This is a genomic window from Nocardia sp. NPDC003183, assembly GCF_053590715.1.
Genome location: NZ_JBSFTG010000008.1, coordinates 1 through 230686 on the forward strand (window position 1 = coordinate 1; position 230686 = coordinate 230686).

At 67.5% G+C, this 230686-nt stretch carries 195 protein-coding genes, 1 tRNA gene and 2 pseudogenes (1 of these 198 cut by a window edge); 140 read left to right on the top strand and 58 right to left on the bottom strand.

What is annotated here, in order from left to right; translation table 11 throughout:
* The 4 genes and pseudogenes from ACWDXS_RS22510 to ACWDXS_RS22525 form a co-directional block, all read left to right on the top strand.
* A pseudogene (locus tag ACWDXS_RS22510) lies at positions 1–876 on the top strand (hypothetical protein); the annotation flags it as partial.
* Positions 873–3821, top strand: a complete 2949-nt coding sequence (locus tag ACWDXS_RS22515) for a TraG/VirB4 family ATPase (protein WP_449968345.1) — start codon at positions 873–875, stop codon at positions 3819–3821. The pseudogene ACWDXS_RS22510 and the gene ACWDXS_RS22515, both read left to right, overlap by 4 nt.
* Positions 3822–4176: 355 nt before the next feature.
* On the top strand, positions 4177–4422 hold the full coding sequence (locus ACWDXS_RS22520) for a helix-turn-helix transcriptional regulator (protein ID WP_449968348.1): 246 nt from the start codon (positions 4177–4179) through the stop codon (positions 4420–4422).
* Positions 4423–4528: 106 nt separating this feature from the next.
* Positions 4529–5929, top strand: a complete 1401-nt coding sequence (locus tag ACWDXS_RS22525) for a hypothetical protein (protein WP_449968351.1) — start codon at positions 4529–4531, stop codon at positions 5927–5929.
* A gap of 869 nt (positions 5930–6798) precedes the next feature.
* Here the strand turns inward: ACWDXS_RS22525 and ACWDXS_RS22530 are convergent.
* Both ACWDXS_RS22530 and ACWDXS_RS22535 read right to left on the bottom strand, forming a co-directional pair.
* A complete protein-coding gene (locus tag ACWDXS_RS22530) occupies positions 6799–10488 on the bottom strand; it encodes a hypothetical protein (RefSeq protein WP_449968354.1) in 3690 nt (1229 codons plus the stop codon).
* An 826-nt stretch (positions 10489–11314) separates the two neighbouring features.
* Positions 11315–11542 (bottom strand): hypothetical protein, encoded by a 228-nt coding sequence (locus ACWDXS_RS22535; RefSeq protein WP_449968358.1) that lies wholly within the window; start codon positions 11540–11542, stop codon positions 11315–11317.
* 242 nt (positions 11543–11784) lie between these two features.
* Between ACWDXS_RS22535 and ACWDXS_RS22540 the strand changes: the two genes are divergently transcribed.
* The 10 genes from ACWDXS_RS22540 (at position 11785) to smc (ending at position 23528) form a co-directional block, all read left to right on the top strand.
* Positions 11785–12162, top strand: a complete 378-nt coding sequence (locus ACWDXS_RS22540) for an effector-associated constant component EACC1 (RefSeq protein WP_449968361.1) — start codon at positions 11785–11787, stop codon at positions 12160–12162.
* Positions 12159–14423: a caspase, EACC1-associated type gene (locus ACWDXS_RS22545; RefSeq protein WP_449968365.1), complete on the top strand. Its 2265-nt coding sequence runs from the start codon at positions 12159–12161 to the stop codon at positions 14421–14423. The genes ACWDXS_RS22540 and ACWDXS_RS22545 overlap by 4 nt, the downstream gene beginning before the upstream one ends.
* A gap of 785 nt (positions 14424–15208) precedes the next feature.
* Positions 15209–15880: a response regulator gene (locus ACWDXS_RS22550; protein WP_378992399.1), complete on the top strand. Its 672-nt coding sequence runs from the start codon at positions 15209–15211 to the stop codon at positions 15878–15880.
* A 90-nt stretch (positions 15881–15970) separates the two neighbouring features.
* Positions 15971–16414 carry an OsmC family protein gene (locus tag ACWDXS_RS22555; RefSeq protein WP_378992155.1) on the top strand — a complete coding sequence of 148 codons (444 nt, stop codon included), beginning with the start codon at positions 15971–15973 and terminating at the stop codon, positions 16412–16414.
* A complete protein-coding gene (locus ACWDXS_RS22560; protein ID WP_378992157.1) occupies positions 16411–16746 on the top strand; it encodes an acylphosphatase in 336 nt (111 codons plus the stop codon). Before ACWDXS_RS22555 ends, ACWDXS_RS22560 begins: the two co-directional genes overlap by 4 nt.
* 244 nt (positions 16747–16990) lie before the next feature.
* A complete protein-coding gene (locus ACWDXS_RS22565) occupies positions 16991–17527 on the top strand; it encodes a hypothetical protein (protein ID WP_449968369.1) in 537 nt (178 codons plus the stop codon).
* A complete protein-coding gene (locus tag ACWDXS_RS22570; RefSeq protein ID WP_378992159.1) occupies positions 17528–18691 on the top strand; it encodes a glutathionylspermidine synthase family protein in 1164 nt (387 codons plus the stop codon).
* A 35-nt stretch (positions 18692–18726) separates the two neighbouring features.
* Complete coding sequence (locus tag ACWDXS_RS22575) at positions 18727–19182, top strand: DUF350 domain-containing protein (protein WP_062986928.1); 456 nt, start codon at positions 18727–18729, stop codon at positions 19180–19182.
* Positions 19183–19269: 87 nt separating this feature from the next.
* Positions 19270–19746 carry a DUF1707 SHOCT-like domain-containing protein gene (locus tag ACWDXS_RS22580; protein ID WP_378992161.1) on the top strand — a complete coding sequence of 159 codons (477 nt, stop codon included), beginning with the start codon at positions 19270–19272 and terminating at the stop codon, positions 19744–19746.
* A 155-nt stretch (positions 19747–19901) separates the two neighbouring features.
* Positions 19902–23528, top strand: coding sequence for a chromosome segregation protein SMC (smc, locus tag ACWDXS_RS22585; protein WP_449968374.1), 3627 nt, complete (start codon positions 19902–19904; stop codon positions 23526–23528).
* 27 nt (positions 23529–23555) lie between these two features.
* Here the strand turns inward: smc and ACWDXS_RS22590 are convergent, their stop codons facing one another.
* Positions 23556–24476, bottom strand: a complete 921-nt coding sequence (locus ACWDXS_RS22590) for an NmrA family NAD(P)-binding protein (RefSeq protein ID WP_449968376.1) — start codon at positions 24474–24476, stop codon at positions 23556–23558.
* 123 nt (positions 24477–24599) lie between these two features.
* Here ACWDXS_RS22590 and ACWDXS_RS22595 point away from each other — a divergent pair, with 123 nt between their 5' ends.
* Positions 24600–25373 (top strand): TetR/AcrR family transcriptional regulator, encoded by a 774-nt coding sequence (locus ACWDXS_RS22595; RefSeq protein ID WP_449968379.1) that lies wholly within the window; start codon positions 24600–24602, stop codon positions 25371–25373.
* Here the strand turns inward: ACWDXS_RS22595 and ACWDXS_RS22600 are convergent.
* On the bottom strand, positions 25357–25746 hold the full coding sequence (locus tag ACWDXS_RS22600; RefSeq protein ID WP_019048221.1) for a DUF2237 family protein: 390 nt from the start codon (positions 25744–25746) through the stop codon (positions 25357–25359). The two genes, ACWDXS_RS22595 and ACWDXS_RS22600, sit on opposite strands and share 17 nt — an antisense overlap.
* Positions 25747–25900: 154 nt before the next feature.
* Here ACWDXS_RS22600 and ftsY point away from each other — a divergent pair, with 154 nt between their 5' ends.
* The 6 genes from ftsY to ffh all read left to right on the top strand — a co-directional run bounded on the left by ftsY (position 25901) and on the right by ffh (position 34055).
* On the top strand, positions 25901–27421 hold the full coding sequence (gene ftsY, locus ACWDXS_RS22605; protein WP_449968382.1) for a signal recognition particle-docking protein FtsY: 1521 nt from the start codon (positions 25901–25903) through the stop codon (positions 27419–27421).
* A gap of 314 nt (positions 27422–27735) precedes the next feature.
* Positions 27736–29082: an ammonium transporter gene (locus ACWDXS_RS22610; protein WP_378992171.1), complete on the top strand. Its 1347-nt coding sequence runs from the start codon at positions 27736–27738 to the stop codon at positions 29080–29082.
* A 5-nt stretch (positions 29083–29087) separates the two neighbouring features.
* Positions 29088–29426 carry a P-II family nitrogen regulator gene (locus ACWDXS_RS22615; protein WP_067449485.1) on the top strand — a complete coding sequence of 113 codons (339 nt, stop codon included), beginning with the start codon at positions 29088–29090 and terminating at the stop codon, positions 29424–29426.
* Positions 29427–29517: 91 nt separating this feature from the next.
* The gene (locus tag ACWDXS_RS22620; RefSeq protein WP_449968385.1) at positions 29518–31962 is read left to right on the top strand and encodes a [protein-PII] uridylyltransferase; all 2445 of its coding nucleotides are present in this window, start codon (positions 29518–29520) and stop codon (positions 31960–31962) included.
* 132 nt (positions 31963–32094) lie between these two features.
* Positions 32095–32409 carry a hypothetical protein gene (locus ACWDXS_RS22625; protein ID WP_378992174.1) on the top strand — a complete coding sequence of 105 codons (315 nt, stop codon included), beginning with the start codon at positions 32095–32097 and terminating at the stop codon, positions 32407–32409.
* 80 nt (positions 32410–32489) lie between these two features.
* Complete coding sequence (ffh, locus tag ACWDXS_RS22630; RefSeq protein ID WP_449968389.1) at positions 32490–34055, top strand: signal recognition particle protein; 1566 nt, start codon at positions 32490–32492, stop codon at positions 34053–34055.
* 169 nt (positions 34056–34224) lie between these two features.
* Here the strand turns inward: ffh and ACWDXS_RS22635 are convergent, their stop codons facing one another.
* The gene (locus tag ACWDXS_RS22635) at positions 34225–35016 is read right to left on the bottom strand and encodes a phosphatidylethanolamine N-methyltransferase family domain-containing protein (protein ID WP_378992176.1); all 792 of its coding nucleotides are present in this window, start codon (positions 35014–35016) and stop codon (positions 34225–34227) included.
* 104 nt (positions 35017–35120) lie between these two features.
* Between ACWDXS_RS22635 and ACWDXS_RS22640 the strand changes: the two genes are divergently transcribed.
* From ACWDXS_RS22640 to trmD, 6 genes are all read left to right on the top strand, one after another.
* Positions 35121–35939, top strand: a complete 819-nt coding sequence (locus ACWDXS_RS22640) for a nuclear transport factor 2 family protein (protein ID WP_449968392.1) — start codon at positions 35121–35123, stop codon at positions 35937–35939.
* 122 nt (positions 35940–36061) lie between these two features.
* Positions 36062–37156: an amidohydrolase family protein gene (locus ACWDXS_RS22645; protein WP_378992179.1), complete on the top strand. Its 1095-nt coding sequence runs from the start codon at positions 36062–36064 to the stop codon at positions 37154–37156.
* Positions 37157–37364: 208 nt separating this feature from the next.
* On the top strand, positions 37365–37802 hold the full coding sequence (gene rpsP, locus ACWDXS_RS22650) for a 30S ribosomal protein S16 (RefSeq protein WP_378626367.1): 438 nt from the start codon (positions 37365–37367) through the stop codon (positions 37800–37802).
* A complete protein-coding gene (locus ACWDXS_RS22655; RefSeq protein ID WP_056811833.1) occupies positions 37802–38044 on the top strand; it encodes an RNA-binding protein in 243 nt (80 codons plus the stop codon). Before rpsP ends, ACWDXS_RS22655 begins: the two co-directional genes overlap by 1 nt.
* The gene (gene rimM / locus ACWDXS_RS22660) at positions 38045–38569 is read left to right on the top strand and encodes a ribosome maturation factor RimM (protein WP_378626368.1); all 525 of its coding nucleotides are present in this window, start codon (positions 38045–38047) and stop codon (positions 38567–38569) included.
* 3 nt (positions 38570–38572) lie between these two features.
* Positions 38573–39250 carry a tRNA (guanosine(37)-N1)-methyltransferase TrmD gene (gene trmD, locus ACWDXS_RS22665; RefSeq protein WP_449968397.1) on the top strand — a complete coding sequence of 226 codons (678 nt, stop codon included), beginning with the start codon at positions 38573–38575 and terminating at the stop codon, positions 39248–39250.
* Position 39251: 1 nt separating this feature from the next.
* Here the strand turns inward: trmD and ACWDXS_RS22670 are convergent, their stop codons facing one another.
* Both ACWDXS_RS22670 and ACWDXS_RS22675 read right to left on the bottom strand, forming a co-directional pair.
* Positions 39252–39620, bottom strand: a complete 369-nt coding sequence (locus tag ACWDXS_RS22670; RefSeq protein ID WP_378992183.1) for a VOC family protein — start codon at positions 39618–39620, stop codon at positions 39252–39254.
* Between the two features lie 404 nt (positions 39621–40024).
* The gene (locus tag ACWDXS_RS22675; RefSeq protein ID WP_449968400.1) at positions 40025–40870 is read right to left on the bottom strand and encodes a LuxR C-terminal-related transcriptional regulator; all 846 of its coding nucleotides are present in this window, start codon (positions 40868–40870) and stop codon (positions 40025–40027) included.
* A gap of 96 nt (positions 40871–40966) precedes the next feature.
* On the opposite strand from ACWDXS_RS22675, the gene ACWDXS_RS22680 reads away from it, so the two are divergent.
* From ACWDXS_RS22680 to ACWDXS_RS22755, 16 genes are all read left to right on the top strand, one after another.
* Complete coding sequence (locus ACWDXS_RS22680; protein WP_449968402.1) at positions 40967–42580, top strand: AMP-binding protein; 1614 nt, start codon at positions 40967–40969, stop codon at positions 42578–42580.
* Positions 42580–44193 (top strand): AMP-binding protein, encoded by a 1614-nt coding sequence (locus ACWDXS_RS22685; protein ID WP_449968405.1) that lies wholly within the window; start codon positions 42580–42582, stop codon positions 44191–44193. The genes ACWDXS_RS22680 and ACWDXS_RS22685 overlap by 1 nt, the downstream gene beginning before the upstream one ends.
* 95 nt (positions 44194–44288) lie before the next feature.
* Positions 44289–45473 carry an alpha/beta hydrolase family protein gene (locus ACWDXS_RS22690; RefSeq protein ID WP_449968408.1) on the top strand — a complete coding sequence of 395 codons (1185 nt, stop codon included), beginning with the start codon at positions 44289–44291 and terminating at the stop codon, positions 45471–45473.
* 47 nt (positions 45474–45520) lie between these two features.
* Positions 45521–47902, top strand: a complete 2382-nt coding sequence (locus tag ACWDXS_RS22695) for a Tex family protein (RefSeq protein WP_378992192.1) — start codon at positions 45521–45523, stop codon at positions 47900–47902.
* A 28-nt stretch (positions 47903–47930) separates the two neighbouring features.
* The gene (locus ACWDXS_RS22700) at positions 47931–48809 is read left to right on the top strand and encodes a hypothetical protein (protein ID WP_378992193.1); all 879 of its coding nucleotides are present in this window, start codon (positions 47931–47933) and stop codon (positions 48807–48809) included.
* Between the two features lie 157 nt (positions 48810–48966).
* Complete coding sequence (rplS, locus tag ACWDXS_RS22705) at positions 48967–49308, top strand: 50S ribosomal protein L19 (RefSeq protein ID WP_071929278.1); 342 nt, start codon at positions 48967–48969, stop codon at positions 49306–49308.
* A gap of 86 nt (positions 49309–49394) precedes the next feature.
* A complete protein-coding gene (gene lepB / locus ACWDXS_RS22710) occupies positions 49395–50159 on the top strand; it encodes a signal peptidase I (RefSeq protein WP_378992195.1) in 765 nt (254 codons plus the stop codon).
* 157 nt (positions 50160–50316) lie between these two features.
* Positions 50317–50988, top strand: a complete 672-nt coding sequence (locus ACWDXS_RS22715) for a ribonuclease HII (protein ID WP_449968694.1) — start codon at positions 50317–50319, stop codon at positions 50986–50988.
* A gap of 46 nt (positions 50989–51034) precedes the next feature.
* Positions 51035–51340, top strand: a complete 306-nt coding sequence (locus ACWDXS_RS22720; RefSeq protein WP_011210678.1) for a DUF2469 domain-containing protein — start codon at positions 51035–51037, stop codon at positions 51338–51340.
* Between the two features lie 91 nt (positions 51341–51431).
* A complete protein-coding gene (locus ACWDXS_RS22725) occupies positions 51432–51788 on the top strand; it encodes a YraN family protein (protein ID WP_378992197.1) in 357 nt (118 codons plus the stop codon).
* Positions 51788–53296 carry a YifB family Mg chelatase-like AAA ATPase gene (locus tag ACWDXS_RS22730; protein ID WP_449968415.1) on the top strand — a complete coding sequence of 503 codons (1509 nt, stop codon included), beginning with the start codon at positions 51788–51790 and terminating at the stop codon, positions 53294–53296. The genes ACWDXS_RS22725 and ACWDXS_RS22730 overlap by 1 nt, the downstream gene beginning before the upstream one ends.
* Complete coding sequence (dprA, locus tag ACWDXS_RS22735; RefSeq protein ID WP_449968418.1) at positions 53293–54474, top strand: DNA-processing protein DprA; 1182 nt, start codon at positions 53293–53295, stop codon at positions 54472–54474. The genes ACWDXS_RS22730 and dprA overlap by 4 nt, the downstream gene beginning before the upstream one ends.
* Before the next feature lie 261 nt (positions 54475–54735).
* Positions 54736–55659 (top strand): tyrosine recombinase XerC, encoded by a 924-nt coding sequence (locus ACWDXS_RS22740; RefSeq protein ID WP_378626382.1) that lies wholly within the window; start codon positions 54736–54738, stop codon positions 55657–55659.
* Between the two features lie 406 nt (positions 55660–56065).
* A complete protein-coding gene (locus tag ACWDXS_RS22745; RefSeq protein ID WP_378992200.1) occupies positions 56066–56431 on the top strand; it encodes a YidH family protein in 366 nt (121 codons plus the stop codon).
* Positions 56428–56727, top strand: coding sequence for a DUF202 domain-containing protein (locus tag ACWDXS_RS22750; protein WP_449968422.1), 300 nt, complete (start codon positions 56428–56430; stop codon positions 56725–56727). The genes ACWDXS_RS22745 and ACWDXS_RS22750 overlap by 4 nt, the downstream gene beginning before the upstream one ends.
* A 57-nt stretch (positions 56728–56784) precedes the next feature.
* On the top strand, positions 56785–57126 hold the full coding sequence (locus ACWDXS_RS22755; RefSeq protein ID WP_449968425.1) for a hypothetical protein: 342 nt from the start codon (positions 56785–56787) through the stop codon (positions 57124–57126).
* 31 nt (positions 57127–57157) lie between these two features.
* On the opposite strand, the gene ACWDXS_RS22760 is transcribed toward ACWDXS_RS22755, so the two are convergent.
* Together ACWDXS_RS22760 and ACWDXS_RS22765 are read right to left on the bottom strand one after the other, a co-directional pair.
* Positions 57158–57670 carry a DUF1990 family protein gene (locus ACWDXS_RS22760; protein ID WP_378992204.1) on the bottom strand — a complete coding sequence of 171 codons (513 nt, stop codon included), beginning with the start codon at positions 57668–57670 and terminating at the stop codon, positions 57158–57160.
* A 61-nt stretch (positions 57671–57731) separates the two neighbouring features.
* Entirely contained in the window at positions 57732–58211 is a 480-nt protein-coding gene (locus ACWDXS_RS22765; RefSeq protein ID WP_449968429.1) for a M23 family metallopeptidase, read from the bottom strand.
* A gap of 1509 nt (positions 58212–59720) precedes the next feature.
* On the opposite strand from ACWDXS_RS22765, the gene rpsB reads away from it, so the two are divergent.
* The 5 genes from rpsB to ACWDXS_RS22790 all read left to right on the top strand — a co-directional run bounded on the left by rpsB (position 59721) and on the right by ACWDXS_RS22790 (position 64032).
* Positions 59721–60605 carry a 30S ribosomal protein S2 gene (gene rpsB / locus ACWDXS_RS22770; protein ID WP_449968432.1) on the top strand — a complete coding sequence of 295 codons (885 nt, stop codon included), beginning with the start codon at positions 59721–59723 and terminating at the stop codon, positions 60603–60605.
* 108 nt (positions 60606–60713) lie between these two features.
* Positions 60714–61538 carry a translation elongation factor Ts gene (tsf, locus tag ACWDXS_RS22775; RefSeq protein WP_378992207.1) on the top strand — a complete coding sequence of 275 codons (825 nt, stop codon included), beginning with the start codon at positions 60714–60716 and terminating at the stop codon, positions 61536–61538.
* A 168-nt stretch (positions 61539–61706) separates the two neighbouring features.
* Positions 61707–62435, top strand: a complete 729-nt coding sequence (gene pyrH, locus ACWDXS_RS22780) for a UMP kinase (RefSeq protein ID WP_378607015.1) — start codon at positions 61707–61709, stop codon at positions 62433–62435.
* Positions 62436–62484: 49 nt separating this feature from the next.
* Positions 62485–63042, top strand: a complete 558-nt coding sequence (gene frr / locus ACWDXS_RS22785; protein WP_101468579.1) for a ribosome recycling factor — start codon at positions 62485–62487, stop codon at positions 63040–63042.
* Between the two features lie 111 nt (positions 63043–63153).
* On the top strand, positions 63154–64032 hold the full coding sequence (locus ACWDXS_RS22790; protein ID WP_378992400.1) for a phosphatidate cytidylyltransferase: 879 nt from the start codon (positions 63154–63156) through the stop codon (positions 64030–64032).
* Positions 64033–64043: 11 nt separating this feature from the next.
* Here the strand turns inward: ACWDXS_RS22790 and ACWDXS_RS22795 are convergent, their stop codons facing one another.
* Positions 64044–64424 carry a LapA family protein gene (locus ACWDXS_RS22795; RefSeq protein WP_449968438.1) on the bottom strand — a complete coding sequence of 127 codons (381 nt, stop codon included), beginning with the start codon at positions 64422–64424 and terminating at the stop codon, positions 64044–64046.
* Positions 64425–64525: 101 nt separating this feature from the next.
* On the opposite strand from ACWDXS_RS22795, the gene rlmN reads away from it, so the two are divergent.
* Complete coding sequence (gene rlmN / locus ACWDXS_RS22800; protein WP_378626392.1) at positions 64526–65635, top strand: 23S rRNA (adenine(2503)-C(2))-methyltransferase RlmN; 1110 nt, start codon at positions 64526–64528, stop codon at positions 65633–65635.
* 42 nt (positions 65636–65677) lie between these two features.
* Here rlmN and ACWDXS_RS22805 read toward each other — a convergent pair whose 3' ends face one another.
* Complete coding sequence (locus ACWDXS_RS22805; protein WP_449968443.1) at positions 65678–66481, bottom strand: transglutaminase-like domain-containing protein; 804 nt, start codon at positions 66479–66481, stop codon at positions 65678–65680.
* A 115-nt stretch (positions 66482–66596) separates the two neighbouring features.
* On the opposite strand from ACWDXS_RS22805, the gene ACWDXS_RS22810 reads away from it, so the two are divergent.
* The 4 genes from ACWDXS_RS22810 (at position 66597) to ACWDXS_RS22825 (ending at position 70966) form a co-directional block, all read left to right on the top strand.
* Positions 66597–67019 (top strand): uL11 family ribosomal protein, encoded by a 423-nt coding sequence (locus ACWDXS_RS22810; RefSeq protein ID WP_379316009.1) that lies wholly within the window; start codon positions 66597–66599, stop codon positions 67017–67019.
* Positions 67020–67124: 105 nt separating this feature from the next.
* Positions 67125–68729 carry a protein kinase domain-containing protein gene (locus ACWDXS_RS22815; protein ID WP_449968446.1) on the top strand — a complete coding sequence of 535 codons (1605 nt, stop codon included), beginning with the start codon at positions 67125–67127 and terminating at the stop codon, positions 68727–68729.
* A gap of 94 nt (positions 68730–68823) precedes the next feature.
* A complete protein-coding gene (locus ACWDXS_RS22820; protein WP_387442189.1) occupies positions 68824–69960 on the top strand; it encodes a serine/threonine-protein kinase in 1137 nt (378 codons plus the stop codon).
* Positions 69961–70003: 43 nt separating this feature from the next.
* Positions 70004–70966 (top strand): LysR substrate-binding domain-containing protein, encoded by a 963-nt coding sequence (locus ACWDXS_RS22825; RefSeq protein ID WP_449968449.1) that lies wholly within the window; start codon positions 70004–70006, stop codon positions 70964–70966.
* 64 nt (positions 70967–71030) lie between these two features.
* Here ACWDXS_RS22825 and ACWDXS_RS22830 read toward each other — a convergent pair whose 3' ends face one another.
* A complete protein-coding gene (locus ACWDXS_RS22830; RefSeq protein ID WP_378992217.1) occupies positions 71031–71300 on the bottom strand; it encodes a DUF2631 domain-containing protein in 270 nt (89 codons plus the stop codon).
* 95 nt (positions 71301–71395) lie between these two features.
* On the opposite strand from ACWDXS_RS22830, the gene dxr reads away from it, so the two are divergent.
* The 5 genes from dxr to ACWDXS_RS22855 all read left to right on the top strand — a co-directional run bounded on the left by dxr (position 71396) and on the right by ACWDXS_RS22855 (position 77989).
* Complete coding sequence (dxr, locus tag ACWDXS_RS22835) at positions 71396–72589, top strand: 1-deoxy-D-xylulose-5-phosphate reductoisomerase (protein ID WP_378992218.1); 1194 nt, start codon at positions 71396–71398, stop codon at positions 72587–72589.
* Positions 72590–72736: 147 nt separating this feature from the next.
* Positions 72737–73933, top strand: coding sequence for a M50 family metallopeptidase (locus ACWDXS_RS22840; protein WP_378992219.1), 1197 nt, complete (start codon positions 72737–72739; stop codon positions 73931–73933).
* A 114-nt stretch (positions 73934–74047) separates the two neighbouring features.
* Positions 74048–75202 (top strand): flavodoxin-dependent (E)-4-hydroxy-3-methylbut-2-enyl-diphosphate synthase, encoded by a 1155-nt coding sequence (ispG, locus tag ACWDXS_RS22845; protein ID WP_449968453.1) that lies wholly within the window; start codon positions 74048–74050, stop codon positions 75200–75202.
* A gap of 85 nt (positions 75203–75287) precedes the next feature.
* Complete coding sequence (locus ACWDXS_RS22850; protein ID WP_378992401.1) at positions 75288–76142, top strand: GNAT family N-acetyltransferase; 855 nt, start codon at positions 75288–75290, stop codon at positions 76140–76142.
* A gap of 56 nt (positions 76143–76198) precedes the next feature.
* Positions 76199–77989, top strand: coding sequence for a penicillin-binding transpeptidase domain-containing protein (locus tag ACWDXS_RS22855; RefSeq protein ID WP_449968456.1), 1791 nt, complete (start codon positions 76199–76201; stop codon positions 77987–77989).
* A 52-nt stretch (positions 77990–78041) separates the two neighbouring features.
* Here the strand turns inward: ACWDXS_RS22855 and ACWDXS_RS22860 are convergent, their stop codons facing one another.
* On the bottom strand, positions 78042–78245 hold the full coding sequence (locus ACWDXS_RS22860; RefSeq protein WP_378992222.1) for a hypothetical protein: 204 nt from the start codon (positions 78243–78245) through the stop codon (positions 78042–78044).
* 266 nt (positions 78246–78511) lie between these two features.
* Entirely contained in the window at positions 78512–79009 is a 498-nt protein-coding gene (locus ACWDXS_RS22865) for a peroxynitrite isomerase (protein ID WP_378992223.1), read from the bottom strand.
* A 115-nt stretch (positions 79010–79124) separates the two neighbouring features.
* Between ACWDXS_RS22865 and ACWDXS_RS22870 the strand changes: the two genes are divergently transcribed.
* The 5 genes from ACWDXS_RS22870 (at position 79125) to ACWDXS_RS22890 (ending at position 83954) form a co-directional block, all read left to right on the top strand.
* Complete coding sequence (locus tag ACWDXS_RS22870; protein ID WP_449968460.1) at positions 79125–80471, top strand: TIGR03118 family protein; 1347 nt, start codon at positions 79125–79127, stop codon at positions 80469–80471.
* A gap of 257 nt (positions 80472–80728) precedes the next feature.
* Positions 80729–81172, top strand: a complete 444-nt coding sequence (locus ACWDXS_RS22875) for a hypothetical protein (protein WP_378992225.1) — start codon at positions 80729–80731, stop codon at positions 81170–81172.
* Positions 81173–81373: 201 nt separating this feature from the next.
* Positions 81374–82282 carry a thioesterase domain-containing protein gene (locus ACWDXS_RS22880; RefSeq protein ID WP_449968463.1) on the top strand — a complete coding sequence of 303 codons (909 nt, stop codon included), beginning with the start codon at positions 81374–81376 and terminating at the stop codon, positions 82280–82282.
* Entirely contained in the window at positions 82276–83148 is an 873-nt protein-coding gene (locus ACWDXS_RS22885) for an ABC transporter permease (protein ID WP_449968466.1), read from the top strand. Before ACWDXS_RS22880 ends, ACWDXS_RS22885 begins: the two co-directional genes overlap by 7 nt.
* Entirely contained in the window at positions 83145–83954 is an 810-nt protein-coding gene (locus ACWDXS_RS22890; RefSeq protein WP_449968468.1) for an ABC transporter permease, read from the top strand. Before ACWDXS_RS22885 ends, ACWDXS_RS22890 begins: the two co-directional genes overlap by 4 nt.
* Here the strand turns inward: ACWDXS_RS22890 and ACWDXS_RS22895 are convergent.
* The gene (locus ACWDXS_RS22895) at positions 83948–84826 is read right to left on the bottom strand and encodes a helix-turn-helix domain-containing protein (RefSeq protein WP_378655165.1); all 879 of its coding nucleotides are present in this window, start codon (positions 84824–84826) and stop codon (positions 83948–83950) included. The genes ACWDXS_RS22890 and ACWDXS_RS22895 overlap by 7 nt on opposite strands.
* A 398-nt stretch (positions 84827–85224) precedes the next feature.
* Here ACWDXS_RS22895 and ACWDXS_RS22900 point away from each other — a divergent pair, with 398 nt between their 5' ends.
* Positions 85225–85584 carry a DUF4254 domain-containing protein gene (locus ACWDXS_RS22900; protein WP_101468584.1) on the top strand — a complete coding sequence of 120 codons (360 nt, stop codon included), beginning with the start codon at positions 85225–85227 and terminating at the stop codon, positions 85582–85584.
* Between the two features lie 4 nt (positions 85585–85588).
* Here ACWDXS_RS22900 and ACWDXS_RS22905 read toward each other — a convergent pair whose 3' ends face one another.
* Entirely contained in the window at positions 85589–86311 is a 723-nt protein-coding gene (locus ACWDXS_RS22905; RefSeq protein WP_378626415.1) for a GntR family transcriptional regulator, read from the bottom strand.
* 97 nt (positions 86312–86408) lie between these two features.
* Here ACWDXS_RS22905 and ACWDXS_RS22910 point away from each other — a divergent pair, with 97 nt between their 5' ends.
* From ACWDXS_RS22910 to ACWDXS_RS22935, 6 genes are all read left to right on the top strand, one after another.
* Positions 86409–87536 (top strand): TIGR03364 family FAD-dependent oxidoreductase, encoded by a 1128-nt coding sequence (locus tag ACWDXS_RS22910; RefSeq protein WP_378992230.1) that lies wholly within the window; start codon positions 86409–86411, stop codon positions 87534–87536.
* A 9-nt stretch (positions 87537–87545) separates the two neighbouring features.
* The gene (locus ACWDXS_RS22915) at positions 87546–88232 is read left to right on the top strand and encodes a phosphonatase-like hydrolase (protein WP_449968474.1); all 687 of its coding nucleotides are present in this window, start codon (positions 87546–87548) and stop codon (positions 88230–88232) included.
* A gap of 132 nt (positions 88233–88364) precedes the next feature.
* Positions 88365–89411 (top strand): 2-aminoethylphosphonate ABC transporter substrate-binding protein, encoded by a 1047-nt coding sequence (locus ACWDXS_RS22920; protein WP_378992234.1) that lies wholly within the window; start codon positions 88365–88367, stop codon positions 89409–89411.
* A gap of 28 nt (positions 89412–89439) precedes the next feature.
* The gene (locus ACWDXS_RS22925) at positions 89440–90642 is read left to right on the top strand and encodes an ABC transporter ATP-binding protein (RefSeq protein WP_449968477.1); all 1203 of its coding nucleotides are present in this window, start codon (positions 89440–89442) and stop codon (positions 90640–90642) included.
* Between the two features lie 40 nt (positions 90643–90682).
* The gene (locus ACWDXS_RS22930; protein ID WP_449968480.1) at positions 90683–91579 is read left to right on the top strand and encodes a 2-aminoethylphosphonate ABC transporter permease subunit; all 897 of its coding nucleotides are present in this window, start codon (positions 90683–90685) and stop codon (positions 91577–91579) included.
* Complete coding sequence (locus ACWDXS_RS22935; RefSeq protein WP_449968483.1) at positions 91576–92379, top strand: ABC transporter permease; 804 nt, start codon at positions 91576–91578, stop codon at positions 92377–92379. The genes ACWDXS_RS22930 and ACWDXS_RS22935 overlap by 4 nt, the downstream gene beginning before the upstream one ends.
* Positions 92380–92385: 6 nt before the next feature.
* Here ACWDXS_RS22935 and ACWDXS_RS22940 read toward each other — a convergent pair whose 3' ends face one another.
* Both ACWDXS_RS22940 and ACWDXS_RS22945 read right to left on the bottom strand, forming a co-directional pair.
* Complete coding sequence (locus ACWDXS_RS22940) at positions 92386–93150, bottom strand: glucose 1-dehydrogenase (protein WP_449968485.1); 765 nt, start codon at positions 93148–93150, stop codon at positions 92386–92388.
* 134 nt (positions 93151–93284) lie between these two features.
* Positions 93285–93998, bottom strand: a complete 714-nt coding sequence (locus ACWDXS_RS22945; RefSeq protein ID WP_449968486.1) for a helix-turn-helix transcriptional regulator — start codon at positions 93996–93998, stop codon at positions 93285–93287.
* Positions 93999–94018: 20 nt separating this feature from the next.
* Between ACWDXS_RS22945 and ACWDXS_RS22950 the strand changes: the two genes are divergently transcribed.
* The 3 genes from ACWDXS_RS22950 to ACWDXS_RS22960 are packed head-to-tail and all read left to right on the top strand — an operon-like array spanning position 94019 to position 95728.
* Entirely contained in the window at positions 94019–94141 is a 123-nt protein-coding gene (locus ACWDXS_RS22950; RefSeq protein WP_449968489.1) for a hypothetical protein, read from the top strand.
* An 8-nt stretch (positions 94142–94149) separates the two neighbouring features.
* A complete protein-coding gene (locus tag ACWDXS_RS22955; protein ID WP_449968490.1) occupies positions 94150–94845 on the top strand; it encodes a glutamate ligase domain-containing protein in 696 nt (231 codons plus the stop codon).
* A gap of 19 nt (positions 94846–94864) precedes the next feature.
* Entirely contained in the window at positions 94865–95728 is an 864-nt protein-coding gene (locus ACWDXS_RS22960; protein WP_449968492.1) for a phosphotransferase enzyme family protein, read from the top strand.
* Positions 95729–96054: 326 nt separating this feature from the next.
* Here ACWDXS_RS22960 and ACWDXS_RS22965 read toward each other — a convergent pair whose 3' ends face one another.
* Positions 96055–97494 (bottom strand): PIN-like domain-containing protein, encoded by a 1440-nt coding sequence (locus ACWDXS_RS22965; protein WP_449968495.1) that lies wholly within the window; start codon positions 97492–97494, stop codon positions 96055–96057.
* Between the two features lie 181 nt (positions 97495–97675).
* On the bottom strand, positions 97676–98578 hold the full coding sequence (locus ACWDXS_RS22970) for a hypothetical protein (protein ID WP_449968498.1): 903 nt from the start codon (positions 98576–98578) through the stop codon (positions 97676–97678).
* Positions 98579–98675: 97 nt separating this feature from the next.
* Here ACWDXS_RS22970 and ACWDXS_RS22975 point away from each other — a divergent pair, with 97 nt between their 5' ends.
* Together ACWDXS_RS22975 and ACWDXS_RS22980 are read left to right on the top strand one after the other, a co-directional pair.
* Positions 98676–98864 carry a hypothetical protein gene (locus tag ACWDXS_RS22975; protein ID WP_449968501.1) on the top strand — a complete coding sequence of 63 codons (189 nt, stop codon included), beginning with the start codon at positions 98676–98678 and terminating at the stop codon, positions 98862–98864.
* 337 nt (positions 98865–99201) lie between these two features.
* Positions 99202–99921 carry a DUF2971 domain-containing protein gene (locus ACWDXS_RS22980; RefSeq protein WP_449968504.1) on the top strand — a complete coding sequence of 240 codons (720 nt, stop codon included), beginning with the start codon at positions 99202–99204 and terminating at the stop codon, positions 99919–99921.
* Positions 99922–100096: 175 nt separating this feature from the next.
* Here ACWDXS_RS22980 and ACWDXS_RS22985 read toward each other — a convergent pair whose 3' ends face one another.
* Positions 100097–101224 (bottom strand): hypothetical protein, encoded by a 1128-nt coding sequence (locus ACWDXS_RS22985; protein ID WP_449968507.1) that lies wholly within the window; start codon positions 101222–101224, stop codon positions 100097–100099.
* Between the two features lie 711 nt (positions 101225–101935).
* On the opposite strand from ACWDXS_RS22985, the gene ACWDXS_RS22990 reads away from it, so the two are divergent.
* From ACWDXS_RS22990 to ACWDXS_RS23005, 4 genes are all read left to right on the top strand, one after another.
* Positions 101936–102478: a hypothetical protein gene (locus tag ACWDXS_RS22990; RefSeq protein WP_449968509.1), complete on the top strand. Its 543-nt coding sequence runs from the start codon at positions 101936–101938 to the stop codon at positions 102476–102478.
* Positions 102479–102730: 252 nt separating this feature from the next.
* Complete coding sequence (locus tag ACWDXS_RS22995) at positions 102731–104563, top strand: hypothetical protein (protein ID WP_449968512.1); 1833 nt, start codon at positions 102731–102733, stop codon at positions 104561–104563.
* Positions 104563–106014, top strand: a complete 1452-nt coding sequence (locus ACWDXS_RS23000; RefSeq protein WP_449968515.1) for a hypothetical protein — start codon at positions 104563–104565, stop codon at positions 106012–106014. Before ACWDXS_RS22995 ends, ACWDXS_RS23000 begins: the two co-directional genes overlap by 1 nt.
* The gene (locus ACWDXS_RS23005) at positions 106011–111050 is read left to right on the top strand and encodes an FtsK/SpoIIIE domain-containing protein (protein ID WP_449968517.1); all 5040 of its coding nucleotides are present in this window, start codon (positions 106011–106013) and stop codon (positions 111048–111050) included. Before ACWDXS_RS23000 ends, ACWDXS_RS23005 begins: the two co-directional genes overlap by 4 nt.
* A gap of 198 nt (positions 111051–111248) precedes the next feature.
* On the opposite strand, the gene ACWDXS_RS23010 is transcribed toward ACWDXS_RS23005, so the two are convergent.
* Positions 111249–112118, bottom strand: a complete 870-nt coding sequence (locus tag ACWDXS_RS23010; protein ID WP_449968520.1) for a deaminase — start codon at positions 112116–112118, stop codon at positions 111249–111251.
* A gap of 406 nt (positions 112119–112524) precedes the next feature.
* Here ACWDXS_RS23010 and ACWDXS_RS23015 point away from each other — a divergent pair, with 406 nt between their 5' ends.
* Positions 112525–117588 (top strand): Helicase associated domain protein, encoded by a 5064-nt coding sequence (locus ACWDXS_RS23015; protein ID WP_449968523.1) that lies wholly within the window; start codon positions 112525–112527, stop codon positions 117586–117588.
* Between the two features lie 556 nt (positions 117589–118144).
* Here the strand turns inward: ACWDXS_RS23015 and ACWDXS_RS23020 are convergent.
* From ACWDXS_RS23020 to ACWDXS_RS23035, 4 genes are all read right to left on the bottom strand, one after another.
* On the bottom strand, positions 118145–119089 hold the full coding sequence (locus ACWDXS_RS23020) for a hypothetical protein (RefSeq protein WP_449968526.1): 945 nt from the start codon (positions 119087–119089) through the stop codon (positions 118145–118147).
* A 49-nt stretch (positions 119090–119138) separates the two neighbouring features.
* Complete coding sequence (locus tag ACWDXS_RS23025; protein ID WP_449968529.1) at positions 119139–119546, bottom strand: hypothetical protein; 408 nt, start codon at positions 119544–119546, stop codon at positions 119139–119141.
* A 257-nt stretch (positions 119547–119803) separates the two neighbouring features.
* Positions 119804–119986 carry a hypothetical protein gene (locus ACWDXS_RS23030; protein WP_449968532.1) on the bottom strand — a complete coding sequence of 61 codons (183 nt, stop codon included), beginning with the start codon at positions 119984–119986 and terminating at the stop codon, positions 119804–119806.
* Positions 119987–120136: 150 nt separating this feature from the next.
* On the bottom strand, positions 120137–120466 hold the full coding sequence (locus tag ACWDXS_RS23035) for a hypothetical protein (protein WP_449968535.1): 330 nt from the start codon (positions 120464–120466) through the stop codon (positions 120137–120139).
* Between the two features lie 146 nt (positions 120467–120612).
* Between ACWDXS_RS23035 and ACWDXS_RS23040 the strand changes: the two genes are divergently transcribed.
* A complete protein-coding gene (locus tag ACWDXS_RS23040; protein ID WP_449968538.1) occupies positions 120613–121167 on the top strand; it encodes a hypothetical protein in 555 nt (184 codons plus the stop codon).
* A gap of 196 nt (positions 121168–121363) precedes the next feature.
* Here the strand turns inward: ACWDXS_RS23040 and ACWDXS_RS23045 are convergent, their stop codons facing one another.
* From ACWDXS_RS23045 to ACWDXS_RS23055, 3 genes are all read right to left on the bottom strand, one after another.
* Positions 121364–121681, bottom strand: a complete 318-nt coding sequence (locus ACWDXS_RS23045; protein ID WP_378992253.1) for a hypothetical protein — start codon at positions 121679–121681, stop codon at positions 121364–121366.
* A 136-nt stretch (positions 121682–121817) separates the two neighbouring features.
* Entirely contained in the window at positions 121818–122216 is a 399-nt protein-coding gene (locus tag ACWDXS_RS23050) for a PPOX class F420-dependent oxidoreductase (protein WP_378992255.1), read from the bottom strand.
* 27 nt (positions 122217–122243) lie between these two features.
* Positions 122244–122720, bottom strand: a complete 477-nt coding sequence (locus ACWDXS_RS23055; protein ID WP_378626429.1) for a DUF1772 domain-containing protein — start codon at positions 122718–122720, stop codon at positions 122244–122246.
* Between the two features lie 143 nt (positions 122721–122863).
* On the opposite strand from ACWDXS_RS23055, the gene ACWDXS_RS23060 reads away from it, so the two are divergent.
* Positions 122864–123472, top strand: a complete 609-nt coding sequence (locus tag ACWDXS_RS23060) for a DUF4126 domain-containing protein (protein WP_449968543.1) — start codon at positions 122864–122866, stop codon at positions 123470–123472.
* 7 nt (positions 123473–123479) lie between these two features.
* On the opposite strand, the gene ACWDXS_RS23065 is transcribed toward ACWDXS_RS23060, so the two are convergent.
* Entirely contained in the window at positions 123480–124490 is a 1011-nt protein-coding gene (locus ACWDXS_RS23065; protein ID WP_378992258.1) for an LLM class flavin-dependent oxidoreductase, read from the bottom strand.
* A gap of 110 nt (positions 124491–124600) precedes the next feature.
* Between ACWDXS_RS23065 and ACWDXS_RS23070 the strand changes: the two genes are divergently transcribed.
* From ACWDXS_RS23070 to ACWDXS_RS23085, 4 genes are all read left to right on the top strand, one after another.
* Positions 124601–125077: a MarR family winged helix-turn-helix transcriptional regulator gene (locus ACWDXS_RS23070; RefSeq protein WP_449968547.1), complete on the top strand. Its 477-nt coding sequence runs from the start codon at positions 124601–124603 to the stop codon at positions 125075–125077.
* A 73-nt stretch (positions 125078–125150) separates the two neighbouring features.
* The gene (locus tag ACWDXS_RS23075) at positions 125151–126581 is read left to right on the top strand and encodes a DHA2 family efflux MFS transporter permease subunit (protein ID WP_449968550.1); all 1431 of its coding nucleotides are present in this window, start codon (positions 125151–125153) and stop codon (positions 126579–126581) included.
* An 82-nt stretch (positions 126582–126663) separates the two neighbouring features.
* Positions 126664–127740, top strand: coding sequence for a class 1 fructose-bisphosphatase (locus ACWDXS_RS23080; protein WP_449968553.1), 1077 nt, complete (start codon positions 126664–126666; stop codon positions 127738–127740).
* A gap of 11 nt (positions 127741–127751) precedes the next feature.
* Positions 127752–128627 (top strand): phosphoribulokinase, encoded by an 876-nt coding sequence (locus ACWDXS_RS23085; protein ID WP_378992266.1) that lies wholly within the window; start codon positions 127752–127754, stop codon positions 128625–128627.
* A 19-nt stretch (positions 128628–128646) separates the two neighbouring features.
* Here the strand turns inward: ACWDXS_RS23085 and ACWDXS_RS23090 are convergent, their stop codons facing one another.
* Genes ACWDXS_RS23090 through rpe form a run of 3 tightly spaced genes read right to left on the bottom strand, consistent with a single transcriptional unit; the run spans position 128647 to position 132064 of the window.
* Positions 128647–129336, bottom strand: coding sequence for an HAD family hydrolase (locus tag ACWDXS_RS23090; protein WP_387442237.1), 690 nt, complete (start codon positions 129334–129336; stop codon positions 128647–128649).
* Positions 129333–131339 (bottom strand): transketolase, encoded by a 2007-nt coding sequence (tkt, locus tag ACWDXS_RS23095; protein WP_449968557.1) that lies wholly within the window; start codon positions 131337–131339, stop codon positions 129333–129335. The genes ACWDXS_RS23090 and tkt overlap by 4 nt, the downstream gene beginning before the upstream one ends.
* Positions 131339–132064, bottom strand: a complete 726-nt coding sequence (rpe, locus tag ACWDXS_RS23100) for a ribulose-phosphate 3-epimerase (RefSeq protein ID WP_387442241.1) — start codon at positions 132062–132064, stop codon at positions 131339–131341. Before rpe ends, tkt begins: the two co-directional genes overlap by 1 nt.
* 105 nt (positions 132065–132169) lie before the next feature.
* On the opposite strand from rpe, the gene ACWDXS_RS23105 reads away from it, so the two are divergent.
* Entirely contained in the window at positions 132170–132838 is a 669-nt protein-coding gene (locus tag ACWDXS_RS23105) for a response regulator (RefSeq protein WP_378992271.1), read from the top strand.
* The gene (locus ACWDXS_RS23110) at positions 132835–134007 is read left to right on the top strand and encodes a GAF domain-containing sensor histidine kinase (protein WP_449968561.1); all 1173 of its coding nucleotides are present in this window, start codon (positions 132835–132837) and stop codon (positions 134005–134007) included. The genes ACWDXS_RS23105 and ACWDXS_RS23110 overlap by 4 nt, the downstream gene beginning before the upstream one ends.
* A gap of 100 nt (positions 134008–134107) precedes the next feature.
* Here ACWDXS_RS23110 and ACWDXS_RS23115 read toward each other — a convergent pair whose 3' ends face one another.
* Positions 134108–135103 (bottom strand): class I fructose-bisphosphate aldolase, encoded by a 996-nt coding sequence (locus tag ACWDXS_RS23115; RefSeq protein WP_449968564.1) that lies wholly within the window; start codon positions 135101–135103, stop codon positions 134108–134110.
* A gap of 36 nt (positions 135104–135139) precedes the next feature.
* Positions 135140–136051, bottom strand: a complete 912-nt coding sequence (locus ACWDXS_RS23120; protein WP_378992277.1) for a LysR family transcriptional regulator — start codon at positions 136049–136051, stop codon at positions 135140–135142.
* A gap of 105 nt (positions 136052–136156) precedes the next feature.
* On the opposite strand from ACWDXS_RS23120, the gene ACWDXS_RS23125 reads away from it, so the two are divergent.
* From ACWDXS_RS23125 to ACWDXS_RS23155, 7 genes are all read left to right on the top strand, one after another.
* Entirely contained in the window at positions 136157–137620 is a 1464-nt protein-coding gene (locus ACWDXS_RS23125) for a form I ribulose bisphosphate carboxylase large subunit (protein WP_378992279.1), read from the top strand.
* A 13-nt stretch (positions 137621–137633) separates the two neighbouring features.
* Positions 137634–138059: a ribulose bisphosphate carboxylase small subunit gene (locus ACWDXS_RS23130; RefSeq protein WP_378992280.1), complete on the top strand. Its 426-nt coding sequence runs from the start codon at positions 137634–137636 to the stop codon at positions 138057–138059.
* Positions 138060–138063: 4 nt separating this feature from the next.
* A complete protein-coding gene (locus ACWDXS_RS23135) occupies positions 138064–139041 on the top strand; it encodes an AAA family ATPase (protein ID WP_378992281.1) in 978 nt (325 codons plus the stop codon).
* A gap of 142 nt (positions 139042–139183) precedes the next feature.
* Positions 139184–141493 (top strand): FdhF/YdeP family oxidoreductase, encoded by a 2310-nt coding sequence (locus tag ACWDXS_RS23140; RefSeq protein WP_378992283.1) that lies wholly within the window; start codon positions 139184–139186, stop codon positions 141491–141493.
* Between the two features lie 13 nt (positions 141494–141506).
* A complete protein-coding gene (map, locus tag ACWDXS_RS23145) occupies positions 141507–142370 on the top strand; it encodes a type I methionyl aminopeptidase (protein ID WP_449968570.1) in 864 nt (287 codons plus the stop codon).
* A gap of 68 nt (positions 142371–142438) precedes the next feature.
* Positions 142439–144010, top strand: a complete 1572-nt coding sequence (locus ACWDXS_RS23150) for a cobyric acid synthase (protein WP_449968573.1) — start codon at positions 142439–142441, stop codon at positions 144008–144010.
* A 187-nt stretch (positions 144011–144197) separates the two neighbouring features.
* Entirely contained in the window at positions 144198–144761 is a 564-nt protein-coding gene (locus tag ACWDXS_RS23155) for a glycosyltransferase family protein (RefSeq protein WP_387442258.1), read from the top strand.
* Between the two features lie 72 nt (positions 144762–144833).
* Here the strand turns inward: ACWDXS_RS23155 and ACWDXS_RS23160 are convergent, their stop codons facing one another.
* A complete protein-coding gene (locus ACWDXS_RS23160) occupies positions 144834–145856 on the bottom strand; it encodes an alpha/beta hydrolase (protein WP_378992287.1) in 1023 nt (340 codons plus the stop codon).
* A 153-nt stretch (positions 145857–146009) separates the two neighbouring features.
* Between ACWDXS_RS23160 and mqo the strand changes: the two genes are divergently transcribed.
* The 8 genes from mqo to ACWDXS_RS23200 all read left to right on the top strand — a co-directional run bounded on the left by mqo (position 146010) and on the right by ACWDXS_RS23200 (position 155077).
* Positions 146010–147620, top strand: a complete 1611-nt coding sequence (mqo, locus tag ACWDXS_RS23165; protein ID WP_379312016.1) for a malate dehydrogenase (quinone) — start codon at positions 146010–146012, stop codon at positions 147618–147620.
* Positions 147617–148057 carry a GNAT family N-acetyltransferase gene (locus ACWDXS_RS23170; RefSeq protein ID WP_379312017.1) on the top strand — a complete coding sequence of 147 codons (441 nt, stop codon included), beginning with the start codon at positions 147617–147619 and terminating at the stop codon, positions 148055–148057. The genes mqo and ACWDXS_RS23170 overlap by 4 nt, the downstream gene beginning before the upstream one ends.
* Positions 148058–148121: 64 nt before the next feature.
* A complete protein-coding gene (locus ACWDXS_RS23175; RefSeq protein ID WP_449968578.1) occupies positions 148122–150293 on the top strand; it encodes a magnesium chelatase subunit D family protein in 2172 nt (723 codons plus the stop codon).
* A 211-nt stretch (positions 150294–150504) separates the two neighbouring features.
* Positions 150505–151119, top strand: a complete 615-nt coding sequence (gene cobO / locus ACWDXS_RS23180) for a cob(I)yrinic acid a,c-diamide adenosyltransferase (RefSeq protein WP_449968581.1) — start codon at positions 150505–150507, stop codon at positions 151117–151119.
* Complete coding sequence (locus ACWDXS_RS23185; RefSeq protein ID WP_449968584.1) at positions 151113–152627, top strand: cobyrinate a,c-diamide synthase; 1515 nt, start codon at positions 151113–151115, stop codon at positions 152625–152627. Before cobO ends, ACWDXS_RS23185 begins: the two co-directional genes overlap by 7 nt.
* A 25-nt stretch (positions 152628–152652) precedes the next feature.
* Positions 152653–153084 carry a cobalamin biosynthesis protein gene (locus ACWDXS_RS23190; RefSeq protein WP_449968587.1) on the top strand — a complete coding sequence of 144 codons (432 nt, stop codon included), beginning with the start codon at positions 152653–152655 and terminating at the stop codon, positions 153082–153084.
* Between the two features lie 51 nt (positions 153085–153135).
* Positions 153136–153201, top strand: a tRNA-Pro gene (locus ACWDXS_RS23195).
* Between the two features lie 277 nt (positions 153202–153478).
* Positions 153479–155077: a TROVE domain-containing protein gene (locus tag ACWDXS_RS23200; protein ID WP_449968590.1), complete on the top strand. Its 1599-nt coding sequence runs from the start codon at positions 153479–153481 to the stop codon at positions 155075–155077.
* Positions 155078–155157: 80 nt separating this feature from the next.
* On the opposite strand, the gene ACWDXS_RS23205 is transcribed toward ACWDXS_RS23200, so the two are convergent.
* Both ACWDXS_RS23205 and ACWDXS_RS23210 read right to left on the bottom strand, forming a co-directional pair.
* On the bottom strand, positions 155158–156249 hold the full coding sequence (locus tag ACWDXS_RS23205; RefSeq protein WP_378992295.1) for a hypothetical protein: 1092 nt from the start codon (positions 156247–156249) through the stop codon (positions 155158–155160).
* A 14-nt stretch (positions 156250–156263) separates the two neighbouring features.
* Entirely contained in the window at positions 156264–157388 is a 1125-nt protein-coding gene (locus ACWDXS_RS23210; RefSeq protein ID WP_449968594.1) for a phosphotransferase family protein, read from the bottom strand.
* 193 nt (positions 157389–157581) lie between these two features.
* On the opposite strand from ACWDXS_RS23210, the gene ACWDXS_RS23215 reads away from it, so the two are divergent.
* Complete coding sequence (locus ACWDXS_RS23215) at positions 157582–158937, top strand: DoxX family protein (RefSeq protein ID WP_449968597.1); 1356 nt, start codon at positions 157582–157584, stop codon at positions 158935–158937.
* A gap of 16 nt (positions 158938–158953) precedes the next feature.
* On the opposite strand, the gene ACWDXS_RS23220 is transcribed toward ACWDXS_RS23215, so the two are convergent.
* Both ACWDXS_RS23220 and ACWDXS_RS23225 read right to left on the bottom strand, forming a co-directional pair.
* The gene (locus ACWDXS_RS23220; protein WP_378992297.1) at positions 158954–159913 is read right to left on the bottom strand and encodes an isopenicillin N synthase family dioxygenase; all 960 of its coding nucleotides are present in this window, start codon (positions 159911–159913) and stop codon (positions 158954–158956) included.
* Positions 159910–160377 carry a nucleoside deaminase gene (locus tag ACWDXS_RS23225; protein WP_378992299.1) on the bottom strand — a complete coding sequence of 156 codons (468 nt, stop codon included), beginning with the start codon at positions 160375–160377 and terminating at the stop codon, positions 159910–159912. Before ACWDXS_RS23225 ends, ACWDXS_RS23220 begins: the two co-directional genes overlap by 4 nt.
* An 85-nt stretch (positions 160378–160462) precedes the next feature.
* Between ACWDXS_RS23225 and ACWDXS_RS23230 the strand changes: the two genes are divergently transcribed.
* Positions 160463–161995 (top strand): PucR family transcriptional regulator, encoded by a 1533-nt coding sequence (locus tag ACWDXS_RS23230; protein WP_387442275.1) that lies wholly within the window; start codon positions 160463–160465, stop codon positions 161993–161995.
* Positions 161996–162073: 78 nt separating this feature from the next.
* On the opposite strand, the gene ACWDXS_RS23235 is transcribed toward ACWDXS_RS23230, so the two are convergent.
* On the bottom strand, positions 162074–163477 hold the full coding sequence (locus tag ACWDXS_RS23235; protein WP_387442278.1) for a purine-cytosine permease family protein: 1404 nt from the start codon (positions 163475–163477) through the stop codon (positions 162074–162076).
* A gap of 148 nt (positions 163478–163625) precedes the next feature.
* Here ACWDXS_RS23235 and cobA point away from each other — a divergent pair, with 148 nt between their 5' ends.
* Both cobA and ACWDXS_RS23245 read left to right on the top strand, forming a co-directional pair.
* Positions 163626–164867 (top strand): uroporphyrinogen-III C-methyltransferase, encoded by a 1242-nt coding sequence (gene cobA / locus ACWDXS_RS23240; protein ID WP_378992303.1) that lies wholly within the window; start codon positions 163626–163628, stop codon positions 164865–164867.
* Positions 164868–164945: 78 nt separating this feature from the next.
* Positions 164946–166406 carry an MFS transporter gene (locus ACWDXS_RS23245; RefSeq protein ID WP_378628251.1) on the top strand — a complete coding sequence of 487 codons (1461 nt, stop codon included), beginning with the start codon at positions 164946–164948 and terminating at the stop codon, positions 166404–166406.
* A gap of 18 nt (positions 166407–166424) precedes the next feature.
* On the opposite strand, the gene ACWDXS_RS23250 is transcribed toward ACWDXS_RS23245, so the two are convergent.
* The gene (locus ACWDXS_RS23250) at positions 166425–166898 is read right to left on the bottom strand and encodes a PPOX class F420-dependent oxidoreductase (protein WP_378992304.1); all 474 of its coding nucleotides are present in this window, start codon (positions 166896–166898) and stop codon (positions 166425–166427) included.
* A 99-nt stretch (positions 166899–166997) separates the two neighbouring features.
* On the opposite strand from ACWDXS_RS23250, the gene ACWDXS_RS23255 reads away from it, so the two are divergent.
* Positions 166998–167582, top strand: a complete 585-nt coding sequence (locus ACWDXS_RS23255; RefSeq protein WP_378992306.1) for a DUF1345 domain-containing protein — start codon at positions 166998–167000, stop codon at positions 167580–167582.
* On the opposite strand, the gene ACWDXS_RS23260 is transcribed toward ACWDXS_RS23255, so the two are convergent.
* Complete coding sequence (locus tag ACWDXS_RS23260) at positions 167572–168918, bottom strand: aspartate aminotransferase family protein (protein ID WP_378992308.1); 1347 nt, start codon at positions 168916–168918, stop codon at positions 167572–167574. The two genes, ACWDXS_RS23255 and ACWDXS_RS23260, sit on opposite strands and share 11 nt — an antisense overlap.
* Before the next feature lie 17 nt (positions 168919–168935).
* Positions 168936–170426, bottom strand: coding sequence for a CoA-acylating methylmalonate-semialdehyde dehydrogenase (locus tag ACWDXS_RS23265; protein WP_378992310.1), 1491 nt, complete (start codon positions 170424–170426; stop codon positions 168936–168938).
* Between the two features lie 108 nt (positions 170427–170534).
* Between ACWDXS_RS23265 and ACWDXS_RS23270 the strand changes: the two genes are divergently transcribed.
* A complete protein-coding gene (locus ACWDXS_RS23270; protein ID WP_449968605.1) occupies positions 170535–172157 on the top strand; it encodes a PucR family transcriptional regulator in 1623 nt (540 codons plus the stop codon).
* A gap of 10 nt (positions 172158–172167) precedes the next feature.
* Here the strand turns inward: ACWDXS_RS23270 and ACWDXS_RS23275 are convergent, their stop codons facing one another.
* Entirely contained in the window at positions 172168–173016 is an 849-nt protein-coding gene (locus ACWDXS_RS23275; protein WP_449968608.1) for an SGNH/GDSL hydrolase family protein, read from the bottom strand.
* Between the two features lie 22 nt (positions 173017–173038).
* The gene (locus ACWDXS_RS23280; RefSeq protein WP_378992315.1) at positions 173039–173683 is read right to left on the bottom strand and encodes a LysE family translocator; all 645 of its coding nucleotides are present in this window, start codon (positions 173681–173683) and stop codon (positions 173039–173041) included.
* Between the two features lie 28 nt (positions 173684–173711).
* On the opposite strand from ACWDXS_RS23280, the gene ACWDXS_RS23285 reads away from it, so the two are divergent.
* Positions 173712–174443, top strand: coding sequence for an NADPH-dependent F420 reductase (locus tag ACWDXS_RS23285; protein WP_378992316.1), 732 nt, complete (start codon positions 173712–173714; stop codon positions 174441–174443).
* An 89-nt stretch (positions 174444–174532) separates the two neighbouring features.
* The gene (locus ACWDXS_RS23290) at positions 174533–175165 is read left to right on the top strand and encodes an HD domain-containing protein (RefSeq protein ID WP_378992319.1); all 633 of its coding nucleotides are present in this window, start codon (positions 174533–174535) and stop codon (positions 175163–175165) included.
* A gap of 107 nt (positions 175166–175272) precedes the next feature.
* On the opposite strand, the gene ACWDXS_RS23295 is transcribed toward ACWDXS_RS23290, so the two are convergent.
* Entirely contained in the window at positions 175273–175962 is a 690-nt protein-coding gene (locus ACWDXS_RS23295; protein ID WP_387442301.1) for a type 1 glutamine amidotransferase domain-containing protein, read from the bottom strand.
* A 50-nt stretch (positions 175963–176012) separates the two neighbouring features.
* On the opposite strand from ACWDXS_RS23295, the gene ACWDXS_RS23300 reads away from it, so the two are divergent.
* The 3 genes from ACWDXS_RS23300 to ACWDXS_RS23310 are packed head-to-tail and all read left to right on the top strand — an operon-like array spanning position 176013 to position 177684.
* Positions 176013–176957, top strand: a complete 945-nt coding sequence (locus ACWDXS_RS23300; protein WP_387442303.1) for a LysR family transcriptional regulator — start codon at positions 176013–176015, stop codon at positions 176955–176957.
* 53 nt (positions 176958–177010) lie between these two features.
* Positions 177011–177292 carry an ArsR/SmtB family transcription factor gene (locus ACWDXS_RS23305; RefSeq protein ID WP_378992324.1) on the top strand — a complete coding sequence of 94 codons (282 nt, stop codon included), beginning with the start codon at positions 177011–177013 and terminating at the stop codon, positions 177290–177292.
* Positions 177292–177684, top strand: coding sequence for a VOC family protein (locus ACWDXS_RS23310; protein WP_378992404.1), 393 nt, complete (start codon positions 177292–177294; stop codon positions 177682–177684). Before ACWDXS_RS23305 ends, ACWDXS_RS23310 begins: the two co-directional genes overlap by 1 nt.
* On the opposite strand, the gene yaaA is transcribed toward ACWDXS_RS23310, so the two are convergent.
* The 5 genes from yaaA to ehuB form a co-directional block, all read right to left on the bottom strand.
* The gene (gene yaaA, locus ACWDXS_RS23315; RefSeq protein WP_449968614.1) at positions 177674–178420 is read right to left on the bottom strand and encodes a peroxide stress protein YaaA; all 747 of its coding nucleotides are present in this window, start codon (positions 178418–178420) and stop codon (positions 177674–177676) included. The genes ACWDXS_RS23310 and yaaA overlap by 11 nt on opposite strands.
* 114 nt (positions 178421–178534) lie before the next feature.
* Positions 178535–179290 carry an ectoine/hydroxyectoine ABC transporter ATP-binding protein EhuA gene (gene ehuA, locus ACWDXS_RS23320; protein WP_378992326.1) on the bottom strand — a complete coding sequence of 252 codons (756 nt, stop codon included), beginning with the start codon at positions 179288–179290 and terminating at the stop codon, positions 178535–178537.
* Between the two features lie 4 nt (positions 179291–179294).
* Complete coding sequence (gene ehuD, locus ACWDXS_RS23325; protein ID WP_378992328.1) at positions 179295–179942, bottom strand: ectoine/hydroxyectoine ABC transporter permease subunit EhuD; 648 nt, start codon at positions 179940–179942, stop codon at positions 179295–179297.
* Complete coding sequence (ehuC, locus tag ACWDXS_RS23330; protein ID WP_449968619.1) at positions 179939–180655, bottom strand: ectoine/hydroxyectoine ABC transporter permease subunit EhuC; 717 nt, start codon at positions 180653–180655, stop codon at positions 179939–179941. Before ehuC ends, ehuD begins: the two co-directional genes overlap by 4 nt.
* 7 nt (positions 180656–180662) lie before the next feature.
* A complete protein-coding gene (gene ehuB / locus ACWDXS_RS23335) occupies positions 180663–181532 on the bottom strand; it encodes an ectoine/hydroxyectoine ABC transporter substrate-binding protein EhuB (protein WP_378992405.1) in 870 nt (289 codons plus the stop codon).
* Between the two features lie 276 nt (positions 181533–181808).
* On the opposite strand from ehuB, the gene ACWDXS_RS23340 reads away from it, so the two are divergent.
* The 6 genes from ACWDXS_RS23340 to ACWDXS_RS23365 all read left to right on the top strand — a co-directional run bounded on the left by ACWDXS_RS23340 (position 181809) and on the right by ACWDXS_RS23365 (position 188355).
* Positions 181809–183557, top strand: coding sequence for a proline--tRNA ligase (locus ACWDXS_RS23340; protein WP_449968622.1), 1749 nt, complete (start codon positions 181809–181811; stop codon positions 183555–183557).
* A 211-nt stretch (positions 183558–183768) separates the two neighbouring features.
* Positions 183769–184338, top strand: coding sequence for a YbaB/EbfC family nucleoid-associated protein (locus ACWDXS_RS23345; RefSeq protein ID WP_449968625.1), 570 nt, complete (start codon positions 183769–183771; stop codon positions 184336–184338).
* Positions 184339–184346: 8 nt separating this feature from the next.
* Positions 184347–184673, top strand: coding sequence for a type VII secretion target (locus ACWDXS_RS23350; protein ID WP_449968628.1), 327 nt, complete (start codon positions 184347–184349; stop codon positions 184671–184673).
* Between the two features lie 9 nt (positions 184674–184682).
* The gene (locus ACWDXS_RS23355) at positions 184683–185594 is read left to right on the top strand and encodes a WXG100-like domain-containing protein (protein ID WP_449968631.1); all 912 of its coding nucleotides are present in this window, start codon (positions 184683–184685) and stop codon (positions 185592–185594) included.
* 50 nt (positions 185595–185644) lie between these two features.
* A complete protein-coding gene (locus ACWDXS_RS23360; RefSeq protein WP_449968634.1) occupies positions 185645–186475 on the top strand; it encodes a hypothetical protein in 831 nt (276 codons plus the stop codon).
* A gap of 128 nt (positions 186476–186603) precedes the next feature.
* Complete coding sequence (locus ACWDXS_RS23365; protein ID WP_387442312.1) at positions 186604–188355, top strand: acyl-CoA dehydrogenase family protein; 1752 nt, start codon at positions 186604–186606, stop codon at positions 188353–188355.
* A 57-nt stretch (positions 188356–188412) separates the two neighbouring features.
* On the opposite strand, the gene ACWDXS_RS23370 is transcribed toward ACWDXS_RS23365, so the two are convergent.
* A complete protein-coding gene (locus ACWDXS_RS23370; protein ID WP_378992332.1) occupies positions 188413–188844 on the bottom strand; it encodes a ferritin-like domain-containing protein in 432 nt (143 codons plus the stop codon).
* Positions 188841–189548 carry a hypothetical protein gene (locus ACWDXS_RS23375; protein ID WP_449968638.1) on the bottom strand — a complete coding sequence of 236 codons (708 nt, stop codon included), beginning with the start codon at positions 189546–189548 and terminating at the stop codon, positions 188841–188843. The genes ACWDXS_RS23370 and ACWDXS_RS23375 overlap by 4 nt, the downstream gene beginning before the upstream one ends.
* A 231-nt stretch (positions 189549–189779) precedes the next feature.
* On the opposite strand from ACWDXS_RS23375, the gene rimP reads away from it, so the two are divergent.
* The 7 genes from rimP to ACWDXS_RS23410 all read left to right on the top strand — a co-directional run bounded on the left by rimP (position 189780) and on the right by ACWDXS_RS23410 (position 196905).
* Entirely contained in the window at positions 189780–190412 is a 633-nt protein-coding gene (gene rimP / locus ACWDXS_RS23380; protein ID WP_378992335.1) for a ribosome maturation factor RimP, read from the top strand.
* Entirely contained in the window at positions 190409–191437 is a 1029-nt protein-coding gene (gene nusA / locus ACWDXS_RS23385) for a transcription termination factor NusA (RefSeq protein ID WP_378626517.1), read from the top strand. The genes rimP and nusA overlap by 4 nt, the downstream gene beginning before the upstream one ends.
* Before the next feature lie 69 nt (positions 191438–191506).
* Positions 191507–191818: a YlxR family protein gene (locus tag ACWDXS_RS23390; protein ID WP_101468594.1), complete on the top strand. Its 312-nt coding sequence runs from the start codon at positions 191507–191509 to the stop codon at positions 191816–191818.
* Between the two features lie 108 nt (positions 191819–191926).
* Positions 191927–194944: a translation initiation factor IF-2 gene (gene infB, locus ACWDXS_RS23395; protein ID WP_378992336.1), complete on the top strand. Its 3018-nt coding sequence runs from the start codon at positions 191927–191929 to the stop codon at positions 194942–194944.
* Between the two features lie 93 nt (positions 194945–195037).
* Positions 195038–195331: a DUF503 domain-containing protein gene (locus tag ACWDXS_RS23400; protein ID WP_378628258.1), complete on the top strand. Its 294-nt coding sequence runs from the start codon at positions 195038–195040 to the stop codon at positions 195329–195331.
* A gap of 12 nt (positions 195332–195343) precedes the next feature.
* Positions 195344–195790: a 30S ribosome-binding factor RbfA gene (gene rbfA, locus ACWDXS_RS23405; protein WP_378626520.1), complete on the top strand. Its 447-nt coding sequence runs from the start codon at positions 195344–195346 to the stop codon at positions 195788–195790.
* 119 nt (positions 195791–195909) lie between these two features.
* Complete coding sequence (locus ACWDXS_RS23410; RefSeq protein ID WP_449968644.1) at positions 195910–196905, top strand: DHH family phosphoesterase; 996 nt, start codon at positions 195910–195912, stop codon at positions 196903–196905.
* 1 nt (position 196906) lies between these two features.
* Here ACWDXS_RS23410 and ACWDXS_RS23415 read toward each other — a convergent pair whose 3' ends face one another.
* Positions 196907–198073 carry an MFS transporter gene (locus ACWDXS_RS23415; RefSeq protein ID WP_379314450.1) on the bottom strand — a complete coding sequence of 389 codons (1167 nt, stop codon included), beginning with the start codon at positions 198071–198073 and terminating at the stop codon, positions 196907–196909.
* Between the two features lie 369 nt (positions 198074–198442).
* Here ACWDXS_RS23415 and ACWDXS_RS23420 point away from each other — a divergent pair.
* Positions 198443–199782: pseudogene (locus tag ACWDXS_RS23420) on the top strand (MATE family efflux transporter).
* A 120-nt stretch (positions 199783–199902) separates the two neighbouring features.
* The gene (locus tag ACWDXS_RS23425) at positions 199903–201048 is read left to right on the top strand and encodes a lipase family protein (protein WP_449968647.1); all 1146 of its coding nucleotides are present in this window, start codon (positions 199903–199905) and stop codon (positions 201046–201048) included.
* Between the two features lie 17 nt (positions 201049–201065).
* Here ACWDXS_RS23425 and ACWDXS_RS23430 read toward each other — a convergent pair whose 3' ends face one another.
* Complete coding sequence (locus ACWDXS_RS23430; protein ID WP_378992342.1) at positions 201066–201374, bottom strand: putative quinol monooxygenase; 309 nt, start codon at positions 201372–201374, stop codon at positions 201066–201068.
* 89 nt (positions 201375–201463) lie between these two features.
* Here ACWDXS_RS23430 and ACWDXS_RS23435 point away from each other — a divergent pair, with 89 nt between their 5' ends.
* From ACWDXS_RS23435 to truB, 4 genes are all read left to right on the top strand, one after another.
* A complete protein-coding gene (locus ACWDXS_RS23435) occupies positions 201464–201766 on the top strand; it encodes an ArsR/SmtB family transcription factor (protein WP_378626527.1) in 303 nt (100 codons plus the stop codon).
* Positions 201767–201808: 42 nt separating this feature from the next.
* Positions 201809–202765 carry a metallophosphoesterase family protein gene (locus ACWDXS_RS23440; RefSeq protein WP_358062466.1) on the top strand — a complete coding sequence of 319 codons (957 nt, stop codon included), beginning with the start codon at positions 201809–201811 and terminating at the stop codon, positions 202763–202765.
* 156 nt (positions 202766–202921) lie between these two features.
* Positions 202922–203593 (top strand): 4'-phosphopantetheinyl transferase Npt, encoded by a 672-nt coding sequence (gene npt, locus ACWDXS_RS23445; RefSeq protein ID WP_378992346.1) that lies wholly within the window; start codon positions 202922–202924, stop codon positions 203591–203593.
* Positions 203593–204525 carry a tRNA pseudouridine(55) synthase TruB gene (gene truB / locus ACWDXS_RS23450; protein WP_449968653.1) on the top strand — a complete coding sequence of 311 codons (933 nt, stop codon included), beginning with the start codon at positions 203593–203595 and terminating at the stop codon, positions 204523–204525. The genes npt and truB overlap by 1 nt, the downstream gene beginning before the upstream one ends.
* Before the next feature lie 81 nt (positions 204526–204606).
* Here the strand turns inward: truB and ACWDXS_RS23455 are convergent, their stop codons facing one another.
* The gene (locus ACWDXS_RS23455) at positions 204607–206091 is read right to left on the bottom strand and encodes an FAD/NAD(P)-binding protein (protein WP_449968656.1); all 1485 of its coding nucleotides are present in this window, start codon (positions 206089–206091) and stop codon (positions 204607–204609) included.
* 225 nt (positions 206092–206316) lie between these two features.
* Here ACWDXS_RS23455 and ACWDXS_RS23460 point away from each other — a divergent pair, with 225 nt between their 5' ends.
* The 3 genes from ACWDXS_RS23460 (at position 206317) to ACWDXS_RS23470 (ending at position 208918) form a co-directional block, all read left to right on the top strand.
* A complete protein-coding gene (locus tag ACWDXS_RS23460) occupies positions 206317–207432 on the top strand; it encodes a LuxR C-terminal-related transcriptional regulator (protein WP_449968659.1) in 1116 nt (371 codons plus the stop codon).
* 111 nt (positions 207433–207543) lie between these two features.
* Complete coding sequence (locus ACWDXS_RS23465; RefSeq protein WP_378992353.1) at positions 207544–207966, top strand: EF-hand domain-containing protein; 423 nt, start codon at positions 207544–207546, stop codon at positions 207964–207966.
* A 121-nt stretch (positions 207967–208087) separates the two neighbouring features.
* Positions 208088–208918 carry a hypothetical protein gene (locus tag ACWDXS_RS23470; RefSeq protein ID WP_378992355.1) on the top strand — a complete coding sequence of 277 codons (831 nt, stop codon included), beginning with the start codon at positions 208088–208090 and terminating at the stop codon, positions 208916–208918.
* A 7-nt stretch (positions 208919–208925) separates the two neighbouring features.
* On the opposite strand, the gene ACWDXS_RS23475 is transcribed toward ACWDXS_RS23470, so the two are convergent.
* On the bottom strand, positions 208926–209687 hold the full coding sequence (locus ACWDXS_RS23475; RefSeq protein ID WP_378992357.1) for a metal-dependent transcriptional regulator: 762 nt from the start codon (positions 209685–209687) through the stop codon (positions 208926–208928).
* 102 nt (positions 209688–209789) lie between these two features.
* Between ACWDXS_RS23475 and ACWDXS_RS23480 the strand changes: the two genes are divergently transcribed.
* From ACWDXS_RS23480 to ACWDXS_RS23495, 4 genes are all read left to right on the top strand, one after another.
* Positions 209790–210758, top strand: coding sequence for a bifunctional riboflavin kinase/FAD synthetase (locus ACWDXS_RS23480; RefSeq protein WP_449968664.1), 969 nt, complete (start codon positions 209790–209792; stop codon positions 210756–210758).
* 127 nt (positions 210759–210885) lie between these two features.
* Positions 210886–211155 carry a 30S ribosomal protein S15 gene (rpsO, locus tag ACWDXS_RS23485; protein WP_056811493.1) on the top strand — a complete coding sequence of 90 codons (270 nt, stop codon included), beginning with the start codon at positions 210886–210888 and terminating at the stop codon, positions 211153–211155.
* Positions 211156–211529: 374 nt separating this feature from the next.
* Positions 211530–213803, top strand: a complete 2274-nt coding sequence (locus tag ACWDXS_RS23490) for a polyribonucleotide nucleotidyltransferase (RefSeq protein WP_449968667.1) — start codon at positions 211530–211532, stop codon at positions 213801–213803.
* Positions 213804–214396: 593 nt separating this feature from the next.
* Positions 214397–230686, top strand: partial view of a non-ribosomal peptide synthase/polyketide synthase gene (locus tag ACWDXS_RS23495; protein WP_449968670.1) — the 5' portion only. Its footprint extends 6819 nt past the window's final position; 16290 of the gene's 23109 nt are visible here — the first part of the coding sequence; its start codon is at positions 214397–214399; the stop codon falls past the right edge of the window.

The following is a 230686-nucleotide window of genomic DNA, read 5'->3' on the forward strand; positions in this document are numbered from 1 at the left end:
GTGCAGTCACTGACGTTGGTGACCGCGTTGCGGGTGTTCCTCAGCCCGGGTGGGTGGGAGGTCTTCGGGCCCAACGCGAACGGGATCGTGAGCCTGATCGTGGGACTGGCGTTGATGGCGGTGTTGATCAAGACCCCGTTCTGGCTGTTGTCGGTCATGAAGATCGGTCAAGGCCGAAGCTTCGTCGGCTCGATCGCTCGCGCCTACCTCACCTACAAAACTCTCGGTCTCCTCACAGGCGCCTCGTCCGGAGGCGGGCGAGCCGCCGCGGCTACTCCAGCCCAGCGTCGGCCGACCGCTAGCCCGGCCCGACCACCCGACCCGTACGCGCGGGTGCGCGCCACCCGTGACGGGCAACTGATGCTGCCCTTGGAAGGAGTGCGCCGAGCCCGACGACAACCCAACCCAACCCCGGCAGCCGCCAGCGCCGTTCCGGCCCGCTCCGCGCGCGCCCCTCGTGGGCGGCAACTCAGCTTCGATTTCACCCCACCCGACCCCTATCGGGGAATCCGCCCCGGGCATCGCGGCCAATACCCGTTACCGATCCCGGTGCGCCGAGTACGACCCTCGCCACCGCGAGCAGCCCCACCCCCAGAACCCACGCCGCCTCGGCGTCCGCCCGGACAGCTCGCCTTCGATTTCCCACCACCGCCACCGGCCGACCCCTATGCCCGCATCCGCCCGAACCGCAGCGGCCAGTACCCGTTGCCCTTCCCGATCACCCGGGTAAAACCCGCACCGCCACCGACCATCTCACCCTCACCACCAGAGCCCGCGCCGGTGCGCTCGGCCGGGCGGCAACTGCACCTGCCGATGCCTGATCTGCCCGTGCGCCGCCGCGCGCCGCGCGCTCCCCGAGGAGGAACACCGCGATGAGCACCATCGTCCGCATACCCGCCGACGTCGAACGCAGCGACCGCATCATCGGCCCCTTCACCATCCGCCAAGTCGCCATCCTCGCCACCACCGCTGTGCTGCTCTACTCGGCATGGATCGCGAGCAAGACGGTGATCGCGCCGCTGATCTTCGTCGCCGCCGCGACCCCGATCGCGGTCGTGGTCACTATCACGGTCCTGACGCGCCGCGACGGCCTCTCAGCCGACCTGCTGCTCATGGCCGCGATCCGCCACCGCCTCCGACCCCGCCATCTCGTGTCATCACGCGGGCACGCCGCTGCCGGGCGCGAAGCCCCGAGGTGGATCACAGAGCGCGCCAACCGATCCCGGCCACGACAGCCAGCTCCGGCGGCATTGACCGCGCAGTCGGTGCGGTTACCGGAATCTGTGTCCGGCAGCGGAAGTGGCGGTGTCGGGGTGATCGACCTCGGCACCGACGGACTCGCGGTCGTCGCGGTCGCGGGAACCCTCAACCTGTCCCTGCGCACACCCGCCGAACAAGACAGCCTCGTCGGCCAACTCGCCGGATGGCTCCACACCCTGCGCCAACCCGTCCAGATCCTCGTCCGCTCAGCCCGACTGGACCTGACTGAACACATCACCGGCCTGCACAACGCTGCCCAACAAATGTCGCCGGAGCTGGCCGCCGCCGCGCTCGATCACGCCGACCACCTCACCGACCTGGCTACAGCCGAGAACCCGACCCACCGCCAAGTCCTGTTGGTCTGGCGAGAACCGGCCGAGGGCCTGTCCGCCACCAGGACTCGGGCCCGGCTGCCCGGTCATGGCCAGGCGCGGGCCGCGTTGTCGGCAGCCGCGCGCCGGGGTGCCGAGTCGCGGCTGTTGCGCCGGATGAACGAGGCCGCCGATGTTCTGGGTCCGTTGGGTGTCTCGGTCACCGCCCTCGACGACACCCAAGCCATGGCGGTGTTGACCAGTTGCACCAACCCCGAGGGTCTCGTCTCGGCCGCCGCGAACATCGCCACACCCTCGGCGATCATCACCACCGACCCGGACTCCGCAGTACCGGACCCGTTCACCGGCGAGGCCGGGTTCGCGCCGGAATCGCTGACCATCGGCACCCGCCATCTCGAGATCGGCTCGGACTGGACACAGACCCTCGCGGTCACCGGATACCCGAGGGAAGTGACGGCCGGCTGGCTAGCACCACTGCTCTCCCACCCCGGCAGAGTCGAGGTCGCCATCCACATCGACCCCGTCGACCCGGTCACCGCCGCCACCCGCCTACGCCGCCAACAAGCCCGGCTCGAGTCCTCCCGAATGCACGACGTCGGCCGAGGCCGGTTGTCCGACCCGCAGATCGATGTCGCGGTCGAAGACGCCGCCGACCTCTCCGCCCGGGTCGCGCGCGCGGAGGCGCGATTGTTTCGGGTCGCGGTATATCTGAGCGTGCACGCCGAATCCGAAGCAGAGTTGGCCGATGAGGTCGCCGCCGTGCGGGCGCTGGCGGCGAGTCTGCTCGTGGACACCTGCACCCTGTCTTACCGCGCCGCTCAAGCCTGGGCCACCACCCTGCCCTTGGGCCTGGACCTGATCCGAGTCCAGCGGACCTTCGACACCACCGCCCTCGCCGCGGCATTTCCCTTCGATTCCCCACAACTACCCGCCACCGACCCCGCGCAGGCCGCTCGCCCGCACGGGGTGCTCTACGGCCGCGACGCCGCCGCCGGATTGCTGTTCGTGGACCGATTCGCTCCCGAAGCCCACAACCACAACCTGGTCATCCTCGGGCGCAGTGGTGCGGGGAAGTCCTACCTGGTTAAAACCGAGATCCTGCGCTCGCTCTATCGCGGGATCGAACAGATCGTGATCGATCCCGAAGACGAGTACCGGCGCCTCGCCGAGACTGTCGGTGGCACCAACATTCGTCTCGGAGCGCCGGGGGTGCGGCTCAATCCGTTCGACCTGGAAATCCACATCCGCCGCGAGGGGAGTCGCAGTGCCCCGCCTGACGCGCTCACTCGGCGCAAGTTGTTTCTGCACACGTTGATGCAGGTTCTGCTCGGTGACCAGACCGCTGCGCAGAGAACCGCGTTGGACTCGGCGTTGACGGGGGCCTACGCCGCTGTCGGGATCACCGACGACCCGGCCACCTGGACGCTGCCCGCGCCCACCCTGGGTGGACTGCGTGAGCAACTGGGCAGGGTGGGCGCGCCTGCGGCCGCAGAGTTGGCCGCTGGGCTGCATCCGTTCGTCGACGGCGGAGCCTATGGCGGGCTGCTGGATGGGCCGACCACCACCGAGCCTGAGGGTGGGCTGATCGTGTTCTCGCTCCGGGACCTCCCGGAGGAGCTGAAAACGATCGGCACCTTGCTGGTGCTGGACATGACGTGGCGGCGGGTGTCGCACCCGGGCCAACGGCGGCCCCGGATGATCACCGTGGACGAAGGGTGGCTGCTGCTGAGCCAGTCCGCTGGAGCACGGTTCTTGTTCAAGGCGGCCAAGAGTTTCCGCAAACACTGGGCCGGGCTCACCGTGGCCACCCAGGACTGCGCCGACGTGTGCTCGACCGAGCTGGGGCGCGCGATCGTGTCCAACGCCGCGACCCAGATCCTGCTCCGCCAAGCACCACAAGCCATTGACGAGGTCGCTACCGCGTTCCACCTCTCCGAGGGTGAGCAGCAGTTCCTGCTCTCGGCCGCACGGGGTTCGGGTCTTCTCGCGGTCGGTGGCGATCGCGCGGTGTTCGGTTCCCTCGCCTCGCCCGCGGAGAACTCGATCATCACCACCGACCCCGCCGAGCTCGCCGCCACCGCCGAAGAGTCTGACAGCGACATCGAGATCGAAGCCTTGGCCCCGCTACCTCCACTCAGCCGATCCAGCACCGCGACGTCCGCTACCGCCGACATCGCCGGTGCCGATCCCAGTCACCGGCAGGAGGTGTTTCTCGACGAGCGACCGTGACGCTCTGCCACCCGCCCCCACACTGAGCCGATCCCGATCGCGGGGAACCGCCGATCCCAAGGACCACTCCGGCCCGGTTCCGGCCGGGGCGGCGTCGCACCTGCCCGGAACGGCCGCCTGTGCAACGGCACGGCGGCACAGCCACCACCAACCACCCCCCACCGACAAACATCGGCGCTGCGGCCCGACACGAGTCGGCCTACACCCAGGTTGACGACCGCCGGTCTATGGAGCGTTCATGGACCCGCATTCAGGCGCGTCGGCATCGACGCACGAAGGAGACGAAATGACCAACCTGCCACAAGGACTTGACTTCTCGACAACGCCAACACCCGCCCCCTCGCCAGGAAACCCGATGCCCGAATCCCCTCCGCGCGCCCGGCGTAACGACGTGCTCACCACCGTCGAACTGGCCGACGCACACGGCGAATACGGCGAATACAACTTCACCATCGGGACCTTGCGCTACTGGCGTCACATCGGCTACGGCCCCGCTTCTTTCACGTTGGGACGCCGGGTTTTCTACCGCCGCACCGACATCGAGGAATGGATCACCGAGCAAGAACAACTCACCCGACGCGGCGGCACCGCCGCCGCCTGACCAACGACCCCGAATGAACTCAGTCGGCCTCCGCCGATTTATCCCACTGTTGGACGCAGCGGGCGACGGAGGCCGACACCCCACAACCCATCAGAGGAATAGAGGCATGGAACAGCCTAAACGAGGCCGCCCGGAACTGGACCCGGGCAGCGTCCCCGAACCGAACCTGAAACCACACCCGACCCAGGCCGGGGTATGGACGGCAGCGGGGCGGCCCCGCGATTGGAACGGCAACTACCGCCGTATCACCCGCTCGTCACCGCCGGACACCGACAGCCGGGGGCGCATGAAACCGGACCGCACCGGTGAACGCGCCCGCCGCGCGTTCCTCGACGCAGCCCAGGAATGGATCGACTCCTCGGTCACCCTGGCGGGCGCGCTGAACAAACGCTCGTCACTGTCGCAACTCTGGGCTGCCTACAAAGACGACCTCCGCAAACGTGGACGGCTCGAGGAGACGATCAAAAACTACGAGCCGATGATGCGAGACACCGTGATCCCCAAGTACGGCCAACGCGAGATCACCACGATCAACACCGCCGTCATCGAAGACATGCTCGACCACGTCGGCCGCGAACGCGGCGGCAGCGCACCACGCATTCTGAAAGAGAACATCCTGTCGGGGATGTTCCGGTTCGGCATCCGCGTCGGGGCACTGCCACCGGGAAACCCCGTCCGGGAGGCGTTGTTGCAGAAACCGTCCAACTTCTCCCGCCGCCGTGGCGGTGCCGCGTTCATGGATTCCGCCACTGTGGAACGGCTCCTGATCGGCGTGTACACCTCCACCGCACCGTGCCCCACACTCGACCCCAACGAAGACAAACGGGCGTTCAAAAAGCGAGTGCCCACAGTCGCCCAGTTCTGCGACACCCACGACCTCGCCGACTGGGCGCTGTTCGTCGCGGCGACGGGGTGGCGGCTCGGCCAGACGTTGGGGGTGTGTGAGTCCGATATCGATTTCGACACCGGAATCCTGACCCCGCGTGGCGCGGTCCGCACCCGTGACGGCTCAGCCCAGGTGTGGACCGACTACACCGCTCACGACGCCGAAGACCTGAATCAGGACAAGTTCATCAGCAAGTCCGTCCAGCTGCCGCAGATAGTTCTCGATGTATTGGCTGCCCGGATCACGCGGTTGAAGGAGGTTCGGTTGGCGTTGCCGCCACGCCCCGACGACGCGGACTGGCCCCGGGACTTGTTGTTCTTCGACCTCGACGACGGCGGGCCACGCAACCTCAAGAGCATGGGCCGCCGGTGGCGACGGCTAGCCGCCGCGCTCGGACTGCCCGATGGGGTCTCACCTCATAGCTTGCGCAAACATCTTGGTACCGAGGGTATCTCGGCCGGGCTCGACGTGACCAAGGTCGCCGATCAGCTCGGCAACACCTCCCGGGTGCTGCGGAAATCGTATGTGCGACGCCACCAGCCACACGCCGACGTGACAGCGTTGATCGGTGACAAGCTCGGCCCCGCGCTGACCGAGGTCACGCGCCGCCGCTCGGGCTAGGCGGGGCCCCGACCCGGTACAGGGCGCGACAGGTGTCGCCCCTGCGCCGGGATCCGCCACGCCCGACGCGCCGCGATCCACAGCGGGCGATGCCCTAGCACGTCTGAAGCATCTGCGTGGGCCGTCGTCAGACCGCGACACACCCGAGATGGTGGACTCTGCGACACGCCGGGACGACTTTAATCCCAAGAGTGTGATTCCTGTAAATGGTTCTGACCAGTGTCTTTGCAGTAGAGCATCATCTGAATTCCGCAAGCTATCCACAGCAATTCACAATGTGGATAACCTCCGTCAGCTAGTTATCCACAGGTGTGTGCACAGTGCGGGTTGGCACACGTCGGTGCATTGCCGCACGCTTCACTCGACTTGATTCGAAGACCGAGGAAGGCGTGATGAACCCGAGCCCTGTCCGCGTAAAGCGCGGTCGCCCATGATGATCACCGTTGTGCTGATTGCGGCCCTGTCGCTGGCTATCGCAACCATCGGCCGGACCGTAGCGATCGCTCTCACGGTGCGTGGTGTGCCTGGACGGTATCGCGCCGATGCCCTGCGTGGGCTCGCTGAGTGCTTCCGGTTCTGGCGTAAGTGATGTCAGCTCGCGCGGGTCAGCCACGCCCGCAGCGATCTTGGCCCGCGCAACCTGTTCGTGGACGGCTTGATCACGGGGCCATCGAGCGGATGCGGTCACTTGGTGAGTGTGGATGCCCTCGCAGTTTCCGCGTTGGCGGTCTCGCATTTCTTTGATCAATGCTCAGCCGGAACGCAGACCAAAAACGGCCTCCCACCCCTCAGCCGGAGGCCAAAGGCAGCAGCGCCGTGGTTGGATGCGGCGCCTGCTTCGCAGTGAGTCGATAGTCGCTGAAAGCAGGCTAAGCAGGTGCCTGTGGCGGGTCATCAAGGAGGTCAGACAGAAGTGCATTCAAGGTGCCTATGTCGACTGCTGGCAGCGCAAAAGCCGGAGTTTCCCACCTCGAAATCGACCACGCGACTGCCAGAAGGTGTTTGTTTGTTCGGCTGGATTTCGACAGTTCTGATGGGACAGTTCGCGGCTCGGCCAGTGCCGTGACATTTGCGGTGGCGCGATCGTGAGGTTCAGCTCCTTCTTTTTTGCGCATCACCGCAGCGATCCTCGTCAGAACTGTCGCGCGGCGTTCATGGTCGTTCATGAGATTCGCGACGGTCTCGGCGCGGTAGGGGTCGGAGATGGCGACGACCGCCGCGATCCTGTCGAACGCATCGTCTCGTTCGAACGAGTTGGTGACGGACTGAGCTATTGTCTCGGCCCGGCCGGCGAGTCGTGCGAGGCGGTCGGGGTGGGAGCCGGCTGACACCCACGCTGTATCGGTAAGGGCGCGAACCTGCACATACGGCTCGCTGATGGTGCGTGCAATGGTCTCGGCACGGTCAGGGTCAGAACAAACCAACTCCGCCACGATCCTGGCAACGGCGAGGTCCCGTTTGTACGGGTCGTTGATGGCGAGGGCGAATGATTGGGCGCAGTCGGTGAGTCGAGCGGCATGGTCAGTGTCCGATTCGAAGCCAGCTGTCACAGCTGCGATTATGGCGAGAGCGTGCGCCTGCTGGTCCTGATCGGGAAGGGTATGTGCGAGGGCCTCTGCGCGGTCGGGATCGGAGCCAGCGAGCCTCTCGGCGAGCCTGGCAACTCCGGCGGCCTGCGTATCCGGGTCGGGGTGGCTACGGGCGAGGGTCTCGGCCCGGTCGGGGTCAGAGCAAGCTATCCCCGCGGCGAGCCTGGCCAAGATAGTGGCGCGGCGGTCCTGGTCAGTGTGGGCGAGGCTCTCGATGCGGTCTGTAAGTCGAACGACGCGGTCGGGATCGGAGCTCGCTGTAACCTCCGCGATCCCTACAAGGGCCTCGGCCTGCTGGTCCAGGTCAATGATGGTGTGGGCGAGAGCTTCTGCGCGGTCGAGATCGTAGGCAGCCACCACCTCCGCGATCTTGGCGAGCGCATGAGAGTGCGAGTACGGGTCGGTGATGGTGTGGGCGAGAGCTTCTGCGCGGTCGAGATCGTAGGCAGCCACCACCTCCGCGATCTTGGCGAGCGTATTGGAGTTGAAGAACGGGTCGGCGATGGTGTGGGCGAGAGCTTCTGCGCGGTCGGGATCGTAGGCAGCCACCATCCCCGCAATACAGGCGCGCGGATAAGCATCTTGAAGCGCCCAGGGCGTGGTGCGGGCGACGGCCTCCGCCCGGTCGGCGAGTCGAGCGGCACGGCCGGGATCACAGAAAGCCATTTCGTCCGCGATCCCGGCGAGCGCGGCGGCCTGATCGCGCGGGTGGGCGACGTTCTGGAAGAGGGGTTCTGCGCGGTCGGTGAGCCGAGCTGCGTAGTCAGGATCGGAGCCTGCTAGCCCCTCCGCGATCCCGGCGAGCGCGGATGCCCGATTGTGCGGGTCGGTGATGGTGTGGGCGAGGGTTTCAGCGCGGTCGAGATCGTAGGCAGCCATCACCACCACGACCCGGGCGAGCGCACGGGAGCGCTTGAACGGCTCGGTGATGGTGTGGGCGAGAGCTTCTGCGCGGTCAGGGTCGTAGGCAGCCACCACCTCCGCGATCCTGGCGAGTAGTTCTATTTCGCGCGTCGCAGGGTCGAGGGCGCGCGTGATGGTCTCAGCGCGGTCGGTGAGTCGAGCGGCCCGGAGAGGATCGGAGCTCGCTAGCACTTCCGCGATCCTGGCAAGAGCTCTAGCCTCCGACATAGGATGGAAAATGGTGGTGGTGAGGCCTTCGGCGCGGTCGGTGAGTCGAGCGGCACGGGAAGTATCGGAGCTTCCTAGAGTGCACACGATATCGGCCAGCGCCATGATCTCGTAGTACGGATCGGCGATAGTGTGGGCGAGGGTTTCGGCGCGGTCGAGATCGTAGGCTGCTACAACCTTCGCGATCCCAGCCAGGGCCTCGGCCTGTCCAAACGGACTTCTGTACGCGAGGGTCTCGGCGCGGTCAGAGTCCGAACCCGCCACCGCTACCGCGATATTTGTGAGTGCGTTGGACTGCGCAAACGAGTCGGTGATTGCGTCGACCAGGATTTCAGCTCGGTCGGTGAGTCGAGCGCTGTAGTCCGGATCGGAACCCCTGACCACTACCGCGATCGCGGCGAGTGCGGCGACCTGGTCCTGCAGGTCGGAGTAGGAGTAAGCGAGGGCTTCGGCGCGGTCGTGTTGGCCAAGGCGTGCCAACACAGCTGGAAGCCGAGTGGGGATGCTGCGGTTTCGGTCATGGAGGTAGTCACGGTGGCGGGCCAGGCGTGCCGTGCTGAGTAGGTCCGGATCGTGTTGATCACAGATTCGTTGCTGCACGGTGCGGATCTCGCCCAGCGCGGTCACATCGCCACCAGTTCGTGTACGCATCCGATCGTGGCGTGAGCGGTCGAGACCGACTGCGATCATCCGCTCGAGTTCGCGGTGGCGATCCAGAACGGGGAAGTAGCGGCGAAGTAGGAAGTCGGGCGTGCCAATTGGCCAGCCCAGATCGCGATAGCGGTCGGCCCACGCGTACAACCGACCCAAGCTCGAATCCAATTGCCGGATACCGAGTCGTTCTTCAGCGGTGCGCTGCAAAGTTTCGTGCGCCAACACATACACCGGGTCCCCACCTCCGGTCCGCGACCAGTTCGCGGTCATGCGGGTGCGGAAGCTACGTCCGACGACGGCGCGAAGCGACCCGTCAATCTCATACGGTGCCATGTCAGTGAGCTCAGTGAGTTCCGAGGCGGTCAGGCCGTTCGCGGCGGTGATCAGCGAGAGCAACTCCCGGCGCTTACCAGGGCCACAAAGCAGAGCATCAAGTTCAGCGGTGGCCAGGTCTCGAACTCCAGCCGCGAACGGTGAAGGATCGAGCGGGTAAGGCTCGATACTTTTCAAGGGATGCTTGTGTGGGATAGGCAAGGTGGGGCCGTGTCGGCTCGCGACGACGACCCGCAGATTGGGATCTGGGCGCTGCGGCAGCAGGCTCACGATCGGAGGTTTGCCAGCGTCCTCGTCCAAACCATCGACGACCAACACCACCCGTCGCCCTCCGGCCGCTTCACGCTGAGCGGCCAAGGTGAGAAGTTCGTTGCGCAACCCGTCCCGATTTAGCGACGTACCCGCGATCAGTGCGCGCTGATCCGGCAGCAATACAGCAAGTTGATCAAGCACCGCGTCGGTGAACGCCCGGTGATCACGCTGATCCGCGAGCCGATCGGTGATGAAGAACCCGATCACCGTCACATCAGGTGGCGGATACAACATGTACCACGACAGCAACGCCGACTTGCCCGCCCAAGGCTTTGCCCGTATCCACATGTAGGGCTGCTCACCGCGACAGAACTTGGCCACATCACTGAGTTCGCGCTCCCGATCGCGCAATCCATCAACCGGGGCAAGAAACTCGCGCACCTGCGACACATACAACGACCTACCGAACAGCGCCGCCCCGCTTGATACCACACCGAGCTCGCAACGGTTCTCGACATGCGAGATCGTCAGGTCGCGACCAACTTTCACACGGTCGAAGTCATAGACCGGCCCTGCTGGCCGACGGTCCTCCTGGGTCATGACTGCGGGGCATCACTATGGCGAGCATCGATGTCCTCGAAAGCCATGTCACCGCCGGAACGCACCTTGTGTGCCCTAACGCCTCCCCCGCGGATCTTCTTAACCCGCAGCGCCCCTCCCGCTTTCACGCTCCTCAGCTCAACACCCACCGGCTCCCCGGCAGCCGCAGACTGTCCGCCCTGAATCCACAGTGACACCGCGAAGACACCGACGGTCAACCCCGCGACAGCCACCCACACCCATGCCGAATGACCGCCTCCGGTCGCGTAGTTGATCGCTACTGCCAGACCCGTCGACATTGATGCGGTCACCGCCGTGGGCACCACTACCGGCGCTAACGTCTGACCTGTAGCCACGCCAACCTCCCACCCGAGACAGTACGGCCCATCCTTTCAGCTCCGCCTCACGAAACCAATCGCCGGAACCACTCCGCAGAAGGAGCAGTTCATACGATGGCCACCCCTTCACTTGTGCCCAACACTGCGACGCACTGCGCGGCCCCACGATCCCCACGCATGCGGCGACCACGCGGCAAGCCTCCCCCCGGCCTGGTGCATTTTCACCTACCCGCCTTCGAATGTCTTCAACGCGCGTCGGCAGCGGTCGCCGCTACATTCCGCCACGCCAAGACAGACCAGTAGATCCGATACTCGGAACTGGGTCTCCCACACGGTCGGATCGTCGGGGTCGAGCCCAGCGTCGAGTAACGCTTGCCGGTCGATCGAATCTCTGCCCATGCCCTGTTCGACGTTGGCGGACACGCACCGGTTCCGCAGGCGATGTGACTGTCCGCCGCTTGACCTTTCGGCGTCGTTGGCCGCGAGGGTCATCCCTGCGCGAAGTCTCGCGCGGTATCGGGGTCAGCTTGGCCGTCGTGCACGGCGAAGCACGATGAGGCCAAATGGGCGGGTTCGGGGATGGGGTCGGTGCGGCCGATGCGTGCCCAGTCGGCCGCGAGCGCGTTGATCGTATGCAGCAGAGGATCGGTGTGTTCGGCATCGTCGTAGCGATCCAGCAGTTCTGTTTCGCCCGCGAGAACCTCACCCAATTCCATGGTGGTCGAGGGTCAGCTCGGGATAGCTGTGTTCGGCGGCGGTGTGTTCGTCGGGGCTGCGCGAACTCGCCCCTGCACCGGTTCCGAACCGCTGCGCCCATCACGGCCACGATCCTGCGCGAATGTGCCGGTCCCGGTGCGGCGGGTCCTCGCTCCGGCTACGGCCCTGCCACTGCCAAAAGAATCAAACCCGTTAAGCTGCTGGCTCACTCGCGCGAACGAAGTAGGGGAGGGAGATCGGTATGCCGATTCCCAACGGGCAGTTCTCGATTCACACAGACGGAGGTAGCGAGGCTGCCGAGCAGCTGTTGGACTGGTTGAGTGATGATGATGCCCTGCGCGGTCGCGTCCGATTCGATCCCGCCTCGATCCGCGAAGGGGACATGGGTGGGGTCACCGAGATCCTCACCATCGCTCTGGGATCCGGGGTCGCCGGTGTCACTGTCACCGCTTTGGCACGGTCGCTGACGACGTGGCTGACCCACCGCCGCTCCGACCTCACCGTCACCCTCACCCGCGCCGACGGTGAATCGGTGAAGATCACCGGCAAACGTCTTGATTCCGACACCGTGCTACGCCGGATCCAGGACCTGACTCGCCCTGTCGATCCGCGACAGTGACTACCCGGCAGCCGCGCCGCGAGGATTCTCACGCGGTGCTGATCGGCGTCGGTGCCTATGACCATTCCGAACGCCTACCCCCCATCGCCGCTGCCGCGCACAACCTCTCCGACCTGAGTCGACTGTTGACCAGCGACGGCGGTGTCTTGAGTCCGGACAATTGCTGGACGGTGTTGAACCCTGACAGCAGCGCCCGAGTTGGTGACCTGGTCGAGCGAGCCGCTGAGCAGGCGGCCGACACCCTGCTGGTCTACTACACCGGACACGGGCTCCTCGATCGCCGCGGCCGTTTGCACCTCACCCTGACCGGTACCCATCCCGACCGCACCGGCTACACCGCACTACCGTTCAGCACCCTGCGTGAATCGATTCTCGACAGCCCCGCCGCCACCCGGATCCTGATCCTGGACTGCTGCTTCTCCGGTCGAGCCTTCGACGCGCTCACCGACGCGGGCCCCGATGCCATCCTCGGCCAAGCCGACATCGCCGGCACCTACACGATCACCTCGAGTGCCCGTAATGAACTCTCCTACGCACCACCGGGAGACCGCAACACGGCCTTCACCGGCGCTCTGATCGCCGCCGCTACTCATACCCCCGGCATGGCCCTCGACGATCTCTACACCCACACCGAGCAACACCTGCACCGCAACGGGCATCCCCGACCCCAGCGACGTGCGGTCAACACTGCCGGTCGACTCATCTTGTTCCCTCGAACCGTCCCCAACCCGCCAGCCGAAACCATCAGCGAACTCGAGAAAATGCTCGCCAACCGACTGCGCGTGCTGGGCCCGGACCACCTTGAGACTTTGAACACTGCCCATAACCTCGCTATCGCCTACCAGGAGGCGGGTCAAGTCGAGGAAGCGATCGACTTGCTGAAGAGAACGCTCACCGACGAGCAGCGCGTGCTGGGCCCCGATAACCCTGAGACTTTGAACACTGCCCATAACCTCGCTTACGCCTACCAGGAGGCGGGTCGGGTCGACGAGGCGATCGACCTGTTCGAGAAGACCCTTGCCGACGAGCAGCGCGTGCTGGGCCCCGACCACGCTGAGTCCCTGATCACCGCCCACAACCTCGCCACCGCATACCAGGTCGCGGGTCGGGTCGGCGAGGCGATCGGTCTGTTCGAGAAGACCCTTGCCGACGAGCAGCGCGTGCTGGGCCCCGATAACCCTGAGACTTTGAACACTGCCCATAACCTCGCTTACGCCTTCCGGGTCGCGGGTCGGGTCGGCGAGGCAATCGACCTGTACGAGAAGACCCTTGCCGACCAGCAGCGCGTGCTGGACCCCGACCACGCTGAGTCCCTGACCACCGCCCACAACCTCGCCGCCGCCTACCGGGTCGCGGGTCGGGTCGGCGAGGCGATCGGTCTGTTCGAGAAGACCCTTGCCGACCGGCAGCGCGTGTTGGGCCCTGACCACGCTGACTCCCTGATCACCGGCCACAACCTCGCCGTCGCCTACCGGCAGGCGGGTCGGGTCGGCGAGGCGATCGGTCTGTTCGAGAAGACCCTTGCCGACCGGCAGCGCGTGCTGGACCCCGACCACCCCGACACCCTGACCACCGGCCACAACCTCGCCGTCGCCTACCGGGAGGCGGGTCGGGTCGGCGAGGCGATCGGTCTGTTCGAGAAGACCCTTGCCGATCGGCAGCGCGTGCTGGGCCCCGACCACCCCGACACCTTGACTACCCGCGACGGCCTCGCTCACGCCTTGCGGGTCGCGGGTCGGGTCGGCGAGGCGATCGGTCTGTTCGAGAAGACCCTTGCCGATCGGCAGCGCGTGCTGGGCCCCGACCACCCCGACACCCTGAACACCGCCCACAACCTCGCCGTCGCCTACCGGGTCGCGGGCAGGTTCGGCGAGGCGATCGGTCTGTTTGAGAGGACCCTTGCCGATCGGCAGCGCGTGCTGGGCCCTGACCATGCTGAGTCCCTGATCACCGGCCACAACCTCGCTTACGCCTTCCGGGAGGCGGGTCGGGTCAGCGAGGCGATCGACCTGTATATGAAGACCCTTGCCGATCGGCAGCGCGTGCTGGGCCCCGACCACCCCGACACCCTGAACACCCGCAACGGCCTCGCCGTCGCCCACGGGATGATGAAGAAGCATTCCGAAGCATATGACTTGGTTCGGCGGGTACTGCCCGAGTTTGAGAGCTTGCTCGGCGCCGATCATCCGGGGGCCACAGCTTTTCGCGCCTTCCTGGACGGATTCGCACCTCGTGCACGATCAACGGTCAACGAGGACTAGCGCTTCGGCAACGCGCGTCCTCGTACCGCCACGCCGCCGACACGGCCAGAGATCAGCACCGCTGATGTTCTCGCCGGGCGACGAAGGCTCTCGATGGCCGGAATGCCCAGCTCGCCGCGTCGCCGAACCGGGGACCACCCACCTCACTTCGGCGCTGCCAGTGTCGTGTCCGATGAAGCCGGTGTCGCCCACTTCGCGGGAAGTCGACTTTCGCAGTTCGACCCTACGTTCATGTTGGAGGCTGCCACGCCAGTGGCGTGATCCTCGATAACCGAGGATGCCCTGATGCCCTGGCCGCCGCGTGGGAGCGCACTCGGCTCCCAGGTCGGCGGCGATGTGGAGCCGGTTCACCGAAGCATCCTGTGCCACAACGAGAGGCTGTAATCGGCCGAATCCGAGTACCTCGCGGTGAAGGTGTGAAACCGCACGTTGGTCCCACCAACCCGGTATGGAACCCCCGCACACCTCACCTGCTGGCCCTCGGCCGCGTCCGTGTTTTTGCCACGTCTCCTCGGTTGCCCTACTGACTGGGTGGGACCGACAACCGTTTGTCATCGGTGTCGCCAAACGTGCACGTCAGCCGAATTTTTGACAATTTGATGGCAATCGGACACGGATCCACGGGTACCGTCGGCGTCATGACCAGCGGTGATACCTTAAGCGAGCACACTGGCAACTCATCGGGGACGGGCGAACCGGTCCGCCGGCCGCCGGCGGTGGACGACCACGCGCAGGAGGCCGATCCGAAGACGCGGGGAGGCGGGGCAGCGCATCCCCCGGTCAAAGTGCTCGTCGTCGATGACGAGCCACAGATCGTCCGCGCCTTGCGGATCAATTTGTCGGTGCGCGGGTACGAGGTCCTGACCGCGGGAAACGGCGCCGCCGCCTTACGGGTGGCGGCCGAAAAGCACCCCGACGTCGTCATTCTCGACCTCGGTCTGCCCGACATGGACGGGATCGAGGTGCTGGCCGGACTGCGTGGGTGGTCGCCCGCACCGGTGCTCGTGCTGTCGGCGCGCACCGATTCGGCCGACAAGGTCGAGGCGCTCGACGCCGGCGCCGACGACTACGTGACCAAGCCGTTCGGGATGGACGAACTGCTGGCCCGGCTGCGCGCGGCGGTGCGTCGTGGTGCCAGCGCGACCGATGCGGGCGACCCGATCGTGGTCACCGACTCGTTCACCGTCGACCTCGTCGCCAAGAAGGTCACCAAGCAGGGTGTGCCGGTGCACCTGACGCCCACCGAGTGGGGGATGCTCGAGATGCTGGTGCGCAATCGCGGAAAACTGGTGGGGCGCAAGGAACTACTGCGCGAGGTGTGGGGTCCGGCCTATGCCACCGAGACCCATTACCTGCGGGTCTACCTCGCGCAGTTGCGGCGCAAACTCGAAGACGATCCGGCCAACCCGCGCCATCTGCTCACCGAGGCGGGGATGGGGTACCGCTTCCAGGAATGAGCGTGCGCCCGGTCACGTGACCGGAATGCCGGGAGTGGCGTGGACGTTCCCAGGCGTGGATCGTCGTCGAGCGAATGGCAGGATCAAGGCATGGCTGAGCAGATCGCACCCGTGACCAACGCCCCCACCGAACTGTGGGTCGAGCGCACCGGAACCCGCGCCTACACCGGGCGCAGCAACCGTGGCGCCGAGGTGTTGATCGCCTCCCAGGGCGTGCCGGGCGCCTTCACCCCGGGTGAGTTGCTGAAGATCGCGCTCGCGGGCTGCACCGGGCTCAGCTCCGATTTGCCGTTGTCGCGTCGCCTCGGCGACGAGTTCGACGCCACCATCCGCGTCTCGGGCGATGCCGACCGCGAGAACGAGCTCTACCCGCAGCTCGACGAGGTCCTCGAACTCGACCTGTCCGAACTCGACGAGGCCGCCCGCGAACGACTACTGGTCACCGTGCAGCGTGCTGTCGACAAGGTGTGCACCGTGGGCCGCACGCTCAAAGCGGGCACGAAGGTGACGCTGACCTTCAACATCGACGCATGAGCGAGGAGCCGGTTCGGCTGAGCGCGTGGGTGCACGGGTACGTGCAGGGCGTGGGATTCCGGTGGTGGACGCGGTCGCGCGCACTGGAACTCGGCCTGGTCGGCTACGCGCGCAACCACAGCGACGGCCGCGTCCACGTTGTCGCCGAAGGGCCACGAACGGCGGGCGAGAAATTGCTGGAACTGCTACGGTCCGGCGAAGCGCCCGAGAGCTCGCACGCTGTCGGGCACGTGACACATGGTCTGTCCGGGCGTGCTCCTGGGCGGGTAGACCTGGTTGTGGAAAGCTGGGAGCCCGTGCGGGGCGACATGACGGGATTCGAGGAGCGCTAGTGGTGACTTCGGGGGCTAGGGGGCGGCAGCGGTGAGCACACAGAACCCTGGTCCGCCCGATCGACCGGAACAACCCTCGAACGGCGAGCCCGAGAGATCGCCGTGGACCCCGCCCGACTCCGGCGCGGGCTGGACCCCGCCGGACCCGGGTTCGGCACCGTCCGATCCGAATGCCGGTGCGACGCCAGCGGACCCCGTGTTCGGCGGGGGCGGGCATCCTGTCGGCCAACCGCAACCCGGCCGGATGTCACGGCAGGAACCCGGCGTCACCCAGCCGCGTCCGCCCACTGTCGGTGAGGCGCGCGCCAGGGACAAGGCCCGCAGGCAGGCCGAAGAGGCCGAGCGGGCAGCGGTCGCGGCGGCCGAGGAGAAGCGGCGCAACCGTAAACGCGTGATGATCGGCGGTGTCGCCATCGTGGGCGTCGCCGCGCTGGTCGGTGGCGGTTACCTCGCCTACCGGGCGATCACCGCACCCGACCAGGTCACGGCCTCGTGCGTGCAGATCGACCAGAACGGGCAGGAAGTCGTTGTCCCCGACGACAACTGCGGCGACGGCAAGACCAATTTCCGCAGTGAGGGCTCCGGCGGTCACGGCGCCGGACTGCTGATTCTGGGCTGGCCGCAGTACCGCTACCACTACGGCGGCACACCGACGATCGGCAAGCCACCCACGGGCGGCACCTCGGTGAAACCGCGCAATGCCCAGATCACGACCAAGAGCGGCACCACGGTGCAACGCGGCGGACTCGGCAGCAAGTCGACCGGGGGGAGTGGGTCGTAGATGCGGCGCACCAAGAGCACACCACGCCAGGACTGGCAGCAGATCGTGGAGAAGCAGGGCCTCGTCTACGGCGCGCCGGGGCGCGATGCCAGCGGTCAGCCGCGCCCGTACTGGGACGAGTCGGTGCACTACGAGTTCTCGATGGACGAGATCCTCGCGCTGGAAGCCGATGTGGAACTGCTGCAATCGATGTGTCTGCACGCCGTCGAGCACGTGGTCCTCACCGAGCGCTTCGCCGATTTCGGTCTGCCGGAATGGACGTGGGGCCCGATCGCCGAATCATGGCGTCGCAGTGACCCTTACGTGTACGGCCGCTTCGACCTGCGCTACGACGCGCGCCGCCCGGCCAAGCTGCTGGAATACAACGCCGACACCCCCACCTCGCTGCTGGAGGCCGCGATCATCCAGTGGCACTGGTTGCAGCAGGTGTATCCCGGTGGCGACCAATGGAATTCGCTGCACGAGAAACTGGTGGAGCGCTGGACCGAACTGCGCGGCGTGCTGCCCGGTACCGAACTGCACTTCACCTGGTCGGGCGCCGACGCGACCGGCGAGGACAACGTCACCACCGCCTACATGCAGGAGACGGCGGCCGAAGCCGGGTTCGACACGGTCGCGCTGCCGATCGAGGAAGTCGGTTTCGACACCGAGCTGAACCGGTTCGTCGATCTGGCCGAGGCGCCGATCGAGGCGATCTTCAAGCTGTATCCGTGGGAGTGGATCCTCGACGACGACTTCGGCAAGCGCGTGGTCGGCAGCCTGCCCGCGACCGCGTGGATCGAACCGCTGTGGACCACATTGCTGAGCAACAAGGCGATCCTGGCGATCCTGTGGGAGATGTATCCCGGTCATCCCAATCTGTTGCCCGCCTACCTGGACAACCCGCACGAGCTCACCGAATACATTCGCAAACCCAAGCTCGGCCGCGAGGGCGCGAACATGACCATCGTCGGTCCCGGCATGGAGACCGCGACCGGCGGCGTCTACGGCGCCGAGGGTTTCGTCTACCAATTGCTCGATCCGCTACCGGAATTCGACGGGATGCGCCCGGTGCTCGGCGCCTGGGTCGTGGGTGACACCGCGGCGGGGCTGGGCATTCGGGAGACCGCCGGCCTGATCACCGATGACGGCGCCGCGTTCGTGCCGCACCGCATCGTCGACTGACACCTGACCTCACAACATTGTTCGAAAGGACCACGATGACCGCCCTCGCCCTGGAATCGGGTTATTGGAGTGCGCTCGGTGAAGGCGTCGGCGCCATCATCCTGTACTGCCTGATCGGCCTCGCCCTCATGCTGATCGGCTTCTTCGCCATCGACCTGACCACGCCCGGCAAGCTGCGCGACCTGGTGGTGGCGGGTAAGCCGAACGCGATCATCGTCTCGGCGGCCGGGATGATCAGCATGGCGTTCATCGTCGTGTTCGCGGTGCTGGCCACCGGCGGCAGCGGCAAGCTGTCGGAAGGTCTGATCGCGGCGATCATCTACGGCCTGGTCGGCATCATCGCGCAGGTGATCTCGGTACGGGTGATCGAGAAGGTCACCGGCATCGACATCGGCCGCACGCTGCACGCCGAGACCTACACCCCCGAGGTTCTCGTCGTCGCCGCCGCGCACTTCGCGCTGGGTCTCGTGGTGGCCTTCGCCATTCTCTGAACGAGGGTGATCGGTTGACATCGCACTGTGGAGGGTGGACGCTGGAAACCAGCACTCCACCGTGGATGTGACCGAGAGGACGTCGGCATGGATATCACCCCGGGTACGCGCGCGTCCGACGCCGAACGCAACGCGATCGTCGCCCAGCTGGGCACACATCTGGCCGACGGCAGGCTCGACCTGGGCGAATACGATCTGCGCGTGGCCAAGGTCTACGCGACCACCACGCGCGACGAACTCGCCGTCGTCCTGTCCGACCTGCCCGCGCTGACGAAACAGCAGCAAGCGGACGTACCGGTCGAACGCAAGCCCGGTACACGGTTCCCGATCTGGCAGCGCATCGAGGCGGGCAGTTGGCTCGGCGTCAGCGTGATCGTGCTGGTCATCTGGGGTCTGATCTCCTTGACCGCGGGCGAGCTCACCTACTTCTGGCCGATGTGGGTGATCGGCCCGTGGGGCGCGGTCCTGGTCTTCCGCGTGATCACCGGCTGGGAAGCGACTCCCGGTACCCAGACCCACTTGCGTCAACTTCAGAAGCAGATGAAGCACATCAATCCGCACTGACCGCAAACTTGCCGCTACGTCCGCTAGGCTTTCGCGAGCACATGGGTAACTCGTCGGGAACCGGCTGCCCGAGTCACCCCCATCACCGCTGGCCGCGTGCGATGCCCGCACGCACCTAGGTCTGGCCTGATTCGCGGAGAGGCGGACGAGTTCTCTTGCATTTGAAGAGCCTGACGTTGAAGGGGTTCAAGTCCTTCGCGTCTGCGACCACGTTGCGCTTCGAACCGGGCATCACCTGCGTAGTCGGGCCGAACGGGTCCGGCAAATCCAATGTCGTGGACGCGCTGTCCTGGGTGATGGGCGAGCAGGGTGCCAAAGCGTTGCGGGGCGGGAAGATGCAGGACGTCATCTTCGCCGGGACGGTCGGGCGGGCTCCGCTCGGGCGCGCCGAGGTGACACTGACCATCGACAACTCCGACGGCGCGCTGCCCATCGACTACGCCGAGGTGTCGATCACCCGGCGGATGTTCCGCGACGGCGCGGGCGAGTACGAGATCAACGGCAGCACGTGCCGGCTGATGGATGTGCAGGAACTGCTGTCGGACTCCGGTATCGGGCGCGAGATGCACGTCATCGTGGGTCAGGGCAGGCTGTCGGCGATCCTGGAATCGCGGCCGGAGGATCGGCGCGCGTTCGTCGAAGAGGCCGCGGGAGTGCTCAAGCACCGCAGGCGCAAGGAGAAGGCGGTCCGCAAGCTCGACGCGATGCAGGCCAACCTCGCCCGGCTCACCGACCTCACCACCGAACTTCGCCGCCAGCTCAAGCCGCTCAGCCGCCAGGCCGAGGTCGCCCGCCGCGCGCAGACCGTGCAGGCCGACCTGCGCGACGCCCGGTTGCGACTGGCCGCCGACGACCTGGTCACCCGCCGCGGCGAGCTGGAATCCCAGCTCAGCAAAGAGGCCTACGCCCGCGAACAGCAGATCAACGTGCAGACCGAACTCGACGCCGCCAACGCCGCACTGGCACAGCAGGAGTTCCAGCTGTCGCGGCTGAGTCCCAGCGCCGAGGCCGCCGCGCAGACCTGGTTCCAGCTCTCGGCGCTGACCGAACGGGTCAACGCCACCATCCGCATCGCCAGCGACCGGGCCCGGCACCTGCACACCGAGGCGCCGGTCGGCACCGGACGCGACCCGGACCAACTCGAGGCCGAGGCCGACCGGATCGAAGCCGAAGAGGCCGAACTGCGGTACGCGGTGGAGATGGCCACCGAGACCCTCGAAGCCGCCCGCGAAGCCCTCGCCGAGCGGGAACACGCCGCCAAGGCGGCCGAGCAGGCGCACCTGGCGGCCGTGCGCGCGATCGCCGACCGGCGGGAGGGGCTGGCCCGGCTGTCCGGCCAGGTCGACACCTTGCGCACCCGTGCCCAGTCCGTGGACGCCGAGATCGCGCGCCTGTCCGTGGCCATCGCCGACGCCCGGCACCGTGGTGAGACCGCGCAGGTCGAATACGACTCGGTGCAGGACGAACTCGGCGATCTCGACGCGGGCGAGAAGGGCCTGGACGCCCAGCACGAACACGCCGTCGCCGCCCAGGAACTGGCCGACGAGCGCGTGCGGGAACTGCGGGAACTCGACCGGGAGGCGAGCAAGCTGGTCGCCCGGCTCGGTGCCCGCATCGAAGCGCTCGGCATGAACCTGGCCCGCAAGGACGGCGCGGCCTGGCTGCTCGAACACGGCGTGGGCGGGCTCGGCGGACGGCTGTCGGGCCTGCTACGCGTGCAGTCCGGGTTCGAGGCCGCTGTGGCCGCACTGCTCGGTCCGCTCGCCGATGCCATCACCGCCGATACCGCGACCACCGCCGACTCGGCGGTGCGGGAATTGCGCAGCGGTGACGGTGGCCGGGTGGCGTTCGTCTTCGCCACCGACACGGCGTTATCGGCCGAGCGTTCCGCGTTGCCCGCCGGTGCGCAGTGGCTCGCCGACGTGCTCGAAGGCGACGAGCAGGTGCGACCCGCGCTGGCCGCGCTCACCGCCGACGTGGTGGTCGTCGACGATCTGGCGACCGCCACCGAGCTCGTCGCCCTGCGCCCGGAACTGCGGGTGGTCACCCGTGACGGGGACCTGGCCGGTGCGGGCTGGATCGTCGGCGGTTCGGAACGGATGCCCAGCCAGCTCGAGGTCCAGGCCGATATCGACACCGCCACCGCCGAATTGGCGGCCGCGCAACGGCGGGCCGAGGAGCTGGAGGCCGCGCTGGCCGGCGCGCTGGCCGAACAGACCGACCGCAAGGACGCCGCCGACCACGCGCTGATGGCGCTGCACGAATCCGATCAGGCACTGCTGGCGATCTACGACCGGCTCGCCCGGGTCGGGCAGAACGCTCGCGCGGCACAGACCGAAGGCGAGCGGCTGGCCACCCAGCGCGCGGAAGCCGAAGCGGCGCGGGAGAAGTCGCTCGCCTCGCTCGCCGAACTCGAGGACCGGCTGCGGCACGCCGAGATCGAACACGACGGCAGCGACGACAGCTACGGCGCCGCGAGCACCGAGACCGCCGGCTATGCCCGTGAGGAAGCCGCCGCCGCGCTCGCCGAGGCCCGGACCATGGAGGTCGAGGCCCGGCTGTCGGTGCGTACTTCGGAGGAGCGCGCGGAATCTGTTCGCGGCAAAGCGGATTCGCTGCGCAGAGCGGCCCGTGGGGAGCGGGAGGCCAGGGCTCGCGCCGAACGCGCGCAGGCCGCTCGGCGCCAGGCTGCCGCGGTCGCCGCGGCCGTCGCCGCATCGGGTACCGAGATCAAGAACGAACTCGAGCAGGTCGTGGCCGCCGCCGCGGCACGGCGTGACGAATTGGTCCGTCGCCGTGGCGAATGCGCGGCCGCGCTGGAACAGGTGAAGGAACGCGCCCGTGCGCTGAACACTCAGCTGACCCAGCTCACCGACGCCGTGCACCGCGACGAAGTCGCCAAAGCCCAAGCGGCACTGCGCATCGAACAGCTGGAGACGACGATCTCCGAACAATTCGGCATCGCGCTCGCCGACCTCGTCGCCGAATACGGGCCGGAGGTGCCGTTGCCGCCCTCGGCGCTGGAGCTGCACGAGTACGAGGAGGCCAAGGAGCGCGGCGAGCAGGTCAGCGCACCGCAGCCGATGCCCTACGATCGGCCGACCCAGGAGCGCCGCGCCAAACGCGCCGAGAAGGACCTCACCACCCTCGGCAAGGTGAATCCCCTTGCGCTGGAGGAGTTCGCGGCCTTGGAGGAGCGCTATACCTTTCTGGCCACCCAGCTGGAGGACGTCAAGAACGCGCGCAAAGACCTGCTCGACGTGGTCGCCGAAGTCGACGCCCGGATCCTCCAGGTGTTCACCGAGGCCTACGCCGATGTGGAACGCGAATTCGTCGGCGTCTTCGGGAAGCTGTTCCCCGGCGGCGAGGGCAGGCTGGTGCTCACCGACCCGTCGGACATGCTCACCACGGGCATCGAGGTCGAGGCGCGCCCGCCCGGCAAGAAGGTGAAGCGCCTCTCGCTGCTCTCCGGCGGTGAGAAGTCGCTCACCGCTGTCGCGTTGCTGGTCGCCATCTTCCGCGCTCGCCCCTCCCCGTTCTATGTGATGGACGAGGTCGAGGCGGCCCTGGACGACACCAACCTGCGCCGTCTCATCGGCCTGTTCGAGCAGCTGCGGGAGAAGAGCCAGCTGATCGTCATCACCCACCAGAAGCCCACCATGGAGATCGCCGACGCCCTCTACGGCGTGAGCATGCGCGGCGACGGCATCACCCAGGTCATCTCCCAGCGGCTGAACCGAGCCGAGGTCCCCGACCCCGACCCGGTCTCGGCTTCGGCCTGAGGTCGGTGCTCGCGCGGCTGGACGGTCTCAGCCGAACCGGGTCGCCGGAGCCGTGGTGTCGATCCGGTCGATGATCCGCTCAGAGCCGCCGCGGGCAAGCCAATCCCGCAGGGAGGTCAACTCTGGGTGCAGCGCGCGCAAGGCGGGCAGGTCGGCGTGCCAGCCGCCGGTCTCGCGGATCAGGCGCCAGGTGTTGCCGAGTTGGGGGCCGATCGCGTCGGCTTCCTCCTCGGTGACCTCGCGGTAGTGGACGGGGCGGCCGATCGCGGCGCCGATGATGGCGGCCGCGTCGACCGGAGTGATGGCGTCGCCCGCGAGTTCGAGGATGCGGGCGTGCCAGCCCGCGGGGTCGGCGAAGGCCAGGGCGGCGAACGCGGCGATGTCATCGATCGCGATCATCTGGAGCGGGCGATCGGCGGGGAACAGGTGCGGGTGTTCGCCGCCGTCGCGGATACCGTCGACAGGGGAGCCGTGCAGCAGGTAGTTCTCCATGAACCGCACCGGGCGCAACACGGTGTAGCGCAGACCCGACGAAGCCAGCGCCTCTTCGATCCGGCGTTTGCCCTGCTGACCCCATGATTTCGCATCGCCCATGGTCGCGACGCCGGTGAACACGATCTGTTCGACACCGGCGGCGCGGGCCGCGTCGATCAGGGCGATACCGCGGCGGGCCTCGGTGTCCTCACCCCAGCCCTTGACGCGGTAATCGGCTGGGGGAACGAGAAATACGGCTCGGGTTCCGGTCACCGCCACTCGCAGGGAGGCCGCGTCGTCGAAGTCGCCGACCGTCAGTTCGGCGTCGGCATCGGCCAGTGCGCGGGCGGCGGGGGAGCCGGGGTCGCGCACCAACGCGCGAACCGGCCGGCCTTCGGTGAGCAATCGGTGGGCGGTCGCGCCACCCTGCTTGCCTGTCGCGCCGGTGATCAGAACGGGAAGTGCTGACGTCATTGCGGAGGAGCTCCGTTTCGTGATCGATCGTGTGCCTACAATCGGGTCGGTCGACCCGTATTCCGGACGGTACGGGTGGGTACACCCGGTTGGCCAGGTCCGGTGCAGGGAAGGCGTAACGAAATGACGGTCGAGCACGGCGTGGAACCGGCGATCCGATCCGACGCGCGCCGCAATCGCGCGCTGATCCTGGCTGCCGCACAGCGTGCGCTCGCCGAACGCGGCAACACCGTCTCGCTGGCCGAGGTGGCCCGCCGCGCCGGTGTCGGCGCGGGCACCGTCCACCGGCATTTCCCCACGAAAACCGATCTGCTGGAAGCGGTTATGCAACAGCGCGTCGACCGGCTGGCGGCGCTGGCCGCCGACCATCTCACCGATCCGGATCCGGGCGCGGCCTTCTTCGCCCTGTGCACCCACGTCATCGTGACCACACCCGGCAACAAGGACCTCTGTGACCTGGTGCAATCCGACGACGGCTGGCCTCGTGCCCTGCTACGCGGGGCGGGCAACCGCTTCCATCGCGCACTGGGCGCGCTGCTGGCCTCGGCGCAACGTCAGGGCGCGGTCCGGCGCGACGTGGTCGTCACCGATGTGCTGGACATCTTCACCGGATGCGTTGCGATCCAACGACATCGACGCGCAGCGGACCCGCTCGCCCCGGCCGTCGCGCTCATCCTCGACGCCCTGCGCGCCCATCCGTCAGTCGTAACGGAACGCCCGGCGGCCGACCGTAACGAAACGGTGGAAGGTAACGAAACCTCGGCACCCTGCGTCGTCTGCGGCTCGCCCGTCCGGAGACCGGCCACCGGCCGACCGGCCCGCTACTGCTCCCCGGCCTGCCGCCAGAAGGCCCACCGCCTCCGCAACGGGTCGCGAGCCCTTACAGCAGGTCGCTGACGTCGTCGGGGACGTCTACGGCGTATTTGCGCAGGATGTCCATGGAGATGACCTCCAGCGCGTTCTCATGGGTCGCGGCCAGCACCACGGGTGCGGCCACGCCGTCCTCGTGGGCGTGCAACCAGCGGACCGCCACCACGCACCAGCGGTCGCCCGGTTGCAGGCCGGGGAAGTTGTTCTCTGGGCGCGGGGTGCTGAGGTCGTTGCCGATGGAGGCCTGATGCTCCAGGAATTCCGCCGTCACGACGGTGCACACGGTGTGGCTGCCGAGATCCTCCGGACCGGTGCTGCAGCAGCCGTCCCGGTAGAAGCCCGTGAGAGGATCGGTGCCGCACTCTTCCAGCGGCCCCCCAAGCACGTTTCGATCGGTCACTCCGCCGATCCTATGGGGCAACCGCCAGAAGTTCCGCAGGACAACGAATCTGTAGTATTTCCGCCACGCCGCGACGCGCCCGGCTACGGCTCGCCGACCTGCCGCGCAGACGCCGCCGACGTGCGGCAACTCCCCGCCCGAATAGACTCGCCGGGTGAGTTCGCAAGCGTGGATCCTGATCGCCGCGATCGCCGCCGTCCTGTTGGTGGCGCTCGTCGCGGGTTTCGTCCTGTACAAGCGACGCCAGATTTCGCTGGCCCCGCCCGAGCCGGACAAGGAGTTGACGGACCGCTCCGGTGGTTACACCGCGTCCGGTGGATTCAGCTTCAGCCAGGGCGGCTCGACGGCGACCGTGCCGAAACCCGAACCCGTCCCTGAACGCACCGACACCGACGGTCAACCGCACGTCGGCGACGACGCCGCGATCCCGCGCGACGCCCCGCGCCGCGGGATCACCGACGTTCCGCTGCCCGAGGGCGATGTCGCCGTCGACGAGACCGTGGTCGTCCCCGACGACGCGTCCGCCCTCGACACGGCCGCACCGGCCGAGCCCGGCACCGAGACCGCGCCCGCGGACACGGCCCCCGCGAAGACCGCGCCGTCCGACCCGGTTGTTACCGAAGTCGAGCCCGCGGATACGTCCTCGATCGAGGCTCCCGCCGCACCGACCACCGAGCCCGCACCGGCTCCGGCCGAGACCACCCCGGCCGAAGTCGGCGCCACCACCACCGCGATCGACGAGATCGACCCCACCACCGGCCGCCTCGTCCGGCTGCGCGGTCGCCTGGCCCGTTCCCAGAACGCGGTCGGCAAGAGCCTGCTCGGCCTGCTCGGCGGCGGCGACCTCGACGAGGACTCCTGGGAAGAGATCGAAGACACCCTGGTGCTGGCCGATATCGGCACCGCGAGCACCGCCAAGATCGTCGAACGCCTGCGCGAGGAGATGGCCTCGCGCAGCGTGCGCACTCCCGAACAGGCTCGTGCCGCCCTGCGTGATGTGCTCATCGAGGCGCTGCGTCCCGAGCTCGACCGTTCCATCCACGCCCTTCCGCACGGCGACAAGCCCGCGATCCTGCTCGTCGTCGGCGTCAACGGCACCGGCAAGACCACCACCACCGGCAAACTGGCCCGCGTGCTCGTCGCCGACGGCCGCCGGGTACTGCTCGGCGCCGCCGACACCTTCCGCGCCGCCGCCGCCGATCAGCTGCAGACCTGGGGCGAACGGGTGGGCGCCGAGACCGTACGCGGTAAAGAGGCCGCCGACCCGGCCGCTGTCGCCTTCGACGCGGTCACCGCGGGCATCGACCGCGGTGTCGACGCGGTCCTCGTCGACACCGCGGGCCGCCTGCACACCAAGACCGGCCTGATGGACGAGCTGGGCAAGGTGAAGCGGGTCGTGGAGAAGAAGGGCGAGGTCGACGAGGTGCTGTTGGTCCTCGACGCGACCGTCGGCCAGAACGGCCTGATGCAGGCGCGGGTGTTCGCCGACGTCGTCGACATCACCGGCGTGGTGCTCACCAAGCTCGACGGCACCGCCAAGGGCGGCATCGTGTTCCAGGTGCAGCACGAACTCGGTGTGCCGGTGAAACTCGTCGGCCTCGGCGAGGGCGCCGACGACCTGGCGCCGTTCGAGCCGGGCGCGTTCGTCGACGCGCTGCTCGGGGGTACCGCGTAACGGTCCCGCCGATGCCCGTCCGATCCAGCGATCGGGCGGGCATCGCTGTTTTCCTGGGCTGACATCACTGTTTCCGGACAGCGGTGGTGTGGGGAATCGCCGCGCGAACTCGCGGCGAATCGCACATCCGTACCAACCTCACCGTGAGCTGACAGGCTCGTGCCAACCACGCGAAACGTGGATGCAACACAACAGCGCTATCCGTTCACTCAGGTGAAACACCACAGCTCAACGGATGAAACACCGAGTGGCGACCCTTCTGTACAGGTCCTTTTGCCGTCATCGGCAGGGCCCGAGATGAGGAGGAACACAAGGTGGCATTTCCACTGATCGGCGCACCGGACGCCGGTGACACCGCCTGGATGCTGGCGTCAGCGGCCCTCGTGCTGTTGATGACGCCGGGTCTGGCGTTCTTCTACGGCGGTATGGTCCGTGGCAAGAACGTGCTGAACATGATCATGATGAGCGTCTCCGCGATGGGCCTGATCACCATCCTGTGGTGTCTATACGGCTTCTCGATGGCGTTCGGCGAGGACAAGGGCAAGCTGGTCGGTGACCCGCTCCAGTACTTCGGCCTCAAGGGCGTCCTGGGCGGCGACTATCTAGCGACTACCGACCCCGCGGCCCCCGCCGCCATCCCGCTGTTCGGCACGATCCCGCTCTCGGTGTTCGTCGCCTTCCAGCTCATGTTCGCGATCATCACGGTCGCACTCATCTCGGGCGCGGTCGCCGACCGCTTGAAGTTCGGGTCGTGGCTCGTATTTGCCGGAATCTGGGCCACGGTCGTCTACTTCCCCGTCGCGCACTGGGTGTTCGCCTTCAGCGGCTACACCGGTGAGAACGGCGGCTGGATCGCCAACAACCTCAAGGCGATCGACTTCGCCGGTGGTACCGCGGTCCACATCAACGCCGGTGCCGCCGGTCTGGTGCTCTGCCTGATCCTCGGCAAGCGCAAGGGCTGGCCGAAGACGCCGTTCCGCCCGCACAACCTGCCGTTCGTGATGCTCGGCGCCGGTCTGCTGTGGTTCGGCTGGTACGGCTTCAACGCGGGTTCGGCGCTGAGCGCCAACGGTGTCGCGGGTGCCACCTTCCTCACCACCACGATCGCCACCGCCGCCGCCATGATGGCCTGGCTGCTCGTGGAGAAGATCCGCGACGGTCACCCGACCTCGCTCGGTGCTGCCTCGGGCATCGTCGCCGGTCTGGTCGCGATCACCCCGGCCTGTTCCTCGGTGAACGTGGTCGGCGCCCTGGCTGTCGGTGTCGTCTCCGGTGCGCTGTGCGCCTTGGCCGTCGGCCTGAAGTTCCGCTTCGGCTTCGACGACTCGCTCGACGTCGTCGGCGTCCACCTCGTCGGTGGTCTGGTCGGCACGCTGATCGTCGGACTCGTCGCTACCAGCGAAGCTCCCGCAGGTGTCGATGGACTGTTCTACGGTGGTGGGGTCGAGCAGTTGAAGCTGCAGGCCGTCGGTGCCTTCGCCGTTCTCGCCTACTCGCTGGTCGCCACGGCCATCATCGCGTACGCGATCAAGTTCACGATCGGCCTGCGCGCCAGCGAAGAATCCGAGTCTGCGGGCCTGGATGAGTCCGAGCACGCGGAAACCGCTTACGATTTCGCTGCTGTGGGTGGCACGGCACGCACGCTCGTCAAGGAGGCATGACGAACATGAAACTGGTTACGGCAATCGTCAAACCGTTCACGCTCGAAGATGTGAAGTCCGGGCTGGAACAGGCAGGCGTGCTCGGCATGACCGTCAGCGAAGTCCAGGGATACGGCCGGCAGAAGGGCCACACCGAGGTTTACCGCGGTGCCGAGTATTCGGTGGACTTCGTGCCCAAGGTCCGGGTCGAGGTCGTCGTGGACGATGCGTCGGTCGAGAAGGTCGTCGAGGTGATCGTCGAAGCCTCGCGCACCGGCAAGATCGGTGACGGCAAGGTGTGGGTGACCCCGGTGGACACCATCATCCGCGTCCGTACCGGCGAACGCGGAAGCGACGCACTGTAATTCGGTAGGGCACGCACGATAAATCGATCGAGCGGCGGCCCCGCTCCCACCGGGAAGACTGATCCGGTCGGGGCGGGGCCGCCCGCATGAAATGGTGGTGTGGGCTGTGGCACAGCGGAACGGTGGTATTCAGAACAACGGAGCGGCGGACCTGGTCAAGGCCAGGGCGCAACTGCTCGACGGAGCGGGCACCCGCAATCCGCGGCTCGATCCGGAATCGCTGCGCGAGGCCTTGGTCGATCTGTTCGAACTGTGGCTCACCAGCAAGGGCAACGAACTCGGCATCACCGCCGACAGCGGCCTCTCGCTCGTCGCGGTGGGTGGACTCGGACGCCGCGAGATGCTGCCCTACTCCGATCTCGACCTCGTGCTGCTGCACGACGACGTCGACCCCAAGGTGGTTTCGGAGGTCGCCGATCAACTCTGGTACCCGCTCTGGGACGCCCACATCAAGCTCGACCACAGCGTGCGCACCGTGCCGCAGGCGCTGCGGGTGGCCGCCGACGACATGATCGCCGCGCTCGGCCTGCTGGAGGCGCGCCACATCGTCGGCGACCGAGACCTCAGCAATCTGCTCATCGGCGGCGTGCGCCGGGAATGGCGCACCGGTATCCGGTCCCGCTTCGACGATCTGATCGCCCAGACCACCGCCCGCTGGCAGCGCAGCGGCGAGATCGCCCATCGCGCCGAACCCGATCTCAAGAACGGTCGCGGCGGGCTGCGCGATATCCAGCTGCTCGACGCGCTCTCGATCGCCCAATTGACCGACGCCATGCCGGGATTGGGCCCTGAGGTCCCCGGCGGCGGCCTGAAACAGGCCCACCGCAGGCTCCTCGACGTGCGCACCGAACTGCACCGCGTCGCAGGCCGGGCCCGCGATCAGCTGCGCGCCCAGGACGCCGACGAGATCGGCGCCGCGCTGCGCATCGGCGACCGCTTCGATCTCGCCCGGACATTGACCGATTCGGCGCGTACGGTGAGCTATTCGTGCGACGTCGGTCTGCGCACGGCCGCCAACGCGTTACCGCGGCGCGGCCTGGCCAGACTGCGCCGCATGCCGGTGCGCCGACCACTCGATGAGGGGGTGGTCGAGCACTCCGGCGAGGTGGTGCTGGCCAGAGACGCCCGCCCGCAGCGTGATCCCGGGCTGATCCTGCGCGTCGCGGCGGCGTCGGCGCAGACCGGGTTGCCGATGTCGGCGACCACGCTCAACCGGTTGTCCGAGGACGCGCCCGAACTACGCGAACCGTGGCCCAAGGACGCGCTCAACGATCTGCTCGTCCTGCTCGGCGCGGGTCGCGGCAGCATCGACGCGGTCGAGGCGCTCGATCGAACCGGATTGTGGGGCAGACTCTTTCCCGAATGGGGTGCGGTCCGCGATCTGCCGCCGCGCGATGCGATGCACACCTGGACTGTCGATCGGCACCTGATGGAGACGGTCGCCTACGCGAGCAGCCTGAGCACCAGGGTCGCCCGGCCCGACCTGCTGGCGCTCGGCGCCCTGCTCCACGACATCGGCAAGGGGCGGCAGGGCGACCACAGCATCGTCGGCGCCGAGCTGGCCACGCATATCGGCCGCAGGCTCGGAATGTGGCCTTCGGATATGCGTACCCTCAGCGCGATCGTGCGCCACCACCTGCTCCTGCCCGACACCGCGACCCGGCGCGACCTCGACGACCCGGCGACCGTGCAGCACGTCGCCGACGCGCTGGGTGGTGACGTCGGCCTGCTCGAACTGCTGCACACGCTCGCCGAAGCCGACTCGATGGCGACCGGCCCCGGAGTCTGGGGCGATTGGAAGGCCTCGCTGATCGGTGAGCTGGTGCGCCGCTGCCGGCTGGTCATGGCGGGCGAGCCGCTGCCGCAACCGGAACCGATCGACCCGGAGCTTCTGGACAAGGCCAGGGCGGGCGGCGTGCACGTCACCCTCGCGCCCGGTGACGGCAAGCACACCTTCGTGGTGACCGTGATCGCCCCCGACGAACCCGGCCTGCTCTCCGACGCCGCCGGTGTCCTCGCACTGCACGCGTTGCGGGTGCTCTCGGCCGCGCTGGGCAGTGCGGGGGAATCGGCGATCAATACCTTCATGGTGATGCCGAAATTCGGCGATCCGCCGGACGCGGGTCTGCTGCGTCAGGAACTCATCCGGGCCACCACCGGCGCGCTCGACCTGCCCGCGGTGCTGGCCAAACGCGAAACCGACGCTGTCGGGACCGGGCCAGGCCGGTACGCGCGCGCCGCGCCGCGCCTGATCTGGTCACCGACCAGCACTCCCGGACAGGTGATCCTGGAGCTGCGCGCCGACGACCGGATCGGTTTGCTGAGCAGGCTGGCCGGTGCGTTCGCCGCGACGGGAGCCAATGTCCGGTGGGCCAAGGTGGTCACGATGGGCTCGGCTGTGGTCGACGCCTTCTGCCTCGATCTGGGCGACACCGACAGCCCAGCCCTGCGCGACCGGATCGAAAAGGCGGTCCTGGACGTGGTTCCGCGGCCCGCGCCCACCCCGCCGCCGACCGAAACAACCGACGCCGGCTGACACCGCAAGGACACGGTTTACTCACTGATTGCTATCAGGTTGCTACACAGCGTCCTCGCGGCCCGATAAGTCGAGATGGGACCTATAGCATTCCCCTGGTCCGGCTGTCGCTCGTACGAGGGGAGCTGATCCGTGGCTATCGAAGTCGTTTCCGCGTCGATGATGACCAGCGACGCGACCGCGCACATCGCGCGGTGCGTCGGTGGTGACCTGTGGGTGGTTTCGTGGTTGCCGGGTCGCACCCTCAGTGGTGCGCAGGCGTTGGCCGCGATGACCATCGCCTCGACCGCCGCCCACCACGCCGACAGTGCCGATTCCGAATGGATTCGGATCGAGGCGCTCTCCCGGGAACTCGGCCTCACCGGCAGAGAAGCGGTGTATCTGGTGGACATCGAATCGCACGAGTTGCGCCGCACGGCGCCACCGCACGTGCAACATACCGAATAACCTCCATTACCCTGGGAGGGCAAGAGACGTCCGGCTTCGGTCAGACGACCTGAGACCCTTTCAGATCAGGAGCGCGATCGGTGTTCGAATCCCTGTCCGACCGGCTTACCGGTGCACTGCAGGATCTGCGCGGTAAGGGGCGTCTGTCACCGGCCGACATCGACGCCACCGCGCGCGAGATCCGCCTCGCACTCCTCGAGGCCGACGTCGCGCTGCCCGTGGTGCGCGGCTTCATCGCCAACGTCAAAGAACGCGCCAAGGGCGCGGAGGTCTCCGGCGCGCTCAATCCCGCGCAGCAGGTCGTCAAGATCGTCAACGAGGAACTCGTCGCGATCCTCGGTGGCGAGACCCGTCGCCTCAATCTCGCCAAGAACCCGCCGACGGTCATCATGCTGGCCGGTCTGCAGGGTGCGGGTAAGACCACGCTCGCGGGCAAGCTGGCCAAATGGCTCAAGGGCCAGGGGCACCAGCCGTTGCTGGTGGCCTGTGACCTCCAGCGTCCCGGCGCGGTCACCCAGCTGCAGGTCGTCGGTGAGCGCGCGGGCGTGCCCGTGTTCGCCCCGCACGGCGGCACCTCCATCGGTGGCGGTGAGAACCCGCTCGGGATCACCGCGGCCGACCCGGTCGCTGTCGCCGCGGCCGGTATCGAAGAGGCCAAGTCCAAGCAGTACGACGTGGTCATCGTCGATACCGCCGGTCGCCTCGGTATCGACGCCGAGCTGATGCGCCAGGCCGCGGGCATCCGCGACGCCGTGCAGCCCGACGAGACGCTGTTCGTGCTCGACGCGATGATCGGTCAGGACGCGGTGAGCACCGCCGAGGCCTTCCGCGACGGCGTCGGGTTCACCGGTGTCGTGCTCACCAAGCTCGACGGTGACGCCCGCGGTGGTGCCGCTCTGTCGGTGCGCAACGTCACCGGCGCGCCGATCATGTTCGCCTCCACCGGTGAGAAGCTCGAGGACTTCGACGTCTTCCATCCCGACCGGATGGCCTCGCGCATCCTCGGCATGGGCGATGTGCTCACCCTCATCGAGCAGGCCGAACAGGTCTATGACGCCGAGCAGGCCGAGGAGACCGCGCGCAAGATCGGCAGCGGCGAGCTCACCCTCGAGGACTTCCTCGATCAGATGCTGGCCATCCGCAAGATGGGCCCGATCGGCAATCTGCTCGGGATGCTGCCGGGCGCCGGTCAGATGAAGGACGCGCTGGCCGCGGTCGACGACAAGCAGCTCGACCGGGTGCAGGCGATCATCCGGGGCATGACCCGCGCCGAGCGGGACAATCCGAAGATCATCAACGCCTCGCGGCGCCTGCGCATCGCCAACGGTTCCGGGGTGCAGGTCTCCGAGGTCAACCAGCTCGTCGACCGGTTCTTCGAAGCCAAGAAGATGATGGCGATGATGGGTCGGCAGATGGGGATGCCGGGAGCTCGCCGCGGCAACAACAAAAAGGGCGGTAAGAAGGGCAAGAAGGGCGGGCGTGGGCCCACTCAGCCGAAGATGCGCGGCGGGTTCCCCGGAATGCCCGCCGGGATGCCGGGCTTGCCGCCGGGCATGGATCTGTCGAACATGCCCCCCGGTCTCGATCAGCTGCCGCCCGGCCTGGAGGGGATCGACCTGTCCCAGCTGAAGTTCCCCAAGAACTGAGTTTTCGGCGCGCTGGCGCGCGCGTGTCCGCGGCCCTGAGGGGCCGCCGGTCAGGCACCGGTGCTTGCTCCTTCGTCGCCTACGCACCGGCGCCTGACCGGCGACCCGGCCGCGGACCGGCCACTTTGTGGCCGCCGCTCCCTAAGGGTCGCGGGTTCTGGTCGGCGTGCTAGATCACGCCGGGGATCAGCGCTTTGCGGGTGGTCGGGTAGTCGGCGAACTTCTCGCGGTACCAGCGGTGGGTGGCGAAGGCGCGCGGCACCAGGTTTCCCGCGGTGATCAAGAAGATCGCGACGCCGGCCAGTGACCAGGTGAGCAGGGCGAATCCGGCCCAGGCGATCAGTTCGCCGAGGTAGGCCGGGCTGCTGACGAAGCGGAAGCCGGCGCCGTGGGGGACCCGGTACTCGGCGGCGCCGGGGTTGTTCTTGTCCCGCAGATTGCGCACGATCGCCTCGGATCGCACCAGCAGCCCGAATCCGCACAGGTACACGACCAGTCCGATCAGGAAGCGCGGATCGGTGAGCCAGGCGGTGCCGTACTGGTTCTTGTAGTCGTTGCTGAAGAACGCGCCGTTGAGGTAGCCGTGCAGGGCCGTCACGAACACGCCCGCCGCGACCACCGAGACGTTGAAGCTGCTGGTCTTACCCGGCACCTGCCGGATGGAGAGCGGGAAGAACCAGCCGCGATTGCCGTAGTGCAGCAACCAGATGGCGGCCAGCACCAGCGGCACCGGCTCGAAACGATCGGGGCCGCTGAGATAGAACACCGCGAACACGACGGTCGCGGGCAGCTCCATCAGCCACCAGCCCAGCTTGGGGTTGAGATTGAAGCCGACCTTGTTCGACGCGAAGCGGCCGTAGGGGCTCTGCGCGAACAGCCCGCCGACGATCACGAACGCGGCGAAGGCGAAGGCGATGGCCAGCACGGTGTCGTAGGTGGTGTTCCCGGTGTACCAGTCCATCGAGATCCTCTTGTCCAACAGGCGCCGAGCACGATCGCCGACGCAAAACTAGAACACGTTCTATCATGGATCGCGGAGGGGGAGCGTGACTATGGAGGACCTACATGTCGTTGGATCGGACCGCCGAGGACCTGCTGGCGGCGGTGCGGGCGTCACCGCGTGCGGTGGCCGCGCACAACAAGACCGCGTGGGTCGGGCTGTTCGCCGAGCAGGCGGCGGTACACGACCCGTACGGCTCGCGCGAGCACATCGGCCCGGACGCGATCTCGCGTTTCTACAACGTCTTCATCGCGCCGAACGCCATTGCCTTCCGCGTGGACCGCGACATTGTCGCCGGCTACGCGGTGGTGCGTGACCTGCACATCGAGACCACGATGTCGACGGGCGCCACCGTCACCGTGCCGATGCATCTGCGCTACGACCTGGTCGATACCGACGGCGGCTGGCGGATCGCCCGGCTCGCCGCGCACTGGGAGCTGGGGGTGATGGTCGCGCGTCTGCTGCGCACCGGCCCGTCCGGATTGCTCGCGGGAGCGAAGCTCGGGCCGCAACTCGTGGGCGAGCTCGGCATGGGCGGAGCGATGGGCATGATGCGGGCGCTGCGCGGCATCGGCGGCTCCGGCAAGCGCATCGTCGGCAGACTCTTCGCTGCTGTCGCGTCCGGCGACACTGGTGGCGTGCGAGCGCTGCTCGATGAGCGGACGGTGTGCGAGCTGCCCGCCGGGCGACCGATCTCGGTGACGGAGTTCGCCGACCGCGCGCGAGACATCGAGTGGGACAAGATGATCGCCGCGGGGCGCACGGTCAGCGTGAGCGTGCGGGTCGGTGCGTCGCGCGGTGTGGCCTTCGTCGACTTCGCCCCGGACCGGCCGCGGATCACCGCTGTGCGGGTCTTTCTCGACGGCGATCCTTCGGGCGACTGACCGCTCGCCCGAAGGCTGCCGACCCGGCGCCCGGTGCTGGCGCGGTGGCCGGGCCTCGGAGCGTGTGCGTGCGCCGATCCTGCGAGGTAGGTTCGGTTTCAGGCCGACGACTGGAGGTTCGTGTGCATCTGCGTGGTGTAGTTCTCCCCGGCGACCGGGAGCGCGACCTCTGGGTTGTCGACGGCGCCGTGACGTTCGAGCCCGTGCGCGGTGCCGAAACCCTGTGCGGCACAGGCTGGATCGTGCCCGGCCTGGTCGACGCGCACTGCCATGTCGGCATCCGCTACGGCGGCGGGGACGAGACCCGCGACGGCGCGATCGAGCAGGCCGAGACCGAACGCGACGCGGGGGCGCTGCTCCTGCGCGACGCGGGCTCGCCGATCGACACCCGCTTCATCGACGAGCACGCCGAGCTGCCGCGGATCATCCGCGCGGGTCGTCACATCGCCCGCCCCAAGCGCTACATCCGCGAACTCGGGATCGAACTCGACGACGAGCGCGACCTGCCCGAGATCGTCGCCGAGCAGGCCCGCTTCGGTGACGGCTGGGTGAAGATCGTGGGGGATTGGATCGACCGCTCCGTCGGCGACCTGCGCCCGCTGTGGAGTGACGACATCCTGAAGCAGGCCATCGACGCCGCCCACGCGAACGGGGCAAGGGTCACCGCCCACGTGTTCGGTGAGGACGCCCTGCCGGGCCTGATCAACGCGGGTATCGACTGCCTCGAACACGGCACCGGCATCACCGACGACACCATCGAACTGATGGTGGCCAACGGCACAGCCCTGGTCCCCACCCTGATCAATATCGACACCTTCCCCGGCATCGCCGACAGCGCCACGAAGTTCCCGGTCTACGCCGCCCACATGCGCGACCTGCACCGCCGCGTTCGCGACACCGTCGGCAAAGCCCACGAGGCGGGCGTCCCGATCTACGCGGGCACCGACGCGGGCGGCTCCATCCGTCACGGCCGCATCGCCGACGAGATCACCGCCCTGTCCGGCGCGGGCCTGTCACCCCACGAGGCTCTCGGTGCCGCGTCGTGGAACGCCCGCACCTGGCTCGGCCGCCCCGGTATCGACGAGGGCGCCCCGGCCGACTTCGTCGTCTACGCTCACGACCCCCGCGTGAACCCGCACTCGCTCACCGACCCACAATGGGTCGTGCTGCGTGGCCTGGTCGTGAAGACCCCCGATCCGGTCACCGGGCACCGCTGAATCGGCGTCGACGGCAATAGCGGAGGCGATTTCCGGGCGCGGCGGGTCGTCTGGCAGAATGAACCCTCGTCCTTCCTGGACAGTGTCAGCCCGTCTCCGGTTACGTACCGCGCGGCGGTCACGCACGCATGCGCGAAACCGGACCCGCAGACCATACGGGTCGCCGAATCGCGTGGTGACCAAAACTACTGAAAGAAGACTGAACAGCATGGCTGTCAAGATCAAGCTCACTCGTCTCGGCAAGATCCGCAACCCGCAGTACCGCGTCGTCGTCGCCGACGCCCGTACCCGTCGCGACGGCCGCGCCATCGAGTCCATCGGCCTGTACCACCCGAAGGAAGAGCCTTCGCTGATCCAGATCGACGCCGAGCGCGTCGCGTACTGGCTGTCGGTCGGCGCGCAGCCCACCGAGTCGGTGCAGCGTCTGCTGGAGATCACCGGTGACTGGCAGAAGTTCAAGGGCCTGCCGGGCACCGAGGGCACCCTGAAGGTGAAGGCCGCGAAGACCTCCAAGCTGGACCTGTTCAACGCCGCGCTGGCCGCCGCCGACAACGCGCCCACCACCGAGGCCGTCACCCCGAAGAAGAAGGCCGCCAAGAAGGACGAGGCTGCCGCTGAGGAAGCCGCCACCGAGGCTGCCGAGTAATGACTGCTGTTGTTGCCGATGCCGTCGAACATCTGGTTCGCGGCATCGTCGCCAACCCTGACGACGTCCGTGTCGAGCTGCTCACCGGACGTCGTGGACGCACCGTCGAGGTACACGTCCATCCTGAAGACCTGGGCAAGGTGATCGGGCGCGGTGGTCGTACCGCGACCGCGCTGCGCACCCTGGTCGCCGGCATCGGCGGCCGTGGGATCCGGGTCGACGTGGTCGATACCGACGCCTAGATGGAACTCGTCGTAGGTCGGGTCGCCAAGTCGCACGGTGTGCGCGGCGAACTCGTCGTCGATGTTCGCACCGACGAACCGGACGTCCGGTTCGCGCCGGGCGTCACGCTGCGCGGCAGGATGCCGAAGTCCTCGGCGACCCGTGACTACACCGTGAAGTCGGCCCGAGAGCACTCGGGCCGGCTTCTGGTGTTCGTCGACGGGATCGACGATCGCACCGCCGCCGACGCCCTGCGTGGCACGTTGTTCGTCGTCGACAGCGATTCGCTGCCGCCGTCGGAGGACGACGACGCCTTCTACGACCACGAACTCGAAGGCCTCCGGGTCGAGTTCACCGACGGCACCCTCGTCGGCACGGTCACCGAGGTGCTGCATTCGGCCGCGGGCGAACTGCTGTCGGTGCGTGCCGCCGACGACGGTCGCGAGATTCTCATTCCCTTTGTCACCGCCATCGTGCCGACGGTTTCGCTCGCCGATGGACTGGTTGTCATCACGCCGCCCGAGGGCCTGCTCGATCCGGAGTAATTCGTGCAACTCGACGTCGTCACGATCTTCCCGGAGTACCTCGAGCCGCTGCGGACCGCGCTGCTCGGCAAGGCTGTCGACAAGGGCCTGATCTCGATCGGTGTGCACGATCTGCGCCACTGGACGCACGACGTGCACAAATCGGTCGACGATTCGCCCTACGGCGGCGGTCCCGGCATGGTCATGAAGCCCACCGTCTGGGGCGAGGCCCTGGACGAGGTGTGCCCGGACGACGCACTGCTCGTCGTCCCCACGCCGGCCGGTGTGCCGTTCACCCAGGCCACCGCGCAGCGCTGGGCCACCGAGAAGCACCTCGTGTTCGCCTGCGGGCGCTACGAGGGCATCGATCAGCGCGTGTTCGACGATGCCGCCCGCCGCGTCCGCGTCGAAGAGGTGAGCATCGGCGACTACGTTCTCATCGGCGGCGAGGCCGCGGTGCTCGTGATGACCGAGGCCGTGGTGCGTCTGCTCCCCGGCGTGCTCGGCAATCAGCAGTCCCACCAGGAGGATTCGTTCTCCGACGGGCTCCTCGAAGGGCCCAGCTACACCCGGCCGGTGTCGTGGCGTGGCCTCGAGGTGCCCCCGATCCTGCTGTCGGGCGACCATGCCAAGGTCGCCGCGTGGCGGCACGAACAGTCACTGGAACGCACGGCGCAGCGCCGTCCCGACCTGCTGCCCTGACCTAACCCGGGATCACCCGGGTGGTGATACAGAACGGGTGCCCGGCGGGGTCGAGCAATACCCGCCAGCGCGGATCCGGTTGTACCGGTGCGGGTTTGGCGCCGATCGCGAGGGCGTGCTGTTCGCAGAGATCGAGGTCGGCGTCGGCGGCGAGATCGAGGTGCACCGCGGCCGTGCCGGGCCACTGCGGCGGGTAGTAGTCCTCGACGCGTTGCGCGGCGACCGTCAGTCCCGACGGGATTCGGATCCCGACGCTGTGCGCGTCGTTCCACAGGACACGGCCACCGAGCAGCCCGAGATAGAAGCGGGCGAGGGACTCGGGGTCGTCACAGTCCAGTGAGAGGCCGGCCAGTTGAAAAGGCTCCGTCATCGAAGCGACGCTACCGGGCGCGACGGGGACCGAGATTGTTTTCCCCTAAAGACATTTGGGTATCCATCCAGGTCGTTCTTTGTGCGATCGTCCATAGTGAGGGTTGCTGGTTCCATCCGGAACGGGTTCGGTTCCAGCGTCCGTCGGCGCGGTCGGGTCGGACGCGACGAGGCCGAACGGACGCTGCGCCGATGTTCCCAGTACAGGCACTGCGTCCCTTGATGATTGGACGCTGACCCGAGTGAGCGCTCGGTGACATTCGGTGTGGGGTGTCGCGCCCACGATGTGAGACCTTGCCGGTCCGATCGGTCGCGCCGGAGGCATTGCGGCGGATTCAGCGGCCGAATGACGGTGATATATCCCACATCTGATGCAGGGGTCGAAGCGGTCGTGGGTCGCGGCGGTCAGGGCAGCAGGCCGTGCCGCCGTGCCCGAGCCACCGCCTCGTGCCTGGTGCCGGCATCCAGCTTGCTCATCGCCTGGCGCAGGTAACTCTTGACGGTCTCGGCGCCGAGCGAGAGTCGAAGCGCCGCTTCCTGATTCGTGCAGCCGAGGGCGATCTGGGCGAGCACGTCGAGTTCGCGCCGCGACAACCGCGGCGCATCGCCGGCGGACTCGCCGGTCAACACCCCGGTCAGTCGTTCGCACACCCCGGAAAGCCGGTCGCGCAGGGCGAGATCGCCCGTGGCGGCCGCGAGGGCGCGAAGCTCGGCGTGGATCTCCCGCAACTCCTCGGTCGCCGCGGGGGTGGTCGTCGTCGGCGGTGTCGCGAGCTCGAGCAGCCGGACCCGCCGGTCCACCTCGTCACGGACGGCGATCTCCGCGGCCAGTCGCTTACCCGCCTGCAGGATCACCTCGGCGGTGCGGTCGCCGAGGGGGCCCGTGCCACGCGTGGCGGCGTACAGCACGGCGCGAGGTCGGTCGGCGACCAGCACCGGCACGGCCATCACCGACCGCAACCCTTCGCCGACGACCGCGGCGTCGTAGTGGTGGGTGATCGCGGACGAGCCTCGATAGTCGGCCACCGACGCGGGCCTGCGGTACTCCATGGCCTGCCCGCCGAGCCCGGAGGTGCGCAGCACCGACAGCCCGCGCAGACCGGTGGTGACGGTGCCGACGAACTCGGTGAGCAGCAGGGTGTCCTCGTCCACCGCGCCGCCGAACACCACCGGGACGCTCGCCCGTCCCGCCACCCAGCGGATCTCGGCGCGCAGCGCGTCACCGTCGCGCGGGCGCAACAGGGAAGTCATGGATCACCCCTTTTCGGGGGTAGTGGGACACGTGAGCTATGCCACATTCTAGGGCAGACCCGGTGGCCGATACCCGGGTGATGAGGAGAAGCTGCGATGACTACCGATCTGGACGTGCGGGTGCGCGACCTGCTCGACCACTACGACCGACCAGAGGCCTGTGCGGCCGATCTGCTCTGCGATCGGCACCCGGCCGGGCAGATCGCGTTCACGGTGATCGAGTCCGATCTGCGCGCCTACGACCTGACCTACGGTGAGCTGCGGGAGCGCTCGGCCCGGTTCGCCGCCGCGCTGGCCGAACTCGGCGTCGAACCCGGCGATCGGGTGGCGACATTGATGGCGAAATCCGTCGAGCTCGTGGTGGCGCTGCTGGGTATCTGGCGCCGCGGCGCGGTGCACGTGCCGTTGTTCACCGCGTTCGCGCCCCCGGCCGTCGAATTCCGGCTGACCGCGAGCCGCGCGAAGGTCGTGGTCGCCGATGCCGACCAGGCGCCGAAACTCGCGGCGGCCGGCTATCGGACGATCGTTGCCGGTGACGCCGACAGCCCCGGCGCGCTGCGCTTCGACGATCTGCTCGACGGGTACCGGTCCGACGACCCGCGTGCGAAGCCGGTAGCGGTAGGTGGCGACGGCCTGCTGGTCCAGCTGTTCACCAGCGGCACCACCGGAACCCCCAAGGGCGTGCCGATCCCGGTGCGCGCGCTGGCGTCGTTCCACGCCTACCAGGAGTTCGCCCTGGATGTGCGCCCCGAGGACGTCTTCTGGAACGCGGCCGATCCAGGCTGGGCGTACGGCCTCTACTACGCGATCCTGGGGCCGCTGGCCACCGGCGTGCGCAGCCTGCTGCTGCACGCGGGGTTCTCGGCGTCACTCACCTGGGACGTGTTGCAGCGCTTCGGCGTCACCAACTTCGCCGCCGCGCCGACCGTCTATCGGGCGTTGCGCGCCGACAGCGCTCCGGCTCCGGAGGGCTTCGCCCTGCGCCGGGCGTCGTCGGCGGGCGAGCCGTTGACCCCGGACGTGGTGGCCTGGTCGCAGCGGACACTCGGGGTTGCGGTGCGTGACCACTACGGTCAGACCGAGCACGGCATGGTGATCTGCCATGCGTGGCACCCCGCCCTCGATGTGGCCGTCCCGCCCGGTTCGATGGGCAGGCAGCTCCCCGGGTGGTCCTGTGCGGTCCTCGCCGAGGACGTCGACACCGAGGCGGCACCCGGTGAGATCGGCCGGGTCGCCATCGACACCCACCACAGCCCGCTGCTCTGGTTCCTCGGCTACCTCGACGATCCGGAGCGCACCGCGAGCCGATTCACCGCCGACGGACGCTGGTATCTGACCGGTGACGTCGCCTCCCGCGATTCCGACGGCTGCTTCCGCTTCAGCTCCCGCGACGACGACGTGATCATCATGGCGGGCTACCGGATCGGCCCGTTCGAGGTCGAGAGTGTGCTGGTTCTGCACGAGCAGGTCGCCGAGGCCGCCGTGGTCGGGATGCCCGACGAACTGCGCGGCGAGGTGCTGGAGGCCTTCGTCGTGACCCGCCCCGGCGCCGAGGGCAGCGCCGGGTTGGCAGCCGAACTGCAGCAGCTGGTCAAGGACGAGTTCGCCGCCCACGCTTATCCGAGAAGGGTCCATTTCGTGGACAGCCTGCCCAAGACGCCCAGTGGCAAAGTGCAGCGATTCCTGCTGCGCGGCAAGGAGATCCGGTGATGTCCGAACTCAGCTACAGCTGCGGTCCCGCCGAGGTCGCGCTGCTCGGCGACACCATCGGCGCGAATCTGGACCGCGCCATCGCGGCCCACCCCGCGCGTGACGCGCTCGTCGACTGCCCGGCAGGGCGTCGCTGGACCTACCGCGAGGTGGGTGCGGCGGTCGACGCCGTCGCGACCGGTCTCGCCGCACACGGCATCGAACCCGGTGACCGGGTCGGCATCTGGGCACCCAACTGCGCGGAATGGTTCCTCGTGCAATACGCCACCGCGAAGATCGGTGCCATCCTGGTCAACATCAACCCCGCCTACCGCACCAGCGAACTCGAATATGTTCTCGTCCAGGCCGGGGTGCGCACGCTGATCGCCGCAGCGGAGTTCAAGAGCTCGGACTACGTCGCGATGATCGAGCAGGTCCGGCCGAACTGTCCCGCCCTGGAACAGGTGCTGATTCTCGGCACCGAGCCGTGGCGGCAGGTGGCCGAAACCGTGCCGGACGGGCAGCGGCTCGGTGCGATCGCCGAGACGCTGTCGGCCGACGACCCGATCAACATCCAATACACCTCGGGAACAACGGGTTTCCCGAAGGGCGCGACGCTGAGCCACCACAACATCCTCAACAACGGGTTCTTCGTCGGCGAACTGTGCGGATACACCGAGGCCGATCGGGTCTGCATCCCGGTTCCGTACTACCACTGCTTCGGCATGGTGATGGGCAATCTCGCGGTCACCTCCCACGGTGCGACCGCGGTGATTCCGTCGCCGTCGTTCGATCCGGCCGCGGCGTTGGCCGCTGTCGCCGCGGAACGCTGCACCTCGCTCTACGGTGTGCCGACGATGTTCATCGCGATGCTGGCCGAACTCGATTCCGGCGCCGACTACGACCTGTCGAGCCTGCGCACCGGCATCATGGCGGGCTCACCGTGCCCGGTCGAGGTGATGAAACGGGTGATCGATCGGCTGGGGATGAGCGAGGTGTCCATCTGCTACGGCATGACCGAGACCTCACCGGTGTCCACGCAGACCCGTCGCGACGACAGCATCGACCGGCGCACCGCCACCGTCGGCCGGGTCGGCCCGCACCTCGAGGTGAAGGTGGTCGACCCGGAGACCGGGCGCACCGTGGCGCGTGGCGAACCGGGCGAACTGTGCACCCGCGGCTACTCGGTGATGCTCGGGTACTGGGAACAGCCCGACAAGACCGCCGAGGCGATCGACGCCGCCCGCTGGATGCACACCGGCGACATCGGCGTCATGGACGCCGACGGCTACCTCGCGGTCACCGGCCGGATCAAGGACATGGTGATCCGCGGCGGCGAGAACATCTACCCCCGCGAGATCGAGGAGTTCCTCTACACCCACCCCGATATCGTCGACGCCCAGGTCATCGGCGTCCCTGACGCCAAATACGGTGAGGAGCTCATGGTCTGGCTCCGTCTCCGTGAGGGCGCGAAACCCCTCGACGCCGACACCGTCCGTACCTTCTGCGCCGGACGCCTGGCTCACTACAAGATCCCGCGCTATGTGCACGTGGTCGACGAGTTCCCGATGACGGTCACCGGCAAGGTGCGCAAGGCCGAGATGCGCGAACTTGCCAGGGACATCCTCGGCTGAGCGGCTGGAGCGCACCCTGGCTCGATCCGTCGCGGGCACCAGCGCTTGTTGCTAGCGTGTTCGCGACGGTCGGGCGTTCGGGATGGTACTGAACAATGATGGGGGAGACGGTGTTCCGTCGTGTAGTGGTGGTATCGATGTCGGTCTGCGCGGTGGTCGCGTCGAGTGCGGGTGGTGCCGGCGCCGGGCCGGGCGGGGTCGGCGTTCTCCCGAGTCCCAGTGCAACTCTGCCGGTCGGCGCCACGACGCTGCACCTGGTCGACGACGCACGGCCGGATCCGTTCCAGCCCGACCGGTCGAGGGAACTGATGGTCTCGGTGTTCTACCCGGCGACCGAGGTGAATCGCTACCCGCGTGCGCATTACGCGTCGACCGAACTGATCCCCGGACTGGAGGACGAACTCGGCATCGAGCTGCCCGGCGCCCTGACTCACGCCCACCGGGAGGCGCCCGCGCAGGCGGCGGGCGCCTACCCGGTCGTGCTGTACACCCCCGGCGCCGGTGTCTCGCGGATTCTGGGCACCGGGCTCGCCGAGGACCTGGCCTCGCGCGGCTACGTGGTGGTGACCATCGATCACACCTATGAAACCGGTCCGGCCGTCGAGTTCCCCGGCGGCCGGCTCGTGCGGCCCGCCCCGGCGCCCAACGGCTTCGACACCGCGATCCGCGAGAAGTACATCGCCGCACGGCTGCTCGATCTCCGGTTCGTGCTCGACTCCCTCGCCGGGCTGGCCGCGGGGACCAACCCCGATGCCGAATCCGACCCCCTACCCGCCGATCTGGGCCGGGTGCTCGACCTGAACCGGGTCGGCGCCGTCGGACATTCGTCGGGCGGGTACACCGCCGTCGAGGCCATGCACGAGGACCGCCGCATCGACGCGGCCGTCGACATGGACGGGCAGATCGGGGTGGACGAGGCGTTCGGCCGCGCGGTGACCGAGGGCGTCGATCGGCCCACCCTGGTCCTGACCAGCGAGCAGATCGAGGACGTCGGTGATGCGAATCCGTCCCTCGACGCGTTCTGGCGGGGGGCCACCGGCTGGAAACGTCATCTGGCCATAGCGGATTCGGCGCACTACGACTTCACCGACATGCCGTCGCTGGTACCCGCCATCGCCCGGCCCGCCGCGTCGACCTACCTCGGTGCCATTGATCCGGATCGCATGGCGTCGCTCGTGCGGGGCTACGTCGCGGCGATGTTCGACAAATTCCTGCGCGAACGCACCGACACCGTGCTGGATCGCCCGATCACCGAACCCGAGGTGCGGACAATCCGCTGACCTGGGTGCCAGCGCGGTGTCGGTCATGAGCTGTAGTCTCTGCGGCTGTGACGACAGCGCCCGAGATCGCCGACAGCACGACCACCATCGCCAGCGTAGGCAGGCGGATCGCCGATGAACTGGGGGTGCGCGAGACCCAGGTCCGCGCCGCCGTCGAACTGCTCGACGGTGGTTCGACGGTTCCGTTCATCGCGCGCTACCGCAAAGAGGTCACCGACGGCCTCGACGATGCCCAGTTGCGCCAGCTCGAGGAACGGCTCGGGTATCTGCGTGAGCTCGACGAGCGCCGCGGCGCGATCATCGAATCCATTCGCGGCCAGGGCAAACTCGATCCCACTCTGCACTCGCAGCTCATGCTCGCCGAGACCAAGGCGCGCCTGGAAGACATCTACCTGCCGTACAAGCCCAAGCGCCGCACCAAGGCGCAGATCGCGCGCGAAGCCGGACACGAGCCGGTGGCCGACGCGCTGATCGGCGACCCGGGCACCGATCCGGCCGCCTACACCGCCGAACAGCTCGACGGCGCCCGCTCGATCCTGGTCGAACGCTTCGCCGAAGACGCCGACCTGGTCGGTGAGCTGCGTGAGCTGATGTGGAAACGCGGCCAGATCACCTCCACGGTGCGCGCGGGCAAGGAGGAGGCGGGAGCCAAGTTCTCCGACTACTTCGAGTTCAGCGAGCCCTTCCACAAGCTGCCCTCGCACCGGATCCTGGCGCTGCTGCGCGGGGAGAAGGAGGAGATGCTCACACTGCATCTCGAAGCCGACACCGACGAACCGGCACCCGGCGAGCGCACCCTCTACGAGGGCCGCATCGCGGTCGCCTTCGGCATCGCCGACAAGGGCCGTCCGGCCGATTCCTGGCTGCTCGACACCGTCCGCTGGGCCTGGCGCACCAAGCTCGCCGTGAGCCTGGGTATCGACACCAGGATGCGGTTGCGCCAGGCGGCCGAGAAGGACGCGGTCGACGTGTTCGCCGCGAACCTGCGCGACCTGTTGCTCGCCGCACCCGCGGGCACCCGCACCACCATGGGCCTCGACCCCGGTTACCGCACCGGCGTGAAGGTCGCCGTCGTCGACGCCACGGGTAAGGCCGTCGCGACCGAGGTGATCTACCCGCACAAGCCGCAGGGGCAGACCGAGAAGTCCCTCGCGGTGCTGGCCGCGCTCGTCGCCCGCTTCGGTGTGGAGCTCATCGCCATCGGCAACGGCACCGCCTCGCGCGAGACCGATGCCCTCGCGGTGGAACTGATCTCGCGGATTCCGGAGAACAAGCCGACCAAGATCGTGGTGTCGGAGGCGGGCGCCTCGGTGTATTCCGCATCGGCCTACGCCTCGGCCGAATTGCCCGACATGGACGTGTCGCTGCGCGGCGCGGTCTCCATCGCCCGGCGTCTGCAGGACCCGCTCGCCGAACTGGTGAAGATCGATCCGAAGTCGATCGGCGTCGGCCAGTACCAGCACGACGTATCCGAGACGCTGCTCGCGCGCTCGCTGGGCGCGGTCGTCGAAGACGCGGTGAACGCCGTCGGTGTCGACGTGAACACGGCTTCGGTGCCGCTGCTCTCGCGCGTGTCGGGTGTTTCCTCGTCGGTGGCGGAAAGCATTGTGGCCCACCGTGATCAGAACGGGCCTTTCAACAGCCGCAAGGCCCTGCTCGAGGTTCCGCGCCTGGGGCCGAAGGCTTTCGAGCAGTGCGCGGGCTTCCTGCGTATCCGCGGCGGTGCCGACCCGCTGGACACCTCCGCCGTGCACCCCGAGGCCTATCCGGTGGTGCGCCGCATTCTCGAGCACACCGGCCGGGAGATGGCCGAGGTCATCGGTAACACCAGCACTCTGCGCGCGTTGAAGCCCGGCGACTTCACCGACGAGAAGTTCGGTGTGCCCACCGTCAGCGACATCATCGCCGAGCTGGAGAAGCCGGGCCTGGACCCGCGTCCGGAATTCAAGACCGCCGAGTTCGCCGCGGGCATCGAGAAGGTCGCCGACCTGAAGCCCGGGATGGTGCTCGAGGGCGTCGTGACGAATGTGGCCGCGTTCGGCGCGTTCGTCGATGTCGGCGTTCATCAGGACGGTCTCGTGCACGTGTCGGCGCTGTCGCACACCTTCGTCAAGGATCCGCGCGAAGTGGTGAAGTCCGGTGACGTGGTGAAGGTGAAGGTGCTCGAGGTCGACGTCGCCCGTCAGCGGATCGGGCTCACCCTGCGGCTCGATGACGAGCCGGGCAAGCCCGCGCAGGGGGACAATCGTGGAGGTGGCGCGCCGCGCGGTCAGGGTCGTGGACAGCAAGGCGGTCGTGGTCCGGCGCCTGCCCGCAACCAGGGACAGGGGCGTCAGGGCAACGGCGGCGGTAACCAGCGCAAGCAGGCTGCGGCACCGAGCGGTTCGATGGCAGACGCCCTGCGCGCGGCTGGTTTCGGCAACAAGTAGGTAGCAACTCGACGACAGGGCGGGCGGCATGCGACGGTGGCTCGAGGAAGCGGTGATCGCGCACGGCCGCCTGCCCCTGCTCTGTTTCCTGCTGGGGTTCATCCTCGGCTTCGTGGTGATCCGGGTGAGTGTGCGGATGATCCGGGCCAATGTGCGCTGGTGGCCGGGCAATGTGAAAGCCGGCGACACCCACATCCACCACATGGTGTTCGGCGTGATCACCGTGCTGCTGTCGGGCATCGGGCTGATCGCCACCGCCGAGGACTCCACCCAGGTCACCTCGAGCGTGCTGGCCGCGATCTTCGGGATCGGCGCCGCGCTGGTACTCGACGAGTTCGCGCTGATCTTCTATCTGCGTGATGTCTACTGGTCCGAGCAGGGCCGAACCTCGGTGGACGCCGTCTTCGTCGCCTTCGCCGTGACCGGTCTGCTCCTGCTCGGCGTCCAACCGGCGACGTTTCTGGACTACGACGACTTCCGGGCATCGCGTGGTGTCGGGGTGCGGGTCGGGGTGGTGATCACGATCACAGTGAATCTGGTGCTCGCCGCGATCGTGATCGCCAAGGGCAAGATCTGGACCGGGCTGTTCGGCATGTTCTTCACGCCGCTGCTGCTGGTCGGCGCGGTGCGCTTGAGCAGGCCGGGCGCCCCGTGGGCACGTTGGCGCTACGGTCACCGGCCCAAGACCATGAACCGCGCGGTCGCGCGGGAGCGGCGCTACCGTCGCCCGGTCATCCGCGCGAAGATCTTCATCCAGGACCTGATCGCGGGCAAGCCCGACGTCGAGCACGCGCGTACGGCAGCCGAGGCGGAGTTGGCGCGTACCGTTGTCCCGGCGCCCTCGGCACCGCCGCCGCATCCGCACCTGCTGCCGCGCCGCCGAACCGACCAGACCGACGAGCAGTGAGGCCCGATTTCGAGCAGGGCTACCCGGTCTGGCACAATGAACCGGTTGCCTTGGACGAGTCATGTCCGAGAGCACTCCTGTTCTGAGCATGAACCGGTCGAGCGCGCGAGTGCCGCCAGGTTCCTCTGTTCACGCAAAGAATCCGAAAAGGTGGAAAATGAACACCCTTGATTTCGTCGACGAGAAGTCGCTGCGTAGCGACGTCCCCGACTTCCGTCCGGGCGACACCCTGAACGTGCACGTGAAGGTCATCGAAGGCTCGAAGGAGCGCATCCAGGTCTTCAAGGGCGTCGTGATCCGGCGTCACGGCGGCGGCATCGGCGAGACCTTCACGGTCCGCAAGGTGTCCTTCGGCGTCGGTGTCGAGCGCACCTTCCCCGTGCACAGCCCCAACATCGACCACATCGATGTCGTGACCCGCGGTGACGTGCGTCGCGCCAAGCTGTACTACCTGCGCGACCTGCGCGGCAAGGCTGCCAAGATCAAGGAAAAGCGCTGATCTCGCAGTAGCACTTCGCAGTACCAGAATTCTTCAGGTAGCCCGGTACCCGACTCACGTCAGGGTGCCGGGCTACTCTGTTCGGCGTGGCAGACGAAAGTGAGTCGGTGTCGGTGTCCGATTCGGGTGACGAAGGCGGGCGGCGCAGAAAAAAGCGCGGCGACAAGAAGCAGCGCCCGTTCTGGCAGGAGCTGCCGATACTCGTCGTGATCGCAGCGGTGATCGCCGCGTTGATGGTGACTTTCGTCGGTCGGCCGTATGTGATCCCCTCGCAGTCGATGGAGAACACGCTGCTGATCGGTGATCGCATCTACGTCCAGAAGATCAGCTATTACGGCTCCGAACCCGGACCGGGCGACGTGGTGGTGTTCGTCGGACCGCCGTCGTGGAACGGGCACTACAAGTCGGTGCGTTCGGACAACACTGTCGTGCGCGGTCTGCAGAACTTCCTGTCCTACTTCGGGCTGGTCCCGCCGGACGAGAACGATCTGGTCAAGCGCGTGATCGCGGTCGGCGGGCAAACCGTGCAGTGTTGTGATCCGCAGGGGCGCGTGATGGTCGACGGCAAACCGCTCGACGAGCCGTACATCAAGAAGGACTACCCCTGGTACACCGACCGTCCCAACGCCGTGTACCCGGCGGGCCGGGTGTTCGGCCCGGTGAAGGTGCCGGAGGGCAATCTGTGGGTGATGGGCGACAACCGCAACGAGTCGGCTGATTCGCGCGCCCACGTCAGCGACGATCTACAGGGCACCGTGCCGGTGGACAACGTCCGCGGCAAAACGGTGTTCAAGATCTGGCCGCCGAACCGGATGGGCCCAGTGAAGACCCAGAACCCGCAAGAGAACTAGCGCGACGAGGACGAGTGTTCTGGGCCAGAACGCGCAAGAGAACTGACACGTTGAGCAGGGGTGTTCCGGGGCGAACGCGCACCCGGAACACCCAGTCGAACTGACGCGACGGGACAATCGAACTGTGGGGCAGGATCGGACCAGCTGGCCGCCGCGGATGGTGATGCGCCGGGCGGCGGGACTACGCACGCTCGAGGCCGCGCTCGTGCGCGGTGGCCTCGCGCCGGTGGCCGGTGTCGACGAGGCGGGGCGCGGACCCTGCGCGGGTCCGCTGGTGGTCGCCGCGTGCCTGCTCGCGCCCAAGGCCTACGACAAGCTCGCCGGGCTCGACGACTCCAAGAAACTCACGGAGGCGGCCCGTGAGGAGCTGTTCCCGGTGGTTCAGCGGTTGTCGCTGGCCTGGAGCGTCGTGGTGGTACCTGCGTGGGAGATCGACTCGATCGGGATCCACGTCGCCAATATCGAGGGCATGCGCCGAGCCGTCGTCGGCCTCGAACGCACCCCCGGCTACATCCTGACCGACGGATTCAAGGTGCCCGGCCTGCCCGCACCGTCGCTGCCGGTGATCGGCGGCGACGGCACCGCGGCCTGCATCGCGGCCGCGAGCATCCTGGCGAAGGTGACCAGGGACCGGATGATGGTCGAGCTCGACGCCCAGCTACCCGGCTACGGTTTCGCCGCGCACAAGGGCTACAACACGCCCGAGCACACCGCCGCCCTGCGGCAGCTCGGACCGAGCACAGAACACCGCCGTTCCTGGCGGAATGTGCGCGAGCTCGAGGCGCCTGGAGGTAGCCGAGTGGCTACTCGCGCGGCACATGCGCGATGATGTCACCAATGAACGCGGCGCTGCTAGCAGGAGGACGTCCCACCCGATGAGTGCTGAGGACCTCGAGAAGTACGAAACCGAGATGGAACTGTCGTTGTACCGCGAGTACAAGGACATCGTCGGCCAGTTCTCGTACGTGGTGGAGACCGAACGGCGCTTCTACCTGGCTAATTCGGTCGAACTGCGTCCGCAGAACGCCGACGGCGAGGTGTATTTCGAAGTGCGGATGAGCGATGCGTGGGTATGGGATATGTACCGCCCGGCACGCTTTGTCAAGCACGTTCGGGTGATCACGTTCAAGGACGTGAACATCGAGGAGCTGGAGAAGCCGGACCTGCGCCTGCCGGAGTAGTTGTCCACAGGGGCGCGGTTATCCACAGGATTTCTGTTTGCCCAGGTCGCGGGGGACAGCCACGTGAGCGTCTGTGGCCATGCTTTCGCTCATGGCACACAAACAGGCGCTCGGCGCGTACGGGGAGAAGCTGGCCGCGCAGTATCTGTGCGAGTCGGGGATGGAGATCGTCGCCCGCAATTGGCGGTGTCGATACGGTGAGCTGGACCTGATCGTCCAGGACCCGTCGATTACCGCGTTCGTCGAGGTGAAGACGCGGTCGGGGCTGGGGTTCGGAACTCCGGCCGAGTCGGTCACCTTCAGCAAGCAGCAGCGCATCCGCCGGCTGGCGCTGCTGTGGCTGGCCGAACAGGACGGGCCGTGGCGGCGTATCCGCTTCGACGTCGTGTCGGTGCTGATGCCGCGGGGGCGCGGGCCGGTCATCGAACATCTGACCGGCGCGTTCTGATGGCGCTCGGACGGGCGCTGTCGGTCGCGGTGACGGGGGTCGACGGGCAGCTGGTGGAGATCGAGGCCGACATCGGTCAGGGTCTGCCCTCGGTGAATCTGGTCGGTCTGCCCGATACCGCCCTGCAGGAATCGCGCAATCGGGTGCGTTCGGCAGTGGCCAACACGGGGGAGAAGTGGCCGGACGGCCGGGTGATCCTGGCCCTCTCGCCTGCGACGCTGCCGAAAGTGGGCAGTGTCTACGACCTCGCGCTGGCGGTTTCCGTGCTCGACGCCTCCGGGGTGGTTTCCGGCGAGCGGCTGGTGAAAACGGTGCTGCTGGGGGAATTGGCGCTCGACGGGCGGGTTCGGCGGGTGCGCGGGGTGCTGCCCGCGGTGATCGCGGCCCGGCGGGCCGGGCTGCCCACGGTGGTCGTGCCCGCCGAGGCGGTGGCCGAAGCGGGGCTGGTCGAGGGGATCGAGGTGCTCGGGGCGACGAGTCTGCGGGCAGTGGTGGCCTGGCTGCGCGGGGAGGGCCAGCTGCTCGAACCCGACGGCGTCGTGCCGGGGACACAGGTCCCGTGCGGTGACCTCAGCGATGTCGTCGGACAGGACGAGGCGCGCTGGGCGCTGGAGGTCGCTGCGGCAGGCGGACACCATCTGCTGCTCACCGGGCCGCCCGGGATCGGCAAAACGATGTTGGCACAACGTCTTCCGGGACTGCTGCCACCGCTGTCGGAAGCGGAATCGCTGGAGGTGACCGCGATCCATTCGATGGCGGGATCGCTGTCGGCCGAGCAGCCGTTGCTCACGTTGGCTCCCTTTGTCGCGCCGCATCATTCGACGTCGGTCACCGCCATGATCGGCGGTGGTTCCGGCATGGCCCGTCCCGGCGCGGTCAGCCGGGCCCATCGCGGGGTCCTGTTCCTCGACGAATGCGCCGAGATCGGCACCAAAGTCCTGGAGGCACTGCGGACTCCGCTCGAAGAGGGGGAAGTGCGTATCGCCCGGCGCGACGGCGTTGCCCGGTACCCGGCCCGCTTCCAGCTGGTCTTGGCGGCCAATCCCTGTCCGTGCGCTCCGGCACGCGATGTGGACTGCATCTGCGCGCCACTGGCACGACGCCGCTACCTGGGCAAACTATCGGGGCCGTTGCTCGACCGCATCGATATCTGGGTCCAGATGCACGGGCAGGCCGGTGCGACGTTCGGCGACGAACAGGCCGAGAGCAGCAGCACGGTGGCCGAACGCGTGGCCCGGGCGCGAGCCCGCGCGGCGCAGCGGTGGAGCGAGGACGGGTGGGCGACCAATGCCGAAGTGCCGGGCCACATTCTGCGGAAGCGATTCACGTTGCCGCGGGAATCGATCGCGCCGATCGAGACGGCCTTACGGCTGGGGCGCATGTCGGCCCGTGGTGCCGATCGGGCCATCCGGGTCGCCTGGACGGTCTGCGACCTGCGCGAAGGGGAGCTGCCCACGGTGCGGGATGTGATGTCGTCGTTGAACTTCCGGCAGCGAGGTGCGCAATGAGCGAATCGCGTGCGGTCGGCGACATGGTGGATCTCGACGGTGATCCGGACGAGCGCCGACTCGCCTGGGTGTACCTGTCGCGGGTGGTACAGGGGCCGTGTGCGCCACTGTCGGCCTTGATCGCCTCGGTCGGGGTGTGCGAGGCCGCGCGTGCTGTCCGTGAGCACGAGTTGCCCGCGGCACTGCGTGGTCCCACCGCGATGCGGCGTGAGATCGACTCGGCAGCAGCGGATCTGGAGGCGATTGCTCGTCTGGGCGGGCGGGTGATCACTCCCGACGACGAGGAATGGCCGGGCTGGCGGATGCTCGGACTCGACCAACTCGACAGCGAGCGCGATCGCGAGGCGGCGGTGCCGCTGGTGCTGTGGGCGCGGGGTCCCCTCTCGCTCCACACCGCATCCGAACGTGCTGTCGCGGTGGTCGGTTCGCGGTGTAGCAGTGGATACGGGTTGCAGGTGGCGAGCGAGATCGCGTGCGACCTGGCAGGCCGGGGCTGGACGATCGTCTCCGGAGCGGCCTTCGGCATCGACGCGGCGGCGCACCGGGCGGCCCTCGCCGTCGGTGGAACCACCGTCGCCGTCCTCGCCTGCGGTGTCGACCGTCCCTATCCGGCGCAGCACGACCGCCTGCTCGCCGCCATCGCCGACAGTGGTCTGGTCGTCAGCGAATACCCGCCGGGCATCTCGGCGCAGAAACATCAGTTCCTGGCGAGGAACCGGTTGATCGCGACGCTCGGGGACGGGGTTCTGGTGGTCGAGGCAGGGCTGCGCAGCGGCGCTCGCAACACCGTGAAATGGGCCCGCAGACTGGGCAGGCCGGCCATGGCTGTGCCGGGGCCGGTCGGGTCGGCCTCCTCGACAGGCTGTCATCGCATGATCAGAGACGGCGAGGCGCTTCTGGTAACCCGAGCCGAAGACATCATCGACGAAGCGGGTCCCCTCCGCCTCCCTGTCAGCGAAGGTGGCTCGACGGACCGCGCCGGCCACCTGCGCGGTGCTGAAGCTGAGATCTACGCGGCTCTACCCACCATCGGCTCGCGTCTACCTCGCGAACTGTCTCAGCAGTCCGGCTTGGACCTGGCCACGGTTCGAGCGGTCCTGCCGTGCCTGGAGCTCGCCGAACTGGTCGGCTGCGATTCCGGTGGCTGGTTTCGGACATCCAGTCGACGGGCCAGCTGACACGGTGGGCGTCCAGCGGGGGTGAGGTGTGGACATCGACGTTTCAGGCGAGCGCAGGTCGCGTGACGTGTGGACATCGACGTTTCGGCGAGTACAGGTCTGTCCCGGCTGCGCGGCAATGGTCGAGTGGGATCGCGACTGAGTGCTTCGCAGGCCGGGCGGCGACGGTGCAAAGACGGGCAGTACGGGGCAGCGGACCGTTCGGTCGGCTCGGCGGCGTGGTGGGTTGCGTGGGGGACCGGGAAGGGTGACGGTTGGGTCATGGATGTGTTGCCTGATGACCTGACCGCGTTGCTCACCGAGTTCGGGCGGCATCTGCGGTTGGGCCGGAATCGGTCGGCGCATACGGTGCGGGCGTATCTGGGGGATGTGCGGTCGTTGCTCGAGCATCTGTACGCGCGGTCGGCGGATTCGGCGGTGCGGGAGCTGGATCTGCCGTTGCTGCGGTCGTGGTTGGCCGAGCTGGCGGCGGCGGGGGTGGCGCGGACGACCCTGGCTCGGCGGGCATCGGCGGCAAGGACTTTCACCGCGTGGCTGACCGAGACCGGGCGGCTCGGTGTCGACCCGGGGCTGCGCCTGCAGGCTCCGAAAGCCCATCGCGTGTTGCCCGCGGTGCTCGGGCGTGGTCAGGCCGAACAGGCCATGGTCGCGGCGGAATCCGGGGCGGCGCAGCAGGATCCGATGGCGCTACGGGATCGGCTGGTGGTGGAGTTGTTGTACGCCACCGGGATTCGTGTCAGCGAGCTGTGCGGTCTCGATCTCGACGACATCGACCGGGAGCGTCGTCTGGTGCGTGTGCTCGGCAAGGGCAACAAGGAGCGCTCGGTACCGTTCGGTGGTCCGGCCGACACCGCGCTCGAGGCCTGGCTCCGGGCGGGCCGGCCGTCGCTGGTCAACAGCAACTCGGGCCGCGCCTTGTTCCTCGGCCAGCGCGGTCGCCGCCTCGACCAGCGCCAAGCGCGTGCCGTCGTCCACGACGTCATCGCCGCGATCCCCGGCGCTCCCGACATGGGCCCGCACGGCCTCCGCCACAGCGCCGCCACCCACCTCCTCGAGGGCGGCGCCGACCTGCGCGTTGTCCAGGAACTCCTCGGTCACGCCAGCATGGCAACCACCCAGCTCTACACCCACGTCTCCGTAGAACGCCTCAAACGTGTCCACGACCAGGCCCACCCCCGCGCCTGACCGTGTCGAGTCGGTCTTCGGCCCGGTCGACTTCGATGGCTGATCGTGTCGAGTGGGTACTCGGCCAGGTCCCGTGCGCGGCCGACCGACTCGAGTGGTCAGCGGCCGGCCCACCCGGCGACCGGTCGCCTTGGAGCGGTTTTACGCCCGATCCCACCCGTCGGCAGGTGACCTCGGTCTGGCCCGCAACGTGCCTATTCTCGTGTCCGGTCTGGAAGTCGGCTTCAGGAACCGTGCCGCTCCGGGAGTTTCTCGGTGAGCGGGGAACCCGCGCGAGTCCTTGTCACGGAGTGCGCACGATCGGCGCCGCACAGATCGGCGACGGCAACCTGATCGACGCCGCGCTCGTGCGGATCATCCGTGGGTGGATGGGGGTAGCGCATGATGGGGGCAGGAGGTGGTGGTCGTGACGTTGCCCGAGGTCGGGGCCGAATCGGACGACGGCGAGGAGGAGGTCGACTATCGGTTCACCCTCGCCAACGAGCGGACGTTTCTGGCGTGGATCAGGACCGCGATCGGTCTGCTCGCCGGCGGCGTCGCGGTGCACACCCTCGTGCAGCCGACTCGGCTGGCCGGATTCGCCGGCGCCATCTCGATGATCTGCCTGATCATGGCGCTGGCCGTCGCGCTCGCTGCCTTCCGGCACTGGCGGCGGGTCGATCTCGCGATGCGGACCGGGCGACCGTTGCCAGGAACGGTCCTGGTTCCCGTGTTGTCGGCCGGCATCGCGATCGTCGCCGTGCTCGCCTGTGTGGCGGTCGTGCTGTCGTGACCGCAGCGACCCTGGCGATGGAGCGCACCGCTCTGGCTTGGCGGCGCACCTCTCTCGGAGCAGCCGGCTGCGCGCTGCTCTTCGTGCACGAGGCGACTGTCGACGGTTGGCCGGCATGCCCGGTCCCGCTCGCCGCCGCCACGGTCGCCCTGCTCGTGGCCGGAGTCGGCTGGTCGCGCGGCCGCGCACTCGATCGCGGACACTGCGGCACCGCGCACCGATTCGTCGCGACCACCACCCTCGCCGTTGCGACCGTCGCCCTCATCGCGGCAGTCACCGTAGTGCTCAACGGGTAGCGCTCGCCCTGCGATGTACTCGGCACCGGTGGCGTTGTCAGAAATACTGTGGTGGACGTGACTTCCCTGCGCGAGCGGCTGCGCGCCGCGTTGGAAACTGCGATGAAGGCCCGTGACCTCGGTGCGGTCACGGCGCTGCGTTCCGCGTTGGCGGCGATCGACAACGCGGAGGCGATCGATGCCGGTGACGTACGAGCCGGCGCCGTGGAGGAAAGCCCAGTCGGCCTCGGTGCGGCCGAGGCCGTTCGCCGCGACCTCACCGAGGTCGAGATCGAAGCGATCGTCCGTCGGGAGATCGACGAAAGACGTTGCGCGGCATCTGACTACGACCGACTCGGCGCGATCGATCGCCGCGATCGGTTGAGCGCCGAAGCCGACGCGCTGGCCGCGCTGCTCTGACGGCCGTACCCGGGCGGGCCGGGCTGCGACGTCAGTCGTTGGTGGGCAGAGTGTTCAGGTAGCGGTGGGTGAACCAGCGCTGGATCAGCCGGGCGACGGGTCCGCCGAGACGGACGTACCAGGCACCTGGCTGGGAGAAGGCGGTGATCAGGCCGTAGACGGTGTCGTCGGTCGGGTCGTATTCGACGGCGAACAGTTCCTCGCCGACCTCGGGGTGTCCCGGCAGGGTGCCGTAGGCGAAACCTCGGCGGTCGGGTTCGTCGAGGACGTAGACGACGCGGCAGGGCGCGCTGATGTTCAGTGGCCCGATGCGGAGGACGACGGTCAACTCGGTTCCGGGCTGCGCGGTTTCGGTATCGGCGCCGCGAAAGGTGCCGACGCCCTTCTGAATTCCGAAGTCGAGAATGTGGGCGGCCGCGCGCTCGAACAGATCGCGGCCGTGGCCGATCGGCCGCCGATTCCGGAACCGGTGGTACCCGTCGGGCATCGTGGCGCGGGTGGCGCCCACGTCGGGATAGGTGAAAGGCGCTGATTTCTCGGACACACCTCGATTCTCGTCCGCTCCGGGCTGTCATAGGTGCGGGGTGGCGGAGCGTTTCGTCACATCACGGATCCAGCGGTTTCAACCGGACCGGCACCTCGTGCAGGAGTCCGAGCGGGTCGACGTACTCGCGCCGGTTGTGGGCACCGGACTCACGGCGGGCTCCCCAGTGCAGGCACGCGGCGACCGGACACCCCTCGTGTCCGGTCACCAGCGTGCCGATCGCCGTACCCCTGACCACCCGGCTTCCCACCGCGACCTTCGCCGTCACCGGTTCATACGTGGTGCGCAAGCCGCCCGGATGATCGATGGACACCACGGGTTTGCCCGCCACTTCCCCCGCGAACACCACGATGCCGTCCCCCGCCGCCAGCACCGTCTGCCCGGCGGTACCCGCCAGATCCACTCCCCGATGCCCCGGCAGCCAATTCCGCTCCGGCTTGTCGAACCGGCGCTCCACCGCCGGCCGCGGCCGCAACGGCCAACCGAACGGCCCCGCTTCCGTCGCATCGGCCGGTACCGCGCCACTGAGCACAATGGCCACCGGACAGACGACCCCGAGTACTCCCCGGAGGATCGACCGCACCCGAAGCGCCGCGCGTCGCAGCTGCTCGGAAATGCGAGGACGCCGGCCACGATCGGGTGCCGCCGACCACGCATCACAGCCGGGCCAGGGCTGGTCGACCCGGTACAGGCGGGTCGCTGATGTGATGGCGTCAGGTCGAGGTCGATGACGGGGTGCTCGGTTCGTCGACCACACCACGGCGTCAGACCGACCGGGCCGGCTGGCGCGAGCCGGCCACGCTGCGGAGCGGGGTCGGGACCAACCGGGCCGAAGAACGCGACCCGCCATCTTCAGCCCACCGTCGTGGGTCGCGAACATCGAGGCCTCAGCGGTGCGGTCGTGGTGTCGGCACCCGCTGCTGCGCCGCCAGCGCCCGCAGCATCTCCCGCAGAACCGCGGGCAGCTGCGCCGCCGACCCGCTCCCGCCTCCGGCCAGCACCCTGATCCCTATCTCCGACCGAGCCCCGGCACTCGGATCCATACCCTGCGGTCGTGCCGGCGCAGATCCGAAATCGTGAATCGTCACCTGCACCGGGACAGGAGCGGGAACGAGTTCCCGTCGGGGCACGGTCACCGGAACCACATTCGATTCCCGGCCGCACGAGACGGCGCCGGACGGGTGCTCCGGCGGCTGGACAGGCGAACCACTCCTGCGCGCACCTTCCATCGCCGGCCTCGGCGGGAGTTCCACAGCTACCGCCGCTGCGAGGATGATCGAAACGGGAACAGCGGCCGCCGCTGGTCGGCCTGTCGAGGTGGGCGCGTTCTGTGGGTTGGGCGCGGGCGGCGCTGTCGGCACCGTGCCGGGCGCGGCCGCACGTTGCGATGGGCGAGTCGCCTGGCCGACCCTCTCGGGCGGGTGGGCCAGGACCACGGCCCCGCGTGCCCCGCCACCGGCGCATATCGGCGATGGGTCGCTGGGGTGTGGGACCGTTGGTGCGACGTCGGTAGCGGAGGGTCGAGCTGCGGGTGGAGCACCGCTCTCAGGGTGTGCCGCGGCCGGTGCGGCAGCGACCCCCGCCGCGAAGAGCAGCGGAAATGTAGTGATCAGGGTGCGTGTCACAGTGTTCATGCCCCAACTCTGGGCGCCGGACAACCCCACCGGGACAACGATTTCGGGAATGTGGACAACGTTCCCGCATGTGGATATCGCGTACTTCATCCGCGAAATGGGCGGTCTTTGCGCAGGGGCGATTTCGGACCTGGCCATGCTCCGCGTAGACTGAACGAGCGGTTTGTGCTCAGCAGCCAATGCGTGTGCACAGCACGGACCGACTTCGCGCGCCACCCGTGCTCGTCCATCCGGTCGTCGCTCGCAATGCAGACGGTCCGCGAGGGCATGTCAGCGCGAGTTCTCCAGCGGATGAACAGGGAAATCGTCGGCTGGTCCCGGATTCTTCGAATCGGGTCCGGCGGTTTCGGTGGCGCCAGGGCAGTCGATCGCCGATCGACCGCGACAACCGGCAACGAAAGAGAGATACGAAGGCTATGCCTGTCGTAACTATGAAGCAGCTGCTCGACAGCGGCGCGCACTTCGGCCACCAGACTCGTCGGTGGAACCCGAAGATGAAGCGGTTCATCTTCACCGACCGCAACGGCATCTACATCATCGACCTGCAGCAGACGCTGACCTTCATCGACAAGGCCTACGAGTTCGTCAAGGAGACTGTCGCCCACGGTGGCACCGTCCTCTTCGTCGGTACCAAGAAGCAGGCCCAGGAGTCGATCGCTTCCGAGGCGCTGCGCGTCGGAATGCCCTACGTCAACCAGCGTTGGCTGGGTGGCATGCTCACCAACTTCTCCACCGTGCACAAGCGCCTGCAGCGCCTCAAAGAACTCGAGGCGATGGAGCAGACCGGTGGCTTCGAGGGTCGCACCAAGAAGGAAATCCTCATGCTCACGCGTGAGATGACCAAGCTGGACCGCACCCTCGGCGGTATCCGTGACATGGCCAAGGTTCCCTCGGCCATCTGGATCGTCGATACCAACAAGGAGCACATCGCCGTCGGCGAGGCGCGCAAGCTGAACATCCCGGTCATCGCGATCCTGGATACCAACTGCGACCCCGACCTGGTCGACTACCCGATCCCGGGTAACGACGACGCGATCCGTTCCGCCGCACTGCTCACCAAGGTCGTCGCCTCCGCGGTGGCCGAGGGCGTGCAGGCCCGCGCGGGCCAGGCTTCTGGCGACGCGAAGCCCGAAGCCGGCGCAGGCGAGCCGCTGGCCGAGTGGGAGCAGGAGCTCCTGTCCTCGGCGACCCCGGCTGCCGAAGCCGATGTCGCTGCCGCGACCGAGGCCCCGGCCGTCGAGACCCCGGCCGAGGCCGAGGTCAAGGCCGACCCGGCACAGCACACCCCGGCCGACTTCTGAGCTGACCGGTAGCACTACGTTCACCTTGCCGGCCCTTCTGAATTCAGAAGCGGTCGGCAAGGTGGTGTTAACACCCAAGCACCCCACACACGAGGAGGCTCGCCCCCGATGGCGAACTACACCGCTGCTGATGTGAAGCGGCTCCGGGAGCTCACCGGCTCCGGCATGATGGACTGCAAGAACGCGCTGGCCGACTCCGACGGCGATTTCGACAAGGCCGTCGAGGTGCTGCGCATCAAGGGCGCCAAGGACGTCGGCAAGCGCGCCGAGCGTGCGACCGCCGAAGGCCTGGTCATCGCCAAGGACGGCGTCATGGTCGAGATCAACTGCGAGACCGACTTCGTTGCCAAGAACGCCGAGTTCCAGCAGCTGGCCGACGCGATCGTGACCGCGGCCGCCGCGGCGAAGCCGGCCGACCTGGACGCCCTCAAGGCGCTCAAGCTGACCGACGGCACCGTTGACGACGCCGTGCAGGCGCTGTCGGCCAAGATCGGCGAGAAGCTGGAACTGCGTCGCGTCGTGTCCTTCGACGGCCCGGTCGCCACCTACCTGCACAAGCGCGCTTCGGACCTGCCGCCCGCCGTCGGCGTGCTGGTGGAGTACGAAGGCACCGGCGACGCCGCTGCCGACGCCGCGCGTGCCGCAGGCATGCAGGTCGCCGCGCTCAAGGCCAAGTACCTGACCCGCGAGGAGGTGCCCGCCGATGTCGTCGACAACGAGCGTCGCATCGCCGAGGAGACCGCGCGCGAAGAGGGCAAGCCCGAAGCCGCGCTGGCGAAGATCACCGAAGGCCGCGTGAACGGCTTCTTCAAGGACGTCGTGCTGCTCGAGCAGTCCGCCGTCACCGACTCCAAGAAGACCGTCAAGGCGCTTCTGGAAGAGGCGGGCGTGAACGTGAAGCGTTTCGCTCGTTTCGAGGTCGGCCAGGCCTGATCCGCCTGAACTTCACGAACAGCCTCTTCGGCGCGGTGTGATGCCGCGCCGGAGGGGCTTTCCTCATGGATCGACCGACCCCACTTCCGGGTGACCGCAACCTGATAGGGCAGGATGGATGCCGCCTGCTCGCCCCGCTCTCGACCTCGCCGAAGGAGACCGACACCCATGACCGACCCGGGTAACGACCGCCCTGGATACAACCGGGTGCTGCTCAAGCTGGGTGGGGAGATGTTCGGTGGTGGCGGAGTGGGCCTCGATCCCGACGTCGTGCAGACCGTGGCCGAGCAGATCGCCGAGATCGTCGAGACCGGCGTGCAGGTGGCCGTGGTGATCGGCGGCGGCAACTTCTTCCGCGGCGCCGAATTGGAGGAGCGCGGCATGGAGCGGGCGCGCTCCGACTACATGGGCATGCTCGGCACCGTGATGAACAGCCTCGCCCTCCAGGATTTCCTTCAGCAGCAGGGTGTGGACACCCGCGTGCAGACCGCCATCACCATGGGCCAGGTCGCCGAGCCCTACCTGCCGCTGCGCGCCAAGCGCCACCTCGAGAAGGGCCGCGTCGTGATCTTCGGCGCGGGAATGGGCATGCCCTACTTCTCCACCGACACCACCGCCGCTCAGCGCGCGCTGGAAATCGGCGCCGACGTGGTGCTGATGGCGAAAGCGGTCGACGGTGTGTTCGACGCCGATCCGCGCGTCGACCCGAATGCGAGCATGTTCACCGAGATCACCCACAAGGAAGTGATCGAAAAGGGCCTGAAGGTGGCCGATGCCACCGCGTTCAGTCTCTGCATGGACAACCAGATGCCGATGCTGGTGTTCAATCTGTTGATCAAGGGCAATATTGCCCGCGCGGTCGCCGGTGAACCCATCGGCACCCTGGTTCGGTCGTGACCCCGCACCCGCGGACGATGACGATGACGACGCTGTGGAGGATTCGGTCGTGATTGATGAAGCGCTCTTCGATGCCGAAGAGAAGATGGACAAGGCCGTCACGGTGGCGAAGGACGACCTGGGCAGCATCCGTACCGGTCGCGCCAACCCGGGCATGTTCACCCGTGTGCTGATCGAGTACTACGGCTCGCTCACCCCGATCACCCAGGTCTCGAGCATCACCGTGCCCGAGCCGCGCATGGTCGTGATCAAGCCCTACGAGCAGAGCTCGCTCGGCCTGATCGAGAACGCCATCCGCAACTCCGACCTGGGCGTGAACCCGACCAACAACGGCGACATCCTGCGCATCTCGGTGCCGCAGCTCACCGAGGAACGCCGCCGCGAGATGGTCAAGATGGCCAAGAGCAAGGGCGAGGACGCCAAGGTCTCGATTCGCAACGTCCGCCGCAAGGCGATGGACGAACTCGGTCGCATCCAGAAGGATGGCGAAGCGGGTGAGGACGAGGTCGGGCGCGCCGAGAAGGAGCTCGACAAGACCACCGCCAAGTATGTGGCCCAGGTCGACGAGCTGGTCAAGCACAAGGAAGCCGAACTGCTCGAGGTCTGAGCGCCAGATCTCGCCAGTCCCGCTCGTGCGGGGGATGAACGGAACGACGAGTTGAGCGACGGGACAATCGTGGCCGAAGACGCCGCCGCCACCGGGGCGGCACCGGATCCCATGCCGGACAAGGTCGAGGAGACCGCGGCCGCGCCGCAGGACGAGCAGCCGCCCGCCCCGACCTCACGGGCCGGGCGCAATCTGCCTGCGGCACTGGCAGTCGGGCTGACGCTCGGGCTGTCGTTGATCGCGATCCTGTTGTTCGTCCCGAAGGTGTTCATCGCGGTCGCGGGCATCGGCGTCGGCGTGGCGACCTGGGAGGTCACCAAGCGGCTGCGCGAAGCCGATGTGCTGGTACCGCGGATTCCGCTGCTGGTGGGCGGTCAGGCGGTGTTCTGGCTGGGCTGGCCGTGGGGGGCAGGTGGGGTGCTCGGCGCGTTCGCCGCCACCGCGCTGGTGTGCATGGTGTGGCGTCTGTTCGACCACGGCCTCAGTACCGCGCCGAAGAACTTCCTGCGTGACACGGCGATCGCTGTGTTCACCCTCACTTGGATTCCGTTGCTGGCCGCGTTCTCGACGCTGCTGCTGCTCGAACCCGACGGCAATCTCCGGGTACTCACCTTCATGATCCTGGTGGTGTGCTCCGATGTCGGCGGCTACGTCGCCGGTGTGCTGTTCGGCAGGCATCCGATGGTGCCCGCGATCAGTCCGAAGAAGTCGTGGGAGGGGTTCTGCGGGTCGCTGGTGTTCAGCGTGATCGGCGGTCTGCTGACCGTCACGTTGCTGCTCGAGGCGAACTCGATGATCGGTGTGGTGCTCGGTGTCGGCCTGGTGGCCGTGGCGACCATCGGTGACCTGATCGAGTCGCAGATCAAGCGGGAACTCGGCATCAAGGACATGGGGACCCTGCTGCCGGGGCACGGCGGAATCATGGATCGCCTGGACTCGATGCTGCCCTCGGCGTTCGTCTCCTGGCTGGTACTCAGCGCGCTGATCTGATCGACTCAGCGTCAGGACGACCGCTTGGCGGCGTGCCGCAGTTGCAGAATGCGCACCCCGCCGACCAGACCCATCACCAGCGCGCCCGCGATCACCGACAGCAACACGGTGATACCGAGCGGCAGTTCGAAATCCCAGAACAGCAGGTTGGTACGGACCTTGTCGAGGTTCTGGATGATGAAGGTCAGCAGCACGATGCCGAGCAGGGCGGCCGCCAGCAACGCGATCCAGGTGTAGCCGGTGCGAGACCCGTGCACGGCGTCGCGCGGGACGGGTACCGGCGCGGCCGCGGGTTTCGCCGGTTCGGCGGGCTTGCTGTGCTTGCCGGTGAGATCGGTCGCCTGCGGGTCGTGCTCGGCCGGTGACGCACCGGATTCCGCATGTGTACTCATGGTTCGATCATGGCCGACTGCTATGGCTCACGCACGCATCTTCTCGATAACGTCGCCCGGCGTGGCAGGTCCGACGTGGCGTTTGGGACAATGGTGAAACTATGGCCATCTCCCTGCCCCTCGTGTTCGATGCCCCGCGCCGCGGTATGCCGCCGCGCCACCTCGCCGATCTCGATTCGGACGAACGCAAGGCCGCGGTGCAGGAGCTGGGATTGCCGAAGTTCCGCGCCGACCAGTTGGCCCGTCAGTACTACGGCCGCCTGCAGTCCGATCCTGCCCTGATGACCGACCTGCCCGCCGATGTGCGCGCGAAGGTCGGCGAGACGCTGTTCCCGCCGCTGCTGTCGGTGGTGCGCAATATCGCCTGCGACGAGGGCGACACCCGCAAAACGCTGTGGAAGGCGCACGACGGGACGTTGCTGGAGAGCGTGCTCATGCGCTACCCCGACCGCAACACGCTGTGCATTTCCAGTCAGGCGGGGTGCGGAATGGCCTGTCCGTTCTGCGCGACCGGGCAGGCGGGGCTCACTCGCAACCTGTCGACGGCGGAGATCGTCGACCAGGTGCGTGCCGCCGCGGCGTCCCTGCGTGACGGCGAGGTGCACGGCGGTCCGGGCCGGCTGTCCAACATCGTGTTCATGGGCATGGGCGAGCCGCTGGCCAACTACAAGCGGGTGGTGAACGCGGTTCGCCGGATCACTTCGCCCGCTCCCGACGGGCTCGGTATTTCGCAGCGGTCGGTGACGGTGTCGACCGTCGGCCTGGCGCCCGCGATCCGCAAGCTGGCCGACGAGAACATGTCGGTGCGGCTTGCGGTGTCGCTGCACACCCCCGACGACGAACTGCGCGACACTCTGGTGCCGGTGAACAATCGCTGGTCGATCGCCGAAGTGCTCGACGCCGCACGGTATTACGCCGACAAGTCCGGGCGTCGCGTGTCGATCGAGTACGCGTTGATCCGCGATATCAACGATCAGCCGTGGCGGGCGGATCTGCTGGGCAAGAAGCTGCACAAGGCGCTCGGTCCGCTCGTGCACGTGAACCTGATCCCGCTCAACCCGACACCGGGCAGCGAGTGGGATGCCAGCCCCAAGCCGGTCGAGAAGGAGTTCGTGCGTCGCGTGATCGCCCAGGGCGTGTCGTGCACCGTGCGCGACACCCGCGGCCAGGAGATCGCCGCCGCCTGCGGTCAGCTCGCCGCCGAGGGCTAGGGCCCTCGCCGCCGTGATGAGCTCGGGAAGACGTGTCCGAGCTCAGACGATGCTGCTCGGTGCGATGAAGTCGTCGTAGGGGAGTGGGCCCGCGACGAAGGCGTTGACCGACATGAAGTTCAAAGTGATGTCGCCGCCGTGGTTGTCCAGGAAGGCGGTATCGGAGGCGTCGCGGCCCGTGGCAATGCGTACCAGGCTCGAGCGCGGCGCGAGGCCGGTCGGGTCGTAGGTGCGCCACTCGCCGTCGATGTAGGCCTCACAGACGGCGTGGAAGTCCATCGGCACACAGCCCGGCGCGTAGACCGCGGCAACCCGGGCGGGGACGCCGACGGCGCGCAACAGCGCGACCATCAGATGCGAGAAGTCGCGGCAGACGCCGGTGCCGGAGAGCAGTGTCTCCACCGCGCCGTCGATGGGCGTGCTACTGCCCGAGACATAGGTGATCCGTCTGCCGATCCACGACGAGACGCGGTTGGCCACCTCGGGATCGGCGATGCCGTAACCGAATTCGGCTGCCGCGAAGCCGAGCAGCTTGTCCGACTCCGCGTAGCGGCTCGGCCGCCGGTACAGCGCGAGGTCGTAGTCGGACGGCGGCGCGAGGACGGCGGTGCCGAGGACGGTCGCCTGATAGTCGATCCGGAGGGTCCCCGCGCGCACGTCGAGCACGTGGATCCGGGAACCGTGCGGACCGACCACTTCGCGCGGCGTGAGGAACTCGCCGTCGAGCGAGCATGTCATGGACTCGATGAGATCGAGTCCTGGCTGGCGGGCGACAGCGATCTGACACTGCAGCACCGAATCGGCATGGACCGCGACCTCCAGGCGAGCGGAAACGTCCCGTTTCACGCCCACAGACTGACAGGCGAATCGGGATCAGGCGAACCGAACCGCTGGAGCGGGTTGCGGCCCAGGCGTTACCGTCGTGGGACCGGATCGACGCGTGCATCCGAGATCGTTGACTATGGCGCGCGAAACAGCCTCTGTCACAGTCACTCTCGAGCTCGAAGCGGGCAATGCCTCGCTGATGATCCTCGGCAAGATGCTCGGTCCGACCGGCGTTGCGCCCTTCGAGGTCAAACGGCGCTACGACGCCGCCACCGCGGATCGGCGTGGCGAGATCATTCCGGCCGTCATCACGATCGACGCCCGCAAACGCTGGACGATGCGGCTCAAGACCCCACCGACCGCATCGTTGATCCGCAAGGCTCTCGGCCACCCCGGCTCCCCGCAGCCCGGACACAAACCGGTGGGGGCGATCAGCCGGGATCAATTGCGCCGCATCGCGATCCGCAAACTCCCCGACCTGAACACCGACGATGTCGCAGCGGCGATGCGCATCGTCGCGGGCACAGCGCGGTCGATGGGTGTGCGGGTGGAGGACTGAGCCGGGGTGTAGTGCCCTGTCCTCGCGACGATTAGGGTTGGTGCTGGTCGGCGGCGGGGATATTCGCTGAAGGCCGGGCACTGCTTCGGTGGACAACGGGGGACCATGCTTGCGACGGGGGACGTCTTCGCCGGGTACGCGATCGAACGGCAGCTGGGGCGCGGCGGGATGGGTTCGGTGTATCTTGCCCGGCATCCGCGCCTGCCTCGGCAGACCGCGTTGAAGCTGCTGAATCCGGAGCTGTTCGCCGACAACGAGATTCGTGCCAGGTTCGAGCGCGAGGCCGACCTCGCCGCGCAATTGGAGCACCCCAACATCGTCACGGTCTACGACCGTGGCAGCGATGACGGGCGCCTGTGGATCAGCATGCAGTTCGTCGACGGCGTAGACGCGGCCACGATCGCACATCCCGTCCCCGCCGAACGCGCCCTGCACATCATCGAGGGCACCGCGGCGGCCCTGGACCACGCGCACCGCAACGGCGTCCTGCACCGCGACGTGAAGCCCGCCAATATCCTGCTCGCCGAGGCCGACGGCAGTGAACGAGTTCTGCTCACCGACTTCGGTATCGCCCGTCCGCGCGACGACGTCCACCACCTGACCCGGACCGGCTCGTTCACCGCGACTCTGGCCTTTGCCGCCCCGGAACAACTCACCGGCGCCCACCTCGACCACCGCGCCGACCAGTACGCCCTGGCCTGCACCCTGTACTCGCTGCTGACCGGCGTCGCCCCGTTCGAGGCGGCGAACCCGGTGCAGGTGATCCAGGGGCACCTCCAATCCCCGCCCCCGTCGCTGCGCGCCCGTCGACCGGATCTGCCCGCAGCCATGGACGCGGTCCTCGCCCGCGCCCTCGCCAAACGCGCCACCGACCGATTCGACTCCTGCGCCGAATTCGCGGCTGCCGCACGCCGTGCGCTGAGTGGCACCGGTGCGCAACCCACCGTGTTCGCCGGTGCGCGCTCGGTGCCCCGACACCCCCAGCCGAATCCGTACGGTGACGGCGGGCACGCGCCGCGCTTCGCCGCGCCCCAGCCGAACCCGGGCTACGCACCGCCGCCGATGCCGCGAAGCTCCGGTTACCGCGCGTCGGTGCCGCGTCGAAAGGGCGGCCGGGTAGTCGCAGCGGTGTTGCTGACCTTGACACTGATCATCGGCGGCGCCGTCACCTGGGTGTGGCAGGACGAGAGCACCTGGATTTCGGACATGCTGGAACGATCGCGTGCGCACAAAGATCTGGCCGCGATGTCGCAGGCATTTCCCCAGATGGTGCCGACCGGATTTGCGGACGGCCCCGGATTCGAGGGTCGTGAGTGCTCGGCGTACGCGAACACGAAGATCCGGAACGAACTCCTGTGGGAGTTGACGTTTCAGGAGGCAGACGCGAAATGGTCGTGCGGCAGTCTGGACAGTGCCGATACCGACTATTTCTTCTACGCCTTCGCGACCGCGGCAGACGCAGTCGAGGCAGTGAATCGGTTTCGTGGTGAGACCGGTGACAAGGGAAACACCTCGACCGGCTCGCGTACCGACCACCATCGTGAACAGGCCTACAACGGCGGATACAGTGGCTCCGCCGTGGTGTCCACCTTCAGCGATTCCGCGCGAAGACGATGGGTGCTGGTCTTCCAGCGCGGCTCGGCTTTCACCACAGTCGAGACCGATATGCCTGTTCTCCTCGCCGACATCGCCCGCTTTCCACTGGGTTGAACCTGCCACACAGCGGTGTACTGCACCGATTCGCGGGTCCTGGCGTTTGGTAGGGTCCAGGCCGTCGGACGAAGAGCGAGATTCGGGGGTCAGAGTGGTTTCTGACGGGACGGTGTTCGCCGGCTACACGATCGACCGGCAGCTGGGTCAGGGCGGGATGGGATCGGTGTATCTGGCCAGGCACCCACGTCTGCCCCGATGGACGGCGCTCAAGCTGCTGAATCGGGAGTTGTTCTCCGACAAGGAGATCCGGGCCAGGTTCGAGCGTGAAGCCGACCTGGTCGCGCAGCTCGACCACCCCAACATCGTCACCGTGTTCGACCGCGGCGTCGAGGGCGATCAGCTGTGGATCAGCATGCAGTACATCGACGGGATCGATGCCTCCTCGCTGGATCCGCATTCCCTGCCGCCGGACCGGGCGCTGCAGATCATCGGTGAGACCGCCGCCGCGCTCGACTACGCGCATCGCGCGGGGGTGCTGCACCGCGACGTCAAGCCCGCCAACATCCTGCTGGCGCGCTCCAGCAGCCAGGAGCGGGTGTATCTCACCGACTTCGGCATCGCACGGCTGCGCGACGATTCGGGTCATCTCACCGAGACCGGATCGTTCACCGCCACGCTGGCCTACGCCGCGCCAGAGCAGCTCACCGGCGCCGCACTGGATCACCGCGCCGACCAGTACTCCCTCGCGTGCACGCTCTACACACTGCTGACCGGCAGCGCGCCCTACGAATCGACCAGCCCGGCCGCGGTGATCACCGGTCATCTGCAAGCGCCGCCACCCCCGATCAGTCCGCGCCGCGCGGGCCTGCCGCCGGTGCTCGACGCCGTGATGGCGCGTGCGCTGGCCAAGCGACCCGCCGATCGGTTCACCTCGTGCGAGGAGTTCGTCGACGCCGCGCAGCGTGCGGTGCGCACCGGAACCACCGGTGCCCGCCCGATCGCCCGGCCGACCTCGGGGTCGCACGCGCAGCCGTTCGTCGGCATGCAGCCCATGCGCCCGGTGAGCTCGACGGGCACTCCCATCCCGCAGTACAACCCCGCTCCGATGCCCCCGCGGATGCCGCAGCCGCAGTACGCGCCCCCGCCGCAGTATCGGCAGCAACCGGTGCCGATCCCGAATCCGCCGCCGCAACGGGGCGGCTGGGGATCGGCACTGGGCGCCTACGCGGTCCTGTTGGTCGTCGTCATCGTGATCGCCGGCGTGATCGCGCTGCTGGCCAACCTCTGATCGGCTCGTCGACCCGATCGGCGGGTGCCATATTCTGGTCAGAATGAGCGACTTCGACGTCACCGCCGCCGACTCCATCGACCTCGACCGGTTGCGTCGTTTCGTCGCGGTCGCCGAGGAGTTGCACTTCGCCCGCGCCGCCAAGGCGCTGCGGATCCCACGGCAGGCTCTCAGCGCCACCGTGATCGAGCTGGAAGAAGAGCTCGGCACCCGCGTCTTCGTGCCGGGCGCTTCGCCCACCCAGCTCACCGACGACGGCACCGCCCTGCTCGCGCGTGCCAGGGACCTGATCCGGGTGCGGGAGCAGGCCGAACGGGAGCAGAAGCCCGACGCGCCCGCGAGCCTGCGGGTGGGGTTCGTGCCGGGAGTGACGGTGTCGAAGTGGGCGCGGATCTGGGGCGAGCGGCTACCTGACCACCCGCTCGAGGTGGTCGGCGTCGCGCAGGGCGAGCAGGAGTCGGTGCTGCGCGAGGGGCGCGTCGACCTGTGCTTCGTCCGGCTGCCCATCGACCGGACCGCGACCAACGCGATCGCGCTGTGGCAGGAGACGCCGGTCGCGGTCGTGCAGAAAGACGACGCGCTGTCACTGCTCGAGACGATCAGCCCGGCGGATCTGGCCGACGAGACGATCCAGGACGGTGCCGATCTCGATCAGGCCGTCGACACTCTCGCCCTGGTCGCCGCCGTGGGCGGCGCGGCGATCATGCCGCAATCGATCGCGCGCCTGCATCACCGCCGCGACCTGGTCTACCGCCCGATCAGCGACACCGAGTTCACCGAGATCGCGCTGGCGTGGCCTGCCGGGACCGACAGCGATCTGCTCGAGGAGTTCGTCGGTATCGTGCGCGGCCGCTCGGCCAACAGCTCGCGCGGCGGGGTCGCGGAGCCGGAGCAGCGCGCCACGGCGCCCGCGCGCAAACCCGCGGCGAAGAAGCCCACGGCCAAGAAACCGGCGCCGAAGAAGCCGGTCGCGCGTGGCCGCAAACCGGCCCGGCGCGGCCGCTGACGCACGAAAACGCCTGCGGCGCATGGTGATTGCCGCAGGCGTGGACGTACTTGTCGTCGAAGAACTACTTCGGCATCCGCTGGGTGAGCGAATCGACGACCAGGATGATCGCCATCACGCCTGCCAGGCCGACGAGGAAGATGTCCTCGACATGACCCTTGTGGTTGCCGATGGTCATCCCGAGCAGGGCCACGATGACGACCCAACCCGCGATGCGGAAGGTCTTGCGCGACTCACCGCTCCAGCCCCATGCTGCCGAGGGCACCTCGGCGGGGTCGACGCTGGTGGCGACGGCACGCTCGGTGCTGGCTTTATCGAGGTCCGTGGCTGCCACGATCGCTCCTAAGGGCTCGAGTTCTGGTTGGGCGAGTGAGCATATCGTGGCATACGACCGTCCGTCGTAGCCAGCAGCCCTGCCACAATGGGCCCGTGTCCCACCCCGCAACGCGTGCCACGCACGACAGTTCCCCGTCCACCGATCGGGTGAAGGTGCTGCTTCTCGGCAGTACCGGTTCGATCGGTACCCAGGCGCTCGAGGTGATCGCCGCCAACCCCGACCGCTTCGAGGTGGTCGGGCTGGCCGCACGCGGCGGCAACCCCGCCCTGCTCGCCGAGCAGATGACCGCCACCGGCACCCGCAATGTCGCCGTCGCCGATCCCGCCGCCGCCCAGGCGCTCGGGCTGGAACTCGGCGGCCCCGACGCCGTGACCGAACTGGTCCGCCGCACCGACGCCGATGTCGTGCTCAATGCGCTGGTGGGTTCGCTGGGTCTGGAACCCACGCTGGCCACCCTGCACGCGGGCACCCGCCTGGCGCTGGCGAACAAGGAATCCTTGGTCGCGGGCGGCTCCCTGGTGACGCGGGCGGCCGCGCCCGGCCAGATCGTGCCCGTCGACTCCGAGCACTCGGCGCTGGCCCAGTGCCTGCGCGGCGGTCGCGCGCAGGAGGTCGACCGCCTCGTGCTCACCGCGTCGGGTGGACCGTTCCGCGGCTGGAGCACCGAGATGCTCGAATCGGTGAACCCCGCGGAGGCCAAGACCCACCCGACCTGGTCGATGGGCCCGATGAACACCCTGAACTCGGCCTCGCTGGTGAACAAGGGCCTGGAACTGATCGAGACCCACCTGCTGTTCGGTGTGCCCTACGACCGGATCGACGTCACCGTCCACCCCCAGTCGATCGTCCACTCGATGGTCACCTTCACCGACGGCTCCACCCTGGCCCAGGCCAGCCCCCCTGACATGAAACTCCCCATCGCCCTGGCGCTGGGCTGGCCCGACCGCATCCCCGGCGCGGCCGCCGCCTGCGATTTCGGTACCGCCTCCACCTGGACCTTCGAGCCGGTCGACGACGAGGTCTTCCCCGCCGTCCGCCTGGCCAGGCAGGCAGGCGAAGCGGGCGGCAGCGTCACCGCGGTCTACAACGCCGCCAACGAAGTCGCGGTCCAAGCTTTCCTCGACGGCAAGATCACCTTCCCCGCCATCGTGCGCACCGTCACCCGCGCGGTAGAGGCCGCCGACCGCTGGCACGCCGAACCCGATACCCTGGACGACGTCCTCGCGGCCGACCGCTGGGCACGGGAGTACGCCGCGAAGACCATCGACGGTGAAACAACGTCCTGACCTGACGACCACAACGAGACCACCACGTTTTCGGCCGCCCCGGATCCGAGGGGCGAGACGGAACGCCGCAGGCGCAGTATCGCCCCTCGGATTCGGGGTTACGAGGCCGAAAACACGCGGCGCCAGCCGCCAAAGAGAAGGGCCCACATGGTTTTCGCGCTGGGGTTCGCACTGTTCGCTCTCGGTATCACGATTTCGATCGCGCTGCACGAGTGCGGGCACATGTGGGCCGCGCAGGCCACCGGCATGAAGGTGCGCCGCTACTTCATCGGCTTCGGGCCGAAGGTGTTCTCCTTCCGTCGCGGGGAGACCGAGTACGGGCTCAAGGCGCTGCCGCTGGGCGGCTTCTGCGACATCGCGGGCATGACGGCGCTCGACGAGCTCGAACCGGAGGAGGTCGACCGGGCGATGTATCGCCAGTCGACCTGGAAGCGGCTGGTCGTGATGTTCGGCGGCATCGGCATGAACTTCCTGCTCGGGTTCGTCCTGCTGATGGTCCTCGCGGTCGGCTGGGGTCTGCCCCAGCTCGAGCAGCCGCCTGCCACCGCGCTGGGCACCATGAGCTGTGTCGCGCAGGAGACCCCGCAGAAGACCCTTGCCCCCTGCACCGGCGACGGACCCGCCCAGCGTGCCGGTTTGCAGCGTGGTGACGTGGTGAAGGCCGTGAACGGTGTCGAGGTGAGCACCTGGGCGCAGTTCCAGGCCGAAACCCAGAAGCAGACCGGCACTTTCACCTACACGATCGAACGCGACGGCACCACGCTGACGGTCCCGGTCACTCCGGAACGGGTCATGCGCTCGCCCAAGGAAGGCGCGAGTCGTGAAGTGAGCGCGGTCGGCGTCGGCCCCGACTACGCCGAGCCGAAGCAGTACGGCCCGATCGCGGCGATCCCCGCCACCATCTCGTTCACCGGTGATTTCTTCGTCGAGACGGTGAAGTCGCTCGCCAAGATGCCGCAGAAGGTGTCGGCGCTGTGGGAAGCGGTGACCGGCGGCGAGCGCGATCCGGAGACCCCGGTCAGCGTCTACGGTGCCAGCCGCATCGGTGGCGAGACCGCCGAGCGTGGCCTGTGGGGCATGTTCATTATGGTGCTGGCCAGCTTGAACTTCTTCCTGGGAGCATTCAACCTGCTGCCCCTGCTGCCGCTGGACGGCGGGCATATCGCGGTGGTGCTCTACGAGAAGATCCGGAACACGATCCGCGGCTGGCTCGGCAAGGCCCCTGCCGGTCCGGTCGACTATCTGAAGCTGCTCCCGGTGACCTATGTGGCGGTAGTGATCGGTGGTGCGTTCATGGTGCTGACCTTGGCCGCCGATATCGTCAACCCGATCCGTCTGCCCTGAGGTGAGACGACCGGTGTCGTGCCCCTCACAGGGCGCCCGGTTACCTTGCGCGACTAAGCTCGGCATCAACAACCCAGGTCGATCCGCGAAACGTACGAAAGAAGGCAGCCGAACGTGACCAGCACAATCGGATTGGGGATGCCCACCGCCCCCGCTGCTGTTCTCGCACCCCGGCGCAAGACCCGCCAGCTGATGGTCGGCAATGTCGGCGTCGGTAGCGATTCGCCGATCTCGGTGCAGTCGATGACCACCACCAAGACCCACGACATCAACGCCACGCTGCAGCAGATCGCCGAGCTCACTGCCTCGGGCTGCGACATCGTGCGGGTGGCCTGTCCGCGCCAGGAAGACGCCGACGCGCTCGCCACGATCGCGAAGAAGTCGCAGATCCCGGTGATCGCCGACATTCACTTCCAGCCGCGCTACATCTTCGCCGCCATCGACGCGGGCTGCGCCGCGGTGCGCGTCAACCCGGGCAACATCAAGGAATTCGACGGCCGCGTCGGCGAGGTGGCCAAGGCCGCGGGCGCCGCGGGCATCCCGATCCGCATCGGCGTCAACGCCGGTTCGCTGGACAAGCGGATGCTGGAGAAGTACGGCAAGGCCACCCCCGAAGCGCTGGTCGAGTCGGCGCTGTGGGAGGCGAGCCTGTTCGAGGAGCACGGCTTCGGCGACATCAAGATCTCGGTCAAGCACAACGACCCGGTGATCATGGTCGAGGCCTACCGCCAGCTCGCCGCGCAGAGCGACTACCCGCTGCACCTCGGCGTCACCGAAGCGGGTCCGGCGTTCCAGGGCACGATCAAGTCCGCGGTGGCCTTCGGCGCGCTGCTCAGCGAGGGCATCGGCGACACGATCCGTGTGTCGCTCTCGGCCCCGCCCGCCGAGGAGATCAAGGTCGGCAGCCAGATCCTGCAGTCGCTGAACCTGCGCCCGCGCAAGCTCGAGATCGTGTCCTGCCCATCGTGCGGACGCGCTCAGGTGGACGTGTACACCCTGGCCGACGCGGTCGCCGCCGGTCTGGACGGCCTGGAGGTGCCGCTGCGCGTCGCGGTGATGGGCTGTGTCGTGAACGGGCCCGGCGAGGCACGCGAGGCCGACCTCGGTGTCGCCTCCGGTAACGGCAAGGGGCAGATCTTCGTCAAGGGTGAGGTCATCAAGACCGTGCCCGAGCATTTGATCGTGGAGACCCTGATCGAAGAGGCGATGCGCATCGCCGAACAGATGGACGCGGAGCCGGGCACTGAGCCCGTTGTCTCTGTGAGCTGAACCGGCCTCCGCACAGTCATCCACCGGATTCGGCGGACCCGTACCGCTCGGCGTGCTTTCGTGGCAGGCTTGTGCCGTGCGGAGTCTGCTGGAGCCGACGCGACGGTCCAAAACCGCTCCCGCGCGCCCGGTGGCCGTGCGAGATGTCGGTGAGGTGCTGCGCGTCCTCGACGCCGACCCGGTGGCGTCGTGCATGATCGCGGCCCGGGTGCAGGAATTCGGGATCGACTCCCGGACCGGTGCCGGTGAGCTGTGGAGCCGCGGCGGACCGGCCGACTCCCTGTGTTTCTCCGGCGCCAATCTGGTGCCGCTGCGCGGTGACCAGCAGGCATTGCGCGCGTTCGCCGATCGGGCAGGCCGCTGGCCGCGGGTGTGTTCCTCGGTGGTCGGCAGGCAGGAACTCGCACTCCCGCTGTGGGAGATGCTGCTCCCGGCCTGGGGCCCGGCCAGGGAACTGCGCGCCGATCAGCCTCTGCTGGCACTGGCCAGGCCGGCCGCCGCGCGCGCCGACGGGGGAGTGCGCCGCGTGCGGCCCGACGAGATCGACCGCTATTTGACCGCCGCGATCGCGATGTTCATCGAAGAGGTCGGCATCGACCCGCGCACGGGTGACGGTGGGCGCGGCTATCGGAGGCGGATCAAGAACCTCATCGAATCCGGTAGGGCCTGGGCACGTTTCGAAGACGGTGAGGTCGTCTACAAGGCCGAGATCGGCGCGCTGTCGCGGCGCACCGGCCAGATCCAAGGCGTGTGGGTGCATCCCGAATTCCGGGGTGCGGGTGTGGGGACCGCCGGGACCGCCTCGGTCGCCAATGCTGTTGTGGCAACGGGCCGTACGGCGAGCCTCTACGTCAACGACTACAACCGCGTCGCCCGCCGCGCCTACAGCCGGGTGGGATTCCGTCAGATCGCTACCTTCGCAACCGTCTTGCTGGACTGAAACTTTGGCGCGTGGCGCCGAGGTCGGAGGGCTTTTCGCCGCTACCATCGGTGCCGATGAGGACACGGATGCTCACCACGTGCGCGGTGGCCGCCCTCGCTGTCGCGGCGACGGCCTGTTCTTCCGGTGCCCAGGGGCCGGTGCCCGCCGCCGACGCCTTCGCCGAGGCGTTCGCCGAACACGATCTCCCCGCGGCCGCGGCGCTCACCACCGCACCCGAGAAGGCCGCGGCGGCACTGACTTCGACGTGGCAGGCGTTGCAGGCGGAGAAGCTGTCGATCCGCACCGGCGACGCGCGCGTCAACGGTGACACCGCGACGGTCGACTACACCTACGAGTGGACCCTGCCGAAGGGTCGTCAGTGGACCTATTCCGGCGAATTGCAGATGGGCCGCAGTGACGGGCGCTGGCTGGTCCGCTGGAGCTCCGCCGACATCCACCCCAAACTGGGTGACACCCAGAGCATGGAGTTGCGCACCCGACCCGCGCCGCGCGCCAGGGTGAACGAGGCCGCGGGCAGCGATGTGCTGGTCCCCGGCAAGATCTCGCGGGTGAAGTTCACCGTGGCCGACGCCCCCGACCCCAGCCGCGTCGCCGGTGCGCTCGCCGCGGCGCTGAGCCGTATCGACCCCGTCGCCTACACCCCGCAGTCCATCCTCACCGCGGCGCGCAAGACCGACGGCGCGCACACCGTGATCCTGCTCAACGAGTACGAGGCCGAGACCATCGGCGGCGAACTGATCGGCCTGCCCGGCGTGACCCTGACCCAGGAGTGGGACATGGTGCCCACCGACCGCAAATTCGCGCCCGACCTGCTCACCCAGGTCCGCAAGACGGTGATCGCCGAGGTCGACGGCAAGGCGGGCTGGAGCGTGGTCACCCGCAATGCCGACGGCGCCGACCTCGATGTGCTGCACGAGGAAGCGGCCGAACCCGCGCCGTCGTTCGCGCTGAGCATCGATCGGTTCGTGCAGAATTCCGCCCAGCACGCGGTCGACCTGCGCACCGAGCAGGCGATGATGGTGGTGTTGCGCCCGTCGACCGGTGCGATCCTCGCGGTGGCCCAGAACAAGTTCGCCGACCGCGACGGTCCGGTGGCCACCAGCGGTCAGTACCCGCCGGGCTCGATCTTCAAGACGGTGACGGCGTCGGCGGCGATGGCCTCCGGGCTGGCTACGCCCGACACCGTGCTGGCCTGTCCGAGCAGCACCATCATCGGCGAGCGCACTATCCCCAACTACAACATGTTCACCGTCGGTGAAGTGCCGATGGCCACCGCCTACGAACGCTCGTGCAACACCACCTTCGCCAGGCTGGCCAGCAAGCTCGAACCCGACGCGCTCACCGAGGCCGCGGCGCGTCTCGGCGTGGGCCAGGACTACAAGGTCGAAGGTCTACCGACCGTGTCCGGGTCCGTGCCGAAGGCCGAGGGGCTCGTCCAGCGCGCCGAAGACGGCATCGGCCAGGGCCGAGTGGTGGTGAGCCCGTTCGGCATGGCCGTGATGGCCGCGACGGTCGCCCATGGTGCCGCGCCGGTGCCGTATCTGATCGCGGGCAGGCCCACCGAGATCACCGGCGATCGGCCCGCGATCGCGCCGGAGGTGGTCGAGGGGCTGCGTTCGATGATGCGCATGGTGGTCACGGGTGGCACGGCCGAACGCATCAGGGATCAAGGTGAGGTCTACGGCAAGACCGGCGAGGCCGAGGTCGACGGTGGATCGCACTCGTGGTTCATCGGCTATCGCGGGGATATCGCCTTCGCGACGCTGCTGGTGAAGGGTGGCAGTTCCGACAACGCGGTGGCTGTCACCCGGGATATGTTCGCCGCACTACCCGCCGGCTACTGATCGCGCCGTCGAACGGGCCTGCGGGCCGTACGGGATTCGTGATGGTGTCGGGTCAGTCGGCGTTCTCGGTCGCCAGCAGACCCCGCACCACCGCGAGCGATGTGCTGTCGGTGTGGGATGTCGCTGTGTCGTGCAGCACGTTGTAGCTGACAACGGGCTCGGGTGCGGCGGTGGCCGCGCTGTCGAGGACGTCGATGGCGGCCGCGCCGCCGAGGATCATCCCCGCCGTGGTCAAGATCAAAGTAGAACGCCTCATGGTTCGTCTCCCTCATTCAGGGTTTCGACGTGTTCGCGGGGCAGGTCGTTCGATTGTCTGAGGATTAGCTGATGCACCACCGTAGAACGGCGGTTACTTCGGCAACAGGCGACGGCAGCAAGCGACACACAATTGTTGCCCTATGTGCGGGCGTGTTCGAACACAACTGCTACCGGGCCGTGATGAAAAGGTGAATTATCGGTTTCGATCCGGCAAATGCGCTGATCAAAGGTCATGCTCGGGTAACTTGCCGAATTGCGCGTGACTCAGCCGCGTTGCAGAGTTGCCGCTAGGTGATGCTGCAAAGATTCGCCGACCGCCGCCATTCGTAGCGTGTACTCGATGGTGTCGCCGGTGACATGGAATGAGCGTCCGACGGCGGTAACCGGCTTTGCTGATTCGCTCAGACCGATATTCGTGGAGTTCAATTCCAGACGAATTCCGTCCACCGTTTCGGTGATCGTGCCCTCGCAGATCTCGGTGATTCCGGTCGGATGGGCGAGTATCAATTCGACCCGGCCCGGCGCCGGACTGCGCAGGTAGCCGGTCTCCGCGTGCAGCGGCCTGCCGTCGGAGCCGGCCTTGGTCCGCTGCTTGTAGGTGAGGAACGGTCGGCCGAGGTGCCCGAAGGTGATCTCCTCGACGTAGTCGAAGGATTCGATGGTCGGGTATTCGCCGCTGCCCCGACCGCGCCAGGTGCCGAGTAGTGGTGCCAGGGCGGCGATGTCGGGATGCGGGGCGATGTTGGGGGAAGGTTCGACCACGGCCGACAGCGTAGCCCTGTGCTTCCTGCGACGGTCACGGCACACCGCCGCATCAGCCACGATAAGGTCAGCCTCGCCTGAACGCCGTCCGGCGGAAGGTCGAAAGGACAAGAACGTGAACGGACATGTGAGGGGCGCCCGCGGGGTGCGGTCCGGGCTGGTGCGTGGTGCGGTACTCGGCGCGGCAGTGTTGCTCGCCGTGGCGTGCTCGAACACCGAGCCCTCGAGCGACGATGTGGCCGCGCTGGACGGCAACCGCTACGGCCAGACCAACCTGGCCGCCGACAAGGACTCCTATCACGCCCAGTTCACGCTGCCCGGCATGGTCAACGCCTGGGGACTGGCCGATCGGCCGAAGGGCGCGGGTGGGCATTTCTGGGTCGGCGCGGGCGGCAAGTCGTTCCAGTTCCTCGGTGACGTGCAGTCGTCCTCGGATCCCAAGCTGCAGAAGCTGACCCAGGACCAGCTCAAGCTCGTCGGCGTCCCCGGCGCCGATGCCGATACCTCCGACAAGAGCATCGGCAAGGTCACCGGCGTTGTGTTCAACCCGGCGCCGATCACCTCGGATCTGTTCGCGGTGCGCGACCAGTGGGTCGATGTGGACGGTGTGCCGATCCCGCTCGGCGGTTCCTCGCGCTTCATCTTCGCCACCGACTCGGGCAAGATCTCGGCCTGGACCGAACAGGCCCCCGACGGCGCGATCGTGCGCCGCGACGGCGGCGCGAACCAGGTGTTCGACGGTTCCGCTGCGGGCATGGCCTTCTTCGGAATCGCGCTGGCGCCCTCGGGTGACAAGCTGCTGGCCGCCGATTTCGGTGCCGACCCGCAGGTTCGCACCTTCGACAAGTTCTGGCAGCCGGTCGCGACCACCGGTTTCGCCAACCCGTTCGGCACCGGTGAGGTGATCGACGCGTCCTCGCCCGAGAAGGGCAAGAAGGCCAAGCCAGGCGATCCCGCGCCGTTCAACATCACCACCCTGGGCAGCCGGGTGTTCGTGTCCTATGCCGTGACGCAGCCCGACGAGAACGACCCGAAAGCCTTCGACAAGGCCGAGGAAGCCTCGCTCGACGCCGACCAGGACAAGGACTCCCACGGCAAGCCCGACAAGGGCAAGGTCGCCGAGTTCGACGGGGCGGGCAAGCTGGTGCGCATCATCGACGACGGCGGCAGGCTCAACGCGCCGTGGGGTGTGGCGATCGCGCCGTCGAACTTCGGCGCGCTGTCGGGCAAACTGCTGATCGGCAACTTCGGTGGCCTCGGCCGGGTCCTCGCCTACGACGACACCACCGGCACCTTCGTCGACTATCTGCGCGACGGTGAGGCGAAGCCGGTCGAGATCGCGGGCCTGTGGGCGTTGATGTTCGGCAACGGCGAAAGCCTGGGCGACGCGAACGCCCTCTACTTCACGGCAGGTCCCGAAGACGAGAAAGACGGCCTCTTCGGCAGCCTGCGCGTGCAGTAAGCAGGCCTGGGGGCGCGGCGGACAAGGGGCGGCGAAGCGGACAATTTGGATGTCCGGTGCCGATTCGCTTCCGCCGACGGGCCGTTGTAGGGGACAGTGGTGGCGGAATGGTTGCCGGGTGGATGCGATCGGTGTCCACCCGGCGTGTTCCGTCCGCACGCGATGGCACCCCCGCCGGGGTGCCGTGCCCGAGCCGGAGGTGTGCCAGATGAAGATTTCGCACGTTGACGTCGTCGGTTCGGCGGGGGAGCGGTGAAATGCGGCACGCGGCACGAGAGGCGATGCTGCCCGGCCGGGACGTGCTCCTCGCGGCGTTCCGTGGTTTGCCACACGATGACCACCCCATCCTCGATGCCGCCGGGGAGCTGGCACTGCTGCACCAGTTGCGCGAGCGCTCCCCGCTGAGCGAGTCCGAGCGCATCGACCGGCGCCGGGCCCAGCTGATGCGCGCGATCGACCGCTGGGTGATCCTCGCCGCCCCCGTTCCGCACGCCGCGGCGGACGAACACTGCGAAACCCTCGGCGGCCTGGTCGATCGTCTGGCCAAGCACTGTTCCCAGGCGTTCGTCGGCCTGGCCGGCGCCCCCGAGTCGGTCTTCTACGACGAATGGGTCCGCCTCGACGACCTCGCCGACAGCTATGAGCGCTTGATCGACGATCTGTGGTCCGGCGCACGCAGCCTGCCCGCGAACACCTATTGACACCAAGGGTGGAATCGCCGCCACCTGGGTGGGCGAGACCGGGCCCCGGGGAGGGTTGGGGTCGGGGCCGTCCCGCGCGACAGTGGAACTCACACCATCTGTGGTCGGGTCGGCGAAGGAGTTCGGATGCGCGGTCGGTCTGTGGCGGAAGCCCCCGAAAGTATTGGGCTGCTGGGGGTTTCGTGCGACGTATCATGTGTTGTGAGCACCGTTGACGATCCGGCCGACCTGCCGTCCGCCTGCGGGTGGACGGCAGGTCGGCCCGATTCCTGTTCGACGGAGCCACCCGTCGGCGAGCGTGCCGATTCCGCGGCGACGGCGATGGTGCTGCCGATCCGCCCGCACAGCGCCTATGTCGACGGCACACCGCTGTTCTGCCTGGCCGGGGAAGCGGTCCTGGCCTGGAACTATGTGGGCCTGGTCGCCCACCTCGATCCTCGCGTCCCGATCTACGGTCTGCAGGCGAGCGCCGAACCGCGCACGATCCGCGACTACGCCACCCGCTGTCTCGCCGAGATCCGCCGCATCGCCCCGCACGGCCCGTACCAGCTACTCGGTTGGTCCGCAGGGGGTTTCGTCGCCCACGAAGTCGCGGTTCGGCTCCGTGCGGCAGGCGAGCGAGTCCGTGTCGTCGTTCTCGCCACCGACCCCGAGGCGCCCGCCCCGGCGCCGCTGCCGGCCGACCGTATCGCCTCGCTGCTCGGTGTCGACAGCCCGGCCTTCGACGCAGCTGTGGAAGGCTCGACAACCCCGACCTCCGACGACACCGCCGCGGCGATCAATGCCGCCATGGCGGGAACGATCGACGTCACCGGCGACGATCTCGACCGACTGGCCGACCTGAGCGCCACAGCCGCACGCATGGTGGCCGGGCACCGGCCCTCGTGGCTCCTCGGCGACCTCACCGTGTGCATCCCGGGCCGGGAGCCCGGCGGCACCGATCGCCTCGACCCCGGTGCCACAGTTCGCCGGTGGCGCCCCTACGTCGAGGGCGCGGTCACCGGCTTCGTCCTCGACGCCACCCCGCGCGAACTCACCGCACCCGACGTCCTCCCCGAAATCGCCCGCATCCTCGCGACCGCCCCGCCCTCCGCGCGCACGACATGCTGACCGGGTTCCCCGGCACCACCGCGCGCATCGACCACGATGGGGGCGTGCCGATCGCCGACGAGCTCACGCCCGACCGCGCGCCGACGGTGGTGTTCACCCAGTGGTGGGTGCTCGCGCGACGGCTGATCCGTCCGGCATGGCGCACCGGTGAGATCCTCACCGCCCTGCTCGCCCCCGCGGTGTTCACCCTCGGTTTCTACGTCCCGCTCAACCTCGTGATGACCGTCTACGGGCACGGCCTGAGCAGCTACGCCCAGTTCCTGATGCCGATGATCGTCATGCAGGCCGTGGCGTTCTGCGCCATCTCGGCCGCGTTCCGTGCCGCCACCGATGCCCGTGACGGCCTCGACGTCCGGTTCGCGACCCTGCCGATGCCACGCTGGGTCCCGTTCGCGGCCAGGATCACCGCGGCCGCCCACCGCGCGGTGATCGCGGTCGGCGCCGCGCTCGTCTGCGGCGCCGTCATCGGGTTCCGGTTCTACGGCAGCTGGTGGCACACAGTCGGCTTCCTCGCGTTCTCGCTGCTGATCGCGACGGCCCTGAGCTGCGGCGCCGATCTGCTCGGCAGCGTGTCCGCCAGTCCCGAGGCCACCACCCAGATCCTCGTCCTGCCCCAGCTGATCTTCGGCATGGTGTCCACCGGCTTCGCGCCCGCGAGCCAATTTCCCGGCTGGATCCAGGGTTTCGCTCGCAATCAGCCCGTCTCCCAGTTCGTCGACGGCCTGCGCGCGCTGGCGGGCGATTCCACCGGCGACGCGGGCACCGTCGACCTCGCGACCCTGGGCCCCGGTCTGGCCTGGGCGCTCGGCATCCTGGTGGTCTGCGGCGGTCTGTCCTGGCGCCATGCCGCCCGGCGGGCCGCATGACAACCCTTCCCCTGCCCGCCCTCGCGCGGCACAGCGAGTCGCTGCGAATGCTGCTACCGCAGACCGTGATCCAGACCCGGCGGCTGCTGACTCGCTGGGGTCGAGACCCGTTGACCGTGATGCAGGCCCTGCTCTTCCCCGCGTTGTTGCTGGTGATGTTCAATGCCGTACTGGGCAAACAGGTGTCGTCGTTCGCGGGCGCCGACGCCCTCTACGGGTCGGTCCCGATGGTCGCACTGGTCGGGGTGATGTCGGGTTCCCTGGCCGGAGCGGTCACCCTGGGCCGCGAGCGCGACGAGGGACTGCTGTCCCGATTCTGGGTACTGCCGGTCCATCGCGCCTCGGGTCTGCTGTCGCGCGTCTTGGCCGAAGGCGTCCGGATCCTGGTGTGCACCATGGTGATCTTCGCGGTCGGCATCGCGCTCGGATTCCGCTTCACCCAGGGCCTGCCCGCCGCGATCGCCCTGTTCGCCATCCCGGTGCTGTACGGACTCGGCTTCGCGACGATGGTCACCGCTCTGGCGGTGTACACGGCTAGAGCCGCACTGGTGGAGGTTGTTTCGCTGGGCTCGTCGTTGCTGATGTTTTTCAGCACCGGATTCGTCCCGCTCGCCGCCTATCCCGGTTGGGCGCGCCCGATCGTGGAGCACAACCCGCTCACGCACGCCATCGACACCATGCGCGGCCTCTCGCTCGGCGGGCCGGTGCGTGGCCCGCTGCTGGCCACCCTGGCGTGGTCGCTCGGCGCGATCGCGATCTTCGCCCTACCGGCCGCGATCGGTTTCCGCCGGGCCAGCCGCTACTGAGCGGACGCGGACCGGGTGATCGCGTCCCGTGCCTCGGTGATCAGCTTGGCCGAATCGCGGGGACTCAACGCCATCGCCCGCAGCTGGTCGAAGATCACGCCGAATCGCCGGATCTCCGAGTGCCCCTCGACCAGATCGTGCACGGACATACTCTCCACGTACACCAGTTCGGGGTCGACGGGATTGCGGAAGTCGAGCAGCGTGAACGAGCCCGCCATGCCGGGGTGCGCGCCCGCGTCGAACGGAAGTACCTGCAGGATCACGTTCTTGCGCTTGGTCTCGTCGAGCAGCCGGTCGAGCTGGCCTGCCATCGTCGCGGGTCCACCGACCACCCTGCGGATCGCCGCCTCGTCCATCACCACCCACAATTCCAGCGGGTCGTCCTTGGTCAGGTTGATGGCGCGATCCATGCGCGCCTGCGCCCGGCTCTCCATCACCGAGGCATCCAGGCGTGGCATCGAGGTGTCGATCACGGCGGCGGCGTACTCGAAGGTCTGCAGCAGGCCGGGCACCGTCGAGGTCTGGTATTGCCTGGCCGACAACGCTTCCGCCTCGAAGTTGATGTAATTCGCATACACCTCCGACACCGCGCCTTCGTAAGGTCGCGACATGCCGGGTTTCAACGCGTCGGTCAGCAAGCTGAGCGCTTCCTCGCGCATTTTGTCGTCGACCTGATACAGGTCGAGCATGGCGCCGAGAGTGCGACGTTGTGGGCGCGCCTGCGCCATTTCGATCCGGTAGAGCGTGGTGACGTTGATTCCGGTTCGCGCGCTGACGTCTTCCTTGCTCAGCTGGGCGCTTTCGCGCAACTCGCGCAACATGGCCGCGAGCCTGCGGAGCCGGACGGTCAGGGTCGTGCGCTTGCCTGCCATGAAACGCATTATTGCGCTGCAAGGCCGCTGTGTCACGCGTTCGGCGAAGACAGCGGCATAGGGCCTGCCATGGTGTTCGGCGAGTCCGCGAGGCGCGCCGGAAGACCGTGCGGCGCTGCGCATGTGACTCCAAGTTCTGTCAGGGCGGCTTTACTGCAGGAGTGATAACGCAATCTTGCGTTTCGCCTTCTGAGCGAGCATGATCCAGTTAGCCTGGTTGCGAACAATCCAAACAGATGACCGGGATAACCGAATCGAGAGCCAATCATGTTGGTAGACAAATCTTGGGTGTCGGGTGAATTCGGGGCCGTGCGATGAGCGCGCCGGTGATGGGCATACTGCCCACCGCTCCGCAATTGTTGTGCGCATTTCAGGGGCGGCGATTTCAAGATCGCGAATTGTTGCGGTCAGCGCACGCACTCGCTGAACTGCACGAACGGCGGGGGCAGGTGCGTGATACGGCATTGATCGCCGAGATCGATTGCCGTCGAAGTGAACTCGTCGACGATATCAACGACTGGTGTGTCCAGGAGATCCCGTTGCATCGCAACGGCGCCTCTCTGCACACCGAAAGTCTCGGTGCGGTCGTCGACCGGATGGCGCGTAGCTGGGTGGATGCCAATCAGGCGATCGACATCGACGGCGCGCGAAGTGACAACACCCACAAGCACTGGTACCACCTTGCCGAGCTTGTGGATGGTTACACAGATCTGGTCACCGATGTGGCCGGTGGGCGGCGGCGGCTGCCCGAGCAGTGAGGGGCTACGCCGGCTCCGGTGACAGTCTCGCCTCGAAGGCGATGCGGTCGCCACGGTAGAGCGAGCGCACCCGTTCGATGGGTGCGCCGTCGGCGTCGACACTGCGCCGGTGCAGCAGCAACATCGGTAGTGCGGTGGTGCATTCGAGTAGACCCGCCTCTCGCGGGGCGGCGAGTACGGTTTCGATGCGTTCGCGCGCACCGGCGAGTTCGACGCCGGTGGCGCGGATCGCGGCGTACAGCGAAGTGGTGGGGTCATAGCTGCCGCGCAGGGCGGCGAAGCGGTGCAGCGGCAGGTAGGTGCTCTCCAGTCCGACACGTTCACCGTCGGCGAGCAGTACCCGCTCCAGGTGCATCACCTCGGTGCCCGGCTCCACCTCGAGGTCGGTGGCCGTCGCCGCGTCCGCGGCGACGTCTTCCCAGGCCACCAGGATGCGGCCGGGGGTGCGGCCGAGGCTGATCGCGCCCTCGGTATAGGAGCGCAGCGACAGTGGCTGCGTGAGTTTGGGGCGGGAGATCACCGTGCCGCGGCCCTGACGGCGAATCCTGCCTTCCACCAGCAGTTCTCGCAGGGCCTGTCGCACGGTCTCGCGGGCGACGCCGAAGCGGGTGGCGAGGTCGCGTTCGGAGGGCACCGGGTCGCCCTCGGTGAGATCGGCCAGCAGCAGATCGATTTCGGTGCGAACCAGGAACACCTTCGGAACTCGGGTCGTCTGCGGCGAATCCATGCTGTCCACCCTACCCGGATTGGTCTATACCAAAAATTAACTTGCCGTTCTCGCGGCCCACACCTATCGGTCTAGACCATTTGCCACTATCGGTGGCATGCGATTGGTCATCATCGGTGGAGGGATCCTCGGCACCGCCCACGCCTGGGCGGCGATAGCCCGTGGACACGAGGTCGTGCACCTCGAACGCGAGCGCGAAGCCCGCGGCGCGACGGTCCGCAACTTCGGCCTGGTCTGGGTCTCGGGCCGGTCGGCGAACGAGCTGGAGCTGACGCTGCGTTCGCGCGAGCTGTGGGAGGAGATCGGCGGCCGGGTGGCCGGCGTCGGCTTCCGGCCCGCCGGTTCGATCACGCTGGTGCGTACCCCCGCCGAACTCGCTGTCGCCGAGGCCGCGGCTGCCGGCGACTCCGCCGATGCCCGTGGCTTCACCCTGCTCGACCCCGACCAGGTGCGCGCGATCAACCCGGCGGTGCGCGGCAAATACCTTGCGGGCCTGCACTGCTCGACCGATGCCGCCGTGGAGTCGCGGCAAGCGCTGCCCGCGCTGCGCGCCCACATGGCTGCCTCCGATCGCTACACCTTTCATGAGGGCACCGAGGCCCGCGCGGTCCTCGACACCGGTTCCGGCGCGGTGGTCGTCGACGATCACGGTCGCCGCCACGAGGCCGACCTGGTCGTCCACTGCCCCGGCGCCGCTCACTCGGGGCTCACTCGTGAGCTGGCGGGCGAACTGCCGGTGCGCCGCGTGCGGCTGCAGATGATGCAGACCGCCCCGCTGGGCGAACCGCTCACCACCGCGATCGCCGACGGCGACAGCTTCCGCTACTACCCGGGTTTCGCGGGCCCGCAGCTGGATTCGCTGGCCGCCGAGCAATCGCAGACCGCGACCGCCGCCGAGCACAAGATGCAGCTGCTGTGCGTGCAGCGCCTGCACGGTGGCCTGACCATCGGCGACACCCACGAATATGTCGAGCCGTTCGCCTTCGACGTCGACGAAGCACCCTATGACCACCTCACCGAGGTGACCGAGGAATTGCTCGGCCGCAAGCTGCCGCCGATCGTGCGGCGCTGGGCGGGCGTCTACAGCCAGAGCGTCGACCCCGGAGCCGTCGTCACCCGGGTGCGCGCCGATACCAACGTCTGGGTCGTCACCGGCCCCGGCGGTCGCGGTATGACGCTCGGCCCCGCCATCGGCGAACAGACCGCCGACCAGATCGGACTGTGAGGAACACCTGTGTCGAACAACAAGATTCAGCTCGCCGCCCTCGACATGGCGGGCACCACCGTCGCCGACGGCGGGCTGGTGTTGCGCGCCTTCGAGAGTGCCGCCACCACCGCCGGGATCGAGCCCGAGGGCCCGCGCCGGGAACAGGCCCGCCGCTACGTGGTCGACACCATGGGCCAGTCCAAGATCGAGGTGTTCCGCGCGCTGCTCGACGGCGACGAGGCCGCCGCCCACCACGCCAACCGAGCCTTCGAAACCGCCTACGAAGCACTGGTCGACGGGGCCGATATCGCGCCGATTCCCGGTGCGGTGGCCGCGATCACCGCACTGCGTGCGGCCGGTGTCCGGGTCGCGCTGACCACCGGATTCAGCCGGAGCACGCAGGACAAACTCCTCGCCGCGCTGGGCTGGGCAGACCTGGTCGACCTCACCCTCGCACCGTCCGACGCCGGACGCGGCCGCCCCTACCCCGACATGGTGCTGGCCGCCGCGCTGCGCCTGGGCGTCGACGCCGTCGACCGGATCGCCGTGCTCGGTGACACCACCAGCGATATCGCCACCGGCCTGGCCGCAGGCGCGGGCATCGTCGCGGGCACCCTCACCGGCGCGCACACCGCCGAGCAGCTGCGCGCCGCCGGCGCCACCCACGTCGTGGCGTCGGTCGCCGAGTTCCCGGCGCTGGTGCTCGCGCATTGAGAGCTGGTGCTCGCGCACTGAGAGCCGCTGCTCGCTCACGAACCTGCCGTCGCGGTATTCGCCGCGGCGTCGCCCTCCGATCCACCCGCCCCTGCGATTCCCCCGACATCTGAGACGAAAGTTGCTGTCATCGTGCGTACTTCCCTCACCGCGCGCCGCCTGTCCAAGGTCGCGCTGCTGCTGGCCGGCGTCACCGCCGTCGCGTTCACCGGCGCCTGCGGTGGCACCGGTACCGAATCCGCGGACGGCAAGACCGTCACCGTGTACTCCGCCGACGGTGTCGGCGGCTGGTACAAGTCCCAGTTCGACGCGTTCACCAAGGAGACCGGCATCGCGGTCAACCTGGTGGAGGCGGGCTCCGGCGAGGTCGTGAACCGGGTCGACAAGGAACAGTCCAACCCGCAGGCCGACGTCGTCGTTACGCTGCCCCCGTTCATCCAGAAGGCCAAGCAGTCGGGTCTGCTGCAGCCCAGCGGCATCGACACCGCCGCTGTACCTGCCGCGGCCAAGGACGCCGAGGGCAGCTATGTGACCCTGGCCAACAACTTCCTGTGCTTCATCGCCAACCCCGCGGTCGACGCCTCGGCGCTCACCTGGGAAGACCTGCTGAAGCCGGAGTACAAGGGCAAGCTGCAGTACTCCACTCCCGGCCAGGCCGGTGACGGCACCGCGGTACTGGTGCTGCTGCAGCAGCTGCGTGGCAAGCAGGCCGCCCTCGACTACCTGGCCGCGTTGCAGGCCAACAACGTCGGCCCGTCGTCCTCGACCGGCAAACTGCAGGCCAAGGTCGACAAGGGTGAGCTGCTCATCGCCAACGGCGACGTGCAGATGAACCTGACCACGGTGAAGGAGAAGGGCTCCAAGTTCACCGTCTTCTTCCCGGCCGCCGCAGGCAAGCGTTCCACCGTGGCCGTCCCGTACATGATGGGTCTGGCCAAGGGCGCACCGCACAAGGACGACGCCACCAAGCTGATGAGCTTCCTGATGGCCCCGGCCGCGCAGGCGAAACTGGGCCCCGAGGCGTTCGCCGTGTCGCCCCGCACCGATGTGCCTGCCCCGGCCGACGGTGGTCCGGCCGCCGCCATGACGGGTGTCGAGGTGGTCCCGGTCGACTGGAACAAGGTGCTCACCGAGCTGGACGCCGACGTCGCGGCGTACCAGAAGGCAACCGGCAGCTGACTGCGGCTGTGACACAAGGGAGTTGACGATGTCCGACGGTGACCTCCAGATGAGATCCGCCATGTCCGTGGCGGCCACCACCGAACCCGCGATCGTGTTCGACCGGGTCGGGGTCAGCTACGGCCGCGGCCGCAAGGCCGCCGTCGCGCTGGCCGATTTCACCCTGCGCGTCGCCGTCGGTGAGACTGTCGCGCTCCTCGGCCCGAGTGGTTCGGGCAAGTCGACCGCGCTCAAGGCGCTGGCCGGTTTCGTCCGGCCCACCTCGGGCGCGGTCCGGCTGGCGGGCCGCGACGTCACCGATCTCTCGCCCGCCAAGCGGGGGATCGGTGTCGTCGTGCAGTCCTACGCGTTGTTCCCGCACATGAGCGTGCACAGCAATGTGGCGTTCGGCCTGAAATCGCATCGGGTGCCGCGGGCGGAGATCGCCGCACGGGTCGCCGAGGCGCTCGACATGGTCGGCATGGGCGGCTACGCGCAGCGGCTCCCCCGTGAGTTGTCCGGTGGCCAGCAGCAGCGGGTGGCGATCGCCCGTGCGCTGGCCATCAAGCCCAGCGTCCTGCTGCTGGACGAGCCGCTGGCCGCGCTCGACGCGCAATTGCGCCATTCGATGCTCGGCGAGTTGCAGGCGTTGCGCAAAGCGCTGCCCGACACCGCGATGCTGTACGTGACCCATGACCAGGCCGAGGCGCTGGCGCTGGCGGATCGGATCGCGGTGATGCGCGATGCCCGCCTCGTCGACATCGACACGGCCGAAAACCTGTGGCAGCGCCCGCCCACCGACTTCACCGCGGGGTTCCTCGGCGGCGCGAACCTGGTGCCCTGCACCGTCAACCACGTCACCGGCACCGCGGCCCTGGTCACCGCGGGCACCAACACCCTGCGCGCCCAGGCGCCGCAACCCGGTGTGGGACCGGCGGAGTGGGCGCCCGACGACGACGCGCTGCTGTGTATCCGCCCGCACACGATCACCGTCGGCAAACCCGGCGAGCGGGACGCCTTGCGCGCCACTGTGTCGACCTCGGTATGGCGTGGTGCCACGACCAGGGTCGAGCTGTCGGTCGACGGGCTACCCGGCACGCTCGCGGCCGACGTATCGGGGCATTTCACGACCGAGGCCGGTGCCGTTGTCGGGGTGAAGCTTCCGGACCCGGCGGGTGTGCTCATCCCTCGTGCGATCGGCGAGACAGCCACTACGGCAGGCAGTTCCGTGCCCGCAGCGGATCAGTCATGAAAGCGCTCGTAGCCGAACGGGGCATCGGCGAGGTGCTGTCGTGAGCGCTGTCGTTCTCGATCGGCCCGACGCGTCGCCGCTGTCGAAAGATCGCGCACCTCGCCGGTCGTGGTTGCCGATCCTGTGGACCTTGCCGCCCGTGCTCGTGGTGCTCGGGATCGCGGGGTATCCGATTCTGCGGGTGCTCACCGAGTCCACCCGGACGCCGACCGGGCGCGGCACCGAGGTGTGGACGTCGGTACTCGGCTCCGAAGCGTTCCGGGAAGCGTTGTGGCGCACCGTTTCCATCGCCGTGTGTGCCACGGCGGGGTGTCTGGTGCTCGGCACGTTCCTGGCGATCGTGCTGGCCTTCGTGCCGTTTCCCGGATCCGGTCTGGTCGGCAGGCTCATCGACACGATTCTGACGTTGCCCTCGTTCCTGATCACCCTCGCCTTCACCTTCCTCTACGGGACGGCGGGTGCGGTGAATGCCCTGATCGCCGAATTGACCGGCGCCACCACACCGGTCATCGACTTTCTGACGACCCCGCTCGGTGTGATCCTGGCCGAGATCACCTACTTCACCCCGTTCGTGGTGCGCCCGGTGCTGGCCGCGTTCGCGCAGCTGCCCCGGGAACAACTCGATGTGGCAGCGAGTCTCGGCGCTTCGCCGTGGCGGGTGCTGCGGCAGGTGGTGCTGCCCGAGGCGTGGCCCGCGCTCGCGGCGGGCGGGTCGCTGGTGCTGCTGCTCACGCTCAACGAATTCGGCATCGTGTTGTTCACCGGCGCCAAGGGCGTCATCACGCTGCCCGCGCTGATCTACACCCGGGGCATCGTCACCTTCGACCTGCCCGGTGCGGCGGTGCTGGCCTCGGTGCAGGTGCTGCTCTCGCTGGGCCTCTACCTCGTCTACCGGTTCGTGTTCGCCCGGTTCATCGCCCGCCCGAAGGAGCAATGATCGTGCTCGTCTGGACTTCTCGCGGAAAAGCGCTGGTACTCGGCGTGTTCGGGCTGGTGGTCGCGGTGGTCTTCGTCGCCCCGATCGCCACCGTGATCGCCGCCGCCCTGGCAGGCAGCTGGACCGGCCCACTGCCGTCGGACCTCGGCTTCACCAATATCGGCAACGCGCTCAGCGGTGAGCAGGCGGCGAGCCTCTCGGTGAGCCTGCAAACCGCCCTGCTCGCCGGCGCCATCTCCCTCGTCCTCGGCACCTGGGCCGCTCTGGCCTCCCGAGCGGCGCCCACCTGGTTGCGCCGTCTCACCGACGCCGTCTTCCACCTCCCGGTCGCCGTCCCGTCGGTAGCGGTCGGTCTCGGCGTCCTCATCGCCTTCAACGAACGCCCGGTGCTCCTGGGCGGGACCAAATGGATCGTCATCGTCGCCCATGCGGTCCTGGTTCTGGCCTACGCCTTCAGCGCCGTCTCCGCCGCCCTCGATCGGCTCGACCCCGCCTACCGGCAGGCCGCGCAATCCCTTGGCGCGGGCCCTGTTCGCGTCCTCTGCCAGATCACCCTGCCGCTGCTGTTGCCCGCTCTCGGCGCGGCAGCGGGCCTGGCGGTCGCCCTGTCCATGGGCGAGCTCGGCGCGACCATCATGGTCTACCCCGCCACCTGGAAGACGTTGCCCGTCAGCATCTTCGCGCAGACCGACCGTGGCGAAGTCTTCGACGCCGCGGCCGGAACCACGGTCCTGGTCGTGGTCACACTGGTGGTGCTGGTGGTGCTCGGCCGCATACGCGGACGCGCCGCGCTGCGCTGAGCCGGCCTACACCAGCGCCGATGCGCCGATTGCGGTGAGGCCGCCGTCCACGCGCAGGTCGTGACCGTTGACGAAGGCGGCGTCGGCCGAGGCGAGGAAGGCGACGGCGGCGGCGACGTCTTCTGCGGTGCCGACGCGACCCGCGGGGGACAGGGCCGCGACCCCCTGCCGAGCGGATTCGGAGAGCTCCGCGCGGAAGGCCGGGGCGTCGATGTAGCCGGGGCTGACCGCGTTCACCCGGATTCGCCGTGGCGCCAATTCCGCGGCGAGAGCGCGGGTCAGGTTGTGGACGGCCGCTTTGCTCGCGGAGTAGAGGGCAGAGCCCGAGACCCCGAGGTGCAGGCCGAAGGAGGCATTGATGACGATCGAGGCGTGGTCGGGGAGCAGCGGCAGAACCTTCTGAATGGTGAAGAAGGCGCCCTTGAGGTTGCTGCCGATCACCTGATCGAAGAGCTCGCCGGTGACCTGCTCGATCGTCTGGAACGAGCCGATGCCCGCATTGGCGAACAGGAGATCGAGGTGTCCGAAGCGGTCGGCCACCGCCGCGGCGAGATCGTCGAGATCGTCGAGATCGGTGGCATCACCGGCGATTCCGTGCGCCTGCCCACCGAGCTCGGCGACCGACGCGTCGAGGCGCTTCTTGTCGCGTCCGGTCACCACGACCCGAGCCCCCTCCGCGATCAGACGATGCGCGGTAGCCAACCCCATCCCACTACTACCGCCCGTGATCAGCGCGGTCTTGCCATCGAATCGAGAACCGTTGTGCGTCATGAACTCAGCCTGGCGGGTGGCAGCCCGAGCAGGCAGTGCGCAGTTATCAGGGGTGTGCCACCACCAGGATCGACGGTACTGCGGGACGGTCGGCACTGTCGCGCCGATCCGGGTTCCGCACCCGCACCGGATCGCTACGCGGATTCGGAGAGGCGCAGTCGGGGGAGGGCAGCCAGGCGGTCGGCGGTGTCGGTGTTCGGTTTCGGGTTGTAGAGCACCAGTGACCAGTGGGGATGGTCGGCGACGGTGAGCGTGGTGGCGTCGAAGTAGAGATCCCCGGCCTCCGGGTGGTGCAGGGCGTTCACGGCTTGCACAGGCGCACCGACATCGTGTCGCTCCCAGAGCTCGGCGAACTCCGGCTCGGCAGCAGCGAGTTCGCTTGCTACGCGCTGGAATTCGTCGTCGTGCGGGACGAGGGCCGCGTCCGCGCGATAGGCGGCGACCACACCCGGTGCGGCATCGGACCACAGGTCGGGCAGCTCGCGATAACGAGGACTGGTGAAGAACGTGACCAGGCAATTGTGCGGCTCGCCATCGTCACACCCGAACACCCGCCCCGCGAGCACGTTGAACGCCACGATGTTCCAGTACCGATCCCGCACTACCGCGGGTCCACGCACCCACCCATCGATGAGCGCCCGAATCTCCGCGGTCACCTCCACCGCGGACCCCCGCGCCACCGGCGGATTGAGCCCGGCCAGCACATACAGATGCGTCCGCTCGGCCGCACTCAACCGCAACACCCCCGCCACCGCGTCGAGCACCTCCCCCGACACCCTGATGTCACGCCCCTGCTCCAACCAGGTGTACCAAGACACCCCGACCCCAAGGAGGGTTCCTTTATACATTCCTTCAATAAAATGGAGGCATGACGCGAACGAAGACCCGCATCGAGCCCGATTGGCTCATCGAGACCAATGCCGCCCTGTCCGCTGCTGTCGCTGATGTCGATCCGGCGGAGTGGGTCTATGGCTATCCGATGACCCACTAGTGGACGCCATGGCCGAGCACACCCGCGCCCAGGTCCTGCGATTCGGCACCGACCCGAACGCCGACGTGCGCGCCACCGACATCACACTCGATGCCAGCGCCCGCGCACAGTTCATCCTGCGCCACGGCGACGACGCCGCACCGGTCACCCTCGGCGTGGTCGGTGAACATCACCTGACCAACGCACTCGCCGCAGCCGCGCTGGCCTTGAGTGCGGGTGTCGAATTCTCTACTGTCGCTATCGGTCTCGATGGTGTGGGGTTGGTATCGGGTAGCCGGATGGAGGTCACAGAGCGCCCGGACGGGGTCACCGTGATCAACGATGCGTTCAACGCCTCACCGGAAAGTGTCGAAGCCGCCTTGCGATCACTGGCCACGATCGCCGCCACGGTCCGACCCACTGTCGCGGTGCTCGGAGAGATGCGCGAACTCGGCGACACCGCACCCGCCCTGCACACGACGATCGGACGCCACGTCGCTGATCTGGGTATCGACACCCTGATCACCGTCGGCGGCCATCACGCCGAACTCATCGCTACCGCCGCTCGCGACGCGGGCTCGACCCAGGTCACCCACGTCGAAACCAAAGACCAAGTGCTTGCCCTGCTCAATGAAGGTTTGCGCGGTCGCGATGTCGTGTTGATCAAGGGTGCCAACTCCGCTGGCCTGTTCGAGACCGCCGCAGCACTCGCTACCGGTCATTGACCAGAAGAGACGAACCATCATGAGAAGCAAAGACATCGTGGCACTGGCCCGAGTGGCCTGCGTCCGGGCCCAGGTCCCGGCTGCCCGGATCGATCCGATCCGGTTGCGTGACAACGCCATGCTGCGCACCGACACCGCGACCATCATCCGTATACATCAACGCGGCGAACTCGCGACGGCGGTCCGGGAACTCCGCGCGGCGGACTGGTTGCGTTCCCACCACGTTCGCGCACCCGAACCCCTGGTACCCGACCCGGTCATGGTGGCGGAACGGCCTGTCACCTTCTGGGAAGACCTCGGATCAGGCGGCCCGGCCGAGGCCGCCGAAACCGGGGCGATGCTCGCGCGGCTGCACACGCTGCGTGTGCCCAGCCACCTCGGACTACCGCGCTTCACCCTGCCCGACTTCACCGATCGCATCGACCAATGCCTCACCGACAACACAGATAAGGCATGGCTGCGGGACTACGCCGAAATCATCGCAGCCCGGTGGGACGCGGTGGAGTGGCCGAGCCCATGGTGTGTCATCCACGGCGACCCCTCCCCAGCCAACACCATGGCCGCACCCACCGGTGGACACGTCGTGGACCTGGAACGCTGCTGCATCGGACCCCCGCAATGGGATCAAGCCACCGTCGCCTTCCAATCCGACACCCTCTCGGACCCACCAGCACGGTGGGAACGGTTCGCCGACGCCTACGGCTCCGACGTCACCAACTGGGAGGGCTACCTGGTAATCCGCGACCTCCGATCCTTCGAGCTGTGTCTGTTTGCGCTGCGTCACGCCGCTGTCTCCGAGCACGCCCGCCTCCAGGCGGACTACCGGCTGGCCTGTGTGCGTGGGCACCAAGGACAGCGGCCTTGGAGGTGGGTTGCGCCCTAAACACCGAACCTTCCTCGCGGACGGAATCACTGATCTATCAGGACAACATCGGGCCAGACGGTCGGAGCGATCGCATGCGGGCTACCGCACCCCTCGGAGCCTGCCACCCAACACTCGATCAGGCACCACCCCGGTGAGCGGGGCTAGGAACACACAATCCGTCGCTGACGACCGGAGGACGTCTGCGGAGCCCGACCACCAGTGGAGGTGCAATTGTGATGTGCAAGAGCATCTTTGATGCAGAAGCTCGCGACTTCGGTGGCATCTCCGACTTTTTGCGCCTTGGTGGCGCAATCGCGGCACCGCCAGGCACAGCACAAACGCAATTAGCTGCCGGGAATGTACGCGTCGATTTCTCCGTGGGTCCTCAGCAGTTCACAGAAGGCGTGACCGTCTATTATTTGCATCTGATATCTATCCCGCGCATAGTGTTCCGTCTCTGCGTTGCAGGTTGCCGTCGTAATCAAGAGGCACCGGTCTATATCGTTTTTCAATTCGCTCACACGATCTGCAAACATGGAGATATCGCGGCGTATGGTTCTCGACTTGGCTCGCCGCAAGCTCACCTCGATACCCACACGCGCGCCGTCAGTATCTGTGGCGATGAAGTCTACTCCCGCTTCTGCGCCTATGAAATGGCGAGAAACTTCCCAGCCCATTGACACCAGAAGAAAAAAGACCACTTGCGCAAAAGCGTTATGACTCAGCTCATGCAAATTGATCGGCGCACTGCTACCACGCACAATGTCGGGCAGTAGTTCTCTGAGGGCATCCTCTTCAACGTGCTCCTGCACTTCCGAGATCGCCTCGTCAGAAACATCATAGTCAAGATAATCTTTGGCACCCCGGAGAAGTTGCGTTAATGAGAGCATCAGGAGATCCGCATTTGCCTCCTGTCGCAGCTCATCGACCAATTCGGGCCGTGCACTTATAGGATTGCCTGCGCGATCCAATACCCACCAGTCAGATTTAAAGTCACCCGTTACCAGTAGAATGCGTTGAGTATCAATCGAATCGGATGTGCTTAGCTTTTCAATTATCTGGCGCCACAGTAGATAATCCCCTGCTTGACGTAGAGGTGTGTCTTTCTCCTCGACGTCTTCATATCCTGGAGGGATTTGACTCGGGTAGCGAAACCCTATCGCGTGTTCGACATGCCGTTGCAGATCGTGAGCCGTCGGGGCCGGACCAACCCTGCCGGACAGGATCTGATCGAGCTGTTCGAGAACAGGATCTGCAGTCAAATCTTCGAAAGACAGCTCTATCTCCGCCTCAAGCGCATCCACCTCTGCCAGCGCATCGTTCCAAACTCCTTGAATTCGACGTTTCAGGCCAGAGGGATCCACCCCAAATTTTTCCGGATCCCAGACTCGATCTGATCGGTTTCTTTCGCGAAATCTAATTAGCTTCGTCAATGCGGTCTCCAGCTTGCTTATCGCGCCGGATTCGGAATTTCTGAGAGCGCTTCTAACGTCCGAGAACTGCTTATTTCGATCGACTACAGCACTTCCGCGATTTCGACTGTATTCAAGAGCGACTTGATGTGGAATCCAAAGGCGATCCTGGATTTTAGATAGTACATCAATTATTTCACGGCGCGTTGCGGAAGAAACTCGATACAAGTCAAGTAACACGTTAGTGTCCACTACGATAGTCGCAGACTCGAAATAGGTCCTGTTGTTGGAGTGATCCGTTTCGCGGAGCCCCAACCAAGCGGAGTAATCATCAATAAATCGGCGCCCAAGCGGCGATTCTGCATCGGCCATCCCAGAACTGTACAGGGTGCGGACTGCGGCCTTGGTCCCCAACAACAAACACAGTGCCTGGACCCAATGACGATGTCGAGTCACCCATTTTGCGTCCGGAAGCCCGGAGAAGCAGTACAGTCAGCCAGGTACGATGCCAACGAACATCTCGCCCCGGGATCAACTCACCACCGTAAACCGATCATCGGTCGTTCAGCGCATCCACCAATGCTTTGGCGCTCGCACGCACTACCTCAGTCTCGGACTGCTCTGCGAACGCGAATAGATACTCAAGAAAAGCTTGGACACCGAGTTCTTCCTTGGCGTTCTCGATTCGTGTGGCACGCGAGATCGCTTCGCCCCCCAGCGTGAGCAGCACGTCCACGACTGTGGCCAGCGCGGTCTCCGGCGAATCCTTCACCGCGCCGGTCACTGTCCGATCGAGGAAAGCGCGGACCACCGACATCTCGACGGTAGACGTGGCGAACCGCTGTCTCGACCACAGGTCCTCGTCGCTGCGCTCGTTCTTTCCCGCAGCGTAGGGCGCAAGGTAGCCGCGTTTGCGCGCCTCCCTCAGCCAGCGACTCGCCGTGATGGGCTGAACATCCCAGTGTTCGGCTATCGCTTTGCGGGCGGCGCGACCGTCGGCTTCGGCCTCGATATACCACCACGCGACCTGCATGTAATGCTCTGCGGGCCAAGACCGGCCGGACTTGGGAACGTGGGTTCGGGCATCGCCGAGCAGCTGCGAGACGCGATTCTCCCACCTGGTTTTCAAGGAGCGTTTTACGCGGTCGAGGATCGGGTGCAGCTGTACGCGACGAAGTCCGGTGAGGGTGATCGGTACGGGTGCGGACGGATCACGCTGGCTCACCAGCAGTTCTGTGATCATCGGCGATCCGTTCACGAGGCGACCTTCAGCCGTGTACTTCCACGGCCCGGGGGCATCGTCGTAGGTGACCACAACTCGTTCGGCCCCATCGGCGTCGGCGATGACCTGGCCGCCCGTTCCAGGGCCGCCGAAGGGCGGAACGCTGAGCATGGTCACGGTCTTGTTGGTTTCAGAAATGATAACCCCCTGACAAAGTGATGTATCGCCGAACATAGACGACGACCCGGTGAGCGTACGAGGGTGGATACCAGTGGACGGCCATCAGCGACCGTCCCGATCTGGTGGACAAAAGAGCGAAAGGCGTCGTCACATGACCGCTAGCACCGCGAGCCAGCCCGGTTCGCAGCCCGATCCCGATCGGTTGCCGTTGCGATGGTTCGTGATCCTCGCAACTGCAGGCGCGACCGGAACGGCCATCGGGGTGATCACCGAGGTGGGTGTAGGAGTCGGGGTCGCACTTGCGGTGGTCGGCCTGCTGCACAAAATCCTCGACCGGTAGCGACGCGCGCGTCCCACGCGGTCGCGGCATAGCTGAATCGGCGACCTGGCCGCGGCGCTGTTGCGTCCTGGGTGGTCGCGATCAGTCCGCTGTCCGTGTTCGCATTCACCACGGTGCGAACTCAGTACCGTGCCGGCGCTGAGAGAACCTCAGCCCGAACGGTCCTTGCTGATGCTAGCTCGGTGACGTACTCAGGACAGACGGCGGCGCAAATTCATCCGGCACGTCCGGAAGCTACCCGTCGTTTCAACGGTGCGGCGGAGCCAGTTATGGCTAAGCTACGACCGTCGACAGTGGCTGGCCTGGGCGCAGACGCGCTGGTCATCGGGAGGTCTTCGTGCTAAAGCTTGAGGGTCGCAATGTTGAGTGGGACGGACCGGTCTGGAAGTATCTTCGTAGGGACCGTTTTATATCGACGCTGAAAACATCAACTCTTTACTTCGCGGCAGCCACACAGTTCCACGATCCGTTCGAAGGCGCGGTCTCGGTGCAGGTCGGCGAGCACGACGTCGGTCCCCCATACGCCGCCTTGGAGCACGCCTTCTTCGCGCTCAAGCGGCTTACCAAGATCAGTTGCTGGCATCGGGCCTCATACGAAAGTGATGCGATGTGGAAGCTCTATGCCGATGAGCACAAGGGTATCGCCATCTGCACCACCCCCGAGCGCATGCGCGCGGCATTCCAGCCATTCAGGCTCAGTCCGGATTGTGACGTGGAGCAGCTGATCGCCGCGCCGGTTGAATATATTGACCTCACCGAGGTCAGAATGAATGACACCGGAATGCTAAACCGCTTCTTCTTCAAGCACCGGGCGTTCGAGTGGGAGAGGGAGTTCCGCCTGGCGATCTCGCTTCGGATGGCGGAGGAGTTCGGTGTCCAGGTCCCAGATGGCGGCATTCATGTCGAGTTCGACCTGGAGGCGTTTGTAGAAAAGATCGTCCTCGGCTCGACAATCTCTGCGGACGAGCGCAAGATTGTCGCCACGCACGTCGAGAGCGCAGGGCTCGGTGACCGACTTCAGTATTCGACTCTGCTGGGGCGCCCGCGCTACGTCTGAGTCTGGCAAATTCGTCGACGCCGTGGCAAAAAACTCCACCAGAGCAGAACTTGCTGCCGCACAATAGACTACGACGTGAGGAATGATATCAGCCTGCCCAGAACGCCATGATGTTGCTGGTTGGCCTTCTTCGACGCTTCCCGTCACGGATGCGTAACTTCATTCTCGTCAGGCGCTAACCATCGAAACGCTCTCCAATTCGATCCGCGAGAACCGGCACACAGTCGCTGAGCCGCCGAAAGATGTTGAAAGGGCGTCCCAGTCGTTGCAGCGATTGCCTGGCCCTGCTCATCAGATATTTTTCTCCGACAGCATAGTCGCAATATGCCATTCCGCAGGTCAGGTAAAATATGTCATTTAGGTCGTTGCTGTTCCAGCTGGTTCGACTGTCTACTAGCTTATCATGAAATATCTCTCTAAACAGCCCGAGGCTCGGCATTTTGCTCACTTCAGTCTCCATATGGGACAAAACCCAAGAACCCATGAGCTCGGGAGACACTCCAGCGGCCTGCGCGGCTGTCGCTATCTCCTTATATGTGTCTGCGAAGAAGAAAGCGTACGTTTGCTTGCGGACCAACTCTCGGCCGCGATTCTCCTGAGCTCCAAGCCAATCAGTGAACCTCTGATTGCGTTCAACCCAGCCGGAACCTGGATTCTGACTTATCGACTCGGTGTCCAATAATGTGTCAAAAAGGGATGCTGTTGATATCAAAGTGTCCAACTCAAAGCCAAATTCTGCCAAATCATTGGTAATGGGCGTATTCGGCTCCTGACGTCCCGCGTGGGTTGCAAAAGGTTCAAGAGTTACGACTGGACGAAAGGCGGGCTGATCGCGATTTCCGATCACGCCCAGCATAGATGCGGCTAGTTCGTCATGGCGGACCGCCAATGGGTCTCGAAGTTGCCAACCAGCGCTGAGTCTCAGCATTTGCACTGCGAGCGCGTATCGCTCACCGCCGTTTCTCCACTGGCAAGTTTCGGACATATGACCTGAGGATATGGGTAGAATTATTCGCTTGTTCTCAGTTTGCTCAATCAGCCATTCAGCGGCTCGCTGTTCCTTGGGGGCTATGCCACCGATGACCTGGTGGGCCTTGTAGAGGGCGCTCCATTGATTTTGATCGAGATAGACCGACGGACGGTCCCCACACGGATTCAGGTCGTCCCGAATGGGAATCTCGGCGACAATCTGATCGCCAGTGGTGGTCTCGATCGTCAGGGTGCGCTCTCGTACGCGGTATGTGGTTTTCGCAATTTGAGATGTCGGCTCGAACGGTGCGTTATCACTCAGAGGGAAAGCCACGGCTAGGCGACCAGGCCGAAGGATCTGACCAGTAGCGGTCTGTCGGTCAAGCACTATCTCATAGCCGTCTAGCTTTGCGATCAGCTGAGGTTCCCCGGGTTCACCCATAGATTGCCATGCTGTCAGTCTCCATCTACAAACTCCAGTCGTTTCGTCGGCTAGCTGTACTGACCTGAGATGAAAGGGACGCGGCTGGCTGGTGGGTGGCCTGCGAGTGCCGTGTGGCCGCGTGCAGGGTCGAGCCAGGATCCCGCCGTGTCTGGCCTGTCTTCGCCGCGCACTCGGTCATCGGCACTACCTGATGCTTGGACGGGCCGGTGATAGCGATGCGGGCGTAGACAGACCGACTCCCGGACGGGAGAGGGACGGGAGAGGTGACACGGTCGTCTCCTCTCGTGCCCGGGGTTCGAGGATTGTGTAACCGCTATCTCACCCCGGCGCGTGGTACCACCTCTACACCACCTATCACCTGAGCTGCGGAAAATACGCTAGCTGCGCACTCTTGCTCGGGTGCAGTCCCGGAGGGACTGGTATGCCTGCCCTGGTTGCAGTTCCTGGACGATCGCCATGCTCGGATCGACCGGCTGCGCTCGTAGATGAGCGAGATCCGCTGGTACAGAACGCTTCCTGACGAATAGTGCCTGGCAATGCTGCACAATGGCCGTAGACTGGCTCTTATCCCTTGCGCAGGAGGGGCAAGTTGGGGGAACAATGACGGCAGCATTCTTCGCGGCGTTGGCCGGCTTGGTCGGCGTCATGGTCGGGCGGTTGTGGGATTCACGATCCGAGTCGACTCGCTGGCGCCGCGATCAGAAGACCGCTAGCTATCAACGCGTCATCGAACAGTTCCAAGCCACCTACGAAGCGATTCGTGTAGTCGCCCTGACCGATACCGACGCAGCAGCATTTCAAGCCCTGATCGAACACACCCGTTCGGGAGGGTTCGCGGCCTGGGACAGCGCGGTAGCCGCCGTGTGGCTCCACGGGTCCACTGACGTCGTCGTGGCGGTCACAGATCTCGACGAAGCACTCGGAGCCTTGTTCTCCGCCGCAACCGACCGACGGATTCAAGACCGCATCGAGTGGAGCCAGGCGCGCCAGCCAGCAGGGACTGCTTTCGAACAATTCGTCAACGCGGCGCGCAGGGAGCTCGACCTTCCTCCGGCCCCTGTGAGAGTGTTCCACTCTGCACACACGCTCCCGACAAACGGGCACGACTCGGCCGCGATCACCGAACAGCGATTGGGCGCCTGATAGCTGCCGCGCTACTGGCAGCGCGCGCTGCCGTCCTCGGCATCGTGATCGGCCGTCTCTGGGGCCATCGCACCGAAAAAGCCCGCTGGCGACGGGATAAACGCGCCGACAGTTACCAGCAGCTCGCCGCCGCTTAAGGAGTGCGACTCGAATCGTCACTTTAGCTCTCTGACAAGGGATTTGATCGCCGATAGGGACATTGACAGCTAGAATTCCACAGCGCTCCCGGATCGGTCGACGAAGGACAGCAGCATGCCGCTAGAGGTCAACAAGCACGTCCAACGCATACGTCGCTACCAGCCGTTCGATGTCGACACCTCTGAGATGATCTACGAGCTGCAGGCAGACTGGACGCAGTCGCTGTTCCCCGTCGTGACGCTCGACTATCTGCTGAAGGCCATAGAGCGACCCACCACGAAAACTATTGTCCTGACCGGGGACGCCGGGCATGGCAAGACAAGCCTGTGCGCCAGCCTTCTGACTGCGCTGCGGAACGATGCCGAGACGGTCACACCAGAGGTCCGGAAGGCAGTTTTCCGTGAGCTGTCCGAGGCCGGCAACGCCAGCCGCCCAATCGGCCGGACCCATAGTGGACGCCCGCTGTACATCATCAGGGATCTCAGCGAGATCAGTGTGCAGGCGGGTGCTCGCAAGCTCGTGGAACTGCTCGACCCTCCGGACGAAGGCGTCGCGATCATCTGCGCAAACGAGGGCCAGCTACGTAAGTGCGTCGCCGAAGACGACAACCTTGACAAGGGAGGCACCGGTCGCGCCAAGATTCTAGTGACGACGCTCGCGGAAGGAATCGTCCGCGGGCAGGTAAGCGACCCCGACAGCACGGTCACTGTCATCAACCTCAACTACCAGTCCGTAGCAGCCGACAACCCCAACGGCGGGCTCATTCTTTGGGTCCTGAAGCAGTGGACCACGACGCAATGGTCCCGGTGGAAGCCCTGCGAAGCCTGTGATGCACGGAAAGTCTGCCCAATCCTGGCCAACCGCAACGAACTAAGCGATCCCACCAGCGGGCCTCAGCGCCGGGCCGCGATCAGGGACGTGTTCGCCGCTGCCGAGCGCACCGGAGCCGTAGTAACGACCCGTCAGGCGCTGTCGGTGACCAGCTACATGCTCACCGGTGGACTGTCCTGTGAGAACGTCCATGCCAGATACCAGTGGTCGCACTCGAACACGTTGTGGCAGGCTCCACACTTGTACCACCAGGCTCTCTTCGGTGACCGGCTGACCCAGCAACAGCGGCATATGGTTCCCGCCTTCTTCGCGCTACGAAAGCTGGACCCGGGCAAGGTCTCCCGTCGCAAGGTCGACGACCGGCTGGACCCGGACACGGCTGGCCACTTCCCACCAGCGGACGCCAGCAGCTACCTGCAGAAAGTCCGTACGAGTCGGGACGCTCAGAAACAGGCCGAACAGTTGCGGGGCCTGTACACGTTCTTGCGACGAGCTGACTTTTTCAACAGTGACGACAACAAGGACCGGTTCGCCCGCATGGGCCTGGAGGCTGGCGACGACTTCGTCAGTGTCCAGGACAAGAACCGGGACCTGGCAGACACCAGAGTGCGTGACCGCTTCCTCAAAGGCCTGGAGGCCGTCCAGGGCATTCACCGAGCGGGGAGCAACCCTGACTTCTTGATACTTGACCCGGCCTTCTTCACTCACCGCGCCCGCGCGGCCGTGATCTCTCGACGAGTGCCCAGCAAGGGGGTTGAGGTCGTCGATCAAGTCACCCAGTGGCAGCAGGAAGGCCGGGCGGACGTTGCCCCCGAGATGCAAAAAGCAGTCGAATGGCTCAACCGGGCCGTCTACATCCGTATCCCGGCCGTCGACCCTGACCAAGATGCAGTCTCGGTGGAAGCAGACCTCCTGCGCTTCGAGTTGCTGACGCGGTGGGCCGCGGGCCTGCGTAGCGAGGTCCAGCACGAGGCCGAGATCCGTGGCCTGAGCGGATCCTTGGCAGAGCTGGCTGACTCGTCGAACAAGGACGACGAGATCCAGGTACTGGTGGGCAATGTCATGAGAAAGCTTATGATCGACGTCGGCGACAAGATCAGGTCGGTGCGTGCGTGATGGCTGATCGTTCAAAGGCCGAGGTCGTCCTTCGCCTCTTCGGGGTGAATCTCGAACAGCAGGGCCGCGGCTTTTACGTACCGCTCGAGATGCTCGCGATCGCCCGCGGCGTCTACCTGGCGCATCAGGAAGCCCCGGAGAAGTTCGCAGGACTTCTGGACGACGGAGCCGACACGGCCTACAAGAGGACCTCGCACGACCTGGCCCGGCGGATCGCGACCAAGACCCGCATCGTCGAGGGCGACGAAGAACTCGGCAAGGCCGTCGAGTTGGATTCTCCCGAGACGTTGGAAACGCTCCACGCCCTGTTCTCGTCTCTATTGGTCGAGATTCCTGGGCGTCGTAGCCAACCCAGTTGGTTCGGCGCGCACATCTATCCGTTCGTGGGTGAGCTCATCCACTACGACGCAGTCGAACGACGAATCAAGCAAAGCGATGCTTCCCTCAAGAAGAGCGCCAAGAAGCGCACGCAGGCCAGCAAGGTCGCCGTTGGCATCAACGCTCCGAGTATCGAGCGTTACCTCTTCCGCGATGGTGGTGGATGGGCTTACAAAGTCCTACGCAGCGACCTTGATGTTGCCCGCAAGGAAGCGACACGACAGGGCCTGGCCGACCTTGTACGGGACAGCGGCACTCCACTGGGCAATCTTGCCAAGGCCCTCAGCGCGCACGACTTCGACTACGACGAAGCGCCCGTGGAGGGCTCAGACGCAGGAATCGAGCTACACGAGGATCTCAGCCCGTGGCCGGACCTAATGAGAGAGGGGACCCGGAACATCGTCACCCGGATTGCGACGGTCCCCAGAGCCAAACGCACCGAGAGCCTCATGCATTGGGTCCCCTACTGCTTGGCACGCCACCAGTTGCACCTCGCACGCACGAAGCTCGGTGCTACCGATCGCGAGTCGGTCCTGTTGGACTTCGGCAACGAAGCAACCCCGCTGCGCAGAGAGTCGGCGAAAAACCTCGCAGTCTGCCGCAATGACATAGTCAACGCGATCAACGTCCAGGCGCTGGCAATGATCGACGAAATCGAAGCCGACGGCGATGAGGCCAAGAAGCGCCGCTACGAGAGATTCACCAAGGAGGCCGGCAACGCAGTCGCCTCGCCCCGAGCGTTCTTCAGCGAGACCCTCGCGGCCGTGGGAGCCCTGAACGCGACGGTCGGGCGCCGACACTTCACCATGAAGCCCCCGATGCTCGAGGGCCTGGTATCTGCGACCGTCGCGAAGGGTACAGAGATGGAGTTCGACCAGTTCTGTGCACTGCTGTACGAGAAGTACGGGCTCGTTGTGGAGAACAAGGTCGCGGCCGCGAGCCCGTTGGCCTACGAGGTCGACCCATCGGTCCTTGACCACAACGGCAAGGCGTTTCGGGAAAAGCTGGCCGCTATCGGTCTGCTCACTCAATATTCAGATGCGACCAGCATGGTTCGAGGGGAGCCCCAGTGACCTCCAGCAGCGTCCGAGCCCTCGGTCGATTCGTCGCCGACGAAGCACTCCGCAAGGTCACGGAGATCAGCGGAGCCCGTGCCGTCCTGCGCATCAGCGGGTTCGATCGGCCGACTGTTGCCGAGGCCCTCCGTAGGACGGCCCAGAGCCTGCTGGAGTCACCGGACCGTCAGGTCGTCGTCAAAGTCGGCACCTCAGAACCGATCGTGGGCGTACCTGTCGAATACCTGCTGGATCCGCAGGACCAGCTGACAAAGTGGCGAAATTCGGGCCAGGGTACGGCGGCGTTGCTCTTCGAGTGGGGTGAGTCGCCAGACGCACAGGGTTTGGCGGCCATGAACGCCCTTGACGATGCCGCAATCCTGGGCGAACACCACGACGCCGCTGGCGAGCGCGGGTTCGACAGGTTCATGGCAGAAGCATGGCGGGAGGCTGGTGGCATCGGCACCGTTCCGGCACTGATGGCCACCTCTCTGTCGGAGATCTGGCGTGCCGTCACCGAAGTGGAACCCCGTTCCTTGCACCGCTGGGCAGCCTTCCTAGCCGAGACCGCGCAGAAGGTTGCAGCAACTCAGATCCATACCTCTGACGTAGTCTTACCTGAGATCTCAGCAGCCCTGCCAGCTCTTGACCTCTTCCCGGACCGAGCCCTCTTCATCAAGCCCGCCGCGCTGCCTGCCCGGATCAAGAAGAACGTGTCGGTCAGTGCCTTCAAACAGCCCACGGGCAAGGAGATCACCGAAGACGACTTGATTGAGCGCATCGCCACGACCGAGTTCAGCGAGGAGTCCCTGGACCATATCGGTACGGATTCTGAGACAGCCAAAATGCGCATGCGCAGCCTCGTTCTCGACCTCAACCGCAGTGGATCTACCCCGCAAGATCCTCGTCAGCTGCGCTGCGAACAGGACCTGACCCTCTGGCTTGAAGTCTTCGAACAGAAATCCAAGAAGATCGGCCTGGGCCAGCAAGTCCGGCAAGAGATCGAGAGGACGGCCACGGAGCGGGTCGACGAGTTCGATGCCATTCTGATCGAAGACGCGCTCGACCGCGGAGACCAGGAATCGGCCCAGCGCTTCCTTGACGAGGCTCCCGCAGGTGGGGCCGAACCGTTGGCAGACCTTCTGTCCAAACGATTGCGCCGCAAAGTTGAGAAGCTTGCCTTCCCTGACTCGCAGTTCGTCCAGGACCCACTGCGGGCCCTGCTGCGCGAGCTGACCTATTTCGCCGACGAAGAGGAAGGCTCCGTTGTCGTCGGGCTTGAAGGCGACCAGGAAGCCGGGCGGTGGAGCCGCTGGCTGTTCGCCTTTCTATACGCACACACCCTGCGTGATGTCCAGGACTCCACCGGTCTTCGCTTGACCTTGGAGGTCAAGAACTGCCTGCTGGACCTGACCAAGCCGCCCCTGCCGGAGGAAGACGAACCGTTTGACACGAACGCCGAGTGGGGCCCGCTGCGCATCCTGGTCGAGATGGACGGCGCCGCCCAGCGACGCTTTCGCTGGGACCCCGTAGGCATCCCCGGGCAAATCGCACTGGCAGCTCTCATCCATGGCTGGCGAAACCCACCTGGCTACGCCAGCAATCTGACGTTCGACACTTTCCTCGAGAAGTTCAATGACCCCCGGCTGTGGCAGGTCGACGAACCTGTGCCTGTCCCTGCATCACATTTCGCCAGCCAGTTGGAGCGCCTCAAGCTCGAGCATTTCGAGCGATTCTCCGACGGGCTCGATGCAGGGAACATCAACGATTATGTCCGCGAGTGGGAAAGCATAGTTCGCGAAGCTCGCACCACCCTGGTTCCCGACAATGCTCCGGACGCAGACCTTGAGGCTGTCGTCTTAACCGATGTCGTCAGACTGGCCGATCATCGCATGATGATGCTGGCCACCCACCCGCTGAAGCTGCGCTGGTTGGCAAAGAACTACGCCGAGGCCGCCAGCAGCATCGAGACCGCCTTGAACAAGGAGGGAGGTCTTAGCCTCAATCAGGAGAACGAGGACCTCTTCTTCGACGCCATCGACCGGATCTCCCCGCATGGGACCCCTGCGGTCGTCGTCGGGCCCGGCGGCACGATCGCAATTCCGATGCGGGAATCGGCTGGGCACGAGGAGTACGTGCCAGTCCGCTACGGCGGCAACGAGTCCAAGGACTGGCTGTCGAGCGTGGACGAGACCGCGATCGACGAGATGGTCCGCGTCATCACTGACTATCTGACGACATACCCCCACAAGCTCGACGGCCTACGCGTATTGCTTCTGGACCGCAACGGCGACCCTGTCTTGCCCATGCGTGTGGCAAAGCAGATGCGGGCCAAGAACCCTCGCCTGAAGGTTGATCTGGTCGTGCTTGCTCCCCAAGCGACCCATCACGAGATTATCCAGGGTTTCGACGTGCAGTTCTCCGGCTCGGAGATGTCCGAGGACAGCTTCTTGCCTGACGTCCAACTCATCCTGCAGGCATGGGAGCCCGACCAGAAAGCAGACCTGTCAGGGCTGGAAGATACCGTCGACCTCGCTCTGGCTCCGGCGCTGTTCGGCACCCAGACCAGCATCAAGGAGAGCACCAAGAAGGAATCCTTGTCCGGCTCCTTCAACTCCTGGAAGCACCCGGCTTCACACAACCTGGCTCAGACCAGCGAGAACGTCGTAAGAGCACTGTTGCCCGAGACCACTGACGAGACTCTTGAGTCCTGGTCGACGCTGTGCGTGCGCTACGACCGCCGTTCCCCTGTCTCCCGGGAGAGTGTCGACGGCATTGACTACTTCGAGATGCAGGTACAGTTCGACCAGCACCAGGACTTGTTCGCCACTCTGCACTGCGTTGCACACTGGGTAGTTACCCTCGACAGCTTCATCGGCCGTGAGCAGATCGATGCTCTGCGAAATCGCCCCGACGTCATCCTCGTCAAGCCCAATGTCGGCAAGAACGAGTCCTATACGCTAATTGTCAGTTCGCAGACCGGTCAGCAGTTCGTCGTCCAGCGACTGCGGCGCCGACTGGAGCAGATCGGGGTCGTCACCTCGCAGAACTCCGAAGGCACCGCTAAGCGGATCTACGAGGTCGGCCGCAATGTGGCCCCTGGCGCCGTGCTGCGCTCGCTGGGCATTGGCACCACAGTCAACGAAGTCGTCGGATTGGTCGCCACCCGGTTTGTCATCGACCAGCAGTTCCCCGTCCCTCGCCAGGGCATAAGCCTGGTCACCTGGATCAGCTTCGACGAGCACCACCGCTGGTTCGGCCGTGGACACAAAACCCGTGCCGATTTGGGCAGGTTCGTGCTGACCGTTCAGGACGACGGCACGGTCCAACTTGATGTCCTGGTCGCCGAGTCAAAATTCCGCCAGATCTTTGACGTCGGCTCGGCCGAGGAACAGCTCAATCGCACCACCGACCTGTGCGAGGACGCATTCCGCTCGGATGGCGGGGCTCGCCATGACCGCCCCTTCTGGCTGGACGAGCTTGCCGCCGCGATCACTCAGACCAGTGGACATGCTCTCCAGGCCGCAGACCTTCCTGCCCGAACCATTATCGGCGACGACGACCACCGTCAGGCCGAGGCAACGGTCCTTGACGCCTTGCGTTCCGAGGATGTCCAGCTCGGTCAAGTCACCGGCGTTGCCGTGGCAATTTCAGCCGAGGACGATCAGCCAGCCCCTGCGGTCGGAAGCCTCGGCAAGCACATTCTGGTGAGATTGAACAAGCACGAGCTGCTGAACCTTATCGGCGCTCTGCGCGCCAACCATGACCCCACCAGTGCCGACTCCCTCGTTGTCTCTGGGCATCTCAGTGCGACAGTGAAGGTTTCCAGCGCCGTCGGCAGGACCGCCTCAGCAGGCATCTCCGCCGAACTGCGCACTGTGGAAGTACCGACGGCATCTGTCGAAGTTGTCGAAGCGACTGCTCCGACAAATGCTCCGATAGCGGCAGTTGCGTTTCACCCTGTCGAAGCGGTGGGACCTGCCCCTCTGCAGACTCACCGCAGTGGGCTCCCCGCGGAGGAGCTGAGGCTTCGATACAACAAGGTCGTCGACGTCTTTGCTCGCCACAAGGTTGCAGTCACAGCCCCGAAGGTCGGTAAGTGGCAGGAAGGACCCGGCTTCTACATCTTCCGGTTTATCCCCAATCCTGGGGTCACCGTAGATAAGCTGACCAACCGTCGCGACGAGATCTTTTTGGCCTTGGCACTGCCCTCCGGGTTCAGCATTCGTACCCGCAGCGACCGCGGATCCGTGCTCTTCGAGATCCCCAAGATCGACGACGAGAAGTATGGGGTCGACGCAAAGGCACTGTGGCAGCGGTGCCCGACTGACCCCGGGAGCCTCATCGCTCCGCTGGGCGCCGACATCGAAGGTAACCCGGTCACCATCGACCTGTCCTCTGCGGACTCGCCGCACTTACTGGTGGCCGGCACTACCGGATCAGGGAAGTCTGTCGCCCTGGACACGATCCTCAAGGGGTTGGTCCGGTACGACAAGGACACCCTGCGACTCCGCCTCGTCGACCCCAAGGGTACCGAGCTTGTCGACTTCGAGGACGACCCTCACCTTGATGGCATGATCGGTATGGACGCCACTGACGCTATCGAGATTCTCGAGGAAACCGTCGAAGAGATGGCTGTGCGCTACAAGGACATGAAGGCGATCCGCACACGCAAGCTCGTCGAGTACAACGCCACGGTCGACAAGGCAGACCGCAAGCCCTGGATCGTCATCGTCCTGGACGAGTACGCCGACCTCACAAGCGATCCCGAAGAGAAGAAGCAAATCGAAGCGCTGCTCAAGCGCCTGACGCAGAAGGCCCGCGCTGCGGGCATCCACGTCATCGCAGCTACGCAGCGCCCAAGCGCGGATGTTATCTCGACGACTATCCGCTCCAACTTCCCCGCCCAACTTGCCCTGCGCGTCAAGACCGCTACCGACAGCCGCATCATTCTGGACGAGACCGGAGCCGAGGCTCTGGCCGGACAAGGCGACGCCTTCCTACACACAGCCAAGGGCACCATACGAGTGCAGGTTGCCTACGACGGGAGCTGACCAGGCCCCGCTATATTTCGCGCAGCGAAACGAGCTCGCCACGCCGTCACCCAACTTCGGCGGTCAGTACACATAGGGAGTGTGTAATCGCATCTCACTCCGGCCAATTGCGTACGGATTCCTTCCCCGTGAGCCGCCCGGACGGTAAGCCTCACGATGTCCAGCTCTATTGGAGGCACGCAGGCTGGACGGCCTGAGCTATCCCGGCGAATCACCCTCGGGCAGGCGGATCTCCCATCTGATGGTGACCGAGACCGGTCCAGAACCGCCGTAGTCGGCAGTGGGTTCGATCGCGATGACTTTGCAGAGGACATGTCCGTGCTTGTTGCGCATCACACCAATAGCGCCCAGGTGGATCTTGGGAGAATGGTGTCCGTAGTCAAGTGCGTCAGGATCGTCGATCTCGTTGAACTCGTTCGCATAACGCGCCAGCGCGACGATGCCGGGCGTTCCGCCATAGAGGTAGATCGCCGAGGCACCGCAATTGGTCCATTTGGTTTCCCAGGAAGCAGCATCGGGGTGCTCGTCGGCGCTGATCGTGAACCTGCCCCCGTTCGTCGTAAAGTCGAACTTCGCGCCCGCGCTCATGCCGGTTCCCCTTGTGAAAACCTTGGTGAAATCTGCGTTGACGCCGCGCGCTTGCTCGCGAAGACTGGCTGGAAAGTCCCGGAGTTGGATGCCGCGGTCGCGCAGGTATTTCCATCCGAGGCGGTTGACTTGCGGATTGGGGTCGTACTCACCTATGTGTACGACCGTTATGCCGGCCTCTGCGATGAGCTCGGCACACGGAACCCGAGCCGTCCGGGAGTTTGCGCACGGCTCCAACGTCGTGTAGAGCGAGGCCCCGGTTAGGCCACTGTCAGCCACGCGGGCTTTCTGAAGGGCTACTTGCTCTGCGTGAAGGCCCTCAACCTCGCCTTTGTAGCCAGTTGCCAGTATCGTATCTCCTCTGGCTATCACCGCGCCGACATGTGTGTTCCCAGGAGAATTCCGCGCTTCTTCGATCGCTTGTGCAGCGAACATCTGGTCGATGTCCTTGCGCGAGTGGGTGTTTGAGCCATGGTCCACGCCCAGCATGGTAGCCCTGCGACCACACGTGAACCTCACGGGCCATCACTTGATCAGCAGCGTCGAACCGACTCATCGATAACAGCATCAACGAGTGTGTAACCGACATCTCACCCCAGTGAGTGGTGCCACTCTGCACTCCCGAGGACTGAAGCAGCCCGAGATCAGCGGCATGGGTGGATGTTCCGGCGAACGCGATGGCGATCAGACTAGAGCGGTACCCCTACCCGAGTGCGTCGTCCCGATAACCGGTCATCGCAATGGCACCGGTCACGACCAGTGCGGGAACACGACTCATATCGTTTATGTCAGACCCTAGCGCTAGGCTCGGCCACCTCCTCCCGGGCTCGGCAGCGTTGCTTGGCCCGACTGATTCGTGTTCTCGAAAGCAGGACGAGCCCGCCACATGGCCACACTGACCGACCTTTTGGACCAACTGGACCCCGATGACAACGTTCACAAGGGTGCGCAGTTCGAGCGGATTTGCCAATGGTTCCTGACCCATGACCCGGCATACGCTCACGAGATCCGGCAGGTATGGCTATGGGATGATTGGCCTGGTCGCTGGGGCGCAGACGCCGGGATCGACCTGGTCGCCGTGGATCGTCAGGGCAACTTGTGGGCGATCCAGGCCAAGGCTTACGCCGAGAACACCTCGATTACCAAACATGATGTCGACACGTTTCTGTCCGAATCTGCGCGCTCCGTCTTCGCGTTTCGCCTTCTGATCGCGACGACCAATCGGATCGGGAGCACCGCCAAGCGCACGCTCGAGGCCCAAGAGAAGCAGGCAGCTGTACTGCTGCGGGGGGATCTCGAGGCAGCACAACTCGACTGGCCCGAATCTCCCTCATCTCTGAGAGCCAGACCGGTAGTGCCCAAACAGCCGCGCCCGCACCAACGTTCTGCGATCGAGGCCGTGGTGAACGGGTTCGACAGTGGCGACGACCGGGGTCAGTTGATCATGGCATGCGGCACCGGTAAGACGCTGACCGCCTTGTTCGTCAGCGAGGAACTCGCTGCCGATCGGACTCTGGTGTTGGTTCCGTCGCTGGCGTTGCTTGCTCAAACCCTGCGGGAGTGGACAGCGAACAGCACGCTGGGATTCGACTTCCTGCCCGTCTGTTCGGACCGAACCGTGGCGGACAGCGATTCCGCGGCTTCTTCGACGAGCGATCTCGGGTTGCCGGTTACCACCGATCCCGAGGATATCGCGGCATTTCTACGCGGTCCGGGACGTCGGGTCGTGTTCGCCACCTATCAGTCGTCGCCGCAGATATCGTCCGCGTTCGGCCTTGGGGACGTTCCCGCGTTCGATCTCGTGATCGCGGACGAGGCCCACCGGTGCACGGGTAGGATCTCCCCGGATTTTGGCGTCATCCTGCGTCCCGGGCTGATCGAGACTCGCCGACGCTTGTTCATGACCGCCACGCCTCGCCACTTCACCGGCCAAACCCTCAGTGAAGCGCAGGAAGCCGACTTCGAGATCGCCTCTATGGACGACCGAGAGACGTTCGGGCCGGTGTTCCATCGACTCGGGTTCGCCGAGGCCATCGACAACGAATTGCTCACCGACTACCGCGTCGTCGTGATCGGTGCGGATGACAACACCTACCGAGAGTGGGCTGACCAAGGCCGCGTGGTCACCACCGATGGGGCAACGGTCAGCAATGCTCGCATCCTCGCCGGACAAGTAGGTTTGGCCAAGGCGATGCACCGCTACAACTTGCGGCGAACCATCAGCTTTCACTCGAGGGTTCGAGGCGCTAAGGAGTTCGCCGCCGGATTACCGGCAGTGATCGACTGGATGCCACCGGACCAGCGGCCGTCCGGCAGATTGTGGGCCGGGCACGTTTCCGGTGAGATGCCCACCGGTCAACGCCATGTTCTGCTCCAGCAGCTGGGCGGGCTTCACGATTGCGATCGAGCGCTGCTGACCAATTCCCGTTGTCTCACAGAAGGAGTCGATGTCCCGGCCCTCGACGGTGTCGCGTTCATCGACCCTCGACGATCAGTAGTCGATATCGTCCAGGCAGTCGGTCGCGCGATCCGACTCGCCGCGGACAAAACCATCGGCACCATCGTCATTCCCGTCTTCGTCGACACCGACAAGAACCCTGCTACGGCCTTGGACGACTCCAGCTTCAAACCGGTCTGGGACGTCATCAAAGCGCTCCGTTCCCACGATGACCGGCTCGGCGAGGCTCTCGACGAGCTTCGATATCAACTCGGCAAGCAGGGTGACGGCGGGTGCGGGCGTATCCCCGACAAGATCGTTCTCGACCTCCCCGTGACCGTTTCTCACGAATTCGCCGATGCCTTCGATGTGCGCCTCGTCGAGCAAACGACAACTAGTTGGGAATTCTGGTTGGGGCTCCTCAAGCAGTTCATCGAACAGGAGGGGCACGCACTCGTTCCGGCGACCCATAGAATCAACGGCCACGCCCTCGGCTCCTGGGTCGCTATCCAACGGTATCGACAAGCCAGAGGTTGGCTGGACACGGTCCGTAAACACCGACTCGACCGTGTGCCCGGCTGGACCTGGGATGCTCTCACCAGCCAGTGGGAGGAGGGTTTCGCTCGACTGGTGGCCTACGTCGAGGAGCACGGACACGCGATGGTTCCGCAGTCCTGGGTCATCGACGGATACCGACTCGGTACGTGGGTGACGATCCAACGCACCAACCACGCTGAAGGCCGTGGCCTGCCGGATAGAGAGGAGCGCCTCCAGGCGCTGCCCGGCTGGTCCTGGGATCCCCGCACCGACCAATGGGAGCAAGGTTTCCGATACCTGATCGCATACGTCGAGGAACACGGCCACCCCCTCGTTCCCAAGCCATACATGGTCGGGGACTACCGTCTCGGAAGTTGGGTCGGAACGCAGCGCAGCAGGTACGCCAAAGGAGCGCTCGCTGAGGCCCGTGTTCAGCGGCTTCAGGCCATACCTGGCTGGTCCTGGGATCCGGATTCCGACCAATGGGAAAAGTATTTCGCGATGCTTTCGGCGTATGTTGAAGAGCACGAGAATGCCCGCATACCAAGGAACTTCACTGTTGACGGCCACCTTCTCGGAAGCTGGGTCAGCAACCAACGTCAGTCCCTGAAGAACGGAAAACTCGCCGCTGATAGGGCCGAACGGCTCCAAGCCCTGCCTGGTTGGAATCCGGGCGACCCTTGGGAGGAGTGGTTTCTCCTGCTCGTGGCGTATGTCGAAACGCATGGGCACACTCGTCTACCGAACAAGTACACAATCGGTGACCACCGCCTCGGCAATTGGGTTGCCAAGCAGCGCGACAAATACGCTGCCGCTACTCTGGCAGCCGACAAGATCGAGCGGCTGGAAACCTTGGCAGGCTGGACTTGGGATCCCTTCGCCGATCAATGGGAGGAGGGCTTCCGATTTCTCGCCTCATACGTCCGCGAGCGCGGACACGCCCGCGTCCCGGGACCGTACACCGTTGACGCCTACCCGCTGGGACAGTGGGTAGGCGTTCAGCGCAGCGGTTTCGCCAAACAGCGCCTCCCACAGGCTCGAATTGAACGGCTCCAAGCCCTGCCGGGCTGGTCATGGGATCTCGCAACTGATCAATGGGAGGACGGCTTCATCCACCTCACCGATTTTGTCCAACAGAACGGCCACGCCCGCGTACCGCAATCGTATGTCAACCACAACGGCTTCAGCCTCGGTTCATGGGTAGGCACGCAGCGCAGCAAATTCGCCAGGAAGACGTTGCGCCCGGAATGGGCCGAGCGGCTCGAAGCGCTGCCCGGTTGGTCCTGGGATCCGATCGCCGACCAGTGGGAAGAAGGATTCACCCACCTCGCCGACTTCGTACAACAAACCGGCCACGCCCGCGTACCGGGACTGTATGTCGACCCGACCGGCTTCCGCCTCGGGCAATGGTGCAAGGTTCAGCGCCGCGCACGCGCGAACGGAACTATCTCCGCTGACCGCCTAAGTCGGCTCAATGCGCTGCCCGGTTGGTCCTGGGATCCGATCGCCGACCAGTGGGAAGAAGGATTCACCCACCTCACCGGCTTCGTACAACAAACCGGCCACGCCTGCGTACCTGATGCGTTCACATCACCCGATGACTTCCGACTCGGTCAGTGGGTAGGCGTTCAGCGCCGCACCCACGCCGATGGAACCCTTTCCGCTGACCGCCTAAGTCGGCTCGAAGCGCTGCCCGGTTGGTCCTGGGATCCGATCGCCGACCAGTGGGAAGAAGGATTCACCCACCTCACCGACTTCGTACAACAAACCGGCCACGCCCGCGTACCGGGACCGTATGTCGACCCGACCGGCTTCAGTCTCGGGATATGGGCAGGCACGCAGCGGAATAGGTATGCGAAAGGGCGGATCACAGAGGAACAGGAGAAACGGCTCGACACCTTGCCTGGCTGGAGCTGGGACACGCTCACTGATCAATGGGAAGACGGCTTTGCTCGGCTGACCGCCTTCATCGAGCAGTACGGGCACTCGCGCGTCCCACAGAAATATCTCGACCAGGCGGGCTACCGCCTCGGGGGCTGGGTCGCAACCCAACGCCAGCGGTACGCCAAAGGAAGCCTCGCCCCAGCGCGGGCGAACCGGCTCGAAAAAGCTTCGCCCGATTGGACCTGGGACCCCTACCACGACAAGTGGGAGGAGGGTTACGCCCACCTGGTCGCCTATGTCGAACGGCACGGCAACGCTCGCGTACCCAAGGCGCATACCGTCGATGACTACCCCCTCGGCGAATGGTGCAAGCGCCAACGCGACGCCCGATCGAAGAGCAACCTGGCGGCCGATCGGTTTGAACGACTCGTTGCACTCCTGGGCTGGAGCTGGGACCTCGATGACAATAAGTGGGAAGAGGGCTTCGCCCACCTCGTCGCCTATGCCACACAGCACGGCCACACCCGCATACACAGAGAATACGAAGCCGACGGCTACCGCCTCGGGAACTGGGCCTCCAACCAACGCGCCGCCCGATCACGCGGCATCCTGTCATCTGAGCGGGCAATTCGGCTCGAAGCCGTACCCAACTGGAGCTGGGTCGTCCTCGATGAAAGGTGGGAGCAGGGCTTCGCCCGTCTCTTGGCCTACGTCGAGCAGCACGGCCACACCCTCGTCCCCCAAAAGCACATCGACCAGACCGGCTTCAACCTCGGCACATGGGTATCGACACAACGGATGAGACACTCCAAGGGCATCCTCACCGCCGACCGCACTGCGCAACTCGCAGCCGTGGCAGGCTGGAGTTGGGACCCCACCGCTGACCAATGGGAGAAAGGTTTCGAGCGCCTACTCGTCTACGTCGAACAGGAGGACCACGCCCTCGTACCCCAAAAGCATATCGATGAGACGGGATTCCGCCTCGGCGTTTGGGTTCTCACCCAACGCCGACGAATGGTCAAAGGGGCAATCTTGAACGAACAAGCGAAACGCCTCGAAGACCTGCCCCGCTGGACCTGGGATGCCAGATGATTGGTCGACGCCAGAGGCAGTTGCAAGGGTACGTGTCATCGATCCGGCTTGCCGGAAGGCGGGTCTGGAAGGATTTTCATCGTGCCCTATTCCAGAGTTCAGAGTGAGGACATGGTCCGGGTCACCCCACCACCATGAGGATGGCGTGACTTTGGAGCAGATTGCTGCGGATTTGGGGTCATCCGGTGCCGTTATCGCAATGGATACAACAAGCTGACATCAACGAGAGTTTGAAGTCTGGGACGACCACTCGACTAGCCAGAACATCCGGCAATTGGCGTTTCAGGATGCTCAGGCCAACTCGATGGTGGTGGTTCGGTCGAAGACCGATATCCGGACAGGGAGGTGACGATGTCGTCTCCTCCCTTGCTCAAGCCTCAAGGAGTGTGTAACCGACATCTCACCCCGGTGAGTGGTGTCGACTCTGCACTCCCAAGGAGGTGAAGCAGCCCGAGCGGCATTGCAAGGTCGAGAAATTCGCCGCTGTACTCCGGTGGGCCGTACGTTGCACATGTGCTTCGGGGCCTACGTTGCCGTATCCTCCAATGCTTCTGGATCATCGCACTGACACGCACTTTTCCGATTGTGGGAGAGCGCCCCCCGTGCATTTTTCAGTGATATTTGCTAGTCCGGTGATCCGAAAAGGGCGACCTGCATCGTTAAGGATCGCCGTATGCGCCTGACCTTGGGATGCCCAATCGAGTTGAATATCAAATTCGCAGTCGCATTCCGTCGCGGCTACCTCGACCAACAAGGACTCAGGTTCCGAGATCGAAACAATATATGGAAAGCGAATAGGTTTCCGCTCCTGTAATGGCATTCTGTGCGCAAGGGACTCGAAATAGTGCGTATCTAAGACGGGTGGCGATCTGTCGACGTCGAAACTGACCCAGCGAAACGCGGGTCCGGAGCCTTCTGTGAAATACCTGGTTCCCTGTACTGCCGGTCGCCGCTGGAGAACTCCGATTCGGAGGTCGGTGAGCGTCACAGATGCCGACGAAGTCCCTTGTACTGTAAGGATGATGCTGCGATGTTCGGCAGGCACGGCGTTGCTCGCGGTTGCCCAGCCGTTCCAGTCGCCACTATAAGCCGGTCGCGCAAGAGCCTCGGCTGGCTCTCGGGTGGAAACCCATCCAGCTGTGGGATAATGTTTGGCGTTCACGGCAACGGTAAGGGGAATACCAAGATTTCGTTCACCGTTTTGCGGCCATACCAGCCACACTGAAATGCAAGCTGCCACAATGGTGAGTACAAGTGCTGGTGCAATCAGGACAGTTCGAAAACCCGAGCTGCGCCGTGACGAGCCAAACTCGACATTGCTGTTGATCGGCTGTGCCGGGACAAAGTATCTCGATCGTGTTCTACGGACGATGTAGTTGATCTGCGTGTTGTGGTCGCCGAATTGGACACCGCGCCCGTCGGACAGGTCGACCAAAGTTCGCTCGGTGCTGCCGATTTGTCGGCCGGTCGGATCATCGCCAGGATCCAGCTGCTGCCCCACGGCGTAACTTCCTACCCTGCTAGATGATCGTAGTTGCGTCTGGTGGGGATCAATTGAAAGTGTTGTGTTGGGTGTTGCGATCCCCTACCTGCACACCCTTGGCGTCACGGGCATCGATGTAGCATCGAGCGATTTTGAGATGTGCGGCAGGAAGAGCATCGAGGAGCCGTTCCGCCGATTCCAGGAGGACATCGTCGTCGGTCGCCCGCGCATCTCGCAGCGCCTCTTCCAGCGCCGGGATGTTACGTCCAGGCGTCACTTCATTCGCCTGGATTGTCGCCCGGACTCGGGCGTTGCCGCCAAGCCGGCTACGCAGCGCGCTGTAGCTGTCTCGTACAGCGGCTGATACCGCGTCCTGCCCGCCAGCGGCTGCGCCAGCGATCAAAGCCGTGACAATGATTGTCATAGGATCCATGCGCATCTCCTGAAAGCTCTTGTGCGGCAATGCTAGCAACATGACTCATCCACAGGAGATCCACTGCGGTGGTCATGACGGAAGCGTCGGGCCGCGTTCCGAGGTTCAGACCCAAGCCGATTGCGATTGCGAGAGCGATCTCAGTAAGGCTGTCAGCCGCTCGGGCTACAGGACGTGCTGCAACTCTGCTCTCAGAGGTACAGCCAGGGAGTACGGCAGGAGACCGCTGAGCAGGTCGGACATCTGTGAGAGTTCTGGCGCGGCAGAATGCGTCGCAGCGATGAACCAGGAGTGTGTAGTCAACATCTCACCCCCGACAGCTGCGCCACCTCTTCGCGGCGCAGACCGGGCGTGCGCCGACGCGATCCCGGCAGTAGGCCCACATCACCCGGGGTGATCTTGGCGCGACGCGATGTCAGGAACGCACTGAGTTGGGCTCGGCGCTGGGTGCGCACCGAGCGCGTGTCGACCACTTCGCTCATCCCCCCATCGTCGTCGATAGCGATCCCGGTATCCAGGTGGTACCGGTACCCGGATTCGTGCGAAGTCTACGTTTGCCGCCGATGATCCAGCGGTTCCACGAGCAGTCCGGGTGACGCGCTGACGCAACAGGCAGGTGCAATGTGGTCGTGTCATTCGTGGGCGACTATTGCGGCGTCGAGCCACTGGACAGCTCTGTCGTAGTGATCGCGGTCGAACAGAATGGGGCAACTGCAGGCAAGTACGGGAGTCTTCTGTCTCTTGCGGGAAGTGGACCCGTAGAAATGGTCCATCGCCGACTCGAACCGGAAGAACTGTGGAACGAGACCACCGTACGCGTCACCCGCAGGCTCCATGCCGGCGCAGATTTCGACGGTGTCGATGAGATCGATCAGAGGGATGGTATCGATGCGGGCATGATCCGGCGGACGTCGGGGCTCTGCGCCTGTCGCACTGGAATTGGTCTCCTCGTTCCGCTGCAACGACCTATCCGTGCTGCCACGTATGTGTTTCCGTGCCTACCCGGACGAGAAAACTGCTGGTCAGCATTATTTTTTGAAGGGTGTTGCCGACCGGCAGCGCATCGATACAGCCACCATTGCGCGGCACTCTCAAAGGAGAAATAGTCATGGCAAATGTGATCGTCGACGAAATGCGATGCCTGGCCGAAACCAACGAAGCCGGCTCGGATGACATCTACGTGATGACGTTCCGCGGCCGAATTCCGTCAAACGGCAGCGTAGCCACAGACACCGAGTTCACCGTCCACGGCGGGATCGACTACTGGGTCAACTTCAATAGCGGTGAGAAAGGTCGCCGCGGCGTTGTGCTCGCAGCATACGATCCAAGGTCCCTCTATGTTGTGCAGATGATCGAGAAGGACAATGGCCGCGATGTCTCCGGCAATGTGCGTGAGCTGTATAAATCCGGCCTCGATTTGGCGTGGACCGCCGCGTTGGCCCGCACGATCGGGCATTCGGCCAGTGACCGGGTCGCCGTGCTTGTCAGCTCGATCACCAGCGCTATTCGAGGGCTCAACAGCCTGCATATGGAGTTTCCGAAGGGTAATGACGACGAGATCGGAGCGCCACGGCGCCTGATCCTGCCGGCGGGCAACCCCTCGGCAGTCCTGCACTTCGTTGGAGATGGCGGTCATTACCGGACCGCCGTCAGGGTGGCCTGATCAGGCTGCGGTATCGGACAAAGCGTCCCGGACCCCGGTGAGGCCAGGTTTGCCTCTCCGGGGTTTCCGCGATGACCCGAGGGAATTGGGTGAAGGCCTGCCCATGCTGTTCGTGTCGCCGGGTGGATGCCGCACTGACCATGAATCCACGGTAACAACGGGGCGAGTGGGGTGCTGCTCGATCGCGGTGCGTGGTTTACGCCTGAATGACCTCGATGCCCACCAGGGCGTTGAGCGAGTCGCAGCTGGCCCACGACTGGTTCTGTCCGTATTGCGCGGGGCCGTACTTCCAGTAGACGAACGGGACCGGCCACGCGACGCAGGTGAGTTTCACCTGGTGCCAGGTCGGCAGTTCGCAATTGGCCATTCCGCCGGTGTTGAAGATGTTGTAAACGTGACAGTTGGCCTGCCACACCGGAACGTCGGCCTGGGCCACACCGCCACCGACGATGACGGCGGAAGCGGTGGCGGTGGCAACGATGGCACCGGCGGCGAGTCTCTTCACAGAAAGCATGTCGAACCTCCTGAATTGATGTTGTCTGAGAAATCGCCGGGTGATCGAAAACGTTACTCGGATGACTGCCGTGGGGGCTGATATTCCTGTGTTTCGACTTGTCGAGACAAGTTGCTGATGATGAGCCGAGCTTCCTCTATTCGGCGGCGCGACTGGTGAAGTCGAAGGATCCGCCGTCGATGCCCCAGGAGATGATCCGCTCGGGGTGAATTCGGATGATCGCGCGTTCCTGGTGTTCGAACGGTGGCTGCTCGTCGTCGAGCGCTTCGGCGGTGCCGCGTACCTCGATGCCGCGAATCACGTACGGCTCCCAGGAAACCTGTTGGTCGATGACGAACGAGACCCGGCTGCCCGCTTCGACATTGCGGTATTTCCGGCTGCCGCGCATCCGCATACCCCCGATATCGATCGTGCCGTCGGCGTTCACCCGATAGCCGGTCGGGTTGTTCTGCACAATGCCGTCGGGCGACACCGTGGCCAGCCGGCCGATCCCGGCCTCCGCGAGGAACTGCTGTTCATTGCTGGTGAAACTCATGACGGATTCTCCTCGGTGAATTCGATATCAGAACAGGATCAGCGCGGCGCACAGTCCGGCGATGGCGACGAACTGGAGGGTGACGCGGTACTTCAGGATGCTGTCCCACTTGTCCTGCAGCGCACGGGCATCGGCCGGAATGACGCCGCTCTGGGCGGCGGCGGTCTGCCTGGCATTGATCGGCTTGGCGATGCGGACGTAGAGGGCGAGCCAGGTGAGCAGTGCCGCCACCGCGATTCCCGCCGCGACCGCGGCGCCGATCTGTCCGGCCAGCAGTGCGATGAGCAGGGTGAGCACCGCGGTGATCACACCGCCCGCACCGACCACCGGCATGCGCCGGTCGCCGTAGTAGTGGCCCCACCCCGCACTGATGGTGACGGTCGCGTCATCGAGTTTGCGGTACACCGACCGCATGATCACGGCCGCGCAGACATCGGTGCCGTAGACGACGGCATTGGCGAGCACGGCGGCGGTGGCGATGATCTGGCCGGTGACGATGAGCATTTCGGCTTTCCTTCCTCGATATCTAGCAGCGCTAGATGATGGAGCAAAGGTAACAGTTGCTCGCTAGCTTGTCTAGCGATGCTAGATATCGCCGCTGCACGTCCTTGCCGCGCGGTGTCGGCAGGCGGGCTTAGTCTGAGCGGGTGTCGGTGCTCCCTCTGATCTTCACCGCGGGCTGGGCCAGCGGTATCAACGCGTACGCGGTGGTGTTTCTGCTGGGGTTGTTCGGTCGGATCGGGTGGGCCGGCGATGTGCCGCCGGGGCTGCTGCGCACCGATGTGCTCGTCGCCGCCGGGGTGCTGTTCCTGATCGAGGCGGTGGCGGACAAGATCCCGTACCTCGACTCGTTCTGGGACGCGGTGCACACGGTGGTGCGGCCCGCGTCGGGCGCGGTCGTGTCGGCACTGATCGCGGGGCAGGACGATTCACTGCCCACGATGTTCGCCGCGGCGGTGGGTGGGACGACCGCCCTGCTCAGCCACATCGTCAAAGCGGGCACCCGGATGGCGATCAACACCTCGCCGGAACCGGTCACCAATATCGCGGTGAGCACCGCCGAGGATCTCACGGTCGGCGGCGTCCTCACCCTCGCGGTGTTCTTCCCGGTGCTGGCCGCGGTGATCGCCGCGGCCCTGTTGGCCATCGGTTTGTGGGTGGTCTATCTGTGCGCCAGCCGAATCAGCCGTTACCGCCGACGAAGGCGAGAACGCCGGGCCGCCCGGACCACCGGCGTCGGCCCGGCGCTCGAATAGACCCTGCTCACCGCACCTGCGGGGCCACCTTCGTGCCCAGCAGTTCGATGCTGTGCAGCACCTGCTCGGGCGGCAGCGTCCCGACGCTGGTGTGCAGCATGAAGCGGTCGAGGCCGAGAGTGTCGCGGACCTCGGCGATCTTGCCTGCCACGTAGTCGGGGGTGCCGACGAACAGGGAACCGCTCTGCGAACGCAGCGCGTCGAACTGTTCGCGCGTCATCGGTCCCCAGCCGCGCTCCCGGCCGATAACCGACATCGCCCCGGCGTAGGGCTGGTAGAACTCGGCGACTGCCTGGGCGTCGGTGTCGGCGACATACCCGTGCGCGTGCACCGCGACGGGCTGCTTCTCGTGGCCGCCTTCGGTCAGCGCCCGGTGATACAGCTCGACCAGCGGCTTGAACCGTGCCGGCTGACCGCCGATGATCGCGAGGGCGAGCGGTAGACCCAGCAGCCCGGCGCGGATCACCGATTCGGGACTGCCGCCGACCGCGATCCACACCGGCAGCGGTCGATCATCGGTGCGCGGATACACCGTGGCGTCGTGCAGCGGTGCCCGGAATCGCCCGGTCCACGTGACCGGGCCTTCCTCGCGCACCCGCAGCAGCAGCGCCAGCTTCTCTTCGAAGAGCGCGTCGTAATCGGACAGGTCGTAGCCGAACAGTGGGAACGACTCCGTGAACGACCCGCGCCCCGCCATCAACTCCGCGCGCCCGTTCGACAGCCCGTCGAGCGTGGCGAAGTCCTGGTATACGCGCACCGGGTCGTCGGAGCTGAGCACGGTCACCGCGCTGGTCAACTGGATGCGCTCGGTCCTGGCGGCCGCGGCGGCCAGGACGACAGCGGGGGAGGACGCGGCGAAATCCCGGCGATGATGTTCACCCACGCCGTACACATCGAGCCCGGCGGCCTCGGTCGCGACGGCCTCGTCGACCACCTGGCGCAGCCGCTCGGCGGCGGTCGGCGCGGGCCGGTCGCCGGTCGGGTACAGCTCGGCGAAGGTGGTGAGCCCCAGTTCCATGTGAACCTCTCTTCGGGATGTGGTCCCCATCTAAACGGACCGCAGTCCGATAACATTCCCCGGCTTATGGATGTATGCGGATTATCTATGACAAAACTATAATGAGCGGTATGACCGCTCTGGCGACCGCGCGCGCCGAACCCGACCTGTCCTTCCTGCTGGACCGGACCAGCCACGTCCTGCGTACGCAGATGGCGGCGGCGCTGGCCGAGATCGGGCTCACGGCCCGCATGCACTGCGTGCTGGTCCACGCGCTGGAGGCCGAGCGCACCCAGGCTCAGCTCGCCGAACTCGGCGATATGGACAAGACGACCATGGTCGTCACCGTCGACGCGCTGGAGAAGGCGGGTCTGGCCGAACGGAAGCCGTCGAGCGCCGACCGTCGCGCGCGCATCATCTCGGTGACTCCGGCCGGTGCCCAACTTGCCACGCGCAGTACCGAGATCGTCGACGGCGTCCATCGGGGAGCGCTCGGCTCGCTGCCGAAGGCGGAGCGTGAATCCCTGTTGCGTGCACTGAATCACCTGGTGGAAGGGCATCTGTCGACTGTGGTCGACGCTGCGCCCGCGCGTCGTGCGAGGCAATAGTCCGTTATAGATTGTCTGCTACGGAACTATCTAGTACGGTCTCTCTTGTTCGCTTCGAGCAGGAGATGACCCCATGACCAAGTCCCAGCGCACCGCTCTCGCGGTGCTGTCGGCCGCGATGCTGATGACCATCCTCGACGGCAGCATCGTGACCGTCGCCATGCCGGCGATCCAGGAGGACCTCGGCTTCTCGCCGGCCGGCCTGAGCTGGACCGTGAACGCCTACCTGATCGCTTTCGGCGGTCTGCTCCTGCTGGCGGGACGCCTCGGCGACCTGATCGGCCGCAAGACGATGTTCATCACCGGCACCGTCGTCTTCACCGCGGCCTCGGTGCTGGCAGGCGTCGCGACCACCCCCACCGTGCTGGTCGGGGCCCGATTCCTGCAGGGCGTCGGCAGCGCGATCGCCGCCTCGGTGGTCCTCGGCATCCTGGTGACGATCTTCACCGAACCCCGCCAACGGGCAACGGCCATCGGTGTTTTCAGCTTCACGGGCGCCGCGGGCGCCTCGATCGGACAGGTGCTCGGCGGCGTGCTCACCGACGCGCTGAACTGGCACTGGATCTTCCTGATCAACGTGCCGATCGGCGTGCTGACCGTGCTGGTGGCGGTGCGAGCGCTGCCCGCCGACCGCGGCCTCGGCTGGTCCGCCGGCGCCGATGTGCTGGGTGCGGCCCTGGTTACCGTCGGACTGATGCTCGGCATCTACACCGTCGTCGAAGTCGAACGGTACGGCTGGGTCTCGGCGCACACTCTCGGCCTCGGTGCACTCGCCGCCGCACTGCTCGCGGCCTTCGTCCTCCGTCAGGCCACCGCGACCAACCCGCTGCTGCCGTTGCGAATCTTTCGCTCCCGCACGGTCTCCGGCGCCAATGTGGTCCAGATGCTCACTCTCGCGGCCATGTTCGCCTTCCAGATCATCGTCGCGCTCTACCTGCAGAAGGTGCTGGGCTACAACGCCGTGCAGACCGGCCTGGCCATGCTGCCCGCCGCCGTCGCCATCGGCGGGGTGTCGCTGTTCGCCTCTGCCCGCCTGATCACCCGCTTCGGTGAGCGGGCCGTGCTCATCGCGGGTCTGTCCCTGTTGCTGGCCGGGATGTCGTGGCTGACGCGGCTTCCGGTCGACGCCGGCTACCTCACCGACGTGCTGCCGGTGATGGTGGCCGTCTCCGGTGGCGGGCTGGTGCTGCCCGCACTCACCGCGCTGGGCATGTCGGGCGCCGACGCCGACGACGCCGGCCTGGCCTCGGGGCTGTTCAACACCACCCAGCAGGTCGGCATGGCGATCGGCGTCGCGGTGTTGTCCACCCTCGCCGCCGCACGGACCGGCACCGAACTGGTGGCCGGAGCGTCCGACGCTGCCGCTCTGACCAGCGGATACCGGCTGGCGTTCACCGTCGCGGCCGGACTGCTCGCCGCGGCCCTGGTCGTCGGCGTCACCGTGCTGCGCAAGCGGCACACGTCCGAGGAGGTAACGGCCGCGCAAGCGGTCCCGGCCTTCTGAGGCGACGAATCGCGGTAACCACCCCCGCGATTCACCCCCCGGGTGGATGTCCGCCCGGGGGGTGCGGTGGTGTCCTCGAAAGATGCTGACCGATCGCACGACGTTGACCCAATTCCTCATCGAAGAGCGCAGGCGCCATCCCGGTTCCAGCGGTGAGCTCAATTCCCTGATCCTCGACGTCGCGCTGGCCTGCAAGGCGATCTCCAAGCGCATCGCCTCCGGTGCGCTCACCGGCGTCCTCGGCGGCGCCGGTGTGGTGAATGTGCAGGGTGAGCAGCAGCAGAAGCTCGACCTGGTCGCCAACGAGCTGTTCCTGCGCGCCAACGAATGGGGCGGCCAGCTGGCGGGAATGGTGTCGGAGGAGCTCGACGACCCGTATGCGATCCCGCCCGACTATCCGCGCGGCAAATACCTGCTGGCGTTCGACCCGCTCGACGGTTCGTCCAATATCGACGTGAATGTCGCTGTGGGCAGCATCTTTTCGATTCTGCGCGCCCCGAACCCCGGCATCGACGCGACGACGGTGGACTTCCTGCAGCCCGGCACCGAGCAGGTCGCCGCAGGCTACGCGATCTACGGCCCCGCGACGCAACTCGTGCTCACCGTCGGCACCGGCGTGCACGCCTTCACTCTCGATCCCGAACTGGGCGAGTTCTTCCTGACCGGGCAGAACCTGCGGCTGTCGGAGTCCACCTCGGAGTACGCGGTCAACAGTTCCAACCGTCGATTCTGGGAACCGGCCGTGCGCCGCTACATCGACGAATGCCTGGCGGGCGCGACGGGTCCGCGCGAGAAGGACTTCAACATGCGCTGGGTGGCGTCGCTGGTGGTCGAAACCCACCGCATCCTGACCCGGGGCGGGGTGTTCCTGTACCCGCGCGACTCGAAGGACCCGGCCAAGGCGGGCAGACTGCGGCTGCTCTACGAGGCCAACCCCATCGCCTTTCTGATCGAGCAGGCCGGCGGCCTGGCCTCGACCGGTCGCGAGCGCATCCTCGACGTCGTCCCCACCGAACTGCACCAGCGGATCGCGTTCATTTTCGGTTCCCGCGACGAGGTAGCGCGCATCGTGAGATATCACGCCGACGCGGCCGAGGAGCCCGACGGTCAGTGGAGTCCGCTGTTCGGTCTCCGCGGTCTCTACCGTTCCACCACCTGAGGAGGAGATTCATGTCCGCCAAGCACCCTGTCGTCGCCATCACCGGGTCATCCGGTGCCGGAACAACGTCGGTGATGCGCACGTTCGATTCGATCTTCCGCAGGGAAGGCATCGACGCCGCGTACGTCGAGGGCGACAGCTTCCACAGGTTCGACCGGGCCGGGATGAAGGAGGAGCTGGCGCGAGCGCTGTCGGACGGTGACCACACCTTCAGCCATTTCGGCGCGGAGGCCAACCTGTTCGAAGACCTCGAGAAGCTGTTCCGCGGCTACGGCGAGACCGGTACGGGCCGGGTGCGAAAGTACCTGCACGACAAGGAGGAAGCGGCGCCCTACGACCAGGAACCCGGCACCTTCACACCGTGGGAGGACCTGCGCCCCGGCACCGACCTGCTGTTCTACGAGGGCCTACACGGGGCGGTCGCCAACGAACAGGTCGACGTGGCACAGTACGCGGACCTGCTCATCGGGGTGGTGCCGGTGATCAACCTCGAGTGGACCCAGAAGCTGCACCGCGACAAGGACAAGCGCGGCTACTCCACCGAGGCGGTGACCGAGACGATCCTGCGCCGCATGCACGACTACGTGAATTTCATGTGCCCGCAGTTCTCCCGCACCCATGTGAACTTCCAGCGGGTTCCCGTGGTCGACACATCGAATCCCTTTGTGGCCCGGACTATTCCGACGCCAGATGAGTCGATGCTGGTGATCCGGTTCGCCGACCCGCACGGCATCGACTTCCCGTATCTGCTGTCGATGCTGCACGACTCGTTCATGTCGCGCCCGAACACGATCGTGTGTCCCGGCGGGAAGATGGACCTGGCGATGCAGCTGATCTTCACGCCGATGCTGTTGCGGCTCATGGAACGTCGCGGCCGCACGCGCTGAGCCCGATTCGACAGCCACCTCAGGCGAGGTGGCCGTCGAACCATGTCACCAGCTCCGGGTCGTCGAGCCCGTCGGCGACCAGCACTGCCGCCGAGAGGTCGTCGGTGCGCGTGTAGGCGTTCTGGGCGGCCACGCACCGCAGTCCCGCGGCCACCGCCGACCGCACGCCGTTGGACGAGTCCTCCACGGCCACTGCTTGATCGGGGGACAGTCCGGTCTGGATCAGGACATCCAGATACACCGCGGGGCTCGGCTTCAGGACGGGCACTTCGGTGCCGGTGGTCACGGTGTCGAACGGCTCACCGAAAGCGTGCTTCAGCAAGGGTTCGACCCACGCGCGGGTGCCGGTGGTCGCCACGTGCAACCGGACACCGTGCGACCGGAGCCGTTCGATCAGTTCCCGCGCGCCCGGACGGGCACGGATGTGCCCGTCCGCTGCCATCTGCCGCATGATGCGGGTCTTGGTGCGGTGCACCTGATGCGCGAGCGCCCGCGCTTGCTCGACGGGCCTGCCCTGCTGTTCGAACCAGAACGCCAGCCGTTGCGCGCCCCCGGCCACCTTCAGCAGCTTCCCGTACTCCTCGACCGCCCAGTGATCCGGAAGACCCGCCTCGGCGAAGGCCGCGTTGAAAGCCACCCGATGGCCGTCGCGCTCGCTGTCGACCAGGGTGCCGTCGACGTCGAAGATCACCGCCCGCAGGCGAGTCACGGCGCACCGTCGAGGTATTCGCGAATCCGGTCGAGTACGGCGCGCACGGTGAATCCGTGACAGGCCATGACCTCGTCGCCGGGGCCGCTGTGCCCGAAGTCGTCGATCCCGATCGCCAGGTCGACCAGCCCGGTCCAGCCTGCCGTACTTCCCGCCTCGATGCTGATGGTGTGCGACGCGGCGTCGCGGGTGAAGCGCGTCCGATCCATCACCGACACCACCCGCACGGCGAACCCTTCCGCCCGTAGCTGCTCGGCGGCGGCGACCGCCAGTGCGACTTCCGAACCGGTAGCGACGATGTGGATGCTGGGAAGCGCTGCTGTGGATGGTCTGCCTGCCGCCGTGCCGACCGCGTCGGCTGTCGAGGGCGCACTATCGGCGCCCGGAATGCGTGGCCAGGTAGCACTCTCCGCGAGTTCCAGCTGGGGCAGTGACTGGCGGGACAGGATCAGCGCGGTCGGTCCGTCGACCCGGCTCAGCGCGAGTTCCCAAGCGAGAGCGGTCTGCGCATCGTCGGCCGGTCGCAACACCTGCAGCCCCGGAATCACCCGGAGCGACTCGATCTGCTCGACGGGTTGATGTGTCGGCCCGTCCTCGCCGACCGCGACGGAATCGTGGGTGAGCACATAGATCACCGGCTGCCCCATCAGTGCCGACAGCCGCAGGGCGGGACGCAGATAGTCGGCGAACACCAGGAACGTACTGCCGAAGACCCGGAACCCGCCGTGCAGGCTCATCCCGTTCAGAATCGCCGCCATCCCGAACTCGCGAATACCGAAAGCGACAGCGCTGGAACTGAAGTCGTCGCGATGCACCACCTCGCCGCACACGGTGCCGGTCGACCCGGCCAGGTCGGCCGACCCGCCCACCAATTCCGGCATCACCGACAGCGCCGCGTGCAAACACGCCTGTGAGGACTGCCGGGTGGCGCGCGGTGCCCGCGCGGCGACGGCTTCCAGCGCGTCCGGCAAACCCGCAGGCAGCAGTCGCGCACGGGCGCGCCGGAACTCGGCGGCGCGCACCGGCGCGACGGCGTCGAACGCCGCGAACTCCTCGAGCCAGGTCGCATGCTCCGCACCACCGAGCGCGGCCAGCACCGCGCACGTCGCCTCGACCTGCTCGGGCACGGTGAACGGCGGAAGAGTCCATCCCGCCAGCTCTTTGGCCTGTGCGAGTCGTTGGGCGCCCAGCGGCGAGCCGTGCGCCTTCGGCGTTCCGGCGACGCCGGGCGCACCGTGACCGATCACCGTGCGCACCGCGAGAAAGCTCGGCCGGGGATCACCCTTCGCCCGGGTCAGCGCGGCGTCGATCGCCTCGATATCGGTCCCGTCCGGCACCACTTCGGTATGCCACCCATAGGCCGCGAACCGCGCCACCTGATCGTCACCGCACGAGCGCCCGACCGCGCCGTCGATGGTGATCTCGTTGTCGTCCCACAGCACGGTCAGCCCGCCGAGCCCCAAATGCCCTGCGAACGAGGCGACTTCGTGACTGACACCTTCCATCAGGCAGCCGTCGCCGACGATCGCGTAGGTGCGATGACCGGTGATCTCCGGATACCGGGCGGCGGTCATCCGCTCGGCGAGGGCCATGCCCACCGCCATCGCCAGCCCCTGACCCAACGGGCCGGTGGTGCACTCCACGCCGGGCGTCTGCCCGAACTCGGGATGACCCGGCGTCCGCGACCCCAGTTGCCGGAAGCGCCGCAGTTCCTCGACGGGCAGGTCGTAGCCGAACAGGTGCAACAGTCCGTACAGCAGCGCCGACCCGTGTCCGGCCGAGAGCACGAACCGGTCCCGATCGGCCCACTCGGGATCGGCCGGGTCATGGCGCAGGTGCCGGCTCCACAGCGTCCACGCCATCGGCGCCGCCCCCATCGGCATGCCGGGGTGACCCGACTGCGCGGCCTCCACCATGTCGGCCGCGAGGAAGCGCAGGGTGTCGACGGCGAGCTGGTCGGTCTCCACCGACGGCGTGAAAGTCGCTGGCGCGATATCGGTCATCAGGCTGCCGCTCCCGCGACGGTGGCGGCATCGCGAAGCCGCTTGACCGCGGCCGCCTTGCCTTCGGGGCAGCCGTACATCCACGATCCCGAGATGAACACGTCGGCGCCGGCCGCGGCCGCGCCGCCGATCGTGTCACCGGTGATCCCGCCGTCCACTTCGAGCTCGATGGAGTACCCGGACTCGTCGATCATCCGGCGCAACCGCGCGATCTTCGATTCCACGGCCGGAATGTAGGCCTGCCCACCGAAACCCGGATTCACGGTCATGGCCAGGATCAGGTCGGTCTCGGCCAGCACATGCGCGACGACCTCGACGGGAGTGTGCGGATTCACCGCGACACCGCTGCGCGCGCCCAGTTCGCGGATCCTGGCGAGCGTGCGATGCAGATGCGTACAGGCTTCGGCGTGCACGATGATCAGCTCGCAACCCGCGTCGACGTACGTGCTGAGCAGCCCATCGGGATTCACCACCATGAGGTGCGCCTCGAACCCCACGGTGCTGTGCGAACGCGCCGACGCGATGACATCGGGACCGAAGGTGAGGTTGGGGACGAACACGCCGTCCATCACGTCCCATTGGATCCGGTCGACGCCCGCCGCGCACAGATCGCGCACTTCTTCACCGAGGCAGGCGAAATCGGCGGGCAAGACCGACGGCACTATGAGCGGCCGACGAACTGAGGACTCCGGCATGGCGCGGCCTTTCTGATCGGGTCCGTTCATCGGACCGCACCGGCGTACCCGCCGCACTCCCCCTCGGGGGTGGCGGCCCGGGTGAGATCTCGTCAATGCCCGTAGCCGCGCTGCCGCTCGCCGTAGGGTGGAGTGATGCCGGAGTTACCTCCGACCCCGTTGAAGCTTGTGCTCGTCGACGATCACGAAATGGTGCTGCACGGGCTCGACGCCATGCTCGGACACTTTCCCGACGACGTGATGATCGTCGGCCAGTCCACCACCGACACCGCCGCGCTGCGGATGGTCGCCGAACATCGGCCCGATATCGTCCTGTGCGATGTTCGCATCGGCAAGGCCAGTGGCTTGGATCTGTGCCGTCAGATCACCCTGCAATATCCCGAGACCAAGGTCGTGTTGCTGACCGTCTACGACGACGAGCACTACCTGTACCAGGCGCTGCGCGTCGGGGCGTCGGGCTACATTCTCAAGCGGGTCGACGGGCGCGAACTGGTCGCCCAGTTGTGCCGCGTCCGCGAAGGCGAGACGGTGGTCGACGCCGCACTGGCCGGTCGGGTGGCGCTGGCCGCGGCCCGGCTCAGCGCGGGCCAGTTCTGGTCCGGCGCGCACCTCGGACTGACCCAGCGTGAGTCGGAAGTGCTGGGGCTGTTGGTCTCCGGCCACTCCAATCGCGCGGTCGCGAGCAAGCTGGTGGTCAGCGAGGACACCGTGAAAACCCATATTCGCGGGCTGTATCGCAAGCTGGGGGTGTCCGATCGCAGCGGGGCGATCGCGGTCGCGTTGCGGGAGGGGCTGTTCCGGTGAGCTTCGCGAGCGGCGCGGTGCCCACGGCGGCGGAGCTGGCGCCACTGCTCGGCGCCGAAGGCGTGCTGCTCTACGCCGTCGACGGCCAGGATCTGAGCATCGTCGATCTGTGGCCTTCGCATCCCTCGGCGGGTTCGTTGCGGTTGCAGGTCGGATTCGGGGTGACCGGGTTGGTGGCCCGCACTCGTACGCCGGTGCTGCTCGACAACGACTCGCCACGTAATGCTCTGCACCGCAGACTTCTACGTCTGGATCCGCAGCAGACGGTCGCGCGGATGTGTCTGCCGCTGCCGGGGCTGGAAGGCGATGTGGTCGGCGTGCTCGCCGTGCACCGCCGTCCCCGTGACCCGTTCGGGCAGCACGACCTCGACGTCGCGCAGCAGTACGCGGGCGTGCTCGGCCTGTGGTTGCACGCGCAGCGGCTGTTCCGCACCGTCAACCGGCAGCGCACCGAGCGCGACCGCCTGGTCGAGCAGGCGATCACCGCTCAGGAGGCCGAACGCAGACGCATCGCCTTCGATCTGCACGACGGCGTCACCACCGCCCTGGCCTCGATGTCGTTCCACCTGTCCGCCGCCGATCTCACCGTCTCCGAACTCGCCGCCCACGTCGACGTCACCGACGGAGCCAGCCTGCGCGATCTCGCCAGGGCCCGCGCCGAACTCGTCAGCGCGCGCGAGCTGGCCGATTTCGCCTACAACGCGACCAGGGCGGCGATCTCGGGCCTGCACAGTCTCGTCCTCGACGACCTCGGCCTGGTCGCCGCGATCGAATCGCTGGTGCGCACGGTGAGTGGCGAAGGCCCGCCGACGATCGAATTCCTCGTCGATCACGCCGCCGCCATCGACGACATCCCCGACCACGCCGCCGCCACCCTGTACCGGATCGCCCAGGAAGCGCTCGCGAACGCGGTGAAACACGCTGATGCGCAACGGATCGTGCTCTCCCTGCGCCGGGTCGGCGACTCGGTGATCTTCGGATGTTCCGACGACGGTGCGGGTTTCGACCCGGCAGCGCAGCGTGCCCATCGCGCCGCCGACGCCGACGGCGAACAACATTTCGGCCTGAGCTCGATCGCGGAACGCTGTGCCCTGATCGAAGCCTCGCTGCGCGTGGAATCGATGCGGGGACGCGGAACCACGGTGCTGGTGGAACTACCGCTGAAGTAGCGGCGGGGCACCGGCCAACGAACGCAGCAGCGGTGCCCGAGGGGTAGCGCCGCTGCTGCGCGTTGCCACCGCGCTCAGGACGGCTGCCGAGCGGACCCGCTTACGCGGTGTGCTCGGCGGCAGCAGAGGCGTTGCGGCAGTTCTGGAGCAGAACACGGTGTGCTGCGGGAACTTCGGAGTTCGTTCCACCCCAAGTGTGCAGGGCCGCGCTCACGAGCGCGCGCCCGAAGGAGAATGTCACAGGCCACGGCCGCTCGTCGACGGCGGCGAGCTCGCTCAGAAAAGCACACACCCGCGAGGTGGGATGCCCACCGGACAGGAACGCGATGCCCGCCACCTCGGCGGGCACCAGCTCACGCAGCACGGCGAAGGTCGCGGCCGCGACGTCGGCGGGCGGGGCAGCCGCGGCGTCCAGACCGGGGGTGACGAAGTTGGGCTTGAGCACGATGCCGGTGAGATCCACCGCGGCGTCGACGAGTTCGGTGAACACCGCGCGCAGGGCCAGGCGTGTCGCCTTCGCCGAGGCCGCGAGGTCGTGGTCGCCGGTGCACAGCACCTCGGGCTCGACGATGGGGACGATGCCGTGCTGCTGACACAGCGCGGCATAGCGGGCCAGCGCGTGCCCGTTGGCGGCGGCGGAGTAGGGGGTGATGGTGTGCACGTCGAACACCGCCCGCCACTTGGCGAACGCGGCCCCTCGGTCGGCATAGGAGGCCAGCCGTGCGCCGAGCCCGTCGAGCCCCTCGGTGATCAGCGCACCGCCCTGGCCGGGGAGCGCGGTGGTGCCGGTGTCGACCTTGATGCCGGGCAGGACGCCGAGTTCGCGCGCCGCGATCGGGAACGGGCGCCCATCGGCGAGATCCTGGCCGAAGGTCTCGTCGCACAGGATGATTCCGCTGATCCATTCCGGCAGACCGTCGGCGGTGAGCAGCAGTTCGCGGTAGTCGCGCCGGGCGGTCGCGCTCGCGGGAACCCCTTCCTGTTCCAGGCGCGACGACATGGTCTTGATCGACTCGTCGGCGGCGAGAATGCCGCGGCCGCCGCTGGTCAGCTGCTGGGCGACGTCGGCGAGGGCGGTGGCGGGGAGTGTCGTCATGACGACCAGCATGCGAGCATCCGGTCGCCGTCGTCCTCACCCCTTCGGGCGAGGACGGGTGTGAAATGCGGCCGCGCCCACCTGCTCCGGATCGCACAGGTGCGCCACGAACAGTCGGGTCGCCGCGGTCGGTTCCTGGGTTGTGCAGACGTGCCACGGCCGGTCGAGAGGGGTGCCCGGCACGCTGTAGGAGACCAGTTCTCCCGAGGCGAGTTGCTCGCGCGCGGCCTCCTCGTGCACGAGCGTGACGCCGAGCCCCTCGCGTGCCGCGGCCACGGCGGCGCCCGAGGTACCGAGGGTGAGCAGCGGTGGCGCGGCCTGTAATCGGCTCAGCAACGACAGCGTGGTGTCGCGGGTGCCGGAGCCGATCCCGGTGAGCAGCCAGGGCGTGGTGAGCGGATCGTCGACCAGCCCGGGCCGCCCGACCAGCACCAGCCGGTTGGCCCGCTGGGCGGCGGTGACCAGCCCGGAGCCCCGCGGCGGTCGACCGGCCAGGGCGATATCGAAGACGTGGTCGGCGGCGCGGGCGAACAGCTCGCCGCGCGTCAGCACCGACAGCGACAGTTCCACGTGCGGATGGGCTTGGGCGAAGGTGGCCATCAGTGCAGGCAGCACGTACTCACTGGCCGTCGCGACCGCGCCGATGCGCACCCGTCCGCGATCGGCGTCGTGCACCGCCCCGGCCGCCTCCGCGAGCAGCCCGAGCAGCTTGCGCACGTAAACGGCGAAGATCTCACCCGAATCCGTGGCCACGATGCCCCGGCCCGACTTACCGAAAAGCGTTGTGCCCAGCGCGTCTTCGAGTGCGGCGAGCGCGGCCGACACCGCCGGCGGCGTCACATGCAACGTCTGCGCGGCGGCACGCACACTCCCGGTGTCGTACACGGCGAGGAAGGTGCGCAGCCGACCCCAGGTAGCGGCCGCGGGCAGGTCGGGGCTGGCGAACATCATTCAATTATGTCTTAACAGTGCACAGGAAACATTCCATTGTCGCTGAACAGTCGCGCCCACACACTGAAAGTGCTTCATAGGCGTGACCCGAAAGGAACGGCGATGACGACGATCGACAACGACGGCGCGGCGACCAAAGAGCGTTGGGATCCAGGTGTACAGAGTTATGCCGGAATGGGTTACTGGAACCCCGATTACATCCCCAAGGACACCGACGTGCTCGCCGTGTTCCGGGTCACCCCCCAGGACGGCGTCGACCCGATCGAGGCCGCGGCCGCCGTCGCGGGCGAATCGTCCACCGCCACCTGGACTGTCGTGTGGACCGACCGGCTCACCGCCAACAGCCACTACCAGGCCAAGGCGTACCAGGTCGACGAGGTTCCGGGCAGGCCAGGTGAGTACTTCGCCTACATCGCCTACGACATCGACCTCTTCGAGGAAGGCTCCATCGCGAACCTGACCTCCTCGATCATCGGCAACGTCTTCGGTTTCAAGCCGCTCAAGGCGCTGCGCCTGGAGGACATGCGCATCCCCGTCGCCTACACCAAGACCTTCCAGGGCCCCGCCCACGGCATCGTCATGGAACGGGAGATGCTCAACAAGTACGGCCGCCCGCTGCTCGGCGCCACCATCAAGCCCAAGCTGGGCCTGTCGGCCCGCAACTACGGGCGCGTGGTCTACGAGGCCTGTCGCGGCGGCCTCGACTTCACCAAGGACGACGAGAACATCAACTCCCAGCCCTTCATGCGCTGGCGTGACCGCTTCCTCTACGCGATGGAGGGGGTGAACCGGGCGATGGCCGAAACCGGCGAGATCAAGGGCCATTACCTCAATGTCACCGCGGGCACGATGGAGGAGATGTACCGGCGGGCGAACCTCGCCAAGGAACTCGGCAGCGTGGTGGTGATGATCGACCTCACCATCGGCTACACCGCCATCCAGTCGATGGCGCACTGGGCCCGCGAGAACGGCCTGCTGCTGCATCTGCACCGGGCCGGGCACTCCACCTACACGCGGCAGAAGACGCACGGCGTGAGCTTCCGGGTGATCGGGAAGTGGTCGCGGCTCATGGGTGTCGACCACGTGCACGCGGGCACCGTCGTCGGCAAGCTCGAGGGCGACCCGGCCACCACCCGTGGCTTCTACGACACGTTGCGCGACAACAATGTTCCCCGCAATCTCGGCAACGGCATCTTCTTCGATCAGGACTGGATCTCGATGCCCGGCGTGATGCCGGTGGCCTCCGGCGGCATCCACGCGGGCCAGATGCACCAGCTCCTCGACCTTTTCGGCGACGACGTGATCCTGCAGTTCGGCGGCGGCACCATCGGGCACCCGTACGGCATCGCCGCGGGCGCCGAGGCCAACCGGGTGGCGCTCGAGGCAATGGTCAAGGCGCGCAACGAAGGTCGCGATCTGCTGATCGAAGGACCCGACGTGCTGCGCAGGGCCGCCAAGCACTGCACCCCGCTGCAGGCCGCCCTGGACACCTGGGGCGACATCACCTTCGACTACACCAGCACCGACGCCCCCGATGTGGTGGCGACTCCGGTGCCCTCGATCTGACCAGGAGCACCCGATGAAACTGCGCTACGGAACCTTCTCCTACCTGCCCGACCTCACCGACGACGAGATCGCGGCCCAGGTGAAGTTCGCCCTCGATCACGGCTGGCCGGTCTCGCTGGAGTACACCGACGACCCGCACCCACGCAACGTCTACTGGGAGATGTGGGGGCTGCCGATGTTCGACCTGGCCGAACCCGACGGTGTGCTCGCCCAGCTCGCCGATTGCCGGGCCACCTTCCCGCAGCACTACATCCGGCTGCTGGCCTACGACGCGTCCCTGGGCAGGCAGTCCACCGCGATGTCGTTCCTCGTCCAGCGACCGGCACACGAGCCCGGCTTCCTGCTCGAACGCGTCGAGGGTCCCGACCGCACCCAGCGGTACTCGGTGAAGTCCTACGCCACCGCCCGTCCGACCGGCGATCGGTACGCGGGCGAGTGAACTGATGGACACACCAAAGGGATTCGGGTTCCACCGACCGTCGGCAGGCGGCGCGGCGCAGACCACGGCAGTCGAGGAGCAGACGCCCGAGCCCGCGATTCTGGGCGACGACGAGGTGCTCGATCTCTCGGCCGACGAGGCCGCGGCCAGGGTGAGCGACACCCTGGCCGCGCTCGACGCCGAGCTGGTCGGCTTGGCCTCGGTCAAGCGCCGGGTCCGCGAGATCGCCTCGCTGCTCCAGGTCGACCGGGCGCGGCGCCGGTTCGGGCTCACCACCACGCGGCCCACGTTGCACATGAGCTTCACCGGCGGTCCCGGCACCGGCAAGACCACGGTCGCGCTGCGGATGGCGGCCATCCTGCACGCGCTCGACTACATCAGGGCCCCGCGCGTGCACACCGTCACCCGCGACGACCTGGTCGGCCAGTTCATCGGCCACACCGCGCCCAAGACCAAGGAGGCGATCGCCCGCGCGGCCGGGGGAGTGCTGTTCATCGACGAGGCCTACTACCTGTTCCGGCCGGAGAACGAGCGGGACTACGGGCAGGAGGTGATCGAGATCCTGCTCACCGAGATGGAGAACGAGCGCGGTGATCTGGTGGTGATCTTCGCCGGCTACCCCGACCGGATGGCGACCTTCTTCGCCGCCAATCCGGGCCTGAGTTCCCGGGTGCCGCACCATCTCACGTTCGCCGACTACGACCATGCGGAACTGACCCAGATCGCCGGACTGATGGTGGAGTCGGAAGGATTCGCCTTCGACGACGACGCGCACAAGGCGTTCGCCGAGTACCTCACGCTGCGCATGGAGCAGCCCAGGTTCTCCAACGCGCGCAGCGTGCGTAACGCGATCGAACGCTGCAGGCTGCGGCAGGCCCGCAGGCTGGTCGCGCTCGACCGGCCACTGGGCAAGTCCGACCTCATCACGCTCACCGCCGAGGACGTCTACGGCAGCAGCGTCTTCGAGCCGGCCCAGGACTGAGTCACGCGCGCGGCGGAAAGCCCGATAACCGGCATCTATCAGGTGATCGGGCTTTCCGCTTTGACAAGGGTGGACAATGTGAGAAGCCTTTTGTCAGATATGCCGACCGCGCGGTGCCGCAGAACTGAAGAGAAGCTGACACATGACCTCGATCGAGGACCCAGAAGATGATCTGAGCGTGACCCCGCCCAAGACCTGGGCGGTCGGCGTTCCCGCGGTGGCGCACGCGATCGAGTACTCGCTCTCGCAGAACTCCCCGGCCCGCACCGCGCTCACCTTGCTCAACATCAATCAGACCAAGGGCTTCGACTGTCCCGGCTGCGCGTGGCCCGAGCCCACGCGCCGCCACCTCAACGAGTACTGCGAAAACGGCGCCAAGCACATCAACGACGAGGCCACCACCCGCCGCGTCACCCGGCAGTTCTTCGCCGAGCATCCGGTCGCCGAGCTCGACACCATGTCGGATTACTGGCTCAACCAGCAGGGCAGGCTCACCGAGCCGATGGTGAAGCGGCCCGGCGCCACGCACTACGAGCCCATCGGCTGGGACGATGCGTTCGGCGTGCTGGCCGGCGAACTGCGTGGGCTCGACAGCCCCGACGAGGCCCTGTTCTACACCTCGGGGCGGCTCAACAACGAGGCCGCGTTCCTGCTGCAACTGTTCGCCCGCGCCTATGGCACCAACAACCTGCCCGACTGCTCGAACCTGTGCCACGAGTCGAGCGGTTCCGCGTTGGCGCAGACCATCGGTGTCGGCAAGGGCAGCGTGTCCCTCGACGACATCTACGAAGCCGACCTGGTCTTCGTCGTCGGCCAGAACCCCGGCACGAACCATCCGCGCATGCTGTCGGCGCTCGAGGAGACCAAACGCAACGGCGGCAAGATCGTGGCGGTGAACCCGCTGCCCGAGGCCGGGCTGATCCGGTTCAAGAACCCGCAGAAGGCGCGCGGGGTGCTCGGGCGCGGCACCGAGATCGCCGATATCTTCCTCAAGATCCGCCCCGGCGGCGACCTGGCCCTGTTCCAGATGCTGAACAAACTGCTCCTCGACGCCGAGGACGCGGCGCCGGGCACGGTGCTCGACCACGCGTTCATCGCCGCGCACACCAGCGGTTTCGACGCGTTCGCCGAGCACACCAGGACGGTGAGCTGGGAGCACGCGCTCACCGCCACCGGGCTCACGCGCGCGGAGATCGAGGCCGTGCACCAGCAGGTGGTGGCCAGCAAGAAGGTGATCGTGTGCTGGGCGATGGGTTTGACCCAGCACAAGCACGGCGTGCCCACGATCCGCGAGATCGTCGACTTCCTGCTGCTGCGCGGCAACCTCGGCCGACCCGGCGCCGGGGTGTGTCCGGTGCGCGGGCACAGCAATGTCCAGGGCGACCGCACCATGGGCATCTGGGAGCGGATGCCGCAGTCGTTCCTGGACGCGCTCGGCACGGAGTTCGGTTTCACCCCGCCCGCGGCCCACGGGCTGGACGCGGTCGGTGCCATCCGTGCCATGCGCGACGGCAAGGCGAAGGTATTCGTCGGTGTCGCAGGCAATTTCGTGCGGGCCACGCCCGACAGCGAGGTCACCGAGGCGGCCCTGCGGCAGTGTTCGCTGACCGTGCAGATCTCCACCAAACTCAACCGCTCCCACACGGTCTGCGGCGAGACGGCACTGATCCTGCCCACACTGGGTCGCAGCGATCGCGACATCCAGGCCACGGGTGAGCAGTTCTACACGGTCGAGGATTCGATGAGTCAGGTCCGCACGTCGCGGGGGCGCCTCGACCCGGCCTCACCCGAGTTGCTCAGCGAGATCGCGATCATCTCCCGGCTGGCGCGCAGCACGCTGGGGGCGGAGTCCGCGATTCCGTGGGAGGAATTCGTCGCCGACTACAGCACCGTGCGCGACCGTATCTCCCGGGTCGTACCCGGCTTCGAGAACTTCAACGAGCGGGTCACCGCGCCGGGCGGGATGCTGCTGGTCAATCCGGTCAACAAGGGCATCTACCGCACCGCGAGCGGGAAGGCCGAGTTCACCCGCAACGACTTCGACATGATCGACGCGCCGCCGGGATACCTTGTGCTGCAATCACTGCGGTCCCACGATCAGTGGAACACCATTCCCTACGCGAGCAACGACCGCTATCGCGGCATCCACCACGCCCGCCGGGTGGTGATGGTCAACCCCGACGACCTGGCCGAGCGGGGGATCGCCGACGGGGAGCTGGTCGACATCGTCAGCATCTGGCACGACGGCACCGAGCGCCGCGCGGAGAAGTTCGTCGCCGTCGGGTACCCGGCCAGCCGTGGGTCGGCCGCCGCGTACTACCCGGAGACCAACGTGCTGGTTCCGCTCGACAGCGTCGCCGACATCAGCAACACGCCGACCTCGAAAGGCATCATCGTCCGTTTGGAGCCGGTGGTCCGACGGGCTGGGACCGACGGCGACGAGCGCGCATAGATACACTGCTCTCATGTCCGTGCGCACCCGTCAGCCACTAGTTCCCGGTATCCAGTCGCCGATCCGGGAAGTTCCCCGCTCCATCGAGCGGCCCGAATACGTGTGGAAGAAGACCGCGAACGAGGGCAACGAGCCCTGGGTACAGACCACCGAGACCATCGAGAAGATGCGAATCGCCGGCAAGATCGCGGCGCGGGCCCTCGAAGAGGCGGGTAAGGCCGTGGTTCCCGGCGTTACCACCGACGAGCTCGACCGGATCGCCCACGAGTACATGTGCGACCACGGCGCCTACCCGTCGACGCTGGGCTACAAGGGTTTTCCCAAATCCTGCTGCACCTCGCTCAACGAGGTCATCTGCCACGGCATCCCCGACTCGACGGTGGTCGAAGACGGTGACATCGTCAATATCGACGTCACCGCCTTCATCCACGGCGTGCACGGCGACACCAACAAGACCTTCCTGGCCGGCGATGTCGACGAGGAGGTGCGTCTGCTCGTCGAGCGCACCGAAGAGGCCACCAACCGGGCCATCAAGGCGGTCAAGCCGGGTCGCGCCCTGAACGTGGTCGGGCGTGTCATCGAGGCCTACGCCAACCGCTTCGGCTACGGCGTGGTGCGCGACTTCACCGGCCACGGCGTCGGCCCCACCTTCCACAGCGGACTGGTGGTGCTGCACTACGACCAGCCCAACATCGAGTCGGTGATCGAGCCCGGCATGACCTTCACGATCGAGCCGATGATCAACCTCGGCGGCATCGACTACGACATCTGGGACGACGGCTGGACCGTGGTCACCCAGGACCGCAAGTGGACCGCGCAGTTCGAGCACACACTGGTCGTCACCGACACGGGTGCGGAAGTTCTGACCTTGCCGTGAATCGGCGCAGGTCGAGTCTCGCGCCTTTGGGTCGTCACCGACACGGGCGCGGAAATTCTCACGCTGCCGTGAGTGCGCCCCTGCGCGGCGCGCTGTTGATCGCGGGTACCACCTCCGACGCCGGGAAGAGTGTCGTGGTGGCGGGTATCTGCCGGATGCTGGCGCGGCGCGGGGTGCGGGTGGCGCCGTTCAAGGCGCAGAACATGTCGAACAACTCGGTCGTCACCCTCGATGGCGGGGAGATCGGGCGCGCCCAGGCGCTGCAAGCACGAGCCTGCGGGCTGGAGCCGAGCGTGCGGTTCAACCCGGTGCTGTTGAAGCCCGGTAGCGATCGCCGCTCGCAGCTGGTGGTTCGCGGCGTCGCTGTCGGAACTGTCGGCGCGCGTGACTATTTCACTCGTCGGCAGGAACTGCGCGAGGTCGTCGCGGCCGAATTGGCCTCGTTACGTGACGAATTCGACGTCGTGATCTGTGAGGGGGCAGGCTCACCGGCCGAAATCAACCTCAGGGCAACCGATCTCGCGAACATGGGTTTGGCCCGCGCCGCCGATATTCCGGTGCTGGTGGTGGGCGACATCGACCGCGGCGGCGTTCTCGCCCACCTGTTCGGCACCGTCGCCGTGCTGGAACCCGAAGATCAGCAGCTCATCGCGGGCTTCCTCATCAACAAATTCCGCGGCGACGTGTCCCTGCTGCAACCCGGCCTCGACCAGCTGGTCGCGCTGACCGGCCGCCCCACCCTCGGCGTTCTTCCCTTCGCCGAAGAGCTCTGGCTCGATGCCGAAGATTCCCTCGGCACCCTCTCCGGTGCCCCCGTGGGCCGCCCCGGCCCGCCGCACGGCACCGACTGGCTCACCGTGGCCGCCATCCGCCTCCCGCGAATCTCCAACTCCACCGACATCGAGGCTCTCGCCTGCGAACCCGGCGTCTCGGTCCGCTGGGCCGACAGCCCCCATCAGCTGGCCACCGCCGACCTCGTGATCGTTCCCGGCAGCAAGGCGACGATCTCCGACCTGAACTGGTTGCGCGCCAACGGAATCGCCGATGCTCTTCGTGCTCGCGCCGTCGCAGGCCGTCCCGTCCTCGGCATCTGTGGCGGCTACCAGATGCTCGGCACCCGCATCGTCGACGGCGTCGAGCACACAGCGGCAGCGGGTCAGGCCGACGTCCCCGAATCGGGGTCTGCGCGGCCCTGCGTGGTGGACGGCCTCGGTCTCCTCGACCTCGATATCGAATTCGCGGACCCCAAGATCGCCCGGCAGGTGTCGGGCATCGCGGGCGCGGACCCCCTGCACGGCTACGAGATCCATCACGGCCGCGTCACCCGCACCGCCGACCCCGCCTGGCTGACCATCGACGGCGACCCGGAAGGAAGTGTGCGAGAAGCGATCTGGGGCACCCATGTCCACGGGCTCCTCGAGTCCGACGAGTTCCGCCGCACCTGGCTCACCGAGGTGGCCGCCCGCGCCGGACGCACCGGCTTCACCGTCGCGCCCGGCACCTCGGTCGCGGCCGTCCGATCCGCGCAACTCGACCTCCTCGCCGACCTCATCGAGAAACACGTCGACCTCGTGGCGCTGGACCAGCTGATCCGCGACGGCGCCCCGGCCGGCATCCCGGTCATCCGAACGTCCCAGTGACCCGGCGCGCCGTGGACGCGGCGGTGTGCGGCTCGTCTCGCCTCACAGCCCGGGGCGCGGCGTTGTGACAGGTTCGGCAATTCGGGTGTTGTGGGCAGTGAAAGCCCAGTACACGGGGGTGTGCGGATCGGCGGGCCGCGGCGGAACAGGCCGCGTTGTTCAGGCTGGACGTGTACCGTAACCCGGCATGAAATCTCGGCAGATCACGGTCGGTGACCAGGCCTGGACGGTGCGGGTCGACGGACCATCTTCGCGGCACAATGTGCTGCTGCTTCCCGATGCGGACGACCCTGCCGACGTGTTCGACAAGGTGTGCACGCGGCTGCACGAATCCGACTTGCAGACCATCGTCGTGGAGTCTGTCGAGGGGCTCGATCCGGCGGGTGTGCGCGCGATTCTCGACGAACTCGAACTGCCCTACGTCAACGTCGCGGGGCGTGGGTCGGGCGCGGCGCTGGCGTGGCGGGTGTGCGCGGGGCGGTTCGGCCGGTTCATGAGCCTGGTCGTCGCCGACCACGGGCACCCGGCGGTTCCCGACGCCGACGGCCGAGTCCCCGACGCGACCTGTCCGCCGCTGGAACTGCCCGTCACGATGCTGGTCACCAAGGGCCTGCCCCGCGCCACCGCCGACGCCTCCGGCCGCTATGTCTACGGCGAATTCCGGGTCGTCCCACTGGAAGTCGACAACATCGCCACCGAGGCGGGCCACGAGTTCGCCACCGAGATCGTCCTGCGCACCAGCCTCTGGTAGATGCGGCCGAGCTCACCAGGCACTGACGCGGATCGCGGATCGCGCCAGAGCCTGGTGAGCGGTGTGTCCGGATCAGGACTTGCGGTAGGCCGCCAACCAGTCGAGCCAGTTGTCGGTTTCCTGGAACGCGTTGGCGCGCACGGCTTCCGAGGACAGGAACACGTCGTGGCGGGCGCCGTCGATCGGGACGATCGAGGTGCGCTCGCCCAGACAACCCGCCCAGCGCTGGATCTGCTTCACATCGAGCACGGCATCGGCCACGTCGACGGCGGGGGAGTGCTCACGGGCGAACTTGGTGAGCCGCGAACGCAGGATCAGCGCCGGCACGCCGATGGTCAGGCCCTGGTGCAGGCGCGCGTGTCCCCGGCGGATGGCGCGCAGCCAGCCCAGCCGCACCGGTTCACCACTGAGCGGCTTCCAGTCCAGGTTGTAATCCCACTCACCCGAGCGGCTGGTGTGCAGGCTGTCGCCGTAGGCGGTGCTGACGCCGCCGGGCAACTGGGCGAAGGCGCGGAACCGGCCCACCGCGTTGATCACGGGGGTGCCGACGGTGCGGTAGAAGGACGGTCCCTGGAGGTCGAACCAGGGACTGTTGAGGACGACCCCGGCCACGCCCGCCGCCGCGCTGCCACCGGCCGCCTCGAGCCGGTCCAGCCACAGCGGCACGATCAGGCCACCGGTCGAATGCGCGACGATCAGCACATCGTTGCCGGTCTCCTCGCGCGCGATCCGCAGCGCCTCGGTCAGCTCGTCGTCGTAGAGCGCCAGGTCGCTCACGTAGTGCGCGCTCTGTCCTTCTCGCCGCGACCGCCCGCATTTACGCAGGTCGAGCGCGTAGAACCGGTGCCCGCGCGCCGCGAAATGCTCGGCCAGGTGCTCCTGGAAGAAGTAGTCGGTGAACCCGTGCACGTAGAGCACGGTCGGCTCGATCGCCGGCGCCGTGGCATCGGGCAGATAGCGCACGAGCGTGGCCACCACCTCGCCCTCACCGTCGGGGTCGATACCGAGCGGGAGGGTCCGCTGTTGATAGGCGGTGCCGAGAACATCGGGTTGCCACTGCTCGTCGGTTCGATCAGCGAGGGTTTCTTTCGTCACACTGCTCAATCTATCGCGCGGTCATGGTGACGTGCAGGCTTGCTTTTCATCACATTCGGGAGGTCCGTTGCAGAACTGTGCTCAGCTGAGGTGCACAATTGGCATCAGGTGAACGACGGGTAACCTACCTCCCGGCGATTCACCGCGAGTCGCATGAACACCGCCAAAGCGCCCGCGCCAAGCGAACTCACCTGCCGGTGGGTAGCTGAGAAGGACAAGGAAGTCGATCTACCCGTGCCGAACGCTGCGAAGAGTGAAAAGACCGATGTAGTTCTCATCGGCGCTGGCATCATGAGTGCCACGCTGGGCGCGCTGCTGCGGCAGCTGCAGCCGGATTGGACGATCTCGGTGTTCGAGCGGCTCGACGCCGCCGCCGCGGAGAGCAGCGACCCGTGGAACAACGCGGGCACCGGCCACTCGGCGCTGTGTGAGCTCAACTACAGCCCGCAGAACGCCGACGGCTCGGTCGACGTGAGCAAGGCCGTCGACATCAACGAGCGCTTCCAGGTCTCGCGCCAGTTTTGGGCCTCCGCTGTCGACGCAGGCGTGCTGGACGACCCCGCGGGCTTCATCAACCCCATCCCGCACGTCAGCTTCGTGCACGGCGCCGACAACGTCGATTACCTGCGCAAGCGCTACGAGGCACTGTCGCCGCACCCGCTGTTCCGTGGCATGGAGTACATCGACACCCCCGACGAGTTCGCCGCACGCCTGCCGCTGATGGCCAAGGGCCGTGACTTCAGCGACCCGATCGCGCTGAACTGGTCCGACGGCGGCACCGATATCGACTTCGGCGCGCTCACCAAGCAGCTGCTCGCCTACATCGGCTACTCCGGCGGCGAGATCGCCTTCGGCACCGAGGTCCGCAACCTCGACAAGCAGTCCGACGGGTCGTGGAACGTCACCGTCCGCAACCTGCGCACCTACCAGTCGCGCACCATCAACGCGAAGTTCGTGTTCGTCGGCGCCGGTGGTGGCGCGCTGCCGCTGCTGCAGAAGGCAGGCATCGCCGAAGCCAAGGGCTTCGGCGGCTTCCCGATCAGCGGCCAGTTCCTGCGCTCCACCAACCCGGAGCTGATCGCCGCGCACGAGGCCAAGGTCTACGGCAAGGCCGCCGTCGGCGCGCCGCCCATGTCGGTGCCGCACCTCGACACCCGCGTCATCAACGGACAGAAGGGCCTGCTGTTCGGCCCCTATGCCGGCTGGACCCCCAAGTTCCTCAAGGACGGCTCCAACGCCGACCTGTTCAAGTCGATCAAGCCGAACAACATCGGCTCGCTCGTCGGCGTCGGCCTCACCGAGCTCGGCCTGACCAAGTACCTGGTCGAAGAGCTGCTCAAGTCGCAGAACGGCAAGGTGGGCGTACTCGGGGAGTTCCTGCCGCGCGCGCAGGGCCGCGACTGGGAGCTCATCACCGCCGGTCAGCGCGTGCAGGTCATCCGCCGCAAGGGTGTGGGTGGCGTGCTCGAGTTCGGCACCGCGGTCATCTCCGCGCAGGACGGCTCCATCGCCGGTCTGCTCGGTGCGTCGCCGGGTGCGTCGACCTGCGTCACCGCCATGCTCGACGTGATGCAGCGGTGCTTCCCGGAGCAGTACACCGGCTGGACGCCGCAGCTGCAGCAGATGATCCCCTCCCTCGGCCAGAAGCTGTCGGAGAACCAGGCCCTGTTCCAGGAAGTGTGGGACTGGACCAGCAAGTCGCTGAAGCTGGACGGCAACACCGCGCCTGCGAACGAGCAGGTCTCGAGCTACGCCCAGGTGTGAGCGCCGAACTGAGACGGGCGTGGGCGGCGGATCTCGACGCCGCCACCCTGTACCGGTTGTTGTGTCTGCGCGTCGAGGTGTTCGTCGTCGAGCAGGAATGCGCCTATCCCGAGCTGGACGGCCGCGACCTGCTGGCGACGACGCGGCACCTGTGGCTCGACGACGGTTCCGTGCTCGCCACGTTGCGCCTGCTCGACGAGTCCGATAACGGGGTCACCAGCTATCGCATCGGCCGGGTCTGCGTCGCGCAGTCCGCTCGCAAACACGGGTACACCACCCGGCTGATGCAGGCCGCACTGGCCGAAACCGGCTCGGCCACTGTGCGACTGGATGCCCAGTCGCACCTGGTCGGCATGTACGCGAAGTTCGGTTTCGCCGTCGACGGGCCCGAATACGACGACGACGGGATCATGCACGTGCCGATGCGGCGTGGCTGAGGCGGTACACCGCCCGTCGATGCCCGGGGGAGGGCCCGCAACGGCGCGCGCATAGAGTTGGGGCGTGCCTGGTTTTGCTGATGTCGCCGCTGGTCCGCACACCGCCGCACGGGCGGCGGGTGAGGCGGGATTCCCGTTCTCCGCTGTGGTGGGGCAGGAGCGGTTGCAGCTGGCGTTGATCTTGTCGGCCGTGCACCCCGGGATCGGCGGGGTGCTGGTGCGGGGTGAGAAGGGCACGGCGAAGTCGACCGTGGTCCGCGCGCTCGCGCAGTTGCTGCCGCCCGTGGTCGACGAGACCGGGGCCCGGCCCGCCCGGCTCGTGGAGTTGCCGGTCGGCGCCACCGAGGACCGGGTCGTCGGTTCACTCGATCTCGAGCGGGTGCTGCGCGACGGGGAGCAGGCGTTCCGGCCCGGGCTGCTCGCCGCTGCCCACCACGGCGTGCTCTACGTGGACGAAGTGAACCTGCTGCACGACCACCTGGTGGACGTGCTGCTCGACGCGGCGGCGATGGGACGCGTGCACGTCGAGCGCGACGGTGTCTCGCACTCGCATCCGGCGCGGTTCGTGCTGGTCGGCACGATGAACCCCGAAGAGGGCGAGTTGCGCCCGCAGCTGCTCGACCGGTTCGGGCTCACGGTCGATGTGGCGGCCTCGCGCGAGGTCGACGTGCGGATGGCGGTGGTGCGCCGTCGCCTCGACTACGAGGCCGACCCGGCCGCGTTCGCCGCCCGCTATGTCGACGCCGATCAGGTGGTGGCCGAACGCATTCTGACCGCACGCGACCGGTTGCCCGAGGTCGCGCTGGACAATGCGGAGCTGCGCCGGATCGCGGCGCTGTGCGCGTCGTTCGATGTCGACGGGATGCGTGCCGACCTCGTCGTTGCCCGGACCGCGACCGCGCATGCCGCGTGGCGTGGACGGGATCGGGTCACCGAGGACGATGTGCGGATCGCGGCGGAACTCGCGCTGCCGCACCGTCGTCGGCGGGATCCGTTCGACGAGCCCGGGATCAGCGAGCAGCAGCTCGACGAAGCGATGGACGCCGCGGCCGCCGAGGTCGACAAGGCTTCGGGGGATGAGGAATTCGACGGTTCGCGTGGACCGGGTGCCGAGGGGAACGGCCACCGGGACGAGCTCGACGCCGATGGCGGTGACAGCGCGCACCCGGACGATGTCGACCCCGGTGGCCGCGAGGACGAGCGGTCGCGAGGCAGCGGTCGCGAAAGCGGCCCGGACGGCATGGGTCCCGACGATGGTCCCGATGATGACGGGGGCCCCGATGGCGGCGGCCCGGACGATCGAGGACCGGACGGTGGCGGACCGGGCGGCGGCGGTTCCGGCGGCGACCGCTCGGACAGCTCCAACCAGGACAACGCGGGCAACGGTTCGCGACCCGGACCCGAAAAACTCTCGGGCACACCGACTTCGGCAGGCAAGCCCGCGCCGCGGTGGGAGGTCCCCGGTATCGGCGAAGGTGCCCCCGGGCGCCGTTCGCGCGCCCGGACCAGGACCGGCCGTACGGTCCGCCCCGACGCCGACCCGTCGACCGGCCTGCACCTGCTCGGCACCGTCTTCGCGGCCGCGCCGAAGCAATTCGAGCGTGGCAGGATCAGCGGCCCACTCGCCCTGGAAACCGAGGACCTGCGCGGCGCGTATCGCGAAGGCAGAGAAGGCAATCTGGTCGTTTTCGTGGTCGACGCGTCCGGCTCGATGGCCGCGCGCGACCGGCTCACCGCCGTCACCGGCGCGATTGTCACCCTGCTGCGCGATGCCTATCAGCGCCGCGACAAGGTGGCCGTGATCAGCGTCCGCGGCAGTACGGCCGAACTCGTTCTGCCGCCCACCTCCTCGGTCGACATCGCGGTCCGCCGCTTGGCCGGGATGCGCACCGGCGGCAAAACGCCACTCGCCGCGGGCTTGCAGAAGGCGCGCGAGGTGATCGCCCGCGAACACGTCCGCGACCCCCGCCGCCGCCCGATGCTGATCCTGCTCACCGACGGCCGTGCTACCGGCGGCACCGACCCGCTGCCACGGGCGCGCACCGCCGCCAAGCTGCTGGCCGCGCAAGGACACACCGCCATGGTCATCGACTGCGAGCTCGGCATGATCCGGCTCGGCCTCGCCGCCGAACTCGCTCGCGACCTGCGCGCCCGCTACCTGCGCTTGACCGAACTCACCGGCGAGACAGTCGCCGACGTGGTCCGTGCCACGGGTCTGCCCGCTCGAGCGGCGTAAAGGTTCCAGCCCGTCCGGCGTAGGGGTCGAGCCCTGTGAGTGTGCCGGGCGCACCCTGATAGAAAGGGTGACGAACCGGCACGCGCGGCCGGCCCGAGAGGTACGGGTCGCGGAGCGGGCTTCGACATTCGAGCGCACCGGCGTGCGACAGATATCGACCGTGAGGTCGTGCAGAACGCGCACCTCGCGTGCGTCGAGAAGAGGAGTTTCCGTGCCCAAAGGTGTTCCGGAGGCCGTCCCCGAGGACGGTCTGACCACTCGGCAGCGGCGCAATCAGCCGGTGCTCGCCGTGCACACCGGGCCGGGCAAGGGCAAGTCCACCGCGGCGTTCGGGATGGCGTTGCGGGCCTGGAACCAGGGCTTCGACGTGGCGGTCTTCCAGTTCGTGAAGAGCGCGAAATGGAAGGTCGGCGAGGAAGCCGCCTTCCGGACCCTCGGCACCCTGCACGAGGAGACCGGCGCGGGTGGCGCGGTCGAGTGGCACAAGATGGGCGAAGGCTGGTCCTGGACCCGCAAGCACGGCACCGAGGAAGACCACGCGGCCGCCGCCCTGTCCGGCTGGCAGGAGATCGCCCGCCGTCTCGCCGCCGAACAGCACCGCTTCTACGTCCTCGACGAGTTCACCTACCCGCTCAAATGGGGCTGGGTCGACATCGACGAGGTCGTCGACACCCTCACCCACCGCCCCGGCAACCAGCACGTGGTCATTACCGGTCGCGACGCGCCCCCGGCCCTGATCGAGGCCGCCGACCTGGTCACCGAGATGACGAAGGTCAAGCACCCGATGGACGCGGGTCGCAAGGGCCAACGCGGTATCGAATGGTGAGTGCTCCCGCAGTAGTGATCGCGGCCCCGGCGTCGGGGAGCGGGAAGACCACCTTGGCCACCGGGCTGATCGGTGCGCTGCGACGGGCCGGGCATCGGGTGGCACCGTTCAAGGTGGGACCCGACTACATCGACCCCGGCTACCACGGGCTCGCGGCCGGGCGGCCGGGGCGCAATCTGGATCCCGTTCTGGTGGGCGAGGATCGGGTGGTGCCGCTGTATCGCCACGGCGCGCAGGGCTGCGATATCGCCGTCGTCGAAGGCGTGATGGGCCTGTTCGACGGCCGGATCGACGAGAACCGCAGCGACGCGATCGCCGAGGGTTCCACCGCGCAGGTGGCGGGGCTGCTCGGGGCACCGGTGGTGCTGGTGGTCGACGCCCGCGGTCATTCCCAGAGTCTCGCGGCGCTCCTGCACGGCTTCGCCACCTACGACTCCTCGGTCCGCCTCGGCGGTGTGATCCTCAATCGCGTCGGCAGCGAACGCCACGAACAAGTCCTGCGCGCGGCCTGCGATCGTGTCGGCCTGCCCGTTCTCGGCGCGCTGCCCCGCATGGCCGAACTGGAAGTCCCCTCCCGCCATCTCGGCCTCATCCCCGCCGTCGAACACGGCTCCGCCGCCACCGCCGCAGTCGACGCCATGACAGAACTCGTCGCGGCACACGTGGACCTGCGTGCCATCGTCGCCCTGGCCGGCGGCTCGGTGCTGGGTGACGTGTGGGATCCACACGTCGAACTGGCCTCCATCGCTGAACACGACACGGCCGGAACAAGTTCCGACGGCCACCGCGCGGACGACCCGCACGCAACGGACGCGGCGATGGTCCGCCGGCAGCCGACCTCGGTCGATCCCGCCTCGGAATCCGCGTCCTCGGCCGCGGGGTCCGGCGTCGTCTCGGGCAGAGATCCGTTGATCGCGATGGCGGGCGGTCCGGCCTTCACATTCGGCTATGCCGAGCATCGGGAACTACTGGTCGCGGCCGGTGCCCGGGTAGTGGTTTTCGATCCGCTGACCGACGAACTCCCTGTCGGCACAGCCGGATTGGTCCTGCCCGGTGGTTTTCCGGAGGAGCACGCGGGGCAGCTGTCAGCCAACGAGCGTCTCCGCGCCGCAGTGGCCGACGGTGCGTCGAGGGGCTTGCCGATCCACGCCGAGTGCGCGGGCCTGCTCTACCTCACCCGCTCGCTCGACGGCCATCGGATGGCAGGCGTGATCGACGCCGACGCCGAATTCGGTCCGCGCCTGACCCTCGGCTACCGCGACGCCGTCGCGCTGCACGACTCGGCACTGTGGCGCGCGGGGTCGCGGGTGCGAGGCCACGAATTCCACCGCACCCGCCTGGTCCGCACCGGCGCGGAGAACCCCGCCTGGGGTTGGCGCGCACCGGGTTCCGTCGCCGAAGGCGCTGTGCTCCGCCAGGTCCACGCCTCCTACCTGCACACCCATCCGGCGGGAAATCCCGACGCGATCGCCCGATTCGTCACCGCCGCACGACGATTCGGCCACTGATGGCGTGCGGCGGTACACAGCGACGATGACGACTTCCGACGGTGAGCGACAACCGGGAACCGGTGCTACGCTTTCGGGCCCGGCGCCGGCCGTCGGCATCGGCATACGGCCGGGCACCGATGCGGGGCGGATCGTCCGCGCGGTGCGGGCGGTAGTCGGCGATACCACCATCAGCTGTTTGGCGACCCTCGATCGGCGTGCGACCGAACCCGGTGTCCTGACCGCCGCGGCGACCCTCGGTGTGGCCGTGGTGGCGTTCACCGCCGAACAACTGGCCGAAGTCGACGTAGGGCACCGTTCGGACCACATCTCGGCGGCGGTCGGCACCCCCAGCGTCGCGGAAGCCGCGGCATTGCTCGCGGGCAGTGGCGAACTCGTCCGCGGCAGAACAATTGTCGACGGAATCGTGGTCGCCGCCGCGTCGACTTCGCCGCGATCGTCGATGCCCGGAGATTAATTCGCTGGGCAAGATCGTTGGTGCGCAGTAAATTCATGTCAGCAGTTGCGAGGCGGACCGGATCTGATCGGTTACCACTCGGATTGGGGATGTCGCAGGTTCGAATCCTGCCCGCCATCGCAAGGTGGTGGTAGCTCAGCTGGTAGAGCACCTGTACCGGTCGGGACACACACGTCCGCTGAGCAACTGTCCAACGTGAACGAGCAGGACGGACCGGATTCGGTCGGTTATCTGGTACGACCTCAGGGTCCAGCGGGTTCGAACCCCGTGGCGGAAAGTGATTTCCGTTCTTCGGCCGTAACTACACGTCCGTCCGCTCACCACGTCACCACATGCCCCGGTCGGGTCCCGGGTCCGAAACATCGACGCCGGTACACGTATCGGAGGGGGAACAATGAATATCTTGTCGCGCTTTTCTCGTCGCGCCGCGCCGCAGACCGTGCCCGCCGATCGCCGGCAGGTCGTGAACAACGCGGGCGGCTACGTTTTCGAGATCACCCCGCAGGCGCGGGTGCGTCGCTTTCTCACGCTCGGCACGGAATCCGGAACTTTCTATGTCGATGCGAAGGCTTTGACAGCGGACAACGCTGAATTCGTCGTCGAATACGCCGCTGAGCACACCGCCGATCTGGTTCGCGAGATCGTCGAGATCTCCGCCTCCGGGCGCGCGCCGCGCCAGAACCCGGCGCTGTTCGCGCTGGCCGCCGCCGCCTCGCTCGGTGACGTCGAGGGCCGCCGGGCCGCCTTCGCCGCGCTGCCGCTGGTCGCGCGCACCGGTACGCACCTGTTCCTGTTCGCCGGCTACGCCGAGCAGTTCCGTGGCTGGGGTCGTGGTCTGCGGCGTGCCGTCGCGAACTGGTACCTGGACAAGCCGATCGACGACCTGGCATTCCAGGTGGTCAAGTACCGGCAGCGGGAGGGCTGGTCGAACCGCGACCTGCTGCGACTCTCACACCCGGCGACCACCGACGACGATCGGCGCAGGCTGTTCGACTGGATCTGTGGTCGCGCACCGGAACTCGACGGCTTGGCACTGCTCGACGGTTTCCAGCGGGCACAGGAAGCACCGGTGGCGCGGGTGCCGGAGTTGGTGCGCGAGTACCGGCTCAGCTGGGAGATGCTGCCCGACGCCGCACTGAACACCGCGCCGGTGTGGGAAGCGTTGCTCGACAACGGCATCCCGCAGACGGCGCTGCTGCGACAGCTGCCGCGCCTGACCCGTCTCGGCCTGCTCGATCCGCTCGGACCGCGCACCGCGGCGATCTGCGCGCAGCTCGCCGACCCGGCGAGGCTGCGCAAGGCTCGGGTGCACCCGGTGTCGGTGCTGATCGCGTTGCGCACCTACGCCTCCGGGCGGTCGGCGCGTGGCGCGGGCACCTGGACGCCGTCGGCCCCGGTCGTCGACGCCCTCGACGCCGCGTTCTACGCGGCCTTCGAGTTCGTGCGGCCGACCGGTCTGCGTCACCTGCTGGCGCTGGACGTGTCGGGCTCGATGACGAGTGCGATCGCAGGACTGCCGATCTCGGCGCGCGAGGCCTCGGCCGCGCTCGCCCTGGTCACCGCACGTACCGAGCCGCGGCACGAGATCGTCGGGTTCACCGCCAGCGGTCAGGGGTGGCAGGGGGCGCGCGGCCTGTCCCCGCTGTCGATCTCGCCGCGGCAACGTCTCGACGACGCGGTGCGGGCGATATCGGGTTTGCCGTTCGGTGGCACCGACTGCTCGCTGCCCATCCTGCACGCGCTGGACACGGGCATCGAAGTCGATGTGTTCTCGATCTTCACCGACAACGAGACCTGGGCGGGTGCGGTGCACCCGCACCAGGCGCTGGCCCGCTACCGCCGTGAGGTGAATCCGCGGGCCAAGCTCGTGGTGGTCGGCATGACGGCGACGAACTTCAGCATCGCCGATCCAGGCGACGCGGGCATGCTCGACGTCGCCGGCTTCGACGCCGCCGTGCCGTCGCTCCTGGCCGACTTCGCCACGGCAGCGTAAGAATACGACCCCAGAAGAAATCGGAGCCGCCGCGACCTCGTTGTCGCGGCGGCGCCTTTTCTTCTCGCGCGAGAGCTCCGTCAAGGGGCGACGGAAGACCAATCGGCGAAACCCGTGGGGTCGTGGCGGCCCATGGAGGCGTGTTCGAACAGGCCCCAGCCTTCGAGATCACCGCAGCGGGCGTAGCCGATGTGGTCGATCACGCCGTAGGGGGTGCGGCCCTTGATCGCGGGGTCGGTGAGGTCGTAGGCGCTCGACAGCGACCAGTTCTCGCCCATCCAGCGGCCGTGGGTCCAGTCGGGGTCGGCGCCGTAACCGCAGCCGACGTGCAGGGCGATCCCGGGGCGCGACTCGATCTCGACCTCGAGCGGCTTCCCGTCGGGGGTGGTCATGTCCAGGCGCACGGATTTCGGGTGCCGGGTGCCGGACTCGTAGGTCCAGTGCATGCGCGGCCAGCCCAGTTGTTCCTTGCGCCCGTCGTTCCAGATCCGCACCGCGTTGTTGAGGGTGCGGGTGCCGTCGGGCTCCTCCTGCACGATCACCACGATCGAGAAATCCTGGAACCGCAGCGGCGCGTACAGCCACCAGAAACCGTCCATGCCGGTCGGCCTGCCTGCGGGTTCGGGCTCACCGGAGGGCCGGATGCCCCAGGATCGATCGCGGCTGCCCGTCCACACCGCCGGGTCGACCGGGTAGTCGATGCCGTCGACCGCGAGAGTGCCCTCCCACGAACCCGATTGGGCGAAGCGCGAGGCCTCGATGATCGGCTTGGTGCCGGACAGGATCAGGTGCGGCTGCTCCTGCACGGCGGGCTGCGCACCGGTCCAGGTCAGATCGAACCCGAGATCGTCGTGCTCGCAGACCACTCGGAGCTTCTGGAGCGGCTCGATCACCTCGATCCGGTAGCCGCCGACGGCGGTGGTCAGATCGCGCGAGGTGAGCGCGTCGGAGAAGCGCACGCTGCGCTGGGCGTCACCGTGGCGCACCGTCGCGAACGCGTCGACCACCCCGAGGTTCGGGTACACGCCGAACCCGGTGATCAGCATCGCGTCGCCGGCCGGGTCGAAGGCGTTGAAGTAATAGCGGTCGTAGAAGTTCCGGTCGCTGGTGGCCACCCTGGCCAGCGACAGCGGGGTCTGATGGACCGGGTATTCGTCCAGGGGGACGGGCATGATCGCGCGCATAGTCAGTCCCATTCGTAGGTGCCGTCGAGCAACGCCTCGAGGGTGAGGCGGTGCATCACGTAGTCGTCGAGTTCGGCGGGCACGGTGTCCTCGCCGAAATGGATCATCCGGCACTTGATCCTGGCCATCACGATCGCGTGCCGCAGCGCGGCGTAGACGATGTAGAAGTCCAGATTCCGGACCGAATGCCCGGTCAGTTCCTCGTATTTCGCCACCACCGCGTCGCGGCGCAGGAAGTCCACCAGACCCGGCTGGTCGAAGCGGGTGGCGATGTCCTGGAAGAACCGGTGGATGAAGATGGTCCAGCCCAGGTCGAGTTCGCGTGGCGCGAACGTCGCCATCTCCCAGTCGAGCACGGCCGCCGGGGTGAACCCGTCGAACAGGATGTTGCCGGGACGAGCGTCGCCCCAGTTCAGCACTTCGGGACCGGGATCGGCCGGCCAGTTGGCCTCGAGCCAATCGAAGGTCCGCTCGATCAGCGGCACCTCGACACCGTGGTCGGTCAGTGCCCACCGGTACCAGGCGCGCTGGGCCTCGAAATGCCTGCGCAGCGCGGTGCCCGCACCGTCGAGCAGCGGGAAGCGCTCGGCCACCTTGTCGATGGCGTGCACCTGGGCGATCACCTCGACCGTCGCGTCCGCCACCAGTTCGCGCTCGGCGACCGTCGCGTCGAACAGCCAGCCGAAGAACACGTACGGCGGATTGTCCGACGGCGCCCTGCCCTCGACCCGCTCCATCACGAGGAAGGGGGAGCCGAACACCGAATCGTCGAGTTCGAGCCAGCGCAGCGTCGGCACGGCGACCTCGGAGGACGCGGCGACGCCGGCCATCACCTGGTACTGCATCGCCAGGTCGTAGGACTCGAACACCGGGAACGAGCTGTCCTCGGGCGCCATCCGGATGACGAAGGACCCCTGTTCGGCGGCCCCGTCCGCCGGCCATTCGGCGTCGAACAGGATGGTGGTGCTCGACATGCCGCCGCTGGACGGTTTGTTCAGATTGCTGACCGTCACGTCGGCGCCGACCCTGTCGGTCAGCCAGCTCGCCAGCTTCCCGGCTAGCTCGTCCAGATCGCGCTCGCTGACGGTGAGCGACATCTGAGCGGCCGGATCCTGATCTTCGGACATCTACGGGGTACCCCTGTCGGCAAAACTGTAACGTGTGTCACTTCTGAGTACCGGACGGCCGACCGGAATGTAAGGGCGGCATCGCTGAGTGAGACTCAGGGTTGACAGCGCAAAGATCGGGGTTTTCCCCGACGCGCTCCACCGTATCTTCCGATTAGCTTCGGTAACAACCGAACTCGATGAGGAGGCGTGGGTGACCACAGGGACCATTGAGCGTGCGCGCGACGACATCGCGAGCCTGCCCTCACCGCCACCGATGTGGCATCCGATCACCCGGCTCGCCTTCCGGTTCAGTGTGGCGTACCTGGGCCTTTTCTGTCTGTGGATGGCTCAGATCACCTTCGTCTTCCTGGGTGTGCTCGCGCTGCGGTTGCCCGAGGAGGCCATGCTCTGGCAGATCATGGCCCTCGATCCGGTGAGTAGCTGGATCGGTGAGCACGTGTTCGGGGTGGAGGCCGAGCTGGCGATGAACGGCAGCGGCGACCAGGCCGCGATCTGGATCCAGTGCGGTCTGCTGCTGGTGGTCGCGGTGCTGATCACCCTGGTGTGGTCGGTGCTCGACCGGCGCAGGCTCGCGTATCCGCGACTGCTGAGCTGGTTTCTCACGGCGCTGCGGCTGTGTGTGGGCGGACAGATGCTGTTCTACGGATTCGCCAAGCTCATCCCGACGCAGATGCCCGAACCCGCGCTGACCACATTGCTCACCCGGGTCGGTGATCTGACGCCGATGGCGATGCTGTGGACCCAGGTCGGATCGTCACCCGCCTACGAGATCGCTTTGGGCGCAGCCGAAGTACTCGCCGGTCTGCTGCTGTTCTGGCCACGCACCGCGACGGTGGGCGCCATGCTGGGCGTGATCAGCATGGCGCAGGTGTTCCTGCTCAATCTGACTTTCGACGTGCCGGTGAAGATGCTGGCCGGGCACCTGCTGCTGATGGGGCTGGTGCTGCTCGCCCCGCAGGCGCGCAGGCTCGCGAATTTCCTCGTGCTGGAGCGTGATTCGGGCCCGGCCGTGCAGCCACCGCTGTTCTCCTCGTCGCGGGCCAACCGGTGGGCGGCGGTGGCGCAGGTCGTGGTCGGACTGTGGATCACGGCGGGCATGATCGACGCGGGAATGCAGAGCTGGCGCGAATACGGCGGCGGTGCACCGAAACCCGAGCTGTACGGCATCTGGGAGGTGCGCGAGTTCAGCGTCGAAGCGACCCCGATCCCGCCGCTGGCCACCGATCCGGTGCGCTGGCAACGCCTCGTGATCGACGTGGGCTCGGCGGGATACCAGCGGATGGACGATTCGGTGGTGCCGGTGTCGGCCACGACCGACCTGGCGGCCGCCACGATGACGCTCGTCGCCGCACCCACCGGCGCCGACGGAACCCCGGTGCCCTACGCCACCTTCACCGTCGAGCATCCCTCGGCCGACACGCTGACATTGCGTGGCGAACTGGACGGTCGGCCCGCCACGGTCACTCTCGACCGCCTCGACCTCGAGCGGTTCCCGTTGCGCAGCACAGACTTCCGCTGGGTGCAGAACCAGCCGTACTTCGAATGATCGCGCGCCCGGTGCGTCAGCCGATAGTGATGGCATCCAACCGGATACGGAGGAAATCGGCCGACACCACCGGCGGTCCCTGCGCCACCCGGCCGATCGGCGGTGCCAGCGGAGTCACCACCGCGTCGTGGTCGAGTTCGTAGAAGTAGATGAGCGAGACCAGGTCCTCCTCGGGGGCATCGGGCTGGGGTGGCAGCACCCGATGCCGACCCGACGGCCATCGCTCGCCGCTCCAATAGGCCAGCAGGTCACCGATGTTCACCGTCAGCGCCGCCGGGTCGTAGGGAGCGTCGGCCCACCCACCGGCCTCGGTGTAGACCTGTAACCCGCCCGCACCGGGTTCTCGGTCGAGCACCGTCACCGTGCCGAAGTCGGTATGCGGACCGATCCGGAACTGGCCGGGCTCCGGCTCACCGACGTCGGTCATCGGCGGATAGTGGTTGATATTGCAGGTCCAGGTCGGGCGTGCGGCCAGGTCGGCGAACGGGTTGACCGGCAGCGCGAGGGCCGCGGCGAACAGGGCGAGCAGTTCGTCGGACAGCGTGCGCACGGCGGCGGTGTACTCGGTCAGCAGCGCGCGCAGCTCCACGACCTCCGCGGGCCACACATTCGGCAGGAACCACATCTGATCGATCGCCGGATCACCGGTCGCGGTGTCGGCGCCGACGGCGAAGGTCTCCTTCAGATCCGGCGGGGTTTCGGTGCCCTCGGCATAGCCGTTGGCCTCGCGGCCGGGACCGATCCAGCCACGACCGCCGACGGCCACCGCGTACCGCTGCTTCACGTCGTCCGGCAGGGCGAAGAACCGGCGTGCGGCGGCCCGGACCGCGGCGGGCAACGCGGGGTCGATGCCGTGGCCGTGCACCAGGAGGAAGCCGGCCCGGCGCAGCCCTTCGTCGACCTCGCGTTCCACGGTGCGGGCCACCTCGCCGCCGGTGCGCCAGCGGGCCAGATCGACCGAGGCGATGCTGCTCATGCGGGTGTCTCCTTCGTCGGCGCGACGCCGATGTCCTCGAACCACAGGTCGGGGCGCTCGGCGATGAAGTCGGTCATCAGCGACACACAGCGCGGGTCGTCCAGCACGATCACCGTCACCCCGTGTTCGGCCAGCCAGTCGTGGCCGCCGTGGAAGGTCCGCGCCTCGCCGATGATCACGGTGCCGATCCCGAACTGGCGTACCAGGCCGCTGCAGTACCAGCACGGGGACAGCGTGGTGACCATGATCGTCGGCCCGTAGTCGCGGCGTCGGCCCGCGGCGCGGAAGGCGTCGGTTTCGGCGTGCACACTCGGATCGTCGTTCTGTACGCGGCGGTTGTGGCCGCGGCCCAGCAGAGTGCCGTCGGCGTCGAACAGGGCCGCACCGATGGGGACACCCCCTTCGGCCAGCCCGCGCAGGGCTTCGTCGTAGGCCACGTCCAGGAGTGCGTCCGGCGGTGTCATGGACTCCACTGTCCTGCCTGCTCGCCCGGTCGGCAACGTACATTTCGTCCATACCCGTGCGGTCGATCGATGACAGGATGACCGCATGTTGCCCACCGTCCGACAACTGCTCGCCGACCAGTTCCTGGCGGCCGACCCGCTGGTCCTGTCGGGGCGCTCGTCGCTGGACCGGGCTGTGCGGTGGGTGCACTCCAGCGAGATCTTCGAGATCAGCCCACTGCTCTCGGGCGGTGAGCTGCTGCTGACGACGGGGCTGGGGTTGGCGGGCGTCGATGCCGGAACCCGGCGTCACTACCTGCGCGAGATCGCCGATCGTGCGGTAGCCGGGGTGGCGGTCGAGCTGGGCCGCACGTTCGACACCGTCCCGCCGGACATGGTCGCGGAGGCCTCGCGGGCCGGGCTGCCGCTGATCGCCCTGCGCAGTGTGGTGCCGTTCATCGACCTGTGCCGCGCGGCCAACACGGTGATCGTCTCGCGCGAAGTGGGGATGCGGCGGGTGGTCGACGGGTTGACCCGCGAGCTGCTGGTCGAGCTCGGTGCCGGGCACGGCCCGGCGCGGCTGCTGTCGAAGGTCGGCGCGGTGACCGGGTGCCCGGTGGTGCTCACCGCGGGCAGTGGCGCGTTGGTCGCGGCGCACGGGGTCGACGATGATCGATCTGCCTGGGCCGCCGTGGAATCCGCCGGAGCTACCGCGAAGATCACGGTGCGCGACAGTTTCTGGGGCACTCTCACCGCCGGTCCCGGTTCACCGCTGGATCCGACGACGCTGGGTGAAGTCCTCGACCGTGCCGCCGCCGTGCTGGGACCGGCGCTCGCGCGATCCGCCGGCCCCAGCGGCCGGCCGCGCCGGGTGGCCACCCGGTTGCTCGCGGATCTGCTGGCGGACAAGCAGATCCGCCCCGCCGACCTCCGTGCGCGGCTGGCCGCGGCCGGTGCCGGTGCGACGGCCGGGCTACGTCTGGTCCCGGTGGCGGTCGACGCGCCGGACACGCGGATCGCCGCCAGGCTGCTCGACAGCGCGGTCAAGGAACTCGGGCGCCCCGGGGTGATCGGTGAGGTGCACGCGACGGTGTACGGGGTGCTCGCACCCGACCCCGCGGCGACCGATCCCGTCGCCGAGGTCGCGGACCTGATGCGAAAAGCGTGTGCCACCAACAGCATCGATGGCGTCACCCTGGTGGTCGGTGACCCGGCGGAGTCGACAGCGGCGAGTCTGTCCGCCGCACTCATTGCGACAGGCCCGGCACTACGACTGGCCGTCCGTCAGCGCCGCGACCGCGCCGGGCAGAGCGGCCCCGTCACCACCCGGCGCGCACTGGCCGGTGATCTGCTGGTCGACGCGCTGCCCGCCGCCGACCGAGCCCGCCTCGTCGAGACAACTCTCGCTCCGCTGATCGCCTGGGACACCGCCCATCACAGCGCTCTCACCCCCACGCTCGAAGCGTTCCTGCGTCACGGTGGCAGCGCCACCCGATGCGCCGCCGCCCTCCACATCGGCAGGCAATCGCTCTACCAACGCCTGGACCGGATCAAAGCGCTTCTCGGCTTCGATCCCGCCGCACCGGAACTCACCCCCACCTTGCTGCTGGCGCTCAGCGCGCACCGGGTGTCGAACTGACGCGGATCGCGAGCACGGGGCGGGAAGCCGGTCATCCGGCCGCTGACTGGTCCGAGTCGGCCGCCGGCTCGACGGGCCTCACGCCGCGACCACCGCCCGGTCGGCGCTGACACGTCCCCGGGTGAGGAAGAGGTACAACCCACCCGCCAGCGCGAATCCGACGAAGACGGTGATGTCGCCCAGATTCGGGAACTCCCGCACCAGGTAGCCGGTGAACTTCGCCTGGTTGGAGAACAACAGCACCGACACCACCAGGCCGGTCGCGAAGGCCACGACTCCACCCAGGTTGGTGGAGGCGCGGTCGTAGAGCAGTGGGCGGATGTCGGTGCCGCGGCGCAGGTACTGGTCGGCGAACACGACACCGAGCCACGGCCCGATCCAGTAGGCCACGATCAGCAAGAACGCCTCGTAGCCGGCCGCCGCGTCGGGCAGCGCCCACCACGCCACCAGGAAGCCGACCACGCCGAACACCGCCGAGACGAGCGCCCGCTGGGTGCGCACCGGCAGCTTCACCCCGATCGTCACGAACGCCATCGCCCCCGAGTACACATTGAGCGCGTTCGCCGCGATCGCGCCGAGGGTGATGGCCAGCAGCGTCAGATTCGCCAGTGCGCCGGGCAGATTGGCGGTGAACACGTCCGTGGGGCTCCCGGTCGCCGTGCTCACGATGGTCGCCGACGCGGCCCCGAGTGCCGACAACCACAGGCAGGAGACGAACAGCCCGGTCGCCGCGTATCCGCCGGTCGCGACCTTCGACACCGCGGTCGGCAGGTAGCGGGAGTAGTCCGCCGCGTACGGGTTCCAGCCGCCCGCGTAGCCGAAGGCGGTGCCGACGGTGAGCAGGAATCCGGCGATCCCACCCACACCGCCCGCGGGCGCGGCGCCGGTCAGCTCGGCCTTGCTGACGATCACGACGGTCACCAGCACGAAAACCACCGCCAGCAACGGGAAGACGAACCGCTCGAAGGCCTGCACCAGGTTGTGCCCGAAGACCGCGAAACCGGTCTGCAACACCACGATCAGCACCAGCGACGGAACCTTCGGCAGACCGGTCAGCGTGTTCAACGCGAACGCGCCCGACACACTGTTGGTGGCGAACCAGCCGACACCGCACATGATCGCCATGAACGTGGCGGGCAGCGCGTTCCCGCGGTACCCGAAAGCCGTGCGGCCCAGCACCATCTGCGGTACGCCGTACACCGGACCACGCGCGGACAACACGTAGTGCGCCCCGGCACCGAGACCGATACCGACCGCCAGCCCGAGCGCCGCCTGCCAGAAACTCATGCCGAAGACGGTCACCGACAGCACCCCGATGAAGATCGTGGCGAACTCGAGATTGGGCGAGGTCCACGTCCACAGCAGCCCGCGCGGACTGCCGTGCCGGGCGGATTCGGGGATGGTTTCGTTGCCGCCGGGCTCCACCGCGATCACGCGATCGGTGTAGTCCGCGGCGGGCGCGTTGTCTTCGGTCGTAGCCATTCTTGAACATTCGTCGGGTCCCGTGTCGTGGACAACCGACGGATCGTCCGTCAAGACGGGTCCGCCGACGGACAGATCGTCGATCGGCGCCGAGTCTGTCGGCGGGTGCGTTCGGGCCGCACCGAGCCAGGAACTAGGCTGGGACACTGTGCCGAACACCGCTGACACCGCATCGACCCCGCCCGCAGGCGACCCGAACTACCTGGTCGGGCTCGATCTGCGTGCACGCAGAGTAGTGGTGGTCGGCGGCGGAACCGTCGCCCAGCGCCGACTCGGCCTGCTCGTGGCCTCGGGTGCGGAGGTGCACGTGATCAGCCGGGCGGTCACCCCGGCGGTGGAGGGCATGGCTACGGCGGGACAACTCACGGTCGAACTGCGCGCTTACGCCGACGGCGATCTCGACGGCGCCTGGTACGCGATGGCCTGCACCGACGAACCGGAGACCAACGCCGCGGTGGTCGCCGAAGCCACCGCCAAGCGCATCTTCTGCGTCCGCGCCGACATCGCGCGCGACGGCACCGCGGTCACGCCCGCGACCGCTCGCTACGACGGACTCTCCCTCGGCGTACTCGCCGGTGGCGCGCACCGCCGCTCGGCCGCGGTGCGCAACGGCCTCCTCGAAGCGCTGCAATCGGGTGTGGTGACCGATGATTCGGAACCGGTGACTCCAGGCGTCGCGCTCGTCGGCGGCGGTCCCGGCGATCCCGACCTGATCACCGTGCGTGGTCGCAGGCTCCTCGCGCGCGCCGATCTGGTCGTCGCCGACCGGCTCGCCCCGCCGGAACTGCTCGCCGAACTGGGCCCGCACGTCGAGGTGATCGATGCCGCGAAGATCCCCTACGGCCGGTCGATGGCGCAGGAGGCGATCAACCTCGCGCTCGTCGAGGGCTTCAAAGCGGGCAAGTTCGTGGTCCGGCTCAAGGGCGGCGATCCGTACGTGTTCGGTCGCGGTTACGAGGAACTCGAGGCGTGCACGGAGGCAGGCATCCCGGTGACGGTGGTGCCCGGTGTCACGAGCCCGATCTCGGTGCCCGGCGCGGCAGGCATCCCGGTGACCCATCGCGGGGTCACCCACGAGTTCGTGGTCGTGAGCGGACACGTGGCCCCCGAACATCCCGATTCGCTCGTCGACTGGTCGGCACTGGCCAAGCTGCGCGGCACCATCGTGCTGATGATGGCGGTCGAGCGGATCGACAAGTTCGCCGCGGCCCTGCTCGCCGGTGGTCGCCCGAGCGATACCCCGGCCGCGGTCATCCAGGAAGGCACGCTGCGCACGCAGCGGGTGGTGCGCGCCGACCTCGCCACGGTCGCCGACCGGGTCAAGGAAGAGGGCATCCGCCCGCCCGCGATCATCGTCATCGGCCCCACGGCCGGCTTCGGCCTCGACTAGCTTCACCGACGGCGCGCCCACTCGTTGCCGGTGCGCCAATTACACTGCCTCACTGTGCTCGATAAACCCGCTGCGACGATGCAGTATCCGGTGAAGCAGCGGGCGTTCGGCCTGGCCATCCTCGTGCTGAGCGGTCTGCAGTTCATGGTGGTGCTCGACGGCACCGTCGTGATCTTCGCCCTGCCGCGCCTGCAGCAGGACATGGGGCTGTCCAGTTCGGGCAGTGCGTGGACGGTGACCGCCTACGGGCTCACCTTCGCGGGGTTGATGCTGCTCGGTGGCAGGCTCGGCGACGCGTTCGGCCGCAAACGCATGCTGATCTACGGTGTCGGCCTGTTCACCGCCGCCTCGCTGGCGTGTGGTCTGGCCACCGGTGAGGCGATGCTGCTGATCTCGCGCGCCTTCCAGGGCGCGGGCGCCGCCATCGCGGCACCGACCGCGTTCGCACTGGTCGCGACGACCTTCGCACCCGGACCGGCCAGGAACCAGGCGATCGCGATCGTCGGCTCGATGGCGGGCATCGGATCGGTCGGTGGTCTCATCGTCGGCGGTGCGCTGACCGAGGTCGGGTGGCGCTGGATCTTCCTGATCAACGTCCCGATCGGCGCGCTCATCGTGCTCGGCGCGGTCTACAAGCTCACCGACACCGAACACCACCGCACTCCGCTCGACATCAAGGGCGCGATTCTGGGCACCCTGGCCTGCGCGACGATCGTGTTCGGTGCCACCGAGGGCCCGGCCATGGGCTGGACGAGCCCGCTGATCCTCGGTTCGCTGATCGGCGGTTTCGTCCTGCTGGTGATCTTCGTTTTCGCCGAGCGACGCGAATCCGATCCGCTGCTGCCGTGGTCGCTGTTCGACAGCCGCGACCGGGTCGCCACCTTCGTTCTGATCTTCCTGGCCGGTGCGGTGCTCGGCGCGATGACATTCTTCGTCGCCCAGCTGCTGCAGAACGTGCTCGGCTACAGCCCGCTGCTGGCCGGTGTCGCCTCGATCCCGTTCACCATCGGCATCGGTGTCGGCGGTGCCGTGGCCTCCAAGGCCGCGTTGGTGATCGCGCCGCGCTGGTTGCTCGCCACCGCGGGTGTGGTGCTCGCCGTCGGCCTGTTCTTCGGGTCGACGCTGGACCGGCACGTGCAGTACCTGCCGACGCTGCTGGCCCTGCTGCTGGTGATCGGCTTCGGCGTCGGGATGGCGATCGTGCTCGCTCCGCTCTGCGTGCTGGTCGGGGTTCCGCCGTCGAACATCGGCCCGCTCTCGGCGGTCGGCCAGATGTTCATGAGCCTGGCGACACCGATCGCCATCGGTCTGCTCAGCCCGATCGCGGCGTCACGCACGCTGTCGCTCGGCGGCAGCGATACCCCCGGCGCGAACACGACGCCCGCCGAGATCGACGCGCTCAACAGCGGCTACACCCTGGTGCTGTTCATCTGCGCGATCATCGCCGCCGTCGCCGCGCTCGTCGCGCTGACCGTGCGCTACACCCCGCAACAGCTGGTGCAGGCGCAGCACGCGCAGGAAGAGGCCCAGCGGAGCTGACTCCGCCGGGCCCGCTGGTCAGAAGCGTCCGGCGACCTTGGTGGGGGTGACGCGGATGACGACGCGTTCGGCGTCGTCCACCGAGGCCGGGTTGAACTCGCGATACGGCTTGCCGGTGTATTTGAGCGACATCTCGTCCGGCAGCGCCCGCTCGGGATCCGGTGTGGTGGTGGCGGTTCCGCGTACCTCGGCGTACAGGAACGGCCGCTCCGGCGGGTTCACCATCACGGTGATCCGCGGGTCACGCACCAGGTTCTTGGCCTGCTGCCGTGAGACGGTGGTGGAGAACAGCAGTTCGTCGCCCTCGCGTTTGATCCAGACCACGGTCAGATGCGGATGCCCGTTGGGCCCGACGGTGGCGACGGTCGCGTAGACCTTCTCCTCGTCGAGGTACGACTTCAGTTCATCGGAAAGCACTGCGGTATCGGTCACGCTCTTGGACAACGCATTGCCCGGCCGGGGAATTCCGGTCAGGATTCGATCGGTGGTCACGCGTAGCCGGAGCGCGTCGACCAGTCGCGCGGCGCGGAAACGCCGCCGCCGGGCGCGGTGTCGGTGTGTCCACGCGGCGGCGTGGTAGACGTTGCGGCCATGAGTCGCACGCTGGTGTGGGTACTGGAGCTCGGGCTGACCGTCCTCGGTGTGGTCTGGTTGTCGCTCTTCTCGTGGACAACCGGCGGGATCGGCCTGCTGCTGGTCTGGGATCTGCTGGCCGTCGCCTATGTCGCGTCGGGCTGGCTGCTGTTGCGCCGCGACCTGCCCGACGACTCCATCGACTGGATCGGTCCACGCTGGTACACCACCACTTTCGCGGTGGTGGCCAGTGGCGCCGGGCTGGCGGCCGGGATGATCATGATCGGTGCCCGCGACAGCGATGCCGACAATGCCGTCGCGGCGGCGACGGTGCTGATGTCGTGGTTGCTCCTGCACACCGCGTTCGCGCAGATCTACGCGCGGGCCCAGTTCGCCGACGGGGGACTGCGTTTCCCGGAGTGCCCGGTGCCGCAGCTGTCGGAGTTCGTGTACTTCTCGTTCACCATCGGTACGTCGTTCGCGGTATCGGATGTGAAGGTGGTGCACCGGTCGATGCGCCGGCGCGTCACCGCCCACAGCGTGCTGAGTTTCTTCTTCAACGCCGCCGTCGTCGCCATCGCGATCGACTGGATCAAGGGGTAGCGACGGTGTGCGCGTCGGCGACGGTGAGGGCTTGGTCGAGGATGGCGAGCCCCTCCTTGGCCTCGGCCTCGGTGATCACGCACGGCGGGACCACGTGCAAGCGGTTGAAATTGACGAACGGCAGCATCCCGCCTGCGCGGCAGGCGGCCACCAGTTCGTTCATCGCGGGGCTGGTGCCGCCGTAGGGGGCCAGTGGCTCGCGGGTGGCCCGGTTCCGGACCAGCTCGACGGCCCAGAAGACACCGAGCCCGCGGACTTCGCCGATGCTCGGATGCCGTTGCGCCAGTTCACGAAGGCCGGGCCCGATGACCGTCGCGCCGATGTCGGCGGCGTTCTCGACAATGCCTTCCTCGGCCATCGCGTTGATCGTCGCGACGGCAGCGGCGGTGGCCAGCGGATGACCGGAATAGGTGAGCCCGCCGGGATACGGGCGGTGGGCGAAGGTCGCCGCGATGGCCGCGTTGATCGCCACGCCGCCGAGCGGGACATACCCGGAGTTCACGCCCTTGGCGAAGGTGATCAGATCGGGCACGACATCGAAATTGTCGATGGCGAACCACTTTCCGGTCCGGCCGAAGCCTGCCATCACCTCGTCGGCGATGAAGACGATGCCGTGCTTGTCGCACAGCGCGCGCACTCCACGCATGTACTCCGTGGTCGGCACCATGATGCCCGCGGTGCCCGGGACCGACTCCAGGACGACCGCGGCGATGGTGGCCGGACCCTCCATCTCGATGGTGCGTTCCAGATGCGCCAGCGCGCGTTCGGTTTCCTGCGCCTCGTCGGTGGCGTGGAACTCCGAGCGATACAGGAACGGGCCGAAGAAGTGCACGGTGCCGGTGTTGCCGTGGTCGTTGGGCCAGCGGCGCGGGTCGCCGGTGAGGTTCACCGCGGTCTCGGTGCCGCCGTGGTAGGAGCGGTAGCGCGAGAGCACCTTGTAGCGGCCGGTGTGCAGTCGCGCCATCCGGACGGCGTGCTCGACGGCGTCGGCGCCGCCGTTGGTGAAGAAGATCGTGTCGAGGTCACCGGGCGTGCGTTCGCTGATCAGGCGGGCCGCTTCCGAGCGGGCATCGTTGACGAACGAGGGTGCGACAGTGCACAGCTTGGCCGCCTGCTCCTGGATCGCGGCCACGACCTTCGGATGCTGGTGACCGATATTGGTGTTCACCATCATCGAGGAGAAGTCGAGCAGGCGGTTGCCCTCGCCGTCCCACACGTAGCACCCCTCGGCGGCGGTGAGCACCGTCGGCGTGAGAGTCGCCTGCGCGGACCAGGAATGGAAGACGTGGCGGCGGTCGAGCTCGTAGGCGCGAGCGGCCTCTTCGGAAAGCGTCATGGCGAAGTCTCCTGGAGTCACTTGTTCTGTGGGAAACCGAGTTCCAGCCCACCGTGGCTCGGGTCGAGCCAGCGGGTGGTGACCGCTTTGGTGCGGGTGAAGAAGTGCACGCCGTCGGTGCCGTGCGCGTGCGAGTCACCGAACAGGGAATTCTTCCAGCCGCCGAAGCTGAAATAGGCCATCGGCACGGGGATCGGGACGTTGATGCCGACCATACCCACCTCCACCTCGTGCTGGAACCGTCGTCCCGCGCCGCCGTCGTTGGTGAAGATGGCGGTGCCGTTGCCGTAGCGGTTCGCGTTGATCAGCGCCACCGCCTCCTCATAGGTGCCGACCCGCACGACCGACAGCACCGGGCCGAAGATCTCGTCGGTGTAGACGCTCATGGTCGGAGTGACCTCGTCGAGAATCGTGGGGCCCAGCCAGAATCCGTCCGGTGCGCCGTCGACGGTGAGATTGCGCCCGTCGAGCACCACCCGGGCACCGGCCGTCTCGCCCGCGTCGATGTACTCGGCCACCCGGTCGCGGTGCGCCCGGGTGATCAGCGGGCCCATCTCGGCGCCACCGGTGCCGTCACCGGTGACGATGTTCGCGGCTCGTGCACTGATCTTGGTGACCAGATCGTCGGCCACCCCGCCGACGGCGACGACCACGCTGATCGCCATGCACCGCTCACCCGCCGACCCGAAACCGGCGTTCACGGCGGCATCGGCGGCCAGGTCCAGATCGGCGTCGGGCAGTACCACCATGTGGTTCTTCGCGCCGCCGAGCGCCTGCACCCGCTTGCCCGCCGCGGTGCCGCGCTGGTACACGTACTTGGCGATCGGGGTCGAGCCGACGAACGAGACGGCCTTGACGGCCGGGTTGTCCAGGAGTTCGTCGACGGCGACCTTGTCGCCCTGCACGACATTGAACACACCGTCGGGCAGGCCTGCCTCCTGCCACAGCCGCGCCAGCCACAGCGCCGCCGACGGGTCCTTCTCGCTCGGCTTGAGCACCACCGTGTTGCCCGCGCCGATCGCCAGCGGGAAGAACCACATCGGCACCATGGCGGGGAAGTTGAACGGTGCGATGATCGCGACCGGACCCAGCGGCTGCCGGATCGAGTAGATGTCGACATCGGTCGAGGCGTTCTCGGTGAAGCCGCCTTTGAGCAGATGCGGGACACCACAGGCGAATTCGACGACTTCGAGCCCACGGGTCACCTCGCCGAGCGCGTCGGCGGCCACCTTGCCGTGTTCGGCGGTGATCACCGCGGCCAGTTCGGTCTTCCGCTCGGCCAGGAGTTCGCGGAAGCGGAACAGCACCTGGGTGCGGCGGGTGAGCGAGGCGTCACGCCAGGAGGCGAAGGCCATCGTCGCGGCGTCGATCGCGGCGCGGGTGTCGGCCACATTGGCCAGCGCCAGCTCCCCGGTGACGGCGCCGGTGGCGGGATTGGTCACCGGCGCGGTGGTCTCGCTGCTGCCGCTGACCGATTTGCCGTCGATCCAGTGCCCGATGGACTGCATGAATGCCTCGTTTCGCCGGTGGTGTGGTGCTTCCACCCTGGTCCATCCTGAGCCGTCGGCGGGCCGACGATATGTACACAATCGCGGCATTCATATTACGATTCGTCAATGCTGATGACCGTGGCCGATGTGCTCGCGACGCCGGTGATGCAGGCCGGGCAACCCGAGGTCGTCTGTGCCGCGAACCTGGACCGGGCGGTGCGCTGGGTGCATGTCAGCGACCAGGCCGAGGTGGCCGACCTCCTGGTCGGCTCGGAGTTGATCCTGACCACCGGGCAGGCGCTCGCCGCTCCCGAGCAGGCGCGGATCGTCTACCTGAGATCGCTGTCCGCCGCCGGCGTCGCGGGACTGGTCGTGGAGCTGGGCAGCTACGTGAGCGAGCTGGGTCCCGTCGTTGCCGCCACGGCCGCCGAACTCGGGTTGCCGGTGATCGTGCTGCACCGGGTGACCCGCTTCGTGGAGATCACCGAAGCCGTCCATCGGGCGATCGTCGCCGACCAATACGCCGAACTCGAATTCGCGCGCACCGTGCACGAGACCTTCACCGAGCTGAGCGTGCGCCGCGCCGCGCTCGCCGAGATCGTGCACACGGCCGCGAGCATGCTCGACGCGTCGGTGGTGCTGGAAGACCTGTCGCATCGGGTGCTGGCGGCTACCGCCCGCCACACCAGTTCGGCCGCGCTGCTCGATGATTGGGAATCGGTGTCGCGGATGCTGCCCGACGGGTCCGGTGTGGTCGGCGTCGGACCGCACACACAGCGCTGGGGCAGGCTGATCCTGCGCACCGACCATGCCCACACCGCGCGGGTGGGCATGGTCCTCGAGCGCGCCGCGCAGACCATCACCCTGCACCGGATGATCGACAAGGACCGTTTCGGCTTGCACCGCCAGGCCCAGACCGGCCTGATCGCCGATTTGGTGGAGGGCCGGGTGATCGACGAGCGCGACGCGCAGGCGCGCGCGGCCGCCCTCGGTCTGCACCGCCGGGCTCGTTATGTGCCGCTGGCGATCGAGATCGATACCGAGCCGGCACCGGATCCGGTGGCGGCGCAACGACGCAGCGAGGCCATCGTCGAAGCGGTGACGCATGCGCTCGGCCTGGTTGACGCGTCGGCGCTCAGCGCGGCGGAACATCGGCGAACCCGCGGTGGCTCCGATGGGGAGCAGGTCACCGTGATCCTCGCGGTGCCGCGGGGCGGCGACGTCGACGGCCGGCTGGCGACGGTGTGTTCGGCGGTGCTGGCCGAGGTCGGCCGGGTCGACAACGTGCGTCGTGCGGTCGTCGGCGTCGGCGCCGACTCCGATTCCCTCCTCGACACCGCGGGCAGGCTCGCGCATGCCGCGGGTGTCGCCGAGGTAGCCCTGTCGATGACCGCGGCGGCGAATCGCGCGTTCTTCCGCAGCGCGGATATTCGTCTGCGCGGTCTGCTGTCGCTGATCCGCGACGAGCCCGGCGTGCAGAGTTTCGCCGAGGCCGAACTCGGGGCACTGCTGCGCTACGACATCCGCCACACCGCCGACCTCACCGGTACGCTGCGCCGCTTCCTCGACCTGGCGGGCAACAAGACCGAGCTCGCCAAGGCGCTCGCGATCAGCCGGCCCACCCTCTACGACCGTCTCGCCCGCATCGAACGCGTCCTCGCCGTCGACCTCGACGACGGTGAATCGCGCACCTCCCTGCACGCCGCGCTGCTCGTGCGCGACCTCACCGCGGGTGGCGCGAAGCTCTAGACCGCAGGGGTCAGCGGGAAAGGACTCCGGTCGACTCGACGGCGGCGACGATCAGGTCCGCGACGCCCCGTTGGCCCGCGAGGGTGGGGTGATAGGGGAGCAGGGTCTGATCGGCGAGAATCGGATCGAACCAGCGGACGCCAGGGTCGGCGCACATCCCGAATTCGCGGGAGGCGGTGACGGTATCGATGTACACGGCGCCGTGGTCGGCGGCCGCCCGCGCGACGACGGTGTTGAGGCGTTCGAACTTGGACTGGATGTAGGCCGCGTCGGCGGGAAGCAGGCCGAGCATGGCCGGGCAGCTGGTGTTCGTGAGATAGGTGGGCCACCCGTCGACGAAAACGGTCGCCTCGGGTGCGCGCCGGGTGATGTCGGCCAGCGCGGCGGCGTAGGCGGGCGCGATCGCGTCTATCCTGTTGTCCCACTCCGGATCTGCCTCGGCGGCACAACCACCGCTGAGCGCTCCGGCGTGACAGTGGCCGAGGATGAACTCGGTCATGCCGGCGTCGTTGGCGCCCATGTGCAGGGTGACGATCCGGGTGGCGGGACCGAGTGCGTCGAACTGGGGGTCGATCCCGGCGCCTTGCGACCCGTACAGATCCGGGATCTTCGCCGAGCTGCAGGTCCGGTCGTCCAGCGCCAGCCCGAGTTTTTCGGCGACCAGCTTCGGCGCGTTGGCGGTGGACCGCACACAGCGCAGTGGAGCCGTCACGTCGAGCTCGACCGCACCGGTGGTGGCTGCCCCGGAATCACCGAGCGCGACGTAGGTGGCGCCCGGCCGAACCTCGGCCTGTGCCACCGCGTGCGTCGACACCGAGACCATCAGCGCCACAGCGCCGGTGAGCAGCAAGCTCTTCATCGGAGATCCTGACGGTTGTGGTTCAGTCTTTGCGACCGGTGAGAGCGAGTGACGTGCCGAGCCCGATCATCACCAGGCCACTGGTACCGCCGATGGCGGCGAGACGGCGTGGCGACCGCGCGAACCAGGACCGTGCCGACCCGGCCGCGAATGCCCAGAGCGAGTCGAAGATCAGGCCGAACACGGGGATGCAGAGCCCGAGGATCAACATCTGCTGAGGGACCGCACCGTGCGTGGTATCCACGAACTGTGGCAGCAGCGCCGCCAGGAAGACGATGGTCTTCGGGTTGGCGGCCCCGACGATCACGCCGTCGCGCAACGCCGCCATCGGACTGTGCGCGGCCACGTCCTGCTCGGCGTGAAAGGCGGTCCGTAGCGCGTCACGATGGCGAATCGCCTGCACGCCGAGATAGACCAGATAGGCGGCGCCGACCAGTTTGATCGCGGTGAACACCGCCGCCGACGCCGCCACCACCGCGCCCAACCCGAACGCGACTGCCACGACTTGGCCGTACACCCCGACCGCATTGCCCAGCACGGTCATCAGCGCCGATCGTCGCCCGACGGTGAGTGCCCGGCCGATCGTGAACAAGACGCTGGGTCCGGGCACGATCACCAGCAGAAACGCCAAACCCGCGAACGAGACCAGATGAGCCGACGACACCATCGCCCCACGCTATCCGGCGGTGGGCGCGGTGACAACGGCCGCGGTGCGCGGGAACAACCATGCGGTGGTGGCGGTTGTGCTGCGCATGACGACACTCGGATTGATCGGTAGCGGACATATCGGATCCACCGTCGCGCGGCTGGCGGTGGACGCGGGTTATGACGTGGTGCTCAGCAACTCACGCGGACCGCAGACCCTGGCGGATCTGGTCGCCGAGCTGGGTCCGCGGGCCCGGGCGGCTACTCCGGCCGAGGCGGCCGAAGCGGGCGACTATGTGGTGGTCACGGTGCCGTTGAAGGCGTATCGGGACGTACCGGTCGCACCGCTCGCGGGCAAGGTCGTGTTCGACACCAACAACTACTACCCCGACCGCGACGGGGCCTTCCCCGAACTCGACGCCGACCAGACCACCACCAGCGAACTGCTGCAACGCCACCTGCCGGAATCGAAGGTGGTCAAGGCGTTCAACAACATCGCCTACGCCAACCTCGCCGAACTCGCCCGCCCGGTCGGTGCCGCGGACCGGTCTGCCCTGCCCGTGTTCGGCGACGACCCCGACGCCAAGAAGCTCGCCACCGACCTCATCGACGCCATCGGCTATGACGTGGTCGACGGTGGGTCCCTCGCCGAAAGCCGCCGCTCCCAACGGGATACCCCGGTTTACGTACGCCCCTATGCCGCCGACGACAACTGGCCGCCCGCCTCGAAGCCCGCGGGCGCCGAGGAGGTGCGTGCGGCCCTCGCCGCCGCCGAGGTCTGAGCGCTGAGCGTCGTCCGGCCGGCCGCGACCGGCCGGACGGCCAGTTTCGGGGGGTTGTGGGTGTCGGTACCGACGACGAAACTTGGTGTATGAGTGCGTTGTCACAGAACCTGATGGACCGGTGGATCGCATTGGCCGGGATCGAGGCCGAACAGATCGGTGCCGGAGTGGTGGGGCGCTACAGCGAACCGCACCGCCGTTACCACACCGGCACGCACCTGGCGGTGATGCTCGCGGCCATCGACGAATTGGCCGATGCCGCAACCGATATCGACGCCGTGCGCTACGCGGCGTTCTTCCACGACGCGATCTACGCCGTCGCCCGGGCCGACAACGAGGAGCGCAGCGCCGACCTGGGCCGTGACATCCTCGAATCACTCGGTGCCGCACCGGAATTGGTCGAGGAGGTAGTGCGGCTCGTGGTTGTGACCCGTGGGCACCGTCCACAGCCCGGTGACGCGAACGGCGCGGTGCTCTGTGATGCCGACCTCGTTGTGCTCGGCGGTAGTCCGCAGGAATACGCCGCCTACACCACCGCGATCCGCGCCGAATACGCCCACGTGCCCGACGATCTGTTCCGGGCCGGGCGCGCCTCGGTGCTGCGCAATCTGGCCGACCAGCCTCGCCTTTTCCGCACCGACCTCGCCCACGACCGGTACGAGGCGATCGCCCGCGCCAACCTCGCCGCGGAACTCGCCGAACTCACCGCGGAGATCGGCTGACCGGCCGACTGCCCCTGTCTCGGTGGCTTCGGTGACCCCGGGTTACCGACCCGGCGGCACCGGCTGCGGTCGTCGACGACCGCAGCCGGTCGATACGGCGCTGTCTGTCAGAGGGCGGTGAGCATTTCGGCGGCCAGCGGGCCCGCGGAGGCGGGGTTCTGGCCGGTGTAGAGATTGCGGTCCACCTCGATGTGCGGGGCCCACGGGTCGCCTTCGCGGTAGTCGGCACCGAGTGCGACCAGGCGATCCTGGAGCAGCCACTTCGCCTTGTCGGCGAAGCCCGCCTGGGTTTCCTCGGCATTGCTGAACGCGGTGAGGCGGTAGCCCGCGAAGGGGGAGTTGCCCGATTCGGCGGTGGCGAGTAGCGCGGCGGGGGCGTGGCAGACGATGCCGAGCGGTTTGCCGGAGGCAAGGGCGTTGACGAGCAGGGTGCCCGAGACCGGGTCGACGGCGAGATCTTGCATCGGGCCGTGTCCGCCGGGGTAGAAGACGGCGTCGTAGTCGGCGAGGTCGACCTTGTCGAGAGCGAGCGGATTCCGCAATGCGTCGGCGCCGGACAGGATTTCGGCGACCGCCGCCGCACCGTCGGCGCCACCGTTGACCTCGGGGGCCAGGCTGGCCTGGTCGACGGTCGCGACAACGCCGTCCGGGGTCGCCACGGTAACGGTGTGGCCCGCGGCGGTGAAGGCCGCATAGGGCGCCGTGAATTCCTCGGCCCAGTAGCCGGTGGGATGTTCGGTGCCGTCGGCCAGTGTCCAATGATCAGTGCCGGTGAGAACGAACAGGATGTGTGCCATGGGAACAACGCTAGGGTTGATGGCATCTCCTGACCAATAGGATTGCCTATATGAGACATAGGTCAGCCGATGGGTCGATGGATCTGGTGCAGCTGCGGACCTTCCTTGCCGTGTTCCGCACCGGCTCGCTCACCGCGGGCGCCGCCCAGGTCGGGCTGTCCCAGCCGACCGTGACCACGCAGATCCAGGCGCTCGAACGGCACCTCGGCAGGCCGCTGTTCGAACGCCTGCCTCGCGGGGTGACGCCGACCGCCGCCGGTCACGAGCTCGCGGCGCGGGTGGGCGGTCCACTCGAGGAGCTGGAGGCGGTCGTCAGCGGTGCGGCGACCGCCCGGGCGGCCCCGCCCGAGCCGCCGGTGCTGCTCGGTGGACCGGCGGAGATGCTGGCCGCCAAGATCGTGCCCGCCTTGTCGCCGTTGGTCGCCGACGGTGTGCGGCTCACGGTCAGTACCGGCCTGACCGACGAGTTGCTCGCTCGATTGCATTCGGGGGCGCTGGACCTGGTCTTCGCCACCACCCGCCCACGCGGTCGGACCGTGCTGGCGGAACCGCTCGTCGACGAGGAATTCCTGCTCGTCGCAGCCCCGTCGATCGCCGACCGGATCGACGCCGACCGTCTGCGGGCCGAGGGCCCGATCGCGCTCGACGGCATCCCGCTCGTCAGCTACGCCGCCGATCTGCCGATCCTGCGTCGCTACTGGCGCCATGTCTTCGAGACCCGCCTGGAAACCGAGCCCGCCCTGATCGTCGGCGATCTGCGCGCGGTACTGGCCGCTGTCACCTCGGGGGCGGGGATCAGCGTGCTTCCGCACTACCTGTGCGGCCGGGAACGGGCCGACGGAACGCTGGTCACGCTGCTCGATCCCGCCGACCCGCCGATCAACACCGGCTTCCTGGCCCGCCGGATCGGCGCACCGTCGCGACCGCACGTCGACGTGGTTCGCGCCCGGTTGGTGGAGGCGGCGCGAGGTTGGCGGGCGGGGTGCGGCGCTTGACAGGCAAGCGCACACTTGCCTATGGTTCGAGGGGAGTGAACGGAGCGTGCGGAGTGACCGATATCTTCACCGCGTTGGCGGATTCGACACGACGCGCGCTGCTCGACGAACTGGCTGATCGCGACGGGCAAACCCTGTTCGAATTGTGCGCCCGCCTCGTGAACAAGCACGGCATCAGCTCGTCACGTCAGGCGATCACCCAGCACCTGGGCGTGCTCGAGGAAGTCGGTCTCGTCCATACCCGCCGGCAAGGCCGATACAAGTTCCATCACGCCGATTTCACGCCGCTACAGGCGATTTCGGTGCGTTGGCCCATCCCTCAGGAGGACACATGATCCGCATCGGAGTGACCAGCGTTTTCGTCGACGACCAGGCCAAGGCCGAGGCCTTCTACACGGACGTGCTCGGCTTCCAGGTCAAAGACAAGGTCTCGCTCGGCGAATTCGACTGGCTCACCCTCGTCTCACCCGCCGATGTCGACGGCATCCAGCTGCTGCTCGAGCCCGACCAGCATCCGGCCGCCAAGGCCTACAAAACGGCACTGAGCGCCGAAGGTATCCCCGTCATCGTCTTCACCGTCGACGATCTCGACGCCGAATACCGCCGCCTGCTCGACCGCGATGTCTTCTTCACGCAGGCCCCCGCCCCGATGGGCGCGTTCGCCACCGCGGTGTTCGACGACACCTGCGGCAACCTCATCCAGCTGATGGCGCCCGTCACCGAGTGATGATCAGAAGTTCGGTGGGGGAGGCGATTTCGGCGCGCAGGCCTGCCTTGGTGGCTACCCGGGCAACGGCGCGGATGTCGGTGGGGTCGGCGCGGGTGAGGACCAACGCGCGGGCGAGCAGACCCTTGTGATGTTTGTTGAAGTGGCTGACCACCGTGCGTGAGCCGTCCGGGTGCTCGGTGAGCACATTGGCGGTGACGGCGCCGGGGACTCGGCCGAGTTGCTGGTAGGTACCCGACCGCAGGTCGATGACGAGCTCGCCCGCGGCCTCCGCGTAGAGAGCGTCGGGCAGCACGTCGCGCCAGAGGGCCGAAAGTGTCGGCAGCCCTGGCAGTTTGGTGCCGCCGGAGAGGCGGTAGGCGGGGATGGGGTCGGCCGCGCGAACTGCGCCGAACAGGGCCGATCCGATCCCCAGGCGGGCGAATGCCTTGGCCCGCTGCACCGTGGTGAACGACTTCGCGTCCAAGGCGTCGTAGAGGACCCCGGTGTAGCGCTCGAGGGCGGGGCGGGTCGCCGACGTGCGCAGGCTCGCGTTGCGGGCGATCTCCGCGTCGGCGCCTTTACCCAGGCCGAGCACCGCGGCCGAGGCAGCGGGGTCGGCCGCCAGCTGGACGACCTCGGTGATCAACTTGTCGCGAATCGCGCTGAGCTGCGGCATCGCGAGATCGGCGAGTTCCAGCGGCACGCCCGATCCGCCGTCGGACTTGGTTTCGGAGGGAGGCAGCAGCACCAGCACGATCGACAACGGTAATCGTCGCCGCAACCACCACCGCGCCCCGCCCCGCCGCGGACCGGTCGTCCGGCGGTCAGCGGCCTTGCTGGACCCGCCCCGATCCGCTGTCCGCGTGGTTCAGCGCACGGCTTCGAGGAACTTGCGCGTGCGCTCGTTGGTCGGTGCTTCGAAGATCTGCTCCGGCGGGCCCTGTTCGACGATGCGACCGGAGTCGAACATCAGGACCCGATCCGAGACCTCGCGCGCGAAACGCATCTCGTGGGTGACGATCAGCATGGTGATGTCGGTGGTTTCGGCGATGGTGCGCAGCACGTCGAGGACGTCGCCGACCAGTTCCGGATCCAAGGCCGACGTCACCTCGTCGAGCAGCATGACCTTCGGATCCATCGCGCAGCACCGGGCGATCGCGACCCGCTGTTGCTGCCCGCCCGACAGCTGCGAGGGATGCGCGCCGGCCTTGTCCGACAGGCCGACGACGTCGAGCAGATGGCGGGCACGTTCGCGCGCTGCGTCTTTCGACTTGCCGAGCACATGGATCGGCGCCTCGGTGATGTTCTCCAGCACCGTCATGTTCGGGAACAGATTGAACTGCTGGAACACCATGCCGATCTTGGTCCGCACCGCGCGCAGGTGTTTCTCCTTGGCGGGCACCAGCTTTCCGCCGCGCTCGGTGTGGGTGAGTGGTTCACCGTCGACCCAGATCACGCCGTCGCTGATCGTCTCCAGGGTCATCAGCAGCCGCAGAATGGTGGTCTTGCCCGACCCCGACGGCCCGATCAGGGTGACCTTCTCCCCGCGGCGCACGCTGAAATCGAGGTGATCGAGCACGGTGAGGTCGCCGAAGCGTTTGACCACCTGATCGAATCGGATCATCTCGTCAGTAGTAGGCAAGTCGCTTCTCCAGTCTTCTGATCAGCACAGACGTCGGGTAGCTGGCGACGAGGAAGAACACCCCGGCCATCGTGATCGACTCCAGGTACGCGAAATTGCGTGCCCCGAATTGCTGTGCGGCGGTCACCAATTCGACGACCGAGATGGCGAACAGGAACGGTGTGTCCTTGAACATCGAGACGGCGTTGGTGCCGAGCGCGGGCAGGCTCGCCCGGATCGCCTGCGGCAGCACCACCGCGCCCCAGGTGCGGGCAGGCGGCAACGACAGGGCGCGCGCTGCCTCCCACTGTCCCTTCGGCACCGCCTCGATCCCGGCCCGGTACACCTCGGCCAGGTAACTCGAATAGTGGATGCCCAGCACCACGATGCCGATCTGCAACGCCGAGAACTGCGTGAACAGTGTGTAGGCGAACAGCAACTGCACGACCAGCGGGGTGAGCCGGACGAACTCGCTCACCGCGTGCACCGGCGCGGCGATCGGGCGCGGCATCGTGCGACGGATGATCGCGATCGCCAGCCCGAGCACCGCGGCCAGGGCGAAGCCGAGCACCGTGGCCAGCAGTGTGATCTGGAAGCCGTCCCACAGCACCGGCAGCGCCTCGCGGGCGCGCTCCCAACTCCATTCGGCTCTCATGGCGCCACCTTCGTGTCGTCGGGCGCCAGGCTGAGGACCTCCTTGAGCGACGCGCCGCGACCCAGCTTGGTCTTGGCGCGGGTTTCGAGCAGGTTCATGCCCAGGGTGAGCAGGTAGCCGAGGACGAAGTAGATGACCAGGCCGACACCGAAGGAGAACAGCGTGTCGCTGGTGGTCTTGCGCAGGTCACCGATCTCGTAGGTCAGGTCGTGCAGGGTGATGTAGGACGCCACTGCGGTGCCTTTGAGCAGGTGGACCAGCAGATTGGTCAGCGAGGGCAGCATCAGCGCCCATGCTTGCGGGAACAGCACCCTGCGCATCCTTTGCCACGGACTGAAGTTCAGCGCGACCGCCGCCTCGAACTGCGCGCGCGGCACCGCGTTGAGCGCGCCGCGCACCACCTCGGCGCCGTAGGCGCCGTAGTTGAGGCCGAGCGCCAGGATGCCGCAGAACAGCGGGTCGAGCTTGTAGCCGAGCAACGGCAGTACATAGAACAGCCAGAAGATCTGCACCAGCAGTGAGGTGCCGCGGAAGAATTCGATCATGACCCTGGCACTGCCGCGTGCCGCGAGATTGCGCACGCGGGCCGTGGTGCCGAGGGCGAGGGCGAGGGCGAACGCGAGCAGCGCGCCGCCGATGGTCAGCTCCAGCGTGACCGCGATGCCCTGCCACAACGAGGGCAGGGCATCGCGGACCGCATCGACATTGCTCATGCGTGGATCAGATTTCGCCCTTGCACAGCGCGGCCGTCGTGTACTTCGGATCGGGCAGCTCGCGCTCGGTGAACCCGAATTTCCCGACGATCGACAAGTACTTGTCCTTGTCGCCGGTGATCTTGGCCAGCTCGGCGTTGTAGGCGGCGAGCAGATCGGGATCGGTGGTGCGGAACACGGTGCCACCGGCGCCGACCTGCGGTTTGCCGTCGATGACGGCCACGAACGACGGTGTCACGTCGACCGCGGCGTTGGGGGTGTGGCTCTTGAGCCAATTCAGCGAGATCGCGGTGAGTGCGAACACGTCGGCGCGCCCTGAAGTGACCGCGTCCATGCCGTCCTGCGGGGTGCCGACCTGGGTGGCGTCGATGCCCAGCGAGCTGGCGTAATCGGATTCGATGGCGCCGGTCATCGCGGCCATCTTCGCGCCACCGGCCTTGATCGACTGCATATCCGTCAAATTCATCGGATTACCGGGTTTCACCATCAGCGCGGTGGTGTACATGAATTCCGGTTCGCTGAAAGATGCCTGTTCACAGCGTTTCGGCAAGATCGACATCCCGGCGCTGACCGCGTCGAAGCGATTGGCCTGCAGACCGGGGATCAGTGCGCCGAACTCGGTCTGCACACCGTCGACGGTCTTGATGCCGAGGTTGGCGAAGATCTCCTTGTGCAGGGCCACCGTGGCACCGGTGAGCTGGCCTCCCTCTTCGAACGAATAGGGCGCTTCACCGGCGAAACCCACGGTGATCGTGCCCTTGTCCTTCAGCGACTGCAGGAGCTGACCGCTCTCGGTGGTCTCGGTCTTGGTGCATCCGGCGAGGGCCGCGGCCACCAACGCGGCTCCGGTGAACACCGCTGTACAGCGCTTCGACATGGATTTCGTCTCAGCCATTGTGACCTCTCGCAAGGGCGGCGTCACCGCCGCCAATTTTCTGTTGTAAGTGCGTAATTGACTTATAGAGAAAATCTAGTCACGTAAGAATTGTCAGATGCGGTTACGTTATCAGGTTGTTATCTGATGATTGAAATAGATTTGTAGTGGGTAACCTGGTATGCGCTCTTTTGTCGGAACCGGTTTTCGGGGGCCTGCGGGCGCCCAGGTGGTAATCGGCTGTCGCCCCGCGCGGACCAGGGACTACCCTGTGCATCCGTGATCACCCGCCTCTCCCGCCTGTTCCTGCGCACCCTGCGAGACGATCCCGCCGACGCCGAGGTGCCCAGCCACAAACTGCTCGTTCGCGCCGGCTACGTCCGCCGGGTCGCCCCCGGCGTGTACTCGTGGCTGCCGCTCGGTCTGCGCACGCTGCGCAAGATCGAGGACGTGGTGCGCCAGGAGATGGACGCCACCGGCGCCCAGGAGATCTCGCTGCCCGCGCTGCTGCCGCGCGAGCCCTACGAGACCACCAACCGGTGGACCGAGTACGGGCCCGGACTGTTCCGGCTCAAGGACCGCAAGGGCGGCGACTACCTGCTCGGGCCCACCCACGAGGAGCTGTTCGCGCTCACCGTCAAGGGTGAGTACAACTCCTACAAGGATCTGCCGGTCACGCTCTACCAGATCCAGACCAAGTACCGCGACGAGGAACGTCCCCGCGCGGGCATCCTGCGCGGGCGCGAGTTCGTGATGAAGGACTCCTACTCCTTCGACATCGACGACGACGGTCTCACCAACAGCTACGCCACCCACCGCAAGGCCTACCAGGCCATCTTCGACCGGCTCGACGTCGAGTACGTGATCGTGGCCGCCACCTCCGGCGCCATGGGCGGCAGCGCGTCCGAGGAGTTCCTCGCCGCCAGCCCCGTCGGTGAGGACACCTACGTGCGCTGCGTCGAGTCCGGCTACGCGGCGAACGTGGAAGCCGTGGTCACGCCCGCGCCCGCGCCGCTGCCCATCCAGGGCCAGGCCGCCGCGGTCGAATACGACACCCCGAACACCCCCACCATCGCGACGCTGGTCGACTGGGCCAACGAGGCGAAGGTCCTCGACCGCACGGTGACCGCCGCCGACACGTTGAAGAACGTGATGGTGAAGCTGCGCCACCCCGACGGCAAGACCGAGATCCTCGGCATCGGCGTCCCCGGCGACCGCGAGGTCGACGACAAGCGTCTGGGCGCCGCCGTCGAACCCGCCGAGGTGGAACTGCTCACCGAGGCCGACTTCGCCGCCAACCCGTTCCTGGTGAAGGGCTACATCGGCCCGAAGGGCCTGGCCGCCAACGGTGTTCGTTACCTCGTCGACCCCCGCGTCGTCGACGGCACCGCCTGGATCACCGGTGCCGACGTGGCGGGCAAGCACGTTGTCGGCCTGGTCGCCGGCCGCGACTTCACCCCCGACGGCACCATCGAGGCCGCCGAGGTCCGCGACGGCGATCCCTCGCCCGACGGCGCGGGCCCGCTGGTGTCCGCCCGTGGCATCGAGATCGGTCACATCTTCCAGCTCGGCCGTAAGTACACCGACGCCTTCGATATCGACGTGCTCGGCGAGAACGGCAAGCCGGTGCGCCTCACCATGGGTTCCTACGGCATCGGTGTCTCCCGCATGGTCGCGGTGATCGCCGAACAGCAGCACGACGAGAAGGGCCTGCGCTGGCCCGCCGAGGTCGCCCCGTACGACGTGCACGTCGTCATCGCCAACAAGGACGCCGCCGCCCGCGACGGCGCCGAACACGTCGTCGCGGGCCTGGACGCCGAAGGCCTCGAGGTTCTCTTCGACGACCGCACCGCCTCACCCGGCGTGAAGTTCAAGGACGCCGAACTGCTCGGCATGCCCTGGATCCTGGTCATCGGCCGCGGCTGGGCCGAGGGCAAGGTGGAGCTGCGCAACCGCTTCACCGGCGAAGCCGAGGAGATCCCGGCCGAAGACGCCGTCAGCGCGGTCACCGCCAAGGTTCGCGGCTGAGTTCATCGCACCGATCGCGCTGTCCCACTTCCGGTGGGGCAGCGCGATGTGCTGTTTTCAGGCGCTGAGACCCGCTGAAACTCGCTGGAACCGAATGGGTCTATGGCGCGTCCAATCCAGTGGACGGAGCCGAAAGATCGCCCTGAGATTTGCGTGGTGTGTGTTTCGTTGACAGAGTCTGGTCCGACAGTTGTCGTCAGGGGAGGTACCGATGGTCGGCTTCGATCCGAGCCGTGCCGCAGAGGAATTGGCGCGGTTCGCAGCCGATTTGGAGCAGAAAGCGCAGCGGTACGAAGAGCTGCAGGGGCAGATGGCCATGACGTCGGCGACCGCGTCCAGCTCGGGCGGGCGCGTGAGCGTCACGGTGGACAGCACCGGGGTGCCGACGGCGATCGGCCTGGGACCGGCTACGCGGAGTATGGATCCTGACGCACTGTCGGCGGAAATCCTGTCGTGTATGCGTAAGGCCCAGGTGACGTTGCGGTCCGAGGTTGCTGATGTCATGAGTCGGGTCGTGGGCGAAGACCCGGCGGGTGAGTCGATTCTCGACATTCTCGCCGAGCGATTCCCGGACGTCGAGGCAGAGCTCGCGGGCGAGCATCTTCCGCCCCGACCCCAGTACGCGCCTCCGCCGGCCAGTTCCGCGCCCGCGTCACAGTCGACATGGGAACCGCCTGCCACGGAAACGCTCAGCCGCAAGCCGGATCGGGATCAGATCGTCACACCTGACGAGCCGGACGAGGATGACGAGTACTTCAGCAAGAAGTCATGGCTGGAATGAGGACGTAGATGTGGAACAGCGATGATGTCGTCGTCAAACCGGAGAGCGTGCGTGCGCACGCCGGCGCGGTCGAATCGACGCTCGGGAACCTCAGTGCGGCCAAACAAGCGGCCGACTATCTGTCCACGCTGGACGACGGCTACGGCCTGTTCGTCGGGTGGTACGCGGACCTGACCGTGAGCTCACTGCACGAGCGGATCACCGACAGCCTGCAGAAGATCGTCGAAACGACCGAGACGCTGCCGAAGACGCTGCGGTACTGCGCGGACACCTTCGAAACCCTCGATGCCGACCGTCAGGCCGCGATCGAGCGTCAACAAAGCCAGATCAAATAGGGGGAAACCATGCCGTTCGACGACGCCGCCCCGCCCGCGGGCAACGAACTGATCGACGGGAAAGTCGACGACGAGGGGGCGTATGGGTTCGACCAGAAGGCTCTGCTCCCCAGGATCAACAGCGATGGCGCTGAATCAGGTCTGTTCAAAGGCACACCGGTGGGTGATGGTTGGGAAGCCGCCGGGCTCGTCAAGGAAGCGGTGAACGGGGAAGACCCGGTCAAGAACCTGTATGGCGCAGCCCTCAAAGCCTCCGCGGTCGCCGTGGCCGCCGCGGACGTGCTGGAGTACCAGAAGCGCATGGCAACAGGGGTTCCCCTGGCGAAATTCGATCCGTTCAATATCGTGGGCGCCCTGCTGATGGGCTGGATGCTGGAGAACGTCGAACCACTGCGCAAGGGGCTCGATTGGGTCACCGGTAACCCGGATATGGTCAAGGCGTATTCCAAGTCCTGGGAGAACATCTCCACGGCGCTGACGCAAGCCGCGGCGACATGGAACACCGAACTCCAGAAAGATGTCAGTGAATGGGGCGGCGCCGCCAGCACCGCCTACAAGACCAAGGCCGACGCGTTCATGGCCGACATCGAGGCCCAGTCCTCCCTCGCCTCCTCGCTGAGCAAAGTCAACGCCGCGCTCGGCGACCTGGTGGAGGGGGTGCGCGGTGTCGTGATCGAACTCCTGAACTGGCTGGCCGGCGTACTCGTCGAGGCCGCGGCGATCATTATTTGCACCGGGGGGACCGCATCTTTGGGGGCCGTCGCACGCGCCAGTCTGAGCATCTCCGGCGCGGGATCGAAGCTGTCGCAGATCCTGCTGGCACTCGCGAAAGAAGCGTCGACGATCATCGGCATGGTGCCGAAACTCATCCAAGCGGTGCAAGGTGCGACAGAGGCTGGAATCAGATCCGCGACCGCGTAGGCGCGGATCGTAATGGGGGCATTGTGGGTAGGTATCGGAGTACGTCTGACTTGCCGTTGCCGGGGGAGTGGAAGCGGAAGGCGTTCGGCGCGTATCGCTATGTGGTGTTGCCGTTCGCGTGTGCGCTGGTCTTGTGGCCGGTGACGCTGGGGCTGGTTTCGACGATGGTGACGGAGCCGGGATCGGTGGCACCCGGACTCTTCGGGCTTGTGCTGCTCGGTCCCCTGACTGCTGTTTTCACCGGTTGGGGATGGTCGGAGATCCCACGAGCCGCTCCGGTGGCCGCTGAGATTCATGCCACCGACGACGGCCCGGCACTTGTGTTGCCGGTGCCGCGGCCGTCCTCGACCGGAAGTCTGGTGGCTATTGCGTTCGGAGTGGCCGTGCTCGGAGCTGGGCTGTGGCAGTTCATCGCATCGTTGAACGACGACTGGTCGATGGGAGCGGCGCTCTTTTTCCTCATGTCCTTGCCGGCCTCGGTTGCGCTGCTCCTCGGTTTCGGCACGTACCGCTCTCGCAAGACCCTCGGCAACATCGGCATCGAACTCACCCCGCGGTACATCTCGATCGACTTCGGCAACGGCCCGACCAGGGTTGGCTGGCAGGACGTCTCGGCGGTCGGCGCCCGCAGCCGCCGGGAAGCGTTCAGATTCGGTAGCGGAACCAACCTGACCAGTCTCGTCACCGGCGATGCCGAAACCGGCTACCGGACGATCGACATCGTGCACACAGACCTCGAGACCGACCCGACCCGGGTCTACCACCTGTTCGTCTTCTACGTGCGCAACCCTGGGAGGCGAGCGGAGCTCGGGACAGAACTCGGGCTGAATCGCTTCCGGCGCGCCGGATATGTCGGCGAACCGACCCCCGCAGCACTGTAATCGCCCAGCGCCGGGTGTCGTCGAACAGGAGGCCTTGGCCGTTCGAACTTACGGCTACGTAGGCGAAAGTGCTGGTAGAGGGTGTGAGGGTCGGCGTGGCGAGTGGGCGGCGCTGATAAGTTAACGGCATGACGAGTTCGCCCAGCCTGCTTTTCAACCCGGCCACCTACGACCCGCAGCACTTCGACGTCGAGACGCGGCGGCTGTTGAAGGCCACCATCGAGTGGTTCGAGTCCAAGGGCAAGGCGCAGCTGCTGGTCGAGGATCGCGACGCGGTGTGGACCTCGGAGTTCCTCGAGTTCGTCGGCAAGGAGAAGCTGTTCGCGACCTTCCTGACCCCGGCCGCCTACGCCGACGGCGACCCGAACAAGCGCTGGGACGCGGCCCGCAACGCGGCGCTGGCGGAGATCTTCGGGTTCTACGGACTGGCGTACTGGTACGCCGAGCAGGTCACCATCCTCGGCCTCGGCCCGATCTGGCAGAGCGATAACGAGGTCGCCAAGCGCAAGGCCGCCGCAGACCTCGACGACGGTCAGGTGATGGCGTTCGCGCTGTCCGAGCGTGACCACGGCGCCGACATCTACAACACCGACCTGATCCTCACCCCGAGCGAGCCGGGCAGCGCCGACGCCGAGGCGGGCATCCTGTTCCGGGCGAGCGGCGAGAAGTACTACATCGGCAACGGCAACGTCGCCTCGATGGTGTCGGTGTTCTCGCGCCGCGCCGACGTCGAGGGTCCGGCGGGCTACATCTGGTTCGCCGCCGACAGCCGCCACGACGACTACCACCTGATCGAGAGCGTCATCCACGGTCAGATGTATGTCAGCCACTTCCGGCTGGAGAACTACCCGGTGACCGCCGCCGACCTGCTGCACGAGGGGCCGGAGGCCTTCTCGGCCGCGCTCAACACCGTCAACGTCGGCAAGTTCAACCTCTGCCACGGCGGCATCGGCATGGTCGAGCACTCGTTCTTCGAGGCCATCACCCACGCCAACAACCGCATCCTCTACGGCAACCCCGTCACCGACTTCGCCCATGTGCGCGGCAACTTCGTCGACGCCTACGCGCGGTTGATCGCGATGAAGCTGTTCAGCGACCGCGCCGTCGACTACTTCCGCAGCGCCTCGCTCGAGGACCGCCGCTACCTGCTGTTCAACCCGATGACCAAGTCCAAGGTCACCTCCGAGGCCGAGGTCGCGATGACCCTGCTGCTGGATGTGCTGGCGGCCAAGGGATTCGAGAAGGCCACCTACTTCGCGCAGGCCTCGCGCTACATCAACCACCTGCCGCGCCTCGAGGGCACCGTGCACGTGAACGTGGGGCAGATCCTGAAGTTCATGCCGAACTACCTGCTCAACCCGAAGGAATACCCGGCGATCGGCACCGACCTCGCCCCCGGCGACCAGCCGTTCTTCTGGCAGCAGGGTCCGGCGCGCGGCGCGGGCAAGGTGCAGTTCGCCGACTGGACCCCCGCCTATGAGCAGGCATCCGCGGTCCCGAATGTCGGTAGGTTCTACGAGCAGGCCCAAGCGCTGCGCAGCCTGCTGCTCACCGCGGCACCCGATGCGGACCAGCAGAAGGACCTGGACTTCATGCTGACCATCGGCCACCTGTTCTCCACGGTGGTCTACGGGCAGCTGATTCTCGAGCAGGCCGAGCTCACCGGGCTCGACCGCGATGTGCTCGATCAGATCTTCGACTTCCAGATCCGCGACTTCAACACCCAGGCGGCGGCGCTGCTCGGCAAGCCGTCGGTCACCGAGGCTCAGCGTGCCTGGGCGATCGGGGCCCTGCGCAGCCCGGTTGCCGACGCCGAGCGTTTCGGCCGGGTGTGGCAGCAGGTCGAGGCCTACGACGGCGCGTACGCGATGCGCCCGTAGTCGGGACCTCGGTTGCGGGTAGATCGCCGATCTGCCCGCAATCGCCGACTCGGTTCGCTACGCCCGTCCCGGGAAGGTGACGGTGACCGGGACCGATCCCAGAATCGTCTGCCAGCGAGCGCGGCGAACGGCGGCCTCGGTGAGGGCTTCCGTCGCGGTGGCGCGCACCACTTCGTCGGTCGCGTTCTCCACGACCGCGTACCACGCTGCCGCGCAATCGGTTTCGACGCTCACCGCGAGATGTGCCGCGGGGATCGGGTCGTCGACCGGGGCGGGTGGGGTGTAGGCGGCGCGGGGAGCGTCCGGTGCGGTGCCCTCCGCTTCGAGCAGTTCGACCGTGCTGTCGCGACGTGCTCGATGCGCGGCGCTGAACTCGGCGACCAGCCGGGACCGGTCGGCATTGGCGTACGCGGCGATCAGGCCGTAGGAGTAGACGGCCGCGTACTCGGCATCGAGTGCGCTCTGCAGTGCCGTTCGCTGTTCGGTCATGTCAGCAGGACTCCCGCCTGGGTGGCACAGGCCGCGCTGATCGACGCGAGAAGACCTGCGCGATAGCCGGTTTCGGTGCGGGCCAGGGCGGCGGCGGACTGTTGGGACCGGACCAGCTGATCACGCACTTGCGCGAGGGTGGCCGGCTGCGCGGACGCGGTCTCGGCCTCCGAGGCCGGGACCGGCGATCCGCCGGGGCCGGGCACGGTCACGGCGCCCGTGCGATGAACGGGCGTGGTGCCGTCGCCGTACACGCCGATCACCCGGTCGATTTCGGTGCGGAGCGCGTCGGCGTGCGCGGTGCGCTCGGTGGCGATCGTGCTCAGCGCGGCATTCGACTGGGGTGCCAGCGCGATCGCCGCGGTCGCGGCCGCGGCATCGGCGCGAGCCAGAACTTCTTGCGCGGCAAGAGGATCCGGCGCGTGGACGGTATCGTCCTCGGTGCAGGCGGCCAGCGTGGCCACCACGGGAAGGCTGATCGCGCTCGCGCCGACGAGTCGGAGCACGGTGCGGCGGCGCCAGGCAGGCCGGGTGTCGACCCGTCCGGTCGCCGACGGTGAAAGCTGCTGCACCGGTGTGGGATGCGGCACTACGGCGGGCGGCGGCGACGCGGTCGCGCCGGTGGGAGCCGGCGTCGGCCCGGCGAGGTGCGCGTCGGCGGGCTCGACCCGTAACCGAGAGGGTTCGTGCCGGTCGGAACGCATGCCGGAAGGTCGCCCGGCTCTCGGCGGGACGGAATGGCGGTGGGGCACGTTGACCATCGTGCCAGATCTCACGCGGGCGGCACGCATGCGTGCTGACAGGCCTCGGGCACGCCGAGTCGGACCGGTGCGTGGCGCTCAGCGCCTGGTCCTTTACACTCTCTGAGCGCGTTACGCTAGACCTTCGGCGTAGATATTTCCGATCGCGTCACAACTGAACCAGGAGCCGCCCATATGCCGATGCCCACCGAGGAAAGGGTGAGCCAGCTAGTCGCTGAGCTCGTCGCACGCCGGGGATTCGACCTCGAGGGCGTCGCGATCGCCGCCGCGGGCAATGGCGAGCTGGCTCCGGTTCGAGTGAAGGTCACCGTCGACAGCGACGGCCCCGCCGACCTCGACGCCATCGCCGCGCTCAGCCGCGAGATGTCCGAACTTCTCGATGCCGCAGGCGATTTCGGCGAAGCCGCCTATCTGCTCGAAGTGACGACTCCCGGCGTGGAGCGCCCGCTCACCACCGAACGGCATTGGCGGCGCGCACAGGGCCGCAAGGTCCGCGTGAAGCTGGCCGACGGCGCCGAGCGGATCGAGGGCAAGGCCCGTTTCGACGCGCGCGTCGGCCAGTTCACCGACGACGCCACCGCCATCGCGCTCGTCATCGGCGGCAAGGTGAAGCCACACCGCGTACACGTTCCGGTCGTCGATATCGCCGAGGCTGTCGTCCAGGTCGAGTTCAACGCACCGGGCGCCGCCGAACTCGAGCTCGCGGGCGGTATCGCACCGGGCCGCCCGGTTCCGGGCGAAGAACCCGCCGACCTCGCCGCACCAGGACAACACAGTGACACTCCCACCGAAGGGGTTGCGGAATGAATATTGAAATCGAAGCCTTGCGGGCGATCGTCGCCGACAAAGGTATCTCGATCGAGACCGTGATCTCGGCGATCGAGTCGGCACTGCTCACCGCCTACCGGCACACCGACGGCCACGAGGCCAACGCGCGCATCGACATCAACCAGAAGACCGGTGTGGTGCGGGTGATGGCGCGTGAGCTCGACGCCGACGGCAACCTCGTCTCCGAATGGGACGACACCCCGGAGGGTTTCGGCCGCATCGCCGCGACCACCGCCCGCCAGGTGGTGCTGCAGCGGCTGCGTGACGCCGAGAACGAGAAGTCCTTCGGCGACTTCGCCACCCACGAGGGTGAGATCGTCGGCGGTGTGGTCCAGCGCGACGCCAGGGCCAATGCCCGCGGCATCGTGGTGGTGCGCATCGGCAGCGAGGCCAACGGCGCCGAGGGACTGATCCCGCCCGCCGAGCAGGTGCCGGGCGAGACCTACGAGCACGGCGACCGGATCAAGTGCTACGTCTACGGTGTCTCGCGTGGCCCGCGTGGTCCGCAGATCCAGCTCTCGCGCACCCACCCGAATCTGGTGCGGCGGCTGTTCTCGCTCGAGGTGCCCGAGATCGCCGACGGTTCCGTCGAGATCGTCGCGGTGGCGCGCGAGTCGGGACACCGTTCCAAGATCGCCGTGCAGTCCACTGTGCCGGGCGTGAACGCCAAGGGCGCGTGCATCGGCCCGATGGGTCAGCGCGTGCGCAACGTGATGAGTGAACTGGCGGGCGAGAAGATCGATATCATCGACTACGCCGAGGATCCGGCGACGTTCGTCGGCAATGCGCTCTCGCCGTCGAAGGTGGTTTCGGTCACCGTCGTCGATCCCGACGCCAGGGCGGCACGCGTGATCGTGCCGGACTTCCAGCTCTCCCTCGCCATCGGCAAGGAGGGCCAGAATGCCCGCCTGGCTGCCCGTCTGACGGGCTGGCGCATCGATATCCGCAGCGACGCGGCTCCGCAACCGGACGACTCCGCCCGGCCGGAAGCGCACCGTAGCTGATCCGAACACGTCGAATCCCGACCGGCGGATGACATGTTCGTAACTTCCGGAGGGGAGGGGTTCGTCGTTATGACCGGGTCACCGGTAGAGTGGGTACAGGACCGGCCCGCGCAATCCGTTCGCACCTGTATCGGATGCCGTCAGCGCGAGCCGTCTGCCGACCTGTTGCGGATCGTGGCGCAGCATCGGAACACCGATGTCGCGATTGTTCCCGATCCGCGGCGCAGACAGCCCGGACGGGGTGCATGGCTGCACCCCGTTTCAGTTTGTTTGCGTTCCGCAGAGCGGCGCCGAGCATTCGGCAGAGCCCTACGAGTGTCCGGAAATCTGGATATCTCAGCCCTGGAGCAGTACCTCGAGAACAGGCACGAGCACTCATGAGCACACCGTGAAGCACCAACGATGAACGTCCGTCGGAGATAACCCGAGGTCGTGCGGGCCCGCCTTACCTAGGCGGCGTCACTGCTCGGCCTCTCAGTGAGGAGAGCAGTGGCAGGCAAGGCCCGCGTGCACGAGTTGGCTAAAGAGCTCGGTGTCACAAGCAAGGAACTACTCGCGAAGCTCAAGGAGCAAGGCGAGTTCGTGAAGTCGGCGTCCTCGACGGTGGAAGCACCCGTCGCACGTCGTCTGCGCGAATCACTGGCGTCGAAGTCCGCTCCGGCGGCCGATGCCAAGTCGGCGGCCCGTCCCGGCCCGTCGTCGGCAGCAGCAGCCCGTCCGGCTGCCAAGCCCACCCCCGGTGGCCCTCGCCCCGGTCCGCGTCCGGCTCCGGCCGCTCCCGCCCCGGCAGCCGCTGCCGCGCCGGCTGCGCCGAAGCCCGAACAGGCCGCTCCGGTCGAGGCCAAGCCCGCTACTCCGGCACCCGCGAGCCCCGCTCCGGCCGCCGCGCAGTCGGCTCCGGCCACCAAGCCCGCAGGCGCCCCCGCGCCCGGCCCGCGTCCGGCTCCCGCCGCGCCGCGTCCGGCACAGGCGCCCGCCGCAGGTCAGACCCGTCCGGGTCAGGCGACGCCGGGTGCTGCCGCGCCCGGTCCGCGTCCGGCCGGTCCCGGCCCGAAGCCGGGGCCGAAGGCTCCGCGCGTCGGCAACAACCCGTTCAGCTCGGCGCCCGATCGTGAGCGTCCGGCACCGCGTCCCGCTCCGCAGGGTGGCCCGCGTCCCACTCCGGGTCAGGGCGGTCCCCGTCCGGCTCCCGGTCAGGGTGGCCCGCGTCCCGCTCCCGGTCAGGGCGGTCCCCGCCCCGGTCAGGGTGGTCAGGGTCAGCGTCCGGCCGCCGCGCAGGGCGGTGCCCCGCGTCCCGGTGGTCCCCGTCCCAACCCGGGTTCGATGCCTCCGCGTCCGAACCCCGGCGCCATGCCCGCACGCTCCGCACGTCCCGGCCCCGCGGCCGGTGGCCGTCCGGGTCGTCCGGGTGGCGCTCCCGGCGGTGGCGGCGCAGGCCGTCCCGGTGGTGGCGGCGGCGGTGGCGGTTACCGCGGTGGCGGTGGCGGTACCCCCGGCGCTCCCGGTGCCGGCGCTCCCGCGGCCGGTGGATTCCGTGGTCGTCCCGGTGGCGGTGGCGGTCGTCCCGGTGGTCCCGGTGGCCGTGGTGGTGCCGCAGGCGCCTTCGGTCGTCCCGGTGGCGCGGTTCGCCGTGGCCGTAAGTCGAAGCGGGCGAAGCGCGCCGAGTACGAGAACATGCAGGCTCCCGCCGTCGGTGGCGTGCGTCTGCCCCGCGGCAACGGCGAGATCATCCGTCTCGCCCGTGGCGCATCGCTGTCGGACTTCGCCGAGAAGATCGATGCGAACCCCGCAGCTCTCGTGCAGGCACTGTTCAACCTCGGCGAGATGGTCACCGCGACCCAGTCGGTGAACGACGAGACCCTCGAGCTGCTCGGCGGCGAGATGAACTACGTCGTCCACGTGGTCAGCCCCGAGGACGAAGATCGCGAACTGCTGCAGTCGTTCGACCTCACCTACGGCGAAGACGCCGGCGGCGAGGACGACCTCGAGCACCGTCCGCCGGTCGTGACCGTCATGGGTCACGTCGACCACGGTAAGACCCGACTGCTCGACACGATCCGTAAGGCCAACGTCGCTGAGGGCGAGGCCGGTGGCATCACCCAGCACATCGGTGCCTACCAGGTGCTCACCAACCTCAACGAGGAAGAGCGTCTGATCACCTTCATCGACACCCCGGGTCACGAGGCGTTCACCGCCATGCGTGCTCGTGGTGCGAAGGCCACCGATATCGCGATCCTCGTGGTCGCGGCCGACGACGGCGTCATGCCGCAGACGGTGGAAGCGATCAACCACGCCCAAGCCGCTGATGTGCCGATCGTCGTCGCGATCAACAAGATCGACAAAGAGGGTGCGAACCCGGACAAGATCAAGCAGCAGCTCACCGAGTACGGCCTGGTCACCGAGGAGTACGGCGGCGACACCATGTTCGTCAACATCTCGGCCAAGCAGGGCACCAACATCGATCAGCTGCTCGAAGCCGTGCTGCTGACCGCGGATGCCTCGCTCGACCTGCGGGCCAACCCGGACATGGACGCCCAGGGTGTCGCCATCGAGGCGCACCTCGACCGCGGCCGTGGCCCCGTGGCCACCGTGCTCATCCAGCGCGGCACGCTGCACGTTGGCGACTCGATCGTGGCGGGCGACGCCTACGGTCGCGTCCGTCGCATGGTCGACGAGCACGGCGAGGACGTCCACGCGGCGACCCCGTCGCGCCCGGTCCAGGTCATCGGTTTCACCTCGGTGCCCGGCGCCGGTGACAACCTGATCGTGGTCGAGGAAGACCGCATCGCCCGGCAGATCGCAGATCGCCGCAACGCACGCAAGCGCAACGCGCTGGCCGCTCGCAGCCGCAAGCGGATCAGCCTGGAAGATCTGGATGCCGCACTGAAGGAGACTTCGGAGCTCAACCTGATCCTCAAGGGCGACAACTCCGGTACCGTCGAGGCCCTCGAAGAGGCCCTGCTCGGCATCGAGATCGACGACGAGGTGCGTCTGCGCGTCATCGACCGCGGTGTCGGTGGCGTCACCGAGACCAACGTCAACCTGGCGTCGGCCTCGAACGCGATCATCATCGGCTTCAACGTCCGCGCGGAGGGCAAGGCCACTGAGCTGGCCAACCGCGAAGGCGTCGACATCCGGTACTACTCGGTGATCTACCAGGCGATCGACGAGATCGAGAAGGCCCTCAAGGGCATGCTCAAGCCGATCTACGAAGAGGTCGAGCTGGGCCGCGCCGAGATCCGCGCGATCTTCCGTTCGTCCAAGATCGGCAACATCGCCGGTTGCATGGTCACCTCCGGCTCGGTCAAGCGCAACGCCAAGGCGCGCCTGATCCGTGACGGTCGAGTGATCGCGGAGACGATGACCATCTCCTCGCTCAAGCGGGAGAAGGACGACGCTCCTGAGGTTCGCGAAGGTTTCGAGTGCGGTATGACCGTCACCTACAGCGACATCAAGGACGGCGACATCATCGAGGCTTACGAGCTTCGTGAAAAGCCGCGCGACTGATAAACGCAATACCGCTCGATCCACGCCGCATCCGATTCTTCGGGTGCGGCGTGGAGTCTTGCGGGAACCCCATCTACCAGGAGGTGAGCACCGCTGTTCATCGGTGCGCTCGAATTCGATCTACTGCTCGGTGACGTGCATTCGCTCAAGGAGAAGCGGTCGGTGATCCGGCCGATCCTCGCCGAGCTGGGAAAGCGCTTCGGCGTGAATGCCGCCGAAGCCGGAGATCAGGACCTGCACCGCCGGGCACTGCTCGGGGTTGCCATGGTCAGTGCGGAAACGGGACACCTGAACGAGGTGCTCGACAAGTGTGAGCGGCACGTTGCCGCGCGTCCGGAGATAGAGTTGCTGGCAGTACGCCGCCGGATCTTCGGACCCGAAGACTAGGGAGGTTCAGCCATGGTTGATCAAGCCAGGGCACGCCGGCTCGCCAAGCGGATTTCCGCGATCGTGGCCACCGCGATCGAATACGAGATCAAGGATCCGCGGCTGCGGTTCGTCACCGTCACCGATGCCAAGGTGTCCGGCGATCTGCGCGAGGCGAACGTCTATTACACGGTGATGGGCGAGACCATCGACGCCGAACCCGACTACGCCGAGGCCGCCGCCGGGCTCGACGCGGCCAAGGGTGTGTTGCGGTCCAAGGTGGGCGCGGGTACCGGAGTGAAGTTCACCCCGATCCTGTCTTTCACTCTCGATAAGGTGCCCGAGGTGGCCCGCGAGATGGAAGAGTTGCTCGCGAGAGCTCGCGCCATCGACGACGAGGTGGCCAAGGTCGCCGCCAACGCCAAGCACGCGGGCGAGGCCGACCCGTACAAGGCCGATCGCGACGACGAAGACGAGTAGGCAGGCATGTCCGGTCAGCGCCCGCAGGCGGTAGCCCGAGTGACCACGCAGGGTGCGTCATCCTGCCCGGTGGCCACCGCCTTGTCGGGCCGACGACCGGTACCCGTCGTGGACGCCGGATGACCAGCGTCCGCGACGGGACCGAACTGGGCACTGCCGTCGCCGCCTTGGCGGCGGCGCGCTCGGTGACGATCCTGTGCCACGTGCAGCCCGATGCCGACACCGTGGGGAGCGGGCTGGCGCTGGCGCTGGCCCTGCACCGGCGCGAGGTACCGGTGTGTGTGTCCTTCGCCGAGCCCGCTGAGCTGCCCGCTTCGTTGCGCACGCTGCCCGGTGTGCAGCTGGTGGTGCCGCCCGCGCAGGTGCCGGCCGAGGTGGACCTGTTGATCGTTGTCGACTGCGGCGCGCGCAGCCGTCTCGGCGCTCTCGCCGACCGATTACCCGGTGCGACCATGACATTGGTGATCGATCATCATCGGGCCAACGACGGCTTCGGCACTGTCGACCTGATCGACGAATCCGCGGCCTCGACCACCGAATTGGTGACCCGGCTCCTCGATGCGTGGGGCGTGGAGATCGACGCCCCCATCGCGCACTGCCTGTTCGCGGGCCTGGTCACCGATACCGGCTCGTTCCGCTGGGCCCGGTCCGGCAGCCACGCGATGGCCGAGCGCCTGCTCGCCACCGGCATCGACGGCACCGAGATCACCCGTGTCCTGCTCGACACCCACCCCTACGCCTGGCTCCCGATGTTGTCGAAGGTGCTGTCCACCGCCGTGGTCGTGCCCGCCGCCGGTGTCGGCCTGGTCTACGCGCTCGTGCGCGCCGCCGACACCCACGACGTGGGGCCCGAAGAGGTCGAGAGCGTCATCGACGTCATCCGGACCACTGCCGAAGCGGGCATCGCCGCCGTCTTCAAGGAAGCCCGCGGCCAGAACGACCGCTGGACGGTCTCCCTGCGCTCCCGCGACTCTGCCCCAGGCCGCACCGACGGCGTCGATGTCGCCGCGGTCGCGGGCGTTTTCGGCGGCGGCGGCCACCGCTTCGCCGCCGGCTACACCACCTACGGCAACGCCGAGGATGTCGTGCGTGCCCTGATCGCCGCACTGGGCTGACCTAGGTCGCGGCGACGGCCTTCTCGCGGCGCAGGCGCAGGGCCAGGGGGACGCCGAGGACGGTGGTGGTGGCGCAGAGGGTGAAGGCCAGGGCGGGCTGGTCTACGAGGAGGCCGGTCAGGCCCGCGACGACGAGACCGCCGAGATTGCCGGTCATCCAGATGAGGCCCGCGGCGGTGCCGTCCGCGGCGCCGGTGTGGCGTTCGGCCATGGCCAGCACGATCGGGAGGGCGGGGAGCAGGGTCAGGCCGATGAGCACGAAGGCCAGGAAGCCGGTGGCGAGGCCGGGGGCGAGGGCGACGAGCAGACAGGCGGCGGCGCTGGCGGTGAGACCGACCATCACGGCGGGGAGTTCGATACCGCGGCGCAGGACCGCGACCGGAATCACCGCGCAGCCGACGACACCGGCGAGGACGTTCACCAGCAGCACGATGCTGGCCGCGTCCGCGCTCACGCCGGACGGTTCCAGCAGCGCTTGGCCATAGGTCGCCAGCGCGACGAACGTGCCGAAGGGGAAGAACACGGTGACGCAGAGTCTGCGCACATACCGGTCCCCGAGGGTCGCTCGGAGCGCGACGAACGAGGTCGATGTGCTCGCGGCAGGTCCGGTGCCCGCGCGCATCAGTTCGACGGTGAGTGCGACCGCGGCCAGGGCGGCGAAGATCGTGCCGATCGCGGTGAGGGCGGTGAGCTGGCTTTGCGCGGGCAGCGCCGCGCCGAGTACGAACGCGGCGGCCATCCCGGCGAAGGTGCTCGCGGTGCCCACCGCGATACCGGTCGGCCGGTCCTTCTCGTCGAGATAATGCCCCGCGATGCCGGTGATGGCGTTGAGCACCAGCGGTTGCGCGATGGCGACGACGGTCTGACCGATGAGCACGATCGCGAAACCGCCGTCGAGCAGGCGCAGCGCCGCACCGATCGCGGTGAGAACCGCGCCGGCGATCAGGCTGGGACGGAACCAGCGATCGAGTGCGATTCCGGCGGGCACGGCGAGCACGACGTAGAGCAGCGGGAACATGTTCGCCAGCCACCCGATCGCGGACTCGGACACACCGAAGTGCTCCGCCGCCACGGTCGTCACCGGCGCGTAGGTGAGCCACACCAGCTGGGTGGCCGCGCCGACCAGGGCGAACGCCGTGATCACCCGCCATCGCTGCACAAACACCATGGTCGATCCTGAGTTGTCCGGGCGAACCAGGCGTCCGCGGCATGTCATCGTCCCACCCGAGCTGGGCAGGCGACCAGTATCGTCGCTCATCCTGCCTGCCGTCCACACTTCGTACCCGCGGTTTCGTGCTGATCGGGAGGTGTGTCCGCGATCGGCGGGCGTGATCGGCGATGTGGGTGGCGGCGTCGGTGCGCCACCACCGCGAACATGATCATGCCCGGCGATCGGCGAGATCGCTCCGGTGGCGCTGCGCGGTGGGCGATGGTGTCGGTGGCGTGTGCCACCATCGGCAGGTCGGCAGCGCGTCCGATGAGTTCGTGGTGACCGTGGGAGGTCGGTGTGGGGTCCGCTGAACCGAGGGACGAAGCCGTGACCGGCGATGAGGCCGACCAGGTCGGGCCGCGGCGAATTCTCGGCATCGCCGTGCCCACCCTGGGCGTGTTGGTCGCCGAGCCGCTGTATCTGCTCTTCGACATCGCGGTGGTCGGCAGGCTGGGGGCGCTGGCACTGGCCGGGCTGGCCGTCGGCGCCGTGATCCTCGGGTCGGTGAGCACCCAGCTGACGTTCCTGTCCTATGGGACGACCGCGCGTGCGGCCCGTAGACACGGTGCGGGGGATCGGACAGGTGCTGTCGAGGAGGGCGTACAGGCCAGCTGGGTGGGTGTGGCGATCGGTCTGGTGATCGTCGCGGTGATCCAGTTGTTCGCGGTGCCACTGTGTTCGGTGCTCTCCGGCGGTGGGGAGATCGCCGACGAGGCGCTGATCTGGGTGCGGATCGCGCTGTTCGGCGTGCCGTTGATCCTGCTGTCGATGGCGGGCAACGGGTGGATGCGCGGTGTGCAGGATGTGCGACGACCCCTGACCTATGTGGTGGTGGGTCTGGCGTTGTCGGCGGTGCTGTGCCCGGTTCTGGTGTACGGACTGCTCGGCGCACCGCGGATGGAACTGGCCGGCTCGGCGGTGGCGAACCTCGTCGGCCAATCGGTCTCCGGCGTCTTGTTCGCCTATGCCCTGCTGCGCGAACGGGTTTCGCTGCGCCCGCGCGTCGCGGTGATGCGCGCTCAACTCGTCCTCGGGCGCGACCTCATCATCCGCAGTCTGTCGTTCCAGATCTGCTTCGTCTCCGCCGCCGCGGTGGCCGCCCGTTTCGGCGCCGCGTCCGTGGCCGCCCACCAGGTGGTCCTGCAACTCTGGAATTTCCTCGCCCTGACCTTGGACTCGCTCGCCATCGCCGCCCAGACCTGGTCGGCGCGGCTCTCGGTGCCGGTAATGCCCACGGCGCCAAGGCGATCGCGCGCCGGGTGACGGTCTGGTCCGAGATCTTCGCGCTGCTCCTTGCCGCCGTCTTCGCCGCGGGCGTGACCGCGATCCCGCTGCTGTTCACCGACGACCCCCAGGTCCTCGAACGCATCCATGTCATCTGGTGGTTCTTCGTCGCCATGATCCCGGTGGCCGGCGCGGTGTTCGCCCTCGACGGCGTCCTGCTCGGCGCGGGTGACGCCGCCTTCCTTCGCACCGCGACCCTCGTCGCCGCCCTGACCGGCTTCCTGCCGCTGATCTGGCTGTCGCTGATCTTCGACTGGGGCGTGGCGGGAATCTGGACCGGTTTGGTCGTCTTCATGTTGGCTCGACTGCTGGCCGTCATCGCCCGCGCACGATCCGGTCGCTGGGCCAAGGTGGGCGCCGAAATTCCGCACGGCGCCGCATAGGGCTCTGGAAACCTTTGCGACGCAGCAGATTCGATTCTGGTGACGGGCACGAAGGTGCTTCTCGGCAGTAGATCGCCTACCGTCGCAAGTGCGGACAGTGGGATCGACGATGGAGGCGCAATGGCCGTGCACGATGTGATTGCCCAGGCCGGCCGGGTGGCGGTGGCCGCGGCGCTGGTGCTGATCGGCGCGGTGAGCGCGGGGCCCGCGGCGCAGGCGGCGCCCGTCGCGCCGGGGCAGCTGATTGCCCACACCGCGCAGCCTGCCGGCTGGGGTGAATGGTCGCGGGCAGCCATCGTCGAATACCGCACGGAGGGTGCGACGCACGGCATCGCGAACGCGGCAGGTCTGGTGCTGCTCCCGGATTCGCCCGCCCCGGAAGGTGGTTATCCGGTGGTGGCGTGGGATCACGGGACCAGCGGGCTCGGGCCCGACTGCGGCCTCACCACCGACAAGGCGCGGCATGAACGCCCGCTGCTGCAAGCGTTCCTCGATCGTGGCTGGGCGGTGGTCGCACCGGATTATCTCGGCCTGTCGCCCGGCTCCGACACCGTGCACCCGTACCTGCACACTCGCACCGAGGCCACGGCCACGATCGACCTGGTTCGTGCCGCGCGGGCCGCGGAGCCGAGTCTGGCGCCGACGTGGGCCGTGGTCGGCGGTTCGCAGGGGGGACATGCCGCACTGGGGACCGGCAATCTCGCCGGCGACTACGCGCCCGAACTGGACTTCCGCGGCACCGTGGCACTGGCGCCGGCATCCAACTACGAGCAGATTCTGACCCAGCTCGGTCCCGAGGTCCCGAACCTCCCCGTGGTGGACCGGCTCGTCGGCCCGTTCGCGGGCATGCTCGCCGGGCTTCGCGCCACCCGTCCCGATCTGGATGTGAACGGTCTGCTCAGCGCGCGTGGCCGCGAAGTGGTCGACGCGATCGCCACCAGTTGTGTCGACGATTTCGACCGGGCCGTCGGCAATGCGTCGATCGGCGCGCTCCTGGCGAAGCCCGTGGCCGCCGACGGCATCGGCGCGGCCCTGCGCGACTACATGGTGGTCCCCACGGTCGGCTATCGCCAACCGGTGCTGATCGCCCACGGCGCGGCCGACACGGTGGTTCCGCTGCCGCTGACCTTCGCGCTGCTCGCGCAGATGCGATCGGCGGGCACCCAGGTCGAGTTCGCGCAGTACCCGGGCGGACACGAACAGGTCGGCGTCGAATCGCGGGAACGGGTCCTGGCTTTCGTCGACGGCTTACTCGCCACCGCCTGACCCGGGAGCGGGACGGCTCAGCGGGGATAGGGGCTGAGCATGTCGATCCAGCGGATGTCCAGGTCGCGGGTCAGATAGTCCAGGCGCGAATTCCAGAAGTCCTGCATGTGCGGCAGGGCGAGGTGGCGGTCGAGGTCGGCTTTGCTGCGCCATACCTCGTAGAAGACGAAGACCGAGGGGTCGTCGCTGTCGACGTGGAAGTGGTATTCGAGGCAGCCTTCTTCGGCGCGGGTCGGTTCGACGAACGAGAGCAGCAGCTCACGCAGATCGTCGCGGCGTTCGGGTTTCGGGTGGGCGAACCCCACCAGCGCGTAGGTGCTCGACATGATGCTCCTTAGGTACGATGTTCTACGTACCTAAGGACGCTAGGCGGCAGCTAGGTATGACGCAAGCCGTACCTATGTGGAGGTGGTGGGTGGACCAGGAACTCGAGCTGGGAGCGGTACTCGGCGCGCTGGCCGATCCGCTGCGGCGTCGCGTGATCACCCTGCTCGCGCTGGATCCCGCCGATGGCGACCGCAGCTGCTCGTCGTTCGACCTACCGGTGACGAAGGCGACCCGCACCCACCACTTCCGGGTGCTGCGCGAGGCGGGGCTGGTCCGGCAGGTGAATTACGGCAATCGCAGCACCGTCGTCCTGCGGCGGGCCGACCTCGACGCGCGGTTTCCCGGGCTGCTCGATCTGCTGGTGGCCGAGGCCGCCGACGCGCAGGGGTGAACCCGCCGGTGCCGCGTGCCCGGGGTGTGCCACTGTGGACAGGTGATTCCGAAGTTGATGGCGGTCAGCGATGTGCACGTGGGGCATCAGGGCAACAAGCCTGTGGTGGAGCAGATCGTTCCCGATTCGCCCGAGGACTGGCTGATCGTCGCCGGTGACGTGGGGGAGAAGGCCGAGGAGGTGCGGTGGGCGCTGGAGTTGCTGCGCGGCCGCTTCGCCAAGGTGATCTGGGTACCGGGCAACCACGAGCTGTGGACCACGCCGAAGGATCCGGTGCAGATGCACGGCGCCGCCCGCTACGACTATCTCGTCGCGATGTGCCGTGACCTCGATGTCGTCACCCCCGAGGACCCGTTCCCGGTGTGGACGGGTCCGGGTGCCGAGAAGTACGGCGGCCGGGTCACCCTGGCGCCGATGTTCCTGCTCTACGACTACTCGTGGCGACCGGCGGGCACGAAGACCAAGGCGGAGGGTCTGGCGCTGGCGCGCGAACGCAATGTGGTGGCGACCGACGAGTTCCTGCTGACTCCCGACCCGTACCTCACCCGCGACGCCTGGTGCCACGCCCGTGTCCAGTACACCCAGCGCCGCCTCGACGCGCTGCCCACCGACACTCCGTTGGTGATGATCAACCACTTCCCCCTGGTCCGCCAGCCCACCGACATCCTGTTCTACCCGGAGTTCTCGCTGTGGTGCGGCACCGACCTGACCGCCGACTGGCACACCAGCTACAACGTGGTCTGCTCGGTCTACGGACACCTCCACATCCCGCGCACCACCTATTACGACGGCGTCCGCTTCGAAGAGGTCTCTCTCGGCTATCCCCGCGAATGGAAACGCCGAGGCATGCCCGAACCGCTGCTCCGCCAGATCCTTCCCGACCCGGTCTACGCCGAAGGCGATCTGAACTCCTGGGGCGGCCACTTCAAGGTCACCCCGGAGATGGAAGCCGCGGCCGCCGAGATGCGCGAGAAGGCCGAGCGCAGGCGAGGCATCTGACAGCGAATTTGCACGAAAACCCCACGCCTGTTTTCGTAAGAGCATCGGCAACTCACCGGGCACGAGCAAACCCGCCCACCCGGTACCGCCAGACGCCAGCGCTGACCCAACCAGCGCCGAGGTCTGGCCACACGACGCGGAGAGGCGGACAAGCCAGTGCTGGAGAGGATTTTGCCGAGGAGTGTGGCTTCGGCGGAGTTGCTGGTTTTCCCGGAGGATCTCACGGCGCATCCCGCCGAGGAGCACCTGATCGCCAAGTCCGTGGAGAAGCGGCGCCGCGATTTCATCGGCGCCCGGCACTGTGCTCGCCTCGCCCTCGAACAGCTCGGTGAGCAGCCTGTCGCGATCGGCAAGGGCGAACGCGGCATGCCGCTGTTCCCGCGCGGCATCGTCGGCAGCCTCACCCATTGCGACGGCTACCGTGCCGCCGCGATGGCGCACTCGCTGCGTTTCCGCTCGGTCGGTATCGACGCCGAACCGCACGACACCCTGCCCGAGGGAGTGCTCGATTCGGTCAGTCTGCCCGCCGAACGCGAGTGGCTGTCGGATACGCCCGGCGAGGGCCTGCATCTGGATCGGCTGCTGTTCTGTGCCAAGGAGGCCACCTACAAAGCCTGGTTCCCGCTCACGCTGCGGTGGCTCGGTTTCGAGGACGCGCACATCACCTTCGAGATCGACTCCCGCACAGACAATGCGGGCTCGGGCACTTTTCATACGAAGCTGCTCGTGCCCGGCCTGACGAACGACGGCGGCGCCGCGCTGACCGAGTTCGACGGCCTCTGGTTGATCGCCGACGGGCTGATCCTGACCGCGATCGCACACGGCTGATGGCCGCGCGAGTGTCGCGGGTGGGCGAGCTGGGCGGTCTCGTGATCGTCGACAAGGACAGCGGCCTCACCAGCCACGACGTGGTGGCGCGCAGCCGAAAGCTGTTGCAGACCAAGAAGGTCGGCCACGCGGGCACCCTCGACCCGATGGCCACCGGGGTGCTGGTGCTCGGGGTGGAGCGGGCCACGAAACTCCTCGGCCAGCTGCTGCTCACCACCAAGGCCTACACCGCGACGATCCGCCTCGGTCAGGCCACGAACACCGACGACGCCGAGGGTGAGGTCACCGCGACCACACCCGCGCTGCACGTCACCGACGACGAGATCGCGGTCGGCGTCGCGGCCCTGACCGGTGACATCGAGCAGGTCCCCGCCACGGTGAGCGCCATCAAGGTCGACGGCGAACGGGCCTACGCGCGCGTGCGCGCCGGCGAGGAGGTACAACTGGCCGCCCGGCCGGTCACGGTGTCGCGCTTCGACATCCTGGCCCGTCGCGATGTCGCCGACGGTGAATTCGTGGATCTCGACGTCGCGGTCGAATGCACCTCCGGTACCTACATTCGCGCCCTGGCCCGCGACCTCGGCGCGGCCCTCGGTGTGGGCGGACACCTGAGCGCCTTGCGCCGCACCAGGGTCGGTCCCTTCACGCTCGAACACGCCCGTACCCTCGAACAACTCGCGACCGCGGTCGAAGCCGGGCAGCCCCTGCTCAGCCTCGATATCGACGCCGCCGTCCGCACCGCCTTCCCACTCCGTGACATCGACGAATCGCAGGCCACCGACCTGCGGACCGGCCGCTGGCTCGAGCCCGTCGGCATCAAGGGCGTCTACGCCGCGATCGACCCACGGGGCCGGGCCATCGCACTCCTGGAGGAGAGCGGCAAACGCGCGGGCTCGGTGATGGTGGTGCGTCCGAGGGGAATCGGCGACTGACGAGCTCGTTGTCGTTCGATGCCCGCCTCGTGGCCGGGTGAGGCGGGCGCCCGAGCCCGAAACCGCCCCGCCGGGCGGGGGTCAGCTGCTCACGGGCAGTGTCTCGCGCCGGAATTCCGGTAGCCCGGATTCCTTCGTCAGGTGCTCGGCCAGCTGTGCCGCTTCCGCGGCGAGGCCGGGTGGGTTGGTGGCGATGAACATCGAATCCGCCGCCAGGTTGCCGAGGACGTGCCAGGTGCCGGCACGCAGCGCACGGGTGCGTGGTTCGGCGCGGAGACCACCGGTGGGCGCGACTTGCGCTGTGCCGCTGTCGAGCAGGTGTGTCATCAGCGTCTCGGTGTCCTGCGGGGTGACGTAGGCGGGTGGGTTGACGGCGTTGATCACGATGTCGGCTGTCCGGGTGGATTCGCCGGTCGGGGTGAACCCGGTGTCGTCCGCCGCGATCGCGGTGAGTCCGGTGCGCAACCGCACCTGACCCGAATCCAGCAGGCGCAGCAGGATTTCCGCGTTGTGCGGGACCATCGGCGAGCTGAGGCTGCTGATCGTGCGGTAGTGATCGGTCCGCAACCTCATCCGGTCGGCGTCGGTCAGGGCAGGCCACAGGATCGGGCCCATCGTGCGGATCGCCATCGTGAGCAGGCGTCGACCCAGCAGGGTGGAGTCGACATCGGCGAGCTGGCGGCGCAGGCGAAGCACCGGGTCCTCGGCGCCGGTGGCGCGGATCTCGGCGGCGAACTCGTCGAAATCCTCACCCAGGCCGGCCAATTCGGTACGCAGGAGCGCGACCACCGCGGTGAACTCGACCGCCCCGCCCGCCGCGAGGTCCAGTGCGGCGGCCGGGGTGAGGTGGCGCGGTGCCAGTGGTCGTGGACGTTGCTGGACGAACGGCAGGATCCCGCTGCGTGACAGCAGGGTGATCGGACCTCGATGACCGTTCTCGGTCAACGCGGCCGTGATGTCGACGGCGGTCAGGCCGCTACCGACCACGGCGACCCGAGCCTCGGGATCCACCTCGGTGAGCGTGCGCGCCAGCGGATACGGCTCGTCGACATAGCCGGGGGCCCCGGTCAGTCCGTACTGGTCGCGGGGACGGCCACTGCCGACGCAGAGCACCACGCGATCCACCGGATACCTGACACCGCCCTCGGTGCGCAGTACCACCGGCTGTTGCTGCGCGACGCCGGTGACCCGGTCGTTCACCACATCGACCCGCCATCCGTCGTGGCGCAACCGGTCGATCGACGCCCGCGCCGACTGTTCCAGGTACTCGCCGTACATCGCGCGCGGCACGATCGGCTGTCCCAACCCGGGGTCGAGGAAGCGCACCGCGTCCGGTCGCCGGGCGAGCCAGTCCTGGAAATGCCCACGATCGCTCGCCCGCGCGGACATCAACGCGGGCGGGGCGTTCACGCGCACCGCGGGCACATCGCGCTGATAGGCTCGCCCACGCCACAGCGCCGCGGACCCCTCGAACACGGTGATCGTGCCCGGTGCCCCGTCGGCACCCGCGAGCGCGTCGAGCAACCCGACCGCGGCCACTCCCGCACCGATGATCCCGATTCGCATGTCGACTCCTGTCGTCGGAGGGCGTTGCCGCGCACTCGCATTCGATGGCGAGCACGACGTCGTGCCCGCTCTCCGATCAGCGTGCTCGCGCCGGTGCCGCCGCGAAATCCCGCATGTGCGGGATACGGCTCACCGGGTGACGCGGGGCCGCGGCGGTGCGCGATCGACGGGCACCCCCTCGATCGCGGGATGGTCCCGAGCACTGACCGCGACGACAATGGGCACATGACCGCCCCGGCTTCGCCTGCCATGACCGCCTTGCTCCGCGGGATCGACGCGGCGCCGGATGCGCACGAGCTGTTCGAGCGGACTTCCACCCGGTTGCGCCGGTCTGTGGGGTTCGACGCCGCGGTGTGGGTGGCCACCGATCCGGTCAACGGCCTGACGACCGCGCCCGTGCGGGTGGAGAACCTGCACGAAGGTGGCTGCGGGACCTACTGGGAGTCAGAGCTTTTCGCCGAGCACGTCAACCTGTTCCGCGATCTGGCCGTGGCGCACGTGCCGGTGGCCGGTTTGCGCGCGGTGACGGGCGACCGGCCGACACTGAGCCCGCTGTATCGAAGCTTCATGCGGCCCCGCGGATTCGGTGACGAACTGCGGGCCGTGCTGCGCGTGGACGGTCAGGGTTGGGGGCAGGTGAGCTTGTTCCGGGAACGCGGCAGACAGGCCTTCGCCGCCGCCGATGTGGCGGTGCTGCACGCGTTGTCGGCCCCGATGGCGCGGCGCCTGCGCGGCTTCGCCCGACCTGCGACCACGGGTTCGAGCGGCGTCCACGCACCCGGCCTGCTGCTGTTCGGCGCAGACGGCGCGCTGCTCTCGGTGAACGACGAGGCCCGCGAGCTGCTCGCGCTGATGCCGCCTGGCCCGTCCACCACGACCGGCGCCGGACTCGAATTGCCCTTGCCGGTCTGGATTCTCAGCACCGCGGGGCGTGCGCGGCTCACCGGAGACAGCGCTCGCATCCGCATTCGCACCCTGACCGGGCAGTGGCTCGTCTGCCACGCCTCGTGTCTGCGTGACGCGAACGGCGAACCGACTACGACGGCGCTGGTGATCGAACACGCGACGCCCTCGGACGTCGCGGCGCTCGTCGTCGCCGCCTATGAACTGACCCGCCGCGAACTGGAGGTCACCGAACTCATCGCGGCGGGACTGTCCACCGCCGCCATCGCCCGGCAGCTGCTCGTCTCCGCCCACACCGTGCGCGACCACGTGAAGTCCGTCTTCGACAAGACGGGTGTCACCAGCCGTGGCGAGCTCGTCGCGGCCCTGTTCACCGAATACCGGCAACCGGCGGCCGAATCGGTCACACTGCGGGTCCTCGACGGACGCGCCGGCTGAGCGGCGATCTCGCGGACCGCTGGGCCGACTCCCTGTGCGCCGCACCCACTCCGGCGAATCCGTAGAGTGGCGTAAACCGGCCGGTGGCCGGGGTGGAAGAGGGATCGTGAGATGAGTGCAGAGTCGGTCGACACGTTCACACTGTGGGATCGCGACGGTGACGGACTGGTGTCGGTGGACGATATCGCCGACGGAATTCGTTCGGCGGGAATCGAAGTCGACCGGGAGGCCGTCGAGCGGATGGTCGCCGCCGCGGATACCAACGGCGATTTTCTCGTCTCCCGTGCCGAATTCGACGCCGCCGTCGTCGCGGGGCGGATCGAGGTCACCGACGCCGATGCGGCGTTCCGGGTCTTCGACACCAACGGTGACGGCCGGATCTCGGTGGCCGAGCTGGAATCGTTGATCCGCCACGTGGGTGCGGGGCGCATCGACGAACCGGCCGCCGACCTGCTCGCGGCCGCCGATCAAGACGGCGACGGCTACCTCTCGCTGCCCGAATTCCGGGTGCTGCTGGATTTCCTGTCGCGCTGAAGGTGCCGCCTTCCCCGGTCGGCGGCCGCACCGGTAGTCAGGGGTACTGGACGGCGGATAACACCCTGCTCGGAACGGGCGATAGCGAGGATGTATAGCTTTCGCGTCGGAGGGGTAGACCATGGCTGCGATCAGGAAGATCTGGATCGGTGCCGTCGCCGGGGTGACGATGGTGCTCGCGGGCTGTGGCGGCGTCGATCCGCAGGCACCGGGATCGAGCTCGGCGCGTCCGACCACCACTCGCACTGCGCCGATCTCGGTCGCCACGCCCAGCCCCGCTCCCGCAGTCACGCCCGCCGGTCGCCCTGGCGCGGGCTCCTCGAATTCCGTGGGTGCCTCCACTGCCCCGGCGAAGACCGCGAGACCGCCCGAACTCGCGACCGGCACCGTGGTGCTGCGCACCGTGACACTGTCCGGGATCCCCGTTCCTGGTGTGCCGGTGTACCTGTCGCTGCAGCAGCCGTGTGATCCGGCGAGCAACGACATCCCCGTCGGCGAGACGGTGGAAACGCTGCGCCGCGACGGTGTCACCGACGAGCAGGGCCGGGCGGCCTTCGCCACCGAAATCGGTTGCTACCGCTTCGGGATGACCGCGCCCGCCGGGACGAACCCGGTCCCCGAGGGTATGCACTCGCTGTTCCTGGTCACCCCCGGCGGCACGGCCACCGGTCAGCTGCGCTTCCAGGACACCCCACCCGAACCCGCCCCGGCCTGCGCCGAATCCACCATCGAAACCGAACTCGGTGTCGATCCGGGACCCGTCGCCACCATCGCCGACTGCGACGGGCAGTGGGGTGTCATCCGCTGGGAAACACCCGGCGACAACCAGCGCGTCATCACCCGCACGTCGGGAACCTGGTCCACCTATGTCCGGTTCCCCCACGACATCTGTTGGTCCAGCGCCGTCGCCGATGGCGTTCCGGACCGCCTCCGTACCTACTTCAACTGCTGATCCAGGACTATGTGGTGAGCCAAATCGCTTCGGCGGCAAGAGTTCCGAGTTCGGTGGGGGCTTCGGCCGAGGCGATGTGGACGGCGATGGTGCCGGCGAAATCGCGGCGTTCGGCGACTTCGATGGTGGTGTCGAGCGCGATACCGACCGAGTCGAAATAGCGCAGCATCGCGGGGTCGGAGTCGGAGATGCGGGCCACCCGGCCGGATTCGCCCGCGGCGAAGTCGCTGAGCTGACGGGCGGGGGGAGTGGGGACGGCGCCGTCGGTGGAGGGAATGGGGTCGCCGTGCGGGTCGCGGTCGGGGTGGCCGAGTTTCGCGTCGATGCGGGACATGAGCAGGTCGGAGACGGCGTGTTCGAGGACCTCGGCCTCGTCGTGCACTTCGTCCCAGCCGTAGCCGAGTTCGTTCACCAGGAAGGTCTCGATCAGCCGGTGACGGCGCACCATCGCGACCGCGGCGCGACGGCCGTGTTCGGTCAGGGTGATCGCGCCGTAGCGGGCGTGCTCGACCAGGCCCTGATCGGTGAGCTTGCGCACCGCCTCCGACACCGTCGAGGCCGACACGCCGATCCGCTCGGCCAGTAACTTGGTCGACACCTTCTCCTGCGACCACTCCTGAGCGGTCCAGATGACCTTCAGATAATCCTGTGCCACCGCCGACAGTTCGGGCGCGATCGTGGCGGCGAGTTCGGCCTGCTCGGCGGGTTGCGTCAGCGCGCTGCGGGTCGCGACATCTCGTTTAGCTGGCACATCACCAATGTTAGGCATCCCTGGCCCGAATGACACATCGGCGAACCGGCACGCCGCGCACCGGCGATCCGCCGCACACCGGAATTCTGTTCGGGCACCGCTTTGCGTAGGCTTCGCTCTGTGCAGAGATGGCGAAGTCTCGACGACGTGCCCGCGGACTGGGGGCGTTGTGTTCTCACGATCGGCGTGTTCGACGGGGTACATCGGGGGCACGCGCAGCTGATCAGCCGCGCGGTCGCCGCGGCGGAGAAGCGTGGCGTGCGCTCGGTTCTGATGACCTTCGATCCGCACCCGATGGAGGTGGTGCGACCCGGTTCGCACCCCGCGCAGCTGACCACGCTGACCCGCCGCGCGGAGCTGGCCGAGGAGCTCGGGATCGACGTGTTCTGCGTGATGCCGTTCACCCAGGACTTCATGAAGCTCACCCCGTCCGAATACGTACACGACCTGCTGGTCGAACGTCTGCACGTCACCGAGGTCGTGGTCGGCGACAATTTCACCTTCGGTAAGAAGGCCGCGGGCACCGTCGACACGATGCGCGAACTCGGCGAGCGGTTCGGCTTCGAGGTCGACGGGGTGACCCTGCTGGGCGAACACGCTGTCACTTTCTCCTCCACCTACATCCGGGCCTGTGTCGACGCGGGCGACATGGCGGCGGCCGCCGAGGCGCTGGGGCGGCCACATCGCGTCGAGGGTGTCGTCGTGCACGGCGACGGGCGCGGGCGCGGGCTGGGTTTCCCGACCGCCAACGTCGCCCCGCCGATGCACGCCGCGATCCCGGCCGACGGGGTGTACGCGGGGTGGTTCACCGTGCTCGGGGCGGGCCCGGCCATCGGTGACGCCGCACCCGGCGAGCGCGCGATGGCCGCGATCTCGGTCGGCACCAACCCCACGTTCTCGGGTCGCTCACGGACTGTCGAGGCATTCGTGCTCGACGGCGAGGCCGATCTCTACGGCCAGCACGTCGGTGTCGATTTCGTCGAACAACTACGCGGAATGCGCAAGTTCGACTCCATCGACGATCTGGTCGAGGCCATGGTCCGCGACGTCGAGGCCGCGCGCAAAGTCCTCACCGCCGCCGACGCCTGAGCCCGAATTACCCCGGCCGTTACGTGTCGAGTAGAGTGGCTCCTCGGGTTTGCTGCGGTCCGCGGTGGCGCCCATCCCGGGTAACCGGACCTTCGAGCGCGGAACTGAAAAATAGGAGTCGAGCCACATGGCGCTGACCACTGAGCAGAAGTCGGCAATTCTCGCCGAATACGGCCTGCACCCCACCGACACCGGCTCGCCGGAGGCGCAGATCGCGCTGCTGTCGAAGCGGATCTCGGACCTGACCGAGCACCTGAAGCAGCACAAGCACGATCACCACACCCGGCACGGCCTGCTGGCCCTGATCGGTCGTCGTCGCCGCCTGTCGAAGTACCTGCAGGCCAACGACATCAACCGCTACCGTTCGCTCATCGAGCGCCTGGGTCTGCGTCGCTGATCTGAATCGGACACGCCTCCTCGTCGAGGCGGTCGACACCTGGCCAACGGGAAGAAGTACACTTCTTCTCGTTGGCTATTCGTGTATTCGGGGACCATCGGGTTCCCGGCTGCACTACAACATGTGACAGCCGTATGTACCCGTCCGCGTGGCGTCGGTCTTCGGTAGTGGCCTTTCGGCAGGCGTTCCCGCCGCCGTCGGGCTTCGATCGATGACCGCCTCCGCGTCGCCGCTTCCAAGGGGATCCGGCCGGGTGCTGCGCGTGGCAGCCAGGAGGGTTTCCACGTGTCCGTGTCCGGTACGGCTGACGAATAGCTGGTTCGCGCCTACATGGTGCTGCGCTCCAGCGAGACGAGAGGTCGAGAGAAGAGAATATGACGCAGACAACTGAACGCCCTTCGACTGCGGTCGAGGTCGAGCCCGGAGTTTTCGAGTCGGTCGCGCTGATCGACAACGGTAGCTTCGGCACCCGCACCATCCGCTTCGAGACCGGCCGTCTGGCCAAGCAGGCCGCGGGTTCCGTCGCCGCCTACCTGGACGACGAGACCATGCTGCTGTCGGCGACCACCGCCGGTAAGTACCCCAAGGACCAGTTCGACTTCTTCCCGCTGACGGTCGATGTCGAAGAGCGCATGTACGCCGCGGGTCGCATCCCCGGCTCGTTCTTCCGTCGCGAGGGCCGCCCCTCCACCGACGCGATCCTGACCTGCCGCCTGATCGACCGGCCGCTGCGCCCGACCTTCATCGACGGTCTGCGCAACGAGATCCAGGTCGTCGTCACGGTCCTGAGCCTCAACCCGGCCGACCTCTACGACGTGGTGGCCATCAACGCCGCCTCGGCGTCGACTCAGCTCTCGGGCATCCCCTTCTCCGGCCCGATCGGTGGCGTCCGCGTCGCCCTCATCGGTGGCCAGTGGGTCGCGTTCCCGACCGTCGAGCAGCTCGAAGGCGCTGTGTTCGACATGGTCGTCGCGGGCCGCGTCACCGACACCGGCGACGTCGCCATCATGATGGTCGAGGCCGAGGCCACCGACAAGGTCATCGCGCTGATCGAAGACGGTGCGCAGGCCCCGACCGAGGCCGTGGTGGCCGAGGGTCTGGAAGCCGCCAAGCCGTTCATCGCGCGCCTGGTCCGCGCCCAGGCCGACCTGGCCGCGCTGGCTGCCAAGCCGACCCAGGAGTTCCCGCTCTTCCCGCCGTACGGCCCGGACGTGTTCGAGGCTGTCGAGGGCACCTCGAAGGTCGAGCTGAACGAGGCGCTGAGCATCGCCGACAAGCAGACCCGCGAGGCCCGCATCGACGAGATCAAGGCCGAGGTGCTCGCCCGTCTGGGTGACGACTTCGTCGGCCGCGAGAAGGAACTGGGTGCCGCGTTCCGCTCGGTCACCAAGAAGCTGGTCCGCCAGCGCATTCTCACCGACGGTTTCCGCATCGACGGCCGTGGCCTGGCGGACATCCGTCAGCTCTCCGCCGAGGTCGACGTGATCCCGCGCGCCCACGGTTCGGCGATCTTCGAGCGTGGCGAGACCCAGATCATGGGCGTCACCACCCTCGACATGGTGAAGATGGCGCAGCAGGTCGATTCGCTCGGCCCGGAGACCTCCAAGCGCTACATGCACCACTACAACTTCCCGCCGTTCTCCACCGGCGAGACCGGCCGCGTCGGTTCGCCGAAGCGTCGCGAGATCGGCCACGGCGCGCTCGCCGAGCGTGCGCTGATGCCGGTGCTGCCCTCGCAGGAGGAGTTCCCCTACGCCATCCGTCAGGTCTCGGAGGCGCTGAGCTCCAACGGCTCCACCTCGATGGGTTCGGTCTGTGCCTCGACCCTGTCGCTGCTCAACGCCGGTGTGCCGCTGAAGGCGCCGGTCGCGGGTATCGCCATGGGCCTGGTCTCCGACACCATCACCAACGACAAGGGTGAGGACGAGGTCCGCTACGTCGCGCTCACCGACATCCTCGGCGCCGAGGATGCCTTCGGCGACATGGACTTCAAGGTTGCCGGTACCCGTGACTTCGTCACCGCCCTGCAGCTCGACACCAAGCTCGACGGCATCCCCTCGCAGGTGCTGGCCGGTGCGCTGAACCAGGCGCACGACGCCCGCACCACCATCCTGGACGTGATGGCCGAGGCCATCACCGACCCCGACGAGATGAGCCCCTACGCCCCGCGCGTGACGGCCATCAAGATCCCGGTCGACAAGATCGGCGAGGTCATCGGGCCCAAGGGCAAGATGATCAACCAGATCACCGAGGAAACCGGCGCCAACATCTCGATCGAAGATGACGGCACTGTTTTCGTCGGTGCGACCGATGGGCCGTCGGCCCAGGCCGCGATCGACCTGATCAACGCCATCGCCAACCCGCAGCTGCCCAAGGTCGGCGAGCGTTTCCTGGGCACGGTCGTCAAGACCACCGCCTTCGGTGCGTTCGTGTCGCTCCTGCCGGGCCGCGACGGTCTGGTGCACATCTCCAAGCTGGGCAACGGCAAGCGCGTGGCCAAGGTCGAAGACGTGGTCAACGTCGGCGACAAGCTGCGTGTGGAGATCGCCGATATCGACAACCGCGGCAAGATCTCGCTCGTCCCGGTCGAGGACGAGGCCGCTGCCGCTGAGCCGGCCGCCGTCGAGGAGAACACCGAGGCCGAGTAGGCGTTACTGCTGCTGACTGCCGAAACCCCCGCCGTTGCACGGCGGGGGTTTTGTCGTTTCCGGGCTCTGGCAGGTTCGTGACCTGGGTCACGAAGATGCAACGGTGATGCAACGTTGCGTCGCCTAGTGTGGCTGGACACAGTAAGAATCTGTGCCGACAGCCGTGCTGCCGCCCACTCGGAGCGCAGTGCCGACCGCTGTCGGCTCGGCGTACGCGGTCGGATCGCTGGACCGTTTCTCAGCGCCGGGAAGTGTGTCGCCCCGCCGTGATTTTGACTGAATCTGGTCCGGTTTATTATTGAAACGAATACGCTTCTCCTCGTGTTCGGACGCGTGTTTCAGGTGTCGGGGTTGACGATGGAGGTCGGGAGATAGCCGAGTCATTGCTGGTTGCGTGGCGGCGAGCCGGATTGCCGCGATCGTGTCATAGCCGATCGCACTGAATCCGGTGTGCGCGGGCGGATTTCGGGCAGGGTGCCCGAGGTTGGCCGCCCCCGCGCCGATCCACCCCACCCCGGTTCGAGCCGGGGAGTTCCGAGAGTTTGTGCGGCCGCGTGGCGTTACCCGCGGCCGGTAATGGAAGGCAGTGTGCGATGACCAACCCCACTCCGGCGCGCGCGGAAACAGAACAGCTGGCGGCGCTGGTGGCGACGGTCGCGGCGATGGATCCGGCGCGAATCGCGGTCGAGTTCGACAGCACCGCGGTGTCCTATGCCGATCTCGACGCCCAGCTCACGCTGATGGCCGAGCTCACCGGTGGGGCGCTGGACGCGGAGACGCTCGTGCAGGTGGTGCTCGCCGAGCTGTTCCCCGGCGTGGTCGATGCCGCCGAGGGGACGTTCGGTGTGCTGCTGGATTCGCTCGCGGGCGATGTGATGGCGGCGCTGGGGCTGGAGGCGGTGGCCGCGGCGACGCTGGTCGATCGGTTCGCCGCGCAGGTGGCGCGGACGCCGGATGCTGTCGCGGTGCAGTGCGGTGACGTCACGCTGACCTACGCGGCATTCGATGCCAGAGTGCGGGTGCTGGCGGCGCGATTGGTCGAGGCTGGCGTCGGGCCGGAGACGCTGGTCGGGTTGGCGCTGCGGCGCAGTGTCGAGCTGATCGTCGCGGTGCACGCGATCGTGCGTGCGGGCGGTGCGTATGTGCCGCTGGACCCCGATCATCCGGTGGACCGGCTGCACTATGTGCTCGAGGTGGCGCGGCCGGTGGTGGTCGTGACACGGGCAGGCGACGAGCCGGATCTGAACGGCGCGCCGGTGCTGCGCACCGATGACATCGACTGGGACGCGGCGCCCGGCGAGGTGGTGTCCGGGGTACGGGCGGGCAACACGGCCTACGTCATCTTCACGTCCGGCTCCACGGGCAGGCCGAAGGGCGTGGCGGTCACCCACGGGGCGATCGTGGCGAACCTGGATTGGCGGCAGCGCCGCTACGCCATGACCGATGCCGATGTGGTGGTGCAGAAGACGCCTTACACCTTCGATGTGTCGGTGTGGGAGTTGTTCTGGCCCTTGCAGATCGGCGCTCGGCTGGTGGTCGCCGAGGCGGGGCGCCACGGTGATCCCGCGTACCTGGCGGCGCTGATCGCCCAGCATCGGGTCACCGTGACGCACTTCGTGCCGTCGATGCTGGCCGCGTTCGTCGGTGACGTGGGTCCCGAGGTGGATCTGTCGTCGTTGCGGATGGTGTTCGCCTCCGGTGAGGCGCTGCCCGCTGCCACGGCCGCCCGGCTGCGCGCGCTGTCGGCGACGGCGCTGCACAACCTGTACGGGCCCACCGAGGCGGCGGTCGACGTCACCGCGCACGAGGTGACCGCTCTCGACGAGGTGTCGGTGCCGATCGGGGGTCCCGCCGACGACACCGGGCTGCTCGTGCTCGACGAGAACCTCGACCAGGTACCCGTCGGGGTGGTCGGCGAGCTGTATCTGGCCGGTGTCCAGTTGGCGCGTGGGTACGTGGCGCGCCCGGGGCTCACCGCGGATCGGTTCGTCGCCAATCCGTACGGCGTGCCCGGTGAGCGCATGTATCGCACCGGTGACCTGGTACGGGAGTCGCGCGGTGAGCTGGAATACCTTGGGCGCACCGACTTCCAGGTGAAGCTGCGTGGTCTGCGGATCGAGCTGGGGGAGATCGAGGCCGTGCTGGCCGCGCACCCTCGCGTCGGCAACGCGGCGGTGGTGCTGCATCGCCATGGCGCCGGTGAGGCGCTGGTCGGTTATGTGGTGAGCGTCGACGGTGCGGTGCTCGACGAGGCCGAGCTGGTCGAGCACGCCAAGTCGTCGATGCCCGAGTACATGGTGCCGTCGCTGCTGGTGCAGCTGGACGCGATGCCGATCAATGCCAGCGGCAAGCTGGATCGGAAAGCGTTGCCGGAGCCGGACTTCCGGGTGTCGGCCGCCGAATTCCGGGAGCCACGCACGGCGACCGAGCGTACCGTCGCCGCGTTGTTCGCCGAGCTGCTCGAGGTGGACGTGGTCGGCTTGGACGACGACTTCTTCCGCCTCGGCGGCAACTCGCTGATCGCCACCCGCGCCATCGGCCGGTTGCAGGCGAACTTCGGTGTGCGGGTGGATGTTCGCGACTTCTTCGACAGCCCGACGGTGGCCGTACTCGCGAAGCTGGTCGAGGGTGGGGTGGTCGATGATCGGCCCGCGCTCGTCGCGGGTCCGCGTCCCGAGCTGTTGCCGCTCTCGCCCGCGCAGCAGCGGATGTGGTTCCTCAACCGGTTCGATCCGGAGACCGGGGCGTACAACATCCCGATCGCGGTGCGGTTGACGGGTGCGCTGGATCGGGACGCGTTGCGGGCGGCGGTGGGTGATCTGATCGCGCGGCACGAGGTGCTGCGCACGGTGTACCCCGAGGTCGACGGGGTGGGGACGCAGCGGGTTCTTCCTGTCGCCGAGGCGCTCGAAGTGCTTGCGGCCGAATTGTCTTCGAGCGACCACCCCGATACCGGCGCCGATGGGGTCGCGGCGGGGTCTTCGACGGTGCTCGACGCCGTCAGCATCGGCGCCGAGGACCTTCCGGAGGTGTTGGCAGCCGTCGTTCTGCGCGGATTCGATGTCACGGCCGCGCCACCGGTGCGCGCGAGCCTGTTCGAGGTCGACGGTGATCACGTGCTGGTGCTGGTGGTGCACCACATCGCCTCCGACGGCTGGTCGGCCGGTCCGCTGGTGCGTGACACGATGACCGCCTACTACGCGCGTGCCGAAGGTATGGCGCCGCAGTGGAATCCGCTGCCGGTGCAGTACGCCGACTACACCCTGTGGCAGCGTGCCGTCCTCGGCGCGGAGGACGACGCCGACTCGCAGGCCGGGCGCGAGATCGCGTTCTGGCGTGACTCGCTGGCCGGACTGCCGGACGAGTCGGGCCTGCCGACCGATCGCCCTCGCCCCGCCACCGCGTCGATGCGGGGACGCCGGGTCTCGTTCGAGCTCGATGCCGACGTGGTCGCGGCGCTGAACGCTGTTGCCGCGGAACAGGGTGCGACCCTGTTCATGGTGCTGCACGCGGCATTGTCGGTGCTGATCGCACGCCTGTCGGGCAATGCCGATGTGGCGATCGGCACGCCGGTCGCCGGGCGCGGTGCCGCCGAACTCGACGACGTCATCGGCATGTTCGTCAACACCGCCGTGCTGCGCACTCAGGTGCGTGGCGGCGAACCGTTCGCCGGCCTGCTCGGCCGCGTCCGCACCGGGGATCTGGCCGCCTTCGACCACACCACCCTGCCGTTCGAGCGGCTCGTCGAGGTGCTCGCGCCGACCCGTTCAGCCGGTCGTCATCCGCTGTTCCAGGTGGCACTGTCGTTGCAGAACCTGCCGCCGACCACCTTCGAGCTGCCCGGTCTGCGCGCTGCCGCCGTCGACTTGCCCTATGACATCGAGAAGTTCGATCTCTCCCTGACCCTGCGTGATTCCGCGGCCATGGGTCTGTCCGGCGAATTCTCCTACGCCACAGATCTGTTCGACGAGCAGACCATCACGCGCACGGTGGCCCGCTTCACCGGCCTGCTCGCCGCGATCGCCGCGGCCCCGCAGACTCCCGTCGCCGACCTGCCACTACTGATCGACACCGAACTCGCCGAGCTGACCGCCCGTACCGGCGGCCCGTCGACTCCCGCTGCGCTGCTGCCGCAGGTCCTCGCCCGCGCCGCCACCGACCCCACCGCGATCGCCATCCGAGACGGCGCCCGCACCCTCACCTACGGCGAGCTCGACGACGCCTCCACCTCCCTGGCCGCCCGTCTCGCCGATCTCGGCGTCGGTACGGGTGACCTTGTCGCCGTGAGTATTCCGCGTTCGGCCGACTCGATCACCGCGATCTGGGCCGTCGTGAAGTCCGGCGCGGGTTTCCTCCCGGTCGACCCGAACTATCCCGCCGACCGCATCGCCCACATGCTCTCCGATTCCGGCGCGGCGGCGGGTATCACGATCGAGGCGGTGCGGTCGGATCTGCCGGCTACCGTGAACTGGCTCGTGCTCGATGGCACAGAACCCACGGCAGACGATGCGGCGCGGGCAGACCTGGGCGCACACGCACGTGCCGGTGACAGGACGATCAGCGTCGAGAACGCCGTCGATGCCGAGACCGGTCGCGGCGGAGTCGTGACCTCTCCCCATGCCCCCGTGGCCGATTCCCGTACGGTCGGCGCAGCAGGTGGCCGTGCGGTGAACGGCGGCGCGGCTGGTGCACGAGCGGTGGATCCGCTGGATCCCGCGTACGTCATCTACACCTCCGGCACCACCGGTCTGCCCAAGGGTGTGGTGATTCCGCACGGTGCGGTCGCGGCATATCTGCCCGTGCAGGCCGGGCGGTACCTGGCCTGCGCCGATGCGCGCGTGCTGCACGTGGCGTCGCCCTCGTTCGACATCTCCGTGGCCGAGCTGCTGCTGACCGTGACCGAGGGGGCGACGATGGTCATCGCGCCCGCCGGGGTGTTCGGTGGGGCGGAGCTGGGGGAGTTGCTGCGGGCCGAGCGGGTGACCCATGTGGTCATCACGCCGTCGGCGCTGGCGACGGTACACCCGGAGGGCCTCGACGAGCTGCGGATGGTGGTGGTCGGTGGCGAGGCGTGCCCGCCGGAACTGGTGGCGCGGTGGACCGCCGCGATTCCGGGTCTGACCTTCCGCAACGGTTACGGCCCGACCGAGACGACCATCGTCACCAATATCAGCGAACCACTCGGTGCGACAACGGCGATCACGCTCGGCGCACCGGTGGAGGGCACGACCGAACTGGTGCTCGACGAGCGGCTGCGGCCGGTGCCCGCGGGGGTCGTCGGCGAGCTGTACATCGCTGGTGCGCAGCTGGCGCGCGGCTACCATCGCAGGCCCGCGCTGACCGCCGGACGGTTCGTCACCAATCCCTTCGGCGCGCCCGGCGAGCGGATGTACCGCACCGGTGACACCGTGCGCTGGGTGCGGCGCGAAGGCTCGTTCGATCTGGAGTACCTGGGCCGCAACGACTTCCAGGTGAAGGTGCGCGGCTTCCGGATCGAACTCGGCGAGATCGACGCGGTCCTGGCCCGCCATCGGACGGTCGACTTCGCCGCCACCGTCGGTCATCGGACCGACGCGGGCGCCACCCTGCTGGTCTCCTATGTCGTGCCCGTCGCCGGTGCCACGATCGACGCCGCGACCCTCATCGCGCACACCGCCGCGCACCTGCCCTCGCACATGGTGCCCGCCGCGGTCGTCACCCTCGATGCCGTGCCGCTGACCCCTGTCGGCAAGCTCGATCGGGCCGCGCTGCCCGCACCGGTCTTCGACACCGCCGCCTACCGGGCACCGGAAACGGTGGCCGAGCAGGTGGTGGCCGCCGCGTTTGCCGAGGTCCTCGGACTGGACCGGGTCGGCCGCGACGACGACTTCTTCGATCTGGGCGGCAACTCGCTCCTGGCGACCCGGTTGATGGCCCGCATCGGCGCCGACCTCGACCTGCGCATTCCCGTCCGCCAGCTCTTCGACACCACGACGGTGCTGACGCTGGCCGCGGCCGCCGACCGTCTGCGTGGCACCGGCACCGGCCCCGCGCTGGTGGCGGGACCCCGACCCGATCCCGTGCCGCTCTCGCCTGCCCAGCAGCGCATGTGGTTCCTCAACCGCTTCGATCCCGGCTCGGCCACCGACAACATCCCGCTGGCCGTCCGGCTCACCGGTGCGCTCGACATCGCCGCACTCCAGGCCGCGATCGTCGACGTGCTGGACCGGCACGAGGTCCTGCGCACCCGCTACCCGGAACTGGACGGCAACGCCATCGCCGAGATCCTTCCGGCGACCGGCCTGCTTCCCGAGGTCCACCCGCAGATCGTGGCTGCGGCCGACCTGTCCGACGCCGTGCGTACCTTCGCCGCCACCGGCTTCGACCTCACCGTCGACGCCCCGATCCGCGCGACGCTGCTGCGTGTTGCCCCGGACACCGCGCTGGAGCATCGCGCGTCGGGTGCGCGTGACCGGGCCGATGGGCATGCCGCAGTGGCGGACTCGACGGGGTCCGCCGGTGCTGAGTACGTGCTGGTCATCGTGGTGCATCACATCGCGGCCGATGGTTTCTCGTTCGGGCCGTTGATCCGGGACGTGCTCACGGCCTACGGCACGCGCGCCATCGGTGAGGCCCCGGGTTGGGCGCCGTTGGAGGTGCAATACGCCGACTACGCCGTGTGGCAGCACACGGTGCTCGGTGATGCGGCCGATCCGGAATCGGTGGCGGCGAAGCAGCTCTCGTTCTGGCGTGACGCGCTGGCGGGGGTGCCCGAGCAGCTGGAACTGCCCACCGACCGGACCCGGCCTGCGGTCGCTTCCCGGCGGGGTGCGATGCACGGCGTCGAGATCGATGCCGCGACCCATCGGGCACTGGCGGAATTCGCTCGCGCGCAGGGCATCACGGTGTTCATGGCCGCGCACGCGGTGTTCGCGGTGCTGCTGGCACGGCTGTCGGCGACCACCGACATCGCGATCGGCACGCCGGTGTCGGGACGCGGTGCGCGTGCGCTCGATGATCTCGTCGGCATGTTCGTCAACACCCTCGTCCTGCGCACGCAGGTGGCACCCGCGACCCCGTTCGCCGCACTGGTGGCCCAGGTCCGCGAGCAGGACCTCGCCGCCTTCGGCCACGCCGACGTGCCGTTCGAGCGCCTGGTCGAGGTCCTCGATCCGGTCCGCTCCACCGCCCGCAACCCCCTGTTCCAGGTGATGCTGTCCCTCAACGAGGACACCCCGAGCGAACTCGCGCTCCCCGGCCTCACCGTCGCAGGTTTCGACCTGCCCACCGGTATCGCCAAGTTCGACCTGGAACTCACCCTCACCGAGCACCGCGACGACAACGGCACTCCCACCGGCATTTCCGGTGCCTTCCTCTACGCCACCGACCTGTTCGACGCCACCATCGTCGCCACTTTCGCTACCCGCTTGGACCGCATCCTCACGGCCGTCCTCGCCGACCCGGCCCGCCCCGTCGGCGACCTCGACTTCCTCGACGCCGCCGAGCGGACCCACATCCTGACCACGTGGAACGACACCGCCACCGAGACCGACCACGCCACGACTCTCGCCTCGCTGCTCACCGACCGAGCCGCCGCAACGCCCCACGCGATCGCCGTCGTCCTCGATACCGATCCCACCGCGGTCGATGACGCGCCCCTCGGAATCGGGGCGTCCTCGAGCGCGATTTCCCGGCTCGAACACGCGGCAGCCGATGCCATCGCCGCACACCGCGCCGGGGGTGCGGTGCCCGAGGTGTCGCTGCGTGCTGCTGATTCCACGACCGCAGTGGAGCTTTCGTACGGGGAGTTCGGCGAGCGAGTCGCACGACTGGCTCGTCATCTGATCGGGCTGGGAGCGGGCCCTGGCTCGCTGGTCGCGGTCGCGATGCGCCGTGGTGTGGAGCAGTTGGTCGCGGTGCACGCCGTGCTGGTGGCCGGGGCGGCCTATGTGCCGGTGGACCCGGATCATCCGGCCGAGCGGACCGCGTATGTGCTGGCGCAGACGGCACCGGTCTGTGTGCTGACGCTTGCCGGAATCGGTGTGGCTGTGGGCGAATCGGTGGTGGAGGTCGACGTGCTCGACCTGTCGGAGCTGTCCGGCGAGCCGATCACCGATGCGGAGCGGGTGGCGCCGCTGCGTCCCGGGCACCTCGCGTATGTGCTGTTCACGTCGGGTTCCACCGGCAGGCCGAAGGGTGTGGCCGTGCCGCACAAGGCCGCGGTGAACCAGTTGCTGTGGTTGCAGCGGGAGTACCCGCTCGGTGTCGACGACGTGGTGCTGCAGAAGACACCGTTCACCTTCGACGCATCGGTGTGGGAACTGCTGTGGCCGTTGCACGCCGGGGCGCGCTTGGTGCTCGCCACCGCTGACGGGCATCGCGATCCGGCCTACCTGGCGGCAGCCACCGTGCGGCATCGGGTGAGCGTCGTCCAGTACGTACCGTCGGTCCTCGCCGCGGTCGTGGCGGAACCGGCTGCCGCGCAGTCCGATTCGCTGCGACTGGTCTTCGCGGGCGGTGAAGCGCTGACGACCGACCTGGCGCGGCGGGTGCGCGCGATGACCGGCGCGACGGTGGTCAACCTGTACGGCCCGACCGAAACCGCCATCCAGGTCACCACGCACGAGGCCGGTGACGAACTCGGCGCCACGGTGCCGATCGGCGCACCGGTCGCCGATACCCGTGTGTACGTGCTGGATTCGCGCCTGCGTCCCGTCCCCGCGGGTGTTCCGGGCGAGCTGTACGTGGCGGGCGCGCAGCTCGCCGACGGCTATCACGGCCGTACCGAGCTCACCGCCGAACGTTTCGTCGCCGACCCCTTCGGCGCGGGCGAGCGCCTGTACCGCACCGGCGATCTGGTCACCTGGCGCACCGGGGCCGACGGTCCGGCGCTGCACTACCTCGGCCGCACCGACTTGCAGGTGAAACTACGCGGTCTGCGCATCGAACCGGCCGAAATCGAAGCCGCGATCGCCTCGGTTCCCGGCGTCGGCCGCGTCGCCGTCCTGGTTCGCTCGGACGAAGGCCGGACCGATCAGCTCGTCGCCTACGTCGTCCGTGCTGCCGAGACGCCCGAGGTCGTCGTCGTCGACTTCGGCCCCATCGCCGGCGGCGCCGATTCCGGGGGAGGCGACGCGGTCCGTGCTGTCGACGTCGCGCCGGCTGTTCCGCGACCCGACTCGTCGGCGGCGCCCACCACCGCCGACTTCGACGCAGCGATCGCGGCGACCCTGCCCTCCTACATGGTCCCGGGCGCCTACGTCTTCCTCGACGAGTTGCCCGTCAACGCGTCCGGCAAGCTCGATCGCCGGGCACTGCCCGCGCCGGAATCGCGCCGGCTCGATTACCGCGAGCCCGCCACCGTCACTGAGCGGATCGTCGCCGCGACTTTCGCCGGGGTGCTCGACCTCGACCGGGTCGGTGCCGGTGACGACTTCTTCGCCCTCGGCGGCAACTCGCTGCTGGCAACCCAGGTGGCGGCGCGACTCGGTGCCGCGCTCGATGCTCGAATCCCCGTGCGGGAACTGTTCGAGGCGAGCACCGTGGACGGACTCGCCGTGCGGCTGGACGCGCTGCGCGGCACCGGCAGCAGGCGTGGACCGGTGGCGGGCCAACGGCCGCAGCGGATCCCGCTCTCGCCCGCCCAGCAGCGGATGTGGTTCCTGCACCGCTTCGATCCGGACTCCGCCGCGTACCACATCCCGGTCGCGATCCGGCTCAGCGGCGAGCTGGATACGACCGCGCTGCGCGGCGCCCTGGGTGATCTGATCGCCCGGCACGAGACATTGCGCACCACCTATCCCGAATTCGACGGGCAGGCGACCCAACTCGTCGGTCCGGCGTTCGTGCCCGAGCTCGCCGTCGTCGACGTGGCCGCCGATCACGTGCCCGCGACGGTGGTGTCGGTCCTCGCCGGCGGTTTCGACATCACCCGCGAGGTGCCGGTGCGCGCCGCACTGCTGCGGGTCGCGGCGACCGAACACGTGCTGGTGCTCGTTGTGCATCACATCGCGGCCGACGGCTGGTCGATGGGGCCGCTGACGCGGGATCTGGTGGCCGCCTACGCCGCCCGCGCTGTAGGTGCGCAGCCACAGCTGCCCGCGCTCGCTGTGCACTATGCCGACTACGCGCTGTGGCAGACCGAGGGGCTCGGCAGTGCCGACGACCCGGACGCGCCGCTGGCCCGCCAGCTCGACTACTGGACGCGCCGACTCGCGGGTTTGCCCGATGTCCTGACGCTGCCCGCCGACCGGCGCAGGCCGCTGATCGCCTCCAACCGGGGCGCGACCTTCACCACCACCCTCGGCGCCGACCTGCATCGCGGGATCGAGGAGCTGGCTCGCGCGCACCGCGCCACTGCGTTCATGGTGCTGCACGCGGGCCTCTCGGTGCTGCTCGCGCGGCTCTCGGCCGGTACCGACATCGTCGTCGGCACGCCCGTGGCCGGGCGTGGCCATCGCGAACTCGACGACATCGTCGGCATGTTCGTCAACACGCTCGTGCTCCGTGCGCAGGTGCGCGCGGGCGCGCGTTTCAGCGATCTCCTCGACGCGGTCCGTGCCGAGGATCTCGATGCTTTCGACAATGCCGACGTGCCGTTCGAAAGCCTGGTCGACGCACTGAATCCGGCGCGCTCACAGGGGTATTCACCGCTGTACCAGATCTCCCTGGCCTTGCAGAACCAGCGCAGGACCGCCTTCGAATTGCCGGGCATGACCCTGTCGGGGCTGACCCTGCCGGATGCGCCGATCGAAGTCGATCTGGACTTCACCTTCGTCGACCGTTTCGCGCCCGACGGCGCACCTGACGGGCTCGACCTCGAACTGCGCTACGCCACCGATCTTTTCGACGCCGACACCATCGCGACCATGGTCGCGATGCTCGATCGGGTGCTGCGGCACGCGGTCACCGCCCCCGGCACCGCGGTCGGCGACCTCGCCTTGCTGGCCGACACCGCCGCGGCCACAACGCCGGCGCGGCACCACGGTGAGGTGGTGCCACTCGACAGCGCGCTCGCGGAACTGGGCCTGCGCGCCCCACTCGCCGCCCACCTGCTCGATGCCGCGGCAGCGCGAGCTCCCCACGCCGTGGCGGCGATCTTCGAAGGCGTCGAGATCACCTACGGCGCGCTCGCTGCCAGGGCGAACCGGTTGGCGCGCAGGTTGATCGACTGCGGTGTCGGGCCGGAAACACCGGTGGCCGTGGCTGTTCCGCGCAGCATCGAACTGCTGGTGGTGCTGCACGGTGTACTCGCCGCCGGGGGCGTGTACGTGCCGATCGACGCGGGCCAGCCCGCCGAACGCATCGGGCATGTGCTGGCGACCGCCACCCCGCGACTCGTCGTCGTCGCGGCGGCCGGTGACCTCGACCATGTGGACAGCGGTATCCGATCCGCCACGGCCTCGGTGCATTTCGCCGCCGCGTCGCGCTCCGGGGTTGCGGTGCTCACCGTCGGCCAGCTCGAGGACGTAGCGCAGGACACGGTGGCAGCCGGCCCGGTCACCGACCTCGAACGGCTAGCGCCGCTGCACCCCGAGCACCCGGCGTATGTGCTGTTCACGTCCGGCTCCACCGGTACGCCGAAAGGCGTGCTGATCTCGCATCGCGCCGTGGTCAACGAGATCTGCTGGCTGCGTGGCGAATACGGCATGACGTCGGCCGATCGCTTCCTGCAGCGCGCGCCCCTCACCTTCGACGTCTCGCTCTGGGAACTGCTGGCGCCCGCGCTGCTCGGCGCCCCGCTGGTGCTGTTGCGCCCGGGCGGTCACCTCGACCTGGAATATCAGGCGCGAGTGGTGCGCGAGCAGGGCGTCACCATCATGGAGATCGTGCCGTCGGTGCTGGCCGCGATGCTCGCCGAAGGGCTCGGCGACGCGCTGAGCGGGCTGCGCATGCTGCACGTGGGCGGCGAGGAACTGCCCGCGCCACTGGCGGCCACCGTTCTCGCCACGATCCCCGGCGAACTGCACAACACCTACGGCCCCACCGAAGTGGCGATCACCAGCACGTTCCAGCGGATCACCGCGCCGGTCGAGCAGACCGAGCTGCCCATCGGCAGGCCGACCTGGAACGTGCGCGCCTACGTGCTCGACGAGCGCCTGCACCCGGTGCCCGGCGGTGTCGCGGGCGAGCTGTATCTCGCGGGTGACCAGCTGGCCCGAGGCTACCTGGGCAGGCCCGACCTGACCGCAGACCGCTTCGTCGCCGACCCGTTCGGGGCCGACGGAACCCGGATGTACCGCACGGGTGACCTCGTTCGCCGCGATCGCGACGATGCGCTGGTCTACCTGGGCCGCAACGATTTCCAGGTGAAGATTCGGGGACTGCGGATCGAGCTGGGCGAGATCGAGGCCGCGCTCGGCGACGCACCCGGCGTCACCCACGCGACTGTGCTGCCCGCCACCGACGACGCCGGTCGGCAGTGTCTGGTCGGATATGTCGCGGGCGAGGTGGACAGCGTGGCGGTGCGTGCCCACGTCGCGGGCCGGGTGCCCGCGTACATGGTGCCCTCGCACCTGGTCGTGCTCGACACCGTGCCGCTCAACTCGGCGGGCAAACTGGATCGGGCCGCGCTGCCCGCCGCCGACCTGTCCGTCACCACCGAATACGTGGCGCCGCGACCGGGTGCGCAGACCGCGCTCGCCGGTGTGATCGGCGAATTGCTCGGCGTGGCACGCATCGGCGCCAACGACGACTTCTTCGCCGTCGGCGGCAACTCGCTGCTCGCGATGCGTCTGGTCGCTCGGGCCAACGCGGCCCTCGGCAGTGCGCTCGACGTGCGCGATGTGTTCGACGCCCCGACCGTCGCCGGACTCGCCGAGCGTGCGGGCGTCGGCGGCGAACAGTCGCCGCCGCTGACCGTGGTGCGACCGCGCCCGGATCGAATCCCGCTGTCGCTGGCCCAGACTCGCCTGTGGTTACTGAACCGGATCGATCCCGAATCGGCCGTCTACACCCTGCCGATCGCGTTGCGCCTGACCGGCGACCTCGACACCGGCGCCCTGTGGGCGGCCCTGGCCGATGTCCTCGACCGGCACGAATCACTGCGCACCATTTTCCCCGAAGACGCCGACGGCCCGACCCAGGTGGTCCTTCCCGCCGACGCGGTGCTGCCCGCTGCCGTCGTGCGCGAGATCGCCGAGGGTGAGCTGGCCGCTACCGTGCGCTCGATCATCGGCCAGGGTTACGACCTGACCACTCAGCCGCCGCTGCGCGCCGCGCTGCTGCGCCGGGAAACGCCGGTCGAAGCTGTCGACCGCCGACCTGTGGTCGGCGATGCCACGCCGCGTCTCGCGGCCGTGCATTGCGTGGGTTCGCACCAGACAGAGCACGTGCTGGTGCTCGCTGTGCATCACATCGCCGCCGATGGGGTGTCGACGACGCCGCTGGCGCGGGACCTCATCGCCGCCTATGCCGCGCGCGCCGCGGGGATCGCTCCGGTGTGGGAGCCGTTGCCGGTGCAGTATCCGGACTTCACCCTGTGGCAGCGTGCCGTGCTCGGCGACGCGGCCGACCCGCAGTCGCGGCTGGCGCGGCAGTCGGCGCACTGGCGTGACGAATTGGCCGGGATCGCACCGGTTCTCGAACTAGCGACGGATCGGCCCCGGCCCGCCGTCCGCGCGGGTGCGGGAGGGGCCGTCGGGTTCGAGGTGCCCGCCGATGTCGTGGCGGGGATCGAGGCGCTGGCCCGCCGCCACGGGGTGTCCACCTTCATGGTGGTGCACGCGGCGTTCGCGGTGCTGCTGTCTCGTCAGGGCGCAGGCGCGGATGTGCTCGTCGGCACGCCGGTCGCCGGGCGGGCCGATGCCGCGCTCGACGACCTGGTCGGCATGTTCGTCAACACCCTCGTGTTGCGGACGGCGGTCGATGCCGGTGCCGGGTTCGGTGAACTACTGGCCGAGGTGCGCGACGCTGATCTGCGGGCCTTCGCACACGCCGACCTGCCGTTCGAGCGGCTCGTCGACGAGCTCAATCCGAGCCGCTCCACGGCGTATTCGCCGATCGTGCAGGTGATGCTCGCGTTCGAGCATCGCGAGGACACCATCATCGAGTTGCCCGGACTGCGGATCGACGAGTTCGCTCTGGACGCGGCGACCACCCAGTTCGATCTGTCGCTGGCGATCAACGAGATCGTCGGCGCCGCGGGGGAGCCCGGCATGCGCGGGTGGCTGCGCTACGCCACGGATCTGTTCGACGCCGACACGGTGGCGGCGTTCGGTGCGCGGTTCGTGCGGGTGCTGAGCGCGGTCGCCGCCGACGACAGCATCGCGGTCGGCGAGATCGATCTGCTGGATGCCGCCGAGTCCGCCCAGCTCGCGGCGTGGAACGACACCGTGGCCCCGCTCGACGCCGAGGCGACGCTGGTCTCGATGTTCGCGGCGCAGGCCGCGCGTACCCCCGACGCGATCGCCCTGGAGTTCGAGGGGCAGCGGATCACCTATGGCGAGTTCGCGATGCGTGTCGCCCGCCTCGCGCGTTGGCTGATCGCCGAGCAGGTCGGTCCCGGCGCGGTCGTCGGTGTCGGGCTGCGGCGCGGCATCGATCTCCTGGTCGCCCTCTACGCGGTCCAGGCCGCGGGCGCCGCCTATCTGCCGCTGGATCCCGACCACCCGGCCGACCGGATCGCCGACATCCTGGCGACCGCGGCCCCGGTCTGTGTGCTGGCCGCCGCCGACTTCCCCGAAACCGGCGCACGCACCGCGGCGCCCGCCGCGCAGGTCGAGTCCGGCTACCGGCCGGTCGAATCCGGCACCGAGCCCGGCATTCGTCTTGTCGAGCCCGGCGCGCTCGATCTTTCCGGGTTCGCTGTCGACCCGGTGACCGATGCCGACCGGATCTGGCCGTTGCGTGCCGCGGACCTGGCGTATGTGCTGTTCACGTCCGGCTCGACCGGTAAGCCCAAGGGCGTCGCGGTGACCCATGCCGCGATCGTCAACCGTCTGGTGTGGATGCAGGATGCCTACCAGCTCGACGCGGCCGGCACCGTGCTGCACAAGACGCCGATCACCTTCGATGTGTCGGTGTGGGAACTGTTCTGGCCCTTGCAGATCGGCGCCACCCTGGTGATCGCGCGGCCCGACGGGCACCGCGACCCCGCCTACCTGGCCGAGGTCATCACCCGCACGGGTGTCGGCGTCGCGCACTTCGTGCCGTCGATGCTGGCGGCCTTCCTCGCCGAGCCGCGTGCGGCCGACTGTGTCTCGCTGCGGCAGGTGTTCGCCTCCGGTGAGGCGCTGCCCGCCGCCGCTGCCCAGCGCCTGCGCGCGCTGGTCCCCGGTGTCGCCGTGCACAACCTGTACGGACCCACCGAGGCCGCGGTCGACGTGAGCTTCCACGAGGTCACCGACGCCGACACGGTCACGGTGCCGATCGGCGCCCCGGTCGCCAACACCGCCCTGCACGTGCTCGATGCCCGCCTGCGTCCCGTTCCCGTCGGCACACCGGGTGAGCTGTATCTGGCCGGCGTCCAACTCGCCCGCGGCTACCTCGCCCGCCCGGATCTGTCCGCCGACCGCTTCGTCGCCAACCCCCTCGGTGCCCCCGGCGACCGCATGTACCGCACCGGCGACCTCGTGGTCCGCACTCGCTCGGGCGAACTGGAATACCTGGGCCGCACCGACTTCCAGGTGAAACTGCGCGGCCTGCGCATCGAACTCGGCGAAATCGAGGCCGTTCTCACCGGTCTCGACACCATCGAACGGGCGGTGGTCACGGTCCGTGACGACGGCACCGGCGACTACCTCACCGCCTACCTGCTCGGCGTCCCGGGTGTGGACCTCGACGTGGTGAAATCCGCGCTACAGCAGGCACTTCCGGCCTACATGGTGCCGAGCGCGTTCGTTGTTCTCACGGAGTTCCCGGTCAATTCCTCGGGCAAGCTCGATCGGCGGGCGCTGCCCGCGCCCGAGCTGGCCGCTCGTGAATTCCGTGCTCCGGCGACACCGTCGGAGCAGTTGGTGGCCGGGGTCGTCGCCGAGGTGCTCGGTGTCGAACTGGTCGGTGCCGAGGACGATTTCTTCGATCTGGGCGGCAACTCGCTGATCGCGACCCGGGTCGCGGCGCGCCTCGGTGCGGCGTTGAACCGGCAGGTGCCCGTGGCGCGGATCTTCGAGACGCCCGTGGTGGCCGCGTTGGCTGCCGCGCTCGACGCCGCGGGCGGCGCGGCGCGGCTGGCGCTGGTGGCGGGGGAGCGGCCCGCTTCGATCCCGCTCTCGCCCGCCCAGCAGCGCATGTGGTTCCTCAACCGGTTCGATCCGGACTCGGCCGGCTACAACGTGCCGATCGCGGTGCGACTCGGTGGCGCGCTCGATCTCGACGCGCTCGCCGCCGCGGTGGACGATCTCATCGACCGGCACGAAGTACTGCGCACCTATTACCCCGAGACCGCCGAAGGTCCGGTACAGCGGATCGTGTCCGCCGCCGAAGCCGGTGTGGCTCTGCGGGTTCAGTACCTCGCGCCGGCGGAGATCGTGGCTGCCGTGACGGCGCTGGCCGCCACCGCCTTCGATGTCACCGCGGGTGTGCCGTGGCAGGTGGTGCTGTATCGGATCAGCGCCGACGAGGCGGTGCTCGCCATGGTCGTGCACCACATCAGCGCCGACGGTTCGTCGATGCCGCCGCTGGTGCGCGACCTGATGACCGCCTACCTCGCACGACGCGACGGTACGGCCCCGTCGTGGACGCCGCTGCCGGTGCAGTACGCCGACTACGCGCTGTGGCAGCGCGCGCTGCTCGGCGACGAAGCCGATCCCGACTCGGTGGCCGCCCGCCAGCTCGACTTCTGGCGCGCCGAACTCGCCGACCTCCCCGATGAACTCGCGTTGCCGCTGGACCGCCCGCGCCCGGCGGTGCGGACCCTCGCCGGTGGGACCGTGCCGGTGACCCTGGACGCGGGCACCCACGCC

Coding starts and splice junctions, on each gene's coding strand:
- ACWDXS_RS22885 (WP_449968466.1), top strand. CDS start 82,276: ATGCTGACCGGGTTCCCCGGCACCACCGCGCGCATCGACCACGATGGG.
- ACWDXS_RS23275 (WP_449968608.1), bottom strand. CDS start 173,016: ATGAAGAGCTTGCTGCTCACCGGCGCTGTGGCGCTGATGGTCTCGGTG.
- ACWDXS_RS22990 (WP_449968509.1), top strand. CDS start 101,936: ATGACGGCAGCATTCTTCGCGGCGTTGGCCGGCTTGGTCGGCGTCATG.
- ACWDXS_RS23345 (WP_449968625.1), top strand. CDS start 183,769: ATGGTCGGCTTCGATCCGAGCCGTGCCGCAGAGGAATTGGCGCGGTTC.
- ACWDXS_RS22685 (WP_449968405.1), top strand. CDS start 42,580: ATGTCCGAACTCAGCTACAGCTGCGGTCCCGCCGAGGTCGCGCTGCTC.
- ehuB (WP_378992405.1), bottom strand. CDS start 181,532: ATGTCGAAGCGCTGTACAGCGGTGTTCACCGGAGCCGCGTTGGTGGCC.
- ACWDXS_RS22670 (WP_378992183.1), bottom strand. CDS start 39,620: ATGACGGAGCCTTTTCAACTGGCCGGCCTCTCACTGGACTGTGACGAC.
- ACWDXS_RS23125 (WP_378992279.1), top strand. CDS start 136,157: ATGACGACGATCGACAACGACGGCGCGGCGACCAAAGAGCGTTGGGAT.
- ACWDXS_RS22575 (WP_062986928.1), top strand. CDS start 18,727: ATGACCGCCCTCGCCCTGGAATCGGGTTATTGGAGTGCGCTCGGTGAA.
- ACWDXS_RS23225 (WP_378992299.1), bottom strand. CDS start 160,377: ATGACACCGCCGGACGCACTCCTGGACGTGGCCTACGACGAAGCCCTG.
- ACWDXS_RS23260 (WP_378992308.1), bottom strand. CDS start 168,918: ATGACGCTTTCCGAAGAGGCCGCTCGCGCCTACGAGCTCGACCGCCGC.
- ACWDXS_RS22590 (WP_449968376.1), bottom strand. CDS start 24,476: ATGACGTCAGCACTTCCCGTTCTGATCACCGGCGCGACAGGCAAGCAG.
- ACWDXS_RS22815 (WP_449968446.1), top strand. CDS start 67,125: ATGCTTGCGACGGGGGACGTCTTCGCCGGGTACGCGATCGAACGGCAG.
- ACWDXS_RS23120 (WP_378992277.1), bottom strand. CDS start 136,051: ATGTTCGCCAGCCCCGACCTGCCCGCGGCCGCTACCTGGGGTCGGCTG.
- ACWDXS_RS23115 (WP_449968564.1), bottom strand. CDS start 135,103: ATGACGACACTCCCCGCCACCGCCCTCGCCGACGTCGCCCAGCAGCTG.
- ACWDXS_RS22730 (WP_449968415.1), top strand. CDS start 51,788: ATGGCGCTCGGACGGGCGCTGTCGGTCGCGGTGACGGGGGTCGACGGG.
- truB (WP_449968653.1), top strand. CDS start 203,593: ATGGCCGCGCGAGTGTCGCGGGTGGGCGAGCTGGGCGGTCTCGTGATC.
- ACWDXS_RS23475 (WP_378992357.1), bottom strand. CDS start 209,687: ATGCCTAACATTGGTGATGTGCCAGCTAAACGAGATGTCGCGACCCGC.
- rpsP (WP_378626367.1), top strand. CDS start 37,365: ATGGCTGTCAAGATCAAGCTCACTCGTCTCGGCAAGATCCGCAACCCG.
- ACWDXS_RS22655 (WP_056811833.1), top strand. CDS start 37,802: ATGACTGCTGTTGTTGCCGATGCCGTCGAACATCTGGTTCGCGGCATC.
- ACWDXS_RS22910 (WP_378992230.1), top strand. CDS start 86,409: ATGCGATTGGTCATCATCGGTGGAGGGATCCTCGGCACCGCCCACGCC.
- ACWDXS_RS23255 (WP_378992306.1), top strand. CDS start 166,998: ATGAGTCGCACGCTGGTGTGGGTACTGGAGCTCGGGCTGACCGTCCTC.
- ACWDXS_RS22615 (WP_067449485.1), top strand. CDS start 29,088: ATGAAACTGGTTACGGCAATCGTCAAACCGTTCACGCTCGAAGATGTG.
- ACWDXS_RS23300 (WP_387442303.1), top strand. CDS start 176,013: ATGAGACATAGGTCAGCCGATGGGTCGATGGATCTGGTGCAGCTGCGG.
- rplS (WP_071929278.1), top strand. CDS start 48,967: ATGAACACCCTTGATTTCGTCGACGAGAAGTCGCTGCGTAGCGACGTC.
- ACWDXS_RS23045 (WP_378992253.1), bottom strand. CDS start 121,681: ATGCTTTCTGTGAAGAGACTCGCCGCCGGTGCCATCGTTGCCACCGCC.
- ACWDXS_RS23105 (WP_378992271.1), top strand. CDS start 132,170: ATGCCGGAGTTACCTCCGACCCCGTTGAAGCTTGTGCTCGTCGACGAT.
- tsf (WP_378992207.1), top strand. CDS start 60,714: ATGGCGAACTACACCGCTGCTGATGTGAAGCGGCTCCGGGAGCTCACC.
- ACWDXS_RS23245 (WP_378628251.1), top strand. CDS start 164,946: ATGCAGTATCCGGTGAAGCAGCGGGCGTTCGGCCTGGCCATCCTCGTG.
- ACWDXS_RS22700 (WP_378992193.1), top strand. CDS start 47,931: ATGCGACGGTGGCTCGAGGAAGCGGTGATCGCGCACGGCCGCCTGCCC.
- ehuC (WP_449968619.1), bottom strand. CDS start 180,655: ATGAGCAATGTCGATGCGGTCCGCGATGCCCTGCCCTCGTTGTGGCAG.
- ACWDXS_RS23350 (WP_449968628.1), top strand. CDS start 184,347: ATGTGGAACAGCGATGATGTCGTCGTCAAACCGGAGAGCGTGCGTGCG.
- ACWDXS_RS22675 (WP_449968400.1), bottom strand. CDS start 40,870: ATGACTTCCCTGTTGCGCCCGCGCGACGGTGACGCGCTGCGCGCCGAG.
- ACWDXS_RS23430 (WP_378992342.1), bottom strand. CDS start 201,374: ATGTCGAGCACCTACGCGCTGGTGGGGTTCGCCCACCCGAAACCCGAA.
- ACWDXS_RS23135 (WP_378992281.1), top strand. CDS start 138,064: ATGGACACACCAAAGGGATTCGGGTTCCACCGACCGTCGGCAGGCGGC.
- ACWDXS_RS22555 (WP_378992155.1), top strand. CDS start 15,971: ATGGCTGAGCAGATCGCACCCGTGACCAACGCCCCCACCGAACTGTGG.
- ACWDXS_RS23375 (WP_449968638.1), bottom strand. CDS start 189,548: ATGCGTTCCGACCGGCACGAACCCTCTCGGTTACGGGTCGAGCCCGCC.
- ACWDXS_RS23490 (WP_449968667.1), top strand. CDS start 211,530: ATGACGCAGACAACTGAACGCCCTTCGACTGCGGTCGAGGTCGAGCCC.
- ACWDXS_RS22945 (WP_449968486.1), bottom strand. CDS start 93,998: ATGTATAAAGGAACCCTCCTTGGGGTCGGGGTGTCTTGGTACACCTGG.
- rimP (WP_378992335.1), top strand. CDS start 189,780: ATGCCGATGCCCACCGAGGAAAGGGTGAGCCAGCTAGTCGCTGAGCTC.
- rpsO (WP_056811493.1), top strand. CDS start 210,886: ATGGCGCTGACCACTGAGCAGAAGTCGGCAATTCTCGCCGAATACGGC.
- ACWDXS_RS22965 (WP_449968495.1), bottom strand. CDS start 97,494: ATGGCCGATGCAGAATCGCCGCTTGGGCGCCGATTTATTGATGATTAC.
- ACWDXS_RS23080 (WP_449968553.1), top strand. CDS start 126,664: ATGCTGACCGATCGCACGACGTTGACCCAATTCCTCATCGAAGAGCGC.
- ACWDXS_RS22715 (WP_449968694.1), top strand. CDS start 50,317: ATGGTGATGCGCCGGGCGGCGGGACTACGCACGCTCGAGGCCGCGCTC.
- ACWDXS_RS22690 (WP_449968408.1), top strand. CDS start 44,289: ATGATGGGGGAGACGGTGTTCCGTCGTGTAGTGGTGGTATCGATGTCG.
- pyrH (WP_378607015.1), top strand. CDS start 61,707: ATGACCGACCCGGGTAACGACCGCCCTGGATACAACCGGGTGCTGCTC.
- ACWDXS_RS23290 (WP_378992319.1), top strand. CDS start 174,533: ATGAGTGCGTTGTCACAGAACCTGATGGACCGGTGGATCGCATTGGCC.
- ACWDXS_RS23270 (WP_449968605.1), top strand. CDS start 170,535: ATGCTGATGACCGTGGCCGATGTGCTCGCGACGCCGGTGATGCAGGCC.
- ACWDXS_RS23040 (WP_449968538.1), top strand. CDS start 120,613: ATGGCAAATGTGATCGTCGACGAAATGCGATGCCTGGCCGAAACCAAC.
- ACWDXS_RS22960 (WP_449968492.1), top strand. CDS start 94,865: ATGAGAAGCAAAGACATCGTGGCACTGGCCCGAGTGGCCTGCGTCCGG.
- ACWDXS_RS22950 (WP_449968489.1), top strand. CDS start 94,019: ATGACGCGAACGAAGACCCGCATCGAGCCCGATTGGCTCATCGAGACC.
- tkt (WP_449968557.1), bottom strand. CDS start 131,339: ATGACCGATATCGCGCCAGCGACTTTCACGCCGTCGGTGGAGACCGAC.
- ACWDXS_RS23265 (WP_378992310.1), bottom strand. CDS start 170,426: ATGCAGTCCATCGGGCACTGGATCGACGGCAAATCGGTCAGCGGCAGC.
- ACWDXS_RS23295 (WP_387442301.1), bottom strand. CDS start 175,962: ATGGCACACATCCTGTTCGTTCTCACCGGCACTGATCATTGGACACTG.
- ACWDXS_RS22515 (WP_449968345.1), top strand. CDS start 873: ATGAGCACCATCGTCCGCATACCCGCCGACGTCGAACGCAGCGACCGC.
- ACWDXS_RS23015 (WP_449968523.1), top strand. CDS start 112,525: ATGGCCACACTGACCGACCTTTTGGACCAACTGGACCCCGATGACAAC.
- ACWDXS_RS23205 (WP_378992295.1), bottom strand. CDS start 156,249: ATGCCCGTCCCCCTGGACGAATACCCGGTCCATCAGACCCCGCTGTCG.
- ACWDXS_RS22955 (WP_449968490.1), top strand. CDS start 94,150: ATGGCCGAGCACACCCGCGCCCAGGTCCTGCGATTCGGCACCGACCCG.
- ACWDXS_RS23280 (WP_378992315.1), bottom strand. CDS start 173,683: ATGGTGTCGTCGGCTCATCTGGTCTCGTTCGCGGGTTTGGCGTTTCTG.
- ACWDXS_RS23055 (WP_378626429.1), bottom strand. CDS start 122,720: ATGCTCATCGTCACCGGCCAGATCATCGCCACCGCCGCCGTGCTCGCC.
- ACWDXS_RS23355 (WP_449968631.1), top strand. CDS start 184,683: ATGCCGTTCGACGACGCCGCCCCGCCCGCGGGCAACGAACTGATCGAC.
- ACWDXS_RS22975 (WP_449968501.1), top strand. CDS start 98,676: ATGACCGCTAGCACCGCGAGCCAGCCCGGTTCGCAGCCCGATCCCGAT.
- ACWDXS_RS22570 (WP_378992159.1), top strand. CDS start 17,528: ATGCGGCGCACCAAGAGCACACCACGCCAGGACTGGCAGCAGATCGTG.
- ACWDXS_RS23365 (WP_387442312.1), top strand. CDS start 186,604: ATGACGAGTTCGCCCAGCCTGCTTTTCAACCCGGCCACCTACGACCCG.
- ACWDXS_RS23190 (WP_449968587.1), top strand. CDS start 152,653: ATGACGACTTCCGACGGTGAGCGACAACCGGGAACCGGTGCTACGCTT.
- nusA (WP_378626517.1), top strand. CDS start 190,409: ATGAATATTGAAATCGAAGCCTTGCGGGCGATCGTCGCCGACAAAGGT.
- ACWDXS_RS22995 (WP_449968512.1), top strand. CDS start 102,731: ATGCCGCTAGAGGTCAACAAGCACGTCCAACGCATACGTCGCTACCAG.
- ACWDXS_RS23000 (WP_449968515.1), top strand. CDS start 104,563: ATGGCTGATCGTTCAAAGGCCGAGGTCGTCCTTCGCCTCTTCGGGGTG.
- ACWDXS_RS22935 (WP_449968483.1), top strand. CDS start 91,576: ATGATCGTGCTCGTCTGGACTTCTCGCGGAAAAGCGCTGGTACTCGGC.
- ACWDXS_RS22580 (WP_378992161.1), top strand. CDS start 19,270: ATGGATATCACCCCGGGTACGCGCGCGTCCGACGCCGAACGCAACGCG.
- ACWDXS_RS22855 (WP_449968456.1), top strand. CDS start 76,199: ATGAGGACACGGATGCTCACCACGTGCGCGGTGGCCGCCCTCGCTGTC.
- ACWDXS_RS22635 (WP_378992176.1), bottom strand. CDS start 35,016: ATGGACTGGTACACCGGGAACACCACCTACGACACCGTGCTGGCCATC.
- ACWDXS_RS22895 (WP_378655165.1), bottom strand. CDS start 84,826: ATGGCAGGCAAGCGCACGACCCTGACCGTCCGGCTCCGCAGGCTCGCG.
- ACWDXS_RS23200 (WP_449968590.1), top strand. CDS start 153,479: ATGAATATCTTGTCGCGCTTTTCTCGTCGCGCCGCGCCGCAGACCGTG.
- ACWDXS_RS23470 (WP_378992355.1), top strand. CDS start 208,088: ATGGCTGCGATCAGGAAGATCTGGATCGGTGCCGTCGCCGGGGTGACG.
- ACWDXS_RS23220 (WP_378992297.1), bottom strand. CDS start 159,913: ATGAGCAGCATCGCCTCGGTCGATCTGGCCCGCTGGCGCACCGGCGGC.
- rimM (WP_378626368.1), top strand. CDS start 38,045: ATGGAACTCGTCGTAGGTCGGGTCGCCAAGTCGCACGGTGTGCGCGGC.
- map (WP_449968570.1), top strand. CDS start 141,507: ATGTCCGTGCGCACCCGTCAGCCACTAGTTCCCGGTATCCAGTCGCCG.
- ACWDXS_RS23085 (WP_378992266.1), top strand. CDS start 127,752: ATGTCCGCCAAGCACCCTGTCGTCGCCATCACCGGGTCATCCGGTGCC.
- ACWDXS_RS22725 (WP_378992197.1), top strand. CDS start 51,432: ATGGCACACAAACAGGCGCTCGGCGCGTACGGGGAGAAGCTGGCCGCG.
- ACWDXS_RS23025 (WP_449968529.1), bottom strand. CDS start 119,546: ATGTTGCTAGCATTGCCGCACAAGAGCTTTCAGGAGATGCGCATGGAT.
- ACWDXS_RS22620 (WP_449968385.1), top strand. CDS start 29,518: ATGGTGGTGTGGGCTGTGGCACAGCGGAACGGTGGTATTCAGAACAAC.
- ACWDXS_RS23030 (WP_449968532.1), bottom strand. CDS start 119,986: ATGAGCGAAGTGGTCGACACGCGCTCGGTGCGCACCCAGCGCCGAGCC.
- ACWDXS_RS22810 (WP_379316009.1), top strand. CDS start 66,597: ATGGCGCGCGAAACAGCCTCTGTCACAGTCACTCTCGAGCTCGAAGCG.
- ACWDXS_RS23210 (WP_449968594.1), bottom strand. CDS start 157,388: ATGTCCGAAGATCAGGATCCGGCCGCTCAGATGTCGCTCACCGTCAGC.
- ACWDXS_RS22890 (WP_449968468.1), top strand. CDS start 83,145: ATGACAACCCTTCCCCTGCCCGCCCTCGCGCGGCACAGCGAGTCGCTG.
- rpsB (WP_449968432.1), top strand. CDS start 59,721: ATGCCTGTCGTAACTATGAAGCAGCTGCTCGACAGCGGCGCGCACTTC.
- ACWDXS_RS23070 (WP_449968547.1), top strand. CDS start 124,601: ATGACCGCTCTGGCGACCGCGCGCGCCGAACCCGACCTGTCCTTCCTG.
- ehuD (WP_378992328.1), bottom strand. CDS start 179,942: ATGAGAGCCGAATGGAGTTGGGAGCGCGCCCGCGAGGCGCTGCCGGTG.
- ACWDXS_RS22530 (WP_449968354.1), bottom strand. CDS start 10,488: ATGACCCAGGAGGACCGTCGGCCAGCAGGGCCGGTCTATGACTTCGAC.
- ehuA (WP_378992326.1), bottom strand. CDS start 179,290: ATGATCCGATTCGATCAGGTGGTCAAACGCTTCGGCGACCTCACCGTG.
- ACWDXS_RS22825 (WP_449968449.1), top strand. CDS start 70,004: ATGAGCGACTTCGACGTCACCGCCGCCGACTCCATCGACCTCGACCGG.
- ACWDXS_RS23185 (WP_449968584.1), top strand. CDS start 151,113: ATGGTGAGTGCTCCCGCAGTAGTGATCGCGGCCCCGGCGTCGGGGAGC.
- ACWDXS_RS23465 (WP_378992353.1), top strand. CDS start 207,544: ATGAGTGCAGAGTCGGTCGACACGTTCACACTGTGGGATCGCGACGGT.
- ACWDXS_RS22905 (WP_378626415.1), bottom strand. CDS start 86,311: ATGGATTCGCCGCAGACGACCCGAGTTCCGAAGGTGTTCCTGGTTCGC.
- ACWDXS_RS23230 (WP_387442275.1), top strand. CDS start 160,463: ATGTTGCCCACCGTCCGACAACTGCTCGCCGACCAGTTCCTGGCGGCC.
- ACWDXS_RS22740 (WP_378626382.1), top strand. CDS start 54,736: ATGGATGTGTTGCCTGATGACCTGACCGCGTTGCTCACCGAGTTCGGG.
- ACWDXS_RS22525 (WP_449968351.1), top strand. CDS start 4,529: ATGGAACAGCCTAAACGAGGCCGCCCGGAACTGGACCCGGGCAGCGTC.
- ACWDXS_RS23130 (WP_378992280.1), top strand. CDS start 137,634: ATGAAACTGCGCTACGGAACCTTCTCCTACCTGCCCGACCTCACCGAC.
- rpe (WP_387442241.1), bottom strand. CDS start 132,064: ATGAACGGACCCGATCAGAAAGGCCGCGCCATGCCGGAGTCCTCAGTT.
- ACWDXS_RS23075 (WP_449968550.1), top strand. CDS start 125,151: ATGACCAAGTCCCAGCGCACCGCTCTCGCGGTGCTGTCGGCCGCGATG.
- ACWDXS_RS22970 (WP_449968498.1), bottom strand. CDS start 98,578: ATGTTCGGCGATACATCACTTTGTCAGGGGGTTATCATTTCTGAAACC.
- ACWDXS_RS22940 (WP_449968485.1), bottom strand. CDS start 93,150: ATGACGCACAACGGTTCTCGATTCGATGGCAAGACCGCGCTGATCACG.
- rlmN (WP_378626392.1), top strand. CDS start 64,526: ATGGCCATCTCCCTGCCCCTCGTGTTCGATGCCCCGCGCCGCGGTATG.
- ACWDXS_RS23155 (WP_387442258.1), top strand. CDS start 144,198: ATGAAATCTCGGCAGATCACGGTCGGTGACCAGGCCTGGACGGTGCGG.
- ACWDXS_RS22875 (WP_378992225.1), top strand. CDS start 80,729: ATGCGGCACGCGGCACGAGAGGCGATGCTGCCCGGCCGGGACGTGCTC.
- ACWDXS_RS22680 (WP_449968402.1), top strand. CDS start 40,967: ATGACTACCGATCTGGACGTGCGGGTGCGCGACCTGCTCGACCACTAC.
- ACWDXS_RS23425 (WP_449968647.1), top strand. CDS start 199,903: ATGGCCGTGCACGATGTGATTGCCCAGGCCGGCCGGGTGGCGGTGGCC.
- ACWDXS_RS22520 (WP_449968348.1), top strand. CDS start 4,177: ATGCCCGAATCCCCTCCGCGCGCCCGGCGTAACGACGTGCTCACCACC.
- ACWDXS_RS22795 (WP_449968438.1), bottom strand. CDS start 64,424: ATGAGTACACATGCGGAATCCGGTGCGTCACCGGCCGAGCACGACCCG.
- ACWDXS_RS23455 (WP_449968656.1), bottom strand. CDS start 206,091: ATGCGAATCGGGATCATCGGTGCGGGAGTGGCCGCGGTCGGGTTGCTC.
- ACWDXS_RS22720 (WP_011210678.1), top strand. CDS start 51,035: ATGAGTGCTGAGGACCTCGAGAAGTACGAAACCGAGATGGAACTGTCG.
- ACWDXS_RS23390 (WP_101468594.1), top strand. CDS start 191,507: ATGACCGGGTCACCGGTAGAGTGGGTACAGGACCGGCCCGCGCAATCC.
- ACWDXS_RS22560 (WP_378992157.1), top strand. CDS start 16,411: ATGAGCGAGGAGCCGGTTCGGCTGAGCGCGTGGGTGCACGGGTACGTG.
- ACWDXS_RS22595 (WP_449968379.1), top strand. CDS start 24,600: ATGACGGTCGAGCACGGCGTGGAACCGGCGATCCGATCCGACGCGCGC.
- ACWDXS_RS22535 (WP_449968358.1), bottom strand. CDS start 11,542: ATGGAATTGGGTGAGGTTCTCGCGGGCGAAACAGAACTGCTGGATCGC.
- ACWDXS_RS23370 (WP_378992332.1), bottom strand. CDS start 188,844: ATGACCGAACAGCGAACGGCACTGCAGAGCGCACTCGATGCCGAGTAC.
- ACWDXS_RS23140 (WP_378992283.1), top strand. CDS start 139,184: ATGACCTCGATCGAGGACCCAGAAGATGATCTGAGCGTGACCCCGCCC.
- ACWDXS_RS23460 (WP_449968659.1), top strand. CDS start 206,317: ATGACCGCCCCGGCTTCGCCTGCCATGACCGCCTTGCTCCGCGGGATC.
- ACWDXS_RS23415 (WP_379314450.1), bottom strand. CDS start 198,073: ATGGTGTTTGTGCAGCGATGGCGGGTGATCACGGCGTTCGCCCTGGTC.
- mqo (WP_379312016.1), top strand. CDS start 146,010: ATGAACACCGCCAAAGCGCCCGCGCCAAGCGAACTCACCTGCCGGTGG.
- ACWDXS_RS22565 (WP_449968369.1), top strand. CDS start 16,991: ATGTCACGGCAGGAACCCGGCGTCACCCAGCCGCGTCCGCCCACTGTC.
- ACWDXS_RS22790 (WP_378992400.1), top strand. CDS start 63,154: ATGCCGGACAAGGTCGAGGAGACCGCGGCCGCGCCGCAGGACGAGCAG.
- ACWDXS_RS22640 (WP_449968392.1), top strand. CDS start 35,121: ATGTCGTTGGATCGGACCGCCGAGGACCTGCTGGCGGCGGTGCGGGCG.
- ACWDXS_RS22540 (WP_449968361.1), top strand. CDS start 11,785: ATGCCGATTCCCAACGGGCAGTTCTCGATTCACACAGACGGAGGTAGC.
- ACWDXS_RS23065 (WP_378992258.1), bottom strand. CDS start 124,490: ATGGAACTGGGGCTCACCACCTTCGCCGAGCTGTACCCGACCGGCGAC.
- dprA (WP_449968418.1), top strand. CDS start 53,293: ATGAGCGAATCGCGTGCGGTCGGCGACATGGTGGATCTCGACGGTGAT.
- ACWDXS_RS23050 (WP_378992255.1), bottom strand. CDS start 122,216: ATGAGTTTCACCAGCAATGAACAGCAGTTCCTCGCGGAGGCCGGGATC.
- ACWDXS_RS22860 (WP_378992222.1), bottom strand. CDS start 78,245: ATGAGGCGTTCTACTTTGATCTTGACCACGGCGGGGATGATCCTCGGC.
- ACWDXS_RS22840 (WP_378992219.1), top strand. CDS start 72,737: ATGGTTTTCGCGCTGGGGTTCGCACTGTTCGCTCTCGGTATCACGATT.
- ACWDXS_RS23410 (WP_449968644.1), top strand. CDS start 195,910: ATGACCAGCGTCCGCGACGGGACCGAACTGGGCACTGCCGTCGCCGCC.
- ACWDXS_RS23235 (WP_387442278.1), bottom strand. CDS start 163,477: ATGGCTACGACCGAAGACAACGCGCCCGCCGCGGACTACACCGATCGC.
- ACWDXS_RS22925 (WP_449968477.1), top strand. CDS start 89,440: ATGTCCGACGGTGACCTCCAGATGAGATCCGCCATGTCCGTGGCGGCC.
- rbfA (WP_378626520.1), top strand. CDS start 195,344: ATGGTTGATCAAGCCAGGGCACGCCGGCTCGCCAAGCGGATTTCCGCG.